This window comes from Rhizobium sp. BK376 (assembly GCF_004341625.1).
Classification (GTDB): domain Bacteria; phylum Pseudomonadota; class Alphaproteobacteria; order Rhizobiales; family Rhizobiaceae; genus Rhizobium.
The window spans coordinates 1-227838 of record NZ_SLZG01000008.1 but is presented as its reverse complement, the minus strand read 5'-3'; the positions used below and the strand labels follow the sequence as shown (position 1 = coordinate 227838).

Sequence of the window (227838 nt, the reverse complement as noted above, 5' to 3'; positions counted from 1 at the left end):
CCAGGATTTTCCTTCCAACAATTCCCATGGGCAGTCAACATTGCAGCCCAACGAAACAGGGCCGGCACCAAGCCGACCCAGTGTCGCTCTATTGAGGAGAAAGTCCCGTCTGCCGTTCCGGCCCGGCATATGTGACGGGCTCGGCACGCTCAGCGCGAAAGCTTGAGAATGAAATTCTCCGCGTCGACCACTGCGGCGCCGACTGCAGCCATGCATGCTGCGTCGCCGACGCGATCTTCGAACGCGTTCGCGGCCTCGGCTACCTTGAATGCGCCGACTGCGCTCGCAGCGCCCTTCAGCCGATGTGCGCCGGCCTTGGCCTTCTCGGCGCTGCCGCTGCCGATCTCCTGCAGGCAGGCGCGTGCCTGCCGGGCAAACATATGAAGCACTTCGACTTCCAGCACCTTGTCGCCCATCGTTTGCTTGGCGAGGTGGACGAGGTCGATCGGACGCTCTCTCGACGGACCCGTTCCGCGCGAATTGTCCGGAGCTTCAAATGCAATATTCAGTGCTGCCATTTGCCAATTCTCCCATTTATGTTCTTGTGGGCTTGCTGCATCCTTGCGGCCTCGGCATGGCGATCCCGTTAAATTCCGGAACATACGTAGCGTCAATTTGATCGTATGGTTAACGACCGTTAAACATGTCTAATTTATCTGTTTTTCAGCAATGCATTGATTTAAAAGATGTTAACAACCGCTTAATGCGCCTGGCGCACGGGCGTTCCTATAATTGTAAGCGCATTGGGAATGTGTCACTACGATACGAGTACATTGGGTTGATGGTGCCCGTCTTTGCCCGATGAGTGGATGATGGTAATGTTTTGATACCAAACGCTTGATAAAGCAGGCATCCGCTCTGAACATAAGGAATATCCGCTATCCCAAATGGGGGATGGCGGATGGTCTTGAAGGCGATGACGATCCATTCCGGAAGCAGGCGGATTTCCGGGAAGGCATTGCAGGCCAGACCGAGTTTAGTAACGAGGCGTAACCGTATGGCGAACAACAAGTACAGCGAGTCGATCGAAGACAAGGCCTTCAAGGCTTTGGATGAGGCTTTGCAGATCGACTTCAGCGAAGAAGGCATACAGTCACGCACCGGTCAGACGCCCGGCGCCACGGAGGCAAAATTGTCTGAGCCATCGAATGCCCGCGCCAAACAGGCTCAGGAAGAAGCGGCGCGCAGAGCCGCCGCAGCAAAGGCAGCCGCGGCCAACCGCGGCGCGGAAGCCCCCAAGACGCCGACCTTCGCGCCGGCCAACGACGCCAACCGCATAAGCTCTGCCTCCATTCTGAAATCGATCGATGCCCGCACGACAAGCAAGGCCATCCGAAATGCAACGATCTTCTCGCTGCTCTGGATTGTCGGCGGCGTCGGCCTGATCTCCCTGCTCTATTCGCCGCAGATCTGGCAGATCCGTTCCACCGCGGACCTCCTCGCCCTCCCCGGCGTCATTGCCTGCGTGGTCGGTATCGTCGTTCCCGTCCTTCTCTTCTACGCCTTCGCCGTCATGATCGCCCGCGCCCAGGACATGCGCAACGCCGCCCGCTCCATGGCGGAAGTGGCATTGCGCCTTGCCGAGCCGGAAACGATTGCCTCCGAACGCATCATGACGGTCGGCCAGGCTGTTCGTCGCGAAGTCTCTGCCATGAACGAAGGCATCGAGCGCACCATCGCCCGCGCGACGGAACTCGAAACGCTGGTTCATTCCGAAGTCAACGCGCTCGAACGCAGCTATACGGACAACGAATTGCGCGTTCGCGGCCTGGTCCATGAACTCGGCGCGGAACGTGACGCGATCGTCAATCACGCCGAACGCATCCGTTCTTCGATCTCGGGCGTCCACGATCAGATCAAGGAAGATCTGTCGCTCGCGACGGAAGAGATCGCCGTACGGCTGGCGACCTCGGGCGAAGCCTTCGCCTCGATGATCGACACCCGTGCCGCCACGCTCATGGAGAAGTCGGATTCCGCGGTCCAGGCTCTGGGCTCGCTGCTGGCGGCCAAGACCGAAAGCCTGCTCAAGGGCATCAATGCTTCAGGCGCTGCGCTGAATGAGGAATTCGATCTCAGGCTGGAAACTCTTTCGACGACCCTGTCGGATCGTGGCAGCAAGCTCCTCAGCCAGTTTGAAACCCGGGCGTCCACCATGGATGCCAATACGGAAAAGCTGAACGCGGCCCTCAATGATCGCGCCCGCCAGCTCAACGAAATCCTCATTGCGCGGACGCGTGAGATCAACGAGAGCCTTACCGGCGGCGAGCGCAAGATCACCGGCACGCTCGGCGACGTTCTTGCCAAGCTCAACAGCTCCCTTGACGAAAAGGGCGCGAGCTTCCGCCAGAGCCTGCAGACGACGGCTGACGAAGCCATCATGGATTTGGACCTGCGCTCGGGCTTCTTCGAAGAGCGCTTGCAGACAACGGTTGCGCAACTCTCCACCACGTTCGATGAACGGGTATCGGAATTCACCGACGCCTTCGACAAGCGCGCCGGAACGCTCGACAGCAAGCTTATGGAAAGCCTGGCCCGCATCAACCAGACGCTGTCCGGCGGTTCGGATGCCATCGACGGCATTCTCAATTCCAGCATCGACCGCATCGGCTCCTCGCTGACCGACCAGTCCTTCGCGCTTGCGACGGCATTGGCAACCGGCCAGGAAGTCATGGAAAGCGCGCTTGGATCGAGGGCCGAAGAGATTACTGCCGCTCTGCGCAGCAGCACGAACGAGTTCACCTCCGCGCTGTCGGACGCCAAGGCCGAGATGTCGTCCTCGCTTACCAGCGGCACCCGCGAACTGAATGAGGCTCTTGCCTCGCGTTCGGGCGAATTCACCTCCGCTCTGCGGTCCGCAACGCAGGAAGTTTCCAGCGCATTGTCCGTCGGAACGCAGGAGTTGCACTCCGCCTTTGCCGGCCGTTCCGGCGAGCTTGCCGACACCCTGGCCGCACGCTCCGGCGAACTGACGCATGCGCTTCGCTCGGCAACATCGGAGATTTCGTCCGCGCTCTCCAGCGGCACGAACGAGCTGACCGCTGCATTTGTCGGCCGCGCCGGCGAACTCAACGACACGCTGTCGTCGCGCACCGGCGAAATCACCGGCGCGCTGACCTCCGCCCACGAGCGCATCGATGCCGTCATGGCCGAGCGCAGCAATGCACTTTTCGGCGCCCTGTCCGACAACCAGTCCCGTTTCGAGGAAGCACTCTCCGGCCGCTCGGACGCCATCATCAATGCGGTTTCCGATGGCCATGATCGCCTTACGGAAGCGCTCGACGAGAGGACGATGGCGCTCGCCATTTCGCTTTCGGACACCCAGTCACGCCTCGAAGATACGCTCGCGAGCCGCGTCGAGGCGATTACCGGCACTGTTGCATCAACGCATGATCGCCTGGCAGAGACGATGGATGACAAGACGATGGCGCTCGCCGTCGCCCTTTCCGACACCCAGTCGCGCCTGGAACATACGCTCGCCAGCAATGCCGAGGCCATTACCAATGCCGTCGGCACCGCGCACGATCGCTTGGCGGACACGATGGACGACAAGACGATGGCGCTCGCCGTCGCCCTGTCCGACACCCAATCCCGCCTTGAAGACACGCTCACGAGCCGGCTCGAAGCCATCACCGGCACCGTTGGCTCGGTACACGATCGCCTGGCGGACACCATGGACGACAAGACGATGGCGCTCGCCATCGCTCTGTCAGACACTCAATCCCGCCTCGAAGACACGCTCGCGGGCCGGGTCGAGGCCATCACGGGCGCCGTAGCATCTACGCATGAACGCCTGGCAGAGACGATGGATGACAAGACGATGGCGCTCGCCGTCGCCCTCTCCAACACCCAATCCCGTCTCGAAGACACGCTCGCCGGTCGGGTCGAGGCCATTACCGATGCGGTGTCCTCCACTCACGACCGCCTCACCGGCGCACTGGATGAAGGAACGCGCAGGCTCACTGCCTCTCTTTCCGACGGCCATGCTCGACTGGATCAAACGCTTGCGGGCCGCGTGGAGGCAATCGCCGATATCGTCGGCAACAGCCATACCCGCCTGGGCGACGCACTCGACGAGAAGACCATGGCGCTCGCCATCTCGCTCGACGAGAGCCACAGCCGCTTCGACAGCGCGCTTGAGGCCCGCACGAACACGATGCTTGATAGCGTCGCCGGCGCCGAAGACCGCATTGCCAACTCGTTCGGCAATAAGGCAGAGGCGATCCGCTCTGCCTATTCCGACAACCAGGAGCGCCTGGACCGTTCGCTGAGCGCCCACACGGAAACCCTGTCGGGCATCATCAATGCGGGTGGAGATCGTATCGAGAACGCCATCGGCGGTTCCGCTGCCCGCGTCGAGAATGCCCTTTCCGACACGACCCGCCGTATCGAGAGCACGCTCGACACCGGCCTGTCGCAGATGGACGAAAGCCTCGCATCGGCACACGAGCGGCTCCGTTCGACACTCGAAGATCGCAGCAATGCGATCAACCTCACCCTGCGTGATGCCCACACCCAGCTCGACAACACGCTGTCGGATCAGGCGACCACCATCGGCACCTCGATCGCGACAAGCGTCAGCATGCTGGAAATGTCGCTCGAGGATCGCGAAGCTGCGATCCGCAATTCGATCGATAACAGTGCCCGCGCCCTTGAAGACCGTCTTCGCGACAGCACGAGTGACATTGCAGGCCGCTTCCGCGATGTTGCCGGCGACATCTCTCGCTCGGCGGAGACATTCTCGGCCCATCTCGATCAATCGATCGACGGCATGACCAGCCGCTTCTCGGAAACGAGTTCTCGCCTCGAAACCAGCCTCTCCGCGCTGGAAAATCGTATCCACGGAAGTGCGGATGCGGTCACGGAACAGGTCGATGCGGTAAGCAACCGCCTGTCCGAGCGGCTGAGCGGTGGAGCGTCGCAGATCGACCGCGCTGGCAGCGACGCTGCCGCTCGTCTCATCGACTCCATCGACAATCGCTCCACGACGCTGACGAATGCAATCGACAGCCGTGCCACGACGCTGGCAAGCGCGATCGAAGGTCGCACTGCAATCCTCACGGATGTGATGGACAGGGGCAGCGCCCATATCGAAGAGCGTCTGTCGACCATGGACCGCGCGCTCACTGTCGGCCTGGAAGCGGTCAACCGCACGATCGAAGGCAAGGCGACCAACCTTGCCTCCACGCTGCGCACCGCCGTCGCAGACGCCGCCCAGGGCATGGACAGCGAGGCAGTCCGCACCGCCGAACTGCTCGCGCAGACCGGCCAGCAGTTTGCGGACGACCTTAGCGGACGCGGCGAAGCCTTTGCCCGCACCATGAACGAGCGCTCCGAAGACATTGTCAATCGCGTTGCGGAAACGCAGAACCGGCTTGCAAGCCAGGCGGCAGCTGTTGCCCAGACCTTCTCGGAGGCCGGGAACGCGATCGTCAACAAGGTGTCCGAGGCAGAAGGCCTTGTCGGAAACCAGGTCAAGGTCATCTCCCAGACGCTTCAGGAAGCCGAGCAGTCGCTGGAAGCACGCAGCGCCTCGATCCGCACGACGCTCAGCGGCAGCAGCGAGAATATCAAGGCAACCATGGGCCAGGTCGAGCGCGCCCTCGAGGAGCGCGGCAATGCGATCCGTGCGGGCCTCGAAGATCGCGTTCGCGAGATCGATGCGACGCTGGCGGATGTCGACAAGGCTCTGGAAGCCCGCGGAACCTCGATTCGCTCCGCCCTGGACGATCGCACCCGCGAACTGAACTCGATGCTGGCCGGTCGCACCAGCGAGCTTTCCCGCCTCATCGAGGAAAAGGCTCGCCCCGTTCTCGACCGCTATGCGGAAACGGGAGCGGAAGCGGCAGAGCGGATCTCGACCGCCGCCCAGGAAGCCGCGGATCGCCTGCGCGCCGAAAATGCAGCACTCGTCAACGCGATCACCTCGCGCACGAACGACACGCTCGCCGCCATCACGGCACGGGCCGAGAATGCCGCCAATACCGTCAACGCCCTCGAAAACAGCCTGCTTGCCAACGTCAACGGCATCATCGAGCGGCTGGCTGAAAACAACTCGACGATCGTCGGCATGCTGAACCAGGCTTCGGCGGAATTGTCGGCGGTCGACAGCCGCCTCGGCTCGACGACGACGCGTTTCGCCGAATCCGCAAACCGGGCCGCGGACATGGTGTCGGCATCGACCCGCCTGCTCGAAGGCAAGGTCGACAAGCTCTCGGAGGTCTCCGGCCACACGCTGGCGCAGGTCGGCGGCATCATCGGTCATTTCGACGAGCATTCGAAAGTTCTCTCGCAGGCCTCTCAGCTGCTCGGCGCAGCCCAGTCGAACCTGGTCTCCACGCTCGAGGAACGCGAATCCGCGCTGCGCGGCCTCGCTGTCGGGCTGGTCCAGCGCTCGGAAGAAATCGAGACGACGATGCGCGCGCTCGGCAGCATGGTCGAAGGCGCCTTTGACCGTGCCGAACAGCGCTCGACACAGGTCACTGGCAATCTCCGCCAGAGCGTCCAGGCATCCTTCTCGGATATCGGCCGCGTGCTCTCGGAAGCCGAACAGCGTGCCCAGAACACCGCCGAAAGCATGCGCGATGCGCTGACCAAGGCCGGTGAGGACGCCAACAAGACGATCGAGGGTACGTTTGCCAATGCGGAGCGCCGCTCCGGTGAACTCACCAACCGTCTCCGCGGTGGCCTCACGGCATCGCTGTCTGAGGTCGAGCGTGTGCTTGCCGAAGCCGGCAAGACCTCCGACAACGCCGCGCAGAACCTGCGCAACACGTTGAGCGAGGCAGTCGAGGATGCGATCGGACGCTTCTCCGGTGCGACCGAAGAGATCCGCCGCTCGGCGGGCGATATTCGCAGGGAACTGGACATGACGCGCAGCGAACTGAAGCGCGGCGCGTTCGATCTGCCCGAGGAAGCCAAGGAAAGCGCAGCCGCGATGCGTCGCGCCGTTGCAGAGCAGATCAAGGCCCTGCAGGACATTTCGCAGATCGTCGGCAAGTCGGCGCAGCAGCTCGAAATATCCGAGCCGGTGGCACGCACGCTCGCAAGCGCGCAGCCCGCCCCTCGCCAGCCTGCGCCCGCTCCGCAGCCGGCACCTGTCCCGCAGCCGCCGATTGCTCAGCAACCGGCTCCGCAGGTCACGGCACAGCGTGCTGCTGCTCCTCAGCCGGCACCGCAACCCGCTCCTGCTCCAGCACCGGTCCGGCAGCCGCAGCAGCCCGCCGATACGCTCGGCCTGCGTGGCTCGATCTCGCCTGAACGTCAAGCTCCTCAGCAGCCCCGCGCTGTCGAGCCCCAGGCTCCTGCGCGCCAGGAAAATGTCGGCGGCGGCTGGATCAGCGATCTTCTCCGCGGCGCTTCCCGCGAGGATGCGCCCGATGCCCCGCCGGCCCGCCCGGCTGCGCCACGCGCTCCGGAAGCCGCAGCGCCCCGCGCCAACGACAGCCGCAACCCGCGTCACGTGGTCGAATCGCTGAACTCACTTTCGGTCGATATCGCCCGCGCCATCGATCACGATGCATCGGTTGAGCTGTGGCGGCGCTACCAGCGTGGCGAACGCGATGTCTTCACCCGTCGCCTCTACACGCTGAAGGGCCAGCAGACCTTCGACGAGATCAAGCGCAAGTACGACCGCGAGCCGGAATTCCGCACCGCCGTCGATCGCTACATTGCCGATTTCGAGAAGCTGCTGACGGACGTTGCCCGCACCGATCGTGACAAGACGATCACGCAATCCTACCTGACCTCCGATACCGGCAAGGTCTATACGATGCTGGCCCACGCTGCCGGACGCTTCAGCTAAACGCAGCAGCCAGTCAGAGAAACGAAAAATCCCCGGTCATGCCGGGGATTTTTCGTTTCTGGCTGTTGGCTCCCTTGAGGATCAGCCTGCCGCAACCTTCAGATACTGACGATCAATGGGCGTCGAGAACCTTCGAGATCAGGCCGCTGGTGCTGCCGATCAGCAGGAAGTTGTTGTCGATACGCACCCAGCGATAGCCATGCGGCGGGGTCGACAGGTGATAGCGGCGGTAGTTGATCGAAACGGCGCGGCGGCGGTCGTTGGCCGAAATCCGGTGGCCGCGAGCCCAGCTGCCTTTCTTGATGACGACTTTGTGGGTCTCGTGATGCTGCGGAGCGGCACTCGCTTCAGTCGCGAAGGCAACCGGAGTGGCAAGAACAGACGCTGTCATAAGAATGGAGAGCAGTTTTTTCATTGAGTGTTTCCTCGGGTTGAGCACAGCTTGAAACTACTCAGATAAAGATGAATCGAGACTGAAACTCATATTAAAGTTTTGTAATAGGAATAGACATTTAGCAGCCATCGCTAAATCACGAACTCAGGAATTTTTTAATGGTTTTATCTTCTTTCACCGGGGATATCCTTTAGACATCTCCCGGTGAAGGAGCCGGACCGAATTTTAAAGTTCGTCGTAATTGAACCAATCGAAATCCGCGATCTTCGCTCGGCCCGATGTATCGAAGGCGAACATGCCGGCAAAAGCGCCGGTGAACGAGCCATGTTCGCCGCGCCCGCCTTCATCGGATATCACGCCTGCATCGAGCACAGGACCGATGGGCTCCCAGGCGCCCATGCCTTCGGCTTGCCAGAAGAACTGGAGATCATTCTCGTGCACTTCCATGGACAGCTGGATGCGGCCATCGGGAACGGCGACACCTGGCCCGGCCGGGAAAGTCAGGCGGCCGTTTGGATAGTCGCCTACGCAGGACATGATGGTGACGCAGCGTCCAAGCCTTTCGTGCAGCGTTACCGCAATGGCATGCAGCTTGAAGCGATTGTAGTAATGCGTCAGGCCTGCGACCTGCTGATAGGTATCGGGCTCGAACTCGACGACCGTTTCTGCGCGAAAACTGTGATGCTCCTGCCGGCGGGCAACCAGCGACTGCTCGAACCATGAGCCGATACTTTCGCGCGCAATCAGCCGCAGGTGACCCGGACGCGCGGTCACGCTGAAGATGCGATCCGGCTCCGGCGTGCGCAGCCACTGGAAATCGGCGGGCAGCTTGCCCTCGTCGAAATTATAGCCGGAGCGTCGCGCCTTCTCGAGCGGAACGGCACCAAGCAAGGCGGGAACCTCCACGTCAGGAACGACTGTGCCGTTTTCGAGATAAAGCCAATCGTCTTCCTTCCAGACGCATTTCTGAAGGCTGGTCTCGCGGCCCAGCGTGCAACGCCGGTGCGGCGGCATGGGGCGACCGCAGAGATGCGTGTGATAGAACTGGCCGTCGGGAGTCTCTACGTATTGTCCGTGCCCGGCCCGCTGCAGGACGGCCTCCGGATGATCCTTCGATGTGATCAGATATTTGTTGGGGTGAAGCTCATACGGTCCGTCGATGTTGCGGGAGCGTGCCATGGTGACGGCGTGATCATAGCCCGTCCCGCCTTCCGCCGTGGTCAGGTAATACCAGCCATTGCGCTTGAAGAGATGCGGCCCTTCGACCAGGCCGAGATCGGTGCCCGAAAAAATATTCCTGATCGGCCCCTTCAGCGTCCCCGTCTTTGCATCCCATTCTTGCAGCAGGATACCATCGAAGGCCGGTGTCTTCGGCGAGCCGCCGTAGCTCTCCGTGCGATGGTTCCATTGCATGTTGACGAACCATTTGCGGCCATCATCATCGTGGAAGAGCGAGGGGTCGAAGCCGGACGAATTCACGTAGACGGGGTCCGACCATTCGCCCTCGATGGTCGCAGCGGTCACGATATAGTTGTGCGCATCCTTGAAGTTGCCGTCGTAGCGCTTCACGTCGGTGTAGACGAGCCAGAAACGACCATCGGCATAGGACAGGCACGGAGCCCAGATGCCGCAGCTGTCGGGCTCGCCCCGCATGTCGAGCTGCGCTTTGCGCTCCAGCGGTCGACGCACCAGCGTCCAGTTCACCAGATCGCGCGAGTGATGGATCTGCACGCCGGGATACCATTCGAAGGTGGAAGTCGCGATGTAATAGTCATCGCCGACGCGGCAGATCGACGGATCGGGATTGAAGCCCGGCAATATCGGGTTGCGGATCATGGCAGCCACCTCCTCCAAACGGCCTGTACGAGCTGCGGCACGTACATCAAGATTATATCAGAAAAAGGCCCGGCTGTTCTCAGCCGGGCCTTTCAGTTTACTTATCGAGTTCGGCCGACCTGGCCCAGAGATTGATGTCAGCCTCCTTGGCGAAGACATCGATCTGCTTCAGTTCTTCGGCCGTGAACTCGAGATTGTCGAGCGCCTTGACGCAATCGACGATCTGCGACGAGCGGCTGGCGCCGATCAGCGCCGAGGTCACGCGGCCGCCGCGCAGGACCCAGGCGATTGCCATCTGCGCCAGCGTCTGGCCGCGCTTCTCGGCGATCTCGTTCAGCTTACGGATATTGTCGATGATCGAAGGGCGGATGAAGTCCTTCTTGAGGAAGTGGTTCTGCGCCGCGCGGCTGTCTTCAGGAATGCCACCGAGATACTTGGTCGACAGCATGCCCTGCGCCAGCGGCGAGAAGACGATCGAGCCCATGCCGACCTCATCAAGCGTATCGAGCAGCTTGTCATCCTCGACCCAGCGGTTGAGCATGGAATAGCTCGGCTGGTGGATCAGGCAAGGCGTGCCGAGTTCCCTAAGGATTGCCGCTGCTTCGCGCGTGCGCTGCGAATTGTAAGACGAGATGCCGACATAAAGCGCGCGGCCGGAACGGACGATATGATCGAGCGCGCCGCAGGTCTCTTCCAGCGGGGTGTCCGGATCGAAACGGTGCGAATAGAAGATATCGACATAGTCGAGGCCCATGCGCTTCAGGCTCTGGTCACAGGAGGCGATCAGATACTTGCGGCTGCCCCACTCGCCGTAGGGACCCGGCCACATGTCGTAACCGGCCTTGGAGGAGATGATCAGCTCGTCGCGCAACCCGGCGAAATCTGTGCGCAGGATTTCGCCGAACGCCGTTTCAGCGGAGCCGGGAGGCGGGCCGTAATTGTTGGCGAGATCGAAATGGGTGATGCCGAGGTCGAATGCCGTGCGGCACATGTCGACCTTGCGGTCATGCGGGGTGTCGCCGCCGAAATTGTGCCAGAGGCCGAGCGAAACGGCCGGCAACTTCAGGCCGGAACGGCCTGTGCGGTTATATTTCATCTTCGAATAACGATCTTCAGCCGGTTGCCAAGCCATAATTCAATTCCTTTTCACAATGAAACGCGCGGGCTCTTCACCCGCGCGGGACAATAGCTTTTCAAGCGCCTACTTCAAGAGCGCCTGTGCTTCTTCGATACCAAGCGCGGCCGGCTGTGTGCAGGTCGTCGTCAGGTCGATGAAGCGGTTCTCCGCGCCGGACTTCAGGATCGACGTCATGACGTCGACGCCATGCAGCGTGCGGTCGAGCGAGCAACGCGCATCGCGGCCCTCGATCAGCGACATGGCCATATCAGCAAGGCCGGCTGTACGATAATTGGCGCGCGGACCGTTCGGGCTCTCCTGGTTGGATTTGCCGAAAGGATGGTCCCAGCCACTCAGCGGCTTGATGTCCTTGTCCTTGCCGCTCGCCTCGACGGTGCCGCCGAAGAAGTTCGGGTCGGGCACGTAGAGCGAACCTTCGGTGCCGTAGAGCTCCATATTAGCGTGGCGATGAGACCAGACATCCCAGCTTGCCGTTAGCGTGACCGTCGCGCCGCTGACGAATTCCAGCAGCGCCTGGATCGTCGTCGGGGTCTTGACCGGGATTTTTTCGCCGTTGCGCGGCTGGCTGGTGATGGTGCGGGTTTCCGATGCCATCGAGGTCATGGCGCCGACGCGCTTTACCGGGCCGATAAGGTTGATCAGGTTGGCGATATAATAGGGCCCAAGATCGAGGATCGGTCCGCCACCCGGCAGGAAGAAGAAGTCCGGATTGGGGTGCCACATCTCCATGCCCGGGCTCATGACGTAGCAGGCGCCCGAGGTAATACGGCCGATATGTCCTTCGTCGACATATTTGCGGGCGAGTTGATGCGCGCCGCCGAGGAAGGTATCGGGCGCGCAGCCGACGGCTAGGCCCTTTTCCTTGGCGATCCGCCGCAGTTCCTCGCCCTGCTCAAGCGAGAGAACCAGCGGCTTTTCCGAGTAGACATGCTTGCCGGCTTCTAGAATACGCTTGGAAACCGGGAAGTGCGCGTCCGGGATCGTCAGGTTGACGATGACGTCGAGCTCGTCATTGGCGAGCAGATCGTCGATCGTCTGCGCCTTGACGCCGTATTCCTCGGCTCGAAGCTCCGCCGCATTCATGTTGATGTCGGCGCAGGCGAGCACCTTCAATCCCTTGAAGAGCGGTGACAGCGAAAAATAGGTGGTGGAGATGTTGCCGCATCCGATGATGCCGACGCCAAGTTCCTTGGTCATGATACGCCTCAATAGGTCTTGAAGGATGCGATGGAGCGGGTGATCAGGCGGTCGACATCGTTCGGGTTGTCGTGTTCGAGGACGAAGTGCTTGGCCTTGGTGTTGCGCAGCACGGGCATCAGCTTTGCCCACTGAACGGTGCCATGGCCGAGATCGGCCCAGCCGTCCTCATTCTTGTTTTCGCCAGCCGGTGCGATGTCCTTGACATGGACGGCCGTGATGCGGGAGCCGAGCTTCTCGATCCAGGCGAAGGGATCGGCGCCACCGCGGATGACCCAGGCGATATCTGCTTCCCAGGAAATATCGGGCGCGCCTTCGAATATGCGTTCGATCGGCAGCGAGCCATCGGCAAGCTTCACGAATTCGAAGTCATGATTGTGCCAGCCGAACTCATAGCCCGCGTCCTTGTAGGGCTTGCTCATCTCCTGCAGCCGCTTACCGAAAGCGAGCCAGCCTGCCCCATCCGTTGGGCGCTGATCGGCGGCCAGATGCGGCGCATAGATCGAATCCATGCCAAGGATCTTGGCGATCTGCAGCGACTTCTGAACTTCCTTATCGAGGAAATCGGGGCTGAAATGGCCGCTCGCCATGACAAGCCCGTTCTTGTCGAGATCGGCGCGCAGGCTCTTGAGGCCCGCCTCGTCGAGATCGGCATAGATGCCGCCGAAACCTTCGACCTCCTTGTAGCCGGCCTTGCCGAGCTTCACGAAAATATCGGCGTAAGGCTGGAAATTGCGCGCGCTATAAAGCTGAAAACCAAGTGCAGTCATGACATCTCCTCCATCGGCCCAAGGGCCCCTCTTATGCGGATCGGCGGTGCGCCACCGATCCAGACCATGCCGTCGATGACGACAGGACAAGTGAAATCAGTCTACCGATTGGCAGGACTGAAGGTCGTAGAAGCGAAATTCCGGAAGCTTGCCGCGTTCAAAAGGCGTCGTAGGCGTAAAGACGATCCGGCGGCTCTCGCCGGCGGCAAGATCGAAGGCGTTGTCGGAATAGCGTCCCTCGATTTCGGTTTCGATCATCACGAACAGCGCCAATCCCTGCGACGTCACGGTGATTTCGACCGTTCCGTCCCCCTCCACTTCCTCATGCAGGACCTCAAGGCCCGCCGGCTCCAACTCCAGCGCCTTATAGGTACCATTGACGAAGTGGCCCTGCCCACCCATCCCGTTCGATGCGGTAAAATGCCACGCGAGCAGATGGCCCTCCGGCACCTCTGACGCATCGATCGTGAGTGCCGTGCAGGCAGCATCCGGGGAGCACACGGCCTGCACGGTCCTGAGCGACGTACGCTTGCCCTTCATGTCGATGAGCGAGACGGCCAGATCGACGCTGATATCGTGGAACGTATCGTTGACCAGCGAGAAACGGATTTTCGAATTGTCCTCCGACGGGATCGCCGCGATAGCGACCGGCTGGAAGAAACGCCTGACGAGGTAATGCATAGCCTTCCAGCGACCGCCGTAATCGAGGCTGGACCAGGACGCGACCGGCCATGTGTCGTTGAGCTGCCAATAGATCGTGCCCATGCAATGCGGCTTTAGCGAGCGCCAATATTCGACCGCCGACTTGATCGCGAGCCCCTGCTGGATCTGGCTGAGATAGACGAAATTCGGGAAATCCTTCGGGAAGCGGAAATAGCGGAACATCGTGCCGGCAATGCGCTCATTGCCGCCGGCGTTCTTCTGGTGCAGCTCCATGACCGGCGATGCGATATTCATGTCTTTCGGATCGGCATAGGTCTTCAGCACAGGCAGCGACGTGTAGGACTGGAAGCCGAATTCCGAGCAGAAGCGCGGCCGCACCGTCCGATAGTTGTCGAACGACTTGTTCTCGTGCCAGACCGACCAATAGTGCATGTCGCCAGAGCCATCGGCATGCCAGGCATCGCCGAAATCGAGATAGCCCGAGGCCGGGCTCGACGGCCACCAGATACCGTCAGGCGATGCCTTCTTCATGGCGACTTCGATGGTGCGGTTCAGTCGGTCGTAGGAAACGAGGTAGCGGTCGCGATCCTTCCGAGACTCCTCGAACCAGGTCAGCGCGCCGACCAGTTCATTGTCGCCGCACCAAAGGACGATCGACGGATGCGTGGCCAGACGCCGTGTCTGGTAGCCGACTTCGGCCTCGACATTCTCCAGGAAGTCGCCGGTGGACGGATAGAGGTTGCAGGCGAACATGAAGTCCTGCCAGACCATCAGGCCCAGCCGATTGCAGATATCGTAGAACCAGTCGTGCTCGTAGAAGCCGCCGCCCCAAACGCGGATCATGTTCATATTGGCGGCGACGGCCGATTGCAGCAGATCCTCGGTCTTGTCGGGGCTGCTGCGGGAAAACAGCGCGTCAGCCGGAATCCAATTGGCGCCGCGGCAGAAGATTTCGCGACCGTTCACCTTGAAGGCAAAGCGGCTGCCCGGTTCATCCTTGTCGATGATCAGCTCGATGGTGCGCAGACCGATCTGGCGCGTTTCGGTCTGCGAGGGCAATTCCACCGAAAGCGTGTAAAGCGCCTGCTCGCCGCTGCCTGCCGGCCACCAAAGTCTCGGCTTCTCGATATGAAAGACGTGCGTGACAGGCGTTTCGCCGGCATGGACGCCGACATCCAGCCGCACCCGCTCGTCGTCGAGCACGAAATAGAGCTGGGCAATGCCCTGCGCTTTGGCAAAAAGGCTGGTCGTCACGGTCAGGTCGACCGTGCCATCCTCGTTGTGAAATTGCCGCGTGGCAATGTGGTCGATCCGGGCCGTTTCCAGCTTCTTCAGAGCGATGGTGCCATAGAGCCCGAGCGGCGCAATTGCGATGTTCCAATCCCAGCCGAAATGGCATTGCGGCTTGCGTAGCATGTTGCCGTCGGGGATCGGCGAGTTGCCGGGATTGTAGGGGATGTAGAAGGGCTGCTTGGTCTGCAGTTCGGCACCAACCCTGACGCTGGAATGCAGCACGATGCGGATGGTGTTCTCCCCGACCTTCAATGCCTTGGAGACATCAGGACGGTAGCGCTGGAAGCAATTGTTTCCTTCGAGAACGACCGCGCCGTTGATCGAGACCGTCGCGACCGTATCGAGATAGTCGATGTCGAGGTACCAGTCGCCACTGATGTCATCGAGCGAGAAGCTGCGGGTGACCATCCAGTCCTGCTTGGCGACCCACTGCACGACCTCTTCGTTCCGACCGAAATAAGGGTCCGGAATGAGTTCGGCGGCATGAAGCGCGGAATGCACGTCGCCCGGCACAGCCATGGACGCCGAATGGTCACTCTCAGGTGACGTGAGCTGCCATGAGCCCGCAAGATCGACGAAATTGTTGGAAACAGGCACCGCTTAACTCCTCCCGCATTAGAGAATGGAGGCTCCTCGACGCCTCCATCCGTCTTTTCATACGATCATATTCTCAGTTCGGACTCGGCGTCAAAGAGCGACGCCAGTGTCATGTCGAAGCCGAGCTTGACCGGCGTGCCGACCTGGAAACGCCTTGCGCCATTGATGCGCACCGACATCGTATGGCCCGCATGCTTCAGCCAGATCAGGTTGTCGGCGCCCATCGGCTCCTCGATATCGACGACAGCGTCGTGCACTTCCGCACTCGCGCCGAGATCCTCGTTCACCTTGATATGCTCCGGCCTGACGCCGAGAATGACCTTGCGACCTGCTACGAGTGGCTCGGAAGCGCTATATCCATCCAGCGAGAACGTAACGCCGTCGGTCGCAAAGGCGACCTTCCCGTCCCTTTCGACCAGTTCGCCCTTCAGGAAGTTCATCGACGGAGAGCCGATGAAGCCGGCGACGAAGAGATTGCGCGGCTTGTTGTAGATCGTCGTCGGATCGTCCAGCTGCTGGATGATGCCGCTCTTCATGATCGCGATACGGTCGGCGAGCGTCAGCGCCTCGATCTGGTCATGGGTAACGTAGATCATCGTATTCTTCAGCGCATTGTGCAGACGCTTGATCTCGACGCGCAACTCCGAACGCAGCTTGGCGTCGAGGTTCGACAGCGGCTCGTCGAACAGGAAGACGTCGACATCGCGCACCAGCGCGCGACCGATTGCGACGCGCTGCCGCTGGCCTCCCGAAAGCTCCGCCGGCTTGCGCTTCAAAAGCGGCTGGATTTGCAGGATCTCGGCGGCCCGCGCAATGCGCTTGTCGATCTCCGCCTGCGGCACCTTGGCGACGCGAAGGCCGAAGGACAGGTTCTTCTCAACGCTCATCTGCGGATAGAGCGCGTAGGACTGGAACACCATGCCGATGCCGCGGTCCTTGGGCTCCTCCCAGGTGACGTTCTTGCCCTTGATGAAGATCTGGCCTTCCGAAATGTCGAGGAGACCGGCGATGCAGTTCAGAAGCGTGGACTTGCCGCAACCCGACGAGCCCAGAAGAACGAGGAACTCGCCGTCGTTGATCTCCAGATTGAGATTCTGGAGGACGGTGACCGCGCCGAAATTGAGCGACAGATCCTTGATGGAAACGCTTGATGTCATGGATCAACCCTTCACTGCGCCGGCGGCGATGCCACGGACGAACATGCGTCCGGAGACGAAGTAGACGATAAGCGGCACCGCGCCGGTCAGAAGCGTGGCGGCCATGTTGACATTGTATTCCTTCACGCCCTGCACGGCGTTGACGACATTGTTCAGTTGCACGGTCATCGGATAGTTCTGCGTGCCGGCAAAGATGACACCGAACAGGAAATCGTTCCAGATACCGGTGATCTGGATGATCATGCCGACGACGAAGATCGGCAGCGACATCGGCAGCATGATGCGCAGGAAGATCTGCCAGAACCCCGCCCCGTCAACACGCGCGGCCTTGAAAAGCTCCGGCGGCAACGAGGCGAAATAATTGCGGAACAGCAGCGTGTTAATCGGCATGCCGAAGATGGTGTGCACCAGCACGACCCCGCCGAGCGTCGAGAACAGCCCGAGCGAACGCACGACCAGCACCAGCGGATAGAGCATGACCTGATAGGGAATGAAGGCGCCGAACAGCAGGACGATGAAGAAGGTCTCGGATCCCTTGAAACGCCAGTTGGCGAGCGCATAGCCGTTCACGGATGCAATGGCGATCGAGATGATCACGCTCGGCACGAGGATCTTCACCGAATTCCAGAAGCCGACCTGGATGCCGTGGCAGTAGAGCCCGGTGCAGGCCTCGCTCCAGGCCTTCACCCAGGGCTCGAAGGTGATTTCCATCGGCGGCGAGAAGATGTTGCCCATGCGGACTTCAGGCATTCCCTTCAGCGATGTGACGACCATCACGTAGAGCGGAATGAGATAGTAGATCGCGGCCAGACCGAGAATGCCATAGAGCATGATGGTCGAAGGCGCGAAACGGCGCCGCGGCTTGGCGCCTGAAGGTTCGATCGTTGCGGCAAGAGCCATTCCAGGGTCTCCCTTAGCTGCGCTTCTGGCGGAACTCGACGAGAGCCCACGGCACCAGGAAGATGAACACGGTCACCAGCATGACGGTCGAGGCGGCAAGCGCCTGGCCGAGATTGGATCGCTGGAACATGAAGTCGTAGACATATTTTGCCGGCATTTCGGATGCGAAGCCAGGACCGCCATGGGTCATCGCGACGACGAGGTCGTAGACGCGCACGATGCCCGAGGCTACGATGACGAGCGTAGTGACGAAGACGCCGCGCATCATCGGAATGACGACGAAGAGATAGGTCTTCCAGGCCGGGATGCCGTCCACCCTCGCCGCCTTCCAGATCTCGCCGTCGATGCCGCGCAAACCCGCCAGCATCAGCACCATCACGAGGCCGGTTCCCTGCCAGAGGCCGGCGATAACGAGCGCGATCAGCACGGTATTCTGGTTACCGAGCAGCGAGACGCCACCGCCCGGAAGACCCCAATCTTGAAGCACCTTCGGAAGCCCGAGGCCCGGATCGAGGATCCACTGCCAGATGATACCGGTCACGATGAAGGACAGCGCGAAGGGATAAAGGAAGATCGTCCGGAACGTATTCTCGAAACGGATCTTCTGGTCCATCAGCACGGCAAGGATGAAGCCGACGACGAAGGCGAAGATCAGGCTGAGTACGCCATAGACCGCCAGATTGGTGATCGAGGCATTCCAGCGGTCGGTGGTGAACAGACGCTGATATTGCGCAAGGCCGATGAAGTTCTGGCTCGGCAAAAGCTTGGAGTCGGTGAAGGAATAGATCACCGTCCAGACAGTGCAGCCGACGAACACGACGATGACGGTCAGCATCATCGGGATGGCGGCGATCTTGGCATTGAGATTTCGGAAAAGACCGAAGGGGCGACGCGCATGAGCCATCATGGACCTCCTCTGCCGACCCTACCGCGACCGGCGGGAACCCCCGCCGGCCCGGCAAAGCCGTCTCTGATAGCGAGATGGTTTCAGGCCTTACTGCGCCTGCGAGATGATATCGGCCTGCTTGGCGATCGCATCGTCAATCGACATCTTCGAGCTGAAGAACTGAATAGCCAGGTCCTGAAGCTGACCGATCGTGTCCGGCGTCAGCATCTGCGTCGTGCCTGGCAGGACGTTTTCCGGCGTCTTCAGGATTTCGAGGCCCTTCTTCATGCAGGCATTGGCGGCCGACAGATCGACATCGCCGCGCACGGGCAGCGAGCCCTTGGCGAGATTGAACTTGACCTGCGTCTCCTTGGAAAGAAGCATGCTGGCAAGCTCGAGCTGTGCCTTGGTAATGTCGGGATTGCTGTTCTTCGGGAAGTAGAAGGAGTCGCCGCCCGTATCGAGCAGGCCGTGATAACCGAGGCCCGGAAGGCAATCATAGTCCTTGCCGGCAACCTGCTTGGCAACGCCGAATTCGCCCTGCGCCCAGTCGCCCATGATCTGGCCGGCAGCCTTTCCGGTTATGACCATGTTGGTGGCGACGTTCCAGTCGCGGCCGGTATAGCCATCATCGACCATGTCGCGGGCCTGGCTGAAGGCAGTCCAGACCTTCTTGTTATCGTCGCTCTTCACGGCGTCGGCGCTCTTCTTGTCGTTGATCGCCATGTAGAGATCCTTGCCGCCGATGCCGACCTGCATGACGCTGCGGATGCCTTCGACCTGCCACGGAGCGCCGGTTGCGAGCGGCACGATGCCCTTCGCCTTCAGCTGCGGCGCTTCTGCTGCGAATTCGTCCCAGTTGGTCGGAACTTTCAGGCCGTTGTCTTCAAAGACGTGGCGGTTGACCCACATCCACTGCCAGGAGTGGATGTTGATCGGAACGCAATAGACGTGACCCTGATAGGTGCAGGCATCGAGCAGCTTGGCCGGACGGATGATGTCCTTCCAGTGTTCCTTTTCGGCAAGCTCGGTCAGATCGGTCATCAGGCCGGCCTTGACCAGCTCCTCGGCGTCACGGCCCGTGTTGAGCTGCGTGGCGCCCATCGGGTTGCCGCCGAGGATGCGGCTGACGATCAGCGGCGTCGCGGTGGAACCGGCGCCTGCAATGGCGCCATCGACCCACTTGTTGTCGCCGAGCGCGTTGTAATTGTCGGCCAGAACCTTGACCGCCGCAGCTTCGCCGCCGGATGTCCACCAATGGGTGACTTCGAGGTCTGTGGCATTGGCGGAAACGGCCGGGATGGCCACAGAAGCGGCCAGAGCAGCGGCCATCAAACGAATAAACATGAGCTCTCCTCCCTCACTGAAACGTTGCAGCAAAAACGTAGAGGAATCGATTTCAGGACGCAACACCGTACTCGTAAAATTTTCTTGTATCGGCGCATTCACTACCACTGGCTGCAACCGCGCCCGACATTCAAAACGATACGTATTCTCGAGCGCTCGCTAGGTTCGCGCCCGCAAAACGCGAGAAAACAGTTGATTTAAATCATTTATCTGAAATAACATTTATATCGCATATCTAATATTATTTCGCAGGCGCAAAAAACCCTCTCAAATCTCAGTCGTTCAACCTTTGGGTAATGCTCCCGCTCAAGGCTTCAAAAAAAACTCGACATTTGACCTGTATCGTTACAGTTTTTGTTCTATGGGAAGGAATGCCTCATCCCGTGGTGCTTGCAGCAATGCGGCGGGCGTTATAAGCCGAGAGATCGCGGAGGACGGCGTTAAGCGTTATGGAAGACAAGCGAAATTCAGGGGGGAAGGCTTCTTCCGAAGCGCCGGAGCGGCCGACGCTAAAGACGATTGCTTTCATGACCGGGCTTGGCGTGACCACGATATCTCGCGCCCTCAAGGATGCGCCCGACATCGGTGCTGAAACGAAAGAGCGGGTCCGGATGGTCGCCCGCCAGCTCGGTTACCAGCCGAACCGCGCCGGCGTGCGCCTGCGCACCGGCAAGACGAACGTTATCGCCCTTATTCTCAGCGTCGACGAGGAAATCATGGGCTTCACCAGCCAGATGGTTTTCGGCATCTCGGAGGCCTTGGCGGATACGCAATATCACCTCGTGGTGACGCCGCATTCTCACAGTAAGGATCCCCTGGTTCCGGTACGCTACATCCTCGACACAGGCTCAGCCGATGGCGTCATCATCACCCGTATCGAACCGGACGATCCCAGGGTACGGCTGATGACCGAGCGCAACATGCCCTTCGCCACCCATGGCCGGACGGACACGGAACTCGTCCATCCCTACCACGATTTCGACAACGAAGCCTTCGCGCATCAGGCCGTCGGCGCACTTGTGGCCAAGGGCCGGAGACGCATCGCCCTGCTGCAGCCGCCCGGAAAACTGTCCTTCCATTCCCATACGCGCATCGGCTTCCAGACCGGTTTGCACGAATATGGCGCGGAGGAAGTGCCCTTGCGCGTCACCATCGATACGCCGCTTCCTGATATCAGGGATGCCGTCGAAGCGATGATGCGCTCGCCAAACGCCCCCGACGGGATCGTTTCTTCCGCCGGAAGTGCTGCAATCGCCGTCAATGCCGGGATCGAGGCCGCTGGCATGCGCCTCGGCCACGATGTCGATATGGTCGCGAAGCAGTCGACCCATGTCCTCAACTGGATCCGCCCGGAAATCATCACCGTTTACGAGGACGTCCGCCATGCCGGCCGGGAGCTTGCCAAGGCGGTGATGGCGCGCATCGACGGCGCCGAGCCGCAGGAGCTTCAGAGCATCAGCCTGCCGGAATGGCCACAGCGGTGACTGGAGATACGGTCGCGGTCAACTGAGGCTGGCCTTACGGATGACGACGGAGATGGCGGCGACTGCCAAAGGCAAGCCCTGCAATCCAACAAAAAAGGCCCGCCGATCGCTCAGCGGGCCTCTCTATTCAAACGTCCAACCTCAGTGAGCAGCGCTTGCGCCACTGCCCCACGGGCCATGATGAATATCCTTGCCGTCGACGCGGTCGAAACCGTGCGCGCCAAAGAAGTCACGTTGTGCCTGGATCAGGTTAGCCGTGCCGCGGCTGCGGCGGTAGCTGTCGAAATAGCCGAGTGCCGAAGCCAGTGCCGGAACCGGAAGGCCCGACAGAGCTGCATAGGAAACCACGCGACGCAGAGCGCCGTCCGTTTCGTTGACGAGCTTAGAGAAGGCCGGTGTCACGATGAGGTTGGCAACATCGGGATCCTTGGTGAATGCGGAGGTGATCTCGTCGAGGAACTGCGAACGGATGATGCAGCCGGCACGCCAGATCTTGGCGATTGTCGGCATTGGCAGCGACCAGTTGAACTCCTTCGAGGCTGCCGACATGACGGCAAAGCCCTGCGCATAGGCGCCGATCTTTGCAGCGAGCAGCGCATTTTCCAGATCGTCGATCAGCGTCTTCTTGTCGACGTTTCCGGCAGCAAGGGCCGGCAGGCCGAAAAGCTTTTCCGCGGCAACGCGTTCGTCCTTCTGCGAAGACAGGATGCGTGCCGCAACGGCAGCTTCGATCGCAGTGGCGGCAACGCCAAGGTTCTGCGCCTCGATGACGGACCACTTGCCGGTGCCCTTCTGGCCAGCTTTGTCGAGAATGACGTCGGGCATGGCGCTGCCGGTGCTCGGATCCTTGGCCGACAGAACCTTCTCGGTAATCTCGATCAGATAGGAATTGAGGCGACCCTTGTTCCACTTGCCGAAGATCTCGCTGATCTCGGCAGCGTCGAGCTTCAGGCCATCACGCAGGATGCCGTAGATTTCGGCAATCATCTGCATGTCGGCATATTCGATGCCGTTGTGAATGGTCTTTACGAAGTGGCCGGCGCCGTCGTTGCCGAGCCACGCAACGCAAGGGGCGTTGTCGTATTTGGCAGCGATCGAGGTCAGCACCTTCTCGACGCGCTTCCAGGAGTCTTCGGTGCCGCCGACCATGATCGAGGGACCATGGCGCGCACCCTCTTCGCCGCCGGATACGCCCATACCGATGAACGTCAGATCGGTATCCTTGAGACGGTCGAAGCGGGCCTGCGTGTCGCGGAAATTCGCATTGCCGGCGTCGATCATGATGTCGCCCTTGGACAGATGCGGCCGTAGAAGCTCCATCTGCTGATCAACCGCATCACCGGCCTTGATCATGATGATGATAGGCCGCGGCGGGCGGATCGCCTCGACGAACTCCTCGATCGTCTTGCAGGGAATAACCTGCTTTTTCAGGTCACCGGCACTCTCGTAAAATTCATCCGTTTTGTCCGGCGTGCGGTTGAAGACCGCTATTTTGTTGCCCTTTTCGGCGATATTGAGCGCCAGGTTGGAGCCCATGACGCCGAGACCGATCAGTCCGATTTCTGCCTTTTCCACGACAAACCTCCCGTGAATGGTTGGACGCATGTTGTTGCACCGGTGCGGACAAACGGCAAGCGCCCGAAACGCCAAAACCGTACGCTTTGCAGGATTGAGCAATAATGCGATAGATTCATGCAAGCGTCTGAAAACATGCGCTGATGGCACCTGCTCCGACCATGCGCCGGTGCGTCAGGAACAGCAAAGAGACGAGATAGGGCGGAGGAAAAACATGTCTATAATGTCGGCAAAGATCGTCCACATCTCCATCGATCGCGACTGGCGCGATGTCTATGATTTCGCCTCGAAACCGGAAAATATGCCGCTTTGGGCTTCAGGCCTCGCATCGGGATTGGAGCCTGACGGAGAAGACTGGATCGCGACAGGCGTGCTCGGCACCGTGCGCGTAAGCTTCGTGCCGCCCAACGAGTTCGGCGTCCTCGATCATACCGTTACGATCGAGTCAGGCCTCAGGGTTTACAACGCCTTGAGGGTCGTGCCGAACGGCGACGGATGTGAAGTCATGTTCACGCTGCTGCGCCTGCCCGGCATGACGGACGAGCAATTCGCCGCGGATGCCGCCCATGTTCGCAAGGATCTCGAAGCGCTGAAAAACCTGATGGAAATCTGATCAGATAGAATGCAGCGTCCAGTCGACGATGTCGGTGGCGACGCCCTCAAACGCAACGTTCAGAGCCTTGACGAAATCGCTGTTGGTCCCCCCGCTGACTGGCACGGCCTTGCGGAATACGTTCTGCGCCTTGATGGTGCCGGTGCGATCGTTGAGGATTTTTGCCGAGATCTCGACCGTCGCCGCCGTATGCCCGGCATTGTCGATCTCGAAGGATCGGATGTCGGTGACCACCTGGTAATCGATCGCAAGTCCCTGCCCCGGAACGCCGACGCCGCCAAGCTTGCGGGAATTCTCGAAAGCCTCGACAAGCTTCGACTGCACCATGCGCGGAAGCTTGTCGCCCCACTGCGATCTCGACAGGTATTGGATTTCGGAGGACGACACGCGCACCAGGATCTGATTGCTGTCGAGAGCACTCAGCGCCGTCGGTTGCGGAATAAGGATCTGCTTGCCTTTGGCGGCAGGTCCGCTGCCGTCAGGGGTGACAGACAGGTCAAACGTGTCGTTTTTCGCTGCCGTGCCGCATCCTGCAATCAGGAGCGCAATAACCGGTAGGGCAATGGCCGCTTTTTTCGCCGCAGACCATCGCTGAACCGAACCATATCCGATCATTTACCGCCCACCCTCTGAAACCTGACCGTCATCAATGCCGCGCCCGGCCGTCAAATTGCTTCACCGTATCCCCGCCAAAGAGAAGGCGCTGTGGATTGCGGTCGAAATTGCTAATCGTATCGTTGAGATTCTGCACCGTCCGGCGCGTATCGTTGACAAGCGACTGAACGTTATCAAGCCCGCCACCGGAGAATTTCTTCAGGTTGTCGGCAATCGGTCCGATCTGGGCGTTCAGATTGTCGGCGACCTTCTTGAAGGATTCCAGCGTCGCCTTGGCTTCCGCAAACAGCGATTGCGTGCTGTCGGAGCCGAGCAGGCTGTCCACCTTCGCCAGGATGCCGTCCACGCGGTTGGAAGCGGCATTGAGCTTGGTCGACATTTCCGAGACATTCTGAATCGTCTGATCGATGTCCTTCTGGCGACCGGCGACGGTATTGGCAATATCGCGTATGGAAGCGACGGCAACGCGCGCATCCTTGGTCGCCTGCGAGATATCGTCCACCGAACCCTTGACCTTCGCCGGATCGATCTGCGCAACCAGCGTATCGACACGATCGAGGGTCTGCTGGGCCTTCTTGCCGAATTCGTTGTAGGTGTCGGCCGTCTGCTTGATGCTTGCAACCGTCGCCTTCAGGTCGGTCGTTGCATCGGCGACATTGGCAGTGATCTTCTCGGCATTGTTGACGACATCGTTGATCTTGTTGGCATCGACGGCGCGAACGAGCTTTTCGACCGCATCAAGCGTGGAGTCGACGCGGGTCGACACGCTGGTGAAGGTCTCGGAAAGCTTGCCGACGCTTGCGAGGAACTTGTCGATATTGTCGGAATTGTCCGCGAGCGCCTTCGAGAACTTGTCGGCGTTTCGAACCGTATCGGTCAGCGGACCTCGCGCATCCTGCACGAAGGACTGGACTTCGCCGATCGCGTCGTTGGCGCGGTTCAGGATCTTGTCGGCAGTCGCGAGAAGGTTCGTCACGCTCGACTGATCCGCGAGCAGAACGGCACGCTTGCCCGTGTCGATCGAACGCTTGAGAATGTTTTCATCGCCGTTGCGTCCGCCGGAAAGCTCGATGTAGGCGGCACCCGTGAGGCCCTGAATTTCAAGCACGGCCTTCGTAGACGAATAAACCGGCGCATCGGCGCGCACTTCCGTAAAGGCGAGCGAATAGCGCGGATCGTCGGCGTCGATCGACAAGCTCTTTACGCTGCCGACCTGGATGCCATTGAAACGCACCGGCGAGCCGACGCTCAAACCGTTTGCGGAGCCTGGGATTCGCACGACCAACTCAGCCATGGGACCGCCACGGCCGTATTCGGCCATCCAGTAGACGAAGCCGAACGCTGCCGCGATGACCAGCAGCGTGAAAATACCGACAATCGTATAGTTGGCCTTGGTTTCCATGGTCTCCAGTCACTTCCCGCCGCTTTGAGCGGTTGCACCATTGCTGTCGTTTCTATTCGCGCCGTGCCCACCGGGAACGATGGACCGTGCACGCTTGCCTCGGAAATAGGACTTCACCCAGGGCTCCTCGCAAGCGAGCATGTCCTCGATCGTGCCTTCCACCAATACGCGTTTCTGCCCGAGCACCGCAATCCGATCGCAAACCGAAAACAGGCTGTCGAGATCGTGAGTCACCATGTAAACGGTGAGGCCGAGCGTGTCACGTAGCCTAGAGATTAGTTCATCGAACTCTGCCGCGCCGATTGGGTCGAGACCGGATGTCGGCTCATCGAGAAAAACTAGGTCCGGATCGAGCGCAAGGGCTCTTGCAAGAGCCGCACGTTTGATCATGCCGCCCGAGAGTTCCGACGGATATTTGTCCGCAGCATCCGCCGCCAATCCGACCATGCGGATCTTCAGATGCGCGAGTTCATCCATCAGCCCGGCCGGAAGGTCGAGATATTCGCGCATCGGCACCTGGATGTTTTCCTTGACCGTCAGCGACGAAAACAGCGCGCCCTGCTGGAAGAGCACGCCAAGCCGCATGTCAAGCTTGTTGCGCTCCGCCTCGTCGAGCGAATCGTAATCCTCGCCGAGGATTTCGATCTTGCCGGATTGACGCGGCAGCAACCGCAATACGGTGCGCATCAGCACGGACTTGCCGGTGCCGGAAGCCCCGACAAATCCAAGGATTTCACCGCGGTAGATATTCAGGTTCAGCTTGTCGAGGACGACCTTCGGGCCGAAGGCTACGGTTACGTCCCTTGCCGATAGAATGATATCTCGTTCGCGATCGTTCCGACCGTGATTATCGTGCTCTTCATCATGCGTTTCCGGATGCGGCATTGTCATTGTCGCCCCTTAGAAATCGATTGCTGCATAGAAGACGGCAAACAGCCCATCCATCAGGATCACCACGAAAATCGACTTCACCACTGACGAAGTCACATGCTGGCCGAGCGATTCGGCGCTACCGCCGACTTTAAGCCCTTCCACCGCAGCAACAATCCCGATCACAAGCGCCATGAAAGGCGCCTTTATCATCCCCGATATGACAGTAGAAAGACTGATCGCCTCGTGCAGGCGCGAAATGAAGGTTGCGAACGTGATTCCCGAATAGGTGTAGGCGACGGTAGCCGCCCCGAAAAGCGAGGCGAAATTTGCAAGGATCGTCAGCAGCGGCAATGCGACGGTCAGCGCAACCAAGCGCGGAAAGATCAGGACCCCGATCGGATTGAGACCCATCACCTTCAGCGCGTCGACTTCCTCGCGCATTTTCATCGAGCCGATTTCCGCAGTGATCGCGCTACCGGATCGGCCGGCGATCATGATCGCGGTCAAAAGCACGCCGATTTCACGCAGCTGCAGGATACCCACGAGATCGACGACGAAGACTTCGGCACCAAAATAGCGCAGCTGGAATGCGCCCTGCTGCGCAATGATCGCGCCGATCAGGTAGGACATCAAAAGGATAATCGGGACGGCGCGCAGCGCCATGTGGTCGATCTGGTTGACGATCGAAGCCGGCGAGACGCCACTGCCGCGCCCGAACTTCAGCTGTGCGCCACGCACGGCCGAGCCAAGGATATACATGGCCGCGATGAAATTGCCGCTGAGTTCGTAAACAACTTCGCCGATCGGCGCAAAAATGCGATCAACCAGCCGAGCCCTGGGTTCCTTCTCCGCCGCCGATTCGCCTGCCCTTGGATCGAATTCCGCCAACAACTCGTCGACATGCGGATTCGAACCTTCGATGCTGACGGTCGCACCATGCTTTTCCTGACTGACTTTCAGCCGATGGATCAGCAACGCCCCGGCCGTATCCAGGCCAGTCAGTCCGGAAAGATCGATAACAACGGAGCCGCCGCTGGTACGCTTGCTGAGATCGTCGATCCTGCGAAGCACGCCATGAATGTACGAGCTGCGCCAATTGCCTTCCAGCCGATAGCGATGACCCGAGCCATCGGCCCGGTCGTCGATCGTCAGAGAATCGGATTTCTGTTCGGCTGCTTTCAAACTCATGCAATCTTTCAAGGCTTGCGGCTATAACGGCGAGTCGGAAAATACTCGTTCGACGCTCGGCGCGATACTATACTTTCTCCGTCCGCAATTTCCATGCAGCAGGAACGCCAAACTATGCCACGCCGTCTCGATATCCAAATGAATTCATTCCCGATTGCGGGCACATTCACCATCTCCCGTGGCACCAAAACCACAGCTGACGTCGTCACCTGTACAATTTTTGAGGAAGGCATCTCGGGCTGGGGCGAATGTGTTCCCTACCGCCGCTACGGAGAGAGCATCGAGAGCGTCATTGCCGAAATCGAAGCGGCAAGGCCCGCCATCGAAGCCGGCCTTACGCGCGAAAATCTGCAGCGCGCAATGAAGCCCGGTGCCGCACGAAATGCAGTTGACTGTGCGCTCTGGGATATCGAGACGAAGCTTTCGGGCAAGTCCGTGGCAAGCCGAATAGGGGTCAGTGCCCCAAAACCGCTGACAACAGCCTACACGATTTCGCTCGGCGAGCCGGAGACAATGGCCGCACAGGCGCGTGAATATTCCCATCGGGCGCTGCTGAAAGTGAAGGTCGGCACGACGGACGATGAGTCGCGCATCCGCGCGGTCCGTGCCGCTGCCCCGGATGCGGCGATCATCCTCGACGCCAATGAGGGATGGCCGGAAGAAACGCTCGCCCGCCATCTTCAGATCGCGGCAGAAGCCGGCATCACGTTGGTCGAACAGCCCCTTCCCGCAGGCAATGATGCCCTGCTTGCCTCGATCGACCGGCCGGTGATCGTCTGTGCCGACGAGAGCGTGCATCATACCGGCGACCTCGCAAGCCTGCGCGACCGCTATGATGCGGTCAACATCAAGCTCGACAAAACAGGCGGCCTGACCGAGGCCCTGGCGATGAAGCGCGAGGCGCAGCGCCTCGGCTTCCAGACCATGATCGGCTGCATGGTGGGAACGTCGCTTGCCGTGGCCCCGGCGGTGCTGCTCGCCCAAGACGCCGATTTCGTCGATCTCGACGGGCCGCTGCTGCTCGCCCGCGACCGTGAGCCGGGACTGCGCTACGAAGCTTCGCTGGTCTTTCCGCCAGCGAGCGAACTCTGGGGCTGAAGGTAATAGGCGACGACGACCATCGCCAGGCCGAAGACCGCGACCCCGGACATGACGTAATAGCTGCCAAGGCCGAACCAGGCATAGAGGTAGCCGGCAATGAAGGTCATGATACCAAGGCACATGCCGTTGTAGAAGAAATAGAGGCCTTGCGCGGAGGCCTCCTGCGTCTCCTGCACGCTCGCGAGAATGCGGCGCTGGATGCCCGTGTGAACGCAGGCATAGGTGCAGGAATGAAGGCATTGCAGCACGAAATATCCGATGAAGCCGAAATTGATCGGAAACAGGATCCAGCGGAAGATGGACATGATCGAGCCGAAGCAGATCAGCTGCCAGGCGGTGAAGCGGCGGCTCAGACGCCTGGAAATGAAGAACACCATCACCTCCGACATCACGCCAACGCTCCACAGGACGCCGACCGCCGTGCCCGAAAAGCCGATTTGATGCCAGTAGATCGAGGAAAACGTATAGTAGACGGCATGGCTGGATTGCTGGATCGATACGCCGATCATGGTGATCAGCAGCTGCGGGCTACGCAGTGAGCCTGATGTCGGCGCCTGCAGGTTGATCGGTTGACCGCGCCGCCGCGTCGGCCCGATCCTCGGGCTGGCGAAGCCCATCAGCGTCGTCAGCACGAAGCCGGCAACCATGGTCGGCAGCACCATTGCGCCGCCCCAAATTTCGATCAACTGGCCGCCGATCAGCGTTGCAAAGATGAAGGCGATCGATCCCCAGACCCGCATTGAGCCATAGTCGAAGCCCCAGCGGCGGACGCCTGAAATGGTGATGGATTCGACGACCGGAACATAAGGCGCGTAAGTCGCGCCCTGAATGGCGTAGACGAGGAGGACCGGCCAGAAATCCTTGGTCAGGTAGAGCGCCATCGCTGTCAACAATGACAACCCACCCGACCAGATCAGCACATAGGAGCGCTCCTGCATCCTGTCGGCCAGCAGCGCGACCAGAGGCACGGCCAGCACGCGCACGACCATCGGCACGGCAAGGATGATGCCGATCTCGCTGTCGTTGAAATGAAGGCTTGCGAGCCAGACTGGAAAGAATGGAAGAGCGATGCCGTTGACGATCAACGGCGCACAATAGGACAAGGCACTGCGCAACTTGAAATAGGGTGGCGCACCCTCGACCGCCAAATTTTTCGCTGCGGGAATCATGATTGACCTGAAGGGAAATTGAGTTCGTCCCTATCACGCAATCGTGGGTACGACTATGGCGAGAAATAGCCGTACTGTAACGTTTCGGAAAAAATTATTGGTCTGTATTCTGGCTGCAACGTCGGCCGCGGCGCAACCGGATTTCAGGCTGCCTGAGCGCCCAATGCCTCGGTCATGTCCTCGACCGCTGTCACGGCAGGCTTTGCATCCAGGATTTCCCGCCAGGTGATGAGCTCGAAGCTGCCGTCCTCGTGTTCGGCAACCGCCGTGCAGCTCTCAACCCAGTCTCCCGTGTTGATATATTGTATGCCGTCCATCTCCTGGATCGTAGCGTGATGGATGTGACCACAGATCACGCCATCGGCATTATGCTTGCGGGCTTCTTCAGCCACGACGCGCTCGAATTCGCCGATGAAGTTGACGGCATGCTTGACCTGAAGCTTGGCCCAGGCCGAGAAGGACCAATAGTTGAATCCGAGGCGACGGCGTATTGCCGCAAGCCCGATATTGATCATGATCGCCATGTCATAGGCCCAGTCGCCGAGATAGGCGAGAAGGCGGGCGTTGCGCACCACGACATCGAACTCGTCGCCATGCAGGATGAGATATTTCTTGCCGTCGGCCGTTTCGTGCATGGCCCGCTCGGCAACTTCGATGCCGCCGAAATGCATGCCCGGGAAGTCGCGCAGGAACTCGTCGTGGTTGCCGGGAATATAGACGATGCGGGTGCCCTTACGCGCCTTGCGCAACAGCTTCTGTACCACGTCGTTGCAATCCTGCGGCCAATACCAGCTGCGCTTCAACCGCCAGCCGTCAACGATATCGCCGACGAGGAAAATGGTATCCGCTTCATGATACCGCAGAAAGTCCAGAAGGAAGTCCGTTTTGGCCGCCTTGGAGCCAAGATGCACATCGGAAATGAACAGCGTACGAAAGCGCCGAGTGTCCATTGTCTTCATCACAAACCTAATGTCCGTGCCCTGTTTCTATCCATCTTGCATTCGTCCTTCCAAAATCAGACTCGTGTTTCAGGAAGATGACAAAGCCTAGGACAACCTGCCGCAACGGGCGTTCAAGCCGGCCTTGCAGCGATAGCAAGGTCGGGTCGGTCGGTCGTGAAACTGGCCACGCCGAGCCGGAACATCGCCTGGGCGGCCTCGCGTGTATGCGCTGCCCAACCATGGACCGTGATGCCGTTTCCGCGCCAGAAATCCAGGACGGCGGCGCTGATCGTATCGGCCTTCAGCGCAATCTCTCTGATGTCGTAAGCATTGAGGCTGGCAAGCAGTCCCTTGCTGCCAAGCTGCGTCAGGAGGAGCGGCGAGCAGAGCCAGACGAGACCGAGAAGGTCCTCTCGCTTGCCGCCATGCATGCCGAGCGCCTCGACGAAAGCTTCCAGCCTGAACAGGCTGAAACTCGTGACCATCGATCGCTTCAGCATGCCGCTCAACATCAGCTCGGCGGCAATGCGGCTTTCCATTCCCTCATAGGCATTACCGTCGGCTTTGGTCTTGATCTCCAGCCGCAGGTCGACCTTCGACGGTTCAAAGATCGCGATTGTTTCCCCGAGCGTCGGTATGCGCTCGCCGCGCGTGCCGAGGATCACATGCCGCATCAGCTCGTCATAGGTCAGGTCGGCAATCGCGCCCTTGCCGTCAGTCATGCGGTCGATCGATGCGTCGTGATGAACGACCAGTCTGCTGTCGCGTGTTTGATGGACGTCGAATTCCACCATCTCCACCTCAAGCTTGGCGGTCTCCGCAAAAGCGAACTTGCTGTTCTCCGGCCATAGATGCGAGCCGCCGCGGTGAGATGCGATGTGGGTCATGTCGGTGTTCCTCTTGTTCTGCCGCTGCATAGGGCCTGCGCATAAACCGCGTATGACAAGGGTGCGGCGCAGCAGATTCAAAGTCCGTTTACGACGATAAGCCGCCGCGACAAAAAAGCTTTCCGCCTCCGCAATTGCTTACTGTTCGCCACGGACGATTGATGTATGCAGAGACTCCACAGAACCGATTTGGCCGCAGAATGGAGACGCGTATGACCACGCACGATGCACCGAAAGCGCAAAAGAACATGACGAGCGGCGATCTCGACGAACAGGCGCTTTTCTTTCATCGCTATCCGCGGCCCGGCAAGCTGGAAATCCAGGCAACGAAGCCGCTCGGCAACCAGCGTGACCTGGCGCTTGCCTATTCGCCCGGCGTCGCAGCACCCTGCCTTGCGATCCGCGACAATCCGGAAACCGCGGCGGACTACACGTCCCGCGCCAATCTCGTCGCCGTGATTTCAAATGGAACGGCCGTCCTCGGTCTCGGCAACATCGGTCCTCTCGCCTCCAAGCCGGTCATGGAGGGCAAAGCCGTCCTCTTCAAGAAGTTCGCCGGCATCGACGTCTTCGATATCGAAGTCGACGCTCCGAGCGTTGACGAGATGGTCAGCTCGATTTCGGCGCTGGAGCCGACATTCGGCGGCATCAATCTGGAAGACATCAAGGCGCCTGAGTGCTTCGAGGTGGAACGCCGCCTGCGCGAGAAAATGAAGATCCCGGTCTTCCACGACGACCAGCACGGCACTGCCATTATCGTCGCGGCCGCAATCCTCAACGGTCTCGAACTTGCCGGCAAGCGCATCGAGGACATCAAGATCGTTGCGTCGGGCGCCGGTGCTGCCGCACTCGCCTGTCTCAACCTGCTCGTCATCCTCGGCGCCAAGCGCGAGAACATCTGGGTCCATGACATCGAAGGCCTCGTCTACGAGGGCCGCGTCGAGCTGATGGACGAATGGAAATCTATCTACGCCCAGAAGAGCGACAAGCGCACGCTGGCTGATTCAATTGGCGGCGCCGATGTCTTCCTCGGCTTGTCTGCCGCTGGCGTCCTGAAGCCTGAACTCCTGGCGCAGATGGCCGAAAAGCCGCTGATCATGGCGCTCGCCAATCCGACGCCGGAAATCATGCCTGATCTCGCCCGTGCCGCCCGGCCCGACGCGATGATCTGCACCGGCCGTTCCGATTTCCCGAACCAGGTCAACAACGTCCTCTGCTTCCCCTATATCTTCCGTGGTGCGCTCGATTGCGGCGCCCGGACGATCAATGAGGAAATGAAGATGGCGGCGGTGCGCGCCATCGCGGCGCTCGCCCGCGAAGAAGTTTCCGATGTAGCGGCAAGAGCCTATTCGGACGAATCCCCGGTGTTCGGTCCGAACTACCTGATCCCCTCGCCCTTCGATCCGCGTCTCATCCTGCGTATCGCCCCGGCCGTCGCAAGGGCTGCCGCCGAGAGCGGCGTTGCTTCCCGACCGATCGAGGATTTCGACGCCTATCTCGACCAGTTGAACCGCTTCGTCTTCCGCTCCGGCTTCGTCATGAAGCCGATCTTCACGGCAGCCAAGATTGCCGATCGCAAACGCGTCATCTTCTCCGAAGGCGAAGACGAACGCGTGTTGCGCGCCGCCCAGATCCTGCTTGAGGAAGGCACGGCGAACCCGATCCTAATCGGCCGCCCGCAGGTCATCGAGACCCGCCTCAAGCGCTACGGCCTGAAAATCCGCCCGAATGTCGATTTTGCCGTCATCAACCCGGAAGACGACCCCCGCTTCCGCGAATATGTCGACCTCTATTTCTCGATCGTCGGCCGCAGCGGCGTCATCCCTGAAGCCGCCCGCACGATTGTCCGCACCAACGCGACCGTCATCGGCGCCCTGGCACTCCGGCGCGGCGAAGCAGACGCTCTGATCTGCGGTCTCGAGGGCCGATATGAACGGCATCTGCGCGTTGTACGGCAGATAATTGGCAAACGCCCGGATGTTCGCGACCTCTCGGCTCTTAGCCTGTTGATCTCCCATCGCGGCGCCACTTTCTATACCGACACCTACGTTACTTTTAACCCGTCAGCGGAGGAAGTGGCGCAATCGGCCATATTGGCGGCAGAGGAAATCAAGCGTTTCGGCATCACGCCGCGTGTCGCGCTTGTGTCCCATTCCAACTTCGGTTCGCGAGAATCCGAGAGCGCGACGAAAATGCGCAACGCCCTTCAGCTCGTTCGCGAAGCCGCTCCAGACCTGGAAGTTGACGGCGAAATGCATGGCGACAGCGCCATTTCCGAAAGCTTGCGCCGTCACGTCATGCCGAACAGCACGCTGTCCGACGAAGCGAACCTGTTGGTCTTCCCCAATCTTGATGCGGCCAACATCACGCTTGGCGTCGTCAAGACGATGATCGACGGTCTTCATGTCGGACCGATCCTTCTCGGAACGGCCATGCCGGCTCATATTCTTTCCCCGTCTGTCACGTCCCGCGGCGTGATGAACATGGCCGCGCTCGCCGTCGTCGAAGCGTCACAACCTGGTTGACGCAGAAATTACCGATTTGGGGCAGCCGTTTCATTTAGAAGCGGCCGCTTACCAATTGTTATTGTAGAGTGAGAGGAAAGTAACCCTAACTCATTTAATTTACTGGACATATCAGCCGTGGCTGGGCCAGACTTGTCACATGAGTTCGACAAGTATCAGGACCCAATATGCGCGCAGGCTATTTTGAACTGTTTGACTGGCTGGAACAAAGCAAGCCAGTACAGCCGCGTGAATTCTTTAATCGCTTGCGAATAGCCTACGGCATTACTCATCTGATCTATGTCGATGTTTTTTCTGCCTCGCGTTCGGCACAAGTCCATCGCCTGCATCACACGTTCTCCCGAGAACAGTCCGCAGCTCTTGCAAGCATCGGCAACGAAGTTCTACTTCCGGCATTGAAATTCGTGCTGTCCTCCGTCCGTCCGGTCGATCACGCCACCCTTCGCCAGCAGATACCGGCTGCCGATATTCTCTTCAAACAGGTCAGCGCCCTCGGCATACCGGCAGAGGGAATTTCATATCCCCTGTTGGCGCCAGAGGCTCGCGCAGCCGCCCTTGTGATCAGCATTCCGCTTGCCTCCGAGGAAATCCCGCTTTTCCTCAGAAGCTACGGTCGCGACATCCAGACGCTCGCAGCACTCTTCCACGCCTCGATGATCGAGGCGGAGCGACCGCCATCCATCAGCAAGGACGAACTCAGGCGGATCACGCCGCGCGAACGCGAGGTTCTGCGCTGGGCGGCCGCCGGCAAAAGCTACTGGGAGATCGCCATCATCCTCGGCATCACCGAGCGCACCGTCCGCTTTTTCATGAGCAATGCACGCCAGAAACTCGACGTCGTCTCGAACACCCAGGCTATTGCCGAAGCCGTCTGGCGCGGGCTGATCCCTCAATCCTGAGAGACCTAGTAGCAGCCCCTTACTCCTTTCTGCACTGTCACTAGCGCCAGTATAGCCGAGCCCTCACTTTTGCCAGTCTCCGGTCACCGAACCAAGAACGGAGACTGGCATGATTAAGCTCTTCAGCGGCACCACCCGCCATCATCATCTCACCGCGATGGACGAGATGTTCCGTCTGCGAAAGAAGGTCTTCCATGACCACCTGAAATGGGACGTCCTCGTCGACGGCGAATGGGAGATCGATCATTACGACCTGTCGAACCCGATCTACGTCCTCTCCTACTCGGACGAGACCGGCAAGCTGCGTGGCGCGCTCCGCCTGCTGCCGACGCTTGGACCGAACATGCTGGACGACACATTCCCCATCCTCCTCGGCAACACGCCCGAAATCCGCAACTCGATGATCTGGGAATCCAGCCGCTTCTGCATCGATCCCGAGATCTCGCAGGATCGCGCCTCGAACCAGGTGACCGTCGCGGCCGCCGAACTGATGTGCGGCGTCGGCGAGCTCGGACTTGCCTCGGGCCTCTCGCACATTGTCACCGTTACCGACGTCTTCCTGGAACGCATGTTCCGCCGTATGGGCTGCCCCGGCGAACGCATCGGCGAGCCGAAGAAGATCGGTTCGGTCTATGCGGTCGCGGTTTCCTGGGACGTGACGACCGATCTGCTTTATCGCATGAAACAGGTCGCGGAAATCGATGGCCCGGTCCTCGAGCAGGAAACGACCGTCGCGCTGGCTCGTGCCGCTTGATGTCACGTCAAATTCATCGCCGCGGTCACGGGAAATCGCGGCGATGGACCATTTCCACAGCATCTTGTTAATGCCGGATCCTGTATGATTGATGCTGTACATCGATCGACGGAATATCCTCGTCAGGGGCGGCATCATGGAACGCAGCCGGAAATTCTCCTTATTTTTTCTATTGCCCCTGATCGCAGCTACGCCGGTCGCCGCGCAGAACCAGTCGGTTTGCGACGAACTCCACGGACGGCTCGCCAACATCCCCGAGGTCGTCAGCACCTCGCATTCGGTTCGCAGATATTCAAACGCCATCGACGAGCAGACATCGGCGGTCCGCAGGCTTCAGGCGGAGATGCAGGATCGCGGCTGCCACTCCGGCAGTGGGGTAATTATCAACGGGCAGGACGCCGCCGTTTGCGATCAGCTCGAAACCTCGCTTGGCCGCCTGCAGGAAGACCTGCAATTTCTCATCGAGCGGCGTGACGAAAGCCAGCGCGCCGGCGGCTCAGACGATGTGTTGCGCGATCAGCTTGAAACGGCACTCCGGCAAAACGGATGCGAGGATTCCGCAGCGGCTAATCCCGATACGATCATAACCAATCGCCCCGAAGTGCCTGCGACACCAGAGCAGCAGGCGATGCGGACCGATACGTTCATCCAGCCGATGGATAGAAGCGGCGGCCCGCAGCCGGGCTATGACTATTACCAGGCCGCACCGATGAACTATCCCACCGGCGGTCCCTATGGCGCGGGCCTGCAGACGGTCTGCGTGCGGACCTGCGATGGCGGCTTCTTTCCGCTGACCACCAATGCCTCGCCGGTCAATTTTCAGCATGACGCGGAAACCTGCTCGCGCATGTGCCCCGGCGTTCCGACGGAACTTTATTTCCGCTATCTGCCGAACCAGGAATCCTCGGAAATGGTCTCTGCGGCAACAGGCGCGCCCTACAGCGCCATGCCTTACGCCTTTGCCTATCGCAAGCGCGCGCCCGGCGAGAAGTCGTCCTGCACCTGCGACATGTCGGCCTATTACGAAGAAATGCAGCGCGAGAAGGCCAGTATTCAGCCACAGAGCGTCCAGCCGCAGCCGGTCGCGCCCTATAGCTCGATCACAACGATAACCACTGCAAAGCCACCCTCACCCCAGCCGCAGACTGCAACGACGGCCCAGCCCGCGCCAGCCGACCGCCCTTACGATCCGACGGCCAGGAAGATCCGCCAGGTCGGCCCGCAATTCCTGTCGACGGATGAGGGAAAGATCGACCTCAAACATCCCCTGGCGCCTGGCCCCCAGCCGGAGCAATAGGGCCAACCTCACCCCAGCGGTCACTGAAGACGAGATCGTCAAGCGACAGCCGCTGTCGCCATCCCTTAACCGCCAGTTCCGGTTCACTGTAGAGCTCATCAACATAGCCGAGGCAGAGCCAGGCAACGATCTCGATTCTATCGGGAATGCCGAGCAGCAGCCTAATATCGGCATCATGGAAGATGCTGACCCAGCCCATGCCGACACCTTCGGCACGCGCGGCAAGCCACAGGTTCTGGATGGCGCAAACCGTGGAGTAGGAATCCATGCGCGGATTATGCGTGCGTCCAAGCACGACCGGCCCAGCCCGGTCAGGATCGCAGGTGACGCATATGCTGAGCGGCGCCTTGCGGATACCTTCAAGCTTCAGGGAACGATAGCTGGCGGCTCGCTCGCCCTCGAACATCTGTGCTGCTTCGTCATTGGCACGCCGGAACGCCTGCCACGCCGCCTCGCGAACCAAGGGATCGCGGACAAGCACGAAACTCCAGGGCTGCATGAAGCCGACGGACGGCGCGCTATGCGCGGCCCCGAGCAGACGCGCGATCAGTTCATCGGGCAGCGGATCGGGCAGAAACTGGTCGCGAACGTCCCGCCGTGTTTCGATGGCGCGGTAGACAGCTTCTCGTTCAGCCGCGGAAAATGCCTGTGAACGGACAAGAAAATCCTTCGGATCGGGTCGCATCGTCAAATCCCCAACAATGCCGACCTCACCGCCGTCCGCGCGGTTTGGCCTATCACGTCAGGCCGGTCTTCTGGCTTGGCTTCGATTGCCTCTCGCTACCTTCCCGGTTTAACAACCAGTGGCATCCATATGAAAGAACATTCGAAAATTCTTTCACGCGATAGACATCCGCCTCACAGCGTTGGGCACGCGCCGGATTTTGACCGGCTTCCCGATTCTCCCGCTTGGCACGGGCACCTGACGATCAAAGCTATGCGCGATCCGCCTGCCGAAAGCAAGCGGATCGCCGACGCCTCTCAACGAGAGGAAAGAGGCTTCCTGAACAGCCTCATGATTGCCTCATCGCCCGTCTCCCGCGCCAGATCGCCGTAGGAACGTCCCGAGGCATCCCGAATGGAGCGATCGGCGCCGCGGCCGACAAGGAGCGCCGCCGCATCGGCGCGATGATTGAGAATGGCAAAGCCCAGCGGCGTCAGCCAATCTCGGTCCGGGCTCGGCGCACCGGATCGTCGAAGGCTCTCAAAACGCCGGTCGAGCAACGATGGATCCGCGTCCAGCAATGCTTCCAGCTGCCCGATCTCACCAAAGGCGGCCGCCGCAAAGATATCGAGCGGCTGCGTCTTCAGGAACTCCACCATATCGGCATGGCCGTTATAGTCCGCCCAACCGATCGGCGGCGCGTGATAGTAGGGATCGCGGATCGTGGGATCGGCACCATGCTCGATCAGCAGTTTTACCATTTCGATGTGACCGTGGAGTGCTGCTTCATGCAGCGGCGTGCGGCTAGTCATCGCGTTCACATCCAAACCAAGCGCCAGCATCCGACGAACCGCCTCAAGGGCATTTTCGCCTGCGGCCTCATGCAGCATGGTTGGGTGCTTTCGCTGGACATCGGCGGGGCTGGTCTGCTGCGCCGCCATCATTCTCGGCAAATAATCGATTGGATGCTCGCTATTCATGATGGCGACATAGGCCCAATCCTCCGCCTTCAGACGAACCGCGACCGCTCCATGCTGCACGAGATAGGCCACCAACTCCTTCTCGTTGCCGAGCCGCGCCCACTCATAGGGCGTGCGCCCATTGACCGGCCGGTTGACGTCGGCGCCATGCTCGACCAATAGCCGCACCCGCTGCGGCATCCGCTTTTCCAGAGCCCAGGCGAGTTGATAGTCGAACACGGTCTGCGAATTCTCGACCAGCTTCCCATCTTCCCGCACGGACCAATTGTTCCGGTCGCTGGCGCTCAATCCATATTCGAGCAGCAGTTCGAGGCAGGAATTATCCGGCTCGAACATCCTGTTGTAGAGCGCCTGGCTGTCATTGACGTTCGCGCCGGCGTCAAGCAGCAGCCGCGCGAATGTCATATAGCCCGGATGTTCCGGCTGCCGGATTTTCCCAGCCTCTCCCTGCCCGAAGACGCCGGTCAACGCCGTGAAGCGATATTGGCCATTGTCGAGAAAGAGGGCATTCGGATCGGCTCCACGCGCGATCAGCAGTCGGCCGACGTCGAGAGTGGAATGGCCGGGAAGACGGGCATAGGCAGCATAAAGCAACGGCTGCCAATCGTAGGGACCGCCCTTTCGCTCGATCAATTGCGGCTGCCGGTCCAGCCAGCGGGCGACGCGTGCCGCATCGCCCATCGCTGCGGCAACATGGATGCTATCGTCGGCAATATCGGGATGCGCGTCAAGGAGCTCCACGGCCTCGTCGAAACGGGCGGGATCGGCGGGAATACGCGAGAAATAGGACACGGTCGCAAGCGACAGGAAGCGATTGGCAAGCTGATCCCTCGCCTCATCCCGGCTACCCGATCGCTCCAGATGGTCCTTGAGCTTGGTCCAGCTCGAGAACCCGTATTCGCGAGCCGTTACCAGCTGGATATCCTGCAGCCCGACTGCTGCAGCGTCAGCGAAATACGGCGTCACGCGCGCAAGCGCCGACGTATCGCCTGTTTGCACGGCTTTCAAAAAGGCTTTCGCCTGCTTTTTCACGGAATCGAGCGTGGCGTTCGCCGCCAGGGAGCGTGTGGTCACGGAGACCTCCTTTCATAACGTCCGGTATCCGCGCCCACAGACTGAAAAGAGGTGTGGCAGTCTAAAAATCATTCATCAGGTGGGCCTTGCCCTTCCCGCGGATCGGATGTGCCCTGCGAACGATCAAAAGCTATCGGCAAAAATCCGCGCTGTCCAGCGGCCTCAGGCCGCCGGCTCATAGCGAACGAAGGCGAATTCATCACCATCCGGTGACCAATTGGGCGAATTCATCGTGCCCTGGCCACCGAACAGATCGAACAGCGTTTCGACATTGCCGCCATCCGCATCCATCATGCGCACCCGAACGTTCAGGTCGCGCGGATGATCAAACACATCGGGGTCGTAGGAGATGAAGACGACTTTGTCGCCCCTGGGTGACGGATGCGGAAACCAGTCGCCGTAATTGCTGTCCGTTATCCGCTCGACGGCAGAACCGTCGGTCCTGACACGCCAGATCTGCATCAGGCCGGTGCGGCTGGAATTGAAATAGATCCACTGGCCGTCAGCCGAATAGTCCGGCCCGTCGTTGCGCCCTTCGCCAAATGTCAGCCGCCGTTCCTCGCCGCCTTCGATGGACATCGAATAGATATCGAAGACCTGGTCGCGAATGCCGCAATAGGCAAAGGATTGCCCGTCGGGCGACCAGCCATGCCAATAGGACGGAAGATTTCCCGTCATCAAGCGCGGTGCACCACCTTGCGACGGAAGTAGATAAATGCAGCTCTTGCCCAACTCGCATTTATCGGAAATGGCAATCAATGATCCATCCGGCGAAATGCCGTGATCATTGTTGCACAATCTCGCAAAACCGGTATCGACCTTCACCGGCTCCGCCCCACCCTCCAGCGCCAGGCGATAGATCAACCCTTCGCTGTTGAGCATGAGATAGCGGCCATCGGGCGACCAGTTCGGCGCCTCGAAAAGATCGGATGTCTGCCAGACAACCCGCGTCTCGCGTGTGCGGATATTGAAGATCTCGACCGAACTACGCATGGCTCAAACTTCCTCCTTGATCGGACGATCCTCGCCGGTCGGGCTGCTGATGGCATCCTGAAGCTTCGCAAAGACCGAATTGGCAAGCATCGCGTAACGCTGCTCACGAAACACGCCGGCGAGGCTCCAGAACAGGCTGATGACGAGCGTCACGAAAGCGACCCCGGTGATCTTCAGGCTCGCGTCCGAAATGCCGTATATGCCGAGAAAAATGGAGGGGGCGAAGAACACGCCGCTATTGACGAAGCGCATCCATCCGGAGCGGGCCCTCGGCTGGGCTGCCATCAATGCGATGTAGCGCCTCTCCTCCTTGGAAAACTGCGGAGCCGGCGCCGGTCGGCTGCCTGCCTGCCGGACGCCCTCCTCGCTCATGCTCGATCCCGGAACCGATTGGTGATCGGATAACGGCGATCCCGGCCGAAATTCTTCTTGGTGATCTTCACGCCCGGTGCCGACTGACGTCGCTTGTATTCCGCCAGATAGAGCAGATGCTCGACGCGATGAACCGTCGCCACATCGTGGCCTCGCGCGACGATCTCCTCGACCGCCATTTCCTTCTCGACAAGGCATTCGAGAATGTCGTCGAGGTCAGGATAGGGCGGCAGGGAATCCTGGTCCTTCTGGTCCGGACGTAGCTCTGCGGACGGCGCCTTGTCGATGATGTTCTGCGGAATGACTTCGCCCGAAGGCCCGAGCGCGCCCGGCGGCACATGCGCATTGCGCCAGCGCGACAGCGCATAGACCTGCATCTTGTAGAGGTCCTTGATCGGGTTGAAGCCGCCGTTCATGTCGCCGTAGAGCGTCGCGTAACCGACGGACATTTCGGACTTGTTGCCCGTGGTGACGACCATCGAGCCGAATTTGTTCGAGATCGCCATCAGGATCGTTCCGCGGGCCCGGCTCTGCAGGTTCTCCTCGGTAATGCCGCTATCCGTGCCCTCGAAGAGTTCCGAAAGCGCGGACGTGAAGCCCGTCACCGGCTCCTCGATCGGCACGATGTCGTAGCGGCAGCCCAGCGCCTTGGCGCAATCGGCCGCATCCTTCAGCGAATCCTCAGAGGTATATCGGTAAGGCAGCATGACGGTTCGCACCCGCTCCTCGCCGATCGCATCAACCGCGATCGCGGCGCAGATGGCCGAATCGATGCCGCCGGAAAGGCCAAGCACGACACTCTTGAAACCATTCTTGTTGACATAGTCCCTGAAGCCGAGCAGGCAGGCGCGATAATCCGCCTCCTCCTTCTCCGGGATATGCGACATCGGCCCCTCAGCGCAATGCCAGCCTGCATCGCCTCTCTTCCACGTCGTAACCGGAAGCGCTGCCTCGAACTGGCTCATCTGGAAAGCCAGCGACTTGTCGACGTTGAAGGCGAAACTTGCGCCGTCGAAAACCAGTTCGTCCTGGCCGCCGAGCTGCGCGGCGTAAATCATCGGCAACCCGGTCTCGATCACCTGCTTCAGGACCACCTGATGGCGGATATCGACCTTGCCGCGATAATAGGGAGAGCCGTTCGGAGAGAGCAGAATCTCCGCCCCGCTCTCGGCCAGGGTCTCGCAGACGCCGAGATCACCCCAGATGTCTTCGCAGATCGGAATGCCAAGCCGCACGCCGCGGAAATTCACGGGCCCCGGCATGAGACCCTGATCGAAGACGCGCTTCTCGTCGAATTCGCCATAGTTCGGCAGATCGACCTTGTCGCGGACCGCGATGACCTTTCCGCCATCAAGCACGGCAACGGAATTGTATCGTCCGCTCTCATCCTGCCGCGGGAATCCGATGATTACGCCCGGTCCGCCATCGGCCGTATCGGCTGCGAGGCTTTCCACAGCCCTCCAGCACGCGCGAATGAAAGCCGGCTTCAACACCAGATCTTCCGGCGGATAACCGGATATGAACAGCTCGGTGAAAAGAACGATATGCGCCCCTTCGCGAGCCGCGTCCGTGCGCGCCTCACGCGCTTTTGCGAGATTGCCGGCGACATCGCCGACCGTCGGATTGAGCTGCGCAACCGCGATGCGCATGGTGTGCGTGATGGAGGTTTGCTCTGTCATGCCATCCATTTAGCGTTCGCAGGGAAGCTCCGCAACTCGCTTCCGCACGCCCTTTCGTTTTCGGCGTTGCAATTTGCCGGCACAAAAGAATACTGACGCCCAAAGTGATTAAGGCCCGGAGTCTCCCATGTATAACCTCTCGAATTTCGTCCACCTGCATTTCGACAAGTCTGCCGATGAACTGGGCGACATCGAAAAACGCGTTCTGAAAAAGGCGCACGAGCGCAAGGTCATATCGACCGACGTCAACGCTGCCTTTTCCGCGGAGGCGTCAATGGGCGAACGGCTCGCCGACGGCATCGCGCAGGTCGGCGGCTCGTGGTCGTTCATCCTGTCCTTCCTGTTGTTTCTTGTAGTTTGGACAGTCATAAACACCATCGTACTCGCGACGCGCGCCTTCGACCCCTATCCCTTCATCTTCCTCAACCTCGTGCTCTCGATGATCGCAGCCATTCAGGCGCCGATCATCATGATGTCACAGAACCGTCAGGCCGAGCGCGACCGCTTCGAGGCGGCGAAGGATTACGAAGTCAATCTCAAGGCCGAACTCGAGGTTCTGTCGCTCCACCAGAAGATCGACATGCATGTCCTGACGGAGATCGAGTCGCTGAAGCAGGAAATCTCGAAACTGGTGCAGAAGCTCGACAACCAAAACTGACGCGGCGAAGCTTCTTCGGTTTCAGTCCGAGGGGCCTGCCGTCAGCAGGCCCGGACTTCCCTGCCGGTACTGCGGCAGCCCGTCCGATATCTCATAGAAATCACCCTTGTCGGCGCAGTAGATATGATAGGCGATCTTGAGATCGCTGGGCTGGTCGAACAGGCCAGCCATGAGCGAAATCTCGTCCGCGCCTTCGGCCTGCCAGAACAGGGCCGACCCGCAGGTCTTGCAGAAACCTCGGCGCGCGAAAGAACTGGCCCGGTACCACGTTATGGACTCGTCTCCCTCGATCGCGAGTTTGTCGATGGAGACATTCGTGGCGGCATAATAGAGCCCGGTCTGCTTGCGGCACTGGGAACAATGGCAGGCGACGACCTCCCGCAGCTGTCCATATGCCCGGAACCGCACCGCGCCGCAGAGACACGATCCCGTATGCTCTTCATCCATGCTTATCCCTCCCCGCAAACACGCCCGGCCACCGTCATATCGGTGCTGCAAATCCTGTCAAACGCAAAGGCATGACAAGACCTTCAGCGAATCTGATCCAGCATGGGACATGCGCCGCTTGGGCAACTCCTCGTTGGGAAAACACTGGGAGAGATATCGAAGGCTAGCGAAAGAGGCAGCGGCATTTTGACGGGCATTTAAGGCCGGAGGAAAAAAGGTCCGGGAAGCAACGGCTTGAACCGGAACAATCACAGGTGGCTGGAGGCATGCCTTATTCGGCGCACCTGCCGCCTTGCGACCTATAGGGTCTCTAGCGGAGCAGGTTCTTATCTACACGCAATAGGTTTATTAGCTAATTATATTTTAATACATACTGATACATCATAGGCGTTAGTGATCCAAAGGATCATCAACGATAGCTTGCGAAAGGGCATCCCCATGAAGAGGTTCCGCGATCTCCAATGGTGCCGAGATGGGGCTGCGGCGGTCGAATTCGCCATACTGGCTCCCGTCTTCATTCTAGTGCTGATGACACTGATTGCCTATGGCATCTACCTAAGTGTCGCGCACTCCGTGCAACAGATTGCAGCCGACGCAGCAAGAACCGCAGTCGCCGGAATAACCGAGAGCGAACGCGAGCAACTGGTCGACACCTTCGTTACGAATTCGACGCTGAACGACACCTTTTTGAAGCGTGACAAGCTCAAGGTCACGGTCGCCGCCGACCCCACCAACAGCAACCAGTTTACGGTCTCGGTTGAATACGACGCTGAAGACTTACCCATCTGGAATCTCTACAGTTTCGCTTCGCCAGACAAGACGATCAAGCGGTTTGCGACGATCCGCATGGGTGGCATATGAAGCCATATCGGATGTTGATTGACCGCCTCAGCACGGATCGCGGCGGAAACATAGCAGTCATTTCGGCACTCTCCGCTCCTCTCATCCTCTATGTTCTGAGCCTTGGCGTCGATTACGGCCTGCTGACACTTCAGCAGCGAAAACTGCAGGATACCGCTGATCTCGCGTCGATCATCGCAGCCTCGGACGCGACCAACGCGGAGACGAATGTGCTGACGTATTTTCAGCAAAACAATCTCGACATGGCGATCCGAACACCGACTGGATATGTCTCGAACAAGGGCAAGTTTCCCCTTGGAGACCAGACCACCGAAGCCAAGTTCGACGGTATCGCGACATTGACGTCAGGCACCTACGCGGCAAACGCCTCGGTTGCGCCAGCGGACCGCTTCGTCGCTGGGGCCAAGCCGACGGATGCCGTAAAGGTTGCAGTCCAGCAGACCGGCGGTCTGTTCTTCGCCTCCAGCATTTCCGCGCCGCCAAAACTTACGGCTGTAGGCACTGCCGCCACGCAGAAGATTGCGGCCTTCTCGATCGGCTCGCGCCTTGCCAGCCTCAACAACGGCGTTCTGAACGCGCTGCTGAACAGCCTGCTTGGCACGTCTCTATCTCTCAGCGTAATGGACTATCAGGCGCTGGCCTCCGCCGACGTGAACGCACTGTCGGTCATCGATTCACTAGCCACCAACCTCAACCTGACCGCCGGCAGCTATTCGGATACGCTGAGCACCGACATCTCCTACGGCGATTTCATAAAGGCTGTGGGGAAGCAAACCGGACTGTCGCCAACGGTAAAGACGGCGATAAAAACGATCGAGGCGGCAACCAACAGCACCCGGGTAAAGTTTGATCTCGGCGACATACTGGCGCTCGGCCCCGCCAGCCAGCGCGTTGTCGGCAGTGGCTCGCATCTCAACCTGGAAGCCAATGTGATGGACCTGATCTCGGCCGCCGCCCTTGCCGCCAATGGCAGCAAACAGGTCGCCGTCAACCTGAATGGCACGGTCCCCGGTCTTTCTACGGTCCAATTGACCCTCGCCATCGGCGAGCCGGCCCAGCAGACGCCTTCGCTTGCAATCGGCAGTCCGGGAACGGTCGTGCGAACAGTGCAGACCCGATTGAAACTCTCGTTGACGGTGGATGGGCTTTCAGTGCTTCTCGGCCTGAAGCTGAAAATCCCGCTCTATATCGAGGTCGCCTCGGGTCAGGGCACCCTCGCCTCGATCGCCTGCCTCGGCAATGGCGCACAGAACGCCAATGTGACGATCGACACGATCCCGGGCGTTGCCGACGTCTATCTCGGCGATGTCGATACCTCGAAATTCTCCAATTTCGGCTCCAAGCCGTCAGTCAGTCCGGCGACGCTGATCGATTCCCTTCTTGTGAAGGTCACAGCCAGCTCCCATGTCGCGATCACCAACATGACCAAGACGTCGCTGACCTTCTCTCCATCGGATATTTCGAATGGGAATTACCGCACGGCCTCCACGCATGACACGCTGACCTCGACCGTCGCCTCCTTGCTGGGCAATACCGCTTATAAGATCAAGATCCTGATCGTTACCATCGGGACGCAGTCTTCCATACAGCAGGCCCTGTCCGCCGTGATGACCAGTATCACCGCGCCGCTCGACACCCTGCTGGACAACATTCTGATGACGCTGGGCGTCAGGATCGGCGAGGCCGATGTTCGGGTCACGGATGTGCGATGCCAGCAGCCAGTGCTGGTTCAGTAGGATTGAGGAGTCACCGAAAGAAGAAGTGGGACGATACAGAAAGGGCCAGCAAAACGCCGGCCCTTTCTGATGTGCAATGTGATGTTGCCGAACCGGCAATCAGCCCTGGGCAACCATGCGCTTCTCGTCGCGGCCGCCCTTCATGCGCTCGGCCAAGAGGAAGGCAAGTTCCAGAGCCTGGTCGGCATTGAGGCGCGGGTCGCAATGGGTATGGTAGCGATCCTGCAGATCGTCGGCAGATACGGCGCGCGCACCGCCGGTGCATTCGGTCACATCCTTGCCGGTCATCTCGATATGGATGCCGCCCGGATGCGTGCCTTCCGCGCGGTGGATCTGGAAGAAGCTTTCGACTTCCGACAGGATCCGCTCGAACGGACGGGTCTTGTAGTTGTTGAGCGTGATCGTGTTGCCGTGCATCGGATCGCAGGACCAGACGACCTTGCGGCCCTCACGTTCGACGGCACGGATCAGCTTCGGCAGGTTTTCAGCGACCTTGTCGTGACCGAAGCGGCAGATCAGCGTCAGACGACCGGCCTCATTCGTCGGGTTGAGGGCGTCGATGAGCTCGATCAGATTATCCGGCGCCAGCGACGGGCCGCACTTCAAACCGATCGGGTTCTTGATGCCGCGGAAATATTCCACATGAGCGTGGTCGAGCTGACGCGTGCGGTCGCCGATCCAGAGCATATGGCCCGAGGTCGCGTACCAGTCACCCGAGGTTGAATCGACGCGCGTGAATGCCTCTTCGTAGCCGAGAAGCAGCGCCTCGTGGCTGGTGAAGAAATCAGTCTCGCGCAGGCTCGGATTAGACTCGGCACTGATGCCGATGGCCTTCATGAAGTCCATCGTTTCGCTGATGCGATCGGCCAGCTTGCGGTAGCGTTCGCCCTGCGGGCTGTCCTTGACGAAGCCGAGCATCCACTGGTGCACGTTTTCGAGATTGGCATAGCCACCCATCGCGAAGGCGCGCAGAAGGTTCAGCGTTGCAGCCGACTGGCGGTAGGCCAGCAGCTGGCGATCCGGGTTCGGAATACGCGACTCTTCCGTGAAGTCGGTACCGTTGATGTTGTCACCGCGGTAGCTCGGCAGCGAAATGCCATTCTGCGTTTCCATCGGTGAGGAGCGCGGCTTGGCAAACTGTCCTGCGATGCGACCGACCTTGACGACAGGAAGCTGCGCGCCAAAAGTCAGCACGACGGCCATCTGCAGGAAGGCGCGGAAGAAGTCGCGGATGTTGTCGGCGCCGTGTTCGGCGAAGCTTTCGGCGCAGTCGCCACCCTGCAGCAGGAAGGCGTTGCCTTCTGCGACATTGGCGAGATGCTTCTTCAGACGACGTGCTTCACCGGCAAAAACGAGCGGCGGAAAGGTTGCAAGCTGCGCTTCCACTGCTGCGAGCGCTGCATGGTCCGGATATTCCGGCACCTGCTGGATCGGTTTTTGCCGCCAACTATTCGGTGTCCAATTCTGTGCCATCTCAATCACCTGTTCCGCATCCGGCCTTTGGCCGAATGTCCCGTCGAAGAAATAAGGGCGGCTTATACCCCCTTGTCGTGGCTTTGCATAGCGCCGTTCAGTCCAAGATACTCTTCAAGAGCCCCTGACAAACAGCGCCTCGGTTGAGGCTGCGAAGAGCCTGCAAGTTCCACTACATAGGCATTAACTGCCCGCATACCAAGCGGCTTTGCTGCCTATTGAGAATTGCCTGATACAACGCGTCAATCAGCCGCCATGAGGGTCCTGCTGAGTTCGCCATGAGAGCGACAGGCAATTGAGGAAACGATCATGCGCGGCCAGTGGCAGCATCTGTGGCAAAATAAAGCCGGCAATTTCGGCATCATGACGGCATTGCTGATGGTGCCGCTCCTCGGAGTGGCCGGCCTCGCGATCGATTTCTCAAATGCCATGAGCGTCAGGACCCAGCTTTTCGCTGCCGCCGATGCCGCAGCGGTCGGTGCACTGGCGGAAAAATCGAGTGGTGTGGCGGCAGCCATGACCATGGGAGACGGCACTGTCAGCATCGCCGAAGCCGACGCCAAGAACCTCTTCTTCGCCCAAAACACGGTCGCGCTGCAGCAGGATGACGTCAACGTCGATGTCTCCGTGAGCAAGACAGGCAGCACGCTGCAATCGAGGGTCAATTTTTCCGCCGTCGTGCCGACGACGTTCCTGCGCATCCTCGGCAAGGACTCGATCGACATATCGGGAACGGCGACGTCGCAGAACCAGACCGCGACCTACATGGATTTCTATATCCTGGTGGACAACACGCCATCCATGGGCGTCGGCGCGACCCCGTCTGATATTGCGACAATGGAAAGCCATACGCCGGACAGCTGCGCCTTTGCCTGCCACGAGACGGGTCAGAACGCGGGAAAAGATTACTATACACTGGCGCAGCAGCTCCACGTGACGACCCGCATCGACGTCGTTCGAGAGGCGACGCAGGCGCTGACGCAGACGGCTGTCAGCAACCGCGTTACGCCCGACCAGTTCCGCATGGCCGTCTATACATTCGGAACATCGGCAGACGACGACCAGCTGAAGACCGTCTCTGACCTTTCCACCGACATGAACCAGGTCAGCAGCAATACGACCGGCGTCCAGCTGATGACCATCCTGCAGCAAAATTACAAGAATGACGCGCTGACGAGCTTCGATAACGCTCTGACACAGCTGAATACGACGATCTCGGCCGCCGGTCAGGGCACCGGACCCTCCGATCGCCAGAAGATCCTGTTCTTCGTCACCGACGGCGTCGGCGACAGCCCGAAGACCAATTGCACCGAACCGCTCTCCGGCGCGAACCGCTGCCAGGAGCCGATCGACACGAGCTTCTGCACACCGCTGAAGAACCGCAACGTCAAGATCGCTATCCTCTACACCACCTACCTGCCCCTGCCCCAGGACGGCTGGTACAATGAGTGGATCAGCCCCTTCCAGTCGCAGATCGGCAAGAGGCTGCAGTCCTGCGCCTCGGCAGGCCTGTATTTCGAAGTGAGCCCATCGCAGGGCATCAGCGACGCCATGAACGCGCTCTTCCTGAAGGTCTTGCAGACCCCGAGATTGACGGGCTGATCGGAAACCAGCCCGCCCAGGCCGCTTAGACGCGCTGGCCGTCGATGACGCGGTAGCTCGGCGAATACATCGTCACCAGCTCTTCGGCAGCCGTCGGGTGAACGGCCATGGTCCGGTCGAAATCATCCTTCGTGCAGCCGGCCTTCAGCGTTATGCCGAGGATCTGTGCCATCTCGCCTGCATCGTGACCCAGAATATGGGCGCCAACGACCTTGCGGTCCTCGGCATTGACGATCAGCTTCATGATGGTCTTTTCCTTCCGGCCCGATAGTGTCGCCTTCATCGGACGGAACTCGGCGCGGTAGACTTCCAATTCCTTGAAGCGCTTGCCCGCATCCTCTTCGCTGAGACCCACCGTGCCGATCTCGGGCTGCGAGAAGACGGCGGTCGCGATCAGGTCGTGATCGGGCTTGGTCGGATTGTTCTTGTACACCGTCTCGATAAAGCACATCGCCTCATGGATAGCGACGGGCGTCAATTGTACCCGATCGGTGACATCGCCCAGCGCGTAGATGTTGGGAACGGAGCTACGCGAATAGTCGTCGACGACGATCGCACCGCGCCCATCGGTCTTCACGCCGGCAGCCTCAAGACCGAGGTTCTTGGTGTTTGGATCACGGCCCAAGGCCAGCATCACGACGCCGACATCAAGCATTTCGCCCTTCATGGTGCGCGCCCGAAGCCCGGCCTCCGTCTTCGTCACTTCCTCGATAACGTCGTGGCAGAGGACACGGATTCCCTTCTGCTCCATTGCCTCATGCAGGCCACGGCGCATGTCCTGGTCGAACCGCGACAGGATTTCCGCACCGCGATAGATCAGTGTCACGTCGACGCCTAGGCCATGAAAGATATTGGCGAATTCGACAGCGATGTAGCCACCGCCGGCAATCAGGATCGACTTCGGCAGTTCCTCGAGATGGAAAGCCTCGTTGGAGGAAATGCACAGCTCATAGCCCGGCAAAGCGGAATGATGGTTCGGAGAGCCGCCAACGGCAATGACGATCTTGTCGGCGGTGACAGTCTTGCCTGTCTTGACGAGCCGGATCGTGTTGGCGTCGATCAGCTCGGCGCGCGTATCGAATATATCAGCCTTCGCATTGTCGAGGCCCTTGCGGTAGAGACCTTCGAGACGGGCAATTTCCTTGTCCTTGGCCTCGATCAGCTTCTTCCAATCGAACTTGCTTTCCCCAACCGTCCAGCCGTAGCCGGCCGCGTCCTCGAAATGCTCGTGATACTGCGAAGCGTAGACGAAGAGTTTCTTCGGCACGCAGCCGCGAATGACGCAGGTTCCCCCGTAGCGATACTCTTCGGCAATGCCGACTTTCTTCCCGAGCGATGCAGCAACGCGCGCGCTGCGCACGCCGCCCGAACCGCCGCCAATGACGAAGAGATCATAATCGTAGGAAGACATGCAAAGCTCCTGCAGGAAAATATGGGCCGGGAAAGCCGACGGGACGGGACATTTGCTGCTGATATAGTGCCGGCAGCCCCCAAAAGAAAAGCCCGGACGACGCCGGGCTTTACATATTCGATATGCGTAAAACTTAGTTCGCGGGAATGGTCAGCTTCGGGGCAGCAGGTTTTGCGGCCGGCTTTGCGGTTGCGGCCGGCTTTGCTGCCGGCTTGGCGGCCGGCGCCGCATCGGCTGCCGGAGCGTCGTCGGCGACAGGCGGTGCTGCCGGAACCTTGACGATCTTGGCGAGAGCGTCGTTGCTCTGGCTGGCGAGATCGCGGGAAATACCCTGGCTCCAGATGTCCGCGGCCTTATAGAGTTCGCGCGTCGCGACAGGACCGTCCTTCAGCAACTTCTTGCCGGCATCCGACGTGTAGAACTCGGAGATCGCCTTCAGCTCGTCGACCGAGAAAGCCTTAGCATAGGTGATGGCGGCTTCGCGCTCGAGATCAGCGCGGCGCGGCGCCAGCGCCAGGGCCTGCTGATCAACCGTCGCGGCAATCTGGTCGCCGAAGTTCGGGTTCGCCTGGATCATCGTGCTCTTCAGCTGCTCGGCGAGGTTCGGAAGAATGGCGTCGAATTGGTTCGTGATGCCGAGCGCGTTGATTGCGGCGCGGGCTGCCTTGATCTGCTCGTCGGTTACGTCCTGCGCACTGGCCGAGCCGAACGCGAGGCCTGAAAGAACGATGGTCGCAGCGGCAAAACGGCCAAGACCCGTTATTTTGATCATGAGTTCAATGCTCCTATGTATTTTTCGCCTGCAGCGTCCGTGCCCCTGCCGGACCGGCTATGATCGCAAGCGTCGCCATGTTGATGAAGAGTCCGTGTTCGACGACACCGGGAATGGAGTTCAATGCGATGGCTAGCGCCTCTGCATCAGGAATGCGGCCAAAAGATGCGTCGATGATGAAGTGCCCGCCATCCGTCATGAAGTTTTCTTCACCGGCCTGGCGCAGCTTCAGGGCACCCGTAAGACCAAGCTGCATGGCCGCCCGCTCGATCTTGATGCGCGTCGATGCCAGCCCGAACGGATTGACCTCTATCGGCAGCGGAAAAGCCCCGAGCGTATCAACGATCTTGCTCTCGTCGGCGATGACAATCATGCGCGCGGATGCAGCAGCGACGATCTTTTCGCGCAGCAAAGCACCGCCGCCGCCCTTGATCAGCCGCAAAGAGGGATCGACCTCGTCGGCACCATCAATCGTGAGGTCAAGCTCAGGAAGTTCGTCGAGGGATTTGAGAGGCACGCCGAGTTCGACGCAAAGCCGCGCCGTGCGCTCCGACGTCGGCACGCCCTGAACGATCAAACCCTGTGAAACCTTTTCGGCCAGCAGCCGCACGAACTCTTCAGCCGTGCTGCCGGTTCCGATTCCAAGCCGCATGCCACTTTCGACATGGGAAAGCGCTGCCTCGGCGGCTTTGATCTTCATCTGCCGGGCGTCCATAGCGCCACCTGCTCCCATTATTGCGTTGGAGTTGCTGTTTACACGGGTCCCCCCGCAAACGTAAAGCCAAAATAGCAGCTTCCGGAAGAAATGCTGCCGCTCATCACAGTGCCGGCGAGCAACTGTCATCAAGCCCGCAATTCAAGATAAGCTGGCCGACATTGCAATTCCGGGAGCGATATTCTACTTCGGAACAATTGTTCTATCGACGATCCGAGGCCCTTACCGTGAAATCTGCTCTTGTCGTATTCGATCTCGACGGCACCCTGCTGGACACGCACATCGATCTTGTCGAGAGCCTGAACCACACGATCGCCGCGCTGGACCTCGCTCCTCTAGGCTATAACGACCTTACCCACCTTGTGGGAAACGGCGCCCAGGTGATGATCGAGCGCGCCTGCAAACTGCGCGGCTACGCCCTCAAGCCGGATGGCCTGCCGGCGCTCCTCGAACGGTTCATCTCGCATTATACCGACAACATACCCGGCGCCACCAAGCCCTATCCTGGCCTGATCGAGGCGATGGACGCGCTGAAGGCCAGCGGACACCGCCTTGCAGTCTGCACGAACAAGCTTGAATCCCTCGCACTGCTTCTGATCGAGCGGTTGAAACTCTCGCACTATTTCGATTCCATCACCGGCGGCGATACGTTCACTGTCCGCAAGCCGGATGCGAAGCACCTCATAGGCACTGTCGAGCGTGCCGGCGGTGACCTGTCCCGGACCGTCATGATCGGCGACAGCATCAACGACATATTGGTGGCCCGCAATGCCGGCGTGCCCTCGATCGCGGTGCCTTTCGGTTATTCCGATGTAGACGTCGAAACACTCGGCCCCAACCACATCATCGCTCACTACAGTGAGCTGACCCCCGCCCTGGTGGAAGGGCTGCTGTCGATAGGATAACCGCAGCTTACCGCAATACCCTGGCGGCCAAGCGCATCCGCAGCCGCCGTTTTTCCTTCATCGTCAGCACTGCCGACGAGGACCGTAATATGGCTGGAAGGTATTGTCATATGCGCGGTAGCTCCGGTAACGGCTTGCGCACCAGGCGGCGTGGCTGCCGTAACCGTTGTAGTAAGGGCGGCTATAATAGGGACGGCTGGCCGCTCCGGCGATAATTGCCCCGGTTGCGAAAGCCGCAAGCGGGACCCAGGCGTCGCCGTAATAGCCACCATAGTATCCGCCGGGGTAATAGCCGTAGCCCCAGCCATTTCCATACCAGCCACGGCGCCCGTACCAGCCATTGTGGCCATACCAGCCGCCACCGTGCCCATACCAACCACCGCCATGACCATGCCAGCCACCGTGGCCCCAACCACCGTTGCCGTGCCACATACGGCCACGGCCCCCGTGCCATTGAACCTGCTGGATTTCGGGCTGCTGTCCCGTGAACTGCGGAATGGACAGATCGGGCATCGTGATAGCGTGGGCCTCGCTTATGGGCATAAGGCTCGTCAGCACGCTCAAGCCGCCGGCGAGAATGCTAGTCAACGTTCTCATGACGAACTTCCTTCATATTAGGCATATATAAAACTAGTATTTTTTCGTGAGAGTTCCACGCATTACAGAAATATTAGCTGCCAATATCGAAGTGCGCCTTGCTGACGAAAAAGGCGGGAAATAACCCGCCTTTTCATTGCTTATGACTTACCTGCACTGCGCTCGCGGACCACTGGTCGGCTGGTAGGTGTTGTCGGATGCTCGATAGGTTCTGTACCGGGCCGCGCACCACGAGGCGTGGCTGTGATAGGTGCGATAGGCCGGATGGCTGGCGGCACCGGCGATCAAAGCCCCGGCGGCTAGCGCTGCAAACGGAACCCATGCTCCGCCATCATCGTAGTATCCGTGATGATAATAGCCGTGGTGCCATCCGCCGCCATAGTAGCCGTGATGGTGCCAACCGCCGTGGCCATGCCAACCACCGTCTCCGCCGCCGTGGTTGTGCCAGACATGCCCATGACCGTGGCCGCCGTGCCAGGCGACAGCCTGAAGCTCGGGTTGCTGGACTTCCGTTTGCGGAATGGGCGAGGCCGACATGGTCATCGCACTAGCCTGGCCTATCGAGCTCAGGCCCATCAGCAGGCTAAGCCCGCCGGCGACAATACCGCTTGTGATTGTTTTCATGACGAAGTTCCTTCAAATTACACATGTTTAAACGTGTAATTTTCCGTCACAGTTCCACTCATTACGGAATTGTGAAATTGGGAACATCGAGGTCTTTTCGGCTCATGAAAAAGGCGGGAAACGACCCGCCTTTTCATTGCCCTATAACTTATCTGCACTGCTCCCGAGGACCATCGAGAGGCTTGTACGTGTTGTCGGACGCCCGATAGGTTCTGTAATGGGTAGCGCACCACGAGGCGTGGCCACTGGCACTGGCGACTGTGGTTCCGCTCGTCTGAGCGGCTGCGGGTGGAAGCCACGCGCCACGGCCGTTATAGCCGTTGTACGTGCCAGGCTGAGCCGATAGTTGCGGCGCAGCAGCTGCGTTGGCCTCAGCAAATGCGCTTAAGCCGATCAATGCAGTCAAACCGCCGATGACAATACTGCGAGTGAAGCTTTTCATGACGACTGTCCTTTTGTGCCCGGCATACATAGAATAGTCATCTGCCTGTCATATTCCACTTCGAACATCCAACTACACGAGGATGTGACAATAGAAAAGGCGGCCACAGGGACCGCCTTTTATTACATTTTCGTAAGCTTTACTTAGACCTGCGTCTGACGTGCCTTGCTCGTGGCGTCAAATGCCCGCTGCGTGTACATGTCGCGGTCATAGACGTCGTTGAAATATTCGATCACGCCATCCTTGTTCGGCCATGCCGTGAAGTAGGAAATGTAGACCGGGAACTTCTGCGGCACCGGCACAGCCTTGTTCTTCCCGTCGGCGATCTGCTTTGCAACATCGGCAACGGTCGTATTCAGGACCGCAGCCGCCATCGCGCGGGGATCGGCGAGACGAACGCAACCATGGCTGAGCGCGCGCATGTCCTTCTTGAAGAAGGCCTTGTCAGGCGTGTCGTGCATGTAGATGGCGTGGCTATTCGGGAACAGGATCTTCAGTTCGCCAAGAGCATTGTCGCTGCTCGGCGGCTGGCGCACGGAGATCGCCTGGGTGGAACCATACCAATCGACGCTGGACGAAGGCACGGCATGGCCGTTCACTTCGACCTGATAGCCCATGCGGTCCAGGTAGTTCGGATCGGCCCGCAGCTTCGGCAGCATCTCGTTGATGATGATCGACTGCGGAACGCCCCAGAAGGGGTTGAATTCAACGGTCTGGATCTGGTTTTCGAAGAAGTTGGTCTGGTGGTTCTTGTTGCCGACGACCACACGCATCGACAACTGTTCCTTGTTGTCGTTGTAGTAGTAGACCATGAAGGCCGGCTGGTTGATGAAGACATAGCGCGGGCCGAGTTCATCCGGCAGCCAGCGCAGCTCTTCCATCGCAATGTTGAGCTTCTGGATCTTGCTGTCGCTGTTCTCGCCGACCATGGCGCGAACCGTCGACTGACCGATAACGCCATCCGCCGTCAGGCCCCGTTCCTTCTGGAAAGCTTCGACCAACGAAACCAGATCAGGCGTATAGTCGGAGCCGCCCTGATAGGAAGCAAGCACCGAAGCCTGGCTCGTCTTCAGAGCCTCGGAACCCTTGAGTTGGATTGCCTTGACGATGTTCGCCATTTCAGGCGAGTTGCCACCCGGCTTGAGAATGCCGCTCAGCGCAACCGTCACATGATTGCCGCTGGAAGCGCCATTGCCGCGAAGCTTGGCAAGCTCAGTCTTCAGTTCCGTAAACTGCTGGTTCGACGGGCTACGGCTGTTGAGATAAGCGGTCGTGTCCGGGCTCATGGTGATGAGCTTCAGGACCGGCGTCAGATTGACGTCCTTGCGCTTGAAGTCGTGGTACCCGGAAATCTTGTTCGGGTCGAGGCGACCACGCTCGGTGTCCTGAACATAGCTCAGCACCTTTGCCGACAGGGTCAGCTCGAACTGCATCAGCGCACGGTCACGGTCAGCTGAGTTGACGCTGGTCGCGTCGGAGGTCGGAAGCGGAACGGCATAATCGGCCGGATCGAGGCCGACGGAAGCGGCGTCGGCCAACACAGCCATCGCAGCCTTTGCCTTGTCGTTAAGGGCGTTGTCGGAAACCCAGACGAGCGGCTGCTTCTGGCTGCCGTAATAGGCTTCCAGTGCCTTGGCGACGTCGTTCGTCGTCATGACCTTCGCTTCCGTCAGGAAGTGCCGCTGCGCCGCGGAATCACTACCGCCCATCGGGGTGGCCGAAGCGTCTGCAACGGCGCCGGTTACAACAGTATCGGCAAACCGGCTGGACGCCACCAGGCGCATCGCCTCGGGCTTGTAGGTGTAATACTGATACTGCGACGCATCCACCGTCGGCAGCGGCGCACTCGCATCACCTTGCTTCGAAACCGATGGCGGCGGTGGAAAATCCGGACGCATCTTCGTGCTTTGGCCGGCATTGCCGGGACCACCGCGAATAAAATCGAGGAAGGTCATTGCATTAGCGGATGCCGTGCTGATGCCGGCAAAACAGCACGACAGAGCGAGTACTGCGGCGGCGGATTTGGTTGCGAGCTTCATATTTTAAATCGGTCCCCGTATCATGCGGTAGCTTGAGACAGTCTCAGTCCATTCTCAAATCAATTGAGCGATACTTGGGACATCGCTTAGTCGATAAAGATAAAACGGACGAGGCCTGCCGATCGTTCAACGCCTCAACTTCATGTGAATAAGTAGATGCGCGGTTCGCGATCAGTTCACACAAAATTATGAAATTATTAGTTAATTTTTTACCGACTTTTCCGCGGCTTTTTAAGGACGGAAATTCGCCAAAAAGGAATAACTTATCAAGCGTGGCCAAAAGAACACGCCCGGGCGACCTATAAATCATGATAAAATATCTCATGAAATATTTCTGCATGTTTTCACGGGTGACGATCGGGCCTATAAACGCCTAAACGACGACAACAGCGGATATGTTCCACTCGTTATTATGGAAGGTAAATCAGTGACTTCTACCCGCACGGAAACCGATACCTTTGGCCCCATCGAAGTGGCGAGCGATCGCTATTGGGGCGCCCAGGCGCAGCGCTCCCTCGGCAACTTCAAGATAGGTGGGGAAAAGCAGCCGCTATCGATCGTGCGCGCGCTCGGCATCGTCAAGCTGGCGGCAGCCCGCGCCAATATGGCGCTCGGCCAGCTCGATCCAGCTCTCGGCAAAGTGATCGTCGACGCATCGCAGGAAGTCATCGATGGCAAGCTTAACGATCATTTTCCCCTGGTCGTCTGGCAGACCGGCTCCGGCACGCAGTCGAACATGAATGCCAACGAAGTCATCTCCAACCGCGCGATCGAAATGCTCGGCGGCGTCATGGGATCCAAGAAGCCCGTGCATCCCAACGACCACGTCAACATGAGCCAGTCGTCGAACGACACCTATCCGACGGCAATGCATATCGCCTGCGCCGAACAGATCGTCCACCACCTGTTGCCCGGACTGCGGCATCTGCATGCAGCGCTTGAAAAGAAAGTCTCCGAGTTCAGCCATATCATCAAGATCGGCCGCACCCATACGCAGGACGCAACGCCGCTGACGCTCGGCCAGGAATTCTCCGGCTATGCCGCCCAGGTCGCCTCGGCCATCAAGCGCATCGAACTGACGCTGCCGGGGCTCAGCGAACTCGCCCAGGGCGGTACGGCCGTGGGTACCGGCCTGAATGCCCCGGTTGGCTTTGCCGAAAAGGTCGCGGAGGAAATCGCGGCTATCACCGGCCTACCCTTCGTGACCGCCCCGAACAAGTTCGAGGCGCTTGCCGCCCACGACTCCATGGTCTTCAGCCACGGAGCTATAAACGCCGCGGCCGCAGCACTCTTCAAGATCGCCAACGACATCCGACTGCTTGGCTCCGGCCCCCGCTCCGGTCTCGGCGAACTGGCGCTGCCGGAAAATGAACCCGGCTCCTCGATCATGCCGGGCAAGGTGAACCCCACTCAATGTGAAGCGCTGACCCAGGTCTGCATCCATATCTTCGGCAACAATGCCGCCCTGACCTTTGCCGATAGCCAGGGTCATTTCGAACTCAACGTCTACAATCCGATGATGGCCTATAATTTCCTGCAGTCGGTGCAGCTGCTCGGCGATGCCGCCGTCTCCTTCACCGACAATTGCGTGGTCGGCATCGAGGCCCGCGAGGACAATATCAAGGCCGGGCTGGAGCGTGCGCTGATGCTGGTAACGGCACTCGCGCCGAAGATCGGCTATGACAATGCCGCGAAGATCGCAAAGACTGCGCACAAGAACGGCACGACGCTGAAGGAAGAAGCCTTGGCAAGCGGCCTCGTCAGCGCCGAAGACTATGACGCGATCGTCCGGCCGGAAACGATGATCGGACCGAAATGAACAGCCGGTTCAAACGCCGCGTCAATGCGCGGCGTTGACGGACGACTGCGCGGCCGGGGCTGCAACCTGCCCCGCCGCGACATGGACCGGCGCCAGGTTGGCGGGCGTCAGGTCGGCGGCCGTCAGGACATCGGCGGGATTGACGCGCGCCAGGATGTCCTTGTGGAAGGCGTTCTTGAAATAGCCCGTCTGGACGCCGGCGACGATGCCGGCCAGAAGCAGGAGAACGACGACCGTAAACGGCGAGATGTGATGATGGTGGCGAGACGAAACCATGTCTCGAAGTCCTCTGAGAATTGCTATGCCCGTGGAAACGTTTGGGCGAATATCGATGTAATATCGGCGTCCTGATGTTTCGAGTTCGCTTTTAGCAACGAATCGTCGCGGATCCGTTGACGATCACGCCCAACGAAATCTTCACGCAATCCATCGCATTCTACCGATCGCCGCATTCCGGCGCGATGGGAGACATGCTGACGCAATTGCATTTCGCTTCTGTCGGATTTAGACCGTTTCCAAAGAATGATCCCTCCCTCCGCCTGAAAGGTTTTCCATGGCAGACGATCTCTTTCCGCTGGGCGATGACACCACGCCCTATCGCAAGATTTCGAGCGACTATGTCTCGGTCGATACATTCAAGGGGCAGGATATCCTGACCGTTGATCCCGAAGGCATTCGCCTGCTCGCCGAGACCGCCTTCGCCGACATCAACCATTTGCTGCGCCCCGGCCACCTGAAGCAATTGGCCTCCATCCTCGACGACCCGGAAGCCACCGATAACGACCGTTTCGTCGCCTACGACCTCCTGAAGAACGCGAATATCGCTGCGGGCGGCATTCTTCCCATGTGCCAGGACACCGGCACGGCGATCATCATGGGCAAGAAGGGCCGCCGCGTCTGGACCGAAGGCGGTGATACGGCTGCCCTCTCCAAGGGCGTGCTCGACGCCTATGAGAAGAAGAACCTGCGCTATTCCCAGCTCGCGCCGATCAAGATGTTCGAGGAGAAGAACACCAAGAACAACCTGCCGGCTCAGATCGATATCTACGAGGAAGGAACTGATAGTTATGACTTCCTCTTCGTCGCCAAGGGCGGCGGTTCGGCCAACAAGACCTTCCTCTATCAGGGCACGCCGTCGCTTCTGACCCATGACCGCATGCGGGATTTCCTCAAGGAAAAGATCCTGACGCTCGGTACGGCCGCCTGTCCTCCCTACCACCTCGCCATCGTCATCGGCGGCACCTCGGCCGAAATGAACCTGAAGACGGTCAAGCTCGCCTCGACGCGCTATCTCGACTGTCTTCCCACGGAAGGCTCCGAAAACGGGCACGCCTTCCGGGATATCGAAATGGAAAAGGAAATCCACAAGCTGACGCAGAGCCTCGGCGTCGGCGCCCAGTTCGGCGGCAAGTATTTCTGCCATGACGTTCGCGTTATCCGCCTGCCCCGCCACGGCGCCTCGCTGCCGATCGGCCTCGGCGTCTCCTGTTCCGCCGACCGCCAGGCCAAGGGCAAGATCACCCGCGACGGCATCTTCGTCGAACAGCTGGAAACCGATCCGTCGAAGTACATGCCCGAGATCGACGAAGACAAGCTTTCGGCCTCGACCGTCCGCATCGACCTCAACCGTCCGATGAGCGACGTTCTGGCGGAACTCTCGCAGCATCCCGTGAAGACCCGCCTGTCCCTGAACGGCACGATCATCGTTGCCCGCGACCTCGCCCACGCCAAGATCCGCGAGCGGCTGGAGAAGGGTGAAGGCATGCCGGACTACATGAAGAATCATCCGGTCTATTACGCCGGCCCCGCCAAGACGCCGACCGGCTACGCCTCCGGCTCCTTCGGCCCGACCACCGCCGGCCGCATGGACAGCTATGTCGACCAGTTCCAGTCTTTCGGCGGCTCGATGATCATGCTCGCTAAGGGCAACCGTTCCCGTGCCGTTCGTGAGGCCTGCAAGGCCCATGGCGGCTTCTATCTCGGCTCGATCGGCGGTCCGGCTGCGCGACTGGCACAGGATTGCATCAGAAAGGTCGAAGTTCTGGAATATCCGGAGCTTGGAATGGAAGCCGTGTGGAAGATCGAAGTCGAAGACTTCCCTGCGTTCATCGTCATCGACGACAAGGGCAACGACTTTTTCCAGGAGCTCAATCTGGGCTAATTTTTAACGATTTTGGTTTCAAAGGGGCGCCAAAGGGCGCCTCTTTAGTAAAGGCAGACTAAATTATTCAATTATTTCATTCGTATATTTCGCAACCGGCCGACGTAACGAGAATTCGTGTGTAATCTTTAGTAATTCGCGCCTTAATCTTTTCCAAAGAATTTTAAGCTAACAAAAAATAGTGCTTTCGAAAATCTGAATCAGGAGTTCGCCGATGAGTACGGTGATTGTGCCCAAGGCACAAGTTCCCGACGTGGCAGGACAGATTACCTTTGCCATGCGATCCATGGGCGTAGCCCCTATTCCGCGTAACTACGAACTCTTCTACGAAGCGTATATCGGCTCCAACCCCAATCTCACGCGCGACCTTGCGGCGCTTGGCAACAATGCCACGCAGGAAGAACTGGACGAACTCGGCGCGAAGTATTTTTCGCACAATACGAGCCAGGTCTATGACGATGCGCACACCAAGATGGTCAGCGAACTGGACGGCGTGCTGAGTGCCTTGAAGCAGGAGCAGAGTTCGCTCGAGACCTACAGCAAGCTCCTCGATGAAACCGTACGACGGATCAACTCGAAGAACAGTACGAATGTCGATCTGCTTCGCAATGTCATTAACATCCTGACCGAAGCGACCGGCGACACAATCTCGCACGGCGAGAAGACAGTCACGAACGTCGCACAGCGGTCGCAGGAGATGGATCAGGTCCGCAAGGAACTGGACGAATACAAGCGTATCGCAAACACGGACTCGCTGACGCGGCTTTCCAATCGCCGCGCCTTCGACGATCGCCTCGCGGCAATCTACAACAATCCCCTGTCGCTGCCGGTCACGGCGCTGGTGCTTGCCGACATCGACAATTTCAAGAAGATCAACGATACCTACGGGCATCCTGTCGGCGACAAGATCCTTGCAACAGTTGCATCCGTCATTCGCGCCAGCGTCCGTCGCGACGTCTTCGTCGCACGCACCGGCGGCGAAGAATTCGCGATCATCATCGAGGGCAATACCGCTGAAGAGGTCATCTCGACTTGCGAACGCATTCGGCGCACGCTGGAAGCAACGCCGTTCAAGAACTCCCGCACGCGGATCAACTACGGCCCCATCACCATTTCGCTTGGCGTGTGCATGGCGTCGTGGGCGGCCGATCCCGGCGAACTCTATACCAAGTCGGATATTGCGCTCTATTGCGCCAAGAATGCAGGCCGGAACACCGTCTTCGCCTATGAAGACGGCATGCAAAAGGACCTGACGAAAAGCTGGCTGATCTACAAGTCCTAAGCCGACATCGTCAGTGGCTAGAAGGTCGCACCTGGTGTGCGACCTTCGTCAATGAGGCATATTCCCATACCGCGACTGCCACCAGCACAAGGGTTGCCAGCATGCAGAGTTGGTAGACCTCGACGGCTGGAGCAACGACCAGAAGCAATAAAAGCGCGAGCAGTCCCGCCATATGCGACAGGGGCAAACGCCCGGTCGTCGTTCCCTTGAACCAGAGATTTCCCAACAGGAACAAGGCAGGTCCGCCAACGATCGCTGCTGATGTCGACATGTGCGCTGTCTCTTCGGCATGCAGGAACGCGAACTTGTTGCCGACAACGTTGACGATGATGCCGGCGAGTATCGGAATGTGAGCGTAGGTGAAGGCCTGCCGTCCCAGCCTGCCCGGCGTATCGTCATGCTCGATGCGATGCGCGGCGCGCTCGTGGCCGAACTGAAAATAGATCCACCACAGGGCGATGGTGCCGATGAAAACGGTGATGAAGACCACGACCACCATCGGCGTCAGCGGCAACTCCGCAAAGGTCTCGCCTGCTTCAAGAACGGCCTCGCCGAGACAGATGATGACGAACAGCGCGCATCGCTCGGCCAGATGGGCTCCAGACACGTTCCAGTCCGCCGCCGTCGAATATCCAAGCCCCGGCACTCGAAAGCCGGCAGCAGGAGCGATGTATTCTATCAACAACGCGACAAGCCAGAATGCCAGCCGCATTTCGCCTTCCGCGAATCCACCGGCGATCCAGAAGAGGCCCGAGAAGGCGACCCAGCTTGCAATGCGCTGAAAATTGCGCCGGTTCGGCGCATCGTCCTTCATCGCGTAGATCGTAAACAGCGAGCGCCCGACCTGCATGAACACGTAGGCGCAGGCAAAGAGAAGGCCCTTCTCCGCGAAGGCCTCGGGTATGGAAGCGGAAAGCACCAGCCCCGCCAGCATCAGAACGAAAAGCATGACGCGAACCGGCATCCGATCCGGATCGAGCCAGTTCGTGACCCACGCCGTGAAGATCCAGACCCACCAGACCGCAAAGATCAGCAGCGTCGTCTCAATCACGCCGGATGGCGAAAAATGCTCTGTCAGTCCATGGGAAAGCTGTGAAACCGAGAAGACAAAAACAAGGTCGAAAAACAGCTCGACGAAGGAAACCCTGCTCTCGTTCTTGCTGCCCTTGACGCGCAGCCAGCTGCGTCCCTTGCCTTCGCTCATCAATATCCCCTTGCCCGGATAATCGTATGGTCCGCTTAACGCGGCTTCTCCGTCACGTCACGGCTCATGCCTTTTTCTTCCAGCTCCTTTTCGTAAGCCGAGAATAGCTCCTCGCCTTTTTCGCCGAGTTCGCGCAAATACGTCCAGGTGAAGATGCCGGTATCATGCATGTCGTCAAAACCGATGCGCACAGCATAGTTGCCGGTCGGCGTCATGGCGATGATGGCCACGTTGCGCTTGCCGGGAACGGTGACCTTCTGACCCGGACCATGGCCCTGGACTTCCGCCGAAGGCGAAAGCACGCGCAAAAGCTCGGCGGAGAGCTTGAACCTGGCTCCGTCGTTGAAAGTCACGGTTAAGTGATGGCGGTCCTTCGAGACACGCAATTCGGTCGGCCAAACGTCGCTCATGGATATTCACCCCCTGCCATTCTCAGTTAGGGATAGGCCGCATGTCCTTGACAGGCAAGCCTCTTTCGATCGCGATCACTACCAGTGCAGCATATAGACGAGCAGCCATGCGGCTTGACATACACTTGAGTGTTTCCCTTGACCCCACAATCGCCTAAACACACATTAGTACCATTGCGGAGGTTCTGGTGAACAGCTTTGTAGGTCCGATAGACAACGCCCTGCCCGTTATGGCGGATGCGGGCCCGATGACCGATCCATTCGGCCGGGCGGTGACCTATCTCCGTGTCTCGGTGACCGATCGCTGCGACTTCCGCTGCACCTATTGCATGTCGGAACACATGACCTTCCTGCCGAAGAAGGACCTGCTGACGCTGGAAGAGCTGAATCGGCTCTGTTCCGCCTTTATCGCCAAGGGCGTCCGTAAGATCAGGCTGACCGGCGGTGAGCCCCTCGTGCGCAAGAACATCATGTTTCTCGTCCGCGAACTCGGCAAGCATCTGCAGACCGGTCGCCTGGACGAACTGACGCTCACGACCAACGGCTCGCAACTCGCGCGCCACGCCGAAGAGCTTTATGACTGCGGCGTCCGGCGCATCAATGTCTCGCTAGATACGCTCGATCCCGACAAGTTCCGGACGATCACCCGCTGGGGCGATTTCGACCGGGTGATGGAGGGCATCGAGGCAGCTCGCAGGGCCGGACTGAAGATCAAGCTCAACGCGGTTGCGCTCAAGGACTTCAACGAATCCGAAATACCCGATCTCCTGCGCTTCGCACACGACCGCGGCATGGACCTCACCGTCATCGAGACCATGCCGATGGGCGAGATCGACGAGGATCGCACCGACCAGTATCTTCCGCTATCGAAGCTTCGCGCCGACCTGGAACAGCAGTTCACGCTTGCCGACATTCCCTACCGCACCGGCGGCCCGGCGCGTTACGTCGAGGTCAAGGAAACCGGCGGCCGGCTGGGCTTCATCACGCCGCTCACCCATAATTTCTGCGAGAGCTGCAATCGCGTGCGGCTGACCTGCACCGGCACGCTCTATATGTGCCTTGGCCAGAACGATGCCGCCGATCTGCGCACGGCACTGCGTGCCTCTCCCGACGATGCCCTGCTCTGTTCCGCCATCGACGAAGCCATCACCCGCAAGCCCAAGGGCCACGATTTCATCATCGACCGCACCCACAACAGACCGGCCGTCGCCCGCCACATGAGCGTCACCGGCGGGTGATAAAGCGCGGCATTTGGATGGAGCATTCGGAGGCTTGGGGACTCTAATCCAGAAGGCAGAAGGACAGCCGAGTCAGTTCATCACGAGGGCCCCATCCTATCCGCTGCCAAAAGGACATGGCAACGTCATTGCCCTCAACTACGTCCAAGTGCACCCAACCAAGGTTCAGGGCGCGGAATCGCTCCAGACAGATATCGACTATTTTCGTAGCGATCCCAAGGCCCCGCGAGGCCGGCGAAACGGCCACATGCTGCAGGAAGCCTCGTCGTCCGTCATGGCTTCCCAGCGCGCATCCAACAAGCAACTCACCATCCAAAGCGACGATACTCAGGCCGGGATTGCGAACCAACAATCTCTCTATGCCTTCCCGAGTATCGGTGAGCGGGCGGATCGTGAAGCCTGAGACACGCCACAGATCGAGTACGGCATCATAATCGGACATATCCATGTTCCGATATCTGCAAGAGCCACCCGCGGGATGCATTATTCAAACCTCGGAAATTTTGTCTGCGCTCAAGCCGCGCGATAATCGTATCCGCGCTGCTGATAGCCGTCGAGATCGGCCAAGTCGCCGGTGCGGAAGCGCTCGATCTTGTCGGACAGCATGTCGACGCGCTGGCGCAGCCCGTGGATCTCGGCATTGTTCTCCTCGACCATTGCAGCGTTCTTCTGGGTGATCAGCTCGACTTCGTTGACGGCGTGGGTGACTTCGGCGATGCCGGTCGACTGCTCCGCGGTGGCCGACGAAATATCCGAAACCAGCTTCTGGACGCCGGTCACATGATGGATGATCTCTGCAAGAGCCGCACCAGTCTCCTCGACCAGGAGGACGCCGTTCTGCACCTGTGCCGAACTCGCGGAAATAAGCCCCTTGATCTCCTTGGCGGCATTGGCGCAACGCTGCGCCAGTTCGCGGACTTCCTGTGCGACGACAGCAAAGCCACGGCCGGCCTCACCCGCACGGGCGGCCTCGACACCGGCATTGAGCGCGAGCAGGTTCGTCTGGAAGGCGATCTCGTCGATGACGCCGATGATCGTCACGATCTTTTCGGAGGAGCGATTGATCTCGCTCATTGCGCCGACGGCCTTGGCGACAACCTCGCCGGACTGCGTTGCATAGGCCTGCGTCTGGTCGACGGAGACAGCCGTCTGCTTGGCACGGTCGGCAGTCTCGCGAACGACGCTGGTCAGATGCCGGAGCGCACGCGAGCTTTCTTCAAGAGCTGCAGCCTGCTGTTCAGTGCGGCGCGCCAGATCGTCGGCTGAGCTTGCCAGATTTCCGGTGCCGCCCTTGATCTCTTCCGCCGTGGAACGGACGTCTGAAAGCGTTTCGCGCAAAGCTTCGACCGCGTGATTGTAGGTAAAGGCCATCTCGACGAAATCCGCCGACAGGTCCTCGCGCATGCTCTCCTCGAGATTGCCATCGGCAAGTTTGCTGAGGACTTCGGAAAGCGCAGTCAGAGCCTGCTTCTGCTCTGCTTCGATGCGTGCACGTTCCGTTGCGCGTCGCGCGTTTTCTTCTGCAGAGAGCGCTCGGGCCGCTTCCGCCTCGCGCTCCAGGCGGACGTTTTCGCGCGCCGCATCCCGGAAGACCGTAACCGAGCGAACCATATCGCCGATTTCGTCGCCGCGATTGCGGCCGTCGATATCGACTTCGAGGTCGCCATTGGCAAGCCGCGTCATGATGCCGGTGACGCGCTTCAGCGGTCCACGCAACGTTTCGACAAGCATCAGGCCACCGACGATCGCAAGCAACGTGCCGAGGATCATCGCAAAGACCGAAACCTGTGCGGATTGCTCGCTGTCTTCCTTGCCGATTTCCTGCGCCTGGCTGACGAAGGTCCGCAGGGACGACATGGCATCGGCAAGAATGCCGACGGACTCGATGCGCGTCTTCTTCCAGTCCGCCGCTGCCTGCAACATGTCGGCCGAGCTTTTCGATAGGCTGTCGACCTGGGGAGCAGCATGCGGCGCAAAATCTCGCATCGTGCTGTTCGTCTGCCCGAGCTTGGAAATGGTGGCCCCGGCATCAGTCAGGTCCTTCAGATCTGCCAGCACCAGGTCTCGCGACGCGCTGTCGCGCACGGCGACCATGCGGGTGACATGCAGCTGCAGCCGATCGATGATGAGCTGTGCGGAACTGACCTGGCCCAGAAGTTCCTTCTGACCATTGATGATCTTGTCCAGGCTGACGAAACGCTCGGCAGCCGTATCGCTGTTCTTCGCCGCCTGCAGCGTCATGTCGCCTTCGATCTTGACGAAACTCTGCAGGATGGGACCGATGGCCTCGACCTTCTGGTCGGCCGTAACATTGCTCTTCAGGACAGCATCGAACTTGCCGACCGCATCTGCGACCTGAGCGACCAGCGGCGCGCCGCGCTTGGACACCAACGCCTGGGATACGGAAAGCTGCTTGATGATAGCGTCGAGATAGGTGCGCGCATCGGAAATCTCTTCATCCGAATCCGTCGCCATCTGCAACTGCACGCGCATGTTGCCCATCTTGTCGACGAGAGCCTTGTAGGCAGCGGAATCGTAGAGCAGTTCCTTGGCGAAGGTTTCCTTGTCACTGAAATCCTTCTCGATGATGTTCGTCTGCTTGACCGCAGCCTGGCCGTTTGCCTGGATATTCTCCAGCGCCTTCTCGACGGCATCGGCGCCGGCGTCCTGCTTCTGCTTCAGCGTCCAGAGCGTCGCTGCCTGGCTGCGCATCTGCCCGGCAAGCGCGCTGACGGCTGCAATCTTCGCGCGCTGGTCGTCGGCAGCAAGCAGGCCGTTCAGCCTTTGAACACCCGCATCCTGTGCGTCGATCTTCTCCGAAAGCGCCTTGCGCGTGTCATCCGAAGGCGCTGCCGTGAATTCCTGGAGTGCTGCCTGCAGATTCTCGAAATCACTGATATTCTCGATCGTCGCCCGGGTGACGGTCATGTGGCCGTTGAGGACATTGGCGGTGTGGTAGCCTAGAAGGCCGACACCGGCGATCAGCACGACCAAAGGGACGACGAAGATAAGGACCTTGGTGACGATCCGTCGGCTCTGCAAAAGACGATCAATGAAAAACATGTGGCGCCCCGGTAACTGGTCTATTGCTGACCGGGGCTACGGGATTGCATCCCCGCTGCGCTGCGATCGGTGTTTTCGCCTCATGCAAAACTGACCCAACCCTCTGAAAAGAAGATTGAATAAGAATTAATCGCATACCTGAAACCTTGCATTGCAGGCCCTCTGAGACTGTTTGCGACTTCGATGCGACTGATTGCGCCTTGGGGCTCCCAAATTCGCTGCAACGCACAAACGATTTTCCTCGATTGCGGCTGCAACCGCGATTCCATTTCGTCGCAATCCGGCGTAGATGGGGTTCAAGGGTCTAGGGAATCTCTCATCATGCAGCAGAGCAAGAACACGCAGGGCGCCATCTATATGGCATCCGCCATGGCGGCCTTTTCCTGCAGTGATGCGCTCTCGAAATCGGTGATCTCGGTCATGAATGCCGGAGAGATCATGTTCCTGCGCGGCCTGTTCACGACGGTACTGGTCTATCTGCTTGCTCGGCGCATGGGCGCGCTACGCTCCTGGCGCACCGTGCTGCAACCCATGATCCTCTTGCGCGTCATCTGCGAAGCCCTCGCCGCGGTCACCTATATCACTGCTCTCGGCATGATGCCGATCGCCAATGCCTCGGCCATCCTGCAGGCGATACCGCTTGCCGTGACCTTCGGCGCGGCGATCTTCCTGAAGGAGCCGGTCGGCTGGCGGCGGTGGTCGGCGATTGTTGTCGGCTTCATCGGCGTGCTGATCATCATCCGCCCCGGACCGGAAGGCTTTACGCCTGCGGCCCTTCTCGTGGTCGCCAGCATGTTCATAACCGCCGCGCGCGATCTTGCGACTCGCTGCGTCAGCAAGGACGTGCCGTCGCTAACGGTGACGGTATGCACTGCTGTCTCGATCACCATCTTCGGCCTCCTGCTGATCATTCCATGCGGCGGCTGGCGGCCCATCACCGTGACGCCGCTGACCCACATCATGCTTGCTGCCGTGATGGTGCTGATCGGCTACCAGACAGCCATCCTCGCCATGCGAACGGGCGAGATTTCGGTTGTGGCCCCCTTGCGTTATCTGAGCCTGATCTTCTCTGCCCTGCTCGGCCTTGTCTTCTTCGGCGAAACACCGGATATCTGGACCGGGGTTGGTTCGACTGTCGTGATCGCCTCCGGCCTCTATACGTTCTACCGCGAAAGCAAGAGGCAGCTTGCACAGAAGGTCGCGCAGGAATCCGAGCCGCGCGTTCCTGCCTAAGAGGATCGCATGGCCCGGTTCAAACTCGATGCCGCCTCCATCCCTGTCATTATACTGGCGGGTGGGCTATCCAGCCGCATGGGCAGGAACAAGGCCCTCGTGGAAATCGGCGGCGTGACGATGCTCACTCGGATCGCTCATCGGATTGCCGAGCAGACGACCGCAGTCTCGCTCAATGCGGACCCGGAACGGCCTAAGACCAACGACCTGCGCCTCGTCCCCGATACGATCGAAGGCAAGGCCGGCCCCCTGGCCGGCATCCTTGCCGCCATGCGCGACGCTGCCGCCACCCACCCGATGGCGACCCATGTGGCAACCGTGCCCATTGACTGTCCCTTCTTCCCGAGGGACCTGCTGGCGCGTCTGGCCGAGGTTCTTGGAGGACCCGACGAGATGGCAATACCCGCCTCCGGCGGCCAGGACCATCCGGTATTCGGCTTATGGCCGGTATCGGCAGCCAACGATCTCGAAGCCTGGCTGACCCATACCGACCAGCACCGGCGAGTACGCGACTTCCTGCGGCCGTATACCGTTACCGAAGTCAATTTCCCCCTGATCGAGACATCGGCCGGCCCATTTGATCCATTCTTCAATGTGAATAGGCCGGAGGATATAATCGCGGCCGAAAAATGGCTCGGGGTGATCGGCTGATGACAACGACCCGCATTTTCGGCCCCCGGATTTTTGGCATTGCCGGCTGGAAGAATTCAGGCAAGACCGGCCTGATGGTCCGGCTCGTCACCGAGTTCACGCGCCGCGGATATCGCATCTCGACGATAAAGCACGCTCACCATGATTTCGACATCGACAAGCCAGGCGCCGACAGCTACCGCCACCGCGAAGCCGGCGCCCATGAAGTGACCATCGTTTCAGGCACGCGCTACGCCATCATGCACGAGTTGCGCGGCGCGCCCGAGCCGGCCTTCGACGAGATCGTGTCGCGGCTTGCTCCCTGCGACCTCATCCTGATCGAGGGCTACAAGAGCGAGCCCATTCCCAAGATCGAGGCCCGCCGGCTGGAGGCCATGAAGCATGAGCCCCTGGCACCCACCGATCCGCATATCGTTGCGATCGCAGCGGATCATCCCGTCGAGAATAGCGCCCTGCCCGTTTTCAACCTGGACGACACGACCGCAATCGTCGACTTCATCGCGACAACCGTCGGGCTTGGAGAGCCGTTGAGGCCCTGAGGCGGTTGCCACATCAGCCGCAAGGCGCATCTATACATCCGCTCGTCATTCCTGTGCTTGTCACAGGAATCCAGCGGCGGTGCGTCCGCACCGCAGAAGACTCTCCTGCGCCCAAGGACTTGGTCGCGCTGGATCCCTGTGACAAGCACAGGGACGAGGGAATTTGGAGCGGCTGTTATAGCCCATGAACACCAATGCTGGACATTACAAAGCCGCCGGTTGCCCGGCGGCTTCTTTCATCAATCCCATCAGCTCAACAACTACCGTTGCGCGACCGGACGCACCAGCGCGGTCACGCGCCGGATGGTGACGCGGCGGTTTTCCTGTTCCGGTCCTGACGTGTTGACCTTGAGGTACTGCTCACCATAGCCCTGGGTCGCAAGGTTCTCCGGCGGAATGCCGTAGACATCGGTGAGCACGTTGGCGACCGATTCAGCGCGCTGGTCCGAAAGGATCAGGTTGCTCTGGTCGGAGCCCACCGCATCCGTATGACCTTCGATCAGGAAGGATTCCGTCGGATCCTTCTTGACGATCTGGTTGATCGCATCGGCGATGCCGCGGAGCGTCTTGGCCTGCGCCATCGGGATATCGGCACTGCCGGTCGCAAAGGTGATCGTATCAAGGTCGATACGGCGCACCTTGTCGCGAATACGGGCCGAATAGCGCACCTCGTTCAGCGAATAGACCCGTTCCACCTGTTCGACCGGCGGCTCGCGCAGGAAGTCGTAATAGTCCTGATCCTGGTCGCTGCTCGTGTCGATGATGTACTGGTTGACCGGGATGCGCAGCCGCATGGGCGGCAGATCCTCGCCCGGGTCACGGAAGTAGCTGTCATTATCCGGTTGATCCTCCAGCTCCGGCGAATAGAACAGGACATATTCCCGGCCCCGCGCATCGATGCGCGAACGCTGGATTATATCGCCGTAACGGTTCCGCACAGTCACCACCCGATCGCCATCAGGACGGTCGATCGTCTCGCGGTAGCGGTCACGCGACAGCTGTTCGTATGTCGGACGTTCTCCATCACGTATGAAGCGCTGCGTATCGTCGTGACGGACGAAGACATTGTTGTCGACGTTGAGGATCACGCGGTTGTCCTGGCTGTCCTCGACCTGCGCACCATCCGGCCGGGCGAAATCCGGACGACCGTTCATCCGCTGCCCGCGTTCGCTGGTCACAGCCTCGATTCGCACTGGCTGACGTTGCTGGCCGCCATTGGCGCGCTGGGCGTCAGCATCCGAGGTCGGAGCCCTGACATTTGCGGGTGCTGCCTGCTGTACTGCGGCCTGGCCCTGCCCCTGAACGGCCGGCGCCTGTCCGGCCTGTCCCTGGCCCTGAGCTTGGCCCTGAACCTGGCCTTGACCCTGGCCGAACTGACCGCGGTGTCCATGGCCACCGCGACGTGCGGCATCCTTGTCGCTGTCGAGAACGGCGGCACCATTCTGCACCGGCAGGATGACAGGACCGGTAGCCTGGGCCGGATTTTCGGCGATCTTCTTGCGGCGCTCCAACTCCTGCGGGGAAACCGGCGCGCTTTGCGGCACAGCCCCCTCGGCCTGCTGGCCACCCTGCGCCTGCGGTACTGCTCCATTTGCGGGAGCTGCCGGCTGCTGGGCCTGGGCGGCGGGCTTGGCGGTGCCGTTGGCCGGAGCGGCAGCTTCACCTGCGGGCTGCTGCGCAGTGGGCTGGGCCGGCTTGCCGGTACCGTTTGCAGGGGCGGCGGCCTCGCCGGCAGGCTGCTGCGCAGGCTTTGCCTCGGGCTGTGCCTGCTTGACGCCGGGCTTGGCTTCCGGCTGCTGACCTCCGGCCTGCGTCTTCGGCACGGGCGGCTTGGCTTCGCCGGTCGCGGCCGGCTGCTGTGCCTGGGCTGCAGGCTGCTTGGCAGGCTCGTTGCTACCCTCGGCCTTCGCGGCCGGCGCCTTGGCCGGCGCTTCCTGTTGCGCTGGCTTCAGCGGTTCCGCCGGCTGAGCCCCCGGCTCTGCCTGTTCGGTTTGCTGCTTCTGGTGCTTCTTATGCTGCTGCTGGTCCTGCTGAGCTTGAGCCGGCTGCTGCGGCTCGGTCGGCTGCGCCTGGGCAGGCTGCTGCTCCTGCTGGACTGCAGGCTGCGTTGCCTTCCTGGCGGGAGCCTCGGGCTGCGGTGCGGCCTGTGGCTGCTGCTCGGCATTCTGCTTGTGCTTCTTGAGCTCCGGCTGCGCTTCTTGCTGGGCGGGCGCGGCTGGAGCTGGCTGGGCCTCGGGCTGCTGGGCCTGCTGCTTGTGCTTGGGCGCCTCGGGCTGTGCCTCCGGCTGGGCGGCCTGCGCCGGCTTCGGCTTTTCTTCCTGCTGCTGCGGCTTCATCGCCTCGGCAGGCTTCGGTTCGGCGGCGGGCTTTTGCTGCGCTGCGGGCTTCTGCTCTTCCGCAGGAGCATGCTTCTGACCTTCCTGCTGCGGCTGGCCGCCTTCCTGCCCCTGCTCGCCGTGCTTCTTGCGCTTACGGGGATCCTGATCGTCCTGCGGCTGCGCGTCAGGCTGCTGCTGTGCAACCTCGAAACTTGCTCCGGCGACATCGGCAGACTTCGCGACAACTCCGGACTGCACTCCGGTTGGTGTCGCTGCATGGACGGGTTGGAGCATGAGGGATAGCGACAACAGGGGAAAGGCAGCGCTGGCGAACAATCTGGATCGTGTACCCATTTGGGGTTTCCTCTTTGTGTTCTAGTTCGTCAAATTCACGGACTCGCGCCCGCCGATGCTCTTATTCGAACCGTTTCAGGCCGTTTTTGGAGCACAGGAAGACGAAAACCGGGCAGAAGCGGATTCGTTCCGAAAATTTAGAGAGGTGAAATTAACCCTGGCTGAACAGCCCGGACGGGTTAGGTTCAGCAAGGGCTAATCCTTATAGAAGAGTGCGCTGCACCATGGCCTCGTAATTCCAGTTGCATTTTTCTGCAAAAAAGTAAGATTACTGCGCAAGCGGACCCACGAGCCGCTACGCATCGGCCGTCGCGGACCAATAAGAAAACTCCGCCGGTCACCAACAGAGAGGATCCTCATGCGTATTTCCACCCGTTTCTTCGCTGCAGCATCGCTGGCCGCGATGTCGCTTTTCGCTGGCGCGGCCCTGGCCGACGACGCCATCGTCATCGGTACGGACGCAACCTACCCGCCCTTCGAATCGCTTGACGCCGCCGGCAAGTTCCAGGGCTTCGATATCGATATCGCCAACGCTCTCTGCGACCAGATGAAGGTCAAGTGCACCTTCGTGAACCAGGATTTCGACGGCATCATCCCGGCTCTCCAGGCCAAGAAGTTCGACGCCATCGTTTCGTCCATGTCGATCACGCCGGAACGCGCCAAGAGCGTCGATTTCACCGACAAGTACTACAACACGCCGCCGGCAATCGCCGTACCGAAGGACTCCACGCTGACCGCAGCCACAGACGACGCGCTGAAGGGCAAGACGATCGGCGCGCAGTCTTCGACGACGCATGCCAACTACGCCAGCGCCCACCTCAAGGATGCGGATCTGAAGCTCTATCCGTCGGCTGACGAATACAAGCTCGACCTCTCCAACGGACGTATCGACGCCGTCATCGACGACGTCGTCGTTCTCTCGGAATGGGTCAATTCCGACGCCGGCAGCTGCTGCAAGATGCTCGGCACCCTGCCGATCGACAAGGACATCAACGGCGTCGGCGCCGGCATTGCCGTTCGCCAGGGCGATCCGCTGAAGGACAAGTTCAACGCTGCGATCAAGGCGATCCGCGCTGACGGCACCTACAAGAAGATTCAGGACAAGTATTTCAACTTCGACGTCTACGGCGATTGATCCGCGGTTGATTTCCTGAAAGAGAGCGTGGCGGAAGACTTGCTCTTCCGCCATTTTTATTTGAGAACATTGAGTACAAGATCAAAACGGCAAAAGCCGTAAGGGGAAATATGGCATGAGCGGATTGTTTTCCGCCCTCGGCTCGCTATGGGCCTGGTTGAATACCGTTTTCGATCCTTTGTGCGGACCTGTCGGCCTTTTCACCCTGTTCGGCCAGTCGACGGTTATTGCCTGCGGCGATACCGGCTGGGGCGACGAGATCGCGCTCGGCTTGAAGGTTACGATCATCGTTGCCATCGCCACGCTGCCGCTCGGCCTGCTGATCGGCTTCTTCGTCGCGCTCGGGCAGCAGTCCGAAGAGAAATCCGTCCGCCTGGCCGCCGGCATCTACACCACGATCTTCCGCGGCCTGCCCGAACTGCTGACCCTCTTCATCGTCTATTACGGCCTGCAGATCCTCATCCAGGCCTTCCTCGCCTGGATGGGCTTCAACGAGCGCATCGAGATCAACGCCTTCGTCGCCGGCATGATGGCGCTGTCGGTCGTCTTTTCCGCCTATTGCGCCGAAGTCCTGCTCTCCGCCTTTCGCGCCATTCCCAAGGGCCAGTATGAGGCGGGCGACTCCCTCGGCCTCCACCGCGGCAAGACCATGACGCTCATCATCCTGCCGCAGCTCATCCGCATCGCCCTGCCCGGCCTTGGAAACCTCTGGATGAACCTCCTGAAGGACACGTCCTACGTCTCGATCATCGGCCTTGCCGATATCCTGCGCCAGACCGGCATCGCCGTTCGCGCCACCAAGGACGCCTTCTTCTTCTACGCTATCGCCTGCGCCCTCTATCTCGTGCTCGCCATCATCTCGTCATTCGCGCTCGGCCTTGTCGACAAATGGGCCGGACGTGCGGAGGTGAAGCGATGAGCCACGCCGAATTCCTCATTCCCGCGCAGCCCGCGCCGCCGCAGCCGGCCAAGGCCGTCAGTGTCTCGCGGATCGTCGGCTATCTCGTCGTCGCGCTCTGGATCGTGCTCGGCCTGTCGCTGATCCTGCTGATGATCACCAACTGGGATACCGACAAGTTCGTCCGCTATGGGCCGCGCTATATCCACGGCCTCTGGATCACGCTCACGCTGGTCGCCTTTTCCTTCGTCTTCGGCGCGATCCTGTCGATCCCGCTTGCCTTTGCGCGCATGTCGGCCAACCGCGTTCTGAGCGGCGTGGCCTATTGTTACGTCTACCTCTTCCGCGGCACGCCGCTGCTCGCGCAGCTTTTCCTCGTCTATTACGGCTTGGGCGGCTTCCGGCCGCAGCTTGAATCCGTCGGTCTCTGGTGGCTTTTCCGCGACGCCTGGTATTGCGGCCTGCTTTCCATGTCGCTCAATACGGCCGCCTATCAGACGGAAATCCTGCGCGGCGCGATCGAGAGCGTGCCTAGAGGTCAGCATGAGGCGGCGGCATCGCTCGGCATCCACAAGCTGGTGTCCTTCTGGAAAATCGTCCTGCCGCAAGCACTGATCGTCGCGCTGCGCCCCTACGGCAACGAGATCATTCTCCTGATCAAGAGCTCGGCCGTCGTCGCCATCATCACCGTCTACGATCTCATGGGCGAAACGCGCTATGCCTTCTCCCGCACCTACGATTACCAAACCTACCTCTGGGCGGCGATCTTCTATCTCACCATCGTCGAAGCGCTGCGTCACCTCTGGGCGGCGATAGAGGCACGGCTGACGCGGCATTTGAAACGCTGACGCTTCCATCGCGTTCGCAAGCTATTCTTTCGACCAGTTGAAGAAATCGCTTGACCCTCCCATTAATGTCAGGGCTGCAAAGGCTCTCGGCAGGAGATGGACATGCGAATTGGCGAGTTGGCAAAAGAGGCTGGCGTGAGCGTGCGTGTACTACGGCACTACGAGGCGCAGGGATTGATTTCCTCGCGGCGGCAAGCAAACGGCTACCGGGCCTATACGGCATCAACGATCGAAACCGTCGGCCACATCCGGGCGCTGCTCGACTGCGGTTTCGGCACGCGCCAGATCCAGGCCTTCCTGCCGTGCTTCGGCCAGGACAGCTTCGATCCCGAAAGTTGCACGGCGGGCTTCGAACAGCACGTTGCGAAGCTTCGCGAGATCGACGACCTGATCACCGTCATGCAGCAACGCCGGCAAAAACTGATCGAGCGCCTGGATCGCTTTCGCCCGTCTCCACAAACCGAGACTGAAAGGAAAGACATTCATGAGTTCGTTGAAGGATAAAGTCGTCATCGTCACGGGCGGAAGCTCCGGGATAGGCCGCGCCACAGCAATCGCCCTTGTGGCACAGGGCGCCTCCGTGCTGATCACAGGACGACGGGAAGCTCCACTCCAGGAAGTACGTGCCGCCTACCCCTCAATTGCGACCATTGTCGCCGACGTGTCGTTGCCCGCTGACGCAAGCCGCACCGTGACCGCCGCCATCGAACAGTTCGGCAGGCTGGATGTGTTGGTCAACAACGCCGGCGCCGGCGCGATCATGCCGCTCGCCGAGGCGACGGCCGACCGCATCTCCGAGATATTCGCGGTCAATGTATTAGGCCCCAGCCTCTTGGCATCGGCGGCCCTGCCGCATCTGCGGCAAACGAAGGGAGCTATCATCAACATTTCCAGCACCTTCGGTCACAAGGCAGGCGCTGGCCTGTCGCACTATGCCGCAAGCAAGGCCGCGCTGGAGCACCTGACCCGCTGCTGGGCGCTGGAACTTGCGCCTGACGGCATTCGCGTGAACGCTGTTGCCGCCGGACCGACGGAGTCAGGCGCGCTGACGGGCATGATGGGCCTCTCCGAAGAGCAGGCCAAGGCCGTCATGCAGGCCGAACGGGAGCGGATTCCGCTCGGGCGGCGCGGCGTTCCCGACGACGTCGCCCATTGGATATCGGTCTTCGCTGATCCCGCCAGCGAATGGGTGACGGGCCAGGTCATCGCGATCGACGGCGGACTTGCTGTCAGCTAGCGGCGAACACTTTGGAGTGCTGTCACATGCTTGGCAGCACTCCAAAGTCTACGCTGCTAACTGCATGATTTCACTTTAGAAATACTCCTACAGGCCAATTGTAAGGAGTGCCTAATTCATGGCATGCTTGCATTTGCCAGCGACCGAAGAGTCGCGGAAAAAGTGGGAACTTGAAAGTGAGACATGCATGCACAAAGACATGGAAAAGCAGCTGAAAGGTTATGGACTAACCACCGCGCAAATCTTCTACCGCCTGCCCGATCATCCGACGATTCTCCAGACCTATGTCTGGCAAGACTATGATCTGGCACCTGACTTCCCGGAGATGCGCGGCTTCCTCAAATTCTGGCAGGACACGCTGGACGGCCCCTTGCATTCGGTACGCTACGTCCATCGCAAATTGATCTCTGCGACGGAATGGCGGGCACTGAAGGGCGAGTTCATCCTGCACTAGGATACCGCCGGGTCAGACATGCACCTCCCCATAGGCGAGCTCGCCTTCGTCGGGCTCGCGATGCAGCGAACCGTACAGGATCGCAGCATAAAAGAGCGTCACGGCGAGGAGGACCAGCCAGCCGGGGACCGGCCCGAGAGTGGCATTGTCGGCAAAGTGCGCCCAGGATTGCACCTGAATTGCGGGCGTACCGTCCGCCTGCAGCTTCGGTGTCGAAATCTTCAAGGCCCAGGCCAGAAGAAGGATGAAATACATCCAGCAATAATTTCGCCGCAGGCGTCGCTGCAGCGCCTCGCGATAGCTGATGAGGAACCGCGGCACCCGCAGGCTCGCGGCGATTGCCGACGCCCAATCCGGATGGAGTTCGGCCTCCGGCGACAGGACTTGCGCGAAGTAATAGCGTTCCATCTGCCGTATCCGGGCGCGATAGACATCGAAGAAACGGTAGCGCCGAGCCTCGATCAGCAAGAGCAAGGTCACCAGCAGCATCGCAAAGATCACGACGCCATGATGGGAGCTTGGCGTGGAAAGCGAAACGGATAGTAGAGCTGCGCAGACCGTAATCGCCCAGTTCGTCGTCCGGTCGATACGGTCGCGCCAGCCTGTCATCCGCGCCAGTTCGCCGCGATAGTAGTGCGTCATCGTATTGGTGATCTCAGCGGGACTGGAGGGCAGTGTCGGACGTCGGAAACTACCCGGATTGCCGGCTGGAAGTGTTGACTCATTGACGTCGGAAACCATGACCAATCCTCCCATCTTTTATCGATCGAAACGGCATAATCACCCGCCCGTTCCCTGGGATGCAGCTTGCTCCTTCTGCTTGACCATTGCAAAAACTCTCCATGCGCCGTAGAGCCTTCGCAAAACGCGAAAGGCGGGAAATCATGACGAAGAAGATCGACGAAGACGCACTCGCGGAAGCCTATGGTCGCGCGCTCGCATTGGAAAAGGCCGGCGACATCGACGCGGCCGTCAAGGCCTATGAGCAGGTACTGGAGATCGACCCCGACGACCACGGCGGCGCGGCTGTGCGCATCGCCTCGATGGGACGGGGCGAAACGCCGGTCAAGGCGCCGGACGCCTATGTCGAGACCCTGTTCGACCAGCATGCCGAAGTCTTCGAGGACGTTCTCGTCGAACAGCTCGGCTATCACGTGCCGATGCTGGTGCGCCAGCGCCTGCAGGACCTGAAGCTCGGCCCCTTCAAGCGCATGCTCGACCTCGGCTGCGGCACCGGCCTGACCGGCGGAACCCTGCGCGACATGGTCGAAGACATCACGGGCATCGACATCTCGGAAAACATGGTCGAAGTCGCGCACGAGAAGGATCTTTACGAAACGCTGTTCGTCGCCGAGGTCGAGGATTTTCTCGATGATAATGACGAAGAGGCGTTCGATCTCATCACTGCCACCGACGTCCTGCCCTATCTCGGCGCGCTGGAGCCGCTGTTCTTCGGCGTGGCCGAAAACATGACGCCGGGCGGCATCTTCGTCTTCTCTTCCGAGACCTTGCCCGATGAAACGCTTGGCGATCGCGCCTACATGGTCGGCCCGCATCAGCGCTTTGCGCACGCCGAAAGCTACATCCGCCAGCGCCTGACCGACACCGGCTTCGAGCTGATCGAAATCACCGATATCAACGTCCGGATGGAAGAAGGCCAGCCGACACCAGGGCATCTGGTCGTGGCGCGGCTGCGGTAAGAAAGAAATAGTTTCGGCAAAAACCCTCATCGGTTGAAATTTCAATCTGTGAGAGCATTCGATTTATTGCAGCAACCGTACAAGCTATTAGGCTTCCCATAATTTTGGGGGGCACTTCATGGACACTTCGTCATGGTATGGCTTGTTCTCAAGCCTTTTCGACACGCCGGTCTTGATCTCGAACTATCTTGCCGGCGTGAACTGGTATGCATTCAGCATCGCGGTCATCGTCCCGGTCCTGATGCTCATCTCGCGTCAGGAAATCCGCCTTCGCCGGCTTCGGTCCATATTGGATTTCCTGACCTCATTCCGACTGACCGGCGTCAATGAAACAACGTTATCGACGGCGCCGCGTGTCACAAAGAATACGAGCGACAACGGCAATGCTGACGGACCGGAAAACCCTTCATTTGAATATGTGAAATCAAAATACATCTCGGACCTTACGGTCAAGCAGGGCAGCGACGACGAAAGACGGCTGAACGCCGCCAGGAATGACCGCGAGCGCATAAATATCTACATCGAAATCGCCAGCAAACCATTCCGCAATATCAATATCCGGCTGCAGCTCGCGGCTCTTGGCTTCGTATTGATCTCCTATTACGGGTTCAGCGCATTTTTCGCTGCTTTCGGATATGGCGGCACTGCTGTCAGCTGCTCACCGGCCGATGGCTGCGGATTGCCGATCTCGGAGGCAATCGGCGCCTTTACCTTTGCGGGCGCCTATATTGCCGCATTGAGGATGTTACTGCGAAATCTTGCGGTATTCGATTTGAGCGCCTTCGCGTTCATTCGCCAATGCTCCGAAATAATCGCCAGTGTTGTCATCGTCGTGCTGCTCTTCAATGCCCTGCCGACCCTGAAGCTCAGCGAGACACTTTCGCAGGTTGGAGAGATGGCGGCGCCATCGAAACAGAGTACACCGCAGAACTCTCCGACTGGAGAAAACAAAAATGACAGCGCGGGGTCCAAGGGAACCGACGCTGCCGCCGATAAATCAACGCCTCCATCCACTGCAGCGAATAGCGGCGATCGTAACGATGAGGCAGCCGACAAGGGAGCGCCGGTCTCTCACATACCTTGGGTATGGCTGCTTCTAGCCCCGGCAATGGGCCTGCTCCCACGAAGTGCAACCAAATTCACGTTGACGAAGGTCCAGAGCCTTATCGATTGGGCAAAGACCATGGATGACCGCTTCGTTTCCATTACGCGAGTAACATCGCTCGACAGCATCGACGGCGTTGATTTTGAGACCCGCTTCAGGCTGGAGGAATGCGGTATCTACGATATGCAGAATCTCGCCACCTACAATCCGATCATGCTCTTCGTCGAGACGCCTTACGGCATCTATCAATGTATCGACTGGGTCGCTCAGGCGCAGCTCTGCCATATCGTGGGAATGGAGAAGTTCATGATGTTCCGGGAACTGAACATCCGGACGATCTTCGACCTCGAACGTGCGATCGACAGCATCGATTCACCTGATGCCTACGACGCGATATGCGCTGCAATTCTGCTTGCGCCCACCGATCGCCTTCGGAGAGCCAGCAAAATCGCGGGCTTCAAGTTCGCCGTTATCGAGAACAATGTGGCGCAGCTGGACGATGTCGAGGCGTACTTCAATTGGCTGCATAGCCAGATCGCCACTGACGCCCTCACAACAGCGGCCATCGAACATCTGATGAACTGGATCAGCGACGATCTCCACGTGCGCCGTCTTCGTCGCCTGTGGAATGAGATCGCGGAAAGCCTCGGCTCTACCTCGGAATATCTCAAGGACTCCAAGCGCAATCCGGAAAATGCGGCAAGGCTGGCGCAAATCCAGGCACTGCGGAACCCTCCGACTCCGCAAGCGCCAGTGCCAGCACCCGTGCCCGTACCTGCACCGGCGCCCGAGCTCGCGCCTGCTCCTGCCCTAGCGGAAGGATCGTAGTACTTAGTCGGCGCAAGGATAGTTACCCAATCAGCAAACTATTTCTTGCGCCTTCCGCCCGCCAATGATAGTTATCCATTCGGTAAAGTTTCATCGCAAACACCGAAGGATCCGGTCATGACGCTCGTCCTATACCATCATCCGCTCGCCTCCTTCTGCCACAAGGTCCTGATCGCGCTCTATGAGAGCGGCACTCCGTTCGAGCACCGCATCGTCGATCTCGGCAACGAGGTGTCGCGGAACGAGCTCATTCGGTTCTGGGCACTCGGCAAGATTCCGCTGCTCAGGGACGAGGCGCGGGACAAGACCGTCCCTGAAACCAGCATCATCATCGAATATATCGACCGGCATTACCCCGGTCCCCAGCGCCTGTTGCCCGAGGAGATCGATCAGGCCTTGCAGGTACGCCTATGGGACCGCTTCTTCGATCTCTATGTGCAGCTGCCGATGCAGAAGATCGTAGCGGATCATATGCGCCCCGAAGGCAGCAAGGATCCGGCCGGTGTTACCGACTCCGAAAGGAACCTTCAGGCCGCCTACGATATGATCGAAGCGCAGCTTACCGGCCCGTGGATTACAGGCGACGCCTTCACGATGGCCGATTGCTCCGCAGCGCCGGCATTGTTCTATGCCGTCACGCTGGTCGCCTTCGGCACGGAGCGTCCCAAGTTGAATGCCTATTACGAGCGGCTTCTGGCCCGCCCCTCCTTCGCAAGGGTGCTGCAGGAGGCAATCCCCTATTTCAAGTTCTACCCCTTCCACGACAGGCTCGCCCCGGAATTTCGGAGCGGTAGTCCTGCCGCATGACATCAGCGCCAGTTGAACTCGACCGGATGTTTCATGCGCTGTCGGATCGCAGCCGCCGCGGCATGATCGAGCGTCTTGGCAGCGGCCCCGCTTCGGTCACGGAACTGGCAGCGCCGTTTTCCATGGCATTGCCGACGATCCTGAAACATCTTGGCGTTCTGGAAGACAGCGGCCTGGTCTTCTCACAGAAGGCCGGCCGCGTCCGCACCTATAGTCTGCGCAAGGAGGCGCTCGGCGATGTCGAGCGCTGGATTTCCGAGCGCAAGGCGAGCTGGAACAACACGTTCGACAGGCTGGATCAATTCCTGGCCGAAGAGGAAGACAGATGAGCACCGCCATGTCCCAATCCACCGAGCATGCAACGCTCAACATCGAACGTCACCTGAAGGCATCGGTCGCCCGCGCCTTCCGCGCCTGGTCGAATGCCGACGCAAAGCGCAAATGGTTCGCCTGCCACGACAACTGGATCTCGATCGATTACACCCTCGACTTCCGGCAGGGCGGCCTGGAGCGCAACCATGTGGCCGATTCCGATGGGCTGCTGCATGCCTATGAAGCCCGCTACATCGACATCGTGCCGGATGCCCGCATCATCTATGCCTATGACATGAAGCTCGGCGAAAAGCGCATCTCCGTTTCCCTCGCCACCATCACCTTCGAGGCGGAGCCCGGCGGAACGCGGATGCTGTTTACCGAGCAGCTCGTCTTCCTCGACGGCTACTCCGATGACGGCCTACGGCTGCAGGGCACGGAGATGCTGCTGGACCACTACGAGCTATATCTGGAGCGCGAAGAAAGCGGGACGCACTGAGCACTGAGCACCAAGCACTGAGTCCCGAGAACCTATGGGTTCAGTGCCTGCCATCCTTGCCCAGGATCGCCGCCAGCAACTGCCCTTCCAGTTTTGCCAGTTCGGGGTTGCCATGCCGCCGGGGATGCGGCTGCGGTACGGGGAGATCGAGCGCAATACGCCCCTCCTCCAGCACCACGACCCGGTCGGCCAGATGAACCGCCTCGCTGACATCGTGGGTGACGAGGACGGCGGTGAAGCCGAGTTCGCGCCAGACGCGATTGAGCAGTTCCTGCATGCTGATACGGGTCAGCGCATCAAGCGCGCCCAGCGGCTCGTCCAGCGCCAGAATATCCGGCTTGCTGACCAGCGCGCGGGCAAGCGCCACGCGCTGCTTCTGCCCGCCGGAAAGCCGTGAAGGCCACTCGCCTGCCTTCTCGGCAAGCTGCACCTCCGATAGCACGGCCGCGGACTGTCGATCAGCCGCAAGCTTCGGCACGCCCTCGCCGAGGCCAACGGTGACGTTGTCGGCAACGGTCAGCCAGGGCAACAGCCGGGGCTCCTGAAAGACGATACGGGCATTTGGCAGGGCAGCTGCGCCACCCTCGTCCTTGAAGGCGATCGTGCCGGATGTCGGCTCATCCAGACCCATGAGGATGCGCAGCAGCGTGCTCTTGCCGCAACCGCTCTTGCCGATCACGGCCACGAACTGGCCGGCCGGGATATCGAGATCGATGCCCCGCAGCACGCGGTTGCCGCCAAAACTCCTCTCCAGCCCCCGGATGCGGATACCGGCGGCACCCGAATACGGGGCAGCGTCACCGATGCCACCGATCGGAGACAAGGCATCTTCGACCGAGTGAAAGCGTTCGTTCGCTACTGATGTCATGATCCGTCCTCAGCCCTGATATACCGGGTTCCAGCGCAGCATCCGCCGCTCCAGCGCCCGGGCGACGACATCGGCGAGCTTGCCAAGCACCGCGTAGACGACCAGCGACAGCACCACGACATCGGTCATCATGAATTCGCGGGCATTGTTCGCCATATGGCCGATGCCCGACGATGCAGCGATCGATTCCGAGACGATCAGCGTCAGCCACATGATGCCGAGCGCATAGCGCAGGCCGACGAAAATCGAGGGCAGCGCGCCGGGAAAGATCACCTTGCGGAACAGCGTCCAGCTGCTCATGCCATAGACACGCCCCATCTCGATCAGGTCGCGGTCGACGTTGCGCACGCCGTGATAGGTGTTGAGATAGACCGGGAAGAGCACGCCGAGGGCGGTCAGGAACAGCTTCGATTCTTCCCCGATCCCGAACCAGAGGATGACGAGCGGGATCATCGCAAGATGCGGTATTGTTCTGAGCATCTGCAACGTCGTATCCGTCAGTTGCTCCGAAAGCCGCGACACGCCGTTGGCAATACCCAGCAGGAATCCGATCGCCCCGCCAACCAACAGGCCGGCGAAGGCGCGTCCTGAACTAACGAGGATATCCCAGGGCAACTGGCCCGACGAGGTCGTCTGCCAGAAGGCAAGCACGACGTCGACAGGCGACGGCATGATGCGCGAGGAGATCCAACCTGCCGACGATCCCAGCTGCCAGGCGGCAACGACGACGATCGGCAAAAGGTAGGGCAGAAACGCCTGAGCGCTGACGGTTGGCCGAGGCAAGCGGGCGGTATGCGCCTTACCGCGCGCCTCCACCCGTGCGAATGACGTATCGAATGCCGACATGGAGAGCTCTCCTCGTTGTGCCAAGATCAGGATCAGGTCAGGAGCCGGAGACGACCTTGAGATTGCCGCCGTGGCTGCCGCCGCCGAAGACCTGCTTGCGGCCGAACTCGTTGCGGAAGCTGGTTCGCTGTTCCTCGCGACCAAGTCCCAATTGCGGGAAGAGCAACTCGGCAACGCGGTAGGCTTCCTCGAGATGTGGGTAACCGGACCCGATCACCGTTTCGATGCCGATCTCCTGATATTCGCGCAGGCGGGCGGCAATCGTCTTCGGCGAACCGACAAGTGCAGTACCCGCCCCGGCGCGCACAAGGCCCACGCCGGCCCAGAGATTCGGCGAGACCTCCAGCTTGTCGCGGCGTCCGCCATGCAGCGCCGCCATGCGCTTCTGGCCGACGGAATCGGATTCCTTGACGAAGCGCTCCTGCGCTTCACGGATCGTCTCGTCGTCGAGATGGGAGATCAGCCGGTCCGCTGCGGCCCATGCCTCCTCGTCCGTCTCGCGCACGATGAAGTGGAGGCGGATGCCGAAACTGACTTCGCGCCCTTTCAGCGCTGCAGCGGCACGAACCCTCTCGATCTTCTCGGCAACCTGCGCCGGCGGCTCGCCCCAGGTCAGGTACTTGTCGACGCGACCGACCGAGAAATCGATACCAGCATCCGAGGAGCCGCCGAAATAAAGCGGCGGACGCGGCGACTGAATTGGCGGCAGGCCGAGCCGGGCACCCGTCGCCTTAATGTACTTGCCGTCGAACGTCGCGCTGCCCGTCTCCATCAGTTCCTGGAAGACCGTGAAGAATTCGTCGGCATGTGCATAACGCTCGTCATGTTCCAGATAAATGCCGTCGCCGGCAAGCTCGCCCGGGCTGCCGCCGACGACGATATTGAGGAGCAGGCGACCGTTGGACACACGATCGAGCGTCGATGCAAGGCGCGCGTAATAGGCCGGCGAAGCGGTGCCGGGACGAATGGCGACGAGGAATTTCAGCTTCTGTGTATGGGCGGACAGTGCCGCTGCAGTCACGAAGGACTCTTCGCAGGAAACGCCGGTCGGCAAGAGCACGCCGGAAAAGCCGAGCCGATCGACCGCCTGCGCGATTTGCGTCAGGTAGCCGATCTCGGGCCCGCGGTTCAGCTCAGAGGAACCGAGATAGGCACCGTCACCCGACGTCGGGATGAACCACAGGAAGTCGATGGGTTTGGAAGTTGCAGTCATGGTCTTTGTCCTCTCTCCGTGGTCAGGGAAACGATCAGCTGGCCTTCTGATGCCAGATGACATCGCCGATCTTCAGCTTCTTCGGCACGATCCCGAGTGCATAGAATTCGTCCGCAAGGCCCTGTTGATAGGCGACCGCATCGTCGGTGATGGTCGAGACGCTGCCGAGATCGGCACCCGGACGGGTCAGCGTGATGCGCGTGACGTCTGCCGGAACGCCGGTCAACTGGGCAAGCGCGGTCGTGGTATCGTCGAGGTTCGACTGCGCGATCTTGCCCACCTTGGCCAATTCATCGATGACATCGGTGATGACCTGTGGATTGGCCTTGGTGAAATCGCCATTCGCCAGGAAGAAGCTGTAGGAATCGACGATGCCGCGAGCGGTCGCAAGAATGCGCGTATCCGGATCCACCTCCGCGATGGCAAGGTAAGGATCCCAGATCGACCAGGCATCGATGCTGCCGGTCTTGAAGGCGGCTGCCGCGTCCGGCGGCGCAAGGTCGATCTGCTGGACATCTTCGGGCTTCAATCCGCCCTTGCGCAGCGCCTTGACGGCAACGTTATGCGCGCTCGATCCGCGCTTGAACGCCAGCTTCTTTCCCTCGAGATCGGCAAGCGACTGGATCGGCGAATCCTTGCGAACCAATATCGCCGACCCCTCCGGGCTGCCCTTGTAAAGGCCGACATAGAGCAGATTTCCGTTGGCCGCCTGGGCAAAGAGTGGCGGCACGTCGCCTGTCGCACCGAAATCGAGCGCACCGGCGCCGAGCGCTTCCAGAAGCGGCGGACCGGACGTGAACTCGGACCACTCGACGGAAATCCCCCGGTCGGCGAGCCTCTTTTCCAGCGCACCCTTGCGATTGGCGAGTGCCAGTACGCCATTCTTCTGCCAGCCGATCCGGAAAGTCGTCGCAACGGCAGCGCGCGCCGGACGGATAGAGGGCAAGAGAGCGGCAGAAGCCGCGGCACCGAAAAGACCAAGCGTTTGCCTGCGCGAAATCATGAAAGTCCCCTTTCCCGTTGCGGCCGAAGCGCTGCGATCACCGCGACGGCTTGTCACGAGTACAGGGTTTCAAAATCTATGGATTATATCGACAATAGAATTTGTGAATTTTAGCCAATTCTGTGAAATTGAATTCCGCCTTGAGTCTCAATCGCAAAATTCTCTTCCATGTTTCGCGTGGCAGGCCAGTCGGACAGGAAATCGCACTTTCGTCTCCAGCCCCTTTCGGCTAAGCCTCTCGCAAAGGCTTCGAAGGAGATATGGAATGGCGAAAGTCGCTTTTATCGGCATGGGTGTCATGGGCTATCCGATGGCGGGGCACCTGATGGTCAAGGGCGGGCACGAGGTGACGGTCTATAACCGCACTGCCGCCAAGGCCGAACAGTGGGTCAAGCAGTATGGCGGCAAATCCGCTGCGACGCCGGCTGCGGCCGCCGAAGGCGCCGACTTCGTCTTTACCTGCGTCGGCAATGACGACGATCTTCGTTCCGTTACCGTTGGCAAGGACGGCGTCCTGTCCGGCATGAAGGCAGGCGCCATCCTGATCGACAACACCACGGCCAGCGCCGAAGTCGCCCGCGAACTTCATGCCGCGGCGAAGGAAAAGGGCTGCGGCTTCATCGATGCCCCCGTTTCCGGTGGCCAGGCCGGGGCGGAGAATGGCGTGCTGACCGTCATGTGCGGTGGCGATGAAGCGACCTTCGAAAAGGCAAAGCCCGTCATCGACGCCTATGCGCGCATGGTCGGCTTGATGGGTGATGTCGGCGCCGGACAGTTGACCAAGATGATCAACCAGATCTGCATCGCCGGCGTCGTTCAGGGCCTTGCCGAAGGCATTCATTTCGGCAAGCAGGCCGGCCTCGACATCGAAAAAGTCGTCGACGTCATCTCCAAGGGCGCAGCCGGTTCCTGGCAGATGGAAAACCGCCACAAGACGATGAATGCGGGCAAATACGACTTCGGCTTTGCCGTCGACTGGATGCGCAAGGACCTCGACATCGTGCTGACGGAAGCCCGTCGCAACGGCGCCAAGCTGCCGGTAACAGCCCTCGTCGACCAGTTCTACGGCGACGTACAGCAGATGGGCGGCAATCGTTGGGATACATCCTCGCTGCTCGCAAGGCTGGACAAGAAGTAATCTGCCGCAGCTCTTGCGCTATCGGCACACCGGAATAGGCAAACTGACGCGACTGCGTCAGTTTCGGAACGCCGCCTCGCCGGCGTCTGACACCTCGACCCATTTCCTGTCGGGCGCTGCGTCCGGGACGTAGCTGTCGTGCCAGTTCCACCACTTGTGGGTTGGGGTCTGGGGATAGCCTTGAGGCGAATCTTCCCAGGCCTCCTGCCGGCCAAGCGACGTAATGTCGAGATAGTTCCAGGTACCGCCCATTTGTTCATCGCCGCGGTTGTTGATGAAGTAGGTGCGAAAGATACGGTCGCCGTCGCGGTAGAACACGTTCGTGCCGTGCCACTCGCCCACATCGAAGTCGGTATCGAAGCTGTCCGTGATCGTGAACCACGGCATCTCCCAGCCCATCCGCGCCTTTAGCCGGGCGATATCCGCCTGAGGCGCGCGCGAGACGAAGACGAGCGTGGTATCACGGGCGTTCAGATGTGCAAGGTGAGCGACCTGGTCGGCCACCATGGAACAACCGCGGCAGGCCTGGTCGGGCCAGCCGTGTACGCCCGGTTCGAAGAAGGCGCGATAGACGATCAGTTGATGCCGACCTTCGAACAGATCAAGCAAACTTGCTTTGCCGGCAGGCCCTTCGAACACATAGCTTTTCTCGACGGCCATCCACGGCATTCGCCGACGCTCGGCAGCCAATGCGTCACGCGCCCGGGTATGGGCCTTTTCCTTCAAGAGCAAGCTCGCGGGCTGCCTCCCATGCCTGCTGCGAGACGACCGGCGGCATCTGCATGGTCGATCTTCCGTTTTCGGTTGATGTCGTCATGGCTTTCGAAACCTCCAGATTTGCGAAAATTCCCGCGCCTAGCGGCTGAAGCGGGATATTGTCCGCTTCGCTGCTCGTCGCTGGTTGCGGACCATCAGAATAGTAGATGGGGCAGTCTGTCGTGGAGTCGATGGCTGCGCTCGAAGCGGGGATTTCCGCTGCGGCAACGGAAGCGAAATCGGAAGCCGTTCCGCTGCGCCATATCGGCACGCTCCAAAAATAGACAGATCGATCAAATTTTAAGGAATGAACTCAAGGTTCCCAAATATCTCCTTGCTATCTTGCACCTACATTCGGTGTGAGGTGTCAAATGATCCCGCAAATACTTCGTTCTTACTATAAAGCACCCGCAATTGCTGTATCGGTTTCGCTTGCTATATTGCAGACGCCTGCAATGGCGGCGAGCCCAGCCTATATGCTGCGTGGCCTCAGCCATGAGATGGCCTTCATGAAGGAAGGCGCTCCGACGCTCGCGCCGTTCGCGCACATCAAGTTCTGCATGGCGTCGCCGCAGCAATGCGCGGCAGAAGATGGACCGCGAACCGTCGAAATGACCCGTGAGGCCCGCGAGACGATCTCCGCGATCAACCGCTCGGTCAATTCGTCGATCGCACCGCGCCTCGATCCGCCGGGCCAGGAAGTCTGGAAGACCGACACCGCGGAAGGCAGCTGCCACGACTACGCGGTAACGAAGCGGGAAAAGCTTCTGGCTGCAGGTTATTCGGCGAAAGCCGTACGACTCGCGGTCGCAAGAACCGGATCAGGCGAAGGCCACGCCGTCGTCGTGATCCGCACCAACGATGGCGATATGGTGCTGGACAACAGAACCAATGCGATCCGACGCTGGGATCACACGGACCTTCACTGGATCGAGATCGAATCCAGCGATGATCCGCATATGTGGAATGCCGTCTGATCAGAAACTATCGGCTTCGCATTTCCTGCCGCGGTTCAGCTACCGCGGCATTTCAGCCGGCAAGGCATTTCTTGAGGAAATGGACCCAGCTGTCGTTGCGCCGGACCGTTGCGCGCGGCAATCCGAAGGGATCATCGGCCTGGCGCGCCCTGCCCCGGCGCGTGGTGGTCGCCACGCGGTAACCCGCCTCATATGCCAAGACGCGATCCAGCGGCGTTTCGTCCCCATAGGGAAAACAGAACGACGACACGACCTCATCGAGCAGTTCCTCCAGCAATGCACGTGATTGGAGGATCTGCTTGCGCGCCTCCTCCACCGCCAGGTCAGGGAGGTGGACGTGGTCGAGCGTGTGCGAGCCCACTTCATGCCCGAGATCGACCCAGTCGCGCAGTTGCTCCAGCGACATGCATGGCGCCCAGGCGACGCCGTTCGGAGCATCCCATGCATTGCTGCCGCCGATCTGGTTGACGACGACAAAGTTCGTGGCGGTAAAGCCGAACTCCTGCAGCACGGGCAAGGCATTGTCGTAGACGTTCTCGTAGCTGTCGTCGAAGGTAATGGCCGCGACCTTGCCGCGCTTGGCGCCCTCGATATAGGGCAGCGCCTCCCGCAACGACAAACCCTGAAATCCAAGACGCTTCAGCCACTCCATCTGGCGGTAAAAGGCCTCGGGATCAACGACCATGCTTCTGAACGGCGTCCGTCCTGAAGGCGGCACCGCGATCTGATGATACAACAGAATAGGAACTGCCACCGGCTGCCTCTCAGATGAACCGGGTCGAGCGCATGGCGATACGCGCGCGATAGAGCGGCCGCAGCACCTCCTTTGCCAGCTTTTCCGTCAGCGTCTTGCGCCCCTTGATCGTGCTTCCGCCGAGCTGCGAAGAGATTTCGCTGACGCCACCGGGCAATACGGCGAGCGGCGACAACTGCGTGACCCAGCCCATCTGAACCAGAGTGTCGACCGGCCGGTCGAAATGAGCCGTTGCCTGCAAGAGCCGAATGGCGGCATCCCGGCTGATCAGCTGCGCCACCATGCCGAGGCCGACCCTGCGCGGCTGGATCACGCTCGTCTCGCCGTTGATAAGAAGACTGTCGCCATGCTCCTTGCCCGTCCGGAACGGGAAGCGAATAAATGCGCCGGGGGCAAGACACGCACTCGCTGCGGCGAACGCCGTGGCAAAGGAAGGCTCCAGGTCGACGTCGTCCTCAATGACGAAGCCGGCATCAAGGTCCTGTTTCACGATCTCTGCCCATGCCTTGCGGTGCGACAGGAAACAGGCGATTTCGCCGACGCTCATCTGGAAAGGATAGTGCGGCTGATGCAGATGGCGGCGATAGAAAAGGTCGATCTCCGCCTTGGTCAACTCATTCCCGTCGACGGCCTCGATGATCTCAGCTGGAACCGGCAGCGTGGTCATGAGCTTGTCGACTTGCGGCTGGCGCTCGACGGCACGGTCCAGGTGGACGATGAAAGCCCTGATCTCCAGGGACCGCACCGGCTTCAGGCTTGTCACCGACCGGTCATAGGGCCGATCCACCACCTCACCGCGTCTTTCGAGCGGGGCGGTTTGCGGGAAATCAAGTTCGTGAATCTGCATTTGAAGGTCCTTGCAATAGCTTACAAGGACCCTCTAGCAACCGGGCATGATTGCCATCTTAGGTAAACGTGAAGCGAAACTGAAAACCTGGCCTATAATATTCCGTAGATGGCGCATGGCTGAGGCGTGGCTGAAATCACGATGAAAACCAACGGGATCGCTAGATGAGCAGACTGATGCGGCCGCTGGCTACCTTGTCCTCCACCCAGCGGCGCTCGTCGCCCCAGGCATGGCGCTTCCATCCTTCCCAGCTGAAGCCGCAGAGCTTGACGTCGCAGGTCTCGCCCGGAAAAGTCTTGAGAATATAACGGATGCCGAAGTAGCCGGTGCTGGGAAACACTTCGCGCATGTCAGGCTCAGGGATGCCGAGCTCCGCACAGCCGTCGAGATAGAAATGCGGCGGCATGATGCGGATTTCCTTTCCCGCTGACCCGACAAGCTCGATCGTCCGCGTCGTCCAGTCGGACCGCCTGCCCTTCAGCCGCGATAGCATGTTCGGCTTCGGATGATAGTCCCGGATGATGCTTGGATGATAGGCAAGCATGACCTCTTTCGCCGCCATGAATGTCGGGCTCTGCAGAAAGGCCCGGTCGCCCAGCCGCCGCTGCATCGGCTTGCTCGAGGTCGCGAGCATCAGCAGGTCCGTTCGCGTCCCGCTGAGGCCGATGGACATTTTCGGCTCGTTGAAACGCATGGTGAAGTCGGCCGCATCGACGATCGACGAGAGATCGCGGGACAGCTGTCCGTTTCCAATGATGATGATTGTCTTGCGCGTCAAACCGCCGGCGCCCTGCTTTGAATATAGGGACCGCCTAGCAACTCGCGATGAAGCCGGGATGAGCCGAAAATGAGGCGGGGCTGAGCGTCAGGCCGCGGATGGAATGAGCAGGTCCACCGTCAGTCCCTGCTCCCATTGCGGCGCCTTCAGATCGACCTTCGCAGACAGCCTGCCGGCAATGTCGGCGACGATGGCAAGACCAAGTCCGGCACCCTCGGTCTGCAGCGTATCCACCCGGTAGAACCGCTGGAAAACCGCCTCATGCTGCTCTACCGGAATGCCGGGGCCTGTGTCGCTGATGACAAGGCGGCATTCGCCATTGTGATGCGTGACCGAGATTTCGATCTTGCCTCCCGACGGCGTATACTTGATAGCATTGTCGATGAGGTTGCCGACCATGGTGCGCAGCAGGGACTCATCCGCCTGGACCTTTGCCGCCTCGTCCCCTTGAAGAGAGATATCAAGCTTCTTCGCCGTAATGATCGTGCCGAAGCCGGCGATGATGGAGGCGACCAGATGATAGACCTGGATGGCCTCGACCTTCAGCGGATGGTGGCTGACTCTTGCGAGCCGGAGGAGCTGCTCGATCAGATGCATGGCGCGATCGTTGCTGGCGACGAGATCGGCCATGATCGCCTGCCGCTCCTTGTCGTCGTCCGTGTCGCGCAGCATCTGCAGGAGCAACCGCACGCCCGCCTGCGGCGTACGCAACTCATGGGCGGCGAGATCGGAAAAGCGGCGCTCCATCGTCAGCGATCGGCTGAGCTTGTCGAGGAGCTGGTTGATCGAGCTGCCGAGCGGCAGCAGATCGCGCGGCAGGCCCTCGATCGGGATTGCGGAGAGGTCGTCGGGCGAGCGCAGCCTGATATGCCGGACCAGCCCGCGGATCGGCGCCAAACCGCTGTTGATCCCGAGCCAGATCAGGAACGCGATGATCGGAATGAGAATTACCAGCGGATAGGAGAGATTGAGCAGGATGTTGGAAACGAGCGTCTGGCGCAAGGCAAGCTTCTCGCCGACTTCCATGACGATGGTCGTATTCGGGATTGGCAGCGAATAGACCCGCCACCGCTGTCCCTTATAGGTAAGCGTCGTGAACCCGACCTTCTGGTCCGGCACCTCCTTGGGAAAGGCGTTGCTGGTGTAGAAGCGGATCCGCCCATCCTTCCATGCCCGCATCATATGGGCATCGGCATAGTCGTCAGCGTCCTCGTTGAATGAAAGCTGATTGTCCATGGCGAAATCGATATCGTCGATCCGACGCGACGGGTCGTCGGAAGGACGCTGCAGCGGCCTCTGCAAAAGCCCCCAGAAGATGTTCGCCTCGTCGATCAGCTGGGCATCGTAGATATTGTCGATCTCGTGCCGGGCGCTCTTGAACGCGAGGAAGCCGATGACGGCGATCGTGATGACGACGACCGGTGCAATGCGCAGGAAGAGCTTGCGCGTGAGCGTGGTGCTGGTCATCGCTCGATCATGTAGCCGACGCCGCGGATCGATTTGATGAACTCGGCGCCGAGCTTCTTGCGGAGATTGTAGATCGTCACTTCGGTCGTGTTGCTTTCGACGGCGCTGTCAGCGTCATAGAGCGCGTATTCTATGTCGTTCTTCGTGACATATCGCCCGCAACGCTCCATCAGCAGCTTCAGCAGCTGGAATTCCTTGGCGGTCATGTGGATTTGGTTGCCATTCTTGCGAACGACCATAGCGGCCGGATCAGCCTCGACATCGCCGGAGCGCAAGATCGGCTCGATACGGCCTTGCCGGCGTCTGATCAGTGCGCGGAGGCGGGCGAGAAGCTCATCGAGATCGAACGGCTTGCCCATATAATCATCGGCGCCCTGGTCGAGGCCCTCGACCTTCTGGACGACGGTATCGAGCGCCGTCAGCATCATGACGGGCAACGGATTGCCCATGCGCCGCAAGGTCTGCAGCACGGCAATGCCGTTCAGCTTCGGAAGATTGATATCGAGCAGCATCGCCACGAAATCGGAATTCTCGGCCGAAACGAGCGCCGCCTCGCCGTCGCGCACCCAGTCCACGCCATAGGCATGTTTTTCAAGGGCGCGTTTTAGAGAAGATCCGAGAATCTGGTCGTCTTCGACAAGCAGGATGCGCACGTTTTCTTCGCCCCAAAAGCCACAACAGCTTCAACGGCGGTATTTTCGGCCTGCGGTATTTTTAAGGCTGAAATTCCGCCGCAAGCCGAATCTAGCACAAAACTCTATCGACCGCTTAATCCTCGTTCGACTTGGCGTTTTCGAGCATCATGTAGTCGAGCGGCAGCTGCGTCGAATATTTGATCTGCTCCATCGCAAAGGCCGAGGAAACGTCGCGGATTTCGATCTTTGCGATCATGCGCTTGTAGAAGGCGTCATAGGCCGCGATGTCAGGCACAACGACCCTCAAAAGATAGTCCACGTCGCCGCTCATGCGGTAGAATTCCACCACTTCCGGGAAATCGGCAACCACTTCGGAGAAGCGCTTCAGCCATTCGATCGAGTGGCTGTTGGTGCGGATGGAGACGAAGACGGTGACCTTGGTGTTGACCTTCTCGGGGTCGAGCAACGCCACCCTGCCCCGGATAACGCCGTCCTCTTCCATCTTCTGGATACGTCGCCAGCACGGCGTCGTCGAAAGCCCGACCTTCTTGGCAAGGTCGGCCACGGCCAGAGTGGAATCCTCCTGCAACAAGCGCAGGATCTTGCGGTCGAGACGGTCCATCCCCAATGTCCTTTCGAAATATATTCTCTGTATAACGCGATTCCGGCTAGAGAAAAGAAACTTGTTTCACGAAATAAGGAATTTCACACGTTCTTGTAGCACCGGCAGCAAATCCACTTCGAACCATGGATGGCGTTTCAGCCAGCCGCTGTTGCGCCAGCTCGGATGCGGAAGAGGCAAAATTGCCGGCGATGCGTTCGTGTGGAGATAACGCCGCCAGTTAGAAACGGTTTCAGTTACCGATCCCATGCGCTGAGCACCAAGATGCCAGGCCTGGGCATATTGGCCGATCGCGATCACAAGCTCGATCTGCGGCATTGCGCTTAAAGTCTTGCGCCTCCAGAGCGGCGCGCATTCGCGCCGCGGCGGCAGGTCCCCGCCTTTGGCATCATAGCCGGGAAAACAGAACCCCATCGGCACGATCGCGAAATGATCGGAATTGTAGAAGCTATCGCGATCAACCGCGAGCCACTGCCGCAGCCTGTCGCCGGAAGCGTCGTTGAACGGCAGGCCGCTCTCGTGCACGCGCAGGCCGGGCGCCTGACCTGCAATCAGAATCCGTGCCTTCGCCGACAACACCGGCACAGGTCTCGGTTCATGCGGCAGCCGGTATTCAAGCCCCCGCGCCGGCTGATCACGACAGACACGGCAGGCCGTGATCTCACGATGCAGGGCCTGAAGCTCGGCCTCCCGCTCGCTTTCGTCAGCTATCAATTCCATATGGTCAGTCTCTTCAATATGTCGGCGACCCCACCCAGGGGATCGTCTCGCACTTCGGCTTCTTCGCGGCGCCAGTCCTGCGGCCTCTCGAACGTCCCCGCCCAAAGGCCTGATTTTGCCTGCCGGGCCTTCGCCTCGTCAGCCACATAGCCACCATAGGAAACCGCCATGCCGCGCAATACCATCTCGCCATTGATATCGGTATCGCCCATCCGGCAAGTCACCAGCAGGCGACCATATCGATCCCGCTTGTCGCCGCGGCAATCCACCGATCCACCCGCGAGAAGCTTAACGAGCATGTCGCGCGCCGCCCGGCCGCAAGGCCAATCGGAACCGCCGCGCTGACATTGCTGCCGATACTCCGGTGCATCGATGCCAAGCAGCCGCAGTCGCTCACCACCCTGGTCGAGCGTATCACCGTCGATGGCATAAAATGCCCCGCTTTTAACCGTTTCCGGCTGATTGTTCATCTTCAATGCGAGAAGGCCGATCAGAGCAAGGAGAGCAAATGTGGTGATCCCGTCACGGAAAAGACGGGCGAATCGCGTCACGCTTCTGCCCCTTTGAGAAACAAATCCTTGGCAAAGATGGCAAACAAAACATTTCCCTGGCAGCATCTTCTTAAGGATTGGTCGCTAATCTGTACTCATCTGTAGGCGAAGTTTCAACGTGCACATGAGTACCGGCGTCAGCACATCGACAGATAAGATCATCGTCGACCGATCACGCAGCCACCGCAACAAGGCCGTCTCGAAGGCCGTGCGGCAAACGCGTGAGCGGCTGCAGTCTGGTAACATCGGCAGCTTCGACCGCGAAATCATGATGATGCATCTCGGCGCCATGGTCCAAGGCGCATCGCTGATGCCGCTCTTCGTCATCATCGTCGCAGCTCTCGGCGTCTATCTCACCGGCGACATGAGACTGCTTGCCTGGGCGCTGCTGACGCTGACCGCCCATGCGATCAACGTCGTGCTCAGCCAGCGCGTCAAGAAGCAGGATATTACCGCCGAAAGCGCTCGAAAATGGCGCGGTATCCTTCTTGTGGGTCAGATCCTGGTCGGCTGCTGCTGGGCCCTCTTCGCCCTTAAGGGCTGCGCCGCCTGCAACGAGAACTCCTATACGCTCTACAAGGGCGCAACATTGCTGTTGGCGCTCTGCGTGATGGCAATGTCGAATTTCATGCTGCCGCGCGCCGTTCTCTTCGCTTTCGTGCCGACTGTCATGGCCCTATGCTTCAAGGCCCTTCTATCCCGCGGCATTCTCGACCTCAGCCTTACCGCGACCTTTTCCGCCGCTGTCATCTTCTTCGCCTTCATTACCGATCGTCTCTATCAGTCGAACCTGAAAGTCCTTTCCTTCCAGTCCGAAAAGGACGACTTGATCGCCGAGCTCGAAGTAGCGAAATCCATGTCGGACGAGGCCCGTCGACGCGCGGAAGAGGCGAACCTCGCCAAATCCCGCTTCCTTGCCTCCATGTCACATGAGCTCAGAACCCCGCTCAACGCCATTCTCGGCTTCTCCGAGGTCATGTCCCAGGAAGTGATGGGGCCCCTCAACAATCCGACCTACAAGGAATATACCAACGACATCCATCGTTCCGGCGAGCATCTGCTGAACCTCATCAACGAGATCCTCGACCTGTCGCGCATCGAGGCCGGGCGATACGAGCTGAACGAGGAAGCGATCTCGCTCCTGGAAGTCGCCGAGGACTGCATTGGCATGGTGCAGCTGCGCGCCCGCGCCAAGAACATCTCCGTCTCGCAGCAGTTCGAACCCCAGCTTCCCTCCGTCTGGGCCGACGAGAAGTCCTTGCGGCAGGTCATTCTCAACCTGCTCTCCAATGCGGTGAAATTCACGCCCCAGAACGGAGAAATTCATGTGAAAGTCGGCTGGACGGCAGGTGGCGGCCAGTATGTCGCGATCAAGGACAATGGCCCCGGCATTCCGGAAGAGGAAATCCCGGTCGTGCTCTCCGCCTTCGGCCAGGGCTCCATCGCGATCAAGAGCGCCGAACAGGGAACCGGCCTCGGTCTGCCCATCGTCCAGGCAATTCTTGCCAAGCACGATGGCCAGTTCATCCTGAAATCGAAACTGCGCGAAGGCACCGAGGTCATCGCCATCCTGCCGGCGAAGCGCGTGCTTCAGAGCCTACCTGCTGTCGAAGACGCTCCATCTGTCGGAAAGCGCAAGAAAAGCTTCGCCTGATCAGCGGAAGAGCAAGTGCCCGCCGATCGTGAAGGCGAGATACAATCCGCAGGCGACGATCATGCAGAAGACGGCGAAGGAACCGAGATCCTTCGCATATTTGCCGACATTGGAAATCTCGGGCGAGATGCGGTCGATGACTTCCTCGACCGCGGTGTTCATTGCCTCGATGGCGAAGAGGCCGAGGAACAGCAGCACCGCCACGAGGATTTCCGCCGGGCTTGCGCCAACCAGTACCAGCAAAACCAGCGCGACGGCGAAGAAACCCAGCTCCTGGCGAAAGGCGGCCTCCTGCAGAAGGCGCAGGAAACCACCCCAGGAATAGCTTGCCGCGGCAAAGAAATGCCTGATGCCGGTCTCCTTGACTACGGCCGGTTTCGTCAGTTTTGCGTCCAAGTTGCGTCACTCTCCTGTTTTAGCAATCATGCGAATACCGTTTCACCCGGTTCTTCGCAAGTCGTGAACGTCCGGGCGTCCACCTCAGTGCTGATTGCTGACGCCGGCGCTGGAGAACGTCGCCATGCCGGAATGGCAGGCTGCCGCCGCCTTGACGATACCGGCGGCGAGCGCTGCACCCGTCCCTTCGCCGAGCCGCATGCCGAGCGCGAGCAGCGGCGTCTTGCCGAGCTGCTCGATCGCCTTCAGGTGTCCGGGCTCAGCAGAGACATGGCCGATCAGGCAATGGTCGAGCGCCGACGGATTGGCGGCCTTGAGGATGGATGCCGCGGCAGTCGCCACATATCCGTCGATGATGACAGGGATCCGCTCCATGCGGGCGGCGAGGATCGCACCGGCCATCGCGGCGATCTCGCGACCGCCGAGGCGACGCAGGATTTCCAATGGATCGGAAAGATGATCGCGATGCAGCGCCACAGCTTTTTCGACCGCCGCAATCTTCCGCTGCAGCATCTCGCCTTCGGAACCGGTACCCGGCCCTACCCACTCGGCGGCCGTGCCACCGTAGAGCGCATGGTTGATCGCTGCAGCGATCGTCGTGTTGCCGATGCCCATCTCGCCGATACACAGCAGATCCGTGCCGCCGGCGATTGCCTCCATGCCGAAGGCCATCGTCGCAGCACAGTCGCGCTCCGACAGCGCCGGCTCCTCGGTGATATCGCCGGTCGGATAGTCGAGCGCCAGATCGAAGACCTTGAGGCCGAGGTCATAGGCGACGCAGATCTGGTTGATCGCGGCACCACCTGCGGCAAAGTTTTCCACCATTTGCTGCGTCACTTCCGGCGGAAACGGCGTGATACCCTGGCGCGTCACGCCATGATTGCCGGCAAAGATCGCGACGAGCGGCCGGTTGACGGCAGGCGAACGGCCGGTCCAGGCGGCAAGCCAGAAAGCGATTTCTTCCAGGCGGCCGAGGGCGCCCGGCGGCTTGGTGAGCTGCGCATCGCGCTCGCGTGCCGCTACCAGCGCCCGGGAATCCGGTCCCGGCAGCTCGCGCAGCAGGGCGCGGAAATCGTCGAATGGAAGGCCGCTGACGCTCATGGATGCGTTTCCTTGTCTTTTGGTCTCAAATCAGGTCTCTTGCGTGCGACTCTATTAATGATGCAGGGCAGCGCGAACAACTCCAAAAGCGCCGACTGTTGTCGCAGGGACCACGGGAGAGAAGGGATGGCGGCTAAGGATTATCTCGACGACGTCGCGCGCGCGATCTCGTTCCTCAGCCGCATTCCGGTCGCATCCTCCTATTTCGAGGCCTATGACGGCGATCTCGGCCGGGTCTCCCGGACCTTCCCGCTTGCCGGCGCGGTGATCGCCATGCCGGCTGCTGCGGTTCTCGGCCTGTTGCTTTCGTTGAATGCCGATCCGCTGATGGCAGCCCTGCTCACGCTCGGCGTTCAGACCCTGGTAACGGGGGCTCTGCACGAGGATGGGCTGAGCGACACGGCGGACGGCCTCGGCGGCGGCAAGGATCGCGATCGCGCGCTGCAGATCATGAAAGACAGCCGCATCGGCACCTATGGCGCCATCGCCCTTGTCCTCTCCTTCGGCATCCGGGCATCAGCGATTGCGGCTATCGGCCGCGATCTCCCTGCCCTGTCGGCCGCGCTGACGATACCGGCAGCAGCAGCCTTGAGCCGAGGCGCCCTCGTCTGGCACTGGGCGCGGCTCCCGTCTGCTAAGACGGATGGCGTCGCGGCTTCCGCAGGACAGCCGGACTCGGCCGAGATGCGGACTGCGCTTGGCACCGCCGCTGTTCTTTTCGCTCTTCTGCTCTGGCCGGATTGGCATCTCCTGCCGCTGATCTGGGTCGCTCTCGTGGCGACAATCTGCACCACGCTCTTCACCGCCTATATCGGCCGGCGCCTTTCTGGACACACCGGTGACACCATCGGCGCGACGCAGCAGATTTGCGAAATCGCGGCTTTCTGCACTCTTGCCATGTGCCTTTGAACCCCCGATATATTGCCTCATGCAAACACCCTGCATTCTCGTCTGCTCCATCGACATGAACACCGGCTACTGCTTCGGCTGCGGACGCACGCGCGAAGAGATCGGCGCATGGACGCTCTACAGCGACCAGGAGCGGAGCGACATCATGGCCGGTCTGCCCGAACGGCTTGCAACGGTCGAACGCAAGCCCCGCAGAGAGACGCGCCGTCAGCGGATGTTGCGGGAGCGAAGCGCTCAATGAACCGACTGAATGTCGTTCTCGTCATTTTGGGTATCGGTCTGGCGCTGCTGGTCTTCAATCACGACAGCGGAACGACCTTCGGCATAGACAATGATGATTTCGGTCGCATGGTCTATCTGCTGCCGATCGCCCTTATGATCGGCGCCGGTATCTGGGCAAGCCGCCATACCGTCAGCGAAACCCTGCGCAATCTCCTGATCTGGCTGGTGATTATCCTGGCGCTCGCGACCGCCTATCTCTACCGAGCGGATGCGCTGGCCGTGGGGAACCGCCTTCTCGCCGGCCTCATTCCCGGCCGCGCCTTCGTGGTCACGACCAGCGAAGGCGGCCAGGAAGTCATCCTGCACAAACTCCTGAACGGCCATTTCGAGGCTGACGTTACGATCAACGGGCAGAACGTATCAATGCTTGTCGATACCGGCGCAAGCATGGTCGCCTTGACACGGAGGGACGCAGAGCGCGTCGGGCTCGTTCCCGAAAACCTTGCCTATTCCATGACCGTGATGACCGCAAACGGTCGCGCCCGTGCAGCGCCCGCGAGATTGGGTTCGGTCGCGATCGGCCCCATCATTCGCCACAACGTCGAGGCAATGGTGGCCGAGAACGGAAAGCTCGATCAGAGCCTGCTTGGCATGAGTTTCCTGGAAACGCTGGGATCGATGCAGATGCAAACGGACGAGCTGCGCCTGCGGGATTGAGGCGTTACCCGGCGCCGGTCCAGGTCCAGGCATTTCATCAGCTGAGTTCCTGGGCAAGCCCGATGAGAATTCCTTCAGGCCCTCTGATATAGCAGAGCCGATAGGCGTCCTTATACTGAACGACTTCGCCAACGAGCTGAGCACCGCGGTTGCGGAGCCTTTCGAGCGTGTCGTCGATATCGTCCACTGCGAACATGACGCGGAGGTAGCCGAGAGCATTGACTGGGGCATCCCGGTGATCCGCAACGACATGCGGCGCGAGGAAGCGGGAAAGCTCAAGTCGGCTGTGGCCGTCAGGCGTGCGCATCATGGCGATCTCGACATGCTGGTCGCCCAATCCGGTAACGCGTCCGGCCCATTCTCCTTCGATCGTCGCCCGCCCCTCAAGCTCGAGCCCGAGTTCGCGAAAGAAATCAATCGCCCCTCCGAGGTCCTCGACGACGATTCCGACGTTGTCCATCCGCTTGAGCGCCATGTTTCCGATCCCCCAGTTGTCGTTCCAATCTACAGGCTGTCGCCCTGCCCAACAACGGACGCCTCAAACCGCCGCCATAGCAAGGGTGAAAGACCGGTCGCGTGTTCTTTAGCATCAATTGATACTAAGTCTTAAAGCTTATGAGCGAATGTGCGGATAGCGCATGATGCGAGGCTATAGAACAGCACGATGTCTCACCCGTCCCGTACGCGAAATGCTCTCCGGAAAATTTTAAGGTTCGGGGGCTTCGCGTCCCGGCTCCCATCCCTGGGCAGCCGCGGATATCTGGAAACCATCGACCACCTTGAGCGACAGCTGCAGGAGCGCGACGCGCTTATCAGCAGTCAGGCAGCCGCACTCGCCCATAGCAGAAAGATATTCGATCGCGCCTCCGTGTCCGCCCAGATCGGCGTGTGGGAATGCAGCCTTCCGGACGAGACGCTCCATTGGACCGACGTCGTTTATGATCTCTTCGACCTGCCGCGCGGTTCGGTGATCGATCGCAGCGAAATCGTCGAATGCTACTCACCGGAATCGGCAAGGGAACTGAAGCTCCGCCGAGACCGGGCGATCGAGGAGCGTAGCGGCTTCACCATGGACGCGGAAATCATAACGCGGAACGGAAACCGCAAATGGATACGCCTGACGGCGAGCGTGGAATGCGAGGACGATGTGCCCGTTCGCATCTTCGGCATGAAGCAGGACATCACCGAAGAAAAGATCATGCTGGATCGAACGCGCTACCTGGCCGAGTTCGATCTGATGACGGGTCTTGCCAATCGCAGCCAATTCCTGACGAGGCTCTCAAGTTTCTGCGACCATCATGGCGAACGGAAATCGCTTGCCGCACTGCTTCTCGTCGACCTCGATGGCTTCAAGGCAGTCAATGACAGCATGGGCCACGCCGCGGGCGACGAATGCCTGAAGGAGGCTGCAAGCCGCCTGAGGAGCGTCTGCGGCGATGGCGCTTTCGTCGCGCGCATCGGCGGCGACGAGTTTGCAGCCCTGATGGGACCTTGCACCGATCGGGGAACGATTGCGGAAATGGCGCGCGACATCATCGGCAGCTTGTCGCGACCGGTCGACTACTACGGCAGAACGCTGACACTTGGCGCCTCCGTCGGCATCGCGATCATAGATGGCTCAGTACCGTCAGAACTTTCCCGCAGAGCTGATACCGCTCTCTACGCGGCCAAGGGTGCCGGACGGGGAACATTTCGTTTCTACAAGCCGGAACAGGAGCCGGCCATGACCAATCCTCGCGACGCCGCCTGAGCGAACTCAGGCACGCGCTTTCGATCAGGCGCCCGCCGTCAGTTCCGGAGCCGGTAGCCGGTCTTGAATATCCATCCCAGCGTTGCAAGGCAGATGACTAGGAAGATGGAGATCATCGCCAGGCTCAATATCGGATTGACATCCGCGATCCCGAAGAAGCTCCAGCGGAAGCCGCTGACGAGATAGAGAACCGGGTTGAGGTGGCTGACCGCCTGCCAAAAGGGCGGCAACATGTTGATCGAATAGAAGCTGCCTCCGAGGAAGGTTAGCGGAGGCACGACCAGCATGGGAATGAGATTGAGCTGTTCGAAATTCTTCGCCCAGATGCCGATCATGAAGCCGAACAGGCTGAAGCTGACGGCGGTCAGCACGAAGAAAAGCACCATCATGAACGGATGCAGGATGGTGACATGCACGAAGAAATTCGCAGTCAGCAGGATGATGAAACCGATGATCATCCCTTTCGTCGCCGCCGCTCCGACATAACCGATGATGATTTCAGTCATCGCGATCGGCGACGACAGCACCTCATAGATCGTGCCGACGAATTTGGGGAAATAGATGCCGAAGGAGCCGTTGCTGATGCACTGGCCGAGAAGCGTCAGCATGATGAGGCCGGGCGTGATGAAGGCACCGTAGGACACGCCCTCGACCTCCTGGATGCGCGAGCCGACCGCAGCGCCGAAGACGATGAAATAAAGCGACGTCGAGATAACAGGCGAGATGACGCTCTGCAGCAGCGTGCGGCGCGTTCGGGCCATCTCGAACCTATAGATGGATTTGATCGCCTCGATGTTCATTTATGTCCTCCGACCAGCGAAACGAAGATATCCTCGAGCGAACTCTGCCGCGTCGAAAGATCCCTGAAATGGATGCCCTCCTCTTCCAGGCGGGAGAGGAGCTTGGCAATGCTGGCGTGTTCGTGCGTGGTGTCGAAATCGTAGATGAGAGTCGTCCCGCCATCCCCGACCGAAAGGCCGTTCCCCTGAAGACAGTCGGGCAGCGCCTCAAGCGGCTCGACAAGGTCGAGAATGAGCTGCTTGCGTCCGAGCTTGGCCATCAGCGCCGCCTTCTGCTCGACGAGCAGGAGTTGGCCGCCATTGATGACACCGACGCGGTCGGCGATCTCTTCCGCCTCTTCGATGTAATGCGTCGTCAGGATGATCGTCACGCCGGATTGGCGCAGTCCCTCGACCACATGCCACATGTCCTTGCGCAGCGTCACATCCACGCCGGCCGTCGGCTCGTCGAGGAACAGGATCTCGGGTTCGTGCGAAAGCGCCTTGGCGATCAGCACCCGTCGCTTCATGCCGCCTGAGAGCTCGCGCAGCGTATTGTCCTTTTTCTCCCAGAGAGAGAGATCGCGTAGCACCTTCTCGATATGGGCGGGATTTGCCTTCTTGCCGTGCAGGCCGCGCGAAAAGCTCACCGTGTTCCAAACCGTTTCAAACTGATCCGTCGTCAACTCCTGCGGCACCAGCCCGATCATGCTCCGCGTCGCGCGGAAATCCTTGATGACATCGTGGCCGCCAACGGTAACCGTGCCGCCGCTCGGATTGGCAATGCCGCAAACGATCGAAATCATCGTCGTCTTGCCGGCGCCGTTCGGCCCCAGCAATGCCAGGATTTCGCCCTTCTCGACATCGAGATCAATGCCCTTCAGCGCCTGAAAACCGTTTGCATAGGTTTTGGTGAGATTACGGATGGAAATGATTGGCGCCATGGCGGGAAACGGTCTGCTCTTCGACTATTTTTGCGGCTTTTGCCCGCTTTATAGCCCCTTCCGGGTCTTTTACCACCCCGCTTGTAGCGAACAGTGTGTTCGTTTCAGAATATTCAACGATCACTCAGTCTTGTCATCAAATCGTGACCTTCCTCCGACATAAAACCGATCAGGTGATCGAAGGTTGCTGCATTTCCGCCCAACGCCTCTTGGCCGCATCTTTGGTACCTGCCCATATTGGACATATACTTGTTGCGTTTATACTGATCGCATCATTTCGATATGAAGTTTGATTACCGGAGCCAGCAAACATCCCCTGTCGTTGCTGGGCACCACTCAAGCCGGCCTTCGTGCCGGCTTTTTTTCGTCTTGCCTTAACGTAACCTCAATCGACTACCAGGCGCCGTTCGCCCCGCATCCGGCCGGTGGCAGCGAGCCGTGGCCAAAGCGTTCTTTCAGCTTGGCGCATCCGATCTGCCTGACGGGATCAGGCATCATCATGTTGAGGCCGACGCCGACCTCGTCGAACAGATCGTGGGAATAGGCGATATAAATGTACCAGCGCCCCACGACGACGATGGCAACGGCGATGAAGACCGCAAGGATGGTGGAGGTGAAACTTGCCGCTCTGTTCAATATGCCCTCATTCGACCGGATCCGTGCAGCGGCTAATGTGTCGTCCGCATCGGGTTCCGGCAACCGGACATAGTCCGCAAATTACAGGCTGCAATAGCGCCGGCCACCCTTGCGATCCCTCAGATCGAAATGAAAGTGGTTCCAATGTTCCGGGTTGCTGCCGGGACCAAGCACGGTATCGAAGTATTTGCAGCTGTCGGAGCGCACCGCCTTGAGAAGCCCGCCTTCGCGGAACGAGAACAGACCCTTCTTGCGGACGTCGATTTCGTGGCCGTTCTTCAGGATGAACCTGCCGACGTCGATGGCGTTGCCATGGGCATGTTCGGACATCGGATTATAGCGCTGCGAGCTGTTGTTCATGCGCCGGCAGGAATAGCCGCCGAGGGGCACGATCGTTCCGACGCCGGACCAGTAGCGGGTGCGGGCTGCCGGTGCGAGTTCGTTCTTCACCCATTTGGCAAAGGCAAGCGTCGTCTGGCAGTTCAGCGTCACCGCGGGGCTGACATTGATGTCGCCCGACAGTCCGCTCAGCGAAACCGGATAGGGTACCTGGCAGGCCGGACCGTTCGAGATCGGCGGCTTGTCCTGGAAAAGAACACCGAGACGCTTCAGCTCCTGCCGGCATTGCAGCTCGGAAGCCGGCATGACACCGGGGGCCTGTGGCGCCATCGGAGCGGCCGGCGGTTCCGGCATCGACATCGGGTTTTGCACGCGGGGGAGCATCGCGACCTGCTGCCCCTGCGGCATCGCAGGTGTCTGCCTGAGCTGCGCCTGTGCGGCCGGGCGCGGCAGACGGGATTGATTGGTCTGCACGGGGTTTTCCGTGCCGATGCCATCGACGATCGGCTCCTCGCTCTCGCCCTCGGCTATGTTCTGCTCTTCCTCCTGCGCAAGTCCGACCACCGGCTGCTGATTGCCACCGACACCGAGGCCGGCATCCATGTTGATGCCTTCGGAGGGAGCGGCGGACATCTGGTTGGAAGCCTGCATGCCGCTGTTCGAAACGGGAGCAAGACCAGGCGATGTCTGACGCTGCGGTGTTGCAGCATCGAGGGAGCTCGGCATCTGGCTCGCTGCAGCGCGGGGCTGGCCACCGACCGAATGGCCGAGACCGGCAAGATTGGGCGTGTCGAGATAGTCGACCGACGCTGAACTCACCGGCGCCCGGGTCGTGCTGTAGGCATATTGCGTCTGCTGCTGTGCAATCGGCGCTGCGCGACGCGGCTGGATGGCGCTGACGCGTGTACCGCTATCGACGCTGCCCGGGGGCACGAGGCTATCGGCCGTGCATGCGACCAAAGCGGATGACAGGAAAAGATGAACGACAGACCGCCGCAGGAAGGAAAAATACGCCATACACTCCATCCACTTCTGCTGCCAGCGTGGTCGGCAAATTTCCTTCAAATTTTAGATAAGATTGGTGAACGAATACTTACCTGCCGCAACGGCATAGCAGACTGTGCAACCGCGCATGGGCAAGGCCGTTCCCTACCAATCTGGATTGACGTAGGCTGCGCCTGGAATCGAAGCCACAACGATCGGAGCGACTGAATGAACGACACTTTGAAGCCAAGGGGCGAATTGACGCTGCGAACCCTCGCCATGCCCTCGGACGCAAACCCCGCCGGCGATATTTTCGGTGGCTGGGTCATGGCGCAGATGGACTTGGCAAGCGGCATCCGCGCCGCCGAGCGCGCCCGGGGCCGTGTTGTCACTGCTGCCGTCAAGGAAATGGCTTTCGAACTTCCGGTCAAGATTGGCGATACGCTGAGCGTCTTCACCCACATCGAACGCGTCGGCCGCACCTCGATCACGCTCATCGTCGAAGCCTGGGCACACCGCTCGCGCTACAACAAGCTGGAAAAGGTCACGGCCGGCACCTTCATCATGGTCTCCCTCGACGAAAACGGCCTGCCGAAACCCGTCGCGCCGGAGTAACGAGGCGATGGGAGGAGCCAACAGCCCGGAGGTCTACGTCTATATCAGGACGGTGATGTCGATCGTCATCAGCCTCAGCCTTGCGCGCCTGCTCACTGGGCTTGCCGGCTTCGTGCAGTCGCCCGGCAAGCACAAGGTCTATTGGGTCCAACTCGGCTGGGTGCTGTCGATGTTCCTGTTCATCATCCATTTCTGGTGGTGGGAATATCGGCTGGGCTCCCTCGCCGTCATAAATTTCGGCGTTTATCTCTTCCTCATCTGCTTCTGCTGCCTTTTCTATTTCCTCTGCGTCGTGCTGTTCCCGACGTCGGTGGAGGACTATGGCGGCTACGAAGAATATTTCATTTCCCGTCGTCGCTGGTTCTTCGGTCTCCTGGCGGTGACCTATGCCGTCGATCTGATCGACACGATCCTCAAGGGGCAGGCCTATTTCCATTCGCTCGGCTGGGAATATCCTGTTCGCAACGTCGTCTACATCCTTCTCTGCATCGCCGCCGCCATCACGGCGAACCGTCGTTTCCAGGCGGCTTTGGTCATCACCGGCCTCGTCTATCAGATCAGCTGGATATTCAGGCTCTATGATGTGCTAGGCTAGCGCCCGAGGAGATTGCCGATGGCGGCTGGCGGTTTCAGGATGTTGCGCTGTGAGATCGAGGGCGTCGAAGCTGTCGAGGCCGAAACGTGCCATTCCTTTCCGCGCCACATGCACGAACAGTTCGGCATCGGCCTCATCTATCGCGGCGCGCAAAAATCGCTGAGCGGACGCGGCATCGTCGAGGCCAGCGCCGGCAGCACGATCACGGTCAATCCCGGCGAGGTTCACGACGGCATGCCGATCGGCGATCACGGCCGCGCATGGCGAATGCTCTATTTCGAACCACGCCTGATTGCCGAAGCGATCGAGGACATGAGCGAGAGCAAGACAGATGACTTCGAATTCTCCCAGCCCGTGATCGACAGAGACGATATCGCCCTCCGCTTCGAACGGCTCTACCGGGCACTGACCACGCGAGGCGAAACCATCAGATACGAGGAAGCGCTGCTGACGCTTGTCGCCTCGGTGCAGCCTGATCGTAAGGACAGCCCCTCACCGCCTTCATCCGTTGCCCGGGCGCAAAGCCTGATCGACGACGATCCGGCAAAAGCGCTGACGCTCGCCGATCTTGCCCAGGAAGCCGGCCTCAGCCGCTTCCAGTTGCTACGAAGTTTTGCCCAAGCAAATGGCCTCACACCGCACGCCTACATCCTGCAACGTCGCGTCAACATGGCAAGACGGCTGATCGCCCGCAGGACCCCGCTTGCCGAGGCGGCACTCGAAGCCGGATTCGCCGACCAGAGCCACATGACCCGCATCTTCCGCCGGACTTTCGGTGTCTCGCCCGGCGCGTATGCTGACGCTGTCGCCTAGATCGATATTTCCGTTTCGGGAGATCGCCCGCGACCAGGAACGACCGCGCCACTGTTCCAGTATTTTAGTGTAAAATCGCGCTGACGAATGGTGAGGTCGAGTTCATCTGACACTGGGAGGAAGTGTTGTGAGATTGCTGGCGCGCCTTTTCCAGAGGTTTCTGGTTTTCTGCCTGGGCTTACTTACCGTCTGGCTGATAGTCTTCGTCGTTTTTGATACTGCGGACAACAGGCTTCCATGGATTCTTGCAGCGTGCCTTACCTATGGTGTGGCTGCTTACGTCATTTTGCCGAATGTGGTCCGCTTGGGCCTGAAGATTCTTCATCGCGGGCTTATTCCCAAATATACGATCGCGGTTGATGGCCTGCCCGGCGACCCCGTAAATTTCGTCCTCATCGGCACCCTTCAGCAACTCCGTGAGGCCTTTGCAACGGCAGGCTGGTCGACGGCCGACCATTTGGGGATAGCAAGCTCGTTGCGAATGATGCGCGCGTTTCTGATGAATTCCGCCTATCCGACCGCCCCCTTCAGCACGTTCTATCTCTTCGGTCGACGGCAGGACATCGGCTTCCAGGAGCCCATCGATGACAGTCCCCGCAAGCGCCACCACATCCGGTTCTGGGCGCTTGATCTCGCCCATTCCGAGGAAGACATGAGCTCGCCGAGCTTCTGGCTGAAGACGGACAAGCCTTCCCCCGACGAGCGCGTATTATGGGTTGGGGCGGGCACGAGAGACACCGGGCTTTCACTAACCTGGCTAACGTTCCAGATCACACATGCCACGGATTCGGATACGAATGCCGAGCGCGACTACATCGTCAACGAGCTCAAGGCAAAGTGCGTGGTCGGAGATGTCGTACTGCACCAGTCCGGTTCACGTCTGATGACCGGAAAGGTCAACCATTACATTACCGATGGTGACGTTGCGTTTGCCAGCCTGACTGTCGGCGCCACTGATGGCAATCACGCGCAGTCATCGAGCCCTGTGAACCCTGATCCGGCAAGCCCTGCTCCGTAGCGCTGCAATTTCGTTCAAGATCGATCCCGCCGGACGCGCTTCTGTATGACCTCCCCATCAACGCAATGGAGCGCCCTCATGTCCCTCGAATATCTGCTGACCTCGATGATCGTCATCCTCCTGCCCGGCACGGGCGTTCTCTACACGCTCGCCTATGGCCTCAGCAAAGGATGGCGCGCCAGCTTGTTGGCCGCCTTTGGCTGCACGCTCGGCATCGTGCCGCACATTGTCGCCAGCGTGGCGGGTCTCGCCGCCCTGCTCTATGCCAGCGCCATGGCATTCCAGGTCATCAAATATCTCGGCGTCGCCTATCTCTTCTACATGGCCTTCAACGTCTTGCGTTCCGGCGGCTCGCTGCAGATCGATGAAAGCAACCGTTCGGTGACGCCGGCAAGGATCGTCATCAACGGCATCCTGCTCAACATCCTCAATCCGAAACTGTCGATCTTCTTCCTCGCCTTCCTGCCGCAGTTCGTACCAGTGACATCGACGGCGCCGACATCGGAGATGCTAGAGCTCGGACTGATCTTCATGGCGCTGACCTTCATCACCTTCCTCGGCTACGGCGCCTTCGCCTCGGCCACGCGACACTACGTCATCGCAAGGCCACGCGTGCTTCTATGGTTCCGGCGCGGATTTGCCGGTGCGTTCGGCCTGCTCGGACTGCGCCTTGCGCTCGCCCACCAGTGAACGGCAAACGATGGCGGCTCCTCGCCGCCATAGAAACTGCAACTTTTCGGTTGCGCATTTCCGGGTGATGGAGCATCTTAATCGGCAACCAGTAGGTTGCCGATATGACCAATCAAATCGAAAAGACAATCGAGCTGAATGCACCGATCGAGCGTGTTTGGCGGGCTTTGACCAATCATGAAGAATTCGCCGAATGGTTCCGCGTGAAGATGAACGGCCCCTTCGTGCCGGGAGAAGAGGCATCCGGCCAGATCCTGCATCCCGGTTATGAACACCTGACCTGGAAAGCGACGATCAAGCAGATGGAGAAGCCGCATCTCTTCTCCTTCACCTGGAACCCCTATGGGATCGATCCCGACGTCGATTATTCCAAGGAACCCCCGACGCTGGTCGAATTCCGGCTGCGACCCATTCCGACCGGCACGCATCTGACCATAACGGAATCGGGCTTCGACAAGGTTCCATCAGGCCGCCGGGCCGAAGCGTTCCGCATGAACGATATGGGATGGACGCAGCAGGTCCAGAACATCAAGGCGCATGTCGAACGCTGAAATGCAGAACGCCGACATCCCGAACGCGGCTCCAACGATTATCGATACCGGCCCTGCCCCGATCTTCGCAGCACTTGGAGACCGTACGCGTCTGTCGCTGCTGACCAAGCTCGGCGACGGGCGCCCGCGCTCGATTGCCGACCTCTCGCTCGACGCCGAGATTACCCGACAGGCCGTCACCAAGCATCTGCAGGTATTGGAACAGGCGGGACTGGTCACAAGCGCGCGGGTCGGTCGCGAAAGCCAGTTCACCTTTCGCCGCGAGTCCCTCGACAGCCTCATGGATTATCTCGACCGCGTCTCCCGACAGTGGGACGATGCCTTGGAACGGCTGCGGGCATTCGTGGAGAAATAGCGCTAGAGCCTCATCATAACGTCCACGCAAGGTTGCAGTCATATGCCTCGATTGTTTTCAGACGAGGATATTTTCATGAAAGTGGATACGAACACCAATAGATACTCGATCTATGCCGGCCAGAAGCAACAGCCCGCCGGCAACGCCGATTTCGCTTCGCAAATCGCGGATATCTCCGGCGCGGAAGATGATGCGAGCTCTGGCGACACCTATGATTTTACCGACATGACACCCTCGCAGGTGCAAACGGCCGCCGAAAATCTGTTTCAATCCGGAGATATCGATCTGACGCAGGCGTTCAAGCTGCAGACGATCGGCTTGCCGCTCGGCACCATGGGCCCAGATGGCACGGTCGTTCCGCTATCCTCCGCTCAACGTGCAGACTATAGCAACACGCCGATGAACTACATTCAGCTCACTCAAGGCGCTGTCGACAGCATTGTGCAACAAGGGCAGGCTGGCGATCCCCGCTCCGGCTATCAAAATTGGCAGAGCCTTCTGTCAACCTTGCAGAACATGCAGGCCGAACCGGAATCCTCCAGCGCTGCAATATGAAAAGCGCTGGTGGCAACGTTCGCGCTCAAACCTTCAGAAATTGCGACGACTTGTCGAAGCTCACGCCCGGAAAGATCTTCGCCGTCAGATCGTCTGCGCCGACATCGAACTGGCGGTAGAGCATCGCGGCCGCGATCTCGCGCACATCTGATGTCGGCATCAGGTCGCGATCCTCGAACAGCTGCTCGTCCTTGACGCCCGGCCATTTGCCGAGCACGCGGCCGCCATTGATCGCCCCGCCCGCCAGCAGGCAGCAGCCGCCCGTGCCGTGGTCCGTTCCGCCGGAACCGTTCTGCCGGACGGTGCGGCCGAATTCCGTCATGGCGAGCACGACCGTCGTCTTCCAAGCCTCGGGGCCAAGCGTATTCTTCAACGTCACGACAGCCTGGGCGAGATCCCCGGCAGCCTTCTTGAACTGGGCCACCTGCTGGACATGCGTGTCCCAGCCGTTGATGGAGAAGCTTGCGATACGGTATTCGCGAAGCAGCATCTTGCCCGCAAGCGCCGCAATATCGGTGATCTGCTCGCCGCGCTTGGCACCCGGATCATCGCCCATCTTGGCCGATTGATCGGCACGGCTCGCCTCCTCCATCGCCTTGGCGAAGGCCGGATCGTGGGCATAGAGCCGCGTCAGGAACTGCATCTCGTCGGCACCCATGCCGAAATTGGAATCGGATGCCCAGACATCGACGATGTTCGGACCGGAAAGGATCAGTTCGGTCGACGTATTGATGTCGATCGCCTTGCGCGCCGTCGAGCGCGGGATGGTGGCGAGCGCCCGGTTGAGCCATCCCGTCTTCTCCTCGGCGACATGGCCACCGCCCGATTCCAGCATGTCCTGGCCGTCGAAATGGCTGCGCTGGTCGCGGTAGGGCGTCGAAGCCGCGTGAACGAAGGCGAGCTCCTTGGCCTTCCACAGAGGCAAAAGATCGGCCGCGGCCGGATGCAGCCCGAAGAAGCCGTCGAGATCGAGCAGGCCCTTGTCGGGCGCAATGGCGATATCCGGCCTCAGGCCTGCAAAGGAGGCCTCGCCGTATGGCTGCACCAGATCAAGCCCATCCATCGCGCCGCGCAACACGATGGTGACGAAGCGGTTGTCACCCGGCATCGCGGCAAAGGTGACAGGCGTAAAGATCGGCGCTGCCGCCAGGCAGCAGGCGGAAGCGAGGAAGCCGCGACGGGAAAGCGAGAAAGCATTGTCGTTTGCCATCCGGGAACTCCTAGCGACGGTTGAATTCGGGAGAAGCAAGCACGAGCGTCAGCCCCATCATCTTGTTCGGCGCCTGCGAGACGACGCGGATCGTGTCGTCGCGGGCCGCATCCGCCAGCGTATCCTTCAGAAACTGCCGCGGATCCTCCTGCTTGCCGTAGCGGCCGATTGCGCGCCGTGCCCAGGAAATCCGCTCCGAGAGCTCGCTGGCATTGATCCAGGCATCGAAGCCTTCGGGAAAGCCGGCAGGGCTTGGCGGCTGCCAGATCGGCTGGCCCATGCGGCGCAGGGCGTAGAGCCCGAGACCGCGCGGCACATAGAAAGTCGCATCGATCGCCGCCTGCCGGCGCTGCTGCTCCCTGGGATCAGGCGGCGCATTGCTACTACCAGGGACGACAGCGGGACCATTGCCCGCGCCCTTGGGGCCGCCATCAGCCATCGCCTGCCCTGCAGCCTCATCATCCGACAGCGGATCGCCGACATTGCCGGCGGCCGGGTTCTTGGCGAGATTAAACGCCCGCAATCCCGCCACCACGAAATCGAAGGGCTGCCGCGCCTTGGACCCTTCGTTCGTCCAGGCAGCTGGATGGTCGAGCATGGCACTATAAACCGCCATCAGATCGCCGTCGGTCTTCCGCCAGCTCTCCACCATCGCGTCTATCATCTCCTGCGGCGGCGTGTCGGAGATGAAATGGACGGCAAGCTTGCGGCTAATGTGCTGCGCGGTCTTAGGGTTCAGCGCCAGATCATCGAGCATCTGCAGATAGTCGCGCTCCTTGCGCGGCGAACCGCCGTAGCTGACGCCCAGAACCTGATGGCTGCCCGGCTCCGCGACGGCTCGCCGGAAGGCGGTCTCGACACCCTGTCGGTCGACCGTGATGCCGGTCAGCACCATGGCCGCGGATCGCACGTCGTCCTGCGTGTAGCCGCTGCCGGCGCCGAGCGTGTGCAGCTCCATCAGCTCGCGGGCCAGGTTTTCGTTGAGCCCCTTGTTGCGCCTGATGCCGATGGGAGAATCCGGCCCCAGCGACTGGGCCTGGTCGAGATAGATCAGCATCGCCGGATGCTGCGTGGCGCTGCGCAGCAAGGTCGGAAAGGTCGCGCCAATATTCGGCCGGATCGCCTCCGCTTCGAACAGAGGCACGATCAGCTTCATCGGTTGGTTCTTGATGGCACTGACCGAAAAATGGTCGGTCCAGAAAGTCGCGAGCCGTTCATAGAAACCGTTGGGCGAGAACACGGCCTGGGCAATGCGCGCATCCGCATCCCTTTGGTAACTCTGCTGCAGCTCCGTGAAGACTGCCCTCCGCTCCTCACGCTGAGCATTGTCGTCGATATCACTTGTATTGATATCGCGCAGCCGGCCGAGAACACTGCTGATCGCCTGCCGCCGCGCCTCGATTCTACCGAGCGGAAACAGGCAGGTACCGTCGGCAACGCGGATAGGATCGAGCAGCTCGCTCTTCGTTGCCGGATGCGCCTCACCAGGACGGAATCCATAGCCGAAACGCAACGCCGCCATGGTCGGGAAGGAAAGGCTCATCGCTTGCCACCGGAAATCGTGATTACCAATCCGCGACACGCTCGCAGCCAATTGTGTCGGGAACGTTCAGAAATTGTGGCTTTTTTCGGACATGGACAATTTGTAATTCCCTTGCGTCAGGCAGAGCGGAAAAGAATCCTCAGCGACGCCAGCAGATCCAGGCGCCCCAGAACAGGCTGGAGAAGAAACGCTGCGGCCGCTCGAAGCCCGCCTCCGCCAGAAGGTCCAGAACGGCCTGCTCCGAATGAGGCGGATCGGCACCCTGCAGGATCTTGCCGAGTTTCTGCTTCACCTCGTCCTCGGAAGCGCCTTGCATGCGCCACCGCTCACCCCAGGCGGACAAGAGCAAGGGTTGCTCCGCATAAGCATAATGATTGCAGGCCAGGATGAACGGTGCTCCCGCTGCGAGCCGCGCCGCAATGTCAATCAGGATCGCGCGCTTTGCATCCTCACCCGGCAGATGATGAAGCACGCCGATCAATGTCGCAGCGTTGTATGATCGATCCCTCTGCACGTCGGCCACGACGCCGAGCTGACTTGTGACGCGATCGGCAAGTCTCGCGTCCGCAGTGCGCGACATCGCCAAATCAAGCATGGGCGCGGATGGATCGACGGCATGAAACCGCCATTTCGGTGCAAGCCTTGCCGCCGTGATCATCTCCATGGCGCTGCCGCCAGCGCCTGCGACGAGGATCGACGCCTCCCTGTCGGCTCCGATCGCCGCGCTCAGCAGACACGCCGCCAGCTCATGGCAGGCATCGTAGCCGGCGAGCGCGATCCGGCTCTGCGTCAGATATTCTCCGGCACGGGACGCGTCGAACTTGGCTGCCGGATCGGTGGGTAATGTCATCGGATATCTCCATGTCTGGATTGCCCAAAGCTTGGCTTCGGGGCCTCGGCATGCAATCTATCGGACATTGAGCGATGCATCGTCCGTATTTCGTGATTGAAAGTCCATCAGAATGACCTCTGGCCCACCGGTGAAATTCGATCGCCTGACCGCCTTTCTCAAGTCCTTCGAATTGAGAACCACGGTCTTGCCCGCGAGCGAAACACGGCCTGCCAATCTCTATATCGAAATGGACGAGGATGCGGACACGGCGCGGCGGGTCGTCTTTCATCCGCGGGAGACGCTGCGTCAAAGCCGGTACGATACCATTGCCGCGCTCGTCGATTTCGGCGGCGCCGCCAATCCGTTGATCTCCAGCCTGCCGGAAGAGCTGGTGTTCGAACTTGAGAATGATCCCGCGCTCAGCGGCATCGCCTCGCTCTTTCTCGCCGAAGCCAGAGAACGCCGCTGTGGCGGCAATACCGTGATGGATCGGCTTTGCGAGGTCATCGTCGTCATGGCGATGCGGCGGGCCATCGATGCCGGCGCCGTCGGCCGCGGGCTGCTGGCCGGCCTTGCCCATCCATCGCTGCATCGCGCCATGTCCGCCCTCCATGCCGAGCCCGCAAAGCCGTGGCGTATCGAGGAATTGGCAAGCGTGGCCGGCATGTCGCGCAGCCATTTCATGGCGCAGTTTTCCGCAATCGTCGGCGCGACCCCGTCGAACTATCTGAACGCCTGGCGGCTGACCCTCGGACATCGGCAGATGGCGCTTGGCAGATCGGTCAAGCAGACGGCACAATGCGTCGGCTTCGGCAGTGCCTCGGCTTTTTCAAGGGCATTTTCGCGCGCCTATGGATATTCGCCCGTCGAGGTTTCCGCAAAGACCGGTTAGCGGCAACGTCTTGGCGACCACCTCACAGCATGTCGTCGAGGCTCCAGTGGTTGTTCCAGCGCGCATCGATCTCGTCATCGACATTCTGGTAACGGATATCAGTCGAGAGCCGGATGCGGCCTGCCACGTCGCGGTTGGTGGTCGAGGCATGGATCATGTAGGGACTGTGCAGCATGATGTCGCCGGCCTCGTAATCCGCGCCTAGCCAGCGCGTATCGAAGCGCTCGGCCATGTCGGGCAGATCCTTCGAGACCCAGCCGCCCTCGGTCATGTTCCTGTTATAGGCGCTGATGCGCTCCTCCGGCGTCAGCGATGCGCCGGCCGCTTCGAATTCCTTCTCCATGCGCCTACCGATGGCATGGGACCCCTCGAGATAGACCAGCCCGCCCATGTCGATCGGGATATCGCCGATCGGTATCCAGGCGGTGACGATGCGGGTCGTGCCGCCGCGCAGGTAGACGAGGTCGTAGTGCGCTGGCGTCACCGTGGCGGTGCCCGGCCGCGTGAAACGCATGATCTTGCGTTTGTGCAGATAGGAAATGCCATGGAGGAATTCGTCCATGAAGGCGGCAAGCCGCGGCTGCGCGCAAAAACCCTCATACATCGTCGAGCGCACCAGCGACATCAGCCGGCGATCCGCCAGCAACTTGTCGCCCACCCCATCGGAGGAAAATCCCATCATCGGATCCGACTCCGCCTTGACGATGCCCGTCGCCATCAAATGTGCAAATACCCAGCCGCGAAAATCGAGCACCTCCTGCCGATCCAGGAAGCCCTTGAGCCAGAGATAGCCCTGCTCTTCATATTGGTGTCGCAGGTCTGCAAGGCTGGTGTCGGCAGGCGTCGGCTTCAGCGTCCCGAAACGGTTGGACGCCGTCGACAGCATCTTGCCGTTTGCCTCGAGCGGCCGCAGCCCGGACGCCTTGGCCTCTCGTGAAAACTGCAACACCTCAGCCATGCTCGCCCTCCCCAGAACTCCGACATGCCTTACTTACGCTAGCACAGCCGCAAAGGTGGGCCAATTGCGATCCGATCGCCACTGACGGCTATTCCTCATCGCTCAATATTCACAATTGAAGCGGCAAGGAAACGATGCGGCGAACGAAAGATTGGCCCTACAACACGAGTGCCAGCAGCGAGAGAAGCAACGCCGGGATCATCACGACGGTGCCGAGTTTCAGGAATTGCCAGGCGCCGATGTGGTAATTCTCACGCCGGAGTGCTGATAGCCATAGGATGGTGGCAAGCGAGCCGGTCACCGAAAGGTTCGGCCCGAGATCGACGCCGATGAGGATCGCGCCCGACACGGTGTCAGGCACGTTAGCAGCCTGCACCGCACTACCGGCCACGAGCCCCGAAGGCAGGTTGTTGACGAGGTTCGACACGAAGGCGACGATCACCCCTGACGACATCGCCGTCCATTCCGGCGAAATCTGCGCATAATATGTCAGCTGTGCCGCCAGCATCCGCGTCAGCCCGGTACGATCCAGGGCTTCGACGATGATGAAGAGGCCGGCGACCAGCGGCAGCACGCCCCAGGATATTCCGCGCAAGGTCTGCGCCGGGCCTTCGCGGTTTACGATCATGATCAGCAGCGAGGTGACGATACCCGCCGCGAAGGTCGGCAAGCCGAGATCGAAGCCGAAGCCGGATGCGACGATCAGGATGATGGCCGTAGCAACCAACCCGACGCCCGCCAGTCGCGCCGTCGGCGACAGATGAAGCGCTTCGACCTCTCGTGCGATCGTCTCGCTTCCGAGCGCACGGCGCTGGGTCCCGTAGAGCATCACGAAGGTCACAGCGATCGCAACGACCGACGGCAAGGCAAAGGTCGCGAGCCATCGCCCCAGAGGCGGCATGTGACCGCCGCCGAAGATGACCAGATTGGCGGGATTAGAGATCGGCAGCACGAAGCTCGCGGCATTGGCGATGAAGGCACAGATCAAGAGATAGGGCAGCGGCTCCTTCACCTTGGCCGCCCGTGCGGCGGCATAGACCGCCGGGGTCAGGACGACGGCCGTGGCATCGTTGGACAGAAATGCCGTCACGACGATCCCGACGATATAGATCAATATGAAAAGCCGCTTCGGTGAGCCCTTGGCATGCGAGGTGGCGATGACGGCAAGCCAGTCGAACAGCCCTTCCCGTCGCGCCAGTTCCGACAACAGCATCATGCCGATCAGGAAGAGATAGACGTCGAGCCCCCTGCTCGCACCGAGCCAGGCATCCTGCCATCCGATCAGACCGAGCAGCACCAGCAGCAGGGCGCCGCAAACGGCCCAGATCGCCTCAGGCCAGCGGAACGGACGCGTGATCACGCCGAGCGCCGTCATGCCCGCAATGCCCCATGTCAACGAAATGGATGTGATCAACTGGAAATATGCTTTCTGCGAAGGTGATGTCTGTTGCTCATGCTCTAGCCGCACGGCAGAAACGGCGCAAGCATGCCGAAGGTTCAAAGGTGTTGGCCACAGTGCATCAGACAGTCGCTTGGCCCCAAAACCGAGATGGAATCGACGCTACGGGATTGCGTGCTGAGGCGAAGACGTGAAAGACTGTCCTCCGCTGGGGAAGTCATTCGTTTTTGCACATTGCATTTCTGCCAAGGATCGCCCGCGTGACACAGACATCAGCCTTCTCGCCCTCTCCGCTCCGTGCTTTTACCCGTACCCTCTTGCTTGCCGCGATCTGCGTCGCGCCGCTCTCCCAGGCGAAAGCCGCCCCGGCCTGTTGGTCACTGCTCCAGAGCAAATATGGGCCCGGCATCGAGAAAGCCGTCGACGAGGCAGACCCCTGCGAGAAGGTGCCGGGCCTCGATCACAAGGAGAAATTCGTCCTCAAATCGCTTGATCTCTGCTCCGCGCCGTCAGGCGTGCAGATCAACGCCCGCGCCGACCTTGCCTGCAAATCCGGCTCGCACGGCCTGCTCCAGGCAACGGTCAGCGGCGAACTCGAGGCATCCATGACCGTCGATATCGGCGCCTGCAAGGTCACCGATGCCCATGTGGGCGTCAACGGCCCGATCGGCCAGTTGCTCTCCTCGGTCGGCGAAATCCAGGGCCTCGCCCGCAGCTTCGCCCAGCGAAAGATTTCGGAAATCTGTGGCGGCGGCAAGTAGCGTCGCCGGGGCAAACTGCGGCTGCGCAACACGGGATAGGCCATTCCTTGAAGGGATGGACTATCGATTTGACCCCGCTCCGTGATGGTACGACGGAACGCTCTGCTCCGGCGTGTCGTATTTGTTGGTCGTGCACGACGCAAGAACGACCGCAGATGCCATTACCAACGCCCATCGCGATGGCAATTTGCGCAAGCTCTGTTTGAGATAGCTGTCCGACAAGATTGCACCTCTCGAAGCCTGGGTGTGATTTGACAGGGATCGCTTCCGGTTCGATCTCGAAGATAGAAGCCAAATGACCAAATTCCAGATCACGCTCTAAGGACTCGGGGCGGTCGGAGCAGAGCTACTATATTCCGCCAGGAATTCTGAATTCGCCCGCAGGGAAATGCCACCAACGATAGATCGCCATAGTAATCTCTCGCGAATCGCGATCATAATAGCTTTCTGGGTTCGTTGTTTAGGCACGTGCTGGCATCAATGATGACTACGACAGCGAGCGTACCGGCTTGACATAGAACCTGTGGCAAACTTGCTCACTCAAGTGACAATGGCGAATGAAACAAGTGACGAGACGTTCATTCTTAGCTGTACTTCTTGGTCTGTTTGGCTCGGGAAAGACCAAAGCCGAGACGCCGAAATCGTCGTTTCCGCCTGTACCTCGTTGGCATCCATCCTTTTCGCAGCCTCTTGACCGTGTGACGGATCGAATTTCCTACTATGCCAATCGGCGCAAGGACTTCGTTGTATTCCGCGACGGAACTTGTGTACTACTGGCCGACGGACTTACGGAAAAACAGGCGGCTGAATTCGCACTTAAAGTCTTATCCGATATCCTCAACTTTCATCCCGATATGAATCCAACACCGATGGATGACGGAAATCTTTTGGTCCAATACAATCACCCCGCCGTAAACGTTGTGCTACACGACGTGGCCCAAGCCCATTGGTCGGAGATTGAATCCCGCTATATGGATGGCCTCACGCCGTCGGAAGTTCTTGTCACCCCGTTGGGGCCGAACAAATTCGACGCGTTGGGGAAGCAGGCGCTCCTGGGTCGGGCGTACATGTTTATAGATGCACAAAAACCCGAAATTTCAAAGATTATACGCCACAATCAATGATTGATCATGGCATCCGCAGTCACCGGCGGCACTTGCGAACAAAAGTTCCGGATAATTCCCAGGCACAGGGTTCGGTCGTGATGGCGCGGCGGGATTCTTAATTCGATAACGCGGCTGCAATTGCGCCCCCCACGCTAACAGGAAACAATCCAACTTGCTGAACCTAGTTGAAATTGCGGCTCACGCGACAATCGGCCCAATACGCGTGGGGCAAACTTTTAGTGAGACCCTGCGTATCCTGGGCAACCCCAGCCACCTCGACTTTCGTTACGACATGTTTGATGGCACCTTGCTCTACGGCCCTGCTGAAATCTTTTTCCGAATTAATGGCAAGAATGTTTCGTCCTATCTCGTTCAGCTCCACCTTTTTAGAGTAACAACCCGCCGCCGCCTAAGGATCAATAGGGATATCTCGTTTGAAAGACCCGAAAGATCCGAGCTTTCATATGAGCACTTGCAACAGGCCATGCACGACGCTCGTGTCGAATACAAAACCAACTCTCCTGAGCGAGTGGAGGAAGGGATGTATCCTTTGATGGAATTCGACAAGAAGGTTCGGTTTTATTTCTTGCCTTTTGGTCGCGGTGGAAGCCTTCGGTTGAGTTATATCGAGCTCGGGGACTTCCAGCATGGGCCGGACACTTAAAATCGCAGCGGGTTCAGCGATCGTGCCCTTCGCCTTGGGGGCTAATAACGCATGATGACCTGCTGAAGGCCGACGCCTGGTCTCCTGTCGGCCAAAGCGGACCGCCCGAGCTGGCCAATCGATCTGATTGCGAAGACGCTGGCGGATCGCCCGTCGGTCAAAGCGACGCGCCTCGCCATACGCGTAACATCTGGCATCCGAACGTCGACGCTGCCATAAATGAACTTCATCGAGGGAGGCAGGATAATGCAGAAGAATGCGCCGGACTTTAGCCTTGAAAACAAGGTGACTTTCGTGACGGGAGCGAGCCGTGGCATCGGCAGAGCTTGCGCGCTTGCCTGTGCCGCAGCAGGCTCCGACATCGTGTTGGGCGTCCGCGATGTCGCTGCGGCAGCAGGCCTGGTTGCCGAGCTGGAGGGTACGGGACGAAAAGTCCTCCCTGTTCAACTGCACATTCCCGACAAGGACCACATCACACAAGCCCTCCACGCGGCGCTCACGACCTTCGGCCGCATCGACATCCTCGTCAACAATGTCGGCGTGGCTCCGGGCAATCTCGCCGAACTCGTCGAGGAGAAGGACCTTGACGAAATACTCGATGTCAACATCAAGGGCACTTTTCTGATGACGCAGGCGGTCGCCCGCGAAATGATCAAGCGCAATAGCGGCCGGATCATCAACATCAGCTCGCAGGCCGGTACCGTGGCACTGCGCGGCGAGGCAATCTATTGCATGAGCAAGGCGGCGATTAATCATCTCACCCGTTGCCTTGCAGCCGAATGGGCACGCTACAACATCACCGTGAATACCGTATCCCCGACCTTCATCCACACGGATGGCACGGCGCCTTTTCTCTCCGATCCCGACAATCACAAGGCGACGCTCGATCACATTCCGCTCGGCCGGATCGGTGAAACCGATGATGTCGTCGGTGCCGTCGTCTTCCTTGCATCACCCGCTGCAAGCCTGATCACCGGCGCGAACCTGCTGGTGGACGGTGGATGGTCGGTCGCCTGAGGGCAGAGAAGCCAGAATGAAGATAAAGTCGATCAGCGCGGCCTTATATGGTTTTGATGGCGAGTTGGATTGGGTCAGTCCTATTTCCATTCGAATCGAATTTTCCGACAATTTTGGCATTCGGATACGATGCGCCGGCGATGGCGAGAGCATTTTCACGGATGATCAGTCTCTTGCAGGCCCCGTAAACATGGAGGAGGCAGGAAGGATCGAAGTCCACCCGTTGAACGACCGTTGCAATCTTCCTGCTTCAGCCGACGATATCGATACAGTCAAACAGATCCTCGATGATCATGATGTGATTGTCGGACTGGCTCTGATGAGCAATGACAGCCCCATTCTCTGCTTATGGAACTACGGTGATGAACTGCGCTATGGCAGCTTTGCCAATATGCTTGAGTTTGATTGGGGCGACAAACCCCGGATTTCGGGCACAGCGCTCGCGCTGAAGTAACCTGTCAACAACGCCAACGCTTCCCATCTCATCAGTGATTTGATCAATTTCGAGCTTTTCAATGCCGTCGGCGCAAAGCTCCCCCCACCCACGAGAATGGGTGGGGAGCAGGCCTTGTCACCGAACTCCAGATTGAAGTGAGATCAGCCAAGCGACTTTACTCGCTGGTCTCTTAAATTCATGGCTCTGAAAAAGTGGCGTTCGTATTTTTCATACATCGAAAGTGCCCACTCGCCGATTGCAATCTCTGGCTGAGAAAGGGGGCACCTATAATCCTTGATATATCGCACGTCACCGTTATCGAGGCGTACCTCCGCATGCTCTATATGAGGCGTGAAATCTGAAAATCGGATATACATGTATGCGAATAAAATCAGGTAGAACTTGTCGACCTTCTTTGTGTACGCCGCAATTTCCTCGATCTTGGACTGGATTATACAGAGATCAGCAAGCCTTCGCGCACGTTCAAGTTTTACGAACAATAGAAAGAGCTGCTTGTCGTCCAGAATCGTTTTTCCAGTTTCGAAATATAACACGCCGTGCGAAATAAGCTTCCGTTTGGTAAATTTATAAATCGACATACCGTCTCCGGATAGAGCGCTCACTGCAACAACGACACAGTGGCGAGGTTGCTTCATCTCAACTCATCTCGATGTGCGGCAGGAAAAATCAGACTGGCGCGCACGCTTAAGCTGAAGTCCAGTCGATAGCCCGCGTTCGGGCCATTGCAGACAATCATTGCCATTGGCGGGGTTTGTGATCTATGGCTCACCGGATGATGACAAAAGCAGCGAAGCCATGTCAATTTACAGAACGGCGTTCCTATATTCCCTGTGGGTTTCCCTCGTATTCGTGACTTCAATTTTTTGGTTTTCAGAGCTGACGCGCTTATATGGAACAATCCGTACGATCGCGGGAGCAGTAATCTGGCTTGCTCACGGTATTCCAGCAATTTTCTATTTCAAATGCCCGATCTGTGGCGCATCGCTATATGCTCGTGAGCGAACTGTATCGCTATGGAATTCCAAAAAAATCAGCTGGCCTCCTCAACAATTCCTGCCCAACAAGCAATGCCCGAATTGCGGGAATGATCATACTTCTGCAAGAAATCCATAGGTAGTTTTTCTTACCGGCGGATGGCCGGTAACTGGTTCCGAAGCGGATGCATATCGTGGAGTAGGCCGGATTCGGCTCAAAGCAGCCGATTAGCTTGTTTGGGAAGGACTACGCTGAAAGGCTTCATGAGAATCGTTCAGAAAATCGGAGGTACTCGCGTCCTGATAACTTGTGCCGGTGCAAATAATCGACGGCTGAGACCGCTTCTGACCTGGATGCGCTGACTACAATCGAATTGATCTGCGTCCGATGATCGATGTCTTTCACGACATCTTGAAGATTGGAATTCGCCAGATACTTCTCGGCATCATTCCCGTCGACGAAGCTGGAATCGATTTCAAAAACGATTTCTATCGCGCCCGAAGAGATGTTCAGATGGAGGTCGTCGCACAGAGCCCCGAAGTTAACGGCAACATCCTCCGCTTTCCACAAATCAGCCAGCAAAAACTCGGATGGTCTGGTGCTGCCGTGCAGCCCCTCAAGCAGGAGAACGATATCGTCCTTGATCAACTCGTAAGGCCCTTCGAGGTATGACGCCCACTCGATCTGGTAGAAATAGATTTTGTATGGTGCCTCCTCCTCAAAACCGATCTCAAATTTTCCGTACCGCCAATATGTCGGGATGTCTTTCGCGTATGTCGTGATAAAGCTTTCCGGGGCGCCCAATTTTCTGGCCACATCCAGTAAAACTGAATCAGGTGTAATTGGCCCGAAATTTCCCGTCTTCAGGAATTCCCGGAACGAAATCAATGTGCCAGTCATGGTCCTCGCCCAACTGTGATCGATAGATCGAGCTCCCGTCGTTTAACGAAGAAAGGCAACGGCCGCAATCGGCGCAAGGCAGCCCTCGCGCCTTGTCGATGGCATTTACTACCGAATTCCACAAAAACGCCCACCACGACCAGGAGGCAGATTCATTGACCTCTGCTGGCTTCGATGAAGCGGCGCAGCGCCGTGGCTGCGTTCAGCATGTGAGCCCGCATGCGCCGGGACGCCATGTCGCCGTCGCCCTCCGCGATCGCCTGCATGATGGCATCGTGCTCGTCCCTTGATCGGCGCATGCGCTCGCTCTGGCGAAGCTGCGTCCGCCGGAAGGCATTGAGCCTGGAGCGGACCGCTATCGCCTGCTCGGCGAGAAAGCTGTTGTGGGTGGCGTGATAGAGGCAGTCGTGGAATTCGATGTTGAACGCATCGTAGGCGTCAAAATCACCCCTCTCGACCAACGCCTCGGAGGACTCGTGCAATTCGATCAGTTGGCTTCGCTCGAGCGGCGTGATGCGATAGGTGGCAAGCCTGACGCACATGGCCTCGATCTCGGCCACGGTCTCGAACATGTCCATGATGCGCTCGGGCGTCATGTGGGCGACGATGACGCCGCGCCGGGCACGAACTTCGACGAGGCCGCTGACCGCCAGTTGACGGAGCGCTTCACGAACGGGCGTACGGGAGGCGCCAAAACGGTCGGCAAGCTGTTGCTCGTCCAGTGCGGAACCTGCCGCCAGCACGCCGGCGGTGATTTCGTCCGTCAGGGCATTGCGGATCCGGTCAGACAATAGCCCCCGATCGCCGGCTTCATCTTCCGCTTCAAATCCATCCGCCATCTCATCCTCCATATCACGCATGCATTCGACAATGCGGTCCGTGCGCATGCAAGCAAAAACCAATACGCGATTTGCGCATGCAAAAGCCCTATCACGAAGCTGTTATGTATTCAATAATTGACGAATGCTCGCAATTGGAATACACATTAACCATTCAAGACGCACTGCGCATACACGAAGCGACCAGAACGTGGAATGGGGATGCGCAGGGGGAAATTTTCGCAATACGGCGTGATATGGAACCTGTCTGTTACGCCGGACCTGGATGGACACTCTCGACAAACCCTTACCGGCCGGCCAATCCTGTTGGCTCCGGCTCCCAGTCAGCAATGGCATGCTTTCGCATACCCAATCTCTAGGCTACTCGAGGCAGAAGGAACCCAAATCATGATGATGAACAGACGCACTTTCTCGACTGCGCTGCTTGCAGGCGCCGCCGCCACGTTGATCTCGCCCCGCGCCAGCATGGCCGCGACCTCAGCACCGGTGAAGGCCCGCAACGTCGTGCTTGCCCACGGGCTGTTTGCCGACGGATCATGCTGGACCGAGGTGATCGCGCGATTGCAGGCTGCAGGCCTCAATGCCACCGCCGTGCAAAACCCGTTGACGACTCTGCCTGATGCGGTTGCCTCGGTTAAGCGCGTGCTCGACCGGCAGGATGGGCCGACTGTTCTGGTCGGGCACTCCTTTTCCGGCATGATGGTGACAGAGGCAGGTGTCCATCCGAATGTCTCCGCCCTCGTCTATGTCGCCGCACGAGCCCCCGATGCGGGTGAAGACTATACGGCGCTGGCAAAGACCTACCCAACGCCGCCGGCCTCCGCCGGCATCGTCTTCGACGGCGACGAAGGACGCCTGACCGAGGCAGCATTCCTGCATGATTTCGCGGGCGACCTGCCGGAAGCCAAAGCGAAGGTTCTCTATGCCGTGCAGGAGCCGTTCAACAAGGAATTGCTGACCGGCAAGACCACTGTCGCCGCCTGGCGCTCGAAGCCGAGCTGGTACGCCGTTTCGACAGAGGACAGGACGATCAACCCGGACCTTGAACGCTTCATGGCCAAGCGCATGGGCGCCAAGACGATCGAGGTCAAGGCGAGCCATCTCGCGCTGATCTCCCACCCGGATGTGATCGCCGATCTGATCCTCGACGCGGCAGGGCAGCGCACGGACTGAAGCCGACGGCGGCTAATGACACAAGATCGGTTTGCCGATCGATAGCGTGGCGCCCCCAGGGCGCCACCAGGCCGTGACCCCATAAGAGCTTGATGACTGCGTTAGGTGGAAGTCGTCATGCAATTCGACTATTCGTGGTGAATGCTTAGGTTTGTAGAACTAGAGCTCGGTCAAGGTTGGGCCGCCGAGCCAAACGCGCCAGATCCTGAGGTTTCCGTTGCAGCCTCCTCGGTTGACGTCCGTTTCCGCTCGTACAGGCCTGTGCGAGACGAAAAGCCGTCGGGTATCTTCAAGGCTTTGAACCTATTTTCGAAGGCGGGACCGAGGTTTGATGAGGCGTGGAGCACTCTAAGCTTTATCGGTTGCACCCGGTGGCGCTGGGACGAAACCAACGATCATAAATGGTATGAGGTCGATGGTCATGGTCGCTACAGCGGCATAGCTCCGGATTGGGGCAAATTCTATGAGTTAATTGGCCACGACCCGATCCGCGATGCGGTGCCTTGGGAGACAATCCGGGCCGACACGGCTAACTCCCGACATTTTCTCTATTATTTTCGCGACGAAACGCTTGAGTTCATGGCCGAGGAGTGGTCGTTCATTCCTAGCCCGACGGTCTGATTTTGCGTTTGTCCGGGGCTGGGCCTTTTCCGTTCAGCAACCCAAAGCACAATGAGGCGAAATTATTCCCGCCTTGGTTTGCTTCGATCCCTATAAGGCACAATAAAACCCGTCGGGGCATCGCAAACCGAAATAAAATATGCATTGATGCTCCCGGTCATCACTGTCCCGCCCTGTAAAACGACCTAGATCACGATAGCAACGCCGCCTTCCCGTCAGTTGAAATCCGGAATTGACTGATCCCATGGCAGAAGCACGCAAGAGAGTAATGGCGTTCGATATCGCACGGGGCGTGGCGATCATTCTCGTGGTCTTTGGCCATACCCAACGGGGGCTGGTCGCCGCCAACGTCATGTACGGCTCGCCCGGCTACGTGATCTCGGACTACGTCATCTACACATTCCACATGCCGCTCTTCTTCGTTCTATCAGGATATTTCTTTCGCGGCCCGGCCACCGAAGAGCCGCAGCAATGGTGGTGGACCCGGTCAAGGGCGATCGTCTATCCCTATTTCCTGTGGTCGATCATCCAGGGCATCATCGCCTATGCGGTCTCCGGTTCGGGCGCGACGAACGGTGCGATGTCGCTTTCCCGCATCTTTGAAATCCTGTGGGATCCCATATCGCCCTACTGGTTCCTCTACGCCCTGTTCTTCGGCAATGTGCTCGCCATGCTGCTGATAAGGCTCGGCACCGGCCTGATGATGGCGCTCGCCTTCATATTCTTCATTTCGACATTCCTGCTTGTGCCTGACGTCATCCAGGACGTCGCCTATGGCTTCTTCTATTTCTCGATCGGGATCTTTCTTCGCGACAAGAGTCTGTTGCGATATCTGCCGACATCAGGCGTGGCGGCAATGCTGCTGACTGCGGGATTCCTCGTCGTGGCCCTGTTCAGCTTGCTGACCGGCGTTCCGGAAAGGCTGCCGATCCTAGCGGCCTTTCTCGGCATCGCGGCGCTGATTTCGGCATGCTTCTGTCTGGAGCGGAACTTGGCACAAACTGCGCCGCTTAGATTTCTCGCCCTGATCGGCCAATGCTCGATGGCGATCTTCGTGATGCATATCATCATCGTGTCGACCTGCCGCTTTGCCTTCGTGCGCTTGCTGCATATCGAGGACCCCGCGCCGATACTTGTCACGGCCACTATCATGGGCGTTCTCGTGCCCATGGCGGTCCAGATTTTCGTTCTTCGCTTGAACATTCAGGACTATGTCGGCCTGCCCACCTCGAGCAGAACCGGATGGCATAAACGGCCGGCCCGCGAGGCCTAGCTCCCCGCAAGGCAATCGGCCACGGGGCAAGTTTTCAATACCAAACCGTTTCCCTTTTGTACTCATACCCCCTTCACATTTGCGCTGACTCCCTCCATATTCCGCCCATGGCCAAAACTCCGAAAAAATCCCCCGCCCCGACTGGTTTCGAGGAAGCCCCGCAATCGTCTTTCGAAGGCGCTCCCCTGTCTGGCTCCGTCGCCGATTGGGTGAAGCAGCTCGAGTCCGAAGCGGAGGCCTCGGGCGTCGAGACCCAGCGCCAGATCGCCTCGAAAGCCGGCAAGCATCGCAAGAAGGTGGAGATCGCCGCCTCCAAATCGGCGCGCGGCACGTCCATGGGCGGCTCGACCGATCCTAAGACCCGCGCGGCCGCCGGCCTCAACCCTGTCTCCGGCCTCGACGTCTCGCTGGAGGACGCCGCCTCGCTGAATGCCGGCACGGCCGTAACCGCGACGGTCGAGGCCCTGTCGGCGCTGATCGAGAGCGGCAACCCGTTGCACAAGAACGGCAAGATCTGGACGCCGCACCGCCCTGCCCGCCCCGAAAAATCCGAGGGCGGCATCGCCATCCGCATGAAGTCGGATTACGAGCCCGCCGGCGACCAGCCCAGCGCCATCAAGGACCTCGTCGAGGGCCTGTCGAACGGCGACCGCAGCCAGGTCCTGCTCGGCGTGACGGGCTCGGGAAAAACCTTCACCATGGCCAAGGTGATCGAGGCGACGCAGCGCCCGGCCGTCATCCTCGCGCCGAACAAGACGCTGGCCGCCCAGCTCTATTCGGAGTTCAAGAACTTCTTCCCCGACAATGCGGTGGAATATTTCGTCTCCTACTACGATTATTACCAGCCGGAAGCCTATGTGCCGCGCTCGGATACGTTCATCGAGAAGGAAAGCTCGATCAACGAACAGATCGACCGCATGCGCCACTCGGCCACCCGCTCGCTGCTGGAGCGTGACGATTGCATCATCGTCGCCTCCGTCTCCTGCATCTACGGTATCGGCTCGGTCGAGACCTATACGGCCATGACCTTCCAGATGGAGGTCGGCGACCGGCTGGACCAGCGCCAGCTGCTGGCCGACCTCGTGGCCCAGCAATACAAGCGCCGCGACATGGATTTCCAGCGCGGCAGCTTCAGGGTCAGAGGCGACACGATCGAAATCTTCCCGGCCCACCTGGAAGACGCGGCCTGGCGCATCTCCATGTTCGGCGACGAGATCGACGCCATCACTGAATTCGATCCGCTGACCGGCCAGAAGACCGGCGACCTGAAATCGGTCAAGATCTACGCCAACTCCCACTATGTCACCCCGCGCCCGACGCTGAACGGCGCCATCAAGTCGATCAAGGAAGAGCTGAAGATCCGCCTTGCCGAGCTGGAAAAGGCCGGACGCCTCTTGGAAGCGCAGCGCCTGGAGCAGCGCACCCGCTACGACGTCGAGATGCTTGAGGCGACCGGCTCCTGCGCCGGCATCGAGAACTATTCGCGCTACCTCACCGGCCGCAACCCCGGCGAGCCGCCGCCGACCCTGTTCGAATATATTCCCGACAACGCCCTGCTCTTCATCGACGAAAGCCACGTCTCCGTCAGCCAGATCGGCGGCATGTACCGGGGCGACTTCCGCCGCAAGGCGACGCTGGCCGAATACGGCTTCCGCCTGCCCTCCTGCATGGACAACCGGCCGCTGCGCTTCGAGGAATGGGATGCCATGCGCCCCGACACGATCGCCGTCTCGGCGACACCGGCCGCCTGGGAGCTCGAACAATCCGGCGGCGTCTTCGCCGAACAGGTCATTCGCCCGACCGGCCTGATCGACCCGCCGGTCGAAGTCCGCTCCGCCCGCACCCAGGTCGACGATGTCGTCGGCGAAATCCGCGAGACCGCGGCAAAAGGCTATCGCACGCTCTGCACCGTGCTGACCAAGCGCATGGCGGAAGACCTGACCGAATATCTGCATGAACAGGGCGTCCGCGTCCGCTACATGCACAGCGATATCGACACGCTGGAGCGTATCGAGATCATCCGCGATCTGCGCCTCGGCGCCTTCGACGTCCTCGTCGGCATCAACCTCCTGCGCGAAGGCCTCGACATCCCCGAATGCGGCTTCGTCGCCATTCTCGACGCCGACAAGGAAGGTTTTCTCCGCTCGGAGACATCGCTGATCCAGACGATCGGCCGCGCCGCCCGAAACGTCGACGGCAAGGTCATCCTCTATGCCGACACCATCACCGGCTCGATGAAGCGGGCGATGGAGGAAACCGGTCGCCGCCGCGAAAAACAGATGGCATATAACGAAGAACACGGCATCACGCCGGAGAGCGTCAAGGCCAAGATCTCCGACATCCTCGACTCGGTCTACGAACGCGACCACGTCCGCGCCGACATTTCCGGCGCCTCGGGCAAGGGTTTTGCGGATGGCGGCAACCTCGTCGGCAACAACCTGCAGGCCCATCTCAACGCGCTGGAAAAGAGCATGCGCGACGCCGCCGCCGACCTCGACTTCGAAAAGGCAGCCCGCCTGCGCGACGAAATCAAACGCCTCAAGGCCGTCGAACTCGCCGCCATGGACGACCCGATGGCGAGAGAGGAAGCCAAGTCGATGGAAGGCGGCAGGAAGAAGACCGGCGCCCCAGGCGAGACCGGCTCCCTCCCCCCTGTGGGGAGGGTTGGGGAGGGGAAAGCCACGAATGAGGGCCAAGCCTCCTACTTCGCCAAACCCACCCTCGACGACATGGGCCCGGGCACAGACACCGTCATTCCATCATCCCGAGGGCCCCTCTTCCGCCGCAACACGCTGGACGAAATGACCGTCGGCCGCACCGAAAAGCCGGTCACAGGCAACCTGCCGGAAAGACCGACGGAATCGATCGGCACGAAGAAGCGCTTCTCGCCCCTCCTCGAAGGCCAGCCGGAACGGGATGATCCGCGCCCCATCGTCCGCGGCAAGGCCGGCGTCGGGTCCTATGAGGACCCGATCGATCAGAAGCGCAAGGAGCGGACGAAGGGGAAAACTGGGCGGCCGGGAAGGTAGTCGAATCCGAGATCAAGTCGCGGTTTCAAGCTGTACTAAATATTCCGCATCAATTCCCAATGGAATGTGTGCATAAAATTGCCCATTACCCAGATCTTGAATAATAACTCCGACAGCCAAAAGCCAACGCTCAAAATGCCGATTTACAAAGAATATTTCCTCAAAATTTTCCCATACATCTAAATTTTCATAGAAGGCGGAAAGATCAGCCGCAAACAAACATAACCAGTCATTCATTTGATAAGGGCGAAGTAGTTGGTCAATCTCAGGAGGGATGGAGCGCGTTCCATTGACACCCGCAAAGGCCCCTAAGATTCGAGCTACATGAGCCAGAATTAATTCAACCTGTTCAAATGCCAGCGTAAGGAACCCATCAAGGTCCGAATCCACGCGGTAGGAGCGACGCTTCTCAGTACAATCTGAAAGAATGTTGGGAAGATGATTTTGAAAGTCCTCAATATGCATTGACGCATCGTCCAGAGATAAAGTCGAGCGCCTCGTGCAGTAATAAATATCAAAGATTTTACGTGCCCTAGCATAGAAATAGTCATCGATAGACGCTTGAAGTTTTTCAAGCATCCAACCCGAGAAGCGAGTTCGTTCCAAATAGTCTAATACCAACCCATTCAGAAGATAAAAAACTGTGTTAACAGCGGCTCTGCGGTCGTCTTCTACGTCCGTTAAGATAGCATCAGCCAAAAAACCTCTAAGAATAAACCGAGTCTTAAGGGCGCCTTCACTTTTGACAGTGATTGGCATGGCAACTCCGATCCCCAGCGGAGAATATGTCGACTTCAATTCCTGCGTTGGTTCATAGCCCCTATCTAACGATCCTATTGCACCTTCGTAATCATTAGCGAACGTGAAGCCATCAAGTACACTATATGCCACACCCAAATCCGCACTAAGTACGATCTCTTTCACTGCCTCTGCCAATCTCTTGGCGAGCTCTTCATCTCCGAAATCATACAACATTAGCTGAATATTATATGAGTCTTCGGTCGCGGGTTTCTTCTGAATCTTGTTTAGTTCAAGCGCTTGTTCTGACAGCGGCGCGCGTAAATATTCACCAATAACTTCAAGAATTTTTTCAGATACCGCTTTGTTGATCTCAGTTCGAACAACTTGCCCGAGGTCCGCTTGTAAAATGCCCTCTAGGGCCACCTCCTCCTTCGACAAAAAGAATTCAAAACAAGATCTTGCTGCTAACGAATTAAATTCACTGACCTCAAAGGTTTGGTCCGCCGTCTTTTTGCCAACCAACAGCGCGTTGGGCGTTAGCGGCATTGCGACCATAGCAACATCGTCATCAACGAATAGGAGCGATTGCCAAGGACCTTCGGAAGTGGCGGCAATACAAATGCAGTCAGGTAGAATTGCTGCAGACTCCGCATGCGCAACTATCTCCCATCTAAGTTCACGCAATTGCGCTATCCTTTTGGGAGGAGCCAGTGAATTAAGAAGAATATCTCTATGGGAATCGCGTATTTTTTTCTCGGCTCCAATGCTAAATTGGGATATCGCGAGTGATATTGCCTCCCGAGCATCTTTTGTAATTTGATCAAGCTGCTCTCTGAGACCCATATATATTATTCGAACCAGAGTTTCCGAACTGACGCCCGTCGATTCGTCCAGTTTATTAAGCAACACCTGCTCATGAATCGCGGATGCAATTGCCGCGGGCGGCCTATGGGCTGGAAGCCGATTAGATCCGACGACAGACGCGGGGTCAGTCGCAAGCACGTACATAGTATCAGCTAGACCGCTCCACATTTCAGAGACGGACTTCCTTAAATATTGCGACCTAAAAAAGAAATGAACCACAATCTCAGACGCTATATCCGCCTCTATACCTGAGCCAATAGGCAGGCTTCGCAGATGGTCTACAAGCGGAAATATTTTATGTTCGTAATTGGTGATCAGATCATCAAGAGTTACATCGCCAGCTGCCGACGGAGAAGAGTAAAAATCGTGCTCCTTACCCGCGTCACCGCGAGCGACAGGTATCGCTTTGTCCTTTCCACGACGATACATCCATAGCTGATCTTTGGTTTCGGAAAATACAAACGGCTTCTGAAAGTGCCGGGGGATGAAATGCTGTCCGCGACCAGCCATATAAGGCAAACCCGTTCCATAAAATTAATACTTATAATTGCTTATTACGCCATATTGCACAACTTTAAAACGCCAGAAATCAGGTTTTTTGCCTCGCGTAGCACCATCGCTTCTCCAAGCGATCACCCCACTCAAAATCACCCCCCAACCCTTCGCACTCCCCGCTAACCCTCCATCAACCAATCCCTGCCATATCTCCCAGCAAACAAAGCCTAAGCATACGGAGACTCACTGCATGGCGATGATCGGGTTCAAGAGCACCAACAACCAGGCCGTCTACGTCAATCCGGCCCAGGTCATCTATGTCACGGCCTTCGAACCCGATGTCTCGATCATCGCTTTCGCTGTGGCGGGGCATAACGGCCAGCCGGCTGTCATCCATGTGCGCGGCAGCGTCGACTTCGTGCAGTCGAGACTGTCCGGCGTCGCTCCGGCGCACGGCGCGCCGGCCATGGCCGGAAGCGCGGTTGCCAAATCCGCCTGAGGGTGGAGTCTGCTGGACCGTAGACTGAGAGCTTGAGCAGCCTCACGTCAGGCAGTGCCGGTCGCCCCGGGCGCGGCGTCATGCTCGGGCCTGTCCCGAGTATCTGTAACCATCGAACTGGTTGAGACGTGGCAGTTTCCTGGGACAAGCCCGGGAATGACGGAAGAGGATGAACTGTCGTCCTCCAGTGAAGAACGCCAGCGACTTGGGCGAAAATCACCACTCGCTTTTCCCCGCTCCCCGCCACCTCCCCTATAATCCCTGTCGTTCCGTCCTCGGATACGCTGCCAGGCGTGGCAGTGAGGCGGGACCGGCGCGGGTCGTGAGGGGAAGACGCAAAGCCTCATGCTCCGGGTCCGCAGAAAATGGTCTCCCTCCGGAGACGGCGAAGGGGAAACTCTTCGGGTTTCGCTCCGGGCGTGCCTGTGCGGCACACATGGTTTCCGTCCGGCCAATCGTCCGGATCAAACGGAAGTCGCAGAGAGACCGGAGTTGCGGGCATAAAACGCCGAACGGGGCGCTGAGAGGTGCCACTTTTTTACCTATTAACGAGGCAGCTTTCAGCGCCCCGTCCGAGACTGCCCGGCTCTGCCGGTAGAAAAGACCGACGACGACATGGGGACCGAACGGCCCGCGTGGCCGCTTCGCCATGCCCGCATTCGAAACCAGAGCCCAGGCTTCAGGAGACAGGACATGAGCAACCCACAGCACGAACGGATCGAACGCGCCATGTTCGCCCCCGGCTGTCCCCGCAACGAGTGGGACGAGCAGATACTGCGCTGGTGGAAGATCGACCTCGATCGCTTCCGCTGGCTGGAGAAGCGCGTCGCGGAGATGATGGCCGTTCCGCAACTGCGCTGCTTCAGGCGCCGTTGCCGCCGCAACGGCCGTTGTGGCTTTATCGTTACCCAGGACAAAAGTCCGGCCTGCCTTCGCAATCTGACGGAACAGGAGCACGCGGCCTATGTCGAATTGCTCGGGCAAGCGCTGCATTTTTACAGCCCGCATCAACCGGTCCCCATCACGCGGCGGACCGAAGTCGATCATGTCTGCGAGGAACTGGTCCTGGCGATCGCCGATCGCAAGAGCCCGCGCATAGGCTATCTGCGCCGGCGCTGGCGGGAGGCCGCCGATGCCGGAAAGAAGCGATAGCCCCTTATAGCGCCTGACCGATGATCGACGGGACCGAGCGGCATTGCCGCCTGACCGAGCTGCCGGAGACCCGTTTGCCCCGGAACACCGGCATCCTACTTCACCACTTCGGCGGGATAGACGCCCCAGATCTCGCCTTGCCTGACATAGCCGGACAGATCGTGTTTCTGCAGCTTTACGTGGCACCATTTGCCGTCGCAGGAGGATATGGTCAGCCGAACGCGGGCCTCGAGCGCGGCGATCTCGGCGGCGGATACTTCCGCTTCGGTCCTGAGCGGCGCCGTCGCCTTCAGCCACGGGCCGATCACGCCGCTGCGGTGGCCGGAAAGCAGCGCGCCATACATCCAGCCGGACGTGCCGGCATAATCGCGCACGCGCCGCCAGTGGCCGTATTCCTCGGTGATCTCCATGGGCAGGCCCTGGGCGGTGTAGATCCACTTGGTGGCGTAATCGAGCGACGGCCCGACGCGCATGCGCGCCTGCCGCGATTTCAGCGAGACGAAGCGCGGCACGGGCAGGCCGGTCTCGCGCCCCCGCTGGAAGCCGGCGGCAAGCGGCGCCTGTCCCGGCTTGCTCTCAACCGGGTTCGACAGGACAGGCTTCGACATGGCGATGGAATAGATCGCCACGGCTGCGAAGACCGCCGCCAGCCCGCCGAAAACAGGGCCGAAGCGGCCGCGCCGCCGGCCCTTCGCCTTCATTTCAGACATGTCAGGCCCGGCTCAATTGCACTTGGCGACCTGTTTCAGCGCCGCCGTGATGCCAGAGAGCGAATAGGAATAGCTTGTGGACGTTCCCCGCTTCGAGGTCGCCTCGACAAGCATGTCGCTGCCGCCCTGCATGGCGCTGACCATCTGCGGCTCCTCACCTTCTTTCTGAACCCAGGCGGCGTTGTCCTTGGTGAACATCACGAACTTGTCGTCGCCGATGGTGATGTTGACAGCCGAGCCGGCTTTCAGCGGATAGCCCATGATTGCTTCGGGCACATAGGCCGAGCCGCCGTCACCGCCGGGGGACACGATGAAGAAATTGCGCCCATGGTCGATTCCCTCCGGCTTCATCTGCTTCGGCATGGAAAGCGCGTAGCACACGGTCCCCTGTTTCGATGCATAGGAATAGACGCCCCAGTCGTCGAACTCGTTGATCCGCGTCGGTTGCGCGGCAGCGGCGATCGAAGCGCTGGAAAGGAGGAGCGAAAAGGCAATGGCTATAGGCTTCACGGACATGATTTTTCCTGCCGATTGTGAGGGAAATGAACGCGGTCGTGGGACAGACCGGCTGGAACGAACGATGGCCATTTGAAGGCAGGCGCGATTAACGAGAGGTTAATTCGAACGTTACGATTTAGTAATGGAAGTGAAACCGGGGCACCTCGGCGCGCACCGTGAAAGCGCGAATTTCCCCTGTCAGCCAGTCTGTCGTAACATGTTCGAGAGAAGCCTTCGATCCGGCGCAAAACGCCCTAGATCGAGGGAACAAAGGAAGTTTTCTGCGGTTTGAATCAGAAATCCGAGGTTGAAGAAAAACAAGGGAAATCCGAAAGCGAGGTGTTCCCATGAAGAGGACGACGATCGTGCTGGCGGGTACCGCCATTCTGATAGGCTGCCTGATCGCATCAGAGGCGCTGGCAAAGAGCGACAAGGAATTTCTGAGCGACGCCATCAAGACCGACAATGCCGAGATCGCGCTCGGCCAGCTCGCGGTCCAGAAGGGCAGCACCGACAACGTGCGCAAATATGGCCAGACGCTGGTCACGGATCACCAGAAGGGCAAGGATGCCGCCGCGGCGCTGGCGCCCGCTTTGCAGGTCAAATCGATGGAAGGCCTGCCGCCGGACGCCGTGAAGGAACAGAAGAAGCTGCAGGGCCTTACCGGCACGGATTTCGACAAGGAATTCGCGCAATTCATGATCGCTGGCCATAAGCAGGCGATATCGGAATTCCAGGAAAAGGCCGGCGAAGGCGACCGTCCGGTGCCGCAGCTCGCCAAGCAGACCCTGCCGACGCTCCAGGAACACCTGAAGATGGCCGAGGACTTGGCGCATTGACCTTGACGCATTGACATCGCTCTTTTGGGCGATATGTCTGCCGTCACATCACCGCATGGTGAATCGATAAAGCCGCAGCATTGATCTATGGTTGTCGGATGGGAGTGTGTCCCGCTTTGGATCGGGCAACCGTCTAAATTTGGTACGATCCCTCGCCCGGATGTGGTACTTTTCATCAAACCCTTGATTTTCGAGGGCTATCCGCGACGTTTATCGCTGTGCCATAATATTGCCGCTTGCTTTTTTCCGAAAATGCTGTCACCGATAGCGGCCTCGGGCATTTGCATGCCGGTGACTGGACTGATGTGGCAATGCCGCGTGCGCGAGGCAGCGGCCCCGGGGGATTTCCCCTTCTGCGTAGACGTTCTTTCCCCGTACGTGACTTCTCGACTGAGCCTTCGCACGTCTGTGTGAAGGGTAAGCCGTCCGCCTCCTCTCGAGGGTGCGGATACTGAACTGACAAAGGGACAAAGGACTTCTCCCATGGCCACCAAGGGCACCGTAAAATTCTTCAACCAGGACAAGGGTTTTGGTTTCATCACTCCGGACGGCGGCGCTAAGGACGTATTCGTCCACATTTCCGCTCTCCAGGCTTCTGGTATCCAGACGCTGCGCGAAGGCCAGCAGGTTACCTTCGACACCGAGCCGGATCGCATGGGCAAGGGCCCGAAGGCCGTCAACATCCAGGCCTAAGCCTTTCGCCTCATAGCGAAGCCAAAGTTTCGAAACGGCGTGCCGCAAGGCGCGCCGTTTTGCGTTGTGAGGAATAACGGGCAACCGCCCGTCCCCGCCCCTTCCGAACATGAGATAATGCCCGAAACGACGGAGGGTATCGCATCGGATGTTTTTTACGGGTTCGGGTAAACGTGCAAGAGCGCCTTAGGCGCTGATCGCCTCGCGCTCCAGCGCTGCGGTTTCTACTGCGGCGAAGGCGGCGGCGATCACTTCAGGCCCTGCCCCGTTCTTCGTAGCGTCGGTGGAGAGAATCTGGCGATAGCGCCGCGCGCCGGGAAGGCCGCTAAACAGGCCAACCATATGGCGTGCGACATGCTGCAGCCTGCCGCCATTGCCGATATGATCGGCCGCATAGGCCATCATCGCGTCGCGCAGGGCGTTCCAGTCCGGCGCGGCCGCCGGCGCGCCATAGAAGCGGCGGTCGACGTCGGCAAGGATGGCGGCGTTCTGGTAGGCCGCACGGCCGAGCATGACGCCGTCGACATGGCGCAGATGCGCCTCGGCCTCATCAAGCGTCTGGATGCCGCCGTTGATGCCGATGAAGACATCCGGCCAGCGCTGCTTCATGCGATAGACGATATCGTAATCGAGCGGCGGGATCTCGCGATTCTCCTTGGGCGACAGGCCTTTCAGCCAGGCCTTGCGCGCATGCACCCAGACCACGTCCGCGCCGGCGTCGATGACTCGGGCGATGAAGTCGGGCAGCACCTCTTCCGGCTCCTGATCGTCGACGCCGATGCGGCATTTGACTGTGACCGGCACGGTTGCGACCGCCTTCATCGCCGCAACGCTTGCCGCCACGACATCAGGCGTCTGCATCAGGCAGGCGCCGAAGGTCCCGGACTGCACGCGGTCCGAGGGGCAGCCGACATTGAGGTTGATCTCGTCGTAGCGATAGGGCTCGGCGATCCGCACCGCCTCGGCAAGCTTTGCCGGATCCGATCCGCCAAGCTGCAGCGCAACAGGATGTTCCGCTGCATCATGGCCAAGCAGACGATCCCGCGGCCCATGAATGATCGCGTCGGCCACCACCATTTCGGTATAGAGCAGCGCATTACGGCTGATCTGCCGGTGAAAGAAGCGGCAGTGCCGATCGGTCCAGTCGATCATGGGAGCAACGGCGAAAACAGGACGCCCGGAAATCATCGTCTTACTCTTACCTCAGGTCTCACCATTAAAGGCCGCGTGCAGCATCTTGCCGCTCATATGGCGAAGATCACCCTAAAATGCGAGGAAAAACTTATCCGCCCCTCGATTGCTCGACTTGCCGGAAGATCGGAGGATGCCGGCACGCTCCGCCCTCGCCGCGCCAAAGAGCGCGGTCTCATCGACGCAAGCGGGTTTGCCAAGAACCCCATGCCGAAGGCAAGGAGAAAGGTTACCGGGCAGAAACAGGCGGCAAATGCGCTGCCTGCCTGCAAAACATTAGCCGGCTTTGATTGTCGTCTTACCCTGCGATACGAGCTTCTCTGCGGCCTCGGCAACGGTAATCTTGCCGAAGGCAAGCTGGTCGGCGATCGGCCGCATGACCTTCTGGTCGAATTCCGTCGATCCGAGCGGCGCCGGCGGCGGGTAGTCGCCGACCTGATCCTTCAGAAGCTCCACATATTTGACGGTCGCCTGTTCCGTCGGGTTGAGACCGGGAAGAATCGCCTGACGAACCGCAGGCGACATCGGAACGCCGCGCTCGACGCCGAGGATCTTGCCGGCCTCCACGTCGTTGACGAAGAAGTCGATGAATTTTGCCGCCTGTTCGCCATGCTGCGTCGTCGCACCAACGCTCCAGATCAGCGCGGGACGATAGTAATGGCCGGACGGCCCGCCTTTCTTCTCGCGCGGCAACATGGTGACGGCAAGCTTGTCCTTCACGACCAGCTGATATCCGACCAGCTGGTTGGAATAGGCCATGCCCATTGCCGACTTGCCGAGCGCCAGGCAATTGCTCTCGATGACGTTCTGGTCGAGCGTCTGAACATCAGCGGAGACAGTGCCGCCCTTCTGGCGCAGGTCCTCCCAGTAGGAATACCACTCCTTAGCGTCGTCTACGCCGAAACCGAGTGCGCCCTCGTTGGTATAGAGCATCTTGCCGCGTTGGCGCAGCCAGGCGTCGAAGACATAGTTGTAGCGTGCGCCATATGGCCCGCCCCAATAGCTGCGCTTGCCGGCAGCCTTGGTCATCTCGACGGCGATCTTGGCATAATCATCCCAGGTCGTATCCGGACCGGGCGGATTGATGCCGACCTTCTTGAACATGTCATCGTCATAGAACAGTGCGAAGGAATTCAGGCCGAGGCCGATACCCCACAGTTTGTTGTCCACCGTCGTCAGCTTCAGCACATCCTTGCCGAAGGCATCGACCTTCAGGGTGGACGGAACGAACTCATCAAGCGCCAGGCAAGCGCCGCGCTTGGAATAATCCGAGATCGTGCTCGGCTCGAGCTGGAAGACGTCGGCAATGTCGCGGCTCGCCATCTCGGTTGCGAGCTTGGTCCAGTAGCCGTCGCCGCTGATGCTTTCGCCGATGACGTCGATGTCGGCATTCTTTTCGTGGAACAGCTTGGCGACATCGACGGTGCGCTTGGTGCGGTCGTTGCCGCCCCACCACATCGCGCGAAGCTGGACATTGTCCGCGGCAAAGGCAGATCGGGATTGCGTAGCTCCAAAGGCCAGGCCCGCTGCAGCGCCTGCGGATGCAACCATAAATGAACGGCGGTTCAATCGCATGAGTTTCCTCCTTCTCTTGCGAAACCTTGCACAGGAACGGCCCTCCGACCGATCGTGTCCATGGGAGAAAGGGTATGCAATATGAAAGTTTTTTGCAAGATTATATCTTTCTATTGCAAATTTGCATTATTTGCATAGGATCGAGCCATGAATGAAATTCGCTCAAAACGTCTGCGCCAGGCAGACATCGCCGAAAAAGCGGGCGTGTCGATCTCGACGGTATCGCGCGTCCTTGCCAACGAACCCGGCATCAGCGCGGTCATCCGTCAGCATATCCTCAAGGTCGCAGCCGATATCGGCTATCCCGTAAAGTCCTCTGCCGAACCATTGCCCGGCGGACTTGCGCTGATTGCCAGCGACAGCGCCACCGGCGGGCTGAGCGTCTTCTACGAAGGCATCGTAGAGGGATTGCGGGCCAATGCCCTCGAACGAGGAATGCCGTTCGATATACGCCTCGTTCGCGAGGCGCGGATAACGCCTGAAAACGTTCGGGAGCAGATGTCGACCGCAAAGGCCGAGGGCCTGTTTCTCGTCGGCATCGATCCATCGGATGAACTGCGCCTCTGGCTGGAGGAGAGCGGCACGCCGCTCGTCCTGGTCAACGGCACGGATCCCAGGATGCGCTTCGATGGCGTATCGCCTGCGAATTTCTTTGGCGCATTCGAGGCGACCAGCCGGATTCTGGCCGCCGGCCATCGCCGCGTTCTCCACCTGACGGGCTTGCATCGCCAGACGATCCACGAGCGCACGCGCGGCTTCGACGCGGCCATATCTGCCGTCGAAGGTGCCACCAGCCGCCTCCTGCCCCTGTCGTTTCAGGGAAGTGCCAGTGCGGAAGCCCATGCCGTGACATCTGCCGTGCTGACGGAAAGCCCCGACTTCACGGCGGCATTCTGCATGAACGACTTCGTCGCCGTTGGCGTGCTGGAGGCAGTCAAAGAGGCAGGCCGTCGCGTGCCGGAGGATTTCGCCATTGTCGGTTTCGACGATCTTCCCTGCGCATTGATGACCGATCCGCCGCTCTCCACCATGCGAGTGGACCGGGCCGCGATCGGACGCGATTCCGTCTCCCTGATGATATCCCGCTTCCGCGACAGGAACGTGCCGACGCGGCAGATATGCCATGCCGTCGTGCCGGTGAGCGGCGGCACCCTTCCAAGCGAGACCTGATCCATCGTTCCCGAAAGAGCCACTCCATGACGTACGATCCTGTCAGCAGCAATCCACTCTCCGGCAACCTGCTCCGCAATCGGAAAGACATGGAGCGCGCGCTGACAGATCTCTTCGATCCGCTGCTGCCCTACTTCTCGCAGGGCAATGCCCGTGTAAGGCTGGATGCGACTGCTGCTCATTTCGATCGCGCGGCTGCCGATCTGGAAGGCTTTGCCCGTCCATTGTGGGGCCTCGCCCCGCTTGGAGCCGGCGGAAGCGAATTTGCCCATTGGGACAAATATGCCGAGGGAATCGCGAACGGAACCGATCCCGCGCATCCGGAGTATTGGGGCACCGTTGCCACTCGCGACCAGCGCATGGTCGAACTCGCCGCTCTCGGCTTTGCGCTTGCCCTCGTGCCTGAGAAAATATGGGAGCCGCTCGATCGCCGCGCCCGCGACAATGTCATCAACTACCTCAAGCAGGCTCGCCAATTCGACTATGCCGACAACAACTGGAAATTCTTCCGCATCTTCGTCGATATCGCACTCGATCGCCTCGGCGCGGATTTCGATCGCAGCCTGACCAAGACCTATCTCCGCGAACTCGACGGTTTCTATATCGGCGACGGCTGGTATCGTGACGGCAATGTACGGCGCATCGATCATTACATTCCCTTCGCCATGCATTTCTACGGGCTGATCTATTCGAAGCTCATCGACGACGACCATGCGAAGCGCTACCGCGAACGCGCCGTGCTCTTTGCGAAGGACTTCCGCAACTGGTTCGCCGAGGATGGCGCCGTCATCCCCTTCGGCCGCAGCCTGACCTATCGCTTCGCCTGTGCCGGCTTCTGGTCGGCACTTGCCTTTGCCGACCTGGAGGCGCTGCCCTGGGGTGAAATCAAAGGGCTCTGCCTGCGGCATCTGCGCTGGTGGTCGGACAAGCCGATCGCCAACAGCGACGGAACATTGCCGATCGGTTACGGATACCCGAACCTATTGATGTCGGAGAACTACAATTCCGCCGGCTCGCCCTATTGGGCCTTCAAGGCGTTCCTCCCATTGGCGCTCGATAGCAACCATCCCTTCTGGACCGCGGAAGAAAAGCCGCTGGTCGAGGAGGCGACAGTCGCGCCGCAGCGCCATCCCGGCATGGTGATGATGCGCACCAAGGGCGATGTCATCGCGCTCTCCTCCGGTCAGGAAAACCTGCAGATGCGGTTCGGCTCCGAGAAATATGCCAAATTCGCCTATTCGGCCCGCTACGGTTTCAGCGTTGAAAGCGATGAGCGCGCCTTTGTCGGCGGCGCCTTCGATTCCATGCTCGCCTTCAGTGACGACGGCCTGCACTATCGGGTTCGCGAGACCAACAGCGACGCCAGGCTTGCCGGCGATGTCCTCTATTCGAAATGGTCACCCTTCAGTGATGTATCAGTAGAAACATGGCTCATCCCTTCGGCACAGTGGCATATCCGCGCCCACCGTGTCGTGACGCCAAGACCCTTGCAGACTGCCGAAGGCGGCTTCGCCATAGCGCGTCGCGACTTCAATGCCGACACTCTCGTCGCGGACAAAGGCTCTGCCTATGCTGTCGGTGAAGCGGATTTCAGCGGCATTCTCGACCTCGGCTCTTCGGTCGAACGGACAGGCATAGCGCAGAAGGCGCCCCCGAACACCAACCTCATCGTCGCAAGGACACTGGTCCCGCAATTGCGCGCCGAGATCCCTGCGGGCGAGACGATTTTGATCTCGGCCGTTCTTGCTTTGCGCGATCCCAATGCTGTTTCCACCGCTTGGCCCCATGCACCCGGCACGCCCGATATCGATGCATTGCGCGCACTCGTCGAGCGGGACGGCGTTACCATCAGCGCCATCGAAGCACCGAGCCGACTGCCGTGATCAGACCCACCATCGCCCTTGCCATGCAGCCGAGCCGCACCCAGCATGTGCTGACGCCGCTCCTTCTTGAAAAGCTGGCCGGGATCGGACGCCTTCTCGATGTCGCGCCGATGGTGCGCTTCGATGACGAACGGTCCCGGCGGCTATTGGCCGAAGCGGAAATCCTTGTCACCGGCTGGGGAGCGCCGCCAATCGATGCCGGCGAGCTCTCCCGCGCTCCACATCTGAAGCTCATCGTTCATGCGGCCGGCACGGTCAAAGGACTGATCGACGACGGCGTATTCGATGTCGGCATAGCGGTCAGCCACGCCGCACAGGCCAATGCCGTGCCCGTCGCAGAACTCACCCTCGCCGCCATCATCTTCGCCGGCAAGAAAGTCTTCCGCTTCCGCAATCTCTATGTCGCAGACCGTAGCCGTGCGCGCACGATGCCGATGCAAGCGGAAGCCATCGGCAACTACCGGCGGATCGTCGGTATCGTCGGCGCTTCGCGGATCGGGCGGCGGGTGATCGAACTGCTCCGGCCCTTCGACTATCGCGTGATCGTCTACGATCCCATTATGGACGACAGCGAGGCGCAGCAATTGGGCGTCGAAAAACTCGATCTCGATGCGCTGATAGCTACAGCCGATATCGTCTCCATTCATGCACCATCCCTGCCCGCAACGCGGCACATGATCGATGCCCGACGCCTGTCGCTGATGAAGGCCGGGGCAACTCTGATCAACACCGCGCGCGGCGCGCTCGTGGACGAAGCCGCACTGATCGACGTGCTCAAGTCCGGACGCATCGATGCCGTGATCGACGTGACCGATCCGGAAATACCGGACGCCGCCTCGCCTTTCTACGATCTGCCCAACGTCTTTCTGACGCCCCATATCGCCGGCGCTGTCGGATTGGAGAGAACGCGGCTCGGCGAGATGGCCGTCGATGAGGTCTGCCGCTTCATAGAAGGAAAACCCCTGCTTTATCGGGTTCATCGGCAGGATCTTCAGCATATGGCATGAACCAGCCTACCAAAAGACACATGCTTAGATTTGGGATTGTCTAAAAACCCGTTTTTAACGTTCATGACTTAGTAATCTCTCGAAAGAGAGGTTTGTAATGCGTACCCGTACCGTCTTTATCGTCGCCTTGGCGCTTTTGGCCGGCTGCGCGACGGCTCCTCATCAGACGAGAAACGTCTGCGCGATCTTCGATCAGCGCGATGGCTGGTTCAATAATTGGCGCCGGGCGGCGGAGAACACCCAGCGGGAATATGGTGTCCCCGTGCCCATTCTGATGGCGACGGTCTATGCGGAATCGGGCTTCAGCCCCTATGCGCGGCCACCCCGGACGAAGCTGCTCGGCTTCATTCCCTGGACGCGTCCTTCAACCGCCTACGGCTACTCGCAGGCGCTCGATGGTACATGGGACAAATACCAGCGGGAAACCGGCCACTGGGGCGCACGGCGATCGAACTTCGTCGACGCGATCGACTTCATTGGCTGGTACCATGAGCAGAGCCACCTGCAGAACGGCATTGCGCTGAACGACGCCTACAGCCTCTACATCGCATACTACGTTGGCCCCAAGGCCTATGCGCAAGGTAGCTGGCGCGGCAATGCCAGCCTGCAGGCGACGGCAAGGCGCGTCGCCGGCATGGCCGCACTCTACGCCAATCAATTGCCGGAATGTGAATAAGCGGACGACGCGACTCTAAAGCCGCGTATCCAAGAGGTTGAGGCCGTTGTCGTCACCCCATATGTCCGCAATGGAGACGGGTGTGCCTGTGCGGCTGCTTTTCAGTGCCGCGATGCCACAGAGAACAGACATGGCCCCTGCCCGCGATCCTGCACGCTGCCTGAGTTCGTCGTTCGGCCCGGTTTTCAGGAGCATGTTGCGCAGCCGGTCGTCGCCGCCATAATGGCCACCCGAAGAGTAAGGCACCCAGATACGCTCGACTCCGTCGAAATTCTTCATGACGACGATCTCGTCGGCAGGCGGCATAGTCCAGGGCTGCGCCTCGTATTGTCGCAGCTCGATACGGCCCTTGTGACCATTGAAGGCAATGTGGTGCCCTTCGATCGGCATATAGGTATTCAACGAATAGGAGACCTGCACGCCGTTCTGATAACGGATAGAGGCCACCATCGTATCGGGAATGTCGATGCTCTCGCGGAACACACAGGCATCGCGGACATAGCCGTCCTCCGACGAGGGAACCTCGTAAAGGCTCTGGAGCAGCGGCACCTTGCTGATATCGAGAAAATAGTCGCACTCGCCCCTGTGCGGACAGGTGCGACAGCGCTCGCCGCGGAAAGGCCCGTTGCGGCCGTAATGCTTGAGATCGGCGAAAGCCGAGACCGTCTGCGGATCGGAATCCAGATACCAGTTCAGGAGATCGAAATGATGGGTCGCCTTGTGAACGAAGAGGCTGCCGGAATTTTCGACGAAGGCATGCCAGCGGCGGAAATAATCCGCGCCGTGGCTGGTATCAAGATACCAGTGAAAGTCGACCGAGGTGACGTCTCCGATGACGCCCGAATTCAGCAATTCCTTGATCTTTGCCGCCGTCGGCGCGAAGCGGTAGTTGAAGGAAACGTCGAGCCTCTTGCCCGTGCGCTTCTCGGCCTCGAGGATGCGCTTGATCTTGTCGACCGTCGTCGTCATCGGCTTTTCACTGATGACATTGGCGCCCGCTTCCATCGCCTTGACGATCAGGTCGTCATGGGTGGAATCGCGGGTGCAGACGATGACCAGATCCGGCCGCTCGACCCGCAACAATTCGTCGAAATCCGTGTAGATGGGCGCTCTGACGCCGATATATTCGAGTGCCCTTTCGGCGCGCATCCGGTTGAGGTCACAGACGGCCACGAGCTCGACCTCATTGCCCCACCCTTCGATCAGATCCTTGCCCCACATGGTCGTGCCGCGGTTGCCCGCGCCGACCAGCGCATATCGTTTCCTTGATGACGACTGCATATCTCTCCTCCAGAGATGGACGGCGCGTCGGCTCCCGTCCTGAACCATTCAACACAAAATGTCAGGCTTTCGGCGCGATCGGCGAAGGCTCCATGGCACTCCAGTCCGGCTCAACGGACGAGCCGAGACCGATCGCACCGATGACCGAGCCGATCGCGATGCGTCCGCCCTCGATGGCAAGACGCGCACGGCCGTCACGGAGACGGTAAAGGTCGGAATGTCCGGCCGCGAAAGCTGCCTGCTCGGCAAGCGGAGCGCCGGCCATGCCGTCGACATAATGGTGGCCGTTGCGCTCGATATGGGTCATGCCAATCAAAGCCGCGAGCGCGAGATCCTGCTGCACGGCAAGACCCGCCTGTGTGGTCAGGTCCTCGCCCGACATGAAATAGGCGCGGCCATCCTCCGCACTCCACTTCGCGACCCGAGCGCGGTTCAGCAGCGAGCGATAAAAGCCCTTGCAGGATTTCGACGAGATGCCGTCATAGCCAAGTCCCCGCGCAGTGATGAAGGCATCCATCGTGGCGTCAGATTCATCGATCTCGACCGGCTTGAAGGCGGCGAGCGCCGAAACCGGCTTTTCGAAAGCGTGAGCGCGGGCGATCGGCTGTTCAACGAAGAGAATGGAGGCGGCAAAACGAGCAAGCCGCGGCTCTGCCTTGATGCGCATCAGCAAGTCCGCGACGGCCTCTGCGGACGAGAACTGTTCATTGCCATCGAGCGTCACCGAATAGTCCGGCACCTTGGAATCGATGAGCGCAGCGATGCGGCAAAGCCGATCGATATCGGCAACTGGATCGCCCGAGACCTTCACCTTGAAGAAGGTCAGGCCATAGGCGTCGATCGCCTGCTCCAGGCTTTCGGGCAAACCGTCATTGAGCCGATCTTCCTCGGCAATATCGCCCGTGGCGATCGCATCGACCAAGCCGACGGTGTGACGGGCAGCAATATGACTGGATGGCTGTAGGCTGGACAGGAACATCGACAGATCGAAGCCTGTAAGATCGGGAGCGGTAGAGATATCAATGCCAAAACGATTCGCCTGAACCGCCTGTGCAACAGAAATGCCTTCCATGCGGCAGACGGCATCGATGATGGCCCGGTCGGCCAGCGCCAGTCCGAAGGACGCGACGAGCCCGTTCAATCTCTCGGATGCTGCACGCTTGTGATGCTCTGTCTCGACGACTGCGTGGAGCGCGAAGGCGCTACCCAACCCCGCCCCCTGAAGCGAATCGAGGGCAAGCGTCAGCGACCGGCGAAGCTGGTTTTCATTGTCGCCGTTGGAAAGTTCAGGAGACTTGTCGAACCATTTCGGCACCATCAATTCCGCCGCCATACCGTAGGTCGAGCGGCCTGCAGCATCCTCGATGCGGACGCGCAGAAATATCTGCCGCGCCTCGCGCAAGGTCGCCGCACCGAAGCGGAACGGCAGCCGCAGGCGGACCGGGCGTTCAAAGGCCCGCGCCTCGACGAGTCTAATGTTCAAAGGATCAGCCATGGCTCAATCCACCCGAGCGCATGTTGCGGCCGGTCGAGACGGCAGAGGCGATATGACATCAGCCTCCACGGGGAGCCGAAAACGACAGGCGAACATCACATTCCTCCTCCCAGAAGTCTGCAAAATGGAATACATTGAAAAAACAATAGATTACCATTTCAAAGATGTAACTGTACAGTTACAAGATCGACCCGGACACCATCATTTGTCAACTGCCCCAGAAAAAATTTCATGTGGCAACGGAGCGATCGGCAGATCATGTCAATCTGGCCCGGTCGGAACAGCGTGACCTTCTGCCGCAGGCCAAATACCCCTTGCAAAGCCAGTATTGCGGCAATTCTCTCCGTGGAACCACGATGCCCATCCGGATTTGCCTGTCACAAACGGCCCTGCGGCGCGAACAACCCAAAGCTGTTTCGAGCCGATAGTGGAATGATGGCTTGACACGTCTCAAATTCTCTCCATTTTGTAACCAAATAGTTATGTGATGCACAGCAGTCTCGTAGATCATCGGTAAACTGGGGAGGAGACCAGGATGACGTTGACGATAGACCGCCGCCAGCTTCTATGCGGCATGGCAACCACGATCGCCTTCAGCGCCATGGGATTGGCCCCTGCACGGGCCGCCACCTCCATGCGCTTCCTCTGGTGGGGCTCGAAGGAGCGCACCGACAGGACGATGGATGCGATCAAGCAATATGGTGCCAAGAATTCCGATATTACCATCGCCGGCGAATCCTTCGGATGGGACAATTACTGGACCCGTCTCGCCACCCAGACGGCGGGCGGCAATGCCCCCGACCTGATCCAGATGGATTATCGCTATATCTTCGAATATGCCCGCCGCGGCACGCTTCTCGACTTCACGCCCTATATGGGCAAGTCGCTGGCGATCGATGATTTCGGCAATGCCAACATCGATTCCGGCAAGGTCGACGGCAAGCTTTATGGCGTCAATCTCGGCGTCAATTCCAGCATGGTGGTCTACAACACCGATGCCTGGAAGGAGGCCGGCCTCGATCCCCTGCAAGACGGCATGACCTGGGACCAGTTCGCCGATGCCTCCGCCAAGCTCACCGCTGCCAAGAAGCGCCGCACCTTCTATGGATCGCAGGATGCCAGCGGCCTGGAGCCCGCCTTCGAATGCTGGCTGCGCCAGCGCGGCAAGGCGCTCTACAGCAGTGACGGCAAACTCGCCTTCGACGCCAAGGATACAGCCGACTGGTTCACCTTCTGGGCCCATATGCGCGACAGCAAAGCCTGCGTGCCCGCCGACGTCCAGGCGCTGGACCAGCAGACGATCGAGACCAGCACCATCGTCCTACGCAAATCCGCCGTCAGCTTCGCGCACTCCAATCAGTTCCTGGCAATCCAGGGCCTGAGCAAGGAAAAATTCGACATCTTCGCCTATCCGAATGCCGGAGCGAGCGGAAAGCCAGGCCAATATCTGAAGCCTTCGATGTTGATGTCGGTCTCGGCCCAGTCGCAGAACAAGGATGCAGCCGTCGCCTTCGTCAACTATCTCGTTGAAGACCCTGACGGCACCAAGGCGCTCGGCGTCGAACGCGGCGTCCCTGCCTCCGACAAGGTCCGCAAGGCACTGACGGCTGGCCTGGACGATAACAGCAAGCTCGTCGTCGACTATATCGGCCGCCTGACGCCGCAGGTCGGCGCCCTGCCCCCGCCGCCGCCGAACGGCGCCGGCGAAAACGCGTTCCTCCTGAAGAAGATCGCGGAGGAAGTGGCCTTCGGCCGTTCATCCCCGACGGATGCCGCAACGAAATTCACCGAACAGGCAGCCGCAAACATAACGCGAGGCTGAGACCTTGGGCACGCAAACATCAAGCGCCGCCGGCAGCTCCGCTGTCGGCCTGCGCCCCATCGCGCGCAATAGCGAACGAACGAAACCGCCCGGAGCGCTTGCCCGCAACCTGCCGGGATATCTCTTCCTGCTGCCATGGTTCATCGGCTTTTTCGGCCTGACGCTCGGACCGGCGCTGGTGTCGCTCTATCTGTCCTTCACCGACTATAACCTGCTGCAGGCGCCGCATTTCGTCGGCATCGAGAATTACGCCCGCATCGCCGGCGGCGACGACAAGTTTATTTCGTCAATGCGGGTGACGCTCTTTTACGTCGTCTGCTCGGTCCCGCTGAAGCTCGCCTTCGCGCTGATGGTCGCGCTGCTCCTCAATCGCGGCATACGCGGCCTGACCGTCTATCGCGCCATCTTCTACCTGCCGTCGTTGCTCGGCTCCAGCGTCGCGATCGCCGTTCTCTGGCGGCAGATCTTCGACGGCGACGGCGTGGTCAACACGCTGCTCTGGTATGTCGGCATCGAAGGCCCAAGCTGGATCTCGAACCCAGACTATTCGCTCTATACGCTGATCGTTCTGGCAATCTGGCAGTTCGGCTCGCCGATGATCATCTTCCTCGCCGGCCTGAGGCAGATCCCGACGGACATGTACGAGGCGGCAAGCCTTGATGGCGCCTCGAAGACGCGCATCTTCTTCAAGATCACGCTGCCGCTTTTGACCCCGGTCATCTTCTTCAACGCCGTGGTCCAGACGATCGATGCCTTCAAGGCCTTCACCCCGGCCTATGTCATCTCATCAGGCACCGGCGGCCCGATCGATTCGACGCTGTTCTACACACTCTACCTCTACCAGGAAGCCTTCGGCTTCTTCCGCATGGGATATGCAGCGGCGCTCGCCTGGATCCTTGTGATCATCATCGCGATCTTCACCGCCTTCTCCTTCCTGTCAGCACGGTATTGGGTGCACTACGATGACTGATGCGAAGCTTGTTTCCTTCTCCGACGATCTCAACCCGCCGCGCGAGCGCGCCCTCATTCTGTCGGTGCTGATCCATGCGGCACTGATCATTGCCTCGATCGTCATGCTCTATCCCCTGCTCTGGATGCTGTCGGGCTCGGTCAAGGACCAGAACGAGATCTTCCAGAGCGCGTCGCTGATCCCGAGTTCACTCGATTTCAGCGCCTATGTCAGGGGATGGATGGGCGCCCAGGTGACCTTTGGCACCTTCGTCTGGAATTCGGTCGTCATCGCCGTACTCTCGGTCATCGGCAATGTCGTTTCCTGCTCGCTGGCCGCTTATGCCTTCTCACGGCTGCGCTTCTGGGGGCGCGACTTCTGGTTCGCGCTGATGCTGGGGACGCTGATGCTGCCCTATCACGTCACCCTCATTCCGCAATATATCCTCTTCCTCAAGCTCGGCTGGGTGAAGACGATGCTGCCGCTCGTCGTGCCGAAGTTCCTCGCGGTCGACGCCTTCTTCATCTTTCTGATGGTGCAGTTCTTCCGCGGCATACCGCGCGAACTCGACGAGGCTGCGATGATGGACGGCTGCAGTCCCTGGCGCATCTATTGGAAGATCATGCTGCCTCTCTCCCTGCCCGTTCTCGCAACGGCCGCAATCTTCTCCTTCATCTGGACCTGGGACGATTTCTTCGGCCCGCTGATCTATCTGAGCGACATCAATACCTATACCGTCCAGCTTGGACTGCGCTCCTTCGTGGATTCGACCGGCAGTTCGGATTGGAGCAGCCTGTTTGCCATGTCGAGCATTTCGCTGATCCCGGTCTTCCTCATCTTCCTCTTCTTCCAGCGCCTGCTGATCGATGGCATCGCCACCGCCGGCCTGAAACGCTGATGCCAAGACTTATGAAAGGACATGTCGCATGAGCGCTCTGCGCTTCGCCGCCATCGGTCTCAACCACGACCATATCTACGGCCAGGTCAACGTCATGCTGAGGGCGGGCGCCGAACTGGTCTCGTTTTATGCCATCGAGGACGACCTCGCCGCCGCCTTCGCAAAACGCTTTCCGCAGGCTGAGCGCGTAGTCGACCGCAGGCAGATCCTCGAGGACCACTCGATCGATCTGATCCTCAGCGCCGCGATCTCAAGCGAACGAGCGGGCGTCGCAATATCAGCCATGCATCACGGCAAGGACGTCATGCTCGACAAACCCGGCATGACGACGCTGGAACAGCTGGCGGAAGTCCGACGCGTCCAGGCCGAGACCAAGCGCATCGTCTCCATTCTCTATTCCGAGCATTTCGAGACAGCTTCGACAGTCAAGGCCGGCGAGTTGGTCAAATCAGGCGCCATAGGCAAGGTGATCCACACGACCGGCCTCGGTCCGCATCGCCTGCGCAAGCCGACCCGCCCGGAATGGTTCTTCCAGCGCCAGCGCTACGGCGGCATCATCACCGATATTGCAGCCCATCAGTTCGAACAGTTCCTGTTCTTCACGGATTCGCTCGACGTCGAGGTGCTATCGGCGACGGTCGCCAATCGCGCCAATCCCGATACGCCGGAGCTGCAGGACTATGGCGACGTGCATCTGCGTACGCCTGATGCGACGGGCTATATCCGCGTCGACTGGTTCACCCCGGACGGACTGCCGACCTGGGGCGACGGCCGCCTCTTCATCGTCGGGACGGAAGGCTCGATCGAGCTTAGGAAATATCTCGATGTTGCCGGACGCCCGGGCACCGATCACCTTTTCCTCGTCGACCGCAAGGGCATGCAGCACATCGATTGCAGCGATGTGGAACTACCCTACGGCCGGCAGCTTGCTGCCGATATCCGCGATCGCACCGAGACGGCCATGGGCCAGGAACATTGCTTTAGAGCTATGGAGTTGGCGTTGAAAGCTCAAGCACTGGCTGAAGCCACTTCCCAAAGAGATTTTCGAAAGTAGTCGCGCATGTCTGATATCAAAAAAGTCGCAGTCATCGGTCTCGGCATCGGCCGTTCCCACATCGTCGAGGGCTATCTGCCGCATCCCGATCGTTTCGAGGTTGCCATCCTTTGCGATCTCAACGACGAGCGCCTGAACGCCGTCGGCAATGAATTCGGCATCAAGGGACGCACCAAGGATTTCGCCGAAGTTCTCAGAATGCCCGATATCGATATCATCGACATCTGCACGCCTCCCGGCTCGCATTTTGAACTCATCCTGCAGGCTCTGGCTTCAGGCAAGCACGTCGTCTGCGAGAAGCCGCTGGTCGGCTCGCTCGCCGATGTCGATGCGGTTATGGAAGCCGAAAAGACGGCGCGCGGTGTGCTCATGCCGATCTTCCAGTATCGCTACGGCGACGGCGTCCAGAAAGCCAAGCGTATCATTGATGCCGGTATCGCCGGCAAGCCCTATGTCGCGACCTCGGAAACCCACTGGCTGCGCACAGCCGAATACTATGCCGTGCCGTGGCGGGGCAAGTGGGCGACCGAACTGGGCGGCGTGCTGATGACGCATTCGATCCATTTGCACGACATGCTGACCTATCTGATGGGACCGATAGCGGGCCTCTTCGGTCGGGTGGCAACCCGCGTCAATGATATCGAGGTTGAGGATTGCGCCAGCGCCAGCCTGCTGATGGAAAACGGCGCGCTGGCGACGATCAGCGCCACCCTTGGCTCGACTTCGCAGATCAGCCGCCTGCGCCTCTGCTTCGAAAACGTGCTCTTCGAAAGCAACCACGAACCCTATAGCCCCGGTCAGGATCCGTGGACGATTGTCCCGGCCAACGACGAGATTGCAGCCAGGATCGACGCAGTGCTTAAGGACTGGACGCCGGTGCCGATACGCTTCGAGACCCAGATGACGCTCTTCCACGACGCTCTTGTGTCCAGCGGTCCCCTGCCGGTGACAACAGTCGACGCCCGTCGTGCGCTGGAACTGGTGACCGCCTTCTACGAGTCATCGGAGACTCGAACGGAAGTTCGATTCCCCGTCGGCCCGGAGAGCCGGAAATACAAGAGCTGGAGGCCCGCATGAACCTGCATGTCGCAACGTCGGACCTGAAGGAGAAGACCATGGCAACGAGCGTTTCCCTGCAGAAGGTCGTCAAGCGCTACGGCGAATTTCAGGTCGTGCACGGCATTGACCTTGAAATCGAGCCGGGAGAATTCGCCGTCTTCGTCGGCCCGTCCGGTTGCGGCAAGTCCACGCTCCTGCGCATGATCGCCGGCCTCGAGCCGATCTCGGGCGGATCGCTGCTGCTGGATGGCGAGAGAATGAACGACGTGCCTGCCGCCAAGCGCGGCATCGCGATGGTCTTCCAGTCCTATGCGCTCTATCCGCATATGACCGTTTACAAGAACCTTGCCTTCGGCCTGGAAACAGCAGGCATGAAAAAGCAGGAGATCCAGCCCCGCGTCGAACGGGCAGCCGATATCCTGCAGATCAAGCCGCTTCTGCAGCGCAAACCCAAACAGCTCTCCGGCGGCCAGCGCCAGCGCGTCGCGATCGGCCGGGCGATCGTGCGCGAGCCCAATATCTTCCTCTTCGACGAGCCGCTGTCCAACCTCGACGCCGAACTGCGCGTGCAGATGCGTGTTGAAATCGCCCGGCTTCACCAGAACCTCGGCAACACCATGATCTACGTCACCCACGACCAGACGGAAGCCATGACCATGGCCGACAAGATCGTGGTGCTGAACGCTGGGCGTATCGAACAGGTGGGCGCGCCGCTCGACCTCTACAACAAGCCGACGAACAAGTTCGTCGCCGGCTTCATCGGCTCGCCGAAGATGAACTTCATCGAGGGAAAAATCGCCGGCACCGAGGATGGCGCGACGACGGTCGAAATCAACGGAAAATCGGTGCGGCTTCCCCGTCACCTTGCCTCAGCCAAGACCGGCGATCCCGTGACCTTCGGCGCGCGCCCTGAGCACCTGACGGTTGCCGATCGCGGCGTTTCGCTCGGTGAGGCACGCGTCGATCTCGTCGAACATCTCGGCGGGCAGACCGTACTCTACACGTCCCTGAAGGGTGGGCAGACGCTGACTGTCGCGCTGGAGGACCAGCAGCCCATGCGCGCCGGCGAAACGGTGACGATCAGCATCGATCCGGAGCGCTGCCACCTCTTTGCCGCTGATGGCACCGCGCTATCTCTTTGATTTCCGCAATTCCGGACGCAAAACCGTGTGACACTTTTGCTGGAATTGCTCTAAGCACCCCATCGCCGACACTGGCGTCTGCATAGCAAAAGGCCCGGCAATATGCCGGGCCTTCTCTTCGCCGATAATTAGGTCAAATCAGAAGTTGCGCTCGAAGCGAAGGATACCGGCAACGGTATCGTCGTTGATCGAGTCGTAATGGACGTAGGTCAGTTCCGGCTCGACGAGCAGGTTCTTGACCGGATTGAACTTCAGGTTCGTCGTGGCTTCGAAGATCTTCGAATCCGTGTAGGCCAGTTGCAGGTTCCATTTCAGCTTGTCGTTGAACGGAACGCCAACGCCGCCCCACAGAGCCCAATCACCCCAGCCGCAAAGTTCAGGGTGATCAACCGGGCAAGCCGATCGATCCTGGTTTGTGCCGGCATACTTGTTCAGCTTGTCGCCATCCGTGTTCCAGCCGCCCATCAGGAAGGCTTCCACGCCGCCCAACTTGGCGTCGATACGAGCCTTGATGGCGCCTTCTTCGACGATCGAGTCGTAACCGCCAACGATCTTGAAGCCGAGCGTGCCGGTCGTGTAGCCGAGACCCGCGACAACGTCAGGAGCGTAGTGGTTTTCCTTGTCGTCGGTCCACCACGAAGCGCCGTACGAGGCGTCGCCGGTCGAGGTCGAGTTGCTGTCTTCCAGCGAGATCACGCCGGTGAAACCGGTGCCGCTGTCGTAGTTGTAGGTCAACTGGTTCAGTTCGTAAGGACCGTCATAGATCACGTCGTCGTTGATGACGTCGCCAGCGTAACCCGCATAGAGGTTATACTGCGAATCGAGCTTGCCGACCGTGAAACCGCCAAGGCTGATATTGGCGAACAGGAGCTTCGAGGAGGTGCTGCCTCCGTCGTTCCATTCCCAGCGGAAGATGGTGTTGGTCTTCAGAGCGCCGAATTCGGTATCCGTCGCTGTATCGATATTGAGCTCGGTACGGTCATGCCAGAGCGTGCCAACGCGGCTGCTCGGGTTGTAGGCGTCATACCACTCGCCTTCGGTGCGGATCTTGCCGCCGATCTTGATGCAGGTCTCGGTGCCCGGAATGTAGAAATAGCCAACCCCGTAGGCATCGCAAATGCGGACGTAGTTGAGCGGTTCAGGCTCGGCGGCGACAATCGCATCTGCAGCGTGAGCGCTGGATGCTGCTGCGAGTGCAGCAGCGGAGCCAAAAAGAAGCCCCTTGATATTCATCAGTTACTCCAATTCGAAATGTCGGATGGAAGATCAGGATTTCGCAATAGATTTTGCGCCCTGTCGCGCCTCCTCCAGACGGTTTCTTTCGGTGGGAGCAATCAAGCTCCACGGCCCAGTGCTAGGCCCCCGGGGCGTGATTTGGCAATATGCTAAGTCAGGCAAACTATTTTTGCCGGTATCGAAAAGGCGCCGATGTTGCAAATGAAGCACAGCAGATTAGAAAGATTTTCCAAACGTCGAGCCCGAATCAAACCTCCCCGGCGTTGCACCCAAGACACAGTCAAAAAATCGGATGCGGCAAAATATCCGGCTTAGCCGATTTCAGTCCGATAGCGTTTGCGCTAGCGTGCCGCCGAGTGAGATTGTCGACGCCTCCACCAAGTGAGCCCACAATGATTGAAAATCCGAAGACTGTTATCCCTTTTCCGAAGCCCGTTCTCTTGCCGATCGAGGGAAGCGACGCTGCTTTTCCGGTGCGACGCGTCTACTGCGTCGGCCGCAACTATGCCGACCACGCGATCGAGATGGGACATGACCCGAGCCGCGAAGCGCCGTTCTTCTTCCAGAAGAACCCCGACAATCTGCTGCAGGGCGGCGATTTCCCCTACCCGTCGCTATCGTCCGACGTCCATCACGAAGTCGAACTGGTCATCGCGCTGAAGGCCGGCGGCGCTGACATCAAGGCCGAAAAGGCAATGGATTGCATCTACGGCTACGCCGTCGGCATCGATTTCACCCGCCGCGATCTACAGGGCGAGGCCAAGAAGGCCGGACGCCCCTGGGAGATCGGCAAGGCGTTCGAGCATTCCGCCCCCGTCTCCAGCCTCGTCCCCGCCGAGCGGATCGGCCATCCCGACAAGGGCGCCATCTGGCTGGAACTCAATGGCGATCGCGTCCAGAATGGCGACTTGAACCAGATGATCTGGAAAATCCCGGAGATTATCGCCGAGCTCTCGAAGCTCTTTACCCTCGCGCCCGGCGACGTCATCATGACGGGCACGCCCGCCGGCGTCGGGCCGGTGAAGAAGGGTGACCGCATCATCTGCGGCGTCGACGGCGTCGGCACGCTGACGCTCTCGGTAATCTGACCGAGGAGGAAATCATGCCGCTCTACGCGCTTGCCGACTTTGCCCCGAAAACCCCGCCTTCCGATCGCTTCTGGCTGGCGCCCGACGCCTTTGTCATCGGTCAGGTGGAGATCGGCGAGGATGTCGGCATCTGGTTCGGCTCCGTTTTGCGGGGCGACAACGAGCCGATCCGTATCGGCAGCGCGAGCAATATTCAGGAAGGCGTGATGATCCATACCGATCCGGGCTTCCCGGTCACGATCGGCGAAGGCTGCACCATCGGTCACCATGCGATCGTCCATGGCTGCACGATCGGCGACAATTCGCTGATCGGCATGGGCGCGACCGTCCTGAATGGCGCAAAGATCGGCCGCAATTGCCTTGTCGGCGCAAACGCGCTGATCACCGAAGGCAAGGAATTTCCGGACGGCTCGCTGATCGTGGGCTCGCCGGCAAGGGTGGTCCGATCGCTGGATGAGGAACAGGTGGAAGGGCTACGCCGCTCCGCTCGCAACTACGTCGCCAACTGGCAGCGTTTTGCCCGCGATCTGCGACGCATCGACTGAGACGTCAAACCGTCGTCAGCATGCCGTTCACATGCAGCCAGGTCTCGACAAGCTGCGCCCAGCTTCTAACCGCCGGGCGCGTTTTCCCCATGCCCCAGCCATGGCCGCCCGATTGGAAGATGTGCATCTCGGTATCGACCCCCGCCTGACGCAGCGCATGAAACATCATCAGAGTATGGTCGACCGGCACGATCGGATCATCCATCGCGTGGGCAAGAAAGATCGGCGGCGTCTCCTTCGTCACGTGCTTTTCGACCGAAAACATCTCCCGCATATCTTCGAGCGGATGTTTGCCGCAGATCTTGAGGCGACTTTGTGTCTGGTCGAAAGGCGCCGTCATAGTGATGACGGGATAAAGCAGGGTGCCGAATGCGGGCTTGAAAGGTTCCTGATCCATATCGTCCACCGGCGTATAGAAGCTCTCAGCCGCACCGGTCGCCAGCATGCCGGCTACATGTCCGCCGGCAGAAAAGCCCACGACCCCGGTTCTTGCCGGATCGATCTGCAGTCGCGCGGCCTCGGACCGCAACATGCGCAGCGCCCGGATCCCGTCGAGGAACGGAACATGGATGCTCCAACCTTCCTGGGGCACGCGATAGACCAGTTCCACCGCGGTAATGCCGCGAGAAGCGAAATATATCGAGGCTGGGGTACTTTCGTTGACGATATCGACCTTCTCGTAGCCACCACCGGAGCAGAGCAGCATGGCAGCCCCGCTCGGCTTGTCAGGCTTGTGCACGATCATGCGCGGTGTAGAAATCTGTGTCAGCGCGCCGCGTGGCGTCAAATCTTCACTCGCCGCCGGCCCTGCGCCGCCGGGAGGACGGCCGGGCCAGAGATTGATGATCTCAAGGTTAGGATCGGGTGTCGAAGCGACTGCTACTGCCTTGGATTGCGAAGCTGCCGCGGCCAGAGCAATGCCGGCCAGAAAATTCCGTCTTTTTACATCCATAATCCGCCTGCCTCGCCCAACAAACTGTGCTGAGCGTATGCCACATGTTTTTTACGAACACGTTGCACAATGCCCACGGATTTCGATGGTTGCCTTTTCAGGTTTAAATTTTTGTGATCGCAGCCAGTCCATCAGGCGATGATCGACCTCGTGATCGTGAAATTCGATGACCTGACCGCAGCTTTCGCAGATCGCGAATGCCACAAGCCCATGGTTATGGCAGTTCTCGTCAGGATGCGCGCAGGCGACGAAGGAATTGATGCTTTCGAGCCGGTGGACGACGCCATATTCCAGCAGCTTCTCCAGCGCACGATAGACCTGCAACGGCGCCCGGAAACCCTGGTCACGCAGTTTGTCGAGAATGGTATACGCGCTGAGCGGGCTTTCTGCCTTGGTCAGCACGTCGAAGACAAGTGCCTGGTTCTTTGTCAGCTGCGGAGTGCTCATGAACCTTGTCCTTCCTGTTGACCGCCCCGGCTATGGCCTCTCTGCGCAAAGGGAAGCAGGCTGATGACGAAAAGGATCAGCGCCGCGACCACGATCGAGGGACCGGAGGGCGTATCGTAGCGGAGCGAGCCGAACAAGCCGCCGACAACCGCGACGGCACCGATCAGCGAGGCGAAGACCGCCATTGTCTCGGGCGTGAGTGCAAAACGCCGGGCCGTGGCGGCGGGAATGATTAGAAGCGAAGTGATCAGCATGATGCCGACAATCTTCATGGCAATCGCGATCACGACCGCCATCAGCAGCATGAAGCACAGCCTTGCCAGCTCTGGCCTAAGGCCCTCCGCCTCGGCGATATCAGGATTGACGGTGGACGCCAGCAACGGCCGCCAGAGCCAGGCGATGGCCGCCAGGACGACGATGCCGCCGCCCCAGATCAAGGCTATGTCCGTCCAGCTGACGGCGAGAATATCGCCAAAGAGGAAGGCAATCAGATCGATGCGGACCCAGCTCATGAAGGCGACCATGACGAGACCGATCGCGAGCGTCGCATGGGAAAGAATGCCGAGCAGCGCATCGGCCGAAAGCGCCTGTCGCCGCTGCAGAAAAAGCAGCAGGATCGACACCGTCGCGGCGACAGCAAAGACAGCGATCGTCAGATTGAGCTGGAACAGCAGCGACAGCGCGACGCCGAGCAGCGCCGAATGCGAGATCGTGTCTCCGAAATAGGCCATGCGCCGCCAGATGATGAAGCAGCCCAGCGGACCGGTCGTCAGCGCCAGACCGACCCCGGCAACGAGCGCGCGCAGGAAGAACTCGTCAAGCACCGCGGACACCTCCCGCGTGGCTTACATCGTCAGCAGAATGATGGGAGTGATCATGTCCATGGTCGTGGTCGTGGTGATGCCCGTCGCCGGCATGGCAATGGTCCGTCACCGAGCCATCCTCGTGAAGCACCCGGCCATCCGGCAGATGCGTGTGATCGTGATGATGGCTGTAGACCGCCAGGGACTGTGCGGCGCGCGTCCCGAACAGCCGGACATATTCCGGGCTCTGGCTGACCGTCTGTGGCGTACCACGGCAGCAGACATGGCCATTCAGGCAGACCACAGTATCGGTCGCCGCCATGACAACATGCAGATCGTGAGAAATCAAAAGGATGCCGCAGCCGATGGAATTGCGGATCGACTTGATGAGATCATAGAGCGCAATCTCGCCGTTGAAGTCGACACCCTGCACCGGCTCGTCGAGCACGAGCAGATCGGGCTTGCGGGCAATGGCGCGGGCAAGCAGTGCGCGCTGGAATTCGCCACCGGAAAGATGCTGAACCTCCGCCTTCGCCAGATGGGAGATGCCGACGGATTCGAGCGCGGCAACAAGCTCGCGCTCCGCCAAGGGGCCGGTCAACGTCATCAGCCGCCGCACGGTCAGCGGCAAGGTCCAGTCGACTGCAAGCTTCTGCGGCACGTAGCCGACCCTGAGGCCCGCCTTCCGTTCCACGCGGCCCTCGTCAGGCTTCAGCACGCCGATTGCCGTCTTCGCGCTCGTCGACTTCCCCGAACCGTTCGGCCCGATCAAGGTTACGATCTCGCCGCGGCTGACCGAGAAATCGACGCCGCGTACCAGCCAGCGGCCACCACGTCGGACACCGACGCCGTTAAGCGAGACCAGCGTTTCAGCCTGATTGTTCGCGGGTGAAAGCATCAATTTTCCGTTTGCACTGTTGCGTCCTGCTATCGCACACGTTATAGCGTTACGCAATTGATGTAATAATATAACAGACTCCATTCAAGCGGAGCTTTCGAATGAAATTGCCAGGTGCCATCCTTGCCCGGCTCATGCTTCCCTTTGCGACGACATTGCTCGTCGCGGGCACAGCGGTGGCCGACGACGCACCCGATGTCGTGGTTTCGATAAAGCCGATCCACTCCCTCGTGGCAGCGATCATGGATGGCGTTGGCGCACCGAAGCTCATCGTCGAAGGCGCTTCCTCGCCGCATACCTATTCGCTGAAGCCCTCGAATGCGAGCGCGCTGGAAAGCGCCAAGGTCATATTCTGGGTCGGCCCTGGCATGGAAGCTTTCCTGGAGAAGCCTCTGTCGGCACTGGGGAACAATGCCGTGATCGCCGAGCTCGACAAGGCGCCAGGCCTGACCAAGCTCCGCTACCGCGAGGGCGGCGCCTTCGAGGCCGACAATGATGGCGATGAACCCCGCGCCACGGCAAGCGACGGGCATGACCATGGCGGCCTAGATGCATTCGACACGCATCTTTGGCTCGACCCCATGAACGCCAAGGCGATGGCAACGGAGATCACCACCACGCTCGTGGCTGCCGACCCCGCCAACGCCTTGACCTATCAGTCAAACCAGAAAACTCTCGACGACAAGCTCGATGCCCTCGATGCTGAGATCGCGGCAACCGTTGCGCCGGTCAAGGAAAAGCCCTTCGTCGTGTTCCACGACGCCTATCAATATTTCGAGCACCGCTATGGTGTGCATGTCGCCGGTTCGATCACGGTCAGTCCGGAAACCATTCCGGGTGCAGCGCGCGTCTCGGAAATCCATGACAAGGTCAGCACGCTGGGCGCGACTTGCGTCTTTGCCGAACCCCAGTTCGAACCGCACCTCATCAACGTCGTCATCGAAGGAACCGAGGCCAAATCAGGCGTGCTCGATCCCGAGGCCGCGACGCTGAAGGAAGGCCCTGACCTCTATTTCGATCTGATGCACGGCATTGCCGCTTCCCTGAAAACCTGCCTCTCTCAAAACAGCTGAGGCATGCACATCCCATGAAAGGCGGGCATCGATCCGCCTTTTTCTTTAACATCGCGTGTTATTTTATAACATAACTAAGAGGTTATCATGAATACCAAACTTCCGGTGACCGTCCTGTCCGGCTTCCTCGGAGCCGGGAAGACGACGCTGCTCAACCATATCCTCAGCAACAGACAAGGCATGCGCGTCGCCGTGATCGTCAACGACATGAGCGAAGTGAACATAGACGCATCGCTGGTGCGGGATGGCGGCGCCAATCTTTCTCGTACCGAAGAACAACTCGTCGAGATGACCAACGGCTGCATCTGCTGCACATTGCGCGACGATCTGCTGAAGGAGGTCCGTCAGCTCGCCGAGCAGCGCCGCTTCGATTATCTCCTGATTGAATCGACCGGTATCGCCGAGCCGCTTCCCGTCGCAACCACCTTTGAATTCCGCGATGAAAACGGCGACAGCCTCTCCGACGTCGCCAAGCTTGATACGATGGTGACCGTTGTCGATGCCGCCAACCTGTTGGCGGACTATGGTTCAACCGACTTCCTGGCGGATCGCGGCGAAACGGCCGGAGAAGGCGATGTCAGAACCATCATCGACCTGTTGGTCGAGCAGATCGAGTTTGCCGATGTCGTCATCCTCAACAAGATCGGGACGGCGACATCAGAACAACGAGACGCTGCCCGGAAAATCATCGTCGGCCTCAATCCGGATGCCCGTCTGATCGAAACGGATTTCGGGACGGTCGATCCAAAGGCCATTCTGGGCACCGGGCTTTTCGATATTGCCGAGGCGGAGACTCATCCGCTCTGGTACAAGGAACTTCACGGTTTCAAGAACCACATCCCCGAGACCGAGGAATACGGCATCCGGTCCTTCGTCTATCGCGCGAAGAAACCCTTCGATCCCACGAAATTTCAACACTTCCTCGACAGTTCATGGCGGGGCGTCGTGCGCGCCAAGGGCTTCTTCTGGCTGGCAACTCGGCCGCATCATGTCGGCGAAATGAGCCAGGCCGGCGCTCTGGTTCGCACCGGCCGCATGGGCCTCTGGTGGTCCTCCGTACCGAAGGAACAATGGCCAAGCGAACCAGCCTTTACCAGGGCATTGACGCCTTACCTCGATCCGATCTGGGGTGACCGCCGCCAAGAACTGGTCTTCATCGGCGCCGATCCGATGGACGAAGGCAAGATCAGAGCGGAACTCGATGCCTGCCTGATCGAGGCCGAGGAATTTACACCCGATCTATGGCGCAACCTCCCCGATCCGTTTGCCAGTTGGAACAGGTCGGCCGCATAAGTATCACGCAAGCAACGGCGTTCCGATGCTTCTGCACGGAATGCGAGAGCGATGAGACAGAAGAGCCGGAGGCGGACAAAGCGGTTGCGCCAAAGTCCGCATTAGGTGAGCACCAGGACAAACCCGTCGTCACGCGTACCCGAACCGCCGTCGGCGTGATCGAACGGTTGCTCTTCGGCCCCTAGGCGGCTCAGGCCACCACGTCGGCCGCAACCTTGACATCCTGAAGCATGAGCAGAGCGCCGATAATCTCGCCCTTCGCACGGACCGGGGTCATCCGGCATCGTATGGGTTGCCCGGCATCGGCGGTAAAGTAGGAGCGATAGATATAATCCACGCTCTCGCCGGCAAAGCAGGCATCCAGCTTGTGTTTGGCACGCTGCTCGAACCTTTCGACGCCGATAAATTCCGAAAGATGCCGGCCAAGCAGGTCCATCTGCTTGGTATTCATGTACGCGTTGTTGGCGGCGTTGCTATAGAGGTAGCGATAATCCCGCGTAATGACGGCGACCCGATCCGGAAGGCTGTCGAGCACGAGATCGCTGAGCACCTGATCATCGCCAAAGACAGCATTCCCGCGGTCGGGCCCCTCGCTGGCAAACGACAGCAGCGCATCCATAGCCGCAACCTCAGCCCCGGCAAAATAGCGATGCAGGAGCGTGGCAAGCGCTGAACAATTGCGCATCACGCTTGTCCGGTCATCGGCCTCCTGGCGGATGAGATTGCTCATGAACTGAAGCTGCATGTAGATCTCGAGCATACTGGATGCCCGGTAAGCCAGAATAGCAGCAACGAGCGGGGCTAGTTCTCTATCAAGAGCCGCGACGAGAACGTCGTCGCCCATCTTGATCGCCCGTTGGATCTGAACGCATTTGGACGAAAAAGCGTGGAAGAGTGCCAGCAAGATGACCTCCTATCCCGCATATTTGCAGAATCCGGACCCCACCAGACCCTGGCCATACACAGGGAACATCCCCACCTGTCGTTTGTTATCCCCGACAGATTTATTGGGACCGGACTAACATGAATCCTTCTCACGTTCAACGTGAGCGCCTAAACCAGCGGTGGATAAACTCAGCTTTCAGCCCGCGATTATTTTTTGAACAGCGCCTTCTTGATATTCCATCGGTCATGATACCAGAGCCACTGCTCCGGATTTTCCCTGACCCATCCCTCGACCTTGTCGTTCAACATCTGCGCCGTCGCCGGCAGGTCAAGGTTGCCGCGCTCGTCACGGGGCAATTCCAATTTTGGCTCAATTTCAAGCCTGTAGCGATTTCCCGGCAGCCGGATGCATCGCGCGGGATACACCTCGCAATTGAACTGCCGCACAAGCTTCGGCAGCAACGGATTTGTCTTCACCTCGCGGCCGAAAAAAGTCGTCTTCAATCCCTTGCGAAACTTCTGGTCGACCAGCACCCCGACGCCAGCCCCCGCCTCCAACTGCCGCGCGAGCGCGAAGGATGAGCCGGCATGGGATGGGACCAGATGACCCATGCGCGCACTGCGGAAATCGAACACTTTTTGCGCGACGTAAGGATTGTTCGGCGGACGAAATAGAACGGTGACCGTCAATCCGAAAGCGGCACCCGCTACCGGAAGCAGCTCGAAATTGCCTGTATGGCCAGTGAAGACGATGAACGGGCGCGGATTGTCCCGCAGCTCAAGAAAGATCGGAATGCCTGAGACTTCCACCCTGCCCGGCTCGACGCGCTCAGGGTCGAAATCGAAAAGCCGGTCGAGAAAGACATACTCCGCCGCCAACCGGCCCATATTGCCCCAGCTCGCAAGCGCGATCTCTTCGATTTCCGCGTCGCTCTTTTCCGGAAACGCGTTGCGAAGGTTTGTTACCATCAGCTTGTGACGCTGCATCCGCGGCCCGATGAGCCGCGTCAGCCAGTCGGCAAAACGAATGCCGCCGTCAGCCGGAAACAGTTTCAGGAAATTCAGGAATCCGAAGATGATCTGTGCAACCAGCCACTGCCGAAAATGCATCAGCGACAGAACGATGCGGGTAATAAAGAGTTTCAACCCGATCAGTCCATCTTGAGGATGATCTTGCCGAAGATCTGACGCGACTCCATCCGCTCCAGCGCCCGGTCGATATCATCGAAGCCCACTTCGGTATCGATGACAGGATGAACGAGCCCGCGACCCATCTTCTGCATGGCATCTGCCATGTTCTCCATGCGGCAGCCGAAGGAGCCGAGCAGCTTCAACTGCTGCTGGAAGAGCATCATCAGGTTCATTTCGGTCGAAACGCCCGAGGTGGAACCGCAGGTGACCAGGCGACCGCCCCGTTTCAGACAGAGCATCGAGCCCGCCCAGGTGTCTTTGCCGACATGTTCGAAGACGACGTCGACGCCCTTCTTCTTGGTGAGCTTGCGCACCACGCCTTCGAAGCGGTCGGTGCGATAGTTGATGACGTGATCGGCGCCGAGCGCCTTCGCCTTCTCGATCTTGTCGTCGGAGCCGACGGTCGTAATGACGGTGCAGCCGATTTTCTTGGCAAGCTGGATCGCAGCCGTGCCGATACCCGAACCGCCGGCGTGGACGAGGATCGTTTCACCAGGCTCGAGCTTCGCGTTATCGAATAACATGTGCTCGACAGTACCGAAGGTGACGGGCGCAACGGCGGCGGCAACCGCATCGACGCCGGGAGGCGCCGGCACGAGCAGGCGAGCCGGAAGGTTGACCTTCTCTTGCGCAAAGCCATCCAGATGGAAGCCATGAACACCGCCGACATGTTCGCAGAGATTGTCGCGACCCTCGCGGCATGGACGGCAGAGACCGCAGGTGCGCGCGCCATAGACGGCGACCAACTGACCCGGCAATACGTTGGCCACGCCCAGGCCGATCGATTCCACGACACCCGACGCCTCGGCGCCGATGACCAGCGGCATCTTGCGCTTGGCAAAGGCCATGCCGCGCCAGCCCCAGACATCGATATGGTTCAGGGCGACGGCCTTGACGCGCAGCGTGACCTCGCCGGGACCCGGAGCATCCGGTTCAGGCAGGTCGGTGATTTCGAGCTTACGGTCATCGATCAGTTGCAAGGCGCGCATGGCAAAATCCTTCGCCCTCGGGCGTCTCTGTCAGTATTGAATTTTTGTCGGCGAACCGCTTAAGCCGGTTCAAGCGCCATGACAAGACTTGCGTTTTGTCCGCCGAAGCCGAAGGAGTTGGAAAGCACGGCATTGACCTGCTTTTCCCGCTTCTTGTTCGGCACGACGTCGAGCGCGATGGCCGGGTCCGGATTGCTGTAGTTGATCGTTGGCGGCAGCGTGCCGGTCAACATCGTCTGCAGCGAGAACACCGCTTCGACAGCACCGGCTGCCGTCAGCGTGTGGCCGATCATCGACTTGTTCGAAGACACAGGAATGGCAGATAGCGGCTCGCCGAAGACGGCCAGCATCGCGCCATATTCCATCTTGTCGTTCTCGGGCGTCGAGGTGCCATGGGCGTTGATATAGCCGATGGCGCTTTCCTCGATACCTGCATCTGCAAGTGCGGCTCGGATCGTTGCGATCGCCGGGCCACCATCGGGCGAAGACCGGGTGCGATGGAAGCTGTCCGCCTTGTCGCCGGCGCCCTTCATGATGCCGAGGATCTTGGCGCCGCGGGCAACGGCCGATTCCAGCGATTCGAGCACCAGCGTTGCAGCACCTTCTGCGATGACGAAGCCATCACGATCCTTGCTGAAGGGCTTCGACGCCTTGGTCGGTGGATCGTTCTGCGTCGAGAGAGCCGATAGAAGCGAGAAGCGGATCAACGCCTCGGCGCTCAGCGAACCGTCGGTCGCAACCGTCAGCGCCCGCGTCGTGCGGCCCTGACGGATCGCCTCGATGCCAAGCTGGATTGCCGTCACGCCCGATGCACAGGCGGTCGACAGCGTGATCGGCAGGCCGCGGGTACCGAAGCGATCGGATAGTCGCTCCGAAATGGCACCGAAAAGTGCCGCTTCCTGGAAGGCCGGATCCGGCCGCTGACGCATGGCGGCCATGAAACGCTCGTAGACGTCACCGTCATGATCGGCTGGCGGCGAACGGTCGGCAAGCTCGAAGCGGGCGCTCCATTCAGGCTCGATCGGCGGCGCGGCAAGGAAAAGCGGGCCGTTGAAGGCGCCGGAAAGCCCGGCCTGCGCCAGCGCCTCGATCGTCGTCTCGCGAGCAAACGCATAGGAGCGCTCGACGGCGTTCGGAACCGGAATATCAATAAAATCAACCGTGCCCGCGATGCGGGTCGACAGACCGTCGGTCGGGAACCGGGTGATATCGTGGATCCCGGAGGTTCCCGAAGAAAGCGCGTCCCAATTGTCCTTCAGCCCCTGGCCCAGAGACGTGATTATGCCCATGCCGGTCACGGCAACGATCGGGCGACCGAGATGATCCTTGTAGGCGGAATCTGTCATGATGATTGGCTCCTCACGCTTCAGCCGAAAGAACGGCGACACCCTCGCCGCGCACATGGCCGACCGTCGTTACGATTGCAGTCGTCGCACCTGATGTCATGGGCTTTTCATTCTCGCTGTCGAAGGCCGGAACCTTCGCCTTATTGGCAACGGCAAGGGCGGCCAACGCAAGCCCGAGCGGGAATTGCGCCTCAAGTCCGTGGCCGGTGACACCGCCATAGCCGCGGATCGGCGCGTCAGGAAACTTTGCGTCGATCACCGCCTTCTCGCGAGCAGCCAGATCAAGCATTCCGCTGCTGCCGGACAGGATCAGCGCCTCGCCCGCATTCTTGCCAGCCTGGTCCAAAAGCCGTTCCAGACGGGCTTCGAACCTGCCGTCGTCGCGGTTGCCGCGATCGCCTTCAATCGCGTCGAGGGTGGCATAAATATGCGCGCCACGGGCTTCGGCATGCGCACGCGACTCCAGCACCAGGAATGCACTGACCGACCCGCTGATGATGCCGCCGCCGTCTTCCGGCTTGCGGGACCAAAGCGGCTGCCAGCCACCCTGCGCATGGCCGTTGATCGCCTCGAACAGCAGGATCATGTCCTGGCGTTCGGCCGCAAAGGCGCCGCCAACGAGCGCATGGCTCGATTCTCCCGACTTGATGCGATAGAAGGCGGTCTCGGCGGCAGAAATGCCGGAGGCTTCCTCGCCCATGAAGGTTCGCGACGAGCCGGTAACCTTGTGGACGATCGAAATGTTGCCAGCCAGGAGATTGGACAGCTGTGCGAGGAACAGGGTCGGGCGCAGCTCGGTCGTCAGCTTCTCGTTCAGCAGCAATTCGCGGTCGTTACGCTTCAGGCCTTCATTGACGATCAGCGTATCGACATTGATGTCGCGCTCGCCGCCGCCGGCTGCCACGATCATGTCCATCGTGCCGCAGGCTTCGAGATCGTCCTTGAAGCCGGCATCATCGAGTGCCAGGCCGGCGGTGAAGACGCCGATGCGCTGCCAGTTTTCCATCTGGCGCTGGTCGCCGCGCTTCGGGATCTGCTGCGACCAGTCGATCTCAGGCAGGGGATGCACCGGATAGGGTTTGAACTTCTCGGTCTCTATAATGGTCTTCGGCGTGGTGGCGGCCGTCAGCATTTCCACATGCGCGTCCTTGCCGACGCCCTGGCATGTGACGATGCCGATACCCGTGATCACCACATCATTCTGAGCCTTGCCCATTCATCAATCCTCTTGCTGCGCCAGCCGGCGTGCACCTTCAAGCGCCCGCGGCAATGGCGTCGAGAAGCCCGACCTCACCTGCCCGCTTGCGCACGATATCGCCGAGTGGCACTTCATTAAACGGCATGGTTCGCAGCTTCAACTGCGCATCGCAAACCTTCTTGCCCGCAATGGAAATCTTCGCTTTCGTCACCGCGAATCCCGACCCGTCATGCTCCAGCAGCGCCTCGATATCGAGCACGGCCTCCGGCTCGACGAAGGTGCGCATCTTGGCGCCATCGACGGTCATCAAAAACGGCATTGCGGCAAAATTGGTGACGGCGAGAACCAGCATGCCTGATGCCTGCGCCATGGTCTCGATCAAAAGAACGCCGGGAACCAGTGGCATGCCGGGGAAATGCCCTTCAAAAACCGGGCTCTTGGCAGGAACGACCGAGCGCGCCTTCAGCACGCCCTTGGACAGGTCGACGGCTTCCACCCGGTCGATCATCTGGAAATATTCCAGCAGCATCGCAGTCTCCAATCCGGCCCCCGATCCGACACGATAGGGAAGGAAAGCGTGGGCGGGATTCGATAGTTAGGAACGAAATCGCCCGGCCGCCATATTTCAGAGCGGCAGGGCGTTCAAAAAAGATTGGACGAATGTCAGCCCTTGGCGGCGCGCAGTTCGTCGATCTTGGCGCAGAGGTTCTTGAGGACGAAGTATTCCTCTGTGGAAACCTTGCCTTCGTTGACTTCCTGCGTCCACTTTTCCAGCGGAATCTTGATGCCGAATTCCTTGTCGATGGCGAAGACGATGTCCAGGAAGTCGAGGCTATCGATACCGAGATCATCAATCGTATGGCTTTCCGGCGTAATCGTATCGCGGTCGATTTCGCTGGTTTCTGCGATGATGTCGGCAACTTTGTCGAATGTAGCGGTCACGCCCATACCTCTTGAAATGAAAGTTTAACCCCCCTCATAGGGAAATCCATTTCAAAAGCCAATGCTTTCCGCCCGAAGCCCCGGAAATTTGCCCAATAACTGTTGCCCAAAGAGCAATGAAACAAGGTGCCTCATGGCGAAAGGCGCCCCATGAGAGGTAGAACGCCTTCTCGCACCGGCCCTGAGCGCATCACCGACGCTCATTGCGATTCAGTCGCCGATGATGATGTGCGTGTTCCTGAGCCCGGCTTCCTGCGCGAGCGAGAAGAAAGTCGCGGCATTCTGCGGCTGCAGGCGAACGCAGCCATGCGAAGCGGGCTGGCCGAGATACTTCAGCTCATACGTCCCGTGAACGGCATAGCCGCCATTGAAGAAAACCGCGTATGGCATCGGCGCATTGTCGTATTTCTTCGAATGATGGTCGCGCGACAGCCATTTCGCAGTATAGGAGCCCGCTGGCGTAACATAGCCCCTGCGAGCCGTCGAAACTTTCCAGCGATACATGGTGACGCCGTCTTCCGTTACCGTCATCGTCTGCGTAGGAATGTTGACCTGGGCCACCAGAACAGAGGCATTTGCCGAAGCGACGTGAAACTGCAAACATAAAATCGCGGCCAGAGCCGTCATTGTCTTCGTCATAATCGTCCCCTTCATAAAATCCACTTTTGGATATTCAGAACCCCGGGAGACACTATTGAAGGCGAGATTACATTTGCTTAATACCCATGCTGATCGCGATCACAATATTGTCGCGGGAATTTTACCCGACGCATTAAGGAAGCGATTAAAGCAGCATCAGAAAGGCGACGAACGCCAGGGCGACAAGCACCGAACAGGCCGAATAAAAGATCGACACGCCGGCCTCGATATCGCTGACGGTCGCGATATCCCTGCCCGCCCCGTTGATCATCGGCTCGCGAACCATTTCGCCCCCATAGACGCGCGGACCGGCAAGCTGGATATCCAATGCGCCCGCCATGGCGGCTTCGGGCCGCCCGGAATTGGGCGAGCGATGCAGCCCGCCGTCGCGAACCGCAACGCGTATGGTGTTGCCCAGTGCAGCAAGGCCATTCTTGGCAAAAGCCCCAACGGCAATCAGCAGGATCGACAGCCGCGCCGCCGGCCAGTTTGCCAGATCATCAAGCCGGGCGGCCGCCCAGCCGAAGTCGATATAGGTTTCCGATTTGTGGCCGATCATCGAATCGGCCGTGTTCAGCATCTTGTAAATGAACAGTCCCGGCAGCCCGAAGACGGCGTACCAGAGCGCCGGCGCCACCACGCCGTCGGAGAAATTCTCCGCCAGGCTTTCAATCGCTGCGCGGCAGATCCCCGCCTCGTCCAATGTCTCGGGATCCCGTCCGACGATGCGCGAAACGGCAGCGCGTCCCCCTTCCAGACCCTCGCTCCGCAATGCCTTGGAAACCTCGTTGACATGGTCCGCAAGGCTTTTCTGCGCCATGAAAACAGCAACCAGAAGCGCTTCCAGCATGATGCCGAGCCAGCCGAAGAAGGCGAGGAAACCGTGCACCGCCCAACCGGCAATCAGCGCGATGAAGAGCAGGGCCACGATCGACATGATACCGTTGCGGCGGCGGATCATCCCCGGCAGATGCTTGAGATTGAACCTTCGGTCGAAGATTTCGATCAGCTTGCCGAAAACGACGACGGGATGCGACATCCGTGACCAGAGCCAGTCCGGATCGCCGAGGATTCGGTCAAGGATCAGGGCCAGGACGAGAATGAGCAGGTGTTCGTCGATTATCATGTCTTAAAATCCGCAAGAGCCTCGGCGAGCCTGATGTCGGCATCCTCGTCGGGGCAAAGGCCGAACCGCAACCAATCCGCCGCATAGTCGAATTTGCGGACCAGAATGTGATGACGGCCGAGATGCGAATATATGTCGCTCGCTTGGCCATCGGCAACGAGCGCGAAAAGTTCCGTACCGCCGGCAACCGTCAGCCCCGCCCCTGACAAGACCTCCTGAAGCGCATTTCGGCGCTCGGCGATGCGTGTTCGGATCGATGTTGTATCCTCGGTAAGCAGCGAGGCCGCCAGCGACAAAGCGGGGCCCGAGACCGCCCATGGACCGAGCCAGTCTTCGAAGCAATCGAGGAGGGAAGCCTTGGCGATGACAAATCCGAGGCGCAAGCCGGCCAGGCCGAAGAACTTGCCGAAGGAGCGAAAGATGACGAGATTCGGCATCGAAGCTGAAACCGGAGCAAGGCTCGCCTCGGGCCGCATGTCGCCGAAGGCCTCGTCGACGATGAGGAAACCGTCCCGCGCCGCCAATCGATCGTGCATTTTCCGCAGGCGCTCTACGCCGATCACCCGGCCATCCGGATTGTTGGGGTTGACCACGACGACGATTGAATGCTCGCCACCCACCACATCGAGATCGCAAATCCTGTCAATCTCAAAACCAGCTGCCTCGAATGCCTTGGCATACTCACCGTAGGTCGGTGACAGGATCGCGACGCGCCCGACCCGTCCGGCAAGGCGTGGAAGGAGCTGGATGACCGACTGCGTCCCGGGGACCGGCAATGGCAGAATGTCGCCGCTCCGGTAATAATCCCCCGCCGCCTTGCGTGCCCGTTCTGTCAAATATTGATCCGGCAATCGATGCCATGCCGAAACCGGAATTTCGGGGAGCACAATCGGATTGGGGTTGATGCCGGTCGATAGGTCGAGCCAGTCCTCGGGCTTCCCGCCGAACAGCCGCGCCGCCGCGGTGATGCCGCCGCCATGCAATATCCTGCCGCTCATGCAGCCTCGCGAGCGATATCGATCAGATGCATGTAGGAGCCCGCGACATTCCCTCGCTGCAGGCCTGCAAGGCCGAGATCCGTGCCACGCGCGTCGTGGACGCTGAACAGCCGTTCCGCCTGTCCCTCGGAAACGATCGTCGAATAGTGAAACTCATGAGCCGTCATCGGGCGATCGAAGAAAGAGCCCGCGAGTGGCTTTACCCGCCGATAGCCGAGATGGCGTTCGCGCGTCTCATAGCTGGTGACGACGGGCAAAAGACCGAGCATCTCATGCCGCTCGCCCGATGCGTCAACAAGGCCCTCGCCCAGCACCATGTAGCCACCGCATTCACCGTAAATGCGCACGCCACGGGCTGCCGCCGATCGCATGGCTTCAAGAAAGCGACCCGCGGCGGCAAGTTTGCCTGCATGCAGCTCCGGATAGCCGCCGGGCAGATAAATCGCATCCGCATCAATCGCAGGCGCTTCGTCGGCAAGCGGTGAGAAGAAGGAAATCTCGGCTCCCCGCCGTTTCCAGCCGAGCAGCATGTGCTCATAGGAGAAGGCGAAGGCGATGTCGCGCGCAACAGCGATGCGTTGACCCAAAGGCGGCAATCGCTCGATATTCGCTGCCGCCGCGCGCTTCATGCCCTGATGCGCCGCGCGCAGCAGCATTTCGAAATCGCATTCCGCGGAAACGGCCTTCGCCGCACGCTCGATGAAATCCTCAAGACCGTTATGTTCTCCGGCCTGAACAAGCCCAAGATGCCGCTCCGGCAGCGCCAGGCTCTTGTCCGCGCGAACGACCGCAATGACGGGCATCCGTATCGCATTAAGTGCATCCCGCAGCATCGTCTCATGCCGCTCGCTGCCGACACGGTTGAGAATGACGCCGGCGATGCGGATATCGGCGCGGAAATTGGCAAAGCCGCTAACAAGGGCTGCCACCGATTGCGACATCCGCGAGGCATCGACGACAAGCACGACCGAGAGCGAAAGCAGGGCTGCAAGGTCCGCCGCCGATCCCTTGCCGTCAGCCGCCGCGTCGAAAAGTCCCATCATTGCTTCGATGACCAGGGTTTTGCCGCCAGCCACATGTCGGGATGCGTTGGCTGAGATCAACTCCGGCCGCATCGCCCATGGATCGAAATTGAGGCAAGGCGTGCCGCCGGCAGCCGCATGGAAGGCCGGATCGATATAGTCCGGACCAGCCTTGCCCGGTGCGACGGGAATTCCCTTTTTCTTTAGCGCGCGCAGCAATCCCAGGGTCACCGTGGTCTTGCCGGACCCGGAGGAAGGTGCCGCTATGAGCAGGCCGCTCATGCCGATGCCTTCCGGCCGTCGGCCGCATGCGGCGCGGGCTGCAATTTGCGTCCCTGCAGCGCGCCGAGCCAATCGAGCGACGGCCTGAGCTTCACAACCTCGCCGACTACGACGATCGCCGGCGGCTCCAGTCCGGAGGCGGCAACCGCTGCCTCGGCCTCGCCCAACGTCGTCTCCAGCACCTGCTGCGCCGAGGTGGCGGCATTGCAGACAAAGGCGAGCGGCTCGTCCGGCGAGCGACCGGCAGCGATGAGATTGGCGCTGATCTGAGCGATATGCTTCATTGCCATATACATGACGATAACAGGAGAGCCCTTGCCGATGGCTTCCCAATTGATTGCGTCAGGCACGACACCCGATGAATCGTGGCCGGTCAGGAAGGTGACGGCATGGTTGACATCGCGGTGCGTCACGGGAATTCCCGCATAGGCAAGGCCACCGATGCCGGCCGTAATTCCGGGCACGATCCGGAACGGGATATTATGTTCGACGAGCGTCAGCGCTTCCTCGCCGCCGCGACCGAATACGAAGGGATCGCCGCCCTTCAGCCGCAACACCCGCTTCCCAGAGCGGGCAAGCTCCACTAGGCGCAACGAAATATCGCGCTGCTTCGCCGACGGCTTTCCGCCCCGCTTGCCGGCATATTCCACCGCCGCACCCGGACGGGCAAGCTTCAGGCAATCCTCATTTACGAGCGCGTCATGGACGATGACATCGGCTTCCGAAAGCCCTTTGGCCGCAAGTAGCGTCAAGAGCCCAGGATCGCCCGGCCCGGCGCCCACGAGCCAGACGCTGCCCGGCTCGATCGCCGGAAGATTGGAAAATGCGGTGTCGTTCATCCAAGCTGTCCTATGCCCGGTCGGGCGGAATTGCAATATTGGCAGCAATGCCGCCGAAGCGGATGTTCGTTTGCGGCATCGAACGCCACCGGACAGCATTGAAAGCGCAATCCGCCAACGCTAGTCTTCGCACCGCAAAGCTTGTCCGGAGGATGCGTGAAGGCGATTCTGAAAGTTTGTCTAACGGCGCTGATATCAGGGGCGCTGCCGATTGCCGCATCTGCCGAATGGCAGGCGGTCGAAAAGGTGCAGACCTATCCCATCACAGGTAAGACCGGCGCTGAACTTTACGAATCGATCGGCGAACACGGGCCTACTCTCGGCACTGGGCGCACGATCGCGCATACAGGTTTCAAGCTGACCTGGACCCGGCAATACGTTCCGCAAGACAATGCGTGCGTCCTCGTCTCAGCCGTTCCGAAATTGATTATTACCTACACGCTGCCCAGGCCCGCATCGACGCTCCCCGCCCCGGTCCGCCAAAGCTGGGAGACTTTCATCGCGGGCGTGCGCAAGCACGAGGCGGTCCATGGCGACAGCATCAAGCAGTTGGTCAGGGAAATCGAGCAGACGAGCGTCGGCCTGTCGGCCCCTGATGATCCGGACTGCAAGAAAATCCGCGTCGAGCTGACGAAGCGCCTCGGCGACCTGTCCCTGCAGCAGCGGCAGCGCGACACCGAATTCGACCGCGTCGAGATGAGCAAGGATGGCAACATCCAGCAACTCATTCTTGCCCTGGCGAACGGTCCGTAAGGCAATTCCAGCAAAAGCCAACAGCGGTTTTGCGTCCGGAATTGCGCAGACGCATCAGAGCGCAGCTTTCATTATTTTGATTTCTTGAAGTTACAAAAGTCGACTATCGTCTGCGCGCCGGCACAGATCGCCGGATCACTTGGCGGCATTTGCCGTGTCAACCAACACATAGCGACTGAATGAGGGAGCGTTGGCTCTGCTCGACGGCTGTCTGCGTCGCCGCCGGCGCTCCGAAAGAGGAGGCAGGAATGGAATATCGCAAGCTCGGTCCCACCGGGGCTATCGTCACCGCCTATTGCCTGGGCACCATGACTTTCGGCAACGAGGCCGATGAGGAAACATCTCACACATTGCTCGACGATTATTTCGCCGGCGGCGGAAACTTCATCGATACCGCCGACGTCTACAGCGCCGGCAAGTCCGAGGAAATCATCGGCCGTTGGCTGAAGGCGCGACCGACCGAAGCCGACCAGGCCGTCATCGCCACCAAGGGGCGCTTCCCGATGGGACAGGGTCCGAACGATCTCGGCCTTTCGCGCCGCCATCTCGGCAAGGCGCTGGATGATTCGCTTCGCCGCCTCGGCATTGAGCAGATCGACCTTTACCAGATGCATGCCTGGGACGCGCTGACGCCGATCGAGGAGACGCTGCGCTTCCTCGACGACGCGGTTCGTGCAGGCAAGATCGCCTATTACGGTTTTTCCAACTATGTCGGCTGGCACATTGCCAAGGCTTCCGAAATCGCCAAGGCGCAGGGCTACACGCGCCCTGTGACGCTGCAGCCGCAATATAATCTGCTGGTCCGCGACATCGAGCTCGAAATCGTCGCGGCCTGCCAGGATGCTGGCATGGGGCTCCTGCCCTGGTCGCCGCTTGGCGGCGGCTGGTTGACGGGCAAGTACAAGCGGGACAATACGCCGACCGGTGCCACCCGCCTTGGCGAAAATCCATCCCGCGGTATGGAATCCTATGCCCAGCGTAACGCCCAGGAACGCACCTGGGCGATCATCGAAGCAGTGGAAAAGATCGCAAGGGCCTGGGATGTCAGCATGGCGCAGGTTGCCCTCGCCTGGACCGCGGCACGACCGGCGGTAACGTCGGTCATTCTCGGTGCCCGCACGAAGGAGCAACTCGCCGATAACTTGGCCGCGGCCAAGCTGCGCCTCACCGAAGAAGAAATGGCGACGCTGAACGACATCAGCGCACCGCAGCCGTCATCCTATCCCTATGGCGACGGTGGCACCAACCAGCGGCACCGCAAGATGGAAGGCGGCCGCTAATAGAGACGAGGCCCGCCGCGATCTGCGGCGAGCCTCCTTACTCCCGGGTGATCTGGCGGCTTAAGCCGTCAGGATCGCATCGCGGATAAGGTCGATGACCTTTTCCGACTGGATGCCGGTGCAGACGATCTGGCTTGGCAGATTGTCCCAGTCGCCTGGTGGGAAGCGCTTGCCATCCGGCTTCACGATGGTCTGGCCGTCGGCAATGCCGCCGCAGACGACGCGGACGGAGCCGGTGATCGTCTCGAACAATTCGGGCGCCACGACATAGACGCAGGCGCAGCTGTCATGCACCATCATGCCGTCCTCGACCGCATGCTTGTAGAAGTCGATATAGGACTGCGACAGATCGTTGAGCAATTGGACCGACTTGCCGCCCGATTTCGCCATCTCGCCCAGATAGCTGCGGCTCATGGTCGTGACCGCCGTTACGTCGAGGCCGACGACCACGACCTTCCAGGCGGCCGTCATGACGACATCGGCGGCCTCCGGGTCCCCATGGATATTGGCTTCGGCGACCGGCGAAACGTTGCCCGGCACGTAGAAGGAGCCGCCCATGATGACGACATCCTTCACCAGCCTGGCGATGTCAGGGTCATGCTTCAGCGCCAGCGCCAGATTGGTCATGCGACCGACCGCGACCAGGGTCACCTCGCCCGGATTGGCACGCACGGTGTCGATGATGAACTGGTAGGCCGGACGCGGATCGGGTGAAATATCGACTGTCTCGGGGACGTCGATATCGCCGAGGCCGTTAACCCCATGAACCCATGTCGGCCATGCACGTTCCTGGCGCGAGGGATCGAAGGTAACGCTGGCGCCCTTGGCGACGGGGCACGGAATGCCCCATTCGCGCTTCAGGAAAAGCGCATTGCGGGTCGTCGTCTCGACCGACGCATTCCCGAAAACCGTCGTTACGCCAAGCAGGTCGATGTCAGGGTGGCGGTGCAAAAAGAGGAGCGCCATGGCATCGTCGACGCCAGGGTCCGTGTCGTAAATGACTTTGTGCATGATTATTCCTTGCTATTCAGTCGCCGCGTCACGGGATGACCGGCGAAATGCCTCACCATACCGGCAGACGCCATTTCTGCAATATCCGACGCGATTTTGAGCGATTTCGTCACAGCTTGCGGTGAATCAGGTCAGAAATCCCGAATTTTCAGCAGATTTCAGCGATCGCGGCGGTCGAGAACGCCGATTTCAGCTTCGGCACGACAAGGATCGCCGAAGGTCCGGCAGCAGCCAGAGCCGCAGCTTCGGCCACACCGTGGCAGCCGACGCGGGCAAAGACCAATTCGGAAGGGTTCTTCAGCCGCGGCGTCTCCCTCTCCAGCGTCGCGGCATCAAAGAAACGAAGCGGCACCTCGAGATAATCTGCAAGCGCAAGAATTGCAGGTTCTTCCCGCTTCATGTCGATCGAGGAGAGGCATGCCACTTGCCCCGCCCTAATTCCCGCTGCAGACAGGGCCTCCTCGGCAAGCGCGCGGACATCGGCAATGGAGGCCCCGCGCTCGCAGCCCACGCCAAGCACGAAACGCCTCGCGTCCGCATCGGAATGACGCGGATAGCTCGTATCTTTCACGTCAGGATCTACCGACATCTCCACCGCTCACCAGATTCGTCAATTTTGCCGCACTGTGTCGGAATGGCAATTGCTGGCAAGGCCATGGAATGCAACAAGGCGCACCATTCCAATCGCCCAGAGTCCTTCATCTTGCAAGACATTACCCTCCACCTTCTTCTTCTGCTCTTTGCCGCCGCTTTCTTTGCCGGTTTCGTCGATTCCATTGCCGGCGGCGGCGGTCTGATCACCGTACCCGCTATGCTGATCGCAGGTATTCCACCGTTGCAGACGCTTGGGACCAACAAGGTGCAGTCCATATTCGGCGCGGGCTCGGCAACGCTCGCCTATGCCCGCAAGGGTCACGTCCAGCTGCGCGAGCAATTGCCGATGGCTCTGATGGCTGTCGGAGGCGGCGCATTGGGCGCAGCACTGGCGACCATCATGCCAAGCCAGGTTCTCGGCATCGTCATGCCCTTCCTGCTGATCGCGATTGCGCTCTATTTCGCCTTCAAGCCCAATCTCGGCGATGTCGAAAAGCACCGGCGCATGAGCGCGCTTGCCTTCGGATTGACGCTGGTGCCGCTGATCGGCTTCTACGACGGCGCCTTCGGCCCCGGCACCGGATCTTTCCTGATGCTCGGTTTCGTCAGCCTCGCCGGCTTCGGCCTCCTGAAGGCGACGGCGCACACCAAGCTCCTGAATTTCGGCTCCAATCTGGGCGCGCTGATCGTCTTCATGTCCTACGGGGTAATTCTCTGGAAGGTCGGCCTGACCATGGGCGTCGGTCAGTTCCTCGGCGCGCAGGCCGGATCGCGGCTCGCCATGCGCAACGGCGCAAAGATCATCAAGCCCTTGCTTGTCGTCGTCTGCATCGCCTTCGCGATCAAGCTGATCGCCGATCCGTCCAATCCCGTGCGGGTTTGGCTGGGTTTTTAAAGAGCACTTTGCTCTATTATTGCCTCGTTCAATTACCTCTGGCGTAATTGATGCTGCATGCTGCCTTTCGCATGATCGCGAGGCCTGGATGGACCGGGCGATCACAAAGGAGACGAGACAATGTTTGATGCGACTGAACTGGCCGAGCGTTACATCGCGATCTGGAACGAAACCGATGCGGATCGGCGGCGCAAGATGATTGCCGAGTGCTGGACCGAAGATGCGGTCTATGTCGATCCGATGATGAAGGCCGAAGGTTATGCCGAGATCGATGGATTGGTCGCCGCGGTGCACGACCGCTTCCCTGGCTTCCGCTTTTCCCTGGTAAAGCCAGCCGACCGCCATGGCGACAATCTGCGCTTTTCCTGGCAGCTCGGGCCGCAGCATCAGCCGGACATGATCATGGGCACGGATTTCGCGCTTCTGGACGGCGATCGGATGAAGACGGTCAATGGCTTTATCGACCAGCTTCCGGCAGAGGCGGCATGACGACGGCCGCCCGCTCTCTCGGCGACTACCTGCGCGAATGGCGGCAGCGCCGCCACCTGAGCCAGCTCGATTTCGCCCTCGAAGCCGACATCTCGCAACGGCATCTGAGCTTCATCGAGAGCGGGCGCGCCACCCCCAGCCGAGAGATGCTTCTCCATCTGGCGGAGCGGCTGGCGGTGCCTCTGAGGGAGCGAAACCCCATGCTGCTGGCCGCTGGATTTGCTCCTGTCTTCGCCGAGCGCTCGCTGGACGATCCAGCGCTAGCTCCGGCTCGGCAGGCTGTCGACATGGTGTTGAAGGGGCATGAGCCATTTCCCGCGCTCGCTGTCGATCGTCACTGGACGCTGATCGCCGCCAATGCAGCGGTTGCGCCTCTGCTGACCGGCGTCGCCGACGCAGCACTGCTCGAACCGCCGGTCAACGTTCTGCGCCTCAGCCTGCATCCGCAGGGCATGGCACCGAAGATCATTAACCTGGCTGAGTGGCGCACGCATCTTCTGGAGCGCCTGCACCAGCAGATATCCTCCACCCGTGACCGTGTGCTTGCCGGCCTCCTGACCGAATTGTCCGCCTATCCGGAGCCGTCCGCGCGGCGAAACAAACCGTCGCCTGAGCGCGACTATGGCGGCATCGTCGTTCCGCTCGAGTTGGAGACCGAGAAAGGTATCCTCTCGCTCTTCTCGACAATAACGGTGTTCGGCACACCAGTGGATATCACCTTGTCCGAGCTTGCAGTGGAATCCTTCTTCCCGGCGAATGCTGAAACCGCGAGCATCCTGAAAGAATTCGCTGCTGTAACAAAGCCCGGGTAACCACTGGAATGATTCGAGAAAATCCTAGTAGCGAACGATGAGCTTCTCGTCCTGCCACAGCCGGAAGCCACCGAGGAAAGCATTCTCGTTCGAGCCGCGCCGGCAGTTGGGCGGAAGCTCCTTCAACTTATCGACATTGCCACCACCGATGACGATGTAGTCGGACTGGAGCGCCGCCTGCAGCCGCTCGACGACGTCGACGACCGACAGGCGCCACTTGGCCTTGCCGCGACGCTGCAGACCACGCTCGCCAACGTAGTCCTCGAACGTATTGCCCTTCCTGTAGGGCAGATGCGCAAGCTCCATCGGCAGGCAGACATTCTCTGCCACCATTGCCGCGCCGAGCCCGGTGCCTAGTCCGAGAAAGAGCATCCGCCCGCCCTCGTAGCTGCCGATCGCCTGCATCATGGCATCGTTGACCAATCGCAAAGGCTTGTCGAATGCCGCCTGGAAGTCGAACCCTTTCCAGCCGCTGCCGAGATTGTGCGGTTCCAGCGCCGGCTTGTTGTCGGCGATCGGACCGGGATAGCCCATGCCGATCGCGTCGTAATCCCATCCCGAAGCAAGATCCTTGACGGCTTCGACCATCTGCTTTGGCGTCATATGCGGCCCGGATTCCACCGCCCGCTTTCCGCCGATCGTGCTGAGCGAAACCTTGACATGCGATCCGCCGAGATCGATTGCCAGCACCGTCTTCTGCGCACTCTTTTTCGTCTTCAGACTCTGGTTGATCGCCGCGCCAATTTCATCGGTCATCTGCCACTCCTTGTTCCGGTTGCCGCCTTGGGCAATCCCGCTATTTCCACCCGGTGACCATCAAGTCGATATTTATCTAGGGCCCGCTCACGCGCCGGCTATCGTTTCTACGATTCGTCGGGCAAATTACAGTTTTAGATGCCGAACGCGACGTCAACTTGGGCAACTTCGTTCACGATCGCCGCCAGCCCTTTTTCGGGCGACGGTCGAAAATCGGGAGCTTGCCTCATCAAAGGACGACCAGACGATGGATACGACAGATGCACCCGGCGCCCCCGGCATTGAGCCACGCTGGACTTCGAGCGACAAGAGCGCCGTCGGCACCGCCGTCAGCCCCGAAAGCCAGGTCTGGTTCACGGCCAGCCACGGCATCCTCAACGAGGTTTACGCGCCCCGTCTCGACATGGCCAGCATCCGCGATTTCGGCTTCGTCGTCACTGCCAATGATTACTTCTCCGAGGAGAAGCGCGATACCGACCACACCGTCGAGATGATCGAGGACGGCGTTCCCGCCTTTCGGCTGGTCAACACCGCCAAGGATGGCCGCTACCGTATCACCAAGATCATTCTGACCGATCCCGAGCGCGAGGTGGTTCTCCAAGATATCCGGTTTGAGGCTCTGGTCGGCCAGCTCCAGGACTATCGGCTGCACGCGCTTGTCGCCCCGCACCTCGTCAATGCCGGAGCTGACAACACCGCATGGTATGGAGACTTCAAGGGACGCCAGATGCTCTTTGCGCAGGGAGCCGGCCGTTCGCTCGCCGTTGCCTCCTCCACGCCCTGGATCGCCCGGTCGGCAGGCTATGTCGGACTGTCGGACGGCTGGCAGACATTGCACAAGGGTGAAGGCTTGCGGCTTGAGTTCCAGCGCGCCGAATATGGCAATGTCGCTCTCTCCGGAACGATCGATCTTATTGCTGGAAAAGGCGGCGCGGTGCTCGCGCTCGGCTTCGGAACGCAGCCGGAGGAATCGGCGTTCCGCGCGCTCCTCAGCCTCCAGAAAGGTGTAGGGCCCGCGCTGAAGCAATATCGTGCCGGCTGGCGGAAATGGCAGTCCGGTCTCTTGCCGCTCGACGAACCCCATGATCCGCAGACATTGAACCGCTACCGCGTCAGCACGTCGGTGCTGGCCACCCATCGCGACGATGCCTCGGGCGCCATCATCGCCAGCCTTTCCATCCCTTGGGGCTTCAACAAGAGCGATGACGATATCGGCGGCTACCATCTCGTCTGGACGCGTGACCTCGTCGAAACCGCCGGCGGCTTCCTTGCGGCCGGCAGCGAGAAGGATGCACGATCCGTGCTCGACTATCTCGTCGCCATCCAGGAAGGAGACGGGCATTGGGTCCAGAACGCCTGGCTCGACGGCCGGCCCTACTGGTACGGCATCCAGATGGACGAGACCGCCTTCCCGATCCTGCTTTACGACATGCTGCTCAGAGCCAAGGCCATAGCGCCCGAAGAGGCCGACCAGTATCTGCCGATGATCGAGGCAGCCGCAAGCTACATCATCCGCAACGGACCGGCGACCCAGCAGGATCGCTGGGAAGAGGACGGCGGATATTCGCCTTTCACGCTCGCGGTCGAGATCGCGGCACTATTGGCCGCCGCAGACGCGATGCAGGTGGCAGGGATGAACGAGGAGGCGCAATATCTTCGCGAAGTGGCCGACGGCTGGAACGAGCGCATCGAAGATTGGACCTATGCCGCCGACACGGACCTCTCGAGGGAGCTCGGCATCGACGGCTACTATATGCGCATAGCACTCGCCGCCGAGGACGGGTTGCCGCGGACCCATGGCCTGATCCCAATCAAGAACCGGCCGGACAGCAGCGAAGCACTGGAAGCTGGCCTCCTCGTCAGCCCCGATGCGCTGGCCCTCGTCCGCTTCGGCCTTCGGGCCGCTGACGATCCGCGTATCCTGAATACGATCGCTGCGATCGATTTCCTGCTGAAGCGCGAGCTGCCTGCCGGACCCTATTGGTATCGCTACAACGACGACGGCTATGGCGAGCAGGAGGACGGATCGCCCTTTCACGGCATAGGCATAGGCCGTCTCTGGCCTCTCCTGACCGGCGAGCGAGCCCATTACGAGCTTGCGGCGGGCAATGTCGCCGAAGCAAAGCGCCTGCTCGCCGCCCTTGAGGCCTCTGCCAGCTCAGGTGGTCTTCTGCCGGAGCAGATATGGGATGAGGCCGATATTCCCGGGCGCGAACTCTTCCTTGGAAAGCCCTCCGGCAGCGCCATGCCGCTGGTCTGGGCGCATGCGGAGCATATCAAGCTGCTGCGCTCGCTGAGGGACGGCGCGGTCTTCGACACGCCGCCGCAAACACTTGAACGCTATGTGAAGAACAGGCCGCCCGTAGCCCCCATAGCCTGGCGTCTGACATCCATGGTCGAGCGGGTGGACTGGGGAAGACCGCTGCGCATCGAACTGATGGCGCCTGCGATCATCCACTGGTCCTCAGACGATTGGGCGACGATAACCGACACGCTTACGCGCAACACCGGCCTCGGCACGCATATTTTCGATCTGCCGCTTACCATTGAGGCCGGTACCGTCATCCGCTTTGCCATTTTCTGGGTTCAGGACGAAAAATGGCAAGGATCGGATTTCGCCGTCATGATTGGCTAAGGGGCATGATCGGCTGACGGACGTGATCGGCGACGCGACCCCGCGTCAGAATTTGATCATGTCGATCGCCGTTAGCGTCGTCTTTGCCGAAACGCCGGGCGCATTCATCATGTGCCAGGCGACATATTGCTCGGCATAGGGCTCGGTCGAGGACATGCCATCGACCGGCAGGATGACGTTCATACCCATCCAGAGCGCGGCATGTGTCGCGGTATCGAGCACGGCGCCTTCAGAGGCCGTCCCCGTCACGATGACGGTCTTGATGCCCTTCTTCGTCAGGATGTCGGCCAGATCGGTCTTGACGAATTTGTCCGGCCCGGACTTGACGATCGGATCGCCCTCCTTCGGCGTCAACGCCATCGCGATGTCCTTCGGCTCGGCCTGAGCCGTGATGCTGTAGATGACGGGCACCTTGGCGTCGCGCGCGGCGGCAATAAGCTTTTCCATCTTCGGCAGCGAGGCAAGGCAGCGCGGCTTGGTGTTGCTGTTGCAGGGCCCCTTGGTCGGATCCTGCGCGCCGTTGAAATCGAGCACGAGAAGCGCGGTATCCTTGACGTCGATCGTGACAGGCTTCAGCGCGGGCGCGGCCGGCACCTTCACGCTCGACCAGTCGTCGATGATCGTCTCGGCAAACGCCGGCAAGGGCGCGGCAGCGCAGAGTAGAAGAACGGCAGCAATGCTGGTCATGGTTCGGCGTGCAGTCGTCATGGTACTCCCCCTGTCGCGGCTTTTTCGCACGATGCGGCGCGATATTTCCGGAGGCATCGGGGTCAAGTCAAATCACCAGAAAACGCAAAAAGGTGATCGCCGGTTGATATGCTGCCCTTAGCATCTCCACATCGAACCATCGACCGGCTTCGCAGGGCCGCCCAGTTCCGCTAAACAGCAGCATGTTCGCTCTGGAATCGACATCGACCTATAGCCAGGAAATCAAACGCAGCCGTTTCACTGCGACGGCCGCCCCGATCGCGGATATGGACGCGGCCAAGGATTTCATCGCGCGAAACAGCATTCCGGATGCCAACCACAATTGCTGGGCCTGGCGCGTCGGCCAGAACTACCGGTTCAGCGACGACGGCGAACCGAGCGGCACCGCCGGCAAGCCGATCCTGCAGGCGATCGACGGCCAGAAACTGGATACGGTGGCTGTCATCGTAACACGCTGGTTCGGCGGCGTGCTGCTCGGAAGCGGCGGCCTGATCCGCGCCTATGGCGGAACGGCGGCGCTCTGCCTCCAGGCCGTTCCTTATCGGCCTATCATCCCGATGGTCCAGGCGAGCGTCGAGCTACAATTTTCCGATCTGGCGCTGGTCAAGGCAAAGCTCCTGGCGCAAGCGGATGCGCGGATCACCGAGGAACGCTTCGTCGAAACGGGCGCGATCCTGGAGATCGCGGTACCGGAGGCGAATACGGAAGACGTCATTCGAAAAGTGTCCGACCTGACCAATGGAAGGGCCGTCGTCAGCGTGAAGTAGTTGGATAGGCAAATCTGGCCAATCATAAAGCTACACTTCGTCCACCTCCGTCATCCCTGTGCTCGTCACAGGGATCCAGCAGCCGCGCGTCCGCGTGGCAAAAGAGTCTTTTCAGCCCAAGGACTTGGGCTGACTGGATTCCTGTCACAAGGACAGGAATGACGAAGAAATTGGGACGCATGCCCCACCGCTGGGCTGCAGACCTTTTTAGAACTCCACACCCGGCTGTCCCTTGATGCCGGAGCGGAAGGGATGCTTGATCAGCTCCATCTCGGTAACGAGGTCCGCGATCTCGATCAGCTCTTCCTTGGCGTTGCGGCCGGTCAGCACGACGTGGGTCATGTAGGGCTTTTCTGTCTTCAGGAATTCGACGACCTCGTTGAGATCGAGATAGTCGTAGCGCAGCGCAATGTTGATCTCGTCGAGCAGCACCATCGAATTGCGCTCGTCGCGGATCAGCTCTTTCGCTTTCTCCCATGCGGCACCAGCCGCAGCCACATCGCGGGCACGGTCCTGTGTCTCCCAGGTGAACCCCTCGCCCATCGTATAGAATTGGCAGATATCGGAGAAATGCTTCTCGATCAGGTCCCGCTCGCCCGTCCACATTGCGCCCTTGATGAACTGGACGACGGCGCAGGGCTTCTTGTGGGCGATATGGCGGAAGATCATGCCGAAGGCGGAGGACGACTTGCCCTTGCCCTTCCCCGTATGAACGATGATCAGGCCTTTTTCATCGGTCTTGGTGGCCATGATCTTGTCGCGCGCGGCCTTCTTCTTGGCCATCTTGTCGGCGTGGCGCGCATCGTCCTTTTCGGCGCCCGCTGCCGATTCCGTCGTTTCTTCGCTCATGTGTTTCTCCCGGAAATTATCGATTTTTGCGCCAATGGACCGCCCCGCCAGAGATAGAGCGCCACCAGCGTCTCCCGCTGCGTCTGCATTGCATGGCGAACATCCGATGGATGGTGGATGATCTCCCCGGCATGGCGCGGAACGAAGGCTCCCGCATCCTTGCTCCAGAGAGAGCCACCCGTCAGCGGAATATAGATTTCCTCGGCGACATGATGGTGGTCCGGATAGTGGATCTCCGGCCCAAGCATCAGAAATCCGCCAGCCATGACGTCGCTATCGAAATGGCCGCGCGTTCCGAACAATTCCACCCAGCCGTAGCGCTTGAGAAAGGCATCGCCGAAATCGCCGGTGCTGTAGGTCTGCGCCCAATGGAGCGATGCGGCATCCCTGATCAGCGCAGACAGAAGCGTGTTGTCGTGATCGTCAGTGGGGACTGCAATGTCTGAGAGGTACTCCACGACCGGCAGGCCGCGCGGTTCGAGCGCGCGCTCCGCCATCTGCCAGTCGAAGCCCTCAAGGAACCGCGCCAACACTGCCTCGTGATGCGACGCCAGGTAAGCCCGAAAGCTCTGAAGCAGGGACGTAAAATCGCTCATGGGATCATCTCTTCCTCGGGGCTGACGGCTTGCAGGTCGAACCGTGCCGAATTGCTGCGCGGCGTCCAGAGCTGCCGGTCGATTGCCTCAAGCAGTCGCTCCTTCATCTCCTCGAGAGCGCTCGGGTTCTTCTCCGCCATGAAGTCGCGCACATGGGCATCGGCGACGAAGGCCTGATAGACCGCCTCGAAATGATGGTCGCGCACCGCACCGGTCGTGGCGGCGAAAGCGAAGAGATAATCGACGGTCGCGGCGATCTCGAAAGCGCCCTTGTAACCGTGGCGCATGACACCTGCGATCCATTTCGGATTGACCACCCGGCCGCGCACCACCCTGCCGATCTCCTCTTCCAGCGAGCGGATGACGGGCTTCTCCGGCCGGGAATGGTCGTTGTGGTAGATCGACGGCCGCTCGCCGGCAAGCTGCTCGGCCGCAGCAGCCATCCCGCCTTCGAACTGGTAATAATCGTCGCTGTCGAGCAGGTCGTGCTCGCGATTGTCCTGGTTCTGAACGACCGCCTGGATCGATCGCAGCCGATCCTCGAAAACGCCGCGCTCGGAGCGCCCCTCTTCACCGGCGCCGTAAGCGTAGCTGCCCCAGACGAGATAGGCCTCGGCGAGATCGGCCCGCCGCTCCCAGCCCTTTTCGTCGATCAGCGCCTGCAGCCCCGCCCCGTAAGCCCCGGGTTTCGAACCGAAGATGCGATACCCAGCCCTTCGCAGGGCAGAAGCCTCGTCCAGCCCCGCCGAAGCAAGCCGTTTGGCTTCGCCACGCATGCGCGCCGCAATCGGATTATCCGCCTGGTCCTCATCGAGCTGGCCCACGGCACGAACGGCCTTGTCGAACAGCGCGATCTGTTCGGGGAACGCGTCACGAAAGAAGCCGGAAATCCTGAGCGTCACATCGACGCGCGGACGACGCAATATTGCCGGTGGAATGATATCGTATCCGGTGACACGGCGCGACGTCATGTCCCAGATCGGCTTGACGCCGATCAGCGCCAGCGCCTGGGCAATGTCATCGCCCCCCGTGCGCATGTTGGACGTGCCCCAGGCCGTCAGCCCGAAGGAAACAGGCCATTCCCCATGATCCTGCACGTAGCGGCGAACCAGCAGTTCCGCCGATTTCTTGCCAAGTTCGTAAGCCGCCGGCGTCGGCACGGCGCGGCTGTCCACCGAATAGAAATTCCGCCCTGTCGGCAGCACATCCGGCCTTCCGCGCGTCGGCGCACCGGAGGCCCCAGGCGGCACGAAACGGCCCTCCAGCCCCTTCAGCAACGCCGCGATCTCGGCATCCCCGCAGGCGAGGATCGAGGGCTTCAGGCGGGCCTCGATCTCGGCCAGAACCTCTCTGGTTTGGGGCCAGAAGGTTGGGCATTCGGTCTCGCCGGAGACGAGCTTTGCCGCCAGCAGCTCGATGCGCTCGACGGTGTCGCCATTCGTACGCCAGGGGGCGTCGGAGACTTCAGCTAGGATTGCGGGTTTGGGGCCGGTCCATGGGGCGGCCATGTTGCAATCGAGGGGATCGAAGCGAGGAGAGCTTGGCATACCCCCCTCTGTCCTGCCGGACATCTCCCCCACAAGGGGGGAGATTGGGGATGCAGCCACTCGGCCAAAAGCCCTGTCTGAGAAAGCGGCCCCGCTGAACGTCGGGGTATCATCGAAACGGCGCGGCATATCGATCTCCCCCCTTGTGGGGGAGATGTCCGGCAGGACAGAGGGGGGGGCCTCGCAAGCCACCTCCACCAGCCCAGCATCCGCCGCAATCGCCCGCTGCAAACTCTGATCCCCGCCGTCGCCCAGCCCTCGTGGCACACGCGCCAACGCCACCGTCAAATCCGTGAGCAGCCGCCCCTGCGGCGAGACGCCGAAAATGTGCAGGCCGTCGCGGATCTGCATTTCCTTGAGGTCGCAGAGATAGGCATCGAGCTTCTGCAGCGCGCTATCTTCGTTCTCGCCCTTGGCAATCCCGGCATCGGCATCCAGCCCGATATCGGCGACGAGATCGAGGATCTGCTTGCGCAACAGACGGAGCCGGCGGGGATCGCCGCCGGACGCCTCGTAATATTCATCCACCAGCGCTTCGAGATCCTTCAGCGGCCCATAGCTCTCCGCCCGCGTCAGCGGCGGCGTCAGATGGTCGATGATGACGGCGCTGGTACGGCGCTTGGCCTGCGTGCCCTCGCCCGGATCATTGACGATAAAGGGATAAAGGTGTGGCAAAGGCCCGAGAATTGCTTCGGGATAGCAGGTCTCGGAAAGCGCCAGCGCCTTGCCCGGCAGCCACTCAAGATTGCCATGCTTGCCCATGTGGATCACGGCATGGGCGCCGAATTCCTGGCGGAGGAACGCATAGAAGGCGAGATAGCCATGCGGCGGCACGAGATCCGGCGAATGATGGCTTTCCTTCGGATCGATATTGTAGCCGCGCGCCGGCTGGATGCCGACCAGCACCTCACCGAACCGTGCAAACGGCAGGGCAAACGCGCCGTCGCGGAAATAGGGATCCAACTCCGGAGCGCCCCAGCGCGCAGTGATCTCCTCTTGAATCTGATTGGGAAGAGATGTGAAGAAGACCCTGTAATGACTCGCAGAAATCCTCTCGCGGATCAGCTTCCCATCATGGCCGGAATTGGTCGGTCCTTCCATCAGATGCCGGATCAGCGCGTCACCATCGGCAGGCAGATCCGAAACCGGATAGCCCTGCGCCTGCATCGCCCTCAGCACCTCGACCGTTCCGGCCGGCGTATCGAGCCCGACCCCGTTGCCGAGCCGACCATCGCGGTTCGGGTAATTCGCCATGACCAGGGCGACGCGCCTTTTCTGAGGCTGCGTCCCCCGAAGCGTCGCCCAATTTGCCGCTAATTCGGCCACGTAGCGCATGCGTCCCGCATCCGGCTCGCTGCCGACGATATTGACCTCGACCCGTTCGTCGTAGCGTGCCGCAGCTTTGAAGGAGACCGCCCGCGACAGCACGCGGCCGTCGACTTCTGGCAGCGCAACGTTCATACCGAGATCACGCGCGGACAAACCTTGTGCCGAGGCGGCCCAGGCTTCACGAGACGAACCCGAAAAGATCGCCTGCAGAACGATCGCCTCATTGGCCTCCAACACGGTCGGTTCGCGGTCGGCGCCGGGTGCCGAAACGGCAAAGCCCGTCGTATTGATCACCACGCCGGGCCTTATTTCGGCGAAGACGCTTTCGAGAATCCCCTTGGAGACCGGATCCTTGAGGCTGTACGCAAAAACCGGCAACGGCCGGATGCCCTTGGCGATCAGAGCTTCGATCAGAGCTTCGACCGGCTTTGTTTCACCGCTCTGAACGAGGGCACGGTAGAAACTGATGGCGATGGTCGGAAGTGCGAGCCCTGCAGGGGTCGCCATATTGTCCGGGGGCTGGCGTAGCGCCTCCTCAGAAACCCGCCGCCACTCCTCAACGCCTATAACGCCCCTGCCCGGCCACCAGATGCCCGCCTTCATTAGCGGCACCGCGGGCTCCGGCGTCTCGCCGCCGGAAAGCATCGCATTAGCATAGGCCAGAAACGCCCGCGAGTTCGCATCCCCGCCCTCGATCAGATACGACCAGAGCGCGTTGAGGTCATCGAGCGCCACATTGGAAAACGGCGTCAGCCCCGGATCGGCTCGGGAATCTCCCGGCAGCACCGCAATCAGCGCTCCCTGACGGGCAGCGCAGGCATGCAGCGCCTCCAGCGCATAGTGGAAATAGCTCGCCCCGCCGAGCGCCCGAACGATGATCAGCTTCGCATGACGCGCGGTGCGCTCGATATAGGTATCGACCGACATCGGATGCTTGAGGCTCATCAGGCTGGCGAGCCTCAGGGAAAATCCGGCATTCCCGTGGCCATGAGCCGCCGCGATGGCGGCGAGCTCCGTGTCGGCAGCCGACAGGAAAAGGATATCGCCCGGCGATTGGCCGAGATCAATCGCCTCGTCGCCATCGCTGATCGTACCCTTCTGTGCCAGCAGGAGATGCATCGTTCTGCCTTACACCAGCGCCTCGATCGCCCCGCGAACGATCGCCTGATCCATGTCGTGCAGGCCGATGACGACAAGCCGGGTCGCACGCGCTTCGCCAGATATCCATGCGCGGTCGAAATATTGATCGATGCGGCTGCCGACGGCCTGGATCTGCAGGCGCATCGGCTTGCCGGGAACGTCGACGAAGCCCTTCAGGCGCAGCACGTCATGTTCCGCAATCACGCCCTTCAGCTTCTCAATGAAGGCATTGGGATCGGCGACGGCACCAAGCTCGACGACGAAACTGTCGAACTCGTCGTGGTCATGTGGCGCGCCGTCCTCGTGCTCCAGCTCGTGATGCGATTTGCGGTTCGCAATGTCCTCTTCCGTGCCGACGCCAAGGCCGAGCAGCACAGCGGCAGGCACGTCGCCGTTCTTTGCCTCGATCATCGTCGGCCGGCGATGCGTGCGCGAGGAGACCTCGGCGCGTACGCCGGCGATGCCTGCCGTGTCGAGAAGATCGGTCTTGTTGAGAACGATCAGGTCGGCGCAGGTCAGTTGGTCCTCGAAAAGCTCCTCGATCGGATTGTCGTGGTCGAGCGACGCGTCTTCGGCGCGGGCGGCGTTGACCGCATCATGGTCGTCGGCGAAACGGCCGGCCGCAACCGCTGCGCTGTCGACCACGGTGATGACGCCATCGACGGTCACCTGCGTGCGGATATCCGGCCAGTTGAAGGCGGCAACGAGCGGCTGCGGCAGCGCAAGCCCCGAGGTCTCGATGACGATATGGTCCGGCCGGGCGTCGCGCTCTAGGAGCTTCGTCATGGTTGGGATGAAATCGTCGGCGACGGTACAGCAGATGCAGCCGTTGGTCAGCTCGATAATATCGTCCTCGGTGCAGTTTTCCGCGCCGCAGCCCTTCAGCACGTCGCCGTCGACGCCGAGATCGCCGAATTCGTTGATGATCAACGCGATCTTCTTGCCGCCGGTATTCTGCAGCAGGTTGCGGATCATCGTCGTCTTGCCGGCACCGAGAAAGCCGGTGATGACGGTGGCTGGAATTTTCTGCTGGTTCATCAAATCAACCCTTCATTTTCAGCGGCAGACCGGCCGCAACGAAATAAACTTCCGCGACTTCTGCCGCGATCATCTGGTGGAGCCGTCCGGCATGGTCGCGAAAGGCGCGCGCCATTGCATTGTCCGGCACGATCCCGAGCCCGACCTCGTTGGAGACGAGGACGAGCCGCGCTTTCGCATTCGGCAGGTATTCTGAAAGAGCGGCAAATTCCGCCGCCATGTCGCGCTCCTCCATCATCAGGTTCGTGACCCAGAGCGTCAGGCAATCGATCAGGATGACCCGCCCCTCGCCGTCGATGTCGGCAAGGCGGGAGAGGAGATCGAGCGGCTCTTCATGCGTAGTCCAGAGATCGCCGCGATCCGCCCGGTGCTGCGCAATCCGCGACCGCATCTCGTCATCCCAAGCCCGCCCGGTCGCCACATAGTGCCGCTCGAGGCCGGAGGTGGTCACCAATGACTCGGCAAAGCGTGATTTGCCCGATCGGGCGCCGCCGAGAATGAGAACAGAGATGAAGGATGGGGATGTCATTTGCGCCGCCGATCGTCACGCATGGAGATGCTGCGCGGCGCTCGAAGCGGCGAATATGGTCGCGGGAGCATCCGAAAACGGATGCCGAAATGGTTTCACAGCCATGACAACCTCCGTGCTGGCAGCGGAGCTTTCGCCCCTTGAGCTATGGGCTCTTCGCCCGGCACGCATGGCAGGTCTCCTGGCTCGCGGTTTGAGGCGCGGCGACCGGGGCAGACCGAATACGGTCGCCTGAGCAGACCGAATACGGTCGCCCCGGGTCGTACGCCAGCGGGTCGTCCTCGCCTTCCCGGCAGTCATCATGAAAAGGTGGACGATTCGTAGAATTAGAGGCGTCCAGCCCCGGCTGATCATGATGCCACGCCAGTGGCTTTTCCGGCTTCCGGTCTTTTTCGCCCGTCCCCACCATTGGGAACCGTCTGCGAAAAAGCTTTAAAAACCGGACAGAAGACCCTGACCGCTCTACAGTCGCGGGGTCGGCTGTGATGAAAACGCCCGGCTTGGGTCCGTCCCGTCACATTCCCTTTTCATCCCTTGCGACGACCGCCGCCCGGGAACCATCCGTTATGAAGCCCGATGGTTACGGAAACCGCCATTCCGAGTCAATCGCATTCGGCGGACGGAAAACGGCCGGGACCTTGCCCCGGCAGCCATTATTTTTCGACGCGAGGGGCAATTGGCGGGAAAAAGGAAGAAGATGTCGGTCTTTTGCCGTAATTCTTTGACCTTAGCAGTCTATAGACTGCTTCAAGCTTTCGAATGCCTGTAAAAGTTCGTCCTCCCGATGCTGCAGAAATTCAAACAGCGCCGTTTTGGCGCCCTGTATTCCTTCTTTGATCTCGGCCGCATGAGAGCTGCGTTGCGTCGCAGCGAGCTCGGTATGATCTTTGCCGGCGCTTTCGTCGGGATCACATCCGGCTGCGCGGTCACCGCTATGAGCGTGATATCGCGGACGATGCACACGCTGATCTTCGGTATCGACGACTCAGGGCGCTTGAGTTCGGCGCAGGTTGACGACAAGTTCCTGCTGCTCGCATCTCCTGTTGTCGGCGGCATCGTCCTGGGCCTGATGATCTTCATTCTGGCCAAGACCCGGAAGAAGCCCATGGTCGACCCGATCGAAGCCAATGCGCTGCATGGCGGCCGGCTGTCGCTGACGGACAGCATTCTGGTCGCCGTACAGAATCTCATCTCGAACGGCTTTGGCGCTTCCGTCGGCCTCGAGGCCGGCTACACCCAGATCGCAGCCGGAATAGCGTCAAAGCTCGGCTACAAACTGCAGCTTCGTCGCTCAGATCTCAGAACGCTCGTCGGCTGCGGCGCCGCCGGCGCCATCGCCGCCGCCTTCAACGCACCGCTGACCGGTGCTTTTTACGCCTTCGAGCTCATCATCGGCACCTATTCGATCATCACGCTGACGCCCGTCGTCGTCTCCGCACTGATCTCCACCCTCGTGGCGCGCCTTCTCTCCGGCAACGATTTCAACATCGACGTCGGCGATTTCGGCAGCGTCGTTCCGGCGGACTATATTCCGGCGCTCTTGCTCGGCGCTTTCTGCGCCGGCGCCGGAATCCTGATCATGCAGGGCGTTTCCTTCATCGAGGAACTGGCGCGAAAGAGCTCCATCGCATTGCCCTTCCGTCCGGCACTCGGCGGTATCGTTGTCGGCCTCCTCGCCCTGATAACGCCGCAGGTGCTTTCGGCGGGTCACGGCGCCCTGCATCTCAATCTCGCCAACACCATCGCAATCCCGACGCTGATCGGCATTCTGCTGCTGAAATCCCTGGCGTCAGCAGTCTCGATCGGCTCCGGTTTCAGAGGCGGCCTGTTCTTCGCCTCGCTTTTCATGGGCGCCCTGCTTGGCAAGATTTTCGCCTATTCCGCCCCCTATTTCGATCACGCGACGCTGACGCCGGTTATCTACGCTGTCGTCGGCATGAGTTCGCTTGCCGTCGCCATTATTGGCGGCCCGCTGACCATGACCTTCCTTGCGCTGGAAATCACCGGCGATTTTCCGATCACCGCGCTGGTGCTTGCCGCCGTCATCACCTCGTCGCTCGTCGTCCGCTCGACCTTCGGCTACTCCTTCGCGACATGGCGTTTTCACCTTCGCGGCGAGAGCATTCGCAGCGCCCACGATGTCGGCTGGATCCGCAGCCTGACGGTCGGCCGGATGATGCGCGAAGACGTGCGCACCGCCAGCGTCAACATAACGGTCGAGGAGTTCCGCCACGACTTCCCGATCGGCTCGACCCAGCGCGTGATCCTTGTCGACGACGCCGACAAATATGCCGGCATCGTGCTTGTACCTGATATCTACGCAAGCCCGGTGGACAAGAACGACGAAGGCAAGAGCATCGCTGACTTCACCAAATACCGGAACGATTTCCTGCAGCCGCAAATGAACGCCAAGCAGGCGGCCGCAATCTTCGACAAGACCGAGAGCGAAGCGCTCGCCGTTGTCAACAACCTGATCGAACGCAAGGTCGTCGGCCAGCTTTCGGAAAGCTATACGCTGAGGCGCTACGCGGAAGAGCTGGACAGGCGGCGGCGCGAAATTTCGGGCGAACTTTGATTATCCACGGCGATCGCCGTCAGGCCGCCGTATCGCAAATTACTGGCCGCCCTGATTCGGCGCATCGTCGGCGGCATCCTTGCTATCCATTCTGACCACTAGCTTATACGGGCGCTTGCCGTCTTCGTGAACCAGCACCGTCACGGTACATGTGTCGTCATGTGGCCGCACCGACAAGAGACGACCGCCTGACTTCTCAAGCACACGCTCCACGACATCGCTGCAATCCAGAACCCGGTCCGATGCGAACGTCAACCTCGGCCGCGGAAGTAGGATTGCGGTGGCAAGCATCGCCGAGACGAACAGGGAGGTCAAAAGGCTGGCCATGTAAAATCTCCTTGTCGGCAGGCGTCGTCGGCAGTCATCGCGGATCAGAATAACGATCTGCGCACCCAGTGCAAAGATTTTACACCGCAAGCAGCCGATCGAGCCAGTCCCTGTCAAGGACAGTCTCTAGCTCCGCCGCGACCTCGTCCAATGCGGCGTCGACGCTTTCCCGGTAATTCACCCGCTCTCCGCTAAGACCGAAGCTGCCAAGCAACCCGGCACGATAGGCATCGCTTGTGAAGAGCCCGTGCAGATAGGTGCCCATGATCCGCCCGTCCGACGATACAGCGCCATCGAGCCGGCCATCGATGACAGCGGATGGCCGGGAGCAATCGGCGCCCTGGGTCACACCTAGATGAATTTCATAGCCCTCAAGGGCCACATCATGTTCGGTCGACCACGCTCGGCTGTTACGTACGGTCTTCTCCGGCGCCATTTCCGTCTCGATATCCAAAAGGCCGAGACCGGGCGTCTCCAGAACCGCTCCCTCGATGCCGAGCGGGTCACGGACCGTCCGGCCGAGCATCTGGTACCCCCCGCAAATGCCGATGACGCGACCGCCGCGTCTGACGTGCCGGGAAATGTCGCGATCCCATCCCTGCGCCCGCAGGTCCTCCAAGTCGCCGATCGTCGATTTCGAACCGGGTAGAACGACGAGCGCAGCATCGGTAGGCAAAGGCTCTCCGGGCCGCACGAAGACGAGATCGACATCCGGTTCGGCACGGAGCGGATCGAAATCGTCGAAATTGGCGATACGCGGCAGAACCGGCACGGCGATCTTCAGCGCCTGGGACGCGCCGCGCACCAGCCGTTCCAGCACGACGGAATCTTCAGCCGGCAGACGGCCGGCCGCCTTCAGCCAGGGCACGATGCCGAAGCAGGGCCAGCCGGTGAAATCTCCAACCGCTTTGACGCCGTCTGCAAACAGCGAGATGTCACCGCGGAATTTGTTGATGATATAGCCGGAGATCATCCGCCGATCCTCCTCGGCAAGAATGGCATGGGTGCCGACCAGCGACGCGATCACGCCGCCCCGGTCTATGTCGCCCACTAGGACGACGGGAACGTTGGCGCGCGTCGCAAATCCCATGTTGGCGATATCGCCCGGCCTAAGATTGATTTCCGCCGGCGAGCCTGCCCCCTCCACGATGACGAGATCAGTCCCGGCCCGTACCGTTGCGAAGCTTTCCAGTACGGCGCCCAGCAATTGCGGCTTCAGCGCCTGGTAATCCCGCCCCTTCGCCTGACCCCAGACCTTCCCCTGCACGACGATCTGGCTGCCGGTATCGGATTGCGGCTTGAGGAGTACGGGGTTCATGTGCACGGACGAAGTGGTTCGCGCGGCAAGCGCCTGCAGCCATTGCGCCCGCCCGATTTCGCCGCCGTCCTCGGCCACAGCCGCATTGTTAGACATGTTCTGAGGCTTGAAGGGGCGAACCCTCAATCCTCTATTTGCGGCAAGTCGGCAAAGCCCCGCCACCAATACTGTTTTTCCGACATCGGAACCGGTTCCCTGCAGCATGATGGCCTTGGTCATGAATGTGACTCCGAGGTTGTGAACCGATCGAAATCGCCGATTCCTGCCTGATTTTCGCCGCAATCGGCCTCGGTCGCAACGCCTCTTCCGAGACAAAAATGCACCATCGCGCAGCGCAGTCTATTTGCGACATTTGATGACGACTTCCTCCATTGTGGGATGTCGGAAACAGGCTTATTTGCGCTGTCAAACAATGCACCAATAACGGCCCTTCGGCCTGGAGGATTACCCCATGCTGTTCGTCTTCAACAACAAGAATTCCATACAGATCGCCTGGGGTGGCAAGCTGCCCTCGCCCAAGCGCGAAAGCCGCGTCAGCGAGCTCGATGTTCGTGTCGGAACGGTCGGCCTGATCCGCACCTATAACGCCGGCTGAACCGCGTCAACAGCGACGCTTCCTTGATCAACGCCCTCCACGCGGGAGGCCGTAAAACAAAAACCGCGCTTGGCGAACAGCCGTGCGCGGTTTTGTTTAACATGGCCTTGCAATGACACTGCAGGATATGTTGTCTCCGGGACGCAATACCTGATCCGGAGATGCTGCGAGATCACCCGCGGCACCCAAGTCATAGCCAGACATTCTTACCGGATAGTTATCGAGCGCCTAACGAAGAATAAATTTCGTCTTTTTTCTAATTTTTTCATGGCGGTCGCCAATTTTTTCCCACGCCGCGAATAGAATATAAAAGGTCTTCAAAAAGGCGTGACTTTTCCCCGTTTTCGTATCCTGCCGTAGCAAGGGCTGTCCGAACCGGCCCCAATGCTTCATTTCCAGTCGTGAATGCCAGAAATTAGGCTATTTCAGCTAGTTATTGACGCTTCCCGATAGAGCCGTCGAAGGCGGACCATCGCGGAACCAGTTGATTTCTCCCCTCAAATCCTTAGGCTTCTTTGAAGCGATACGAAGATGGCAGGCCGGCGGCAAGGCTCCGCGGGTAAAGAAAAGCAGGCGTATCGCGACAGGGGGCCGAACATGCGCCGTCAGCGGCAATTGCACGGTTAAGCCTTTTGGTGACGCTGACGAGGATCGGCTGGTACAATGCCGGAGCGATCCGCATCTCTAACTGCAAGAACACTGGGAGACATTAAAACATGAAGAAGCTAATCGCTTCCGCCATCTTCGCCGCAAGTGTCTATGCCTTGGCTGGCTCGGCACACGCTGCGGAATGCGGCGACGTATCGATCGCCGAAATGAACTGGGCCTCCGCAGGCGTTGCCGCGCAGGTCGACAAGATCATTCTCGAGAATGGCTACGGCTGCAAAGTGACGCTGGTAACCGGCGACACCCAGCCGACCTTCACCTCCATGGATGAAAAGGGCGAACCTGACGTTGCGCCCGAACTCTGGGTCAACGCCGTGCGCACCGCGCTCGACAAGGCCGTTTCCGAGGGACGCCTGATCGAGGCAGCGCCGCTGCTCAGCGACGGCGGCGTCGAAGGCTGGTGGATTCCGAAGTTCCTTGCCGATGCCCATCCCGACATCAAGTCGGTTCAGGATGCCCTGAAGCATCCGGAACTCTTCCCCGCGCCGGAAGATTCGTCCAAGGCTGCGATCTACAATTGCCCGTCGGGCTGGAATTGCCAGATTTCCACCGCAAACCTCTACAAGGCTCTGGGTGCTGAAAAGCTGGGCTTCCAGCTTGTCGACACCGGTTCGGCTGCCGGCCTTGACGGCTCGATCGCCAACGCCTTCGAAAAGAAGACCGGCTGGCTCGGCTACTACTGGGCTCCGACCGCCATCCTCGGCAAGTACGACATGGTTCGTTTGAGCTTCGGCGTTCCGCACGACAAGAAGGAATGGGACGCCTGCACGGCAATCCAGGACTGCGCCAACCCGAAGCTCAACTCCTATCCTGTCTCTGACGTCTTCACCGTCGTGACCAAGTCCTTCTCCGACAAGGCCGGCATTGCCATGGACTACGTCAAGACCCGCAAGTGGGACAACGGCACTGTCGGCAAGGTTCTCGCATGGATGACCGACAACCAGGGTACGAACGAGGACGGCGCCAAGTACTTCCTCAAGACCTATCCTGACATGTGGACCAAGTGGGTTGCTCCTGACGTTGCTACCAAGGTCAAGGCCTCGCTCTAACGCTTGAATCGGGAAGCGGCGGCCATCTGCCGCCGCTTCTTTCGCATACAGGCCTGCGATACACCGATGCCGACAGCAGGGGCGTCGCCAAGGTCGCAGAAAGCAAATGGTTTCGCCGGCTATTGTTATAGACGGTAGTATGCAGGCTGAAAAACCGGTGACAGCCCGCATCGGCCGCCTGATACTGAAGGCCACACGGACAGGCTGGTCACAAACCGGATAAAAAGGGGAAAGTGATGGCTCTGCAATGCAGTTTCTTGCCGGACGTATTGTGCAATTTTCCGGCAATCAGCGATACGATCATCCGCGGGGCGCGCAAGAATATCGACGACGGCTTTCGTGCACTCGTGCGCACCTATGCCAGCATCATCGATGCCATCGTGCAGCCGCTCCAATGGTTCCTGAACTATCTTGAATGGCTGTTTACCAACACGCCATGGGTGATAGTCCTGATTGTGATGATGGCAGTCGTCTATTTCGCCAGCCGCAACGTGAAGATCGTCATAGGTACGGCAATCTCGATGCTTCTCATCGGCGCCTGTGGTCTGTGGAACGACACAATGGTCACGCTCGCCATGGTGACGGTCTGTACGCTCATCGCCATCGTGATCGGCTTACCGATCGGCATTTTGATGGCGCGATCGGATCGACTGCAGTCGATCGTCAACCCCATTCTCGACGTCATGCAGACGATGCCTAGCTTCGTCTATCTCATCCCTGTCGTGGTCATCTTCGGCATCGGCAAGGTTCCGGGCCTCATCGCCGTCGTGATCTATGCTGTCCCGCCGATGATCCGCCTCACCAATCTCGGAATACGGCTGGTCGACAAGGAAGTACTGGAAGCGGCTGACGCCTTCGGCTCGTCGCATCAGCAGAAGCTGTTCAACGTCCAGATTCCGCTGGCCTTGCCGACCATCATGGCAGGCATCAACCAGACCATCATGATGTCGCTCGCCATGGTCGTTGTCGCCTCCATGGTCGGCGTCGGCGGCCTGGGCAAGAACACGCTTCAGGCAATCAACAACCAGTTTTTCACCGTCGGCTTCATGAACGGCTTTGCACTCGTCGCCATCGCCATCATTTTCGACCGCACCAGTCAGGCTTATGGCAGACGGCTTCAAAAGCATTCGGAGGTCATTCATGGCTAGTCACGCGATCCAGATCAAAAACCTCTACAAGATCTTCGGGCAGCACGGCGCCAGGTTCGTCGACATGGTCAAGCAGGGCGTCAGCAAGACCGAACTCAACGAACAGCACGGCCATGTTCTCGGATTGCAGGACATCAATATCGACATGCCGGCCGGCGCCATCACCGTCGTGATGGGCCTGTCCGGCTCGGGAAAATCGACCCTGATCCGACACATCAACCGCCTGATCGAGCCGACAACAGGCGAAGTGCTTTATGACGGCGTAGACGTCTGCAAGATGAACGAAAACGATCTGCGTGAATTCCGCAGACACAAGACGGCGATGGTGTTCCAGAAATTCGCGCTGCTGCCGCACCGCACCGTCATCGAAAACACGATCTACGGCCTGCAGATCCAGGGCGTGCCTCGCGGCGAAAGCGAGAAAAAGGGCCGCCACTGGATCAACCGCGTCGGCTTGAGCGGCTTCGAGAACCATTATCCGAACCAGCTTTCCGGCGGCATGCAGCAGCGCGTCGGCCTGGCACGGGCGCTCACCAACGATGCCGACATCCTGCTGATGGACGAAGCCTATTCGGCACTCGACCCGCTCATCCGCGTCGACATGCAGAGCGTGCTTCTCGACCTGCAGAAGGAACTGAAGAAGACTGTGGTCTTCATCACCCACGATCTCGACGAGGCACTACGGCTCGGCGACAGGATCGCGATCCTGCGGGACGGCAAGGTCATCCAGCAGGGAAGCGGCCAGGAAATCGTCCTCAACCCGGCCGATGACTACATCACCGCCTTCGTGAAGGAAGTGAACCGCGGCCGCGTCCTCCAGGTTCGCACGGTCATGAAGCCGTTCGCCGGCGAGACACAGGGTCCCCGAATTGCCGCCGACACCATCCTGGAGGTCGCCGCCAAGGAGATGACGAGCGCCGGTCACTCCCTCGCCCTCGTCACTGACGCTGGCGGCAGGCCGATCGGCACGATCGATTTGCACACGATCATTGCGGCGATGGTAACCCCGGCAAGCCACGAGAAGGCCCAGATGGCTGCAGCCTGAAGCTTATGGATCCAGCCGCGTCGGAAGCGCCCCCTCGGGCGCTTTCCTTTTGTCCACGGCACGGTTGAAATCATATAAAGATATCTTTATGTATATATTCGCTAACGACACCGAGGAAACATCATGACCGCAGCAAATCCGCTGACCGATCTTCTTGCCGAAAAGGGCGTGCTTCTTGCCGACGGCGCGACGGGAACGAATCTTTTCGCGATGGGCCTCGAAGCAGGCGAAGCACCGGAACTCTGGAACGAAAGCGCCCCGGAGAAGATCACCAAGCTGCATCAGGACTTCGTCGATGCCGGCGCCGACATCATTCTGACCAACACCTTCGGCGGCACCCGCCACCGCCTGAAGCTGCACCATGCGCAGGATCGGGTCCACAGCCTCAACAGACAAGCTGCCGAGATCGCCCGCGCCGTTGCCGACAAGGCAGGCCGCAAGGTAATCGTTGCCGGCTCCGTCGGCCCGACCGGCGAACTGCTGATCCCGCTTGGCGCGCTGACCTATGAGGACGCCGTTGCGGCTTTCGTCGAGCAGATGGAAGGCCTGAAAGCCGGCGGCGTCGATGTTGCCTGGATCGAAACCATGTCTTCGCCGGAAGAGATCCGCGCGGCAGCCGATGCTGCAATCAAGACGGACCTCCCCTATACCTACACCGGCTCCTTCGACACTGCCGGAAAGACGATGATGGGTCTGCATCCGAAGGATATCCACGGCGTCGCTAAGGACATCGCCGGCGGCCCGCTTGCGGTCGGCGCCAATTGCGGCGTCGGCGCGTCGGACATCCTTTCAAGCCTGCTCGACATGACCAATGCCGATCCCGATGCGATCGTCATCGTGAAGGGCAATTGCGGTATTCCCGAATATCGCGGCGCCGAAATCCACTATTCCGGCACGCCGCCGCTGATGGCCGACTATGCCCGACTTGCTCGCGACGCCGGCGCGAAGATCATCGGCGGCTGCTGCGGCACGTCATGCGGCCATCTGGCTGCAATGCGCCAGGCGCTCGACGACTACACCCCCGGCCCGCGCCCGACGCTCGAAACCATCATCGAGCGCATTGGCCCGATGCGCAACAAGACCGCCGACGAAAGTGGCGCCGCACCGGCCCGCGAACGACGTCGTCGGGGCTGATCGCACCCATGAAGCGGAGGCGTTCGCGCCTCCGCAAGCCTGACGAAAGCCGATCCCGTCATAGTCCGCCGACAGACTCACCTGCATGAGGCGGAATTCGACATGACGGCTACGGCAACCTCCTTCCCCGACCGCGAAACTGTTGCGGTCAGGCTTTCCGGTTTTGCGGAAACCGACAAATCCTTCCTCATGCTTCTGATGGAAAACCCGCTGCAGGACGACAGCCTGATCGACGGGCTGCATCGCTATCTCGATCTCGCCGCAGGCGCCTCCTTCCTCAATAGCCTGAAGCTGGAGAGGCTCGGCGAATGGCTTGGCAACAACGCCCCCGACCGACTGCAGATCCGATTGATGGAAGCGGCTAAGTCGAGCCAGCATCCGGCCTTCGCTGCCTTCCATATCGGTCTAAAACGGTCGGGCGGGCTTGAGCGAGCCTATCCATCGGTGTGAATCAAGGGAAGCTGCCGGGCAGCATCTCGGTGACGGCGATGATCGGCCCGAGAGGAAACAGGCCGTCGCGACGCTGCCAGTTCGCTATGTCGACACTGGAAATGCTGCCATCGAGAAACAGCGCGTTCGGGCAGCCAAGCGCGTCACGAAACAGCGTCGCGAAATCGTAGAACCGGACAGCATCTTCGGAAAGAGCGAAGATCACCTGCCCCGCTCCATTCACCCCGACGCCGTTTCTCGTCTTCAGGCTCGTACTGTCGATGAGGAAGGATGGATGCAGCTTGCCGTCGATAACGAGTATCGGGCCGGATTGCGTGGCGTAGAAGGGCTTGATGCCTGACGTGGCGAAGGCCTTGGCCTCCATCACGCCTGCCTTCCCGGGCTCGATATAGAAGACGCCGTTCGGTAACAGGTGAAAATTGCCCCAGCCGCTATTGGTGTTGAGTGCCTTCATCTGCTTGAAGTTCTCGACATAGAGGCCGACCGACCCCTGCGCGTCGTCATACATTCCGCCGTTCATCGCGAAACGCACATAAGTCCGATCCTGCCGCAGGTCGTTTTCCAGCGCCCGGAACGATCCATAGGGCTTGCCGCTGCGGTCATATTCGTAAAGCCGGATGCCGGAGGTGGCGGGATCGAAGGTACAAACCGTGTAATGGGCGCCGAGATAGTCGAGCCTCCGGCAGCCTTCATCCGCCCAAGCCGCCTGAGCCGCTAGCCACAAGATCAATGCAATCGTCAAACGAATCAAAATCGCGCTCCGGTTCCGCATCCACACAGATTCGAAAAAATGCGGCAAAAGCGAAGACGTTTTTTGCTTAGAGAGAAAGTGCCGCCATGTGGAAGGCCAATTGTTCGGGCGGATATTGGTAGCTGACGCCTATGGGGCAAGCCGCTCTCGCGAGACACCCCTTCTTCACGCAGCCTGCCTGCCCCTCGCCGCTCCGCAAATGCGACCGGCAATCCGCGACGCTGAAGCCGGATGACGTGACTGCATTGACCGGACAGTGCAAAAGGCACGGCTTGGTCTCGCATCGATCGCAGGGATGCTCCGTCATCACAGGCGCCGACGCGATATCGAGCGCTACGCCAAATCCCAACGCACCACGATACCCATGCCAGAGCCCGTATTCCGGATGAATCAAGATACCCAGCGGTGAGGCCCGCAAACCCTCCGCCCGTACCGCCCATTGCTGAAACGGCTGCCAGGGCGGATCGGAGGGGAAATAGGCGGTCGCGCCGGAACGCGCCGCCACCGGACCAATCACGGCCTTCGACCAATCGTCGAGCGGATCACGACGCCCAGTATTTTCCGGCTGTGCACGCCAAAGAGAAAACGGCTCCCAGATGGAGCCGCCGATATTGCCGAGCAGAATGACGGTCCGCGCCTGCGTCCCGTTATTCAATGCCGGCCCATCGCCGTCGAAGCCGATGACGCCGCGCAGGAATATCCCATGCGGCTCAAGGGCTGCCTTTAGATCCGACAGCAAAGCGGGACCGCCATTCATCGCGGTCCCTTATATCCATAGTGCGGCCGCCAGACCTCTTTCTGAATGAGATCGGCAACCCGCACCGCACCGCCTTGCTCCCTGGCGGGATCGGGCTCTCTTCAGGTGAAAGCGTCCGGCATCGAGTCCTTGCGGCTCTTGATGTAGGCGAGCAGCTTCTCGTCGATCGCGGGATCGAGCGGCGGCGCTTCGTAGTGGTCGAGCCAGGAGCGGCAGAGCGCATTGGCGCGGTCTTCGATGCGCTTCTGGCCTTCGATTTCCCACTGTTCGAAAGAATTGTTGTCGGCAAGAGCAGAGCGATAGAAGGCCGTCTGGAAACTGGCCTGGGTATGGTTGCAGCCGAGATAGTGGCTGCCGGGACCGACCTCGCGAATAGCATCCATCGCCTGGCCGTTTTCGGAGAGGTCCACGCCCTCGGCCATCTTCTGCATCATACCGAGCTGATCCTGGTCGATCATGAATTTCTCGTAGGAACTGACGAGACCGCCTTCGAGCCAGCCGGCCGCATGCAGCACGAAGTTGGTGCCGGCAAGAAGCGTCATATTCAGCGTATTGGCCGATTCGTGCGCTGCCTGCGCATCCGGAACCTTGGAGCCGCAGAGCGAACCGCCGGTACGGAACGGCAGGCCGAGACGGCGGGCAAGCTGTGCCGCACCGTAGGAAACCAGCGACGGTTCCGGCGTGCCGAAGGTCGGCGCGCCTGATTGCATCGAGATCGAGGCAGCGAATGTGCCGAACAGAACCGGCGAACCCTTGCGGATCAGCTGCGTGAAGGAGGCGCCGGCCAGAACTTCGGCCAGGATCTGCGTCAGCGTGCCGGCAACCGTGACCGGGCTCATCGCCCCGGACAGGATAAACGGCGACACGACGGAAGCCTGGTTATGCCGCGCATAGACCTTCAGCGCGCCGAGCATGGTCTCGTCGAATACCATCGGCGAGTTGGCATTGATGAGGTTCAGCGTGACGCAGTTGTTTTCGACGAAATCGTCGCCGAACACCATCTTCGCCATTGCAACGGTATCTTCAGCGCGTTCCGGCGCAGTCACCGAGCCCATGAACGGCTTGTCGGAATATTTGATATGGCTGTAGACCATATCCAGATGGCGCTTGTTGACCGGAATATCGACCGGCTCGCAAACCGTACCGCCCGACGAATGCATCGACGGCGCCATATAGGCAAGCTTCACGAAATTGCGGAAATCCTCGATCGTCGCATAGCGGCGATTGCCTTCGAGATCGCGGACGAAGGGAGGGCCATAGACCGGCGCAAAGACGGTCGCCTTGCCGCCGATATGGACGCTGCGCTCAGGATTGCGCGCATGCCATGTGAATTCCTTCGGCGCTGTTTTCAGCAGTTCGCGGCAGAGGCCTTTCGGGAAATGCACACGCTCGCCCTTAATGTCGGCACCAGCTTGCTTCCACAGCTCCAGGGCTTCCGCATCGTCGCGAAACTCGATGCCGATTTCTTCGAGAACCGTATCGGCATTGCGCTCGATCAGCTGGAGTCCCTCTTCGTCCAGCACTTCATAGACGCCGATCTTGCGGGTGATATAGGGAAGCGAAGGACCTGCGCCGCCGCCGGTGCGCGATGCGCGCCGTGCTGCCGCACCCCTGCCCTCGCCACGCGAACGCCGTCCGCCACCATCGCCGCCCGCTGCCGGCTGTTCGATCATCTCGTCCATGATGTCTCCTCACTGCTGCGCCTGTGCGCGCCTATTATCGCCGCCATGCTATTCGATTTCGTCGCAAAGACGATCCTTTATGCGCCAGCGATTAGCATAGGACAGACATTCGCATCGACAAATTGCCGAATGCGTCCGTCGTTATTTATTCCGGCGGCGTCGCTTTCGAAAAGAGTTTTCCGAAGGTTGAGGTTTAACTCTTAATCAGGCAGTCTTTAATAAAAGCCTGTGACTCATATTGTCTGCAAGCCGCTCGAGCAGCGCGCAAATGGGGTGGAAAGCATGTCTGACGACGAAATCATTCTCGCGGAATTGTCTGATGAGGAACTCGTGCAGCAGATGCATGACGACCTCTACGATGGCCTCAAAGAGGAAATCGAGGAAGGAACCAACATTCTCCTCGAACGCGGCTGGGCACCCTACGATGTCTTGACCGAAGCGCTGGTCGAAGGCATGCGCATCGTCGGCATCGACTTCCGCGACGGCATTCTCTTCGTGCCGGAAGTGCTTCTCTCCGCCAATGCGATGAAGGCCGGAATGTTCATCCTTCGTCCGCTGCTCGCCGCAACCGGCGCGCCGAAGCAGGGCAAGCTCGTCATCGGCACCGTCAAGGGCGACATCCACGATATCGGCAAGAACCTCGTTGGCATGATGATGGAAGGCGCAGGCTTCGACGTCGTCGACCTCGGCATCAACAATCCGGTCGAGAACTATCTCGACGCCATCGAGCGCGAGCAGCCGGACATTCTTGGCATGTCGGCACTGCTAACGACGACCATGCCTTACATGAAGGTCGTCATCGATACGCTCAAGGAAAAGGGCATGCGCGACGACTACGTCGTCCTGGTCGGCGGTGCGCCGCTGAACGAGGAATTCGGCAAGGCGGTCGGCGCCGATGCCTATTGCCGTGATGCTGCCGTGGCGGTCGAAACCGCCAAGGAATTCATGAAGCGCAAGCACAACAAGCTTGCGGCTGGCGCCTGAAGAGATCAACGAGGAAAGGCTGCGGCTGGTGCCGCAACCTCTTCAAATCGGTCACTGGGCTGCTTTATTGACGGTATGACCTGCCTGTTTCGTCGCGTTTACGGTGTTGGCAGTATCTCTGCCCATACCTTTGATGGTGTTGGCGCATGATGCGAGGGTCATGAGGGCAATGCAGGCTGCGCTAAGTACTGCGATTTTCGATGCGGTCATGATCTGGAGTCCTCTGTGAAATGGGTTTTGATCGAAATGAGGCGGAGACAATCCTGCCGCGAGATAAACGCATGAATTCGCAAAAGGTTCATGTGATTGCGTGTGGCGCGATCGCGCGCGAAATATTGGCCGTGAGCCGGATAAATTCCCTCGACCATATCGACCTGCACTGTCTTCCCGCGATCCTGCATTGCTATCCGCAGAAGATCGCACCCGAGCTGGAAAAAGCCATCGCCAACGCCCGCGCAAAGGGCTTCGAAAAGATCTTCGTCGGCTATGCCGATTGCGGCACCGGCGGCGATATCGATAAAATCTGCGAGCGCGAAGGCATCGAACGGCTGTCGGGGCCACACTGTTATTCATTCTTCACGGGCAACGAGGAATTTGCCGCCCGCGCCGACGAAGATTTCACCTCCTTCTTCCTCACCGATTTCCTCGCCCGGCAATTCGACACCTTCGTCGTAAAGACCCTCGGACTCGATCGGCATCCGGAGCTGATGGAGATGTATTTCGGCAATTACCGCAAGCTGGTCTACATCTCTCAGGAAGAGGATCCGGAGCTGCAGGAGAAGGCACGGCAGGCTGCGGATTATCTCGGCCTGGAATACGAATATCGCTTCACCGGCTACGGCGATCTCGGCAAGGAATTGCAGGCCGTCTAATTGCGACATGGCAACGACGCAGCGCCAAATGGGATGCCTAAGTTAAGGTATCTGCCAACGGCTCCGAGCACTTGAATCTCTGGGTAAAATGGCCCAGCTGACATCTGCCGTGGTCGGTGGCTGCCCAATGCCGCCGACTTGACGACAGGCGTCGCTTTTCGACATCACCGGCGTCGTGGCGAGCGCAGTCCGCGCGCTGCCCGACGTGCATGCTGCACCAAAGAGGAGAATTTCTGAATATGGCCGATCGCATCGTCGTCTACTGGCGGGATATCCCCGCCCAGGTCATCATCAAGCAAGGCCGCAAGACAGCGAAGCGTGAGCTTTCCTTGCGCTTCACCGAGGCGATCGATATGTGCGCCATGCGGACTGGCGCGGCCGAGACGGACGACTATCTGGCCGAATGGCGCAAGGCCGATCCAGTGCCGGTTTCCGATGATCTCGAAGCCGAGGCCGACAAGGCCACAGCAGAACTGGAAGCCGCTTACGACAAGGAACGCCTTGTCGCTCTGGTGAAATCCGGAGGCCGCAATGGCTGAGGAAAAGCAGCGCCCGGGCAACGCCGCACCGGCCAGCAAGGCCGCTACGGGCGCTTATACGCCTGCAGGCGTCTCTCCCAACCGCCGCGCCCGCCATAAATATACGGTCCGTCTCTGGGCCGTGCGCAATTCGCGTTTCCTCGAGTGGTTCTACCGCCGCTTCGCTGACGCGTTCCTGCTGCTGCATCCCATCTGGAAAGGCATCGGATACGAGCGCGTCGAGCGACCGATCACCTTCGTAGAGCGGCACGTAAAAGGCTTCCTGTTCGATTGCCGCATGTGCGGCCAGTGTGCCCTGTCCTCGACCGGCATGTCCTGCCCGATGAACTGTCCCAAGCAGTTGCGCAACGGCCCCTGCGGCGGCGTCAGGGCCAACGGCAACTGCGAGGTGGAACCGGATATGCCCTGCGTCTGGGTACAGGCGTGGAACGGCTCCCGCAACATGGTCGAAGGCGACAAGATCCTGAACATCCAGAAACCGGTCAATCAGTCGCTGCGCGAGACCTCCTCCTGGCTGCGCGTGACAGCCGAGGCCGCCGCAAGCCGCGAAGCGGCGCGAAAGGAAGCCTGAGGCATGTCGCAGATCGATGAAAATCCGCTTGGCGTGCACCTGCCGCTCGATCCCCTGCCCGGCCATTCCTCGCTCGGCCGCCTGGAGCGCGTCCTGCGCCGCGGCGAGTTTGCCGTCACCGCCGAACTGAACCCGCCCGATAGCGCCGACGCCGAAGACGTCTATGAGCGCGCCTCGATTTTCGACGGCTGGGTGGATGGCATCAACGCGGTCGATGCATCGGGCGCCAATTGCCACATGTCCTCTGTCGGTATCTGCGCCCTGCTGACGCGCATGGGCTATGCGCCGATCATGCAGATCGCCTGCCGCGACAAGAACCGTATCGCCATTCAGGGCGACGTGCTGGGCGCTGCCGCCATGGGCGTCGCCAACATGATGTGCCTGACCGGTGACGGCGTACAGGCCGGCGACCAGCCGGGTGCCAAGCCGGTCTTCGATCTCGACTGCATGTCGCTGCTCGAAACCGTGCGTATCATGCGCGACAACGGCAAGTTTCTATCGGGCCGCAAGCTGACGAAGCCGCCGAAGGTCTTTCTCGGCGCAGCGATCAATCCATTCGCCCCGCCCTATGATTTCCGCCCCTACCGCCTCGGCAAGAAGATCGAAGCCGGTGCGCAATTCGTGCAGAGCCAGTATTGCTACGACGTGCCGATGTTCCGGGAATATATGAAAAAGGTGCGCGATCTCGGATTTCACGAAAAGTGCTTCATCCTCGTCGGCGTCGGTCCGTTGGCGTCGGCCAGAACGGCGAAATGGATGCGTTCCAACGTGCCCGGCGTCCATATCCCTGATGACATCATCAAGCGCATCGAAGGCGCTGAGGACCAGAAGAAGGAAGGCAAGCAGCTCTGCATCGACATCATCAACGAGGTGAAGGAGATCGAGGGCGTCGCCGGCATCCACGTCATGGCCTATCGCCAGGAAGAATATGTCGCAGAGATGGTGCATGATTCCGGCGTGCTGAAAGGCCGCCAGCCCTGGAAGCGCGAAGCCAATCGCGGCGACGAGCTTGTCGCAGAACGCATGGAGCATATTCGCGAAGGCAAGGAAGAGAACCAGCAGGAGATGGCGGAAATCGCCGCCCATCACGTACCGACCCATTGAATTCGAGATGAGCCGGCGGAGGACCACGGCTCGCTTGTAACACCCATCGCGGCACGATAGACCAGATCTATCGTGCCCCCTGACCAGAAGGATCAGTAATGACGCGCACCATCGTCGCATCCGCCACCCGCGAAATCATCATCGGCTTCGACCAGCCATTCTGCGTGATCGGCGAGCGCATCAACCCGACCGGCCGCAAGAAGCTTGCCGCCGAGATGATGGAAGGCAATTTCGACACGGTCATCAAGGACGCGCTGGAACAAGCCGCCGCCGGCGCCACCATGCTCGACGTCAATGCCGGTGTGACAGCAGTCGATCCGAACGCAACCGAGCCCGGCCTGCTGGTGAAGACGCTGGAAATCGTCCAGGGCCTCGTCGACCTGCCGCTGTCGATCGACAGCTCCGTGACGGCAGCCATCGAAGCCGGCCTCAAGGTCGCCAAGGGCCGTCCGCTGGTCAATTCCGTCACCGGCGAGGAAGAAAAGCTCGAGGCGATCCTGCCGCTCGTCAAGAAATACGACGTTCCCGTCGTCGCGATCTCCAACGACGAAACGGGCATCTCGATGGACCCCGACGTCCGCTTCGCCGTTGCCAAGAAGATCGTCGAGCGCGCCATGGACTATGGCATCAAGCCGGAAGACGTTGTCGTCGATCCGCTCGTTATGCCGATCGGCGCGCTGGGTGACGCCGGCCGCCAGGTCTTTGCGCTGCTGCACCGGTTGCGCAACGAACTCAAGGTCAACACCACCTGCGGTCTTTCCAACATCTCCTTCGGCCTGCCGCATCGCCACGGCATCAATGCCGGCTTCATTCCGATGGTCATCGGCGCCGGCATGACTTCGGCGATCATGAACCCTTGCCGCCCGCAGGAAATGGAAGCCGTCCGCGCCGCCAACGTGCTGAACGGCACCGACCCTAACTGCGGCAACTGGATCATGACCTACCGCGACTATAAGCCAGCGGAAGCCGGTGCCTCCGCATCCGCAAGCGCTGCGGCATCCGCCTCCGCAGGCGGTGGCCGCCGCGGCGGCCGGGCAGCACGTGCGGGTGCCGGAGCGCGAAGCGAATGACCCCCAACCGTGGACTTGGCCGTGATCTGATCAGCCTGTGGTTCGAGGCGCCTATGGTGATCGCCATGCGGACGCAGGCCGCTGCGATGGAAATGATGACCGGCGGCTCGAAGTCCTCGGCCGAGTTCAACCGCATGGTGACCGAAAAGATGGCGGCGACGGCCGAGAGCATGGTGGCGCTCAATCTGGCCTTCGCACAGCAGGCGGTCGATGCGTCCTTCGCCATGGCATCGGGACGAAAGCCTGCCTCGGCCGGTCGCACGGCCGAGAAGATCGCCGAGGCGGCGGTCAAGCCCTATAGCAAGCGCGTTCGCTCGAACGTGCGCAGACTGTCAGTGAAGAAAGATTGAAAAGTGGATTCCAGCAGACCTGACCGGACCGACGCCCTCGTCCTCTTCATGCCTTCGGGCAAGCGTGGACGCTTCCCGCTCGGCATGCCGGTGCTGGATGCCGCCCGCCAGCTCGGCGTCTATGTGGAAAGCGTTTGCGGCGGCCGCGCCACCTGCGGTCGCTGTCAGGTTTCCGTGCAGGAAGGCAATTTCGCCAAGCATCAGATCGTCTCCTCGCTGGATCACCTCTCGCCGATCGGCCCGAAGGAGCAGCGCTATGCCTCCGTGCGCAGTCTGCCGGATGGCCGTCGCCTCTCCTGCTCCGCGCTCATCCAAGGCGACCTCGTCATCGATGTGCCGCAGGATACCGTCATCAATGCCCAGGTCGTCCGCAAGGATGCCGATGCCCGCGTCATCGAGCGCAATGCGGCGCTGCACATGTGCTATGTCGAGGTCGAAGAGCCCGACATGCACAAGCCATCAGGCGATCTCGATCGGCTGAAGGCGGCGATCGCGACCGACTGGAAATACGAGAACCTCGAAGTCGATTTCCACCTGATCCCGCAGGTCCAGTCGATCCTGCGCAAGGGCGAATGGAAAGTCACAGCCGCAATCTACAAGGACGAAGAGACCGCCCGTCCGCACCTGATCGCGCTTTACCCCGGCCTGAAGAACGAGGCGTACGGGATCGCCTGCGATATCGGCTCGACCACCATCGCCATGCATCTGTCGTCACTGCTCTCTGGTCGCACGGTGGCGTCGGCCGGCACGTCCAATCCGCAGATCCGCTTCGGCGAAGATCTGATGAGCCGCGTCTCCTATGTGATGATGAACCCGGATGGCCGCGAGGGCATGACGACGGCTGTCCGCGAAGCCCTGAATGGCCTGATCGACAAGGTCTGCACCGAAGGTGGCGTTTCGCGCGAAGACATTCTCGACGCCGTCTTCGTCGGCAACCCGATCATGCACCACCTCTTCCTCGGCATCGACCCGACGGAACTTGGCGGCGCGCCCTTCGCGCTGGCCGTGTCTGGCGCCGTCCATCTCAAGTCCTCCGAGATCGGCCTGCCGATGAACAAGGGCACGCGCGTGTACATGTTGCCCTGCATCGCCGGCCATGTCGGCGCCGATGCCGCGGCGGCCACGCTTGCCGAAGGCCCGCACCGCCAGGATGAGATGATGCTGCTCGTCGATATCGGTACCAATGCCGAAATCGTGCTCGGCAACCGCACGCGCGTTGTCGCGGCCTCCTCGCCAACAGGCCCCGCCTTCGAGGGCGCCGAAATCTCCAGCGGCCAGCGCGCAGCGCCCGGCGCCATCGAGCGCGTCCGCATCGATCCCTCGACGCTGGAACCCCGCTTCCGCGTGATCGGCGTCGAGCCTTGGTCAGATGAGCCGGGCTTTGCCGAAGCAGCCGAAAAGGTCGGTATAACAGGCATCTGCGGCTCCGCCATCATCGAGGTGGTCGCCGAGATGTTTCTATCAGGCATCATCTCCGAGGACGGCGTCGTCGACGGCAGCATGGCCGCCCGCTCGCCGCGCATCCTGCAGAACGGCCGCACCTTCTCCTACCTGCTGCACGAGGGCGCCCAGCGCATCACCGTAACGCAGAATGACGTGCGCGCTATCCAACTCGCCAAGGCCGCCCTCTATGCCGGCGTGAAGCTGCTGATGGACAAGCAGGGCGTCACCCATGTCGACCGCATCGGCCTCGCCGGCGCTTTCGGCACCTTCATCGACCCGATGTACGCCATGGTCCTCGGCCTCATTCCAGACTGCCCGCTCGACAAGGTCAAGGCCGTCGGCAACGCCGCCGGCACCGGCGCGCGCATGGCCCTCCTCAATCGCGACTATCGCCGCGAGATCGAGGAAACCGTCAGCAAAATCGAGAAGATAGAGACGGCTCTTGAATCAAAATTTCAGGAGCATTTCGTCTACGCCATGGCGCTGCCGAACAAGGTCGATGCCTTTCCGGAACTGTCCAAGGTGATCACCCTGCCCGAGCGCAAGGTCCTTGCGGATGATAGCGGCGGCGATGGTGGCGGACGCCGGCGGCGGCGAAGCAGGGAATAGTACTGCCGCGAGAGCCCTAGAAACGATAAGGGGGCGCGTCACTCTCTCCCTCATTGCTGTCCTTGTGACGGGAATGAGGGAGAGAAAGTCCGTCAAGCGGCGACGCGGGCAATTTCCATGAAGGCTTCGCGGATGCTGTTGGCAACTGCGCGGATCGGGTCGGTCATCTGCGATGCCGTCAGCAGGCGGATGTCGAAGGATGTCAGGTCCGGCAAGCCTTCGTTCGTGCCCAATATCCTCATATCATCGGTAATATAGGACCGGGGGAACGGCGCAATCGCCAAGTCCGACACGACGGCTGCGCGCTGTGCCATCGTGTGGGCGCTGAGGAACGCAATACGGAAGGGCCGACCGTTCTGCTCGAGCTTGGTGATGGCATCAGAACGCCAGATGCAGCCGTCCTCCCAGATGGAGATCGGCAGAGGATCGCGGCGATAGGCCGTCCCGCATTTCGCCCCCGCCCAGACGAGCCGTTCGGTATAGATAATTTCGCCCTCAGTCGGAAAAGGCTTGGTCGAGCAATTGATCAGTGCAAGATCAAGCCTTTGCTCTTCCATGCGCTTCTTAAGGTTGATGCTCATGTCGACCGTTACATCGACCATGATGCCCGGGTAGCTTTCCGAGAAGCTCTTGAGGATGCTCGGCAGAAGCCGTTCGCCGATATCATCGGGCGCGCCAAGCCGAACCACGCCGGCAAGCTCCGGCATGATGAACCGAGAAACCGCCTCGTTCGACAACGCCAATATATTGCGTGCATAGGTAAGCAGCATCTCGCCATGCTGCGTCAGACTGACGGAGCGCGCATCGCGCAGAAAGAGGATCACGCCGAGCTGTTCCTCAAGCTTCTTGATCTGCATCGAGACCGCAGATGGCGTCCGGAAAACCGCATCCGCGGCAGTGGAAAAATTACCCGTCTCGGCAATGGCGACGAAGGTCCGCAGAACTTCGTTGTCGAGCAACGGAATGGGACGGCGAAGAGAAATGGTCATCGTCTCATCTTTCAATTTTTCTGATCTTTATGACCATATCATTTCGTTTGTCTGAATGTCAACGAAAGACCATATTAGAGACAACAAAAACAGAGCAGACAGCCGGAAAGGAGTCTGATCATGATCGCATCGCTTCAGGAAGTCATTTACCTCTTCGAGACCACCCGGACCCGCCAAAACTGGCCAACCGAGAGCAACAAGACACTCAAGGACATGGCGCGGCTTCCGCCGCATCTCGTCGACGATGTCAACGCGCGGGGCCTCCCGTTGGATCACCACGTCGCATCCTCTTCGGGGCAATCTGAAGGCTCGCCGTCAGTGATTCAGTTCAGACCCATCAAGGCAGGTGCGCTGCGATCTGCCTGATCAACGCCGCGATACGGGAATAGTTCTGGTTCCAGATCGTGGATTTCTCGCCGAGACTATCCAACGACGTTTCGAGTTTTCCAAGCGCCTGCCGGGTCGCCGCACTGGCAGACGCAAGCTTGTCCTTCAGGATCGGCGTATAGTGTCTTCTCGCCTGAAAACGCGAATTGGCATTCAGTCCGCTATCTAGCCGAGGTGTATTTGTATCGGCGTTGGCATTGATAATGCCGGACATGTCGGCACTTGCCCTTTGAATTGCCTCCCGCATCGGGCCATAGTCGCCGTGATAGGGCAAGCGCCGCCAGACCAGTTCCAATCCCTGACGAAGGCAGTCCAACTGATAGATGTTGTCGCGCGCAGAACATTCGGCTTGAACGGCTTGAATGTTGCGGGCGGTGCTTGTCGTCACGAATTCGGTCAAAGGGACGTCGGCATTGTCAATCCCATCGCCTCCGCCGCCATTGCCCTCGGCAATCGCCATGCCGGGCAAGGAAAGAAATGCCGCAATCCACGTCGCTGCTACTATTTTGACAAAATAATCAAATCTCGCCGACATCAGTATTCTTCTCTTCTCAAACAGATCATCACTATCGGGTAACGTAATGTTACATCGATAGCATTTACGGTCAATTGTCGACGGAAATTCGGTTTTTTCTGCTAAGTGCCTGATAAAGCGCACTCGTGAAAGAAATTTGATTCGACGAAGGCTTGCTTGGCCGCTTTCCTCAATTTCAAGCGCAAGTAACGCTCACTGTCGTCCCCCCGGTGCCGATAGAGGTCAATAAGTATAGGCCTTGCGCCAATATCTCTAAATTCGAAAGACAGAACACCCCCGAGGAGGTCAGAAAGCGTTCACGACGCGCCTGGATATGAGTCCCGAGAGCCGGCGGCTCACGATTGCGTGCGACTGGCCGCCTGCCCCGCGATCCCCACAGGGCAGCCGACCCTTCATCACCTCACGCCAACTTTTTTAGGGCGGCGAGCAATTCCTTTGCCAGAGGTCCTGCAGAGGCAGGGTTCTGACCGGTGATGAGACGGCCATCAACGACAACATGAGGCTCCCAGTTTGCAACGGACGAGTACACGGCGCCCTCCGCCCTCAATGCGTCCTCAAGCTCATATGGCACGTCCTCGCGCGCGTAGTCGTACTCTTCCTTTTTCGAGAAGGATGTCAGCTTCTTTCCGCGCACAAATGGCGTGCCATCGCCAAGGTCTACGCTCAGCAACGAGCATGGCCCGTGACAAACAGCGGTCACCAGCTTGCCCGTGGTCCATGCGCGCACGACAGCCTTTTGGACATCGGAATTGCGCTGGATGTCGACCATCGGGCCAAGCCCACCCGGGATCAGGATCGCGTCGTAGTCAGACGCATCCACCTCAGACAGCTTTCGGCTGCGATTGAGCCGACGAAATGCCTTGCTTTCCATAAATTGCTTTTGGGCAGGATCCTTTTCATCGTACGCGTCGTACGGTGTCCATCCGCCCGCGGGCGACGCGAATTCTACCGCAATTCCCGCCTTGTCGAGGACATCGAAAGGATGCGCGACCTCGGCGAAAAAGAAACCAGTCTTGCGGTTGTTCGGGCCGATCGCGGCCGCGTTGGTCACAATGAACAGAACGTGTTGTGTCATGCCTCTCTCCTTGATCAACGATGATGCAGATGCGAGTTCACATGGTCGGGGTTTGTAATCCGGGCCGAGGACCGGAATCGGCCGCCCTCCGGAAGACCAATGTCACCTGAACACCCGTGGGCCTATAATTTGGCAAGCCACGATGTTCCTCACGCAAATTCGATTGCGAAACTGCGAAAGCGAATTCTTGCGCACCAGGGAAAGTCTGCGGATCTATCTGGCAACAGGTATCGGCGCCCCAGCCTTAACCTTGCTTACCAAGCCAGGTTAAGGCGGCTACACGGCGACTTCGTTAAAGTATTCTACCCCCTCCAGCACCCTAGCTTTGCCGGACGGCGGCAATATAGCTTCATTCGATTTCGAACGAAAGTTCCTCCTTTGGTAGTCCACTCCATGATAATTTCGCCGGGGCCGACCTGCGTTTTGCTGGAGCTGGCTCGACAAGGTCAGTTGACGATGTCACTGATTGGAGATCACGAGCGTCGGATTGCAAGAGGAAAGGAACCAAAATGAGCGCCTATGTTGTATTCGTCCGTGACCGCATCACGAATCCCGAGGAATTCAAGACATATGGGCAGATGGCGCCTCTTGCGAGAGAAGGTCGCGATATGAAGGCGCTCGCCTTCTACGGACCGTCCAGGACGCTGGAGGGCCCCACAGTAGACGGATCTGTCATCATAGAGTTTCCGACGATGGATGCCGCTCAAGCCTGGTATGACAGTCCGCTTTACCAGGAAGCCCGGGTACACCGTCTGAAAGGCGCTGAGTATCGCGTCTTTATCGTTGAAGGCGTTTCCGCGCCGGGAGCGTAATGTCGGCACCAATGGATCGCGATTCATTTAAGTTACTGAAAACATTGGGTATGACGTAAGAAACACGACTCCAAGCCGCGGCCGACGGAGCCGATGGATCATTTTCCATTCAATACAGCCTTCGTTAAATACTCGTTGACCTCACATCTTTCATAGATGGCTACTTGGGAATGGAGCAATCGTATGCCCGCCTTGACCATCGCCCGATATATTGCCGCAAAATGCAGGGTAGGAAAATCATGCAGACGACGCCAACGTACAATTTCTGAAAGAGGCATATATTTCGAACGGAATTCGCGAATATCGCATATTTTCAGTCCACCGGATGGGAAAAGACCGCTCGTTACCAAAGCGGAAACTTGCTGAGGATCGATTCTGAGATAGAAGCCAGCGTCACGGACATCCACCACAGCATCATCAGGTAGAGCATCTTCGCCGCTCTTCGCGACCAAGCTCCGCACGCATCCGATGTCACCTGCCGTCAATCTACAGATCAGAGGCGGCTGCGAGCAAGCCAAAGACACGACGAGGTCCGCGTCGACTATGCTCTTGAGTATCGTTGGCTTGGCAATTATTGTCCTCGCGTACCTCACGAGCTTCGTTGTCGTTGAGTGCATCTTCCATGCCGGGCGCGACAAACTGCTCACCTATAACTAGTGCAGATGGCTGATGGACCGTGTTGAGGTGGTGCGGCATTGGGCTTGTCAAACGGCTGGGGATATCGCGAAGCGCGTTCGCGGCTTGCTGCAGATCGCATGAGCTATTTGCTCAGCCAGGAGTCGTCTCTTAGCCGCGCGACGGCGGTGTTCAGACACTATGAAGCAAATGCCACAAATGACGGCTTTCGGCCCAAAGCGGACGTTGCCTTGGCAGCTTTGCCTGCGGTGGACACGCAGGGTTGGGGACACGTAGTGGCTGATCGGCTGCTTAGGGAACCGTCCGCGATCACAGCCGCTTGGCCATCCAAAGGTGCGGCTGGCCCTCGTCCTCGAAATCGACATCGGTGATCTGTGTATAGCCCTGGTTGGCGTACAGATCGTGCGCGTATTCCTAGGCATGCAGCTTAACTAACTTGGCGCCGGCCCCACGGGCCTCGTCGCTGGCGGCGATGATCACACTCGCCAAACCCCGGCGGCGAAACGCCGGCATCACGGCCACGCGGCCCAGCAGGTACGTCTCCCTACCGTCACGCCCTCGTCGAACGTACATGTGGGCGACTGCGGGCTCTCGGGTGCAACTGCGCGCTCCAATAGCTCGGGGAACACACGTGAGCACCCGACCAACTCGTCATCGACATAAAGCGTTGCGTGCACGCAGGAGGGGTTGTCATCGATACCGTCGAATTCATTCTCATAACCCTGCTCGTCTATGAAGACGGCGCGCCGCACCGCAAAGGCGTCGTCGCGCGCGCTGGTCTTGATCTGTGGAGACATGACGGCCCTTTATTCGGAAGCGACAGAAGTGGTCGGCGTGGCTTGGCGTATATGCACCCCAAAAGTCAGGCTGCGGGGCTGATATTCTGGTTCAACCGGAAGAGGTTTCCGGAATCCAAACGCTGCTTAAGCCGAGCCAACCGCTGATATTTGCTCGCGCCATAGGCTTGGACGGCGATCTCGGAACCGGCATCGCCTTGCTCATTGACATAGTTTCCCTCCATTGAGGGGTCGACCAAGTCGCGGGCTGTTTGGCGGCCCCAATCGATGCATGAAGGGTCGTCGGACGGGTCGTCCCAGACCGGCTCGGTTAGCCAGTAATAACCGGCATCGCGTCCGGAATAGGCGGTGGCCTCCTCGGCCACATCGCACACCGCACCGCCGAGCATCAACACGCTAATCTCGCAATCGTCCGTCGGGGCGACCGCGATCTGGCGGAGCATGTGTGGAATGGCAGCCTCGTTCATGTCGCGCCAGAAACCGCCTTTCACATAGTAGCGCCGCAGCCATGCGAAGAGTTCGTCATTGCGGCTCTGCAAATCGAGGAAGGTCATGGCGGTCATGCCGCCGTGCCCCGTTCCAGCCAGAGAGCCTAAGGGCGTCAGCGCCCGTTCCGCGCCCTCACGATCTCCTAGCCAGACGGCGGTTATGCTGAGCTCCGAACCGGACAGTGTGAAATTCAGGGTAAGATCGCGCGGCAGCGTGTGCGACAGGTCGCTGAGACGGCGAAGGCCATCTACGGCATTGGCGAGCGGGTAGGTCCAGCGTCCGACGGCAATGGGACCGAGGTTGTGCATTCGGAAGAGAAAGCGGGTCACGACGCCGAAATTGCCGCCGCCGCCCCGGATGCCCCAGAAGAGTTCCGGATCGGATTCCGCATCGGTCCACACGACGTCACCATTGGCCGTGACGATCTCCGCACCAAGCAGGCTGTCGATCGTGAGGCCGTATTTGCGGCTCGCCCAGCCCATGCCGCCCCCGAGCGTTAGCCCGGCGACACCAGTGTGAGAAATGACGCCTGCGGGCACCACAAAACCGCGCGGGACGATGGCCCGGTCGAGATCGCCGAGAAGGCAGCCGCCGCCGATTTCGGCGATCCGCTCATTCTCGTCCATTTTTATCGCCCGCATATGTGACAGGTCGAGGACGAGCCCGTCGTCACAGGTCGAGAGGCCCGGAATGCTATGGCCACCGCCGCGGACGGCGAGGAGGGAACCGGAGGCCGCTGCGGCATGCACCGCGACCTGCACATCCCGCACCGTTCGCGCCCGGACGATCGCGGCCGGACGCTTGTCCGCAATGCCGTTCCAGACCCGGCGATATTGATCGTAATTGGAATGCGTCGGGGTCAGAAGCTCTCCGTCGAGCTGCCCGACCGCGATTTCCCTCAGAAGCAGGCTCGACATGATCCGCCCCCCGGCTGCGATCGCCAGCTTAACCATATAACACGGCGTGACGACCGCTGCATGCGCAAAAGATGATATGCGAAATAGGGGGGTGGCGGCTGTCCCAGGTCGAGGTCGGCTGCGGGCAAGCTATGGGGTTCGCCCTGAGTTGCCTATCTTTATCGACATCGTGATGGCTGTGCCCCGGTTCGGTTCGAGAGTGGTACTTCTTTACTTTGAACGGCCGCTTATGGCGCAAGTGGCCGGCGGTGGCATCCGGACGAGACTTGGCTTCGCAGAGGCCCATAACAACTACGGAGTTTTTCTCGAAAAGCACGGTGAGCTGGTCGCAGCTGAGCAACACTATCTCGAGGCGCTGCAGCAGCGTCCGGACTATGTCGACGCCCATTACAACTACGCGATGTTTCTCGAACGCGTCGATCGCTCGCGGGCGGAAGAGCATTACAGTTCGGCCATTCGCTCGAAACCCGACTATGCCGAAGCACATAACAATCTAGCAGTTCTCCTGCACGAAAATGGCGATTTAGCGGGTGCTGAGAACTACTACAGAAATGCCTTGAAGCTACGGCCCGAAGACCCCGAACTGCAACCTCGCGGTGCTTTTGAAGGCGAAAGAACAAGATAGCAAAGTGATTCCACATGGCAGTGGTGCTGCCGAAGAGGAAACCGATGATGCGGGGGCATGACGCAGAGGATTCATCCAGCACGGTGATATTGAACAATCGGGCGAGTGAACCAAGCCATTCCGGCGATCGTGGAAAGAAAGCCAAGAAGGAACGCTGCACACATAGCGATAGCTGTCGCCCCTACCCTTCCAAACGCTTCGCCCCCGTTCGCATCGCCCGGTAACGGGGAAAGATACTCCCACGTCCTCAGAAACAGATATCCGGATAGGCCGGAAAATACAGCGCCTACCAGAATGGCGCCGATCGCGCCGCATATGCCGAGTAAAACTAGCCTCACCATCGCCTGGACCATTATTATCAAGAATTTAGAACAGCCGATGCAGGCTCTTCCATAACATATCACAATAGTGTCTCTTGCCTGACATTGCCCTGTGAGACTTTGATAAATTCAAAATAGCATTGCGGATCTCATGCTGTTCGAACGATTCCCCCGAATAGAGCTCAGCTTCAACATAGCTCCACTTCTCGGCTTTCTCGCAGCCATAGGCGGCTGCGCCGCTGCCTTCGGGGCCATTTACTATGACGTTTCGGGGATCAATAGCTTTTCCAGGCCGATGGACCCAACACTGGCGGGATTTTTGTTTTACTTTTTTTCGGCCGCGCTGGTCTTCTTCATTTATCGGCTCATCAGAATTAACCCGCTGAAACCGGTGTTGATCATCGACAAGGAAGGTTTTCGTGATAGCCGTTACACGCGCGAGATGATCCCATGGAACTGTATCAAAGAAGTCTCCTTGCGCCACCGCCCGTACAAGAAAGGAGGCAACTTCGTTGAAGTTGTCTTGAGCGAGAACCTGCCCGAAGCCATCCGCGCCCAAATAGAGAGCAAGAAGTGGATGAATTACAGGAAGGATGGCTTGGTGATCAGCATCTCGGGCGGGGTGACCGGGATGAACGCGGAACGCATCGCCAGAACACTGATGAGTTACAAGGACGAGTTTGGCCCTTCCTTGACTTTGGATGACGCTATTCCGATCGGACCTATTGTGGACTCTTCACCTTAATCGTCGCGACATGGGCACGATGTCGCGAACTCACCTGCTCGCAACAAATGAATGAATGATGTAACACGACTAAGAAATCATGGAACCTTGGAAGATGCCTCGCGCTTTAAAATTGATCCTCGCCGTATTATTCGCGTTAGCTTATCTTGGTGCAGCATCTGTTAAAGTCAATGCCGCCGCGATGGAGGATTCAGAAGATCAATACTACAAATCGATGCTGATCAAATGCGACAATCTAAAGAGATTTTCGGAGCGTTACTGCATATGCGTCATTAATGTATCAAAGCAGATTCCAGAGAACGATCCAATATTAAATTTGTTTTTGACAATTTCAAAGGACAAGAAAGAATCTGACAAATTATACCATGAGATAATTTCTGGTGACGATTACAGCAGGCAAAAATTCGATAGCTTGGTCGAAAAAAAGGATTTTGTTGGAGGCCAATCGAGGCTGTTCGCTTCCCGAATTCAATCCAAATGCCATAACCTTGACTAATCTGGGGAGCACCATTGGTTATGGCGGGTGGTGTTGTATAGCAGCAGCTGCGTCTTGACACTGGACGAAGCCCTTGTTCTCATCTTAGTGAATGGTTTGGATAGCTGAAGAATCAAGATAGATGCCGCAGGTAGAGGAAGTGCAAAAAGAGCGTGAGCGTGAAGCAAAGCGCAAACTGACCAGCCCAAAAATGTGGTTGTGGCTGCTATCGTTTAGCGCGATTTCATTTGTCATTATTTGGTTCAGCGACGAAAACTACGTGGCTGTGCCGTTGTTGCTGATTTTTGTATTCCTCTGCAAAGTATTCTTATTCGAACCTTTATACATCCTGATCTTCAGCCGGTCGCGCGATCGCGCAAGTAAAATTTGATGCGCGCCCCGCCCTTACAGATTAAACAGGTGCCCGATGAACGTTGGAATAATAATTTTCGTCACCGGACTAGTGCCTTGGACGATTGGTGGGATGATCAGCTTCGTTACGCGCTACGATGTTCACAATCGCCATATCAGGGCGTCGCTTGATCCGATACGACCATCAGATGGAGAGCGTGTTACTGACAAAGAATACCTAGACGCGCTATTCAATAACCCAAAGTCGAAATGGTGGTGCCGAGTGGGTTTCGGCATGTGCGCTGTCGGTATGGCTATGATTTGGGTTGGAGTTTGAGCCCTTCGGCCCGAAGGTTGTCACCCTTTAGGAAGGCGGAGGTGATTGTCCCAGGTTGATGGCGCGTCTGATGACAGTTACTCTTTGCATCTCAAGTCTACTTCTTTGGACAAACCTCTGATGGCAAAGATCATTCAGACCCACTTGCTGCTTTACGGAATTATCCTTGTGACACTGCTGGGGATCGGAAGCTATTTTACCCTCTGGGTTTCTGCGCCAGTTTGCTTCGTGCTTATAATAGCGATCCCGGGTTTTTTGACCAAATACACGTGGTTTGGCGGCGACGATCAGAAATTTAGGGCTATCACCGCAGAACACGGCATCTTCGGATACCTGGTTTTAGTGCACATCTGGAACGGATTTCCCCACCGCGACCATACCTGAGCTGGTTGGGGCGGGGGTGCGAGACACGTGGTCTAGCAGCACTTGACGAACTCTCTCTCGCATGGATGACTTGCGATCAGCCACTCACCAGCGCTTGAAAGAAATATATGGCTTACATTCCAATCGCCGTCTTCGTCGTCGGGCTTATCGTTTGGAATATCGTTGATAGGACCGGCTATTCGACGAAGAGACACGGCTGGGTGGAAGTTAAAGCCACTGTCCGATCAGTCGTTTCGAAGGCCGTGGGCGAATTTCCGACGCCTTTTGTGGACGTGTCCTATGAGTTTCGCGGCGTAGAGTATCTCAAGAAGAGCCTCAATACGGAAGGTAATCAGACCAGTGAATATCCGCCTGGAAAAGAGATAGCAGTCCTTGTCAATCCGAATAGCCCCATGGAGTGCCGGATCCTACGCCGTCCAACTTAAGCCGGCATTGAAGTTGGGCACGGATGGTCCATCGGACGATGTTGACGATCTGCTGATTCATCGGTGTGCCCAAGGCAAAGGACGTGATCCCCACCCTGTTACCCACCACCATGCCCATACTTCGGGTGTGGGTGGCCGAGAACACCCTACTTTTTGCTCTTCTGCTTGTTCGGCGTATCCCGTTCCCAAAGAAACCTTGAGCGCAGAGCATTAAGGCTTTCATCCCACGACTCGCGCTCGCAAGCTGCAACAGCCGCCAGCAAATACGTTTTGAGTGTCTCGAAAGAAAAAGAGTGAATTCGCATAGTCTTCAAAGTACTGCGACTTTGAGACTTGTTGTTGGGCGTTGCCACCCTTATCGAAAAGGTTTCTGTCCAATCCGCATCCTCGGGGCCGATATCGAGTTGTAGTCGGATGTCGGCATCGTCGGGAGAGGCTATCTCGAACCCTTGATCTCCCTCTATATCGATATGAAACACCCGCTCAAACAAGATAGCCGTCACCGCGCCAACTCTCAGTTTTACCATGTCAGTGCCATTCAATTTGGAGTTTGTTCGGTTCCGGTTTGGCCTTTATATTGGTAGCCTTGCGACTGCATCAATCATCACGATGCCATGTAGATCATGGCCGGACTAATTGCCAACGCCTCGTCCACCCCTGCACAAGATGAAAGCTTCGCGCTTCCGCCGGTTGCTCACACCGCGCCACTTGGCGTATTCAAAACCGCCGGGACTCTAATCGCCGCTGGATGAAAGTTCAGCGGCAGGTCAGCCTCGAACGCGGTATCAAAGGACTAGAATCTCGCTGGCAAGGGGACATGGCCGTGGTCATCGACAATTTTGACGATCTTCCGCTAGCTAAATGCTGGGAATACCGTTTCGTAGAAGAATTGGTCGTCAAGCGCATCTCGCCTGTAGGATTCCTAGATATCAAAATGGTGCTGACAAAACAGGTGCCGGCCTCTTCTGAGCGTATCACCGTTCATTTTGACCAGTGCGTGGAATTTCGCCCTGACAGAATGTTCATTCTAAGTGGGCTCGATTTGCAAATTGAGCCAAAACGCTCGGCGTTTTTCGAGGAGGTGCGGTTCCGAATTTTTGATCGCGAGAACGACGCTTTCGAATTCCTCTGCGGCGGCTTTATCTTTGAGATCGCAAACGTGCCTTAACCATCCAGGGACACGGGTATTGTCCGCCTTAAGGAGGGTGTGGGTGGTCCCTTTTTCGCCGCGGGACGTCAGCGCGTCATTGTGACAGGTCTACCACCGTGATATCTGGCTGGACATGCCCGCAAAACTAGGCTCCGAAGCCTTCTCAATTTTAAAGCTACTTCAAAAAACGCCTTCGCAGACGCCGCGCCCGGACGTTCCCCTTTTCTCTTTTGGCCGTCTCCTCGGAACACCAAGCTGGTGGGATTTCAGCGGGAGTGCGACCTTCGACAGCCTTCTCGATTACTACGGCAATATACAGGTCGAGCTTTGGATCCAGGGGGAGCAGGTAGAAGTTTGTCGAGTTTGTGTTCGGATGTGGACTGCAATCAGCGGCCAGCCGGAGCCAAAGAAGGGGAAGATGAAGTACACTGCTAGGCGGTATATTAAGTTCAATGGCTTCGAACCAGGACTGTCGGTCGAAGAGTCGAAGACGCTTCTTCAAGCTGCGTCGATATCCTTTGAGGAAATAGCCGTTGCAGACGCTTCAGAAACCGTGGTTCGGCTCATTCTGCCCAACAAAATCGAAATGCTTTTCTTTATGATGGACGGACGGCCTTCGCTGGCAGAGATACAGGCATATTCAGAACATGACGGCGCATAGCGCTTTGGAAGAAGTCCGCTTCGAGCCGACAACCCTCACTCTCGTATGGGGTATGGGTGTGGCGTCTCTGCGTCAATTGCGATCATTGCGACCTCATATTAAATCCTGCAATGCTAAGGAGAGGCGTGGTGTATGGTTGAGATCTGATTGGCATGGCCAGACGAAGGCAGTTTAAAGGTATTTGCCAGGATGTTCTCGATAGCTTTGTGAGCAGATATAATGATCTCAACGGCTACTGGGCGCTCGGCCAATTTGTAAACATCCTTCATACCGGCCCAAAGGAGCTACAGTTCCAATTGGCTAAAGGCGGGACATTGCCTTCCCGCCCGGACCTCAGCGCTACTTCGTTGTATTACCAGCACGCCGTACTGAGGCTAATGGCCGCAAATAACATGCCACAAGAATGGTTCGCCGACGCAATCATCGGCTTCTCAATGGTAGGGCCTACGACCGCCTCTTGTTACGTCGAGATAACGACCGACCTCGGCAAAATCTACAGATGTTCCCGAAGGCTTAAAGTTCGACCGCATGACCGAATGCAAGAACGCCGAAGGATGGGACGGCTTGGGCCGTCAAACCAGAAAGGTGAATAGTTGTTCGTTTGCTTTGGGCCGAAAGCTGCCAACCCGCCCTAAGGTTAGGAGGACGGTGATGCAATTGCAGATGTTACCTCGCAACGAGGTTCCACTGGGCCTCGATAGAAACTCGTGCCTCTTTCGCTACTTCAACGAGTGATCCATATAAACCCGAATACGAATGGGCCCGCCAGAAACCTTCAGGCCATTGCCCCCAATCTTCTTCTATTGGACCGAAATAGCTTTCGACGGAGTATCGAAACAATCCGTGAGTTTCGCTTCGTTCAATAACCGCCCGAAACGAGCTTGCCGCATCGGACAGTATCTCCACCAGTTTCCAATTTGTCTCGGGATCTAATCTCGGGGCTCCGACCATTCCAACACTCACCGATACTGCTATGACGGTCCAAGCGTTGCTATTTAGATTTAGATTGTCAACGCGAACCCAATCACAGCCCTTATTGGCTTCCTTAATCCCAGGAGGCGGGCGCCTCTGTCGTGGCCGCTCTGAGAAAGTTTGTGAGAGAACTACACACCACCTCAATCTGCTCCTCCGCGTACGTTGTCGCCGATGTCATGGCCTCGTGAGGCACGCGCACTAAGGGAGGATCGCTCGGGTCGCCTGTCTTAGCATCTAGATAGTAATAGTCGCCCGACCCCGACAAACACATGCCAACAGGGATGTATCCCATGTTGCTTACGACGATGCCGGGGTAGGCTTCTAATGCCTCGCTCAACATCTGACTTGTGTTCATCCACTGAACTTCAGCACCATATCCTGACAAGTCGTGTTCTTCGAAGAGCCAAAATGCGACGCCACACAGCGGAAATGATTGAAGGAGATCAACGCAAGCCTCCAGAGCTGCACCCCGGAACAACTTGGACAGAAGTTGTTCGGCGTCGGCTCGCGAAATAGGGGTATCCCCACGCCGAGAACCGCCTTGTTTTGTTAGACTGATGCCGTTGTTTTGCTGAGGTGAGCGCTATCGCCACGTTGCTAACAACGAGGATAA

219 protein-coding genes, 1 pseudogene and 2 riboswitches are annotated in these 227838 nt (G+C 59.6%); of the genes and pseudogenes, 105 read left to right on the top strand and 115 right to left on the bottom strand.

What is annotated here, in order from left to right; genetic code table 11:
* Nucleotides 1-149: 149 nt before the first annotated feature.
* Complete coding sequence (locus EV561_RS20570) at nucleotides 150-518, bottom strand: Hpt domain-containing protein (protein ID WP_132524166.1); 369 nt, start codon at nucleotides 516-518, stop codon at nucleotides 150-152.
* A gap of 479 nt (nucleotides 519-997) precedes the next feature.
* Between EV561_RS20570 and EV561_RS20565 the strand changes: the two genes are divergently transcribed.
* A complete protein-coding gene (locus tag EV561_RS20565) occupies nucleotides 998-7801 on the top strand; it encodes a hypothetical protein (RefSeq protein ID WP_132524165.1) in 6804 nt (2267 codons plus the stop codon).
* A gap of 112 nt (nucleotides 7802-7913) precedes the next feature.
* Here EV561_RS20565 and EV561_RS20560 read toward each other — a convergent pair whose 3' ends face one another.
* The 10 genes from EV561_RS20560 to EV561_RS20515 form a co-directional block, all read right to left on the bottom strand.
* Entirely contained in the window at nucleotides 7914-8216 is a 303-nt protein-coding gene (locus EV561_RS20560; protein WP_132524164.1) for an RcnB family protein, read from the bottom strand.
* 204 nt (nucleotides 8217-8420) lie between these two features.
* Entirely contained in the window at nucleotides 8421-10031 is a 1611-nt protein-coding gene (locus tag EV561_RS20555; protein ID WP_132524163.1) for a glycoside hydrolase family 43 protein, read from the bottom strand.
* Between the two features lie 97 nt (nucleotides 10032-10128).
* Nucleotides 10129-11163, bottom strand: coding sequence for an L-glyceraldehyde 3-phosphate reductase (gene mgrA, locus EV561_RS20550; RefSeq protein ID WP_132524162.1), 1035 nt, complete (start codon nucleotides 11161-11163; stop codon nucleotides 10129-10131).
* A gap of 69 nt (nucleotides 11164-11232) precedes the next feature.
* Complete coding sequence (locus tag EV561_RS20545; protein WP_132524161.1) at nucleotides 11233-12366, bottom strand: Gfo/Idh/MocA family oxidoreductase; 1134 nt, start codon at nucleotides 12364-12366, stop codon at nucleotides 11233-11235.
* Nucleotides 12367-12374: 8 nt separating this feature from the next.
* Nucleotides 12375-13136: a sugar phosphate isomerase/epimerase gene (locus EV561_RS20540; protein WP_132524160.1), complete on the bottom strand. Its 762-nt coding sequence runs from the start codon at nucleotides 13134-13136 to the stop codon at nucleotides 12375-12377.
* A 96-nt stretch (nucleotides 13137-13232) separates the two neighbouring features.
* Entirely contained in the window at nucleotides 13233-15689 is a 2457-nt protein-coding gene (locus EV561_RS20535; protein WP_132524159.1) for a glycoside hydrolase family 2 protein, read from the bottom strand.
* A gap of 65 nt (nucleotides 15690-15754) precedes the next feature.
* A complete protein-coding gene (locus EV561_RS20530) occupies nucleotides 15755-16846 on the bottom strand; it encodes an ABC transporter ATP-binding protein (RefSeq protein ID WP_132524158.1) in 1092 nt (363 codons plus the stop codon).
* Between the two features lie 3 nt (nucleotides 16847-16849).
* On the bottom strand, nucleotides 16850-17746 hold the full coding sequence (locus EV561_RS20525; RefSeq protein WP_132524157.1) for a carbohydrate ABC transporter permease: 897 nt from the start codon (nucleotides 17744-17746) through the stop codon (nucleotides 16850-16852).
* A gap of 13 nt (nucleotides 17747-17759) precedes the next feature.
* A complete protein-coding gene (locus EV561_RS20520; RefSeq protein WP_132524156.1) occupies nucleotides 17760-18650 on the bottom strand; it encodes a sugar ABC transporter permease in 891 nt (296 codons plus the stop codon).
* A 90-nt stretch (nucleotides 18651-18740) separates the two neighbouring features.
* Nucleotides 18741-19979 (bottom strand): ABC transporter substrate-binding protein, encoded by a 1239-nt coding sequence (locus EV561_RS20515; protein ID WP_132524155.1) that lies wholly within the window; start codon nucleotides 19977-19979, stop codon nucleotides 18741-18743.
* 449 nt (nucleotides 19980-20428) lie between these two features.
* On the opposite strand from EV561_RS20515, the gene EV561_RS20510 reads away from it, so the two are divergent.
* Nucleotides 20429-21463: a LacI family transcriptional regulator gene (locus EV561_RS20510; protein ID WP_132524154.1), complete on the top strand. Its 1035-nt coding sequence runs from the start codon at nucleotides 20429-20431 to the stop codon at nucleotides 21461-21463.
* 141 nt (nucleotides 21464-21604) lie between these two features.
* Here the strand turns inward: EV561_RS20510 and gndA are convergent, their stop codons facing one another.
* Nucleotides 21605-23038 (bottom strand): NADP-dependent phosphogluconate dehydrogenase, encoded by a 1434-nt coding sequence (gene gndA, locus EV561_RS20505; RefSeq protein ID WP_132524153.1) that lies wholly within the window; start codon nucleotides 23036-23038, stop codon nucleotides 21605-21607.
* 214 nt (nucleotides 23039-23252) lie between these two features.
* Between gndA and EV561_RS20500 the strand changes: the two genes are divergently transcribed.
* Nucleotides 23253-23651 carry an SRPBCC family protein gene (locus tag EV561_RS20500; protein ID WP_132524152.1) on the top strand — a complete coding sequence of 133 codons (399 nt, stop codon included), beginning with the start codon at nucleotides 23253-23255 and terminating at the stop codon, nucleotides 23649-23651.
* Here the strand turns inward: EV561_RS20500 and EV561_RS20495 are convergent, their stop codons facing one another.
* Genes EV561_RS20495 through EV561_RS20480 form a run of 4 tightly spaced genes read right to left on the bottom strand, consistent with a single transcriptional unit; the run spans nucleotide 23652 to nucleotide 27729 of the window.
* The gene (locus EV561_RS20495; RefSeq protein ID WP_132524151.1) at nucleotides 23652-24266 is read right to left on the bottom strand and encodes an ABC-type transport auxiliary lipoprotein family protein; all 615 of its coding nucleotides are present in this window, start codon (nucleotides 24264-24266) and stop codon (nucleotides 23652-23654) included. It abuts the gene before it with no gap.
* Between the two features lie 31 nt (nucleotides 24267-24297).
* Nucleotides 24298-25668 (bottom strand): MlaD family protein, encoded by a 1371-nt coding sequence (locus tag EV561_RS20490; protein ID WP_132524150.1) that lies wholly within the window; start codon nucleotides 25666-25668, stop codon nucleotides 24298-24300.
* 9 nt (nucleotides 25669-25677) lie between these two features.
* On the bottom strand, nucleotides 25678-26553 hold the full coding sequence (locus EV561_RS20485; protein WP_132524201.1) for an ABC transporter ATP-binding protein: 876 nt from the start codon (nucleotides 26551-26553) through the stop codon (nucleotides 25678-25680).
* Nucleotides 26554-26568: 15 nt separating this feature from the next.
* Entirely contained in the window at nucleotides 26569-27729 is a 1161-nt protein-coding gene (locus EV561_RS20480; RefSeq protein WP_132524149.1) for an ABC transporter permease, read from the bottom strand.
* A 114-nt stretch (nucleotides 27730-27843) separates the two neighbouring features.
* Here EV561_RS20480 and dgcA point away from each other — a divergent pair, with 114 nt between their 5' ends.
* Nucleotides 27844-28827: an N-acetyl-D-Glu racemase DgcA gene (gene dgcA / locus EV561_RS20475; RefSeq protein WP_132524148.1), complete on the top strand. Its 984-nt coding sequence runs from the start codon at nucleotides 27844-27846 to the stop codon at nucleotides 28825-28827.
* Here dgcA and EV561_RS20470 read toward each other — a convergent pair.
* From EV561_RS20470 to EV561_RS20460, 3 genes are all read right to left on the bottom strand, one after another.
* Nucleotides 28779-29999 (bottom strand): MFS transporter, encoded by a 1221-nt coding sequence (locus EV561_RS20470; RefSeq protein WP_132524147.1) that lies wholly within the window; start codon nucleotides 29997-29999, stop codon nucleotides 28779-28781. The genes dgcA and EV561_RS20470 overlap by 49 nt on opposite strands.
* 143 nt (nucleotides 30000-30142) lie before the next feature.
* A complete protein-coding gene (locus tag EV561_RS20465) occupies nucleotides 30143-30949 on the bottom strand; it encodes a UDP-2,3-diacylglucosamine diphosphatase (protein WP_132524146.1) in 807 nt (268 codons plus the stop codon).
* A 122-nt stretch (nucleotides 30950-31071) separates the two neighbouring features.
* On the bottom strand, nucleotides 31072-31827 hold the full coding sequence (locus EV561_RS20460) for a glycerophosphodiester phosphodiesterase family protein (RefSeq protein WP_165927867.1): 756 nt from the start codon (nucleotides 31825-31827) through the stop codon (nucleotides 31072-31074).
* Between the two features lie 212 nt (nucleotides 31828-32039).
* On the opposite strand from EV561_RS20460, the gene EV561_RS20455 reads away from it, so the two are divergent.
* The 4 genes from EV561_RS20455 (at nucleotide 32040) to EV561_RS20440 (ending at nucleotide 37302) form a co-directional block, all read left to right on the top strand.
* On the top strand, nucleotides 32040-34352 hold the full coding sequence (locus EV561_RS20455; protein ID WP_132524144.1) for an NADP-dependent malic enzyme: 2313 nt from the start codon (nucleotides 32040-32042) through the stop codon (nucleotides 34350-34352).
* 167 nt (nucleotides 34353-34519) lie between these two features.
* Complete coding sequence (locus EV561_RS38420) at nucleotides 34520-35251, top strand: LuxR family transcriptional regulator (RefSeq protein ID WP_132524143.1); 732 nt, start codon at nucleotides 34520-34522, stop codon at nucleotides 35249-35251.
* Between the two features lie 109 nt (nucleotides 35252-35360).
* A complete protein-coding gene (locus EV561_RS20445; protein ID WP_132524142.1) occupies nucleotides 35361-36005 on the top strand; it encodes an acyl-homoserine-lactone synthase in 645 nt (214 codons plus the stop codon).
* Between the two features lie 91 nt (nucleotides 36006-36096).
* Nucleotides 36097-37302: a DUF2865 domain-containing protein gene (locus EV561_RS20440; protein ID WP_132524141.1), complete on the top strand. Its 1206-nt coding sequence runs from the start codon at nucleotides 36097-36099 to the stop codon at nucleotides 37300-37302.
* On the opposite strand, the gene bluB is transcribed toward EV561_RS20440, so the two are convergent.
* The 5 genes from bluB to EV561_RS20415 all read right to left on the bottom strand — a co-directional run bounded on the left by bluB (nucleotide 37262) and on the right by EV561_RS20415 (nucleotide 43064).
* Complete coding sequence (bluB, locus tag EV561_RS20435; protein ID WP_132524140.1) at nucleotides 37262-37987, bottom strand: 5,6-dimethylbenzimidazole synthase; 726 nt, start codon at nucleotides 37985-37987, stop codon at nucleotides 37262-37264. The two genes, EV561_RS20440 and bluB, sit on opposite strands and share 41 nt — an antisense overlap.
* Before the next feature lie 42 nt (nucleotides 37988-38029).
* Nucleotides 38030-38243: riboswitch (cobalamin riboswitch) on the bottom strand.
* A 40-nt stretch (nucleotides 38244-38283) separates the two neighbouring features.
* Nucleotides 38284-40020 carry an ankyrin repeat domain-containing protein gene (locus EV561_RS20430; protein WP_132524139.1) on the bottom strand — a complete coding sequence of 579 codons (1737 nt, stop codon included), beginning with the start codon at nucleotides 40018-40020 and terminating at the stop codon, nucleotides 38284-38286.
* Between the two features lie 162 nt (nucleotides 40021-40182).
* Complete coding sequence (locus EV561_RS20425) at nucleotides 40183-41013, bottom strand: TolB family protein (protein WP_132524138.1); 831 nt, start codon at nucleotides 41011-41013, stop codon at nucleotides 40183-40185.
* Between the two features lie 3 nt (nucleotides 41014-41016).
* On the bottom strand, nucleotides 41017-41385 hold the full coding sequence (locus tag EV561_RS20420) for a hypothetical protein (RefSeq protein WP_132524137.1): 369 nt from the start codon (nucleotides 41383-41385) through the stop codon (nucleotides 41017-41019).
* Nucleotides 41382-43064, bottom strand: a complete 1683-nt coding sequence (locus EV561_RS20415; protein ID WP_132524136.1) for an NAD+ synthase — start codon at nucleotides 43062-43064, stop codon at nucleotides 41382-41384. Before EV561_RS20415 ends, EV561_RS20420 begins: the two co-directional genes overlap by 4 nt.
* Before the next feature lie 127 nt (nucleotides 43065-43191).
* On the opposite strand from EV561_RS20415, the gene EV561_RS20410 reads away from it, so the two are divergent.
* On the top strand, nucleotides 43192-43722 hold the full coding sequence (locus EV561_RS20410; RefSeq protein WP_132524135.1) for a DUF1003 domain-containing protein: 531 nt from the start codon (nucleotides 43192-43194) through the stop codon (nucleotides 43720-43722).
* 21 nt (nucleotides 43723-43743) lie between these two features.
* Here EV561_RS20410 and EV561_RS20405 read toward each other — a convergent pair whose 3' ends face one another.
* Nucleotides 43744-44169: a GFA family protein gene (locus EV561_RS20405; RefSeq protein ID WP_132524134.1), complete on the bottom strand. Its 426-nt coding sequence runs from the start codon at nucleotides 44167-44169 to the stop codon at nucleotides 43744-43746.
* 438 nt (nucleotides 44170-44607) lie between these two features.
* Here EV561_RS20405 and EV561_RS20400 point away from each other — a divergent pair, with 438 nt between their 5' ends.
* Both EV561_RS20400 and EV561_RS20395 read left to right on the top strand, forming a co-directional pair.
* The gene (locus tag EV561_RS20400) at nucleotides 44608-45030 is read left to right on the top strand and encodes a TadE/TadG family type IV pilus assembly protein (RefSeq protein WP_132524133.1); all 423 of its coding nucleotides are present in this window, start codon (nucleotides 44608-44610) and stop codon (nucleotides 45028-45030) included.
* An 11-nt stretch (nucleotides 45031-45041) separates the two neighbouring features.
* Nucleotides 45042-46766: a pilus assembly protein TadG-related protein gene (locus EV561_RS20395; RefSeq protein ID WP_245512777.1), complete on the top strand. Its 1725-nt coding sequence runs from the start codon at nucleotides 45042-45044 to the stop codon at nucleotides 46764-46766.
* A gap of 99 nt (nucleotides 46767-46865) precedes the next feature.
* Here the strand turns inward: EV561_RS20395 and EV561_RS20390 are convergent, their stop codons facing one another.
* The gene (locus EV561_RS20390) at nucleotides 46866-48239 is read right to left on the bottom strand and encodes a 3-deoxy-7-phosphoheptulonate synthase class II (protein ID WP_132524131.1); all 1374 of its coding nucleotides are present in this window, start codon (nucleotides 48237-48239) and stop codon (nucleotides 46866-46868) included.
* A 309-nt stretch (nucleotides 48240-48548) separates the two neighbouring features.
* On the opposite strand from EV561_RS20390, the gene EV561_RS20385 reads away from it, so the two are divergent.
* A complete protein-coding gene (locus EV561_RS20385; RefSeq protein ID WP_132524130.1) occupies nucleotides 48549-49841 on the top strand; it encodes a pilus assembly protein TadG-related protein in 1293 nt (430 codons plus the stop codon).
* Nucleotides 49842-49866: 25 nt separating this feature from the next.
* Here the strand turns inward: EV561_RS20385 and gor are convergent, their stop codons facing one another.
* The 3 genes from gor to rpiA all read right to left on the bottom strand — a co-directional run bounded on the left by gor (nucleotide 49867) and on the right by rpiA (nucleotide 52739).
* Nucleotides 49867-51252 (bottom strand): glutathione-disulfide reductase, encoded by a 1386-nt coding sequence (gene gor / locus EV561_RS20380; protein WP_132524129.1) that lies wholly within the window; start codon nucleotides 51250-51252, stop codon nucleotides 49867-49869.
* 133 nt (nucleotides 51253-51385) lie between these two features.
* The gene (locus EV561_RS20375) at nucleotides 51386-52024 is read right to left on the bottom strand and encodes a DUF2059 domain-containing protein (protein WP_132524128.1); all 639 of its coding nucleotides are present in this window, start codon (nucleotides 52022-52024) and stop codon (nucleotides 51386-51388) included.
* 13 nt (nucleotides 52025-52037) lie between these two features.
* Entirely contained in the window at nucleotides 52038-52739 is a 702-nt protein-coding gene (gene rpiA / locus EV561_RS20370) for a ribose-5-phosphate isomerase RpiA (RefSeq protein WP_132524127.1), read from the bottom strand.
* A gap of 227 nt (nucleotides 52740-52966) precedes the next feature.
* Between rpiA and EV561_RS20365 the strand changes: the two genes are divergently transcribed.
* Nucleotides 52967-53644, top strand: a complete 678-nt coding sequence (locus EV561_RS20365) for an HAD family hydrolase (protein ID WP_132524126.1) — start codon at nucleotides 52967-52969, stop codon at nucleotides 53642-53644.
* A gap of 63 nt (nucleotides 53645-53707) precedes the next feature.
* Here EV561_RS20365 and EV561_RS20360 read toward each other — a convergent pair whose 3' ends face one another.
* The 4 genes from EV561_RS20360 to EV561_RS20345 all read right to left on the bottom strand — a co-directional run bounded on the left by EV561_RS20360 (nucleotide 53708) and on the right by EV561_RS20345 (nucleotide 57346).
* Complete coding sequence (locus EV561_RS20360; protein ID WP_245512775.1) at nucleotides 53708-54241, bottom strand: BA14K family protein; 534 nt, start codon at nucleotides 54239-54241, stop codon at nucleotides 53708-53710.
* A 147-nt stretch (nucleotides 54242-54388) separates the two neighbouring features.
* A complete protein-coding gene (locus EV561_RS20355; protein ID WP_132524125.1) occupies nucleotides 54389-54865 on the bottom strand; it encodes a BA14K family protein in 477 nt (158 codons plus the stop codon).
* Nucleotides 54866-55013: 148 nt separating this feature from the next.
* The gene (locus EV561_RS20350; protein WP_245512773.1) at nucleotides 55014-55307 is read right to left on the bottom strand and encodes a BA14K family protein; all 294 of its coding nucleotides are present in this window, start codon (nucleotides 55305-55307) and stop codon (nucleotides 55014-55016) included.
* 143 nt (nucleotides 55308-55450) lie between these two features.
* Nucleotides 55451-57346: a L,D-transpeptidase family protein gene (locus tag EV561_RS20345; RefSeq protein WP_132524123.1), complete on the bottom strand. Its 1896-nt coding sequence runs from the start codon at nucleotides 57344-57346 to the stop codon at nucleotides 55451-55453.
* A 427-nt stretch (nucleotides 57347-57773) separates the two neighbouring features.
* Between EV561_RS20345 and fumC the strand changes: the two genes are divergently transcribed.
* On the top strand, nucleotides 57774-59165 hold the full coding sequence (fumC, locus tag EV561_RS20335) for a class II fumarate hydratase (protein ID WP_132524121.1): 1392 nt from the start codon (nucleotides 57774-57776) through the stop codon (nucleotides 59163-59165).
* 21 nt (nucleotides 59166-59186) lie between these two features.
* Here the strand turns inward: fumC and EV561_RS20330 are convergent, their stop codons facing one another.
* The gene (locus tag EV561_RS20330) at nucleotides 59187-59441 is read right to left on the bottom strand and encodes a hypothetical protein (RefSeq protein WP_132524120.1); all 255 of its coding nucleotides are present in this window, start codon (nucleotides 59439-59441) and stop codon (nucleotides 59187-59189) included.
* Nucleotides 59442-59718: 277 nt separating this feature from the next.
* Here EV561_RS20330 and EV561_RS20325 point away from each other — a divergent pair, with 277 nt between their 5' ends.
* Both EV561_RS20325 and EV561_RS20320 read left to right on the top strand, forming a co-directional pair.
* Nucleotides 59719-61326 (top strand): fumarate hydratase, encoded by a 1608-nt coding sequence (locus EV561_RS20325; RefSeq protein ID WP_132524119.1) that lies wholly within the window; start codon nucleotides 59719-59721, stop codon nucleotides 61324-61326.
* Nucleotides 61327-61540: 214 nt separating this feature from the next.
* Entirely contained in the window at nucleotides 61541-62608 is a 1068-nt protein-coding gene (locus EV561_RS20320) for a GGDEF domain-containing protein (RefSeq protein WP_132524118.1), read from the top strand.
* 10 nt (nucleotides 62609-62618) lie between these two features.
* Here the strand turns inward: EV561_RS20320 and EV561_RS20315 are convergent, their stop codons facing one another.
* Nucleotides 62619-63812 (bottom strand): low temperature requirement protein A, encoded by a 1194-nt coding sequence (locus EV561_RS20315; RefSeq protein WP_132524117.1) that lies wholly within the window; start codon nucleotides 63810-63812, stop codon nucleotides 62619-62621.
* A 35-nt stretch (nucleotides 63813-63847) separates the two neighbouring features.
* Nucleotides 63848-64222 (bottom strand): DUF971 domain-containing protein, encoded by a 375-nt coding sequence (locus tag EV561_RS20310; protein WP_132524116.1) that lies wholly within the window; start codon nucleotides 64220-64222, stop codon nucleotides 63848-63850.
* A gap of 188 nt (nucleotides 64223-64410) precedes the next feature.
* Here EV561_RS20310 and moaA point away from each other — a divergent pair, with 188 nt between their 5' ends.
* Nucleotides 64411-65460 (top strand): GTP 3',8-cyclase MoaA, encoded by a 1050-nt coding sequence (moaA, locus tag EV561_RS20305; protein ID WP_132524115.1) that lies wholly within the window; start codon nucleotides 64411-64413, stop codon nucleotides 65458-65460.
* Nucleotides 65461-65503: 43 nt separating this feature from the next.
* Here the strand turns inward: moaA and EV561_RS20300 are convergent, their stop codons facing one another.
* The gene (locus tag EV561_RS20300; protein WP_207910565.1) at nucleotides 65504-65902 is read right to left on the bottom strand and encodes a GNAT family N-acetyltransferase; all 399 of its coding nucleotides are present in this window, start codon (nucleotides 65900-65902) and stop codon (nucleotides 65504-65506) included.
* Between the two features lie 71 nt (nucleotides 65903-65973).
* Nucleotides 65974-68523, bottom strand: coding sequence for a methyl-accepting chemotaxis protein (locus tag EV561_RS20295; RefSeq protein WP_132524113.1), 2550 nt, complete (start codon nucleotides 68521-68523; stop codon nucleotides 65974-65976).
* A 321-nt stretch (nucleotides 68524-68844) separates the two neighbouring features.
* Between EV561_RS20295 and EV561_RS20290 the strand changes: the two genes are divergently transcribed.
* Genes EV561_RS20290 through mobB form a run of 3 tightly spaced genes read left to right on the top strand, consistent with a single transcriptional unit; the run spans nucleotide 68845 to nucleotide 70946 of the window.
* The gene (locus tag EV561_RS20290) at nucleotides 68845-69756 is read left to right on the top strand and encodes a DMT family transporter (RefSeq protein ID WP_132524112.1); all 912 of its coding nucleotides are present in this window, start codon (nucleotides 68845-68847) and stop codon (nucleotides 69754-69756) included.
* A 9-nt stretch (nucleotides 69757-69765) separates the two neighbouring features.
* A complete protein-coding gene (gene mobA / locus EV561_RS20285) occupies nucleotides 69766-70407 on the top strand; it encodes a molybdenum cofactor guanylyltransferase MobA (protein WP_132524111.1) in 642 nt (213 codons plus the stop codon).
* 14 nt (nucleotides 70408-70421) lie between these two features.
* The gene (gene mobB / locus EV561_RS20280) at nucleotides 70422-70946 is read left to right on the top strand and encodes a molybdopterin-guanine dinucleotide biosynthesis protein B (protein ID WP_207910567.1); all 525 of its coding nucleotides are present in this window, start codon (nucleotides 70422-70424) and stop codon (nucleotides 70944-70946) included.
* A 260-nt stretch (nucleotides 70947-71206) separates the two neighbouring features.
* Here mobB and EV561_RS20275 read toward each other — a convergent pair whose 3' ends face one another.
* Entirely contained in the window at nucleotides 71207-73618 is a 2412-nt protein-coding gene (locus tag EV561_RS20275) for an OmpA family protein (RefSeq protein ID WP_132524109.1), read from the bottom strand.
* 358 nt (nucleotides 73619-73976) lie between these two features.
* Between EV561_RS20275 and EV561_RS20270 the strand changes: the two genes are divergently transcribed.
* From EV561_RS20270 to EV561_RS20245, 6 genes are all read left to right on the top strand, one after another.
* Nucleotides 73977-74753, top strand: a complete 777-nt coding sequence (locus EV561_RS20270; protein WP_132524108.1) for an ABC transporter substrate-binding protein — start codon at nucleotides 73977-73979, stop codon at nucleotides 74751-74753.
* Nucleotides 74754-74868: 115 nt separating this feature from the next.
* Nucleotides 74869-75672 (top strand): ABC transporter permease, encoded by an 804-nt coding sequence (locus EV561_RS20265; protein ID WP_132524107.1) that lies wholly within the window; start codon nucleotides 74869-74871, stop codon nucleotides 75670-75672.
* Nucleotides 75669-76499, top strand: a complete 831-nt coding sequence (locus tag EV561_RS20260) for an ABC transporter permease (RefSeq protein ID WP_132524106.1) — start codon at nucleotides 75669-75671, stop codon at nucleotides 76497-76499. The genes EV561_RS20265 and EV561_RS20260 overlap by 4 nt, the downstream gene beginning before the upstream one ends.
* Before the next feature lie 102 nt (nucleotides 76500-76601).
* On the top strand, nucleotides 76602-77003 hold the full coding sequence (locus EV561_RS20255) for a MerR family transcriptional regulator (RefSeq protein WP_132524105.1): 402 nt from the start codon (nucleotides 76602-76604) through the stop codon (nucleotides 77001-77003).
* Complete coding sequence (locus EV561_RS20250; RefSeq protein WP_132524104.1) at nucleotides 76984-77736, top strand: SDR family oxidoreductase; 753 nt, start codon at nucleotides 76984-76986, stop codon at nucleotides 77734-77736. Before EV561_RS20255 ends, EV561_RS20250 begins: the two co-directional genes overlap by 20 nt.
* A 187-nt stretch (nucleotides 77737-77923) precedes the next feature.
* Nucleotides 77924-78190, top strand: a complete 267-nt coding sequence (locus EV561_RS20245) for an usg protein (RefSeq protein ID WP_132524103.1) — start codon at nucleotides 77924-77926, stop codon at nucleotides 78188-78190.
* A gap of 12 nt (nucleotides 78191-78202) precedes the next feature.
* On the opposite strand, the gene EV561_RS20240 is transcribed toward EV561_RS20245, so the two are convergent.
* Nucleotides 78203-78931: a DUF2270 domain-containing protein gene (locus EV561_RS20240; RefSeq protein WP_132524102.1), complete on the bottom strand. Its 729-nt coding sequence runs from the start codon at nucleotides 78929-78931 to the stop codon at nucleotides 78203-78205.
* A 143-nt stretch (nucleotides 78932-79074) separates the two neighbouring features.
* Between EV561_RS20240 and EV561_RS20235 the strand changes: the two genes are divergently transcribed.
* From EV561_RS20235 to EV561_RS20215, 5 genes are all read left to right on the top strand, one after another.
* The gene (locus tag EV561_RS20235; protein WP_132524101.1) at nucleotides 79075-79890 is read left to right on the top strand and encodes a class I SAM-dependent methyltransferase; all 816 of its coding nucleotides are present in this window, start codon (nucleotides 79075-79077) and stop codon (nucleotides 79888-79890) included.
* Between the two features lie 118 nt (nucleotides 79891-80008).
* Nucleotides 80009-81823, top strand: a complete 1815-nt coding sequence (locus EV561_RS20230; protein WP_132524100.1) for a hypothetical protein — start codon at nucleotides 80009-80011, stop codon at nucleotides 81821-81823.
* Between the two features lie 117 nt (nucleotides 81824-81940).
* A complete protein-coding gene (locus EV561_RS20225; RefSeq protein WP_132524099.1) occupies nucleotides 81941-82630 on the top strand; it encodes a glutathione S-transferase family protein in 690 nt (229 codons plus the stop codon).
* Entirely contained in the window at nucleotides 82627-82959 is a 333-nt protein-coding gene (locus EV561_RS20220; protein WP_132524098.1) for a metalloregulator ArsR/SmtB family transcription factor, read from the top strand. The genes EV561_RS20225 and EV561_RS20220 overlap by 4 nt, the downstream gene beginning before the upstream one ends.
* Entirely contained in the window at nucleotides 82956-83441 is a 486-nt protein-coding gene (locus EV561_RS20215) for an SRPBCC family protein (RefSeq protein ID WP_245512771.1), read from the top strand. Before EV561_RS20220 ends, EV561_RS20215 begins: the two co-directional genes overlap by 4 nt.
* A gap of 40 nt (nucleotides 83442-83481) precedes the next feature.
* On the opposite strand, the gene EV561_RS20210 is transcribed toward EV561_RS20215, so the two are convergent.
* From EV561_RS20210 to EV561_RS20195, 4 genes are read right to left on the bottom strand one after another with little or no spacing between them, the layout of a single operon-like run.
* Nucleotides 83482-84309, bottom strand: a complete 828-nt coding sequence (locus tag EV561_RS20210; protein WP_132524097.1) for an ABC transporter ATP-binding protein — start codon at nucleotides 84307-84309, stop codon at nucleotides 83482-83484.
* Nucleotides 84310-84318: 9 nt separating this feature from the next.
* Nucleotides 84319-85155 carry an aliphatic sulfonate ABC transporter permease SsuC gene (ssuC, locus tag EV561_RS20205; RefSeq protein WP_132524096.1) on the bottom strand — a complete coding sequence of 279 codons (837 nt, stop codon included), beginning with the start codon at nucleotides 85153-85155 and terminating at the stop codon, nucleotides 84319-84321.
* A 37-nt stretch (nucleotides 85156-85192) separates the two neighbouring features.
* A complete protein-coding gene (gene ssuD / locus EV561_RS20200; protein WP_132524095.1) occupies nucleotides 85193-86368 on the bottom strand; it encodes an FMNH2-dependent alkanesulfonate monooxygenase in 1176 nt (391 codons plus the stop codon).
* 34 nt (nucleotides 86369-86402) lie between these two features.
* Nucleotides 86403-87371, bottom strand: a complete 969-nt coding sequence (locus tag EV561_RS20195; protein ID WP_132524094.1) for an aliphatic sulfonate ABC transporter substrate-binding protein — start codon at nucleotides 87369-87371, stop codon at nucleotides 86403-86405.
* Between EV561_RS20195 and EV561_RS20190 the strand changes: the two genes are divergently transcribed.
* Nucleotides 87370-88509 carry an NAD(P)-dependent oxidoreductase gene (locus tag EV561_RS20190; protein WP_281025844.1) on the top strand — a complete coding sequence of 380 codons (1140 nt, stop codon included), beginning with the start codon at nucleotides 87370-87372 and terminating at the stop codon, nucleotides 88507-88509. The genes EV561_RS20195 and EV561_RS20190 overlap by 2 nt on opposite strands.
* A 57-nt stretch (nucleotides 88510-88566) precedes the next feature.
* Here EV561_RS20190 and EV561_RS20185 read toward each other — a convergent pair.
* Nucleotides 88567-89326, bottom strand: a pseudogene (locus tag EV561_RS20185) (DUF899 domain-containing protein).
* A 394-nt stretch (nucleotides 89327-89720) separates the two neighbouring features.
* On the opposite strand from EV561_RS20185, the gene EV561_RS20180 reads away from it, so the two are divergent.
* Entirely contained in the window at nucleotides 89721-90242 is a 522-nt protein-coding gene (locus EV561_RS20180; protein ID WP_165927866.1) for a transglutaminase-like cysteine peptidase, read from the top strand.
* 52 nt (nucleotides 90243-90294) lie between these two features.
* On the opposite strand, the gene EV561_RS20175 is transcribed toward EV561_RS20180, so the two are convergent.
* From EV561_RS20175 to EV561_RS20140, 8 genes are all read right to left on the bottom strand, one after another.
* The gene (locus EV561_RS20175; protein ID WP_132524091.1) at nucleotides 90295-90996 is read right to left on the bottom strand and encodes a polysaccharide deacetylase family protein; all 702 of its coding nucleotides are present in this window, start codon (nucleotides 90994-90996) and stop codon (nucleotides 90295-90297) included.
* Nucleotides 90997-91006: 10 nt separating this feature from the next.
* A complete protein-coding gene (locus EV561_RS20170; protein ID WP_207910566.1) occupies nucleotides 91007-91732 on the bottom strand; it encodes a glycosyltransferase family 25 protein in 726 nt (241 codons plus the stop codon).
* A 271-nt stretch (nucleotides 91733-92003) separates the two neighbouring features.
* On the bottom strand, nucleotides 92004-92621 hold the full coding sequence (locus EV561_RS20165) for a hypothetical protein (protein ID WP_132524089.1): 618 nt from the start codon (nucleotides 92619-92621) through the stop codon (nucleotides 92004-92006).
* A gap of 87 nt (nucleotides 92622-92708) precedes the next feature.
* Nucleotides 92709-94088 carry a HAMP domain-containing sensor histidine kinase gene (locus EV561_RS20160; RefSeq protein ID WP_132524088.1) on the bottom strand — a complete coding sequence of 460 codons (1380 nt, stop codon included), beginning with the start codon at nucleotides 94086-94088 and terminating at the stop codon, nucleotides 92709-92711.
* The gene (locus EV561_RS20155) at nucleotides 94085-94741 is read right to left on the bottom strand and encodes a response regulator transcription factor (RefSeq protein ID WP_132524087.1); all 657 of its coding nucleotides are present in this window, start codon (nucleotides 94739-94741) and stop codon (nucleotides 94085-94087) included. Before EV561_RS20155 ends, EV561_RS20160 begins: the two co-directional genes overlap by 4 nt.
* Nucleotides 94742-94856: 115 nt before the next feature.
* Nucleotides 94857-95345 (bottom strand): Lrp/AsnC family transcriptional regulator, encoded by a 489-nt coding sequence (locus EV561_RS20150; protein ID WP_132524086.1) that lies wholly within the window; start codon nucleotides 95343-95345, stop codon nucleotides 94857-94859.
* Between the two features lie 66 nt (nucleotides 95346-95411).
* On the bottom strand, nucleotides 95412-96065 hold the full coding sequence (locus EV561_RS20145; RefSeq protein WP_132524085.1) for a uracil-DNA glycosylase family protein: 654 nt from the start codon (nucleotides 96063-96065) through the stop codon (nucleotides 95412-95414).
* Nucleotides 96056-96616, bottom strand: a complete 561-nt coding sequence (locus EV561_RS20140) for a thermonuclease family protein (protein ID WP_132524084.1) — start codon at nucleotides 96614-96616, stop codon at nucleotides 96056-96058. The genes EV561_RS20145 and EV561_RS20140 overlap by 10 nt, the downstream gene beginning before the upstream one ends.
* Before the next feature lie 124 nt (nucleotides 96617-96740).
* On the opposite strand from EV561_RS20140, the gene EV561_RS20135 reads away from it, so the two are divergent.
* Nucleotides 96741-98270 (top strand): HAMP domain-containing sensor histidine kinase, encoded by a 1530-nt coding sequence (locus EV561_RS20135; RefSeq protein ID WP_132524198.1) that lies wholly within the window; start codon nucleotides 96741-96743, stop codon nucleotides 98268-98270.
* Here the strand turns inward: EV561_RS20135 and EV561_RS20130 are convergent, their stop codons facing one another.
* Both EV561_RS20130 and cobT read right to left on the bottom strand, forming a co-directional pair.
* Nucleotides 98271-98654: a diacylglycerol kinase gene (locus EV561_RS20130; RefSeq protein WP_132524197.1), complete on the bottom strand. Its 384-nt coding sequence runs from the start codon at nucleotides 98652-98654 to the stop codon at nucleotides 98271-98273. It abuts the gene before it with no gap.
* Nucleotides 98655-98750: 96 nt separating this feature from the next.
* The gene (gene cobT, locus EV561_RS20125; RefSeq protein WP_132524083.1) at nucleotides 98751-99767 is read right to left on the bottom strand and encodes a nicotinate-nucleotide--dimethylbenzimidazole phosphoribosyltransferase; all 1017 of its coding nucleotides are present in this window, start codon (nucleotides 99765-99767) and stop codon (nucleotides 98751-98753) included.
* A 126-nt stretch (nucleotides 99768-99893) separates the two neighbouring features.
* Between cobT and EV561_RS20120 the strand changes: the two genes are divergently transcribed.
* From EV561_RS20120 to EV561_RS20110, 3 genes are read left to right on the top strand one after another with little or no spacing between them, the layout of a single operon-like run.
* Nucleotides 99894-100676, top strand: a complete 783-nt coding sequence (locus EV561_RS20120; protein ID WP_132524082.1) for an adenosylcobinamide-GDP ribazoletransferase — start codon at nucleotides 99894-99896, stop codon at nucleotides 100674-100676.
* Nucleotides 100677-100695: 19 nt separating this feature from the next.
* Entirely contained in the window at nucleotides 100696-100917 is a 222-nt protein-coding gene (locus EV561_RS20115; RefSeq protein WP_132524081.1) for a DUF1289 domain-containing protein, read from the top strand.
* A complete protein-coding gene (locus EV561_RS20110; protein WP_132524080.1) occupies nucleotides 100914-101615 on the top strand; it encodes a TIGR02281 family clan AA aspartic protease in 702 nt (233 codons plus the stop codon). Before EV561_RS20115 ends, EV561_RS20110 begins: the two co-directional genes overlap by 4 nt.
* A gap of 37 nt (nucleotides 101616-101652) precedes the next feature.
* Here the strand turns inward: EV561_RS20110 and EV561_RS20105 are convergent, their stop codons facing one another.
* Nucleotides 101653-102090: a VOC family protein gene (locus tag EV561_RS20105; protein WP_132524079.1), complete on the bottom strand. Its 438-nt coding sequence runs from the start codon at nucleotides 102088-102090 to the stop codon at nucleotides 101653-101655.
* Between the two features lie 189 nt (nucleotides 102091-102279).
* Here EV561_RS20105 and EV561_RS20100 point away from each other — a divergent pair, with 189 nt between their 5' ends.
* A complete protein-coding gene (locus EV561_RS20100) occupies nucleotides 102280-103365 on the top strand; it encodes a diguanylate cyclase (protein ID WP_132524078.1) in 1086 nt (361 codons plus the stop codon).
* 38 nt (nucleotides 103366-103403) lie between these two features.
* On the opposite strand, the gene EV561_RS20095 is transcribed toward EV561_RS20100, so the two are convergent.
* The 4 genes from EV561_RS20095 to EV561_RS20080 all read right to left on the bottom strand — a co-directional run bounded on the left by EV561_RS20095 (nucleotide 103404) and on the right by EV561_RS20080 (nucleotide 107080).
* Complete coding sequence (locus EV561_RS20095) at nucleotides 103404-104165, bottom strand: ABC transporter permease (RefSeq protein ID WP_132524077.1); 762 nt, start codon at nucleotides 104163-104165, stop codon at nucleotides 103404-103406.
* Nucleotides 104162-105088, bottom strand: coding sequence for an ABC transporter ATP-binding protein (locus EV561_RS20090; protein WP_132524076.1), 927 nt, complete (start codon nucleotides 105086-105088; stop codon nucleotides 104162-104164). Before EV561_RS20090 ends, EV561_RS20095 begins: the two co-directional genes overlap by 4 nt.
* Nucleotides 105089-105481: 393 nt before the next feature.
* Nucleotides 105482-105724 (bottom strand): hypothetical protein, encoded by a 243-nt coding sequence (locus tag EV561_RS20085; RefSeq protein ID WP_245512769.1) that lies wholly within the window; start codon nucleotides 105722-105724, stop codon nucleotides 105482-105484.
* Between the two features lie 81 nt (nucleotides 105725-105805).
* Entirely contained in the window at nucleotides 105806-107080 is a 1275-nt protein-coding gene (locus EV561_RS20080; RefSeq protein WP_132524075.1) for an extensin family protein, read from the bottom strand.
* Nucleotides 107081-107275: 195 nt separating this feature from the next.
* Here EV561_RS20080 and EV561_RS20075 point away from each other — a divergent pair, with 195 nt between their 5' ends.
* From EV561_RS20075 to EV561_RS20040, 8 genes are all read left to right on the top strand, one after another.
* Nucleotides 107276-107662, top strand: a complete 387-nt coding sequence (locus EV561_RS20075) for an acyl-CoA thioesterase (RefSeq protein ID WP_132524074.1) — start codon at nucleotides 107276-107278, stop codon at nucleotides 107660-107662.
* A 7-nt stretch (nucleotides 107663-107669) separates the two neighbouring features.
* Complete coding sequence (locus EV561_RS20070) at nucleotides 107670-108257, top strand: hypothetical protein (RefSeq protein ID WP_132524073.1); 588 nt, start codon at nucleotides 107670-107672, stop codon at nucleotides 108255-108257.
* A gap of 18 nt (nucleotides 108258-108275) precedes the next feature.
* The gene (locus tag EV561_RS20065) at nucleotides 108276-109070 is read left to right on the top strand and encodes an AraC family transcriptional regulator (protein WP_132524072.1); all 795 of its coding nucleotides are present in this window, start codon (nucleotides 108276-108278) and stop codon (nucleotides 109068-109070) included.
* 127 nt (nucleotides 109071-109197) lie between these two features.
* A complete protein-coding gene (locus EV561_RS20060) occupies nucleotides 109198-110088 on the top strand; it encodes an LssY C-terminal domain-containing protein (RefSeq protein ID WP_132524071.1) in 891 nt (296 codons plus the stop codon).
* Nucleotides 110089-110166: 78 nt separating this feature from the next.
* A complete protein-coding gene (locus EV561_RS20055) occupies nucleotides 110167-110778 on the top strand; it encodes a LysE family translocator (protein ID WP_132524070.1) in 612 nt (203 codons plus the stop codon).
* A 104-nt stretch (nucleotides 110779-110882) separates the two neighbouring features.
* Nucleotides 110883-111329 carry an SRPBCC family protein gene (locus tag EV561_RS20050; protein ID WP_132524069.1) on the top strand — a complete coding sequence of 149 codons (447 nt, stop codon included), beginning with the start codon at nucleotides 110883-110885 and terminating at the stop codon, nucleotides 111327-111329.
* A gap of 1 nt (nucleotide 111330) precedes the next feature.
* Entirely contained in the window at nucleotides 111331-111684 is a 354-nt protein-coding gene (locus EV561_RS20045) for a helix-turn-helix domain-containing protein (RefSeq protein WP_132524195.1), read from the top strand.
* 75 nt (nucleotides 111685-111759) lie between these two features.
* Nucleotides 111760-112239 (top strand): hypothetical protein, encoded by a 480-nt coding sequence (locus EV561_RS20040; protein WP_132524068.1) that lies wholly within the window; start codon nucleotides 111760-111762, stop codon nucleotides 112237-112239.
* A gap of 25 nt (nucleotides 112240-112264) precedes the next feature.
* On the opposite strand, the gene EV561_RS20035 is transcribed toward EV561_RS20040, so the two are convergent.
* From EV561_RS20035 to EV561_RS20025, 3 genes are all read right to left on the bottom strand, one after another.
* Nucleotides 112265-113449, bottom strand: coding sequence for a DUF1501 domain-containing protein (locus tag EV561_RS20035; protein WP_132524067.1), 1185 nt, complete (start codon nucleotides 113447-113449; stop codon nucleotides 112265-112267).
* A gap of 10 nt (nucleotides 113450-113459) precedes the next feature.
* Nucleotides 113460-114992 (bottom strand): DUF1800 domain-containing protein, encoded by a 1533-nt coding sequence (locus tag EV561_RS20030; RefSeq protein WP_132524066.1) that lies wholly within the window; start codon nucleotides 114990-114992, stop codon nucleotides 113460-113462.
* A 139-nt stretch (nucleotides 114993-115131) separates the two neighbouring features.
* Nucleotides 115132-115842, bottom strand: a complete 711-nt coding sequence (locus EV561_RS20025) for a class I SAM-dependent methyltransferase (RefSeq protein ID WP_132524065.1) — start codon at nucleotides 115840-115842, stop codon at nucleotides 115132-115134.
* A gap of 112 nt (nucleotides 115843-115954) precedes the next feature.
* Here EV561_RS20025 and EV561_RS20020 point away from each other — a divergent pair, with 112 nt between their 5' ends.
* Nucleotides 115955-116716, top strand: a complete 762-nt coding sequence (locus EV561_RS20020; RefSeq protein WP_132524064.1) for an AraC family transcriptional regulator — start codon at nucleotides 115955-115957, stop codon at nucleotides 116714-116716.
* Nucleotides 116717-116738: 22 nt separating this feature from the next.
* On the opposite strand, the gene EV561_RS20015 is transcribed toward EV561_RS20020, so the two are convergent.
* Both EV561_RS20015 and EV561_RS20010 read right to left on the bottom strand, forming a co-directional pair.
* On the bottom strand, nucleotides 116739-117674 hold the full coding sequence (locus tag EV561_RS20015; RefSeq protein WP_132524063.1) for a phytanoyl-CoA dioxygenase family protein: 936 nt from the start codon (nucleotides 117672-117674) through the stop codon (nucleotides 116739-116741).
* Between the two features lie 157 nt (nucleotides 117675-117831).
* Nucleotides 117832-119085, bottom strand: a complete 1254-nt coding sequence (locus tag EV561_RS20010) for an arsenic transporter (RefSeq protein WP_132524194.1) — start codon at nucleotides 119083-119085, stop codon at nucleotides 117832-117834.
* Nucleotides 119086-119333: 248 nt separating this feature from the next.
* Between EV561_RS20010 and EV561_RS20005 the strand changes: the two genes are divergently transcribed.
* The 5 genes from EV561_RS20005 to EV561_RS19985 all read left to right on the top strand — a co-directional run bounded on the left by EV561_RS20005 (nucleotide 119334) and on the right by EV561_RS19985 (nucleotide 123075).
* Nucleotides 119334-119834: a hypothetical protein gene (locus EV561_RS20005; protein ID WP_245512767.1), complete on the top strand. Its 501-nt coding sequence runs from the start codon at nucleotides 119334-119336 to the stop codon at nucleotides 119832-119834.
* Nucleotides 119835-120391: 557 nt separating this feature from the next.
* On the top strand, nucleotides 120392-120958 hold the full coding sequence (locus tag EV561_RS20000; protein ID WP_132524062.1) for a hypothetical protein: 567 nt from the start codon (nucleotides 120392-120394) through the stop codon (nucleotides 120956-120958).
* Between the two features lie 154 nt (nucleotides 120959-121112).
* A complete protein-coding gene (locus EV561_RS19995) occupies nucleotides 121113-121604 on the top strand; it encodes a hypothetical protein (RefSeq protein ID WP_132524061.1) in 492 nt (163 codons plus the stop codon).
* Between the two features lie 246 nt (nucleotides 121605-121850).
* Nucleotides 121851-122621: a glucose 1-dehydrogenase gene (locus tag EV561_RS19990; protein WP_132524060.1), complete on the top strand. Its 771-nt coding sequence runs from the start codon at nucleotides 121851-121853 to the stop codon at nucleotides 122619-122621.
* Between the two features lie 16 nt (nucleotides 122622-122637).
* A complete protein-coding gene (locus EV561_RS19985; protein ID WP_132524059.1) occupies nucleotides 122638-123075 on the top strand; it encodes a hypothetical protein in 438 nt (145 codons plus the stop codon).
* A gap of 143 nt (nucleotides 123076-123218) precedes the next feature.
* Here the strand turns inward: EV561_RS19985 and EV561_RS19980 are convergent, their stop codons facing one another.
* The 3 genes from EV561_RS19980 to EV561_RS19970 form a co-directional block, all read right to left on the bottom strand.
* Nucleotides 123219-123713: a hypothetical protein gene (locus EV561_RS19980; protein WP_132524058.1), complete on the bottom strand. Its 495-nt coding sequence runs from the start codon at nucleotides 123711-123713 to the stop codon at nucleotides 123219-123221.
* Nucleotides 123714-124314: 601 nt separating this feature from the next.
* Complete coding sequence (locus tag EV561_RS19975) at nucleotides 124315-124953, bottom strand: hypothetical protein (protein WP_132524057.1); 639 nt, start codon at nucleotides 124951-124953, stop codon at nucleotides 124315-124317.
* A 152-nt stretch (nucleotides 124954-125105) separates the two neighbouring features.
* The gene (locus EV561_RS19970; RefSeq protein ID WP_132524056.1) at nucleotides 125106-125792 is read right to left on the bottom strand and encodes a GntR family transcriptional regulator; all 687 of its coding nucleotides are present in this window, start codon (nucleotides 125790-125792) and stop codon (nucleotides 125106-125108) included.
* A 387-nt stretch (nucleotides 125793-126179) separates the two neighbouring features.
* Between EV561_RS19970 and EV561_RS19965 the strand changes: the two genes are divergently transcribed.
* The 4 genes from EV561_RS19965 (at nucleotide 126180) to uvrB (ending at nucleotide 131888) form a co-directional block, all read left to right on the top strand.
* The gene (locus EV561_RS19965; RefSeq protein ID WP_132524055.1) at nucleotides 126180-126965 is read left to right on the top strand and encodes an alpha/beta hydrolase; all 786 of its coding nucleotides are present in this window, start codon (nucleotides 126180-126182) and stop codon (nucleotides 126963-126965) included.
* Between the two features lie 261 nt (nucleotides 126966-127226).
* On the top strand, nucleotides 127227-127586 hold the full coding sequence (locus EV561_RS19960; protein ID WP_245512765.1) for a hypothetical protein: 360 nt from the start codon (nucleotides 127227-127229) through the stop codon (nucleotides 127584-127586).
* A 268-nt stretch (nucleotides 127587-127854) separates the two neighbouring features.
* Entirely contained in the window at nucleotides 127855-128859 is a 1005-nt protein-coding gene (locus EV561_RS19955; RefSeq protein WP_165927865.1) for an acyltransferase family protein, read from the top strand.
* Nucleotides 128860-128966: 107 nt separating this feature from the next.
* Nucleotides 128967-131888, top strand: coding sequence for an excinuclease ABC subunit UvrB (uvrB, locus tag EV561_RS19950; protein WP_132524052.1), 2922 nt, complete (start codon nucleotides 128967-128969; stop codon nucleotides 131886-131888).
* Between the two features lie 12 nt (nucleotides 131889-131900).
* On the opposite strand, the gene EV561_RS19945 is transcribed toward uvrB, so the two are convergent.
* Nucleotides 131901-134003: a DUF4238 domain-containing protein gene (locus tag EV561_RS19945; RefSeq protein ID WP_132524051.1), complete on the bottom strand. Its 2103-nt coding sequence runs from the start codon at nucleotides 134001-134003 to the stop codon at nucleotides 131901-131903.
* Nucleotides 134004-134238: 235 nt separating this feature from the next.
* Between EV561_RS19945 and EV561_RS19940 the strand changes: the two genes are divergently transcribed.
* Together EV561_RS19940 and EV561_RS19935 are read left to right on the top strand one after the other, a co-directional pair.
* On the top strand, nucleotides 134239-134487 hold the full coding sequence (locus tag EV561_RS19940; protein ID WP_132524050.1) for a hypothetical protein: 249 nt from the start codon (nucleotides 134239-134241) through the stop codon (nucleotides 134485-134487).
* A gap of 693 nt (nucleotides 134488-135180) precedes the next feature.
* The gene (locus tag EV561_RS19935) at nucleotides 135181-135639 is read left to right on the top strand and encodes a hypothetical protein (protein WP_132524049.1); all 459 of its coding nucleotides are present in this window, start codon (nucleotides 135181-135183) and stop codon (nucleotides 135637-135639) included.
* Between the two features lie 95 nt (nucleotides 135640-135734).
* Here the strand turns inward: EV561_RS19935 and EV561_RS19930 are convergent, their stop codons facing one another.
* Both EV561_RS19930 and EV561_RS19925 read right to left on the bottom strand, forming a co-directional pair.
* Complete coding sequence (locus tag EV561_RS19930; protein ID WP_245512764.1) at nucleotides 135735-136349, bottom strand: SH3 domain-containing protein; 615 nt, start codon at nucleotides 136347-136349, stop codon at nucleotides 135735-135737.
* A 12-nt stretch (nucleotides 136350-136361) separates the two neighbouring features.
* On the bottom strand, nucleotides 136362-136865 hold the full coding sequence (locus tag EV561_RS19925) for an invasion associated locus B family protein (protein ID WP_165927863.1): 504 nt from the start codon (nucleotides 136863-136865) through the stop codon (nucleotides 136362-136364).
* A 329-nt stretch (nucleotides 136866-137194) separates the two neighbouring features.
* Here EV561_RS19925 and EV561_RS19920 point away from each other — a divergent pair, with 329 nt between their 5' ends.
* Together EV561_RS19920 and EV561_RS19915 are read left to right on the top strand one after the other, a co-directional pair.
* Nucleotides 137195-137686: a DUF4142 domain-containing protein gene (locus EV561_RS19920; protein ID WP_132524048.1), complete on the top strand. Its 492-nt coding sequence runs from the start codon at nucleotides 137195-137197 to the stop codon at nucleotides 137684-137686.
* Between the two features lie 483 nt (nucleotides 137687-138169).
* The gene (locus EV561_RS19915; RefSeq protein ID WP_132524047.1) at nucleotides 138170-138379 is read left to right on the top strand and encodes a cold-shock protein; all 210 of its coding nucleotides are present in this window, start codon (nucleotides 138170-138172) and stop codon (nucleotides 138377-138379) included.
* Nucleotides 138380-138565: 186 nt separating this feature from the next.
* Here the strand turns inward: EV561_RS19915 and dusA are convergent, their stop codons facing one another.
* Nucleotides 138566-139567 (bottom strand): tRNA dihydrouridine(20/20a) synthase DusA, encoded by a 1002-nt coding sequence (gene dusA / locus EV561_RS19910; protein ID WP_132524046.1) that lies wholly within the window; start codon nucleotides 139565-139567, stop codon nucleotides 138566-138568.
* A 279-nt stretch (nucleotides 139568-139846) separates the two neighbouring features.
* The gene (locus EV561_RS19905; RefSeq protein ID WP_132524045.1) at nucleotides 139847-141145 is read right to left on the bottom strand and encodes an extracellular solute-binding protein; all 1299 of its coding nucleotides are present in this window, start codon (nucleotides 141143-141145) and stop codon (nucleotides 139847-139849) included.
* A gap of 147 nt (nucleotides 141146-141292) precedes the next feature.
* On the opposite strand from EV561_RS19905, the gene EV561_RS19900 reads away from it, so the two are divergent.
* The 4 genes from EV561_RS19900 to EV561_RS19885 all read left to right on the top strand — a co-directional run bounded on the left by EV561_RS19900 (nucleotide 141293) and on the right by EV561_RS19885 (nucleotide 145881).
* Nucleotides 141293-142315, top strand: coding sequence for a LacI family DNA-binding transcriptional regulator (locus EV561_RS19900; RefSeq protein WP_132524044.1), 1023 nt, complete (start codon nucleotides 141293-141295; stop codon nucleotides 142313-142315).
* 26 nt (nucleotides 142316-142341) lie between these two features.
* Entirely contained in the window at nucleotides 142342-144198 is a 1857-nt protein-coding gene (locus EV561_RS19895; protein ID WP_132524043.1) for a DUF2264 domain-containing protein, read from the top strand.
* Nucleotides 144195-145205 carry a hydroxyacid dehydrogenase gene (locus EV561_RS19890; protein ID WP_165927862.1) on the top strand — a complete coding sequence of 337 codons (1011 nt, stop codon included), beginning with the start codon at nucleotides 144195-144197 and terminating at the stop codon, nucleotides 145203-145205. The genes EV561_RS19895 and EV561_RS19890 overlap by 4 nt, the downstream gene beginning before the upstream one ends.
* 97 nt (nucleotides 145206-145302) lie before the next feature.
* Nucleotides 145303-145881 carry a hypothetical protein gene (locus tag EV561_RS19885; RefSeq protein ID WP_132524042.1) on the top strand — a complete coding sequence of 193 codons (579 nt, stop codon included), beginning with the start codon at nucleotides 145303-145305 and terminating at the stop codon, nucleotides 145879-145881.
* A gap of 15 nt (nucleotides 145882-145896) precedes the next feature.
* Here the strand turns inward: EV561_RS19885 and EV561_RS19880 are convergent, their stop codons facing one another.
* Both EV561_RS19880 and EV561_RS19875 read right to left on the bottom strand, forming a co-directional pair.
* Nucleotides 145897-147162 carry a Gfo/Idh/MocA family oxidoreductase gene (locus tag EV561_RS19880; protein WP_132524041.1) on the bottom strand — a complete coding sequence of 422 codons (1266 nt, stop codon included), beginning with the start codon at nucleotides 147160-147162 and terminating at the stop codon, nucleotides 145897-145899.
* 61 nt (nucleotides 147163-147223) lie between these two features.
* Nucleotides 147224-148657: a mandelate racemase gene (locus EV561_RS19875; protein WP_132524040.1), complete on the bottom strand. Its 1434-nt coding sequence runs from the start codon at nucleotides 148655-148657 to the stop codon at nucleotides 147224-147226.
* A gap of 535 nt (nucleotides 148658-149192) precedes the next feature.
* On the opposite strand from EV561_RS19875, the gene EV561_RS19870 reads away from it, so the two are divergent.
* Genes EV561_RS19870 through ugpC form a run of 6 tightly spaced genes read left to right on the top strand, consistent with a single transcriptional unit; the run spans nucleotide 149193 to nucleotide 155581 of the window.
* Complete coding sequence (locus EV561_RS19870) at nucleotides 149193-150479, top strand: ABC transporter substrate-binding protein (RefSeq protein ID WP_132524039.1); 1287 nt, start codon at nucleotides 149193-149195, stop codon at nucleotides 150477-150479.
* Between the two features lie 58 nt (nucleotides 150480-150537).
* Complete coding sequence (locus tag EV561_RS19865) at nucleotides 150538-151449, top strand: sugar ABC transporter permease (protein ID WP_132524189.1); 912 nt, start codon at nucleotides 150538-150540, stop codon at nucleotides 151447-151449.
* The gene (locus EV561_RS19860) at nucleotides 151442-152326 is read left to right on the top strand and encodes a carbohydrate ABC transporter permease (RefSeq protein WP_132524038.1); all 885 of its coding nucleotides are present in this window, start codon (nucleotides 151442-151444) and stop codon (nucleotides 152324-152326) included. The genes EV561_RS19865 and EV561_RS19860 overlap by 8 nt, the downstream gene beginning before the upstream one ends.
* A 28-nt stretch (nucleotides 152327-152354) precedes the next feature.
* On the top strand, nucleotides 152355-153380 hold the full coding sequence (locus tag EV561_RS19855) for a Gfo/Idh/MocA family oxidoreductase (RefSeq protein WP_132524037.1): 1026 nt from the start codon (nucleotides 152355-152357) through the stop codon (nucleotides 153378-153380).
* 6 nt (nucleotides 153381-153386) lie between these two features.
* On the top strand, nucleotides 153387-154457 hold the full coding sequence (locus tag EV561_RS19850) for a Gfo/Idh/MocA family oxidoreductase (protein WP_132524036.1): 1071 nt from the start codon (nucleotides 153387-153389) through the stop codon (nucleotides 154455-154457).
* Nucleotides 154458-154495: 38 nt separating this feature from the next.
* The gene (ugpC, locus tag EV561_RS19845) at nucleotides 154496-155581 is read left to right on the top strand and encodes a sn-glycerol-3-phosphate ABC transporter ATP-binding protein UgpC (RefSeq protein ID WP_132524188.1); all 1086 of its coding nucleotides are present in this window, start codon (nucleotides 154496-154498) and stop codon (nucleotides 155579-155581) included.
* A gap of 138 nt (nucleotides 155582-155719) precedes the next feature.
* On the opposite strand, the gene EV561_RS19840 is transcribed toward ugpC, so the two are convergent.
* Entirely contained in the window at nucleotides 155720-156814 is a 1095-nt protein-coding gene (locus EV561_RS19840) for a porin (RefSeq protein ID WP_132524035.1), read from the bottom strand.
* Between the two features lie 398 nt (nucleotides 156815-157212).
* Here EV561_RS19840 and EV561_RS19835 point away from each other — a divergent pair, with 398 nt between their 5' ends.
* Both EV561_RS19835 and EV561_RS19830 read left to right on the top strand, forming a co-directional pair.
* On the top strand, nucleotides 157213-157905 hold the full coding sequence (locus EV561_RS19835) for a fumarylacetoacetate hydrolase family protein (protein WP_132524187.1): 693 nt from the start codon (nucleotides 157213-157215) through the stop codon (nucleotides 157903-157905).
* 14 nt (nucleotides 157906-157919) lie between these two features.
* Nucleotides 157920-158450 carry a gamma carbonic anhydrase family protein gene (locus EV561_RS19830; protein WP_132524034.1) on the top strand — a complete coding sequence of 177 codons (531 nt, stop codon included), beginning with the start codon at nucleotides 157920-157922 and terminating at the stop codon, nucleotides 158448-158450.
* Between the two features lie 4 nt (nucleotides 158451-158454).
* Here the strand turns inward: EV561_RS19830 and EV561_RS19825 are convergent, their stop codons facing one another.
* Genes EV561_RS19825 through znuC form a run of 4 tightly spaced genes read right to left on the bottom strand, consistent with a single transcriptional unit; the run spans nucleotide 158455 to nucleotide 161550 of the window.
* Complete coding sequence (locus EV561_RS19825; protein WP_132524033.1) at nucleotides 158455-159402, bottom strand: alpha/beta hydrolase; 948 nt, start codon at nucleotides 159400-159402, stop codon at nucleotides 158455-158457.
* Between the two features lie 51 nt (nucleotides 159403-159453).
* A complete protein-coding gene (locus EV561_RS19820) occupies nucleotides 159454-159849 on the bottom strand; it encodes a Fur family transcriptional regulator (protein ID WP_132524032.1) in 396 nt (131 codons plus the stop codon).
* A complete protein-coding gene (locus tag EV561_RS19815; protein WP_132524031.1) occupies nucleotides 159846-160673 on the bottom strand; it encodes a metal ABC transporter permease in 828 nt (275 codons plus the stop codon). The genes EV561_RS19820 and EV561_RS19815 overlap by 4 nt, the downstream gene beginning before the upstream one ends.
* The gene (znuC, locus tag EV561_RS19810; RefSeq protein WP_207910564.1) at nucleotides 160666-161550 is read right to left on the bottom strand and encodes a zinc ABC transporter ATP-binding protein ZnuC; all 885 of its coding nucleotides are present in this window, start codon (nucleotides 161548-161550) and stop codon (nucleotides 160666-160668) included. Before znuC ends, EV561_RS19815 begins: the two co-directional genes overlap by 8 nt.
* Before the next feature lie 134 nt (nucleotides 161551-161684).
* Here znuC and EV561_RS19805 point away from each other — a divergent pair, with 134 nt between their 5' ends.
* Nucleotides 161685-162623, top strand: a complete 939-nt coding sequence (locus tag EV561_RS19805; RefSeq protein ID WP_132524186.1) for a zinc ABC transporter substrate-binding protein — start codon at nucleotides 161685-161687, stop codon at nucleotides 162621-162623.
* Nucleotides 162624-162710: 87 nt separating this feature from the next.
* Nucleotides 162711-163916, top strand: coding sequence for a GTP-binding protein (locus EV561_RS19800; RefSeq protein WP_132524030.1), 1206 nt, complete (start codon nucleotides 162711-162713; stop codon nucleotides 163914-163916).
* Between the two features lie 190 nt (nucleotides 163917-164106).
* Here EV561_RS19800 and EV561_RS19795 read toward each other — a convergent pair whose 3' ends face one another.
* The 12 genes from EV561_RS19795 to cobA form a co-directional block, all read right to left on the bottom strand.
* The gene (locus tag EV561_RS19795) at nucleotides 164107-164820 is read right to left on the bottom strand and encodes a PAS domain-containing protein (RefSeq protein ID WP_132524029.1); all 714 of its coding nucleotides are present in this window, start codon (nucleotides 164818-164820) and stop codon (nucleotides 164107-164109) included.
* Nucleotides 164821-165008: 188 nt separating this feature from the next.
* On the bottom strand, nucleotides 165009-165947 hold the full coding sequence (locus EV561_RS19790) for a lipid A biosynthesis lauroyl acyltransferase (RefSeq protein ID WP_132524028.1): 939 nt from the start codon (nucleotides 165945-165947) through the stop codon (nucleotides 165009-165011).
* Between the two features lie 5 nt (nucleotides 165948-165952).
* Entirely contained in the window at nucleotides 165953-166981 is a 1029-nt protein-coding gene (locus tag EV561_RS19785; protein WP_132524027.1) for a zinc-binding dehydrogenase, read from the bottom strand.
* Nucleotides 166982-167040: 59 nt separating this feature from the next.
* The gene (locus EV561_RS19780) at nucleotides 167041-168327 is read right to left on the bottom strand and encodes a beta-ketoacyl-ACP synthase (RefSeq protein ID WP_132524026.1); all 1287 of its coding nucleotides are present in this window, start codon (nucleotides 168325-168327) and stop codon (nucleotides 167041-167043) included.
* A 13-nt stretch (nucleotides 168328-168340) separates the two neighbouring features.
* Nucleotides 168341-169543 (bottom strand): beta-ketoacyl-ACP synthase, encoded by a 1203-nt coding sequence (locus EV561_RS19775; protein ID WP_132524025.1) that lies wholly within the window; start codon nucleotides 169541-169543, stop codon nucleotides 168341-168343.
* A gap of 37 nt (nucleotides 169544-169580) precedes the next feature.
* The gene (locus EV561_RS19770) at nucleotides 169581-170054 is read right to left on the bottom strand and encodes a 3-hydroxyacyl-ACP dehydratase FabZ family protein (RefSeq protein ID WP_132524024.1); all 474 of its coding nucleotides are present in this window, start codon (nucleotides 170052-170054) and stop codon (nucleotides 169581-169583) included.
* A gap of 134 nt (nucleotides 170055-170188) precedes the next feature.
* Complete coding sequence (locus EV561_RS19765) at nucleotides 170189-170473, bottom strand: acyl carrier protein (RefSeq protein ID WP_132524023.1); 285 nt, start codon at nucleotides 170471-170473, stop codon at nucleotides 170189-170191.
* Nucleotides 170474-170677: 204 nt separating this feature from the next.
* A complete protein-coding gene (locus EV561_RS19760) occupies nucleotides 170678-171106 on the bottom strand; it encodes a L,D-transpeptidase (RefSeq protein ID WP_132524022.1) in 429 nt (142 codons plus the stop codon).
* A gap of 145 nt (nucleotides 171107-171251) precedes the next feature.
* The gene (gene cbiB / locus EV561_RS19755; protein WP_132524021.1) at nucleotides 171252-172232 is read right to left on the bottom strand and encodes an adenosylcobinamide-phosphate synthase CbiB; all 981 of its coding nucleotides are present in this window, start codon (nucleotides 172230-172232) and stop codon (nucleotides 171252-171254) included.
* Entirely contained in the window at nucleotides 172229-173230 is a 1002-nt protein-coding gene (cobD, locus tag EV561_RS19750; RefSeq protein WP_132524020.1) for a threonine-phosphate decarboxylase CobD, read from the bottom strand. Before cobD ends, cbiB begins: the two co-directional genes overlap by 4 nt.
* Nucleotides 173227-174534 carry a cobyrinate a,c-diamide synthase gene (locus tag EV561_RS19745; RefSeq protein WP_132524019.1) on the bottom strand — a complete coding sequence of 436 codons (1308 nt, stop codon included), beginning with the start codon at nucleotides 174532-174534 and terminating at the stop codon, nucleotides 173227-173229. Before EV561_RS19745 ends, cobD begins: the two co-directional genes overlap by 4 nt.
* The gene (cobA, locus tag EV561_RS19740) at nucleotides 174531-175373 is read right to left on the bottom strand and encodes a uroporphyrinogen-III C-methyltransferase (protein WP_132524018.1); all 843 of its coding nucleotides are present in this window, start codon (nucleotides 175371-175373) and stop codon (nucleotides 174531-174533) included. The genes EV561_RS19745 and cobA overlap by 4 nt, the downstream gene beginning before the upstream one ends.
* Nucleotides 175374-175529: 156 nt before the next feature.
* Here cobA and EV561_RS19735 point away from each other — a divergent pair, with 156 nt between their 5' ends.
* The gene (locus tag EV561_RS19735; protein ID WP_132524017.1) at nucleotides 175530-176126 is read left to right on the top strand and encodes a DUF922 domain-containing protein; all 597 of its coding nucleotides are present in this window, start codon (nucleotides 175530-175532) and stop codon (nucleotides 176124-176126) included.
* A gap of 248 nt (nucleotides 176127-176374) precedes the next feature.
* Nucleotides 176375-177406: an aldo/keto reductase gene (locus EV561_RS19730; RefSeq protein WP_132524016.1), complete on the top strand. Its 1032-nt coding sequence runs from the start codon at nucleotides 176375-176377 to the stop codon at nucleotides 177404-177406.
* A gap of 60 nt (nucleotides 177407-177466) precedes the next feature.
* Here EV561_RS19730 and EV561_RS19725 read toward each other — a convergent pair whose 3' ends face one another.
* Entirely contained in the window at nucleotides 177467-178417 is a 951-nt protein-coding gene (locus tag EV561_RS19725) for a nucleoside hydrolase (protein WP_132524015.1), read from the bottom strand.
* A 148-nt stretch (nucleotides 178418-178565) separates the two neighbouring features.
* Nucleotides 178566-179006 (bottom strand): cobalamin biosynthesis protein, encoded by a 441-nt coding sequence (locus tag EV561_RS19720; RefSeq protein WP_132524014.1) that lies wholly within the window; start codon nucleotides 179004-179006, stop codon nucleotides 178566-178568.
* Nucleotides 179007-179120: 114 nt separating this feature from the next.
* Between EV561_RS19720 and EV561_RS19715 the strand changes: the two genes are divergently transcribed.
* The 3 genes from EV561_RS19715 (at nucleotide 179121) to EV561_RS19705 (ending at nucleotide 181207) form a co-directional block, all read left to right on the top strand.
* Complete coding sequence (locus EV561_RS19715; RefSeq protein WP_132524013.1) at nucleotides 179121-179906, top strand: TSUP family transporter; 786 nt, start codon at nucleotides 179121-179123, stop codon at nucleotides 179904-179906.
* 120 nt (nucleotides 179907-180026) lie between these two features.
* Complete coding sequence (locus tag EV561_RS19710; protein WP_132524012.1) at nucleotides 180027-180395, top strand: nuclear transport factor 2 family protein; 369 nt, start codon at nucleotides 180027-180029, stop codon at nucleotides 180393-180395.
* Nucleotides 180392-181207: a helix-turn-helix transcriptional regulator gene (locus EV561_RS19705; protein ID WP_132524011.1), complete on the top strand. Its 816-nt coding sequence runs from the start codon at nucleotides 180392-180394 to the stop codon at nucleotides 181205-181207. The genes EV561_RS19710 and EV561_RS19705 overlap by 4 nt, the downstream gene beginning before the upstream one ends.
* A gap of 24 nt (nucleotides 181208-181231) precedes the next feature.
* Here EV561_RS19705 and EV561_RS19700 read toward each other — a convergent pair whose 3' ends face one another.
* A complete protein-coding gene (locus tag EV561_RS19700) occupies nucleotides 181232-181963 on the bottom strand; it encodes an ROK family protein (RefSeq protein WP_132524010.1) in 732 nt (243 codons plus the stop codon).
* A gap of 247 nt (nucleotides 181964-182210) precedes the next feature.
* Between EV561_RS19700 and EV561_RS19695 the strand changes: the two genes are divergently transcribed.
* Nucleotides 182211-184598, top strand: coding sequence for a glucan 1,4-alpha-glucosidase (locus EV561_RS19695; protein ID WP_132524009.1), 2388 nt, complete (start codon nucleotides 182211-182213; stop codon nucleotides 184596-184598).
* Nucleotides 184599-184643: 45 nt separating this feature from the next.
* On the opposite strand, the gene EV561_RS19690 is transcribed toward EV561_RS19695, so the two are convergent.
* Nucleotides 184644-185306 (bottom strand): isochorismatase family protein, encoded by a 663-nt coding sequence (locus tag EV561_RS19690; protein ID WP_132524008.1) that lies wholly within the window; start codon nucleotides 185304-185306, stop codon nucleotides 184644-184646.
* A gap of 182 nt (nucleotides 185307-185488) precedes the next feature.
* On the opposite strand from EV561_RS19690, the gene EV561_RS19685 reads away from it, so the two are divergent.
* Nucleotides 185489-186073 (top strand): YigZ family protein, encoded by a 585-nt coding sequence (locus EV561_RS19685; RefSeq protein WP_132524007.1) that lies wholly within the window; start codon nucleotides 185489-185491, stop codon nucleotides 186071-186073.
* A 207-nt stretch (nucleotides 186074-186280) separates the two neighbouring features.
* Here EV561_RS19685 and cobO read toward each other — a convergent pair whose 3' ends face one another.
* Genes cobO through cobU form a run of 5 tightly spaced genes read right to left on the bottom strand, consistent with a single transcriptional unit; the run spans nucleotide 186281 to nucleotide 193101 of the window.
* Complete coding sequence (gene cobO / locus EV561_RS19680; RefSeq protein ID WP_132524006.1) at nucleotides 186281-186922, bottom strand: cob(I)yrinic acid a,c-diamide adenosyltransferase; 642 nt, start codon at nucleotides 186920-186922, stop codon at nucleotides 186281-186283.
* On the bottom strand, nucleotides 186919-187518 hold the full coding sequence (locus tag EV561_RS19675; RefSeq protein WP_132524005.1) for a dimethylsulfonioproprionate lyase family protein: 600 nt from the start codon (nucleotides 187516-187518) through the stop codon (nucleotides 186919-186921). Before EV561_RS19675 ends, cobO begins: the two co-directional genes overlap by 4 nt.
* Nucleotides 187515-191513, bottom strand: coding sequence for a cobaltochelatase subunit CobN (gene cobN, locus EV561_RS19670; RefSeq protein WP_132524004.1), 3999 nt, complete (start codon nucleotides 191511-191513; stop codon nucleotides 187515-187517). The genes EV561_RS19675 and cobN overlap by 4 nt, the downstream gene beginning before the upstream one ends.
* Nucleotides 191514-191522: 9 nt before the next feature.
* Nucleotides 191523-192572, bottom strand: coding sequence for a cobalamin biosynthesis protein CobW (gene cobW, locus EV561_RS19665; RefSeq protein ID WP_132524003.1), 1050 nt, complete (start codon nucleotides 192570-192572; stop codon nucleotides 191523-191525).
* A gap of 4 nt (nucleotides 192573-192576) precedes the next feature.
* Nucleotides 192577-193101, bottom strand: a complete 525-nt coding sequence (cobU, locus tag EV561_RS19660; protein ID WP_132524002.1) for a bifunctional adenosylcobinamide kinase/adenosylcobinamide-phosphate guanylyltransferase — start codon at nucleotides 193099-193101, stop codon at nucleotides 192577-192579.
* Nucleotides 193102-193254: 153 nt separating this feature from the next.
* A riboswitch (cobalamin riboswitch) is annotated at nucleotides 193255-193678 on the bottom strand.
* Nucleotides 193679-193885: 207 nt separating this feature from the next.
* Here cobU and EV561_RS19655 point away from each other — a divergent pair.
* A complete protein-coding gene (locus tag EV561_RS19655) occupies nucleotides 193886-195676 on the top strand; it encodes a chloride channel protein (protein ID WP_132524001.1) in 1791 nt (596 codons plus the stop codon).
* Between the two features lie 39 nt (nucleotides 195677-195715).
* Here the strand turns inward: EV561_RS19655 and EV561_RS19650 are convergent, their stop codons facing one another.
* Both EV561_RS19650 and EV561_RS19645 read right to left on the bottom strand, forming a co-directional pair.
* Nucleotides 195716-196003, bottom strand: a complete 288-nt coding sequence (locus EV561_RS19650) for a hypothetical protein (protein ID WP_132524000.1) — start codon at nucleotides 196001-196003, stop codon at nucleotides 195716-195718.
* A 79-nt stretch (nucleotides 196004-196082) separates the two neighbouring features.
* On the bottom strand, nucleotides 196083-197540 hold the full coding sequence (locus tag EV561_RS19645; protein ID WP_132523999.1) for a cobyric acid synthase: 1458 nt from the start codon (nucleotides 197538-197540) through the stop codon (nucleotides 196083-196085).
* A 232-nt stretch (nucleotides 197541-197772) separates the two neighbouring features.
* Between EV561_RS19645 and EV561_RS37245 the strand changes: the two genes are divergently transcribed.
* The 6 genes from EV561_RS37245 (at nucleotide 197773) to EV561_RS19620 (ending at nucleotide 203408) form a co-directional block, all read left to right on the top strand.
* Nucleotides 197773-197916: a hypothetical protein gene (locus EV561_RS37245; protein ID WP_165927861.1), complete on the top strand. Its 144-nt coding sequence runs from the start codon at nucleotides 197773-197775 to the stop codon at nucleotides 197914-197916.
* Between the two features lie 716 nt (nucleotides 197917-198632).
* A complete protein-coding gene (locus tag EV561_RS19640) occupies nucleotides 198633-199631 on the top strand; it encodes an ABC transporter substrate-binding protein (protein WP_132523998.1) in 999 nt (332 codons plus the stop codon).
* 236 nt (nucleotides 199632-199867) lie between these two features.
* On the top strand, nucleotides 199868-200779 hold the full coding sequence (locus tag EV561_RS19635; protein ID WP_132523997.1) for a proline/glycine betaine ABC transporter permease: 912 nt from the start codon (nucleotides 199868-199870) through the stop codon (nucleotides 200777-200779).
* Entirely contained in the window at nucleotides 200772-201824 is a 1053-nt protein-coding gene (locus EV561_RS19630) for a glycine betaine/L-proline ABC transporter ATP-binding protein (protein WP_132523996.1), read from the top strand. The genes EV561_RS19635 and EV561_RS19630 overlap by 8 nt, the downstream gene beginning before the upstream one ends.
* Before the next feature lie 120 nt (nucleotides 201825-201944).
* Nucleotides 201945-202958, top strand: a complete 1014-nt coding sequence (gene bmt / locus EV561_RS19625; RefSeq protein ID WP_132523995.1) for a betaine--homocysteine S-methyltransferase — start codon at nucleotides 201945-201947, stop codon at nucleotides 202956-202958.
* 102 nt (nucleotides 202959-203060) lie between these two features.
* Nucleotides 203061-203408, top strand: coding sequence for a hypothetical protein (locus tag EV561_RS19620; protein WP_132523994.1), 348 nt, complete (start codon nucleotides 203061-203063; stop codon nucleotides 203406-203408).
* Nucleotide 203409: 1 nt separating this feature from the next.
* Here EV561_RS19620 and EV561_RS19615 read toward each other — a convergent pair whose 3' ends face one another.
* The 3 genes from EV561_RS19615 to EV561_RS19605 form a co-directional block, all read right to left on the bottom strand.
* Nucleotides 203410-204150, bottom strand: a complete 741-nt coding sequence (locus tag EV561_RS19615) for a phosphodiester glycosidase family protein (protein WP_245512781.1) — start codon at nucleotides 204148-204150, stop codon at nucleotides 203410-203412.
* 76 nt (nucleotides 204151-204226) lie between these two features.
* A complete protein-coding gene (locus tag EV561_RS19610) occupies nucleotides 204227-204916 on the bottom strand; it encodes a 4Fe-4S dicluster domain-containing protein (protein WP_132523992.1) in 690 nt (229 codons plus the stop codon).
* A gap of 101 nt (nucleotides 204917-205017) precedes the next feature.
* Nucleotides 205018-206598 (bottom strand): trimethylamine methyltransferase family protein, encoded by a 1581-nt coding sequence (locus EV561_RS19605; RefSeq protein ID WP_132523991.1) that lies wholly within the window; start codon nucleotides 206596-206598, stop codon nucleotides 205018-205020.
* Between the two features lie 282 nt (nucleotides 206599-206880).
* On the opposite strand from EV561_RS19605, the gene EV561_RS19600 reads away from it, so the two are divergent.
* The gene (locus EV561_RS19600; protein ID WP_132523990.1) at nucleotides 206881-207582 is read left to right on the top strand and encodes a B12-binding domain-containing protein; all 702 of its coding nucleotides are present in this window, start codon (nucleotides 206881-206883) and stop codon (nucleotides 207580-207582) included.
* Between the two features lie 51 nt (nucleotides 207583-207633).
* On the opposite strand, the gene EV561_RS19595 is transcribed toward EV561_RS19600, so the two are convergent.
* A complete protein-coding gene (locus tag EV561_RS19595) occupies nucleotides 207634-207792 on the bottom strand; it encodes an entericidin (RefSeq protein WP_132523989.1) in 159 nt (52 codons plus the stop codon).
* A 71-nt stretch (nucleotides 207793-207863) separates the two neighbouring features.
* Here EV561_RS19595 and EV561_RS19590 point away from each other — a divergent pair, with 71 nt between their 5' ends.
* The 7 genes from EV561_RS19590 (at nucleotide 207864) to EV561_RS19560 (ending at nucleotide 214140) form a co-directional block, all read left to right on the top strand.
* Complete coding sequence (locus tag EV561_RS19590; RefSeq protein ID WP_245512761.1) at nucleotides 207864-208454, top strand: DUF1638 domain-containing protein; 591 nt, start codon at nucleotides 207864-207866, stop codon at nucleotides 208452-208454.
* A 239-nt stretch (nucleotides 208455-208693) separates the two neighbouring features.
* Complete coding sequence (locus EV561_RS19585) at nucleotides 208694-208993, top strand: virulence factor (protein ID WP_132523987.1); 300 nt, start codon at nucleotides 208694-208696, stop codon at nucleotides 208991-208993.
* The gene (locus EV561_RS19580; RefSeq protein WP_132523986.1) at nucleotides 208986-209564 is read left to right on the top strand and encodes a methylenetetrahydrofolate reductase C-terminal domain-containing protein; all 579 of its coding nucleotides are present in this window, start codon (nucleotides 208986-208988) and stop codon (nucleotides 209562-209564) included. Before EV561_RS19585 ends, EV561_RS19580 begins: the two co-directional genes overlap by 8 nt.
* Nucleotides 209565-209567: 3 nt before the next feature.
* On the top strand, nucleotides 209568-210668 hold the full coding sequence (locus EV561_RS19575; RefSeq protein WP_132523985.1) for a methylenetetrahydrofolate reductase: 1101 nt from the start codon (nucleotides 209568-209570) through the stop codon (nucleotides 210666-210668).
* 98 nt (nucleotides 210669-210766) lie between these two features.
* Complete coding sequence (locus EV561_RS19570) at nucleotides 210767-211738, top strand: methyltetrahydrofolate cobalamin methyltransferase (protein WP_132523984.1); 972 nt, start codon at nucleotides 210767-210769, stop codon at nucleotides 211736-211738.
* Nucleotides 211735-212088: a hypothetical protein gene (locus EV561_RS19565; protein WP_132523983.1), complete on the top strand. Its 354-nt coding sequence runs from the start codon at nucleotides 211735-211737 to the stop codon at nucleotides 212086-212088. Before EV561_RS19570 ends, EV561_RS19565 begins: the two co-directional genes overlap by 4 nt.
* 48 nt (nucleotides 212089-212136) lie before the next feature.
* Nucleotides 212137-214140, top strand: a complete 2004-nt coding sequence (locus EV561_RS19560; protein ID WP_132524184.1) for an ASKHA domain-containing protein — start codon at nucleotides 212137-212139, stop codon at nucleotides 214138-214140.
* A gap of 92 nt (nucleotides 214141-214232) precedes the next feature.
* On the opposite strand, the gene EV561_RS19555 is transcribed toward EV561_RS19560, so the two are convergent.
* Nucleotides 214233-215129, bottom strand: coding sequence for a LysR family transcriptional regulator (locus EV561_RS19555; RefSeq protein WP_132523982.1), 897 nt, complete (start codon nucleotides 215127-215129; stop codon nucleotides 214233-214235).
* 120 nt (nucleotides 215130-215249) lie between these two features.
* Here EV561_RS19555 and EV561_RS19550 point away from each other — a divergent pair, with 120 nt between their 5' ends.
* Nucleotides 215250-215495 (top strand): hypothetical protein, encoded by a 246-nt coding sequence (locus EV561_RS19550; RefSeq protein ID WP_132523981.1) that lies wholly within the window; start codon nucleotides 215250-215252, stop codon nucleotides 215493-215495.
* Here EV561_RS19550 and EV561_RS19545 read toward each other — a convergent pair.
* Together EV561_RS19545 and EV561_RS19540 are read right to left on the bottom strand one after the other, a co-directional pair.
* A complete protein-coding gene (locus EV561_RS19545; RefSeq protein ID WP_132523980.1) occupies nucleotides 215467-216174 on the bottom strand; it encodes a hypothetical protein in 708 nt (235 codons plus the stop codon). The genes EV561_RS19550 and EV561_RS19545 overlap by 29 nt on opposite strands.
* 277 nt (nucleotides 216175-216451) lie before the next feature.
* Entirely contained in the window at nucleotides 216452-217126 is a 675-nt protein-coding gene (locus tag EV561_RS19540) for a type 1 glutamine amidotransferase domain-containing protein (RefSeq protein ID WP_132523979.1), read from the bottom strand.
* A gap of 509 nt (nucleotides 217127-217635) precedes the next feature.
* Between EV561_RS19540 and EV561_RS19535 the strand changes: the two genes are divergently transcribed.
* Nucleotides 217636-217938: a DUF1330 domain-containing protein gene (locus tag EV561_RS19535; RefSeq protein ID WP_132523978.1), complete on the top strand. Its 303-nt coding sequence runs from the start codon at nucleotides 217636-217638 to the stop codon at nucleotides 217936-217938.
* 98 nt (nucleotides 217939-218036) lie between these two features.
* Here EV561_RS19535 and EV561_RS19530 read toward each other — a convergent pair whose 3' ends face one another.
* From EV561_RS19530 to EV561_RS19520, 4 genes are all read right to left on the bottom strand, one after another.
* Nucleotides 218037-218390 carry a hypothetical protein gene (locus EV561_RS19530; protein ID WP_132523977.1) on the bottom strand — a complete coding sequence of 118 codons (354 nt, stop codon included), beginning with the start codon at nucleotides 218388-218390 and terminating at the stop codon, nucleotides 218037-218039.
* A gap of 598 nt (nucleotides 218391-218988) precedes the next feature.
* The gene (locus EV561_RS38545) at nucleotides 218989-219087 is read right to left on the bottom strand and encodes a hypothetical protein (protein ID WP_348633746.1); all 99 of its coding nucleotides are present in this window, start codon (nucleotides 219085-219087) and stop codon (nucleotides 218989-218991) included.
* Nucleotides 219087-219371: a hypothetical protein gene (locus EV561_RS37925; protein ID WP_245512759.1), complete on the bottom strand. Its 285-nt coding sequence runs from the start codon at nucleotides 219369-219371 to the stop codon at nucleotides 219087-219089. Before EV561_RS37925 ends, EV561_RS38545 begins: the two co-directional genes overlap by 1 nt.
* A gap of 65 nt (nucleotides 219372-219436) precedes the next feature.
* Nucleotides 219437-220777, bottom strand: a complete 1341-nt coding sequence (locus EV561_RS19520; RefSeq protein WP_132523976.1) for an FAD-binding oxidoreductase — start codon at nucleotides 220775-220777, stop codon at nucleotides 219437-219439.
* Between the two features lie 148 nt (nucleotides 220778-220925).
* Between EV561_RS19520 and EV561_RS19515 the strand changes: the two genes are divergently transcribed.
* The 5 genes from EV561_RS19515 (at nucleotide 220926) to EV561_RS19495 (ending at nucleotide 224014) form a co-directional block, all read left to right on the top strand.
* A complete protein-coding gene (locus EV561_RS19515; RefSeq protein ID WP_245512757.1) occupies nucleotides 220926-221402 on the top strand; it encodes a tetratricopeptide repeat protein in 477 nt (158 codons plus the stop codon).
* A gap of 471 nt (nucleotides 221403-221873) precedes the next feature.
* Nucleotides 221874-222467, top strand: coding sequence for an STM3941 family protein (locus EV561_RS19510; protein WP_132523975.1), 594 nt, complete (start codon nucleotides 221874-221876; stop codon nucleotides 222465-222467).
* 79 nt (nucleotides 222468-222546) lie between these two features.
* Nucleotides 222547-222963, top strand: coding sequence for a hypothetical protein (locus EV561_RS19505; RefSeq protein WP_132523974.1), 417 nt, complete (start codon nucleotides 222547-222549; stop codon nucleotides 222961-222963).
* A 121-nt stretch (nucleotides 222964-223084) separates the two neighbouring features.
* Entirely contained in the window at nucleotides 223085-223333 is a 249-nt protein-coding gene (locus EV561_RS19500) for a hypothetical protein (protein WP_132523973.1), read from the top strand.
* Between the two features lie 417 nt (nucleotides 223334-223750).
* A complete protein-coding gene (locus EV561_RS19495; RefSeq protein ID WP_132523972.1) occupies nucleotides 223751-224014 on the top strand; it encodes a hypothetical protein in 264 nt (87 codons plus the stop codon).
* Nucleotides 224015-224585: 571 nt separating this feature from the next.
* Here EV561_RS19495 and EV561_RS19485 read toward each other — a convergent pair.
* A complete protein-coding gene (locus EV561_RS19485; RefSeq protein WP_132523970.1) occupies nucleotides 224586-224966 on the bottom strand; it encodes an Imm8 family immunity protein in 381 nt (126 codons plus the stop codon).
* A gap of 221 nt (nucleotides 224967-225187) precedes the next feature.
* Between EV561_RS19485 and EV561_RS19480 the strand changes: the two genes are divergently transcribed.
* Nucleotides 225188-225607, top strand: a complete 420-nt coding sequence (locus EV561_RS19480) for a hypothetical protein (protein WP_165927860.1) — start codon at nucleotides 225188-225190, stop codon at nucleotides 225605-225607.
* A 115-nt stretch (nucleotides 225608-225722) separates the two neighbouring features.
* Nucleotides 225723-226250, top strand: a complete 528-nt coding sequence (locus EV561_RS19475; RefSeq protein ID WP_132523968.1) for a hypothetical protein — start codon at nucleotides 225723-225725, stop codon at nucleotides 226248-226250.
* The last annotated feature ends 1588 nt before the right edge of the window (nucleotides 226251-227838 follow it).

Excerpts from the sequence above, each read along its gene's own strand:
- EV561_RS20570 (WP_132524166.1), bottom strand. The coding sequence starts at position 518 with ATGGCAGCACTGAATATTGCATTTGAAGCTCCGGACAATTCGCGCGGA.
- EV561_RS20565 (WP_132524165.1), top strand. The coding sequence starts at position 998 with ATGGCGAACAACAAGTACAGCGAGTCGATCGAAGACAAGGCCTTCAAG.
- EV561_RS20560 (WP_132524164.1), bottom strand. The coding sequence starts at position 8,216 with ATGAAAAAACTGCTCTCCATTCTTATGACAGCGTCTGTTCTTGCCACT.
- EV561_RS20555 (WP_132524163.1), bottom strand. The coding sequence starts at position 10,031 with ATGATCCGCAACCCGATATTGCCGGGCTTCAATCCCGATCCGTCGATC.
- mgrA (WP_132524162.1), bottom strand. The coding sequence starts at position 11,163 with ATGGCTTGGCAACCGGCTGAAGATCGTTATTCGAAGATGAAATATAAC.
- EV561_RS20545 (WP_132524161.1), bottom strand. The coding sequence starts at position 12,366 with ATGACCAAGGAACTTGGCGTCGGCATCATCGGATGCGGCAACATCTCC.
- EV561_RS20540 (WP_132524160.1), bottom strand. The coding sequence starts at position 13,136 with ATGACTGCACTTGGTTTTCAGCTTTATAGCGCGCGCAATTTCCAGCCT.
- EV561_RS20530 (WP_132524158.1), bottom strand. The coding sequence starts at position 16,846 with ATGACATCAAGCGTTTCCATCAAGGATCTGTCGCTCAATTTCGGCGCG.
- EV561_RS20525 (WP_132524157.1), bottom strand. The coding sequence starts at position 17,746 with ATGGCTCTTGCCGCAACGATCGAACCTTCAGGCGCCAAGCCGCGGCGC.
- EV561_RS20520 (WP_132524156.1), bottom strand. The coding sequence starts at position 18,650 with ATGGCTCATGCGCGTCGCCCCTTCGGTCTTTTCCGAAATCTCAATGCC.
- EV561_RS20515 (WP_132524155.1), bottom strand. The coding sequence starts at position 19,979 with ATGTTTATTCGTTTGATGGCCGCTGCTCTGGCCGCTTCTGTGGCCATC.
- EV561_RS20510 (WP_132524154.1), top strand. The coding sequence starts at position 20,429 with ATGGAAGACAAGCGAAATTCAGGGGGGAAGGCTTCTTCCGAAGCGCCG.
- EV561_RS20500 (WP_132524152.1), top strand. The coding sequence starts at position 23,253 with ATGTCTATAATGTCGGCAAAGATCGTCCACATCTCCATCGATCGCGAC.
- EV561_RS20495 (WP_132524151.1), bottom strand. The coding sequence starts at position 24,266 with ATGATCGGATATGGTTCGGTTCAGCGATGGTCTGCGGCGAAAAAAGCG.
- EV561_RS20490 (WP_132524150.1), bottom strand. The coding sequence starts at position 25,668 with ATGGAAACCAAGGCCAACTATACGATTGTCGGTATTTTCACGCTGCTG.
- EV561_RS20485 (WP_132524201.1), bottom strand. The coding sequence starts at position 26,553 with ATGCCGCATCCGGAAACGCATGATGAAGAGCACGATAATCACGGTCGG.
- EV561_RS20480 (WP_132524149.1), bottom strand. The coding sequence starts at position 27,729 with ATGAGTTTGAAAGCAGCCGAACAGAAATCCGATTCTCTGACGATCGAC.
- dgcA (WP_132524148.1), top strand. The coding sequence starts at position 27,844 with ATGCCACGCCGTCTCGATATCCAAATGAATTCATTCCCGATTGCGGGC.
- EV561_RS20470 (WP_132524147.1), bottom strand. The coding sequence starts at position 29,999 with ATGATTCCCGCAGCGAAAAATTTGGCGGTCGAGGGTGCGCCACCCTAT.
- EV561_RS20465 (WP_132524146.1), bottom strand. The coding sequence starts at position 30,949 with ATGGACACTCGGCGCTTTCGTACGCTGTTCATTTCCGATGTGCATCTT.
- EV561_RS20460 (WP_165927867.1), bottom strand. The coding sequence starts at position 31,827 with ATGACCCACATCGCATCTCACCGCGGCGGCTCGCATCTATGGCCGGAG.
- EV561_RS20455 (WP_132524144.1), top strand. The coding sequence starts at position 32,040 with ATGACCACGCACGATGCACCGAAAGCGCAAAAGAACATGACGAGCGGC.
- EV561_RS38420 (WP_132524143.1), top strand. The coding sequence starts at position 34,520 with ATGCGCGCAGGCTATTTTGAACTGTTTGACTGGCTGGAACAAAGCAAG.
- EV561_RS20445 (WP_132524142.1), top strand. The coding sequence starts at position 35,361 with ATGATTAAGCTCTTCAGCGGCACCACCCGCCATCATCATCTCACCGCG.
- EV561_RS20440 (WP_132524141.1), top strand. The coding sequence starts at position 36,097 with ATGCTGTACATCGATCGACGGAATATCCTCGTCAGGGGCGGCATCATG.
- bluB (WP_132524140.1), bottom strand. The coding sequence starts at position 37,987 with ATGCGACCCGATCCGAAGGATTTTCTTGTCCGTTCACAGGCATTTTCC.
- EV561_RS20425 (WP_132524138.1), bottom strand. The coding sequence starts at position 41,013 with ATGCGTAGTTCGGTCGAGATCTTCAATATCCGCACACGCGAGACGCGG.
- EV561_RS20420 (WP_132524137.1), bottom strand. The coding sequence starts at position 41,385 with ATGAGCGAGGAGGGCGTCCGGCAGGCAGGCAGCCGACCGGCGCCGGCT.
- EV561_RS20415 (WP_132524136.1), bottom strand. The coding sequence starts at position 43,064 with ATGACAGAGCAAACCTCCATCACGCACACCATGCGCATCGCGGTTGCG.
- EV561_RS20410 (WP_132524135.1), top strand. The coding sequence starts at position 43,192 with ATGTATAACCTCTCGAATTTCGTCCACCTGCATTTCGACAAGTCTGCC.
- EV561_RS20405 (WP_132524134.1), bottom strand. The coding sequence starts at position 44,169 with ATGGATGAAGAGCATACGGGATCGTGTCTCTGCGGCGCGGTGCGGTTC.
- EV561_RS20400 (WP_132524133.1), top strand. The coding sequence starts at position 44,608 with ATGAAGAGGTTCCGCGATCTCCAATGGTGCCGAGATGGGGCTGCGGCG.
- EV561_RS20395 (WP_245512777.1), top strand. The coding sequence starts at position 45,042 with ATGTTGATTGACCGCCTCAGCACGGATCGCGGCGGAAACATAGCAGTC.
- EV561_RS20390 (WP_132524131.1), bottom strand. The coding sequence starts at position 48,239 with ATGGCACAGAATTGGACACCGAATAGTTGGCGGCAAAAACCGATCCAG.
- EV561_RS20385 (WP_132524130.1), top strand. The coding sequence starts at position 48,549 with ATGCGCGGCCAGTGGCAGCATCTGTGGCAAAATAAAGCCGGCAATTTC.
- gor (WP_132524129.1), bottom strand. The coding sequence starts at position 51,252 with ATGTCTTCCTACGATTATGATCTCTTCGTCATTGGCGGCGGTTCGGGC.
- EV561_RS20375 (WP_132524128.1), bottom strand. The coding sequence starts at position 52,024 with ATGATCAAAATAACGGGTCTTGGCCGTTTTGCCGCTGCGACCATCGTT.
- rpiA (WP_132524127.1), bottom strand. The coding sequence starts at position 52,739 with ATGGACGCCCGGCAGATGAAGATCAAAGCCGCCGAGGCAGCGCTTTCC.
- EV561_RS20360 (WP_245512775.1), bottom strand. The coding sequence starts at position 54,241 with ATGAGAACGTTGACTAGCATTCTCGCCGGCGGCTTGAGCGTGCTGACG.
- EV561_RS20355 (WP_132524125.1), bottom strand. The coding sequence starts at position 54,865 with ATGAAAACAATCACAAGCGGTATTGTCGCCGGCGGGCTTAGCCTGCTG.
- EV561_RS20350 (WP_245512773.1), bottom strand. The coding sequence starts at position 55,307 with ATGAAAAGCTTCACTCGCAGTATTGTCATCGGCGGTTTGACTGCATTG.
- EV561_RS20345 (WP_132524123.1), bottom strand. The coding sequence starts at position 57,346 with ATGAAGCTCGCAACCAAATCCGCCGCCGCAGTACTCGCTCTGTCGTGC.
- EV561_RS20330 (WP_132524120.1), bottom strand. The coding sequence starts at position 59,441 with ATGGTTTCGTCTCGCCACCATCATCACATCTCGCCGTTTACGGTCGTC.
- EV561_RS20325 (WP_132524119.1), top strand. The coding sequence starts at position 59,719 with ATGGCAGACGATCTCTTTCCGCTGGGCGATGACACCACGCCCTATCGC.
- EV561_RS20320 (WP_132524118.1), top strand. The coding sequence starts at position 61,541 with ATGAGTACGGTGATTGTGCCCAAGGCACAAGTTCCCGACGTGGCAGGA.
- EV561_RS20315 (WP_132524117.1), bottom strand. The coding sequence starts at position 63,812 with ATGAGCGAAGGCAAGGGACGCAGCTGGCTGCGCGTCAAGGGCAGCAAG.
- EV561_RS20310 (WP_132524116.1), bottom strand. The coding sequence starts at position 64,222 with ATGAGCGACGTTTGGCCGACCGAATTGCGTGTCTCGAAGGACCGCCAT.
- EV561_RS20300 (WP_207910565.1), bottom strand. The coding sequence starts at position 65,902 with ATGTCCGATTATGATGCCGTACTCGATCTGTGGCGTGTCTCAGGCTTC.
- EV561_RS20295 (WP_132524113.1), bottom strand. The coding sequence starts at position 68,523 with ATGTTTTTCATTGATCGTCTTTTGCAGAGCCGACGGATCGTCACCAAG.
- EV561_RS20290 (WP_132524112.1), top strand. The coding sequence starts at position 68,845 with ATGCAGCAGAGCAAGAACACGCAGGGCGCCATCTATATGGCATCCGCC.
- mobA (WP_132524111.1), top strand. The coding sequence starts at position 69,766 with ATGGCCCGGTTCAAACTCGATGCCGCCTCCATCCCTGTCATTATACTG.
- EV561_RS20275 (WP_132524109.1), bottom strand. The coding sequence starts at position 73,618 with ATGGGTACACGATCCAGATTGTTCGCCAGCGCTGCCTTTCCCCTGTTG.
- EV561_RS20270 (WP_132524108.1), top strand. The coding sequence starts at position 73,977 with ATGCGTATTTCCACCCGTTTCTTCGCTGCAGCATCGCTGGCCGCGATG.
- EV561_RS20265 (WP_132524107.1), top strand. The coding sequence starts at position 74,869 with ATGAGCGGATTGTTTTCCGCCCTCGGCTCGCTATGGGCCTGGTTGAAT.
- EV561_RS20260 (WP_132524106.1), top strand. The coding sequence starts at position 75,669 with ATGAGCCACGCCGAATTCCTCATTCCCGCGCAGCCCGCGCCGCCGCAG.
- EV561_RS20255 (WP_132524105.1), top strand. The coding sequence starts at position 76,602 with ATGCGAATTGGCGAGTTGGCAAAAGAGGCTGGCGTGAGCGTGCGTGTA.
- EV561_RS20250 (WP_132524104.1), top strand. The coding sequence starts at position 76,984 with ATGAGTTCGTTGAAGGATAAAGTCGTCATCGTCACGGGCGGAAGCTCC.
- EV561_RS20245 (WP_132524103.1), top strand. The coding sequence starts at position 77,924 with ATGCACAAAGACATGGAAAAGCAGCTGAAAGGTTATGGACTAACCACC.
- EV561_RS20240 (WP_132524102.1), bottom strand. The coding sequence starts at position 78,931 with ATGGTTTCCGACGTCAATGAGTCAACACTTCCAGCCGGCAATCCGGGT.
- EV561_RS20235 (WP_132524101.1), top strand. The coding sequence starts at position 79,075 with ATGACGAAGAAGATCGACGAAGACGCACTCGCGGAAGCCTATGGTCGC.
- EV561_RS20230 (WP_132524100.1), top strand. The coding sequence starts at position 80,009 with ATGGACACTTCGTCATGGTATGGCTTGTTCTCAAGCCTTTTCGACACG.
- EV561_RS20225 (WP_132524099.1), top strand. The coding sequence starts at position 81,941 with ATGACGCTCGTCCTATACCATCATCCGCTCGCCTCCTTCTGCCACAAG.
- EV561_RS20220 (WP_132524098.1), top strand. The coding sequence starts at position 82,627 with ATGACATCAGCGCCAGTTGAACTCGACCGGATGTTTCATGCGCTGTCG.
- EV561_RS20215 (WP_245512771.1), top strand. The coding sequence starts at position 82,956 with ATGAGCACCGCCATGTCCCAATCCACCGAGCATGCAACGCTCAACATC.
- EV561_RS20210 (WP_132524097.1), bottom strand. The coding sequence starts at position 84,309 with ATGACATCAGTAGCGAACGAACGCTTTCACTCGGTCGAAGATGCCTTG.
- ssuC (WP_132524096.1), bottom strand. The coding sequence starts at position 85,155 with ATGTCGGCATTCGATACGTCATTCGCACGGGTGGAGGCGCGCGGTAAG.
- ssuD (WP_132524095.1), bottom strand. The coding sequence starts at position 86,368 with ATGACTGCAACTTCCAAACCCATCGACTTCCTGTGGTTCATCCCGACG.
- EV561_RS20190 (WP_281025844.1), top strand. The coding sequence starts at position 87,370 with ATGAAAGTCCCCTTTCCCGTTGCGGCCGAAGCGCTGCGATCACCGCGA.
- EV561_RS20195 (WP_132524094.1), bottom strand. The coding sequence starts at position 87,371 with ATGATTTCGCGCAGGCAAACGCTTGGTCTTTTCGGTGCCGCGGCTTCT.
- EV561_RS20180 (WP_165927866.1), top strand. The coding sequence starts at position 89,721 with ATGGCGGCGAGCCCAGCCTATATGCTGCGTGGCCTCAGCCATGAGATG.
- EV561_RS20160 (WP_132524088.1), bottom strand. The coding sequence starts at position 94,088 with ATGACCAGCACCACGCTCACGCGCAAGCTCTTCCTGCGCATTGCACCG.
- EV561_RS20150 (WP_132524086.1), bottom strand. The coding sequence starts at position 95,345 with ATGGACCGTCTCGACCGCAAGATCCTGCGCTTGTTGCAGGAGGATTCC.
- EV561_RS20145 (WP_132524085.1), bottom strand. The coding sequence starts at position 96,065 with ATGGAATTGATAGCTGACGAAAGCGAGCGGGAGGCCGAGCTTCAGGCC.
- EV561_RS20135 (WP_132524198.1), top strand. The coding sequence starts at position 96,741 with ATGAGTACCGGCGTCAGCACATCGACAGATAAGATCATCGTCGACCGA.
- cobT (WP_132524083.1), bottom strand. The coding sequence starts at position 99,767 with ATGAGCGTCAGCGGCCTTCCATTCGACGATTTCCGCGCCCTGCTGCGC.
- EV561_RS20120 (WP_132524082.1), top strand. The coding sequence starts at position 99,894 with ATGGCGGCTAAGGATTATCTCGACGACGTCGCGCGCGCGATCTCGTTC.
- EV561_RS20115 (WP_132524081.1), top strand. The coding sequence starts at position 100,696 with ATGCAAACACCCTGCATTCTCGTCTGCTCCATCGACATGAACACCGGC.
- EV561_RS20110 (WP_132524080.1), top strand. The coding sequence starts at position 100,914 with ATGAACCGACTGAATGTCGTTCTCGTCATTTTGGGTATCGGTCTGGCG.
- EV561_RS20105 (WP_132524079.1), bottom strand. The coding sequence starts at position 102,090 with ATGGCGCTCAAGCGGATGGACAACGTCGGAATCGTCGTCGAGGACCTC.
- EV561_RS20100 (WP_132524078.1), top strand. The coding sequence starts at position 102,280 with ATGTCTCACCCGTCCCGTACGCGAAATGCTCTCCGGAAAATTTTAAGG.
- EV561_RS20095 (WP_132524077.1), bottom strand. The coding sequence starts at position 104,165 with ATGAACATCGAGGCGATCAAATCCATCTATAGGTTCGAGATGGCCCGA.
- EV561_RS20090 (WP_132524076.1), bottom strand. The coding sequence starts at position 105,088 with ATGGCGCCAATCATTTCCATCCGTAATCTCACCAAAACCTATGCAAAC.
- EV561_RS20080 (WP_132524075.1), bottom strand. The coding sequence starts at position 107,080 with ATGGCGTATTTTTCCTTCCTGCGGCGGTCTGTCGTTCATCTTTTCCTG.
- EV561_RS20075 (WP_132524074.1), top strand. The coding sequence starts at position 107,276 with ATGAACGACACTTTGAAGCCAAGGGGCGAATTGACGCTGCGAACCCTC.
- EV561_RS20070 (WP_132524073.1), top strand. The coding sequence starts at position 107,670 with ATGGGAGGAGCCAACAGCCCGGAGGTCTACGTCTATATCAGGACGGTG.
- EV561_RS20065 (WP_132524072.1), top strand. The coding sequence starts at position 108,276 with ATGGCGGCTGGCGGTTTCAGGATGTTGCGCTGTGAGATCGAGGGCGTC.
- EV561_RS20055 (WP_132524070.1), top strand. The coding sequence starts at position 110,167 with ATGTCCCTCGAATATCTGCTGACCTCGATGATCGTCATCCTCCTGCCC.
- EV561_RS20050 (WP_132524069.1), top strand. The coding sequence starts at position 110,883 with ATGACCAATCAAATCGAAAAGACAATCGAGCTGAATGCACCGATCGAG.
- EV561_RS20045 (WP_132524195.1), top strand. The coding sequence starts at position 111,331 with ATGCAGAACGCCGACATCCCGAACGCGGCTCCAACGATTATCGATACC.
- EV561_RS20040 (WP_132524068.1), top strand. The coding sequence starts at position 111,760 with ATGAAAGTGGATACGAACACCAATAGATACTCGATCTATGCCGGCCAG.
- EV561_RS20035 (WP_132524067.1), bottom strand. The coding sequence starts at position 113,449 with ATGGCAAACGACAATGCTTTCTCGCTTTCCCGTCGCGGCTTCCTCGCT.
- EV561_RS20030 (WP_132524066.1), bottom strand. The coding sequence starts at position 114,992 with ATGAGCCTTTCCTTCCCGACCATGGCGGCGTTGCGTTTCGGCTATGGA.
- EV561_RS20025 (WP_132524065.1), bottom strand. The coding sequence starts at position 115,842 with ATGACATTACCCACCGATCCGGCAGCCAAGTTCGACGCGTCCCGTGCC.
- EV561_RS20020 (WP_132524064.1), top strand. The coding sequence starts at position 115,955 with ATGACCTCTGGCCCACCGGTGAAATTCGATCGCCTGACCGCCTTTCTC.
- EV561_RS20015 (WP_132524063.1), bottom strand. The coding sequence starts at position 117,674 with ATGGCTGAGGTGTTGCAGTTTTCACGAGAGGCCAAGGCGTCCGGGCTG.
- EV561_RS20000 (WP_132524062.1), top strand. The coding sequence starts at position 120,392 with ATGAAACAAGTGACGAGACGTTCATTCTTAGCTGTACTTCTTGGTCTG.
- EV561_RS19990 (WP_132524060.1), top strand. The coding sequence starts at position 121,851 with ATGCAGAAGAATGCGCCGGACTTTAGCCTTGAAAACAAGGTGACTTTC.
- EV561_RS19985 (WP_132524059.1), top strand. The coding sequence starts at position 122,638 with ATGAAGATAAAGTCGATCAGCGCGGCCTTATATGGTTTTGATGGCGAG.
- EV561_RS19980 (WP_132524058.1), bottom strand. The coding sequence starts at position 123,713 with ATGAAGCAACCTCGCCACTGTGTCGTTGTTGCAGTGAGCGCTCTATCC.
- EV561_RS19975 (WP_132524057.1), bottom strand. The coding sequence starts at position 124,953 with ATGACTGGCACATTGATTTCGTTCCGGGAATTCCTGAAGACGGGAAAT.
- EV561_RS19970 (WP_132524056.1), bottom strand. The coding sequence starts at position 125,792 with ATGGCGGATGGATTTGAAGCGGAAGATGAAGCCGGCGATCGGGGGCTA.
- EV561_RS19965 (WP_132524055.1), top strand. The coding sequence starts at position 126,180 with ATGATGATGAACAGACGCACTTTCTCGACTGCGCTGCTTGCAGGCGCC.
- EV561_RS19955 (WP_165927865.1), top strand. The coding sequence starts at position 127,855 with ATGGCGTTCGATATCGCACGGGGCGTGGCGATCATTCTCGTGGTCTTT.
- uvrB (WP_132524052.1), top strand. The coding sequence starts at position 128,967 with ATGGCCAAAACTCCGAAAAAATCCCCCGCCCCGACTGGTTTCGAGGAA.
- EV561_RS19945 (WP_132524051.1), bottom strand. The coding sequence starts at position 134,003 with ATGGCTGGTCGCGGACAGCATTTCATCCCCCGGCACTTTCAGAAGCCG.
- EV561_RS19940 (WP_132524050.1), top strand. The coding sequence starts at position 134,239 with ATGGCGATGATCGGGTTCAAGAGCACCAACAACCAGGCCGTCTACGTC.
- EV561_RS19935 (WP_132524049.1), top strand. The coding sequence starts at position 135,181 with ATGAGCAACCCACAGCACGAACGGATCGAACGCGCCATGTTCGCCCCC.
- EV561_RS19930 (WP_245512764.1), bottom strand. The coding sequence starts at position 136,349 with ATGTCTGAAATGAAGGCGAAGGGCCGGCGGCGCGGCCGCTTCGGCCCT.
- EV561_RS19925 (WP_165927863.1), bottom strand. The coding sequence starts at position 136,865 with ATGTCCGTGAAGCCTATAGCCATTGCCTTTTCGCTCCTCCTTTCCAGC.
- EV561_RS19920 (WP_132524048.1), top strand. The coding sequence starts at position 137,195 with ATGAAGAGGACGACGATCGTGCTGGCGGGTACCGCCATTCTGATAGGC.
- EV561_RS19915 (WP_132524047.1), top strand. The coding sequence starts at position 138,170 with ATGGCCACCAAGGGCACCGTAAAATTCTTCAACCAGGACAAGGGTTTT.
- dusA (WP_132524046.1), bottom strand. The coding sequence starts at position 139,567 with ATGATTTCCGGGCGTCCTGTTTTCGCCGTTGCTCCCATGATCGACTGG.
- EV561_RS19905 (WP_132524045.1), bottom strand. The coding sequence starts at position 141,145 with ATGCGATTGAACCGCCGTTCATTTATGGTTGCATCCGCAGGCGCTGCA.
- EV561_RS19900 (WP_132524044.1), top strand. The coding sequence starts at position 141,293 with ATGAATGAAATTCGCTCAAAACGTCTGCGCCAGGCAGACATCGCCGAA.
- EV561_RS19895 (WP_132524043.1), top strand. The coding sequence starts at position 142,342 with ATGACGTACGATCCTGTCAGCAGCAATCCACTCTCCGGCAACCTGCTC.
- EV561_RS19885 (WP_132524042.1), top strand. The coding sequence starts at position 145,303 with ATGCGTACCCGTACCGTCTTTATCGTCGCCTTGGCGCTTTTGGCCGGC.
- EV561_RS19880 (WP_132524041.1), bottom strand. The coding sequence starts at position 147,162 with ATGCAGTCGTCATCAAGGAAACGATATGCGCTGGTCGGCGCGGGCAAC.
- EV561_RS19875 (WP_132524040.1), bottom strand. The coding sequence starts at position 148,657 with ATGGCTGATCCTTTGAACATTAGACTCGTCGAGGCGCGGGCCTTTGAA.
- EV561_RS19870 (WP_132524039.1), top strand. The coding sequence starts at position 149,193 with ATGACGTTGACGATAGACCGCCGCCAGCTTCTATGCGGCATGGCAACC.
- EV561_RS19860 (WP_132524038.1), top strand. The coding sequence starts at position 151,442 with ATGACTGATGCGAAGCTTGTTTCCTTCTCCGACGATCTCAACCCGCCG.
- EV561_RS19855 (WP_132524037.1), top strand. The coding sequence starts at position 152,355 with ATGAGCGCTCTGCGCTTCGCCGCCATCGGTCTCAACCACGACCATATC.
- EV561_RS19850 (WP_132524036.1), top strand. The coding sequence starts at position 153,387 with ATGTCTGATATCAAAAAAGTCGCAGTCATCGGTCTCGGCATCGGCCGT.
- ugpC (WP_132524188.1), top strand. The coding sequence starts at position 154,496 with ATGGCAACGAGCGTTTCCCTGCAGAAGGTCGTCAAGCGCTACGGCGAA.
- EV561_RS19840 (WP_132524035.1), bottom strand. The coding sequence starts at position 156,814 with ATGAATATCAAGGGGCTTCTTTTTGGCTCCGCTGCTGCACTCGCAGCA.
- EV561_RS19830 (WP_132524034.1), top strand. The coding sequence starts at position 157,920 with ATGCCGCTCTACGCGCTTGCCGACTTTGCCCCGAAAACCCCGCCTTCC.
- EV561_RS19825 (WP_132524033.1), bottom strand. The coding sequence starts at position 159,402 with ATGGATGTAAAAAGACGGAATTTTCTGGCCGGCATTGCTCTGGCCGCG.
- EV561_RS19820 (WP_132524032.1), bottom strand. The coding sequence starts at position 159,849 with ATGAGCACTCCGCAGCTGACAAAGAACCAGGCACTTGTCTTCGACGTG.
- znuC (WP_207910564.1), bottom strand. The coding sequence starts at position 161,550 with ATGCTTTCACCCGCGAACAATCAGGCTGAAACGCTGGTCTCGCTTAAC.
- EV561_RS19805 (WP_132524186.1), top strand. The coding sequence starts at position 161,685 with ATGCTTCCCTTTGCGACGACATTGCTCGTCGCGGGCACAGCGGTGGCC.
- EV561_RS19800 (WP_132524030.1), top strand. The coding sequence starts at position 162,711 with ATGAATACCAAACTTCCGGTGACCGTCCTGTCCGGCTTCCTCGGAGCC.
- EV561_RS19785 (WP_132524027.1), bottom strand. The coding sequence starts at position 166,981 with ATGCGCGCCTTGCAACTGATCGATGACCGTAAGCTCGAAATCACCGAC.
- EV561_RS19780 (WP_132524026.1), bottom strand. The coding sequence starts at position 168,327 with ATGACAGATTCCGCCTACAAGGATCATCTCGGTCGCCCGATCGTTGCC.
- EV561_RS19775 (WP_132524025.1), bottom strand. The coding sequence starts at position 169,543 with ATGGGCAAGGCTCAGAATGATGTGGTGATCACGGGTATCGGCATCGTC.
- EV561_RS19770 (WP_132524024.1), bottom strand. The coding sequence starts at position 170,054 with ATGCTGCTGGAATATTTCCAGATGATCGACCGGGTGGAAGCCGTCGAC.
- EV561_RS19765 (WP_132524023.1), bottom strand. The coding sequence starts at position 170,473 with ATGGGCGTGACCGCTACATTCGACAAAGTTGCCGACATCATCGCAGAA.
- EV561_RS19760 (WP_132524022.1), bottom strand. The coding sequence starts at position 171,106 with ATGACGAAGACAATGACGGCTCTGGCCGCGATTTTATGTTTGCAGTTT.
- cbiB (WP_132524021.1), bottom strand. The coding sequence starts at position 172,232 with ATGATAATCGACGAACACCTGCTCATTCTCGTCCTGGCCCTGATCCTT.
- cobD (WP_132524020.1), bottom strand. The coding sequence starts at position 173,230 with ATGAGCGGCAGGATATTGCATGGCGGCGGCATCACCGCGGCGGCGCGG.
- EV561_RS19745 (WP_132524019.1), bottom strand. The coding sequence starts at position 174,534 with ATGAGCGGCCTGCTCATAGCGGCACCTTCCTCCGGGTCCGGCAAGACC.
- cobA (WP_132524018.1), bottom strand. The coding sequence starts at position 175,373 with ATGAACGACACCGCATTTTCCAATCTTCCGGCGATCGAGCCGGGCAGC.
- EV561_RS19730 (WP_132524016.1), top strand. The coding sequence starts at position 176,375 with ATGGAATATCGCAAGCTCGGTCCCACCGGGGCTATCGTCACCGCCTAT.
- EV561_RS19725 (WP_132524015.1), bottom strand. The coding sequence starts at position 178,417 with ATGCACAAAGTCATTTACGACACGGACCCTGGCGTCGACGATGCCATG.
- EV561_RS19720 (WP_132524014.1), bottom strand. The coding sequence starts at position 179,006 with ATGTCGGTAGATCCTGACGTGAAAGATACGAGCTATCCGCGTCATTCC.
- EV561_RS19710 (WP_132524012.1), top strand. The coding sequence starts at position 180,027 with ATGTTTGATGCGACTGAACTGGCCGAGCGTTACATCGCGATCTGGAAC.
- EV561_RS19705 (WP_132524011.1), top strand. The coding sequence starts at position 180,392 with ATGACGACGGCCGCCCGCTCTCTCGGCGACTACCTGCGCGAATGGCGG.
- EV561_RS19700 (WP_132524010.1), bottom strand. The coding sequence starts at position 181,963 with ATGACCGATGAAATTGGCGCGGCGATCAACCAGAGTCTGAAGACGAAA.
- EV561_RS19695 (WP_132524009.1), top strand. The coding sequence starts at position 182,211 with ATGGATACGACAGATGCACCCGGCGCCCCCGGCATTGAGCCACGCTGG.
- EV561_RS19690 (WP_132524008.1), bottom strand. The coding sequence starts at position 185,306 with ATGACGACTGCACGCCGAACCATGACCAGCATTGCTGCCGTTCTTCTA.
- EV561_RS19685 (WP_132524007.1), top strand. The coding sequence starts at position 185,489 with ATGTTCGCTCTGGAATCGACATCGACCTATAGCCAGGAAATCAAACGC.
- cobO (WP_132524006.1), bottom strand. The coding sequence starts at position 186,922 with ATGAGCGAAGAAACGACGGAATCGGCAGCGGGCGCCGAAAAGGACGAT.
- EV561_RS19675 (WP_132524005.1), bottom strand. The coding sequence starts at position 187,518 with ATGAGCGATTTTACGTCCCTGCTTCAGAGCTTTCGGGCTTACCTGGCG.
- cobN (WP_132524004.1), bottom strand. The coding sequence starts at position 191,513 with ATGCATCTCCTGCTGGCACAGAAGGGTACGATCAGCGATGGCGACGAG.
- cobW (WP_132524003.1), bottom strand. The coding sequence starts at position 192,572 with ATGAACCAGCAGAAAATTCCAGCCACCGTCATCACCGGCTTTCTCGGT.
- cobU (WP_132524002.1), bottom strand. The coding sequence starts at position 193,101 with ATGACATCCCCATCCTTCATCTCTGTTCTCATTCTCGGCGGCGCCCGA.
- EV561_RS19655 (WP_132524001.1), top strand. The coding sequence starts at position 193,886 with ATGCTGCAGAAATTCAAACAGCGCCGTTTTGGCGCCCTGTATTCCTTC.
- EV561_RS19650 (WP_132524000.1), bottom strand. The coding sequence starts at position 196,003 with ATGGCCAGCCTTTTGACCTCCCTGTTCGTCTCGGCGATGCTTGCCACC.
- EV561_RS19645 (WP_132523999.1), bottom strand. The coding sequence starts at position 197,540 with ATGACCAAGGCCATCATGCTGCAGGGAACCGGTTCCGATGTCGGAAAA.
- EV561_RS37245 (WP_165927861.1), top strand. The coding sequence starts at position 197,773 with ATGCTGTTCGTCTTCAACAACAAGAATTCCATACAGATCGCCTGGGGT.
- EV561_RS19640 (WP_132523998.1), top strand. The coding sequence starts at position 198,633 with ATGAAGAAGCTAATCGCTTCCGCCATCTTCGCCGCAAGTGTCTATGCC.
- EV561_RS19635 (WP_132523997.1), top strand. The coding sequence starts at position 199,868 with ATGGCTCTGCAATGCAGTTTCTTGCCGGACGTATTGTGCAATTTTCCG.
- EV561_RS19630 (WP_132523996.1), top strand. The coding sequence starts at position 200,772 with ATGGCTAGTCACGCGATCCAGATCAAAAACCTCTACAAGATCTTCGGG.
- EV561_RS19620 (WP_132523994.1), top strand. The coding sequence starts at position 203,061 with ATGACGGCTACGGCAACCTCCTTCCCCGACCGCGAAACTGTTGCGGTC.
- EV561_RS19610 (WP_132523992.1), bottom strand. The coding sequence starts at position 204,916 with ATGAATGGCGGTCCCGCTTTGCTGTCGGATCTAAAGGCAGCCCTTGAG.
- EV561_RS19605 (WP_132523991.1), bottom strand. The coding sequence starts at position 206,598 with ATGGACGAGATGATCGAACAGCCGGCAGCGGGCGGCGATGGTGGCGGA.
- EV561_RS19600 (WP_132523990.1), top strand. The coding sequence starts at position 206,881 with ATGTCTGACGACGAAATCATTCTCGCGGAATTGTCTGATGAGGAACTC.
- EV561_RS19595 (WP_132523989.1), bottom strand. The coding sequence starts at position 207,792 with ATGACCGCATCGAAAATCGCAGTACTTAGCGCAGCCTGCATTGCCCTC.
- EV561_RS19590 (WP_245512761.1), top strand. The coding sequence starts at position 207,864 with ATGAATTCGCAAAAGGTTCATGTGATTGCGTGTGGCGCGATCGCGCGC.
- EV561_RS19585 (WP_132523987.1), top strand. The coding sequence starts at position 208,694 with ATGGCCGATCGCATCGTCGTCTACTGGCGGGATATCCCCGCCCAGGTC.
- EV561_RS19580 (WP_132523986.1), top strand. The coding sequence starts at position 208,986 with ATGGCTGAGGAAAAGCAGCGCCCGGGCAACGCCGCACCGGCCAGCAAG.
- EV561_RS19575 (WP_132523985.1), top strand. The coding sequence starts at position 209,568 with ATGTCGCAGATCGATGAAAATCCGCTTGGCGTGCACCTGCCGCTCGAT.
- EV561_RS19570 (WP_132523984.1), top strand. The coding sequence starts at position 210,767 with ATGACGCGCACCATCGTCGCATCCGCCACCCGCGAAATCATCATCGGC.
- EV561_RS19565 (WP_132523983.1), top strand. The coding sequence starts at position 211,735 with ATGACCCCCAACCGTGGACTTGGCCGTGATCTGATCAGCCTGTGGTTC.
- EV561_RS19560 (WP_132524184.1), top strand. The coding sequence starts at position 212,137 with ATGCCTTCGGGCAAGCGTGGACGCTTCCCGCTCGGCATGCCGGTGCTG.
- EV561_RS19555 (WP_132523982.1), bottom strand. The coding sequence starts at position 215,129 with ATGACCATTTCTCTTCGCCGTCCCATTCCGTTGCTCGACAACGAAGTT.
- EV561_RS19550 (WP_132523981.1), top strand. The coding sequence starts at position 215,250 with ATGATCGCATCGCTTCAGGAAGTCATTTACCTCTTCGAGACCACCCGG.
- EV561_RS19540 (WP_132523979.1), bottom strand. The coding sequence starts at position 217,126 with ATGACACAACACGTTCTGTTCATTGTGACCAACGCGGCCGCGATCGGC.
- EV561_RS19535 (WP_132523978.1), top strand. The coding sequence starts at position 217,636 with ATGAGCGCCTATGTTGTATTCGTCCGTGACCGCATCACGAATCCCGAG.
- EV561_RS38545 (WP_348633746.1), bottom strand. The coding sequence starts at position 219,087 with ATGCCGGCGTTTCGCCGCCGGGGTTTGGCGAGTGTGATCATCGCCGCC.
- EV561_RS37925 (WP_245512759.1), bottom strand. The coding sequence starts at position 219,371 with ATGTCTCCACAGATCAAGACCAGCGCGCGCGACGACGCCTTTGCGGTG.
- EV561_RS19520 (WP_132523976.1), bottom strand. The coding sequence starts at position 220,777 with ATGTCGAGCCTGCTTCTGAGGGAAATCGCGGTCGGGCAGCTCGACGGA.
- EV561_RS19510 (WP_132523975.1), top strand. The coding sequence starts at position 221,874 with ATGCTGTTCGAACGATTCCCCCGAATAGAGCTCAGCTTCAACATAGCT.
- EV561_RS19505 (WP_132523974.1), top strand. The coding sequence starts at position 222,547 with ATGGAACCTTGGAAGATGCCTCGCGCTTTAAAATTGATCCTCGCCGTA.
- EV561_RS19500 (WP_132523973.1), top strand. The coding sequence starts at position 223,085 with ATGCCGCAGGTAGAGGAAGTGCAAAAAGAGCGTGAGCGTGAAGCAAAG.
- EV561_RS19495 (WP_132523972.1), top strand. The coding sequence starts at position 223,751 with ATGGCAAAGATCATTCAGACCCACTTGCTGCTTTACGGAATTATCCTT.
- EV561_RS19485 (WP_132523970.1), bottom strand. The coding sequence starts at position 224,966 with ATGGTAAAACTGAGAGTTGGCGCGGTGACGGCTATCTTGTTTGAGCGG.
- EV561_RS19480 (WP_165927860.1), top strand. The coding sequence starts at position 225,188 with ATGAAAGTTCAGCGGCAGGTCAGCCTCGAACGCGGTATCAAAGGACTA.
- EV561_RS19475 (WP_132523968.1), top strand. The coding sequence starts at position 225,723 with ATGCCCGCAAAACTAGGCTCCGAAGCCTTCTCAATTTTAAAGCTACTT.